214 protein-coding genes and 4 tRNA genes (2 of these 218 running past the window's edge) are annotated in these 227,805 nt (G+C 73.0%); 136 read left to right on the top strand and 82 right to left on the bottom strand.

Features of this window, described 5'->3' with window-relative positions:
• The 3 genes from EDF34_RS11975 to EDF34_RS11965 form a co-directional block, all read left to right on the top strand.
• Positions 1–841, top strand: the 3' portion of a protein-coding gene (locus EDF34_RS11975) for an alkyl/aryl-sulfatase (RefSeq protein ID WP_123371711.1). The gene continues 1,052 nt to the left of window position 1, outside the view; 841 of the gene's 1,893 nt are visible here — the last part of the coding sequence; its start codon lies off the left edge, out of view; its stop codon occupies positions 839–841.
• Positions 842–910: 69 nt separating this feature from the next.
• Positions 911–2,194: a serine--tRNA ligase gene (gene serS / locus EDF34_RS11970; protein WP_199737857.1), complete on the top strand. Its 1,284-nt coding sequence runs from the start codon at positions 911–913 to the stop codon at positions 2,192–2,194.
• Complete coding sequence (locus EDF34_RS11965; RefSeq protein WP_123371709.1) at positions 2,191–2,988, top strand: HAD family hydrolase; 798 nt, start codon at positions 2,191–2,193, stop codon at positions 2,986–2,988. The genes serS and EDF34_RS11965 overlap by 4 nt, the downstream gene beginning before the upstream one ends.
• 6 nt (positions 2,989–2,994) lie before the next feature.
• On the opposite strand, the gene EDF34_RS11960 is transcribed toward EDF34_RS11965, so the two are convergent.
• From EDF34_RS11960 to EDF34_RS11940, 5 genes are all read right to left on the bottom strand, one after another.
• Complete coding sequence (locus tag EDF34_RS11960) at positions 2,995–3,195, bottom strand: CDGSH iron-sulfur domain-containing protein (protein ID WP_123371708.1); 201 nt, start codon at positions 3,193–3,195, stop codon at positions 2,995–2,997.
• Positions 3,192–4,208, bottom strand: coding sequence for an iron-containing redox enzyme family protein (locus EDF34_RS11955; RefSeq protein ID WP_123371922.1), 1,017 nt, complete (start codon positions 4,206–4,208; stop codon positions 3,192–3,194). Before EDF34_RS11955 ends, EDF34_RS11960 begins: the two co-directional genes overlap by 4 nt.
• A 117-nt stretch (positions 4,209–4,325) precedes the next feature.
• Complete coding sequence (locus tag EDF34_RS11950; protein WP_255414193.1) at positions 4,326–4,994, bottom strand: alpha/beta fold hydrolase; 669 nt, start codon at positions 4,992–4,994, stop codon at positions 4,326–4,328.
• 91 nt (positions 4,995–5,085) lie between these two features.
• Positions 5,086–6,057, bottom strand: a complete 972-nt coding sequence (locus EDF34_RS11945; protein WP_123371706.1) for a manganese catalase family protein — start codon at positions 6,055–6,057, stop codon at positions 5,086–5,088.
• A 162-nt stretch (positions 6,058–6,219) separates the two neighbouring features.
• Complete coding sequence (locus EDF34_RS11940; RefSeq protein WP_123371705.1) at positions 6,220–7,419, bottom strand: zinc-dependent alcohol dehydrogenase; 1,200 nt, start codon at positions 7,417–7,419, stop codon at positions 6,220–6,222.
• Positions 7,420–7,583: 164 nt separating this feature from the next.
• Between EDF34_RS11940 and EDF34_RS11935 the strand changes: the two genes are divergently transcribed.
• Together EDF34_RS11935 and EDF34_RS11930 are read left to right on the top strand one after the other, a co-directional pair.
• Positions 7,584–8,426: an SDR family oxidoreductase gene (locus EDF34_RS11935; RefSeq protein WP_123371704.1), complete on the top strand. Its 843-nt coding sequence runs from the start codon at positions 7,584–7,586 to the stop codon at positions 8,424–8,426.
• A 26-nt stretch (positions 8,427–8,452) separates the two neighbouring features.
• The gene (locus EDF34_RS11930) at positions 8,453–9,685 is read left to right on the top strand and encodes a glycosyltransferase family 4 protein (protein WP_158615085.1); all 1,233 of its coding nucleotides are present in this window, start codon (positions 8,453–8,455) and stop codon (positions 9,683–9,685) included.
• Here EDF34_RS11930 and EDF34_RS11925 read toward each other — a convergent pair.
• From EDF34_RS11925 to EDF34_RS11910, 4 genes are read right to left on the bottom strand one after another with little or no spacing between them, the layout of a single operon-like run.
• Positions 9,642–10,451 carry a glycosyltransferase family 2 protein gene (locus EDF34_RS11925; protein WP_123371921.1) on the bottom strand — a complete coding sequence of 270 codons (810 nt, stop codon included), beginning with the start codon at positions 10,449–10,451 and terminating at the stop codon, positions 9,642–9,644. The genes EDF34_RS11930 and EDF34_RS11925 overlap by 44 nt on opposite strands.
• Complete coding sequence (locus tag EDF34_RS11920) at positions 10,448–11,476, bottom strand: glycosyltransferase (protein ID WP_123371702.1); 1,029 nt, start codon at positions 11,474–11,476, stop codon at positions 10,448–10,450. Before EDF34_RS11920 ends, EDF34_RS11925 begins: the two co-directional genes overlap by 4 nt.
• Complete coding sequence (locus EDF34_RS11915; protein ID WP_123371701.1) at positions 11,473–12,579, bottom strand: glycosyltransferase; 1,107 nt, start codon at positions 12,577–12,579, stop codon at positions 11,473–11,475. The genes EDF34_RS11920 and EDF34_RS11915 overlap by 4 nt, the downstream gene beginning before the upstream one ends.
• Complete coding sequence (locus tag EDF34_RS11910; protein ID WP_233575353.1) at positions 12,576–13,691, bottom strand: glycosyltransferase; 1,116 nt, start codon at positions 13,689–13,691, stop codon at positions 12,576–12,578. The genes EDF34_RS11915 and EDF34_RS11910 overlap by 4 nt, the downstream gene beginning before the upstream one ends.
• Before the next feature lie 87 nt (positions 13,692–13,778).
• Here EDF34_RS11910 and EDF34_RS11905 point away from each other — a divergent pair, with 87 nt between their 5' ends.
• The 9 genes from EDF34_RS11905 to EDF34_RS11865 all read left to right on the top strand — a co-directional run bounded on the left by EDF34_RS11905 (position 13,779) and on the right by EDF34_RS11865 (position 21,167).
• A complete protein-coding gene (locus EDF34_RS11905; protein WP_123371699.1) occupies positions 13,779–14,813 on the top strand; it encodes a hypothetical protein in 1,035 nt (344 codons plus the stop codon).
• Positions 14,810–16,063: a glycosyltransferase gene (locus tag EDF34_RS11900; RefSeq protein WP_233575352.1), complete on the top strand. Its 1,254-nt coding sequence runs from the start codon at positions 14,810–14,812 to the stop codon at positions 16,061–16,063. Before EDF34_RS11905 ends, EDF34_RS11900 begins: the two co-directional genes overlap by 4 nt.
• A gap of 222 nt (positions 16,064–16,285) precedes the next feature.
• Positions 16,286–16,987, top strand: coding sequence for a hypothetical protein (locus EDF34_RS11895; protein WP_123371698.1), 702 nt, complete (start codon positions 16,286–16,288; stop codon positions 16,985–16,987).
• On the top strand, positions 16,984–17,394 hold the full coding sequence (locus EDF34_RS11890) for a phage holin family protein (RefSeq protein ID WP_123371697.1): 411 nt from the start codon (positions 16,984–16,986) through the stop codon (positions 17,392–17,394). Before EDF34_RS11895 ends, EDF34_RS11890 begins: the two co-directional genes overlap by 4 nt.
• Complete coding sequence (locus EDF34_RS11885; protein ID WP_123371696.1) at positions 17,394–18,029, top strand: DUF3618 domain-containing protein; 636 nt, start codon at positions 17,394–17,396, stop codon at positions 18,027–18,029. Before EDF34_RS11890 ends, EDF34_RS11885 begins: the two co-directional genes overlap by 1 nt.
• A 61-nt stretch (positions 18,030–18,090) precedes the next feature.
• Entirely contained in the window at positions 18,091–19,164 is a 1,074-nt protein-coding gene (locus tag EDF34_RS11880; RefSeq protein WP_123371695.1) for a YihY/virulence factor BrkB family protein, read from the top strand.
• Between the two features lie 2 nt (positions 19,165–19,166).
• The gene (locus tag EDF34_RS17875) at positions 19,167–19,574 is read left to right on the top strand and encodes a hypothetical protein (RefSeq protein WP_123371694.1); all 408 of its coding nucleotides are present in this window, start codon (positions 19,167–19,169) and stop codon (positions 19,572–19,574) included.
• The gene (locus EDF34_RS11870) at positions 19,571–20,314 is read left to right on the top strand and encodes a histidine phosphatase family protein (protein WP_123371693.1); all 744 of its coding nucleotides are present in this window, start codon (positions 19,571–19,573) and stop codon (positions 20,312–20,314) included. The genes EDF34_RS17875 and EDF34_RS11870 overlap by 4 nt, the downstream gene beginning before the upstream one ends.
• Complete coding sequence (locus EDF34_RS11865) at positions 20,304–21,167, top strand: NAD(P)H-hydrate dehydratase (RefSeq protein WP_123371692.1); 864 nt, start codon at positions 20,304–20,306, stop codon at positions 21,165–21,167. Before EDF34_RS11870 ends, EDF34_RS11865 begins: the two co-directional genes overlap by 11 nt.
• On the opposite strand, the gene EDF34_RS11860 is transcribed toward EDF34_RS11865, so the two are convergent.
• The 6 genes from EDF34_RS11860 to EDF34_RS11835 all read right to left on the bottom strand — a co-directional run bounded on the left by EDF34_RS11860 (position 21,155) and on the right by EDF34_RS11835 (position 24,994).
• Positions 21,155–21,886: a glycosyltransferase family A protein gene (locus tag EDF34_RS11860; RefSeq protein ID WP_233575351.1), complete on the bottom strand. Its 732-nt coding sequence runs from the start codon at positions 21,884–21,886 to the stop codon at positions 21,155–21,157. The genes EDF34_RS11865 and EDF34_RS11860 overlap by 13 nt on opposite strands.
• A 20-nt stretch (positions 21,887–21,906) precedes the next feature.
• The gene (locus EDF34_RS11855; RefSeq protein WP_123371919.1) at positions 21,907–22,452 is read right to left on the bottom strand and encodes a hypothetical protein; all 546 of its coding nucleotides are present in this window, start codon (positions 22,450–22,452) and stop codon (positions 21,907–21,909) included.
• A gap of 125 nt (positions 22,453–22,577) precedes the next feature.
• Entirely contained in the window at positions 22,578–22,928 is a 351-nt protein-coding gene (locus EDF34_RS11850) for a PRC-barrel domain-containing protein (protein ID WP_123371690.1), read from the bottom strand.
• A complete protein-coding gene (locus EDF34_RS11845; RefSeq protein WP_123371689.1) occupies positions 22,915–23,304 on the bottom strand; it encodes a hypothetical protein in 390 nt (129 codons plus the stop codon). The genes EDF34_RS11850 and EDF34_RS11845 overlap by 14 nt, the downstream gene beginning before the upstream one ends.
• A complete protein-coding gene (locus EDF34_RS11840) occupies positions 23,301–24,530 on the bottom strand; it encodes an NRAMP family divalent metal transporter (RefSeq protein ID WP_123371688.1) in 1,230 nt (409 codons plus the stop codon). The genes EDF34_RS11845 and EDF34_RS11840 overlap by 4 nt, the downstream gene beginning before the upstream one ends.
• Positions 24,527–24,994, bottom strand: coding sequence for a hypothetical protein (locus EDF34_RS11835; RefSeq protein ID WP_148076621.1), 468 nt, complete (start codon positions 24,992–24,994; stop codon positions 24,527–24,529). Before EDF34_RS11835 ends, EDF34_RS11840 begins: the two co-directional genes overlap by 4 nt.
• A 98-nt stretch (positions 24,995–25,092) precedes the next feature.
• Here EDF34_RS11835 and EDF34_RS11830 point away from each other — a divergent pair, with 98 nt between their 5' ends.
• On the top strand, positions 25,093–25,536 hold the full coding sequence (locus tag EDF34_RS11830) for a response regulator (protein WP_123371686.1): 444 nt from the start codon (positions 25,093–25,095) through the stop codon (positions 25,534–25,536).
• Positions 25,537–25,551: 15 nt separating this feature from the next.
• Positions 25,552–26,409, top strand: coding sequence for a DMT family transporter (locus EDF34_RS11825; RefSeq protein ID WP_123371685.1), 858 nt, complete (start codon positions 25,552–25,554; stop codon positions 26,407–26,409).
• 87 nt (positions 26,410–26,496) lie between these two features.
• Here EDF34_RS11825 and EDF34_RS11820 read toward each other — a convergent pair whose 3' ends face one another.
• The gene (locus EDF34_RS11820) at positions 26,497–27,468 is read right to left on the bottom strand and encodes a zinc-binding dehydrogenase (protein ID WP_123371684.1); all 972 of its coding nucleotides are present in this window, start codon (positions 27,466–27,468) and stop codon (positions 26,497–26,499) included.
• A 207-nt stretch (positions 27,469–27,675) separates the two neighbouring features.
• Here EDF34_RS11820 and EDF34_RS11815 point away from each other — a divergent pair, with 207 nt between their 5' ends.
• The 4 genes from EDF34_RS11815 to EDF34_RS11800 all read left to right on the top strand — a co-directional run bounded on the left by EDF34_RS11815 (position 27,676) and on the right by EDF34_RS11800 (position 33,652).
• Complete coding sequence (locus EDF34_RS11815; protein WP_148076620.1) at positions 27,676–32,142, top strand: ATP-binding protein; 4,467 nt, start codon at positions 27,676–27,678, stop codon at positions 32,140–32,142.
• 76 nt (positions 32,143–32,218) lie between these two features.
• Entirely contained in the window at positions 32,219–32,668 is a 450-nt protein-coding gene (locus EDF34_RS11810; RefSeq protein WP_118766041.1) for a roadblock/LC7 domain-containing protein, read from the top strand.
• A gap of 14 nt (positions 32,669–32,682) precedes the next feature.
• A complete protein-coding gene (locus tag EDF34_RS11805) occupies positions 32,683–33,060 on the top strand; it encodes a DUF742 domain-containing protein (protein WP_123371682.1) in 378 nt (125 codons plus the stop codon).
• Positions 33,041–33,652, top strand: coding sequence for an ATP/GTP-binding protein (locus tag EDF34_RS11800; protein ID WP_123371681.1), 612 nt, complete (start codon positions 33,041–33,043; stop codon positions 33,650–33,652). The genes EDF34_RS11805 and EDF34_RS11800 overlap by 20 nt, the downstream gene beginning before the upstream one ends.
• Before the next feature lie 67 nt (positions 33,653–33,719).
• Here the strand turns inward: EDF34_RS11800 and EDF34_RS11795 are convergent, their stop codons facing one another.
• Positions 33,720–34,562: an SDR family oxidoreductase gene (locus EDF34_RS11795; RefSeq protein WP_123371680.1), complete on the bottom strand. Its 843-nt coding sequence runs from the start codon at positions 34,560–34,562 to the stop codon at positions 33,720–33,722.
• Between the two features lie 102 nt (positions 34,563–34,664).
• On the opposite strand from EDF34_RS11795, the gene EDF34_RS11790 reads away from it, so the two are divergent.
• The gene (locus tag EDF34_RS11790) at positions 34,665–35,039 is read left to right on the top strand and encodes a winged helix-turn-helix transcriptional regulator (RefSeq protein WP_370450062.1); all 375 of its coding nucleotides are present in this window, start codon (positions 34,665–34,667) and stop codon (positions 35,037–35,039) included.
• Here EDF34_RS11790 and EDF34_RS11785 read toward each other — a convergent pair.
• Positions 35,036–35,716 carry a GPP34 family phosphoprotein gene (locus EDF34_RS11785; protein ID WP_123371678.1) on the bottom strand — a complete coding sequence of 227 codons (681 nt, stop codon included), beginning with the start codon at positions 35,714–35,716 and terminating at the stop codon, positions 35,036–35,038. The two genes, EDF34_RS11790 and EDF34_RS11785, sit on opposite strands and share 4 nt — an antisense overlap.
• Positions 35,717–35,768: 52 nt before the next feature.
• Here EDF34_RS11785 and EDF34_RS11780 point away from each other — a divergent pair, with 52 nt between their 5' ends.
• Positions 35,769–36,218: a hypothetical protein gene (locus tag EDF34_RS11780; protein ID WP_233575350.1), complete on the top strand. Its 450-nt coding sequence runs from the start codon at positions 35,769–35,771 to the stop codon at positions 36,216–36,218.
• A gap of 128 nt (positions 36,219–36,346) precedes the next feature.
• Positions 36,347–37,231, top strand: a complete 885-nt coding sequence (locus tag EDF34_RS11775; RefSeq protein WP_123371676.1) for an oxygenase MpaB family protein — start codon at positions 36,347–36,349, stop codon at positions 37,229–37,231.
• Positions 37,232–37,240: 9 nt separating this feature from the next.
• On the opposite strand, the gene EDF34_RS11770 is transcribed toward EDF34_RS11775, so the two are convergent.
• Positions 37,241–37,333, bottom strand: a tRNA-Ser gene (locus EDF34_RS11770).
• Positions 37,334–37,481: 148 nt separating this feature from the next.
• On the opposite strand from EDF34_RS11770, the gene EDF34_RS11765 reads away from it, so the two are divergent.
• The 6 genes from EDF34_RS11765 to EDF34_RS11740 all read left to right on the top strand — a co-directional run bounded on the left by EDF34_RS11765 (position 37,482) and on the right by EDF34_RS11740 (position 42,102).
• Positions 37,482–37,868, top strand: a complete 387-nt coding sequence (locus tag EDF34_RS11765; protein WP_123371675.1) for a phage holin family protein — start codon at positions 37,482–37,484, stop codon at positions 37,866–37,868.
• Positions 37,869–37,904: 36 nt separating this feature from the next.
• Entirely contained in the window at positions 37,905–38,471 is a 567-nt protein-coding gene (locus EDF34_RS11760) for a sugar O-acetyltransferase (protein ID WP_123371674.1), read from the top strand.
• Between the two features lie 46 nt (positions 38,472–38,517).
• On the top strand, positions 38,518–39,243 hold the full coding sequence (locus EDF34_RS11755; RefSeq protein ID WP_123371673.1) for a hypothetical protein: 726 nt from the start codon (positions 38,518–38,520) through the stop codon (positions 39,241–39,243).
• 40 nt (positions 39,244–39,283) lie between these two features.
• On the top strand, positions 39,284–39,715 hold the full coding sequence (locus EDF34_RS11750) for a YdeI/OmpD-associated family protein (protein WP_123371672.1): 432 nt from the start codon (positions 39,284–39,286) through the stop codon (positions 39,713–39,715).
• A gap of 247 nt (positions 39,716–39,962) precedes the next feature.
• Positions 39,963–41,411 carry an RNB domain-containing ribonuclease gene (locus tag EDF34_RS11745; RefSeq protein WP_233575349.1) on the top strand — a complete coding sequence of 483 codons (1,449 nt, stop codon included), beginning with the start codon at positions 39,963–39,965 and terminating at the stop codon, positions 41,409–41,411.
• Positions 41,412–41,487: 76 nt separating this feature from the next.
• The gene (locus EDF34_RS11740) at positions 41,488–42,102 is read left to right on the top strand and encodes a YdeI family protein (RefSeq protein WP_123371917.1); all 615 of its coding nucleotides are present in this window, start codon (positions 41,488–41,490) and stop codon (positions 42,100–42,102) included.
• Between the two features lie 118 nt (positions 42,103–42,220).
• Here EDF34_RS11740 and EDF34_RS11735 read toward each other — a convergent pair whose 3' ends face one another.
• Entirely contained in the window at positions 42,221–43,765 is a 1,545-nt protein-coding gene (locus tag EDF34_RS11735) for an MFS transporter (protein WP_233575348.1), read from the bottom strand.
• A 240-nt stretch (positions 43,766–44,005) separates the two neighbouring features.
• Between EDF34_RS11735 and EDF34_RS11730 the strand changes: the two genes are divergently transcribed.
• Both EDF34_RS11730 and EDF34_RS11725 read left to right on the top strand, forming a co-directional pair.
• Entirely contained in the window at positions 44,006–45,286 is a 1,281-nt protein-coding gene (locus EDF34_RS11730; protein ID WP_233575347.1) for a threonine/serine exporter ThrE family protein, read from the top strand.
• A 64-nt stretch (positions 45,287–45,350) separates the two neighbouring features.
• Positions 45,351–45,439, top strand: a tRNA-Ser gene (locus EDF34_RS11725).
• 46 nt (positions 45,440–45,485) lie between these two features.
• On the opposite strand, the gene EDF34_RS11720 is transcribed toward EDF34_RS11725, so the two are convergent.
• Entirely contained in the window at positions 45,486–46,700 is a 1,215-nt protein-coding gene (locus tag EDF34_RS11720) for a low temperature requirement protein A (RefSeq protein ID WP_158615084.1), read from the bottom strand.
• Positions 46,701–46,799: 99 nt separating this feature from the next.
• On the opposite strand from EDF34_RS11720, the gene EDF34_RS11715 reads away from it, so the two are divergent.
• Positions 46,800–46,872: transfer RNA gene (locus EDF34_RS11715), tRNA-Arg, on the top strand.
• Between the two features lie 91 nt (positions 46,873–46,963).
• Positions 46,964–47,380 (top strand): hypothetical protein, encoded by a 417-nt coding sequence (locus EDF34_RS11710; RefSeq protein ID WP_123371668.1) that lies wholly within the window; start codon positions 46,964–46,966, stop codon positions 47,378–47,380.
• Between the two features lie 3 nt (positions 47,381–47,383).
• On the opposite strand, the gene EDF34_RS11705 is transcribed toward EDF34_RS11710, so the two are convergent.
• Entirely contained in the window at positions 47,384–48,046 is a 663-nt protein-coding gene (locus tag EDF34_RS11705; RefSeq protein ID WP_123371667.1) for a M15 family metallopeptidase, read from the bottom strand.
• A gap of 103 nt (positions 48,047–48,149) precedes the next feature.
• Between EDF34_RS11705 and EDF34_RS11700 the strand changes: the two genes are divergently transcribed.
• Together EDF34_RS11700 and EDF34_RS11695 are read left to right on the top strand one after the other, a co-directional pair.
• Positions 48,150–50,621 carry a glycogen/starch/alpha-glucan phosphorylase gene (locus EDF34_RS11700; protein WP_233575346.1) on the top strand — a complete coding sequence of 824 codons (2,472 nt, stop codon included), beginning with the start codon at positions 48,150–48,152 and terminating at the stop codon, positions 50,619–50,621.
• Between the two features lie 150 nt (positions 50,622–50,771).
• Positions 50,772–51,170, top strand: coding sequence for a DUF5997 family protein (locus EDF34_RS11695; RefSeq protein ID WP_199737851.1), 399 nt, complete (start codon positions 50,772–50,774; stop codon positions 51,168–51,170).
• 1 nt (position 51,171) lies between these two features.
• On the opposite strand, the gene EDF34_RS11690 is transcribed toward EDF34_RS11695, so the two are convergent.
• From EDF34_RS11690 to EDF34_RS17535, 3 genes are read right to left on the bottom strand one after another with little or no spacing between them, the layout of a single operon-like run.
• The gene (locus EDF34_RS11690) at positions 51,172–51,894 is read right to left on the bottom strand and encodes a LysR family transcriptional regulator substrate-binding protein (protein ID WP_123371665.1); all 723 of its coding nucleotides are present in this window, start codon (positions 51,892–51,894) and stop codon (positions 51,172–51,174) included.
• Positions 51,891–52,625: a tRNA (guanosine(46)-N7)-methyltransferase TrmB gene (trmB, locus tag EDF34_RS11685; protein ID WP_123371664.1), complete on the bottom strand. Its 735-nt coding sequence runs from the start codon at positions 52,623–52,625 to the stop codon at positions 51,891–51,893. Before trmB ends, EDF34_RS11690 begins: the two co-directional genes overlap by 4 nt.
• A 20-nt stretch (positions 52,626–52,645) precedes the next feature.
• On the bottom strand, positions 52,646–53,398 hold the full coding sequence (locus EDF34_RS17535; protein ID WP_158615083.1) for a VOC family protein: 753 nt from the start codon (positions 53,396–53,398) through the stop codon (positions 52,646–52,648).
• Between the two features lie 258 nt (positions 53,399–53,656).
• Here EDF34_RS17535 and EDF34_RS11670 point away from each other — a divergent pair, with 258 nt between their 5' ends.
• Positions 53,657–54,631 (top strand): cation diffusion facilitator family transporter, encoded by a 975-nt coding sequence (locus EDF34_RS11670; RefSeq protein WP_123371662.1) that lies wholly within the window; start codon positions 53,657–53,659, stop codon positions 54,629–54,631.
• The gene (locus EDF34_RS11665) at positions 54,628–55,953 is read left to right on the top strand and encodes an ion channel protein (RefSeq protein WP_123371661.1); all 1,326 of its coding nucleotides are present in this window, start codon (positions 54,628–54,630) and stop codon (positions 55,951–55,953) included. The genes EDF34_RS11670 and EDF34_RS11665 overlap by 4 nt, the downstream gene beginning before the upstream one ends.
• On the opposite strand, the gene EDF34_RS11660 is transcribed toward EDF34_RS11665, so the two are convergent.
• Positions 55,940–56,803, bottom strand: a complete 864-nt coding sequence (locus tag EDF34_RS11660; protein WP_123371660.1) for a YhjD/YihY/BrkB family envelope integrity protein — start codon at positions 56,801–56,803, stop codon at positions 55,940–55,942. The genes EDF34_RS11665 and EDF34_RS11660 overlap by 14 nt on opposite strands.
• Entirely contained in the window at positions 56,803–57,738 is a 936-nt protein-coding gene (locus EDF34_RS11655) for an alpha/beta hydrolase (RefSeq protein WP_123371659.1), read from the bottom strand. Before EDF34_RS11655 ends, EDF34_RS11660 begins: the two co-directional genes overlap by 1 nt.
• A gap of 130 nt (positions 57,739–57,868) precedes the next feature.
• Here EDF34_RS11655 and clpB point away from each other — a divergent pair, with 130 nt between their 5' ends.
• Positions 57,869–60,466: an ATP-dependent chaperone ClpB gene (gene clpB, locus EDF34_RS11650; protein ID WP_123371658.1), complete on the top strand. Its 2,598-nt coding sequence runs from the start codon at positions 57,869–57,871 to the stop codon at positions 60,464–60,466.
• Here the strand turns inward: clpB and EDF34_RS11645 are convergent.
• Entirely contained in the window at positions 60,453–61,604 is a 1,152-nt protein-coding gene (locus EDF34_RS11645) for an epoxide hydrolase family protein (RefSeq protein WP_123371657.1), read from the bottom strand. The two genes, clpB and EDF34_RS11645, sit on opposite strands and share 14 nt — an antisense overlap.
• Before the next feature lie 77 nt (positions 61,605–61,681).
• Here EDF34_RS11645 and EDF34_RS11640 point away from each other — a divergent pair, with 77 nt between their 5' ends.
• From EDF34_RS11640 to EDF34_RS11630, 3 genes are all read left to right on the top strand, one after another.
• Positions 61,682–62,275, top strand: a complete 594-nt coding sequence (locus EDF34_RS11640; protein ID WP_123371656.1) for a TetR/AcrR family transcriptional regulator — start codon at positions 61,682–61,684, stop codon at positions 62,273–62,275.
• A 135-nt stretch (positions 62,276–62,410) separates the two neighbouring features.
• Positions 62,411–63,577 (top strand): ScyD/ScyE family protein, encoded by a 1,167-nt coding sequence (locus EDF34_RS11635; RefSeq protein WP_123371655.1) that lies wholly within the window; start codon positions 62,411–62,413, stop codon positions 63,575–63,577.
• A gap of 72 nt (positions 63,578–63,649) precedes the next feature.
• A complete protein-coding gene (locus EDF34_RS11630; protein ID WP_123371654.1) occupies positions 63,650–64,099 on the top strand; it encodes a GatB/YqeY domain-containing protein in 450 nt (149 codons plus the stop codon).
• 121 nt (positions 64,100–64,220) lie between these two features.
• Here EDF34_RS11630 and EDF34_RS11625 read toward each other — a convergent pair whose 3' ends face one another.
• Positions 64,221–64,769 carry a hypothetical protein gene (locus EDF34_RS11625; protein WP_123371653.1) on the bottom strand — a complete coding sequence of 183 codons (549 nt, stop codon included), beginning with the start codon at positions 64,767–64,769 and terminating at the stop codon, positions 64,221–64,223.
• Between the two features lie 357 nt (positions 64,770–65,126).
• On the bottom strand, positions 65,127–69,656 hold the full coding sequence (locus EDF34_RS11620; RefSeq protein WP_123371652.1) for an endo-1,4-beta-xylanase: 4,530 nt from the start codon (positions 69,654–69,656) through the stop codon (positions 65,127–65,129).
• 247 nt (positions 69,657–69,903) lie between these two features.
• Between EDF34_RS11620 and EDF34_RS11615 the strand changes: the two genes are divergently transcribed.
• The 4 genes from EDF34_RS11615 to EDF34_RS11600 are packed head-to-tail and all read left to right on the top strand — an operon-like array spanning position 69,904 to position 75,491.
• Positions 69,904–71,217: an ABC transporter substrate-binding protein gene (locus EDF34_RS11615; RefSeq protein ID WP_123371651.1), complete on the top strand. Its 1,314-nt coding sequence runs from the start codon at positions 69,904–69,906 to the stop codon at positions 71,215–71,217.
• A 5-nt stretch (positions 71,218–71,222) separates the two neighbouring features.
• Positions 71,223–72,257, top strand: a complete 1,035-nt coding sequence (locus EDF34_RS11610) for a carbohydrate ABC transporter permease (protein WP_370450060.1) — start codon at positions 71,223–71,225, stop codon at positions 72,255–72,257.
• On the top strand, positions 72,254–73,147 hold the full coding sequence (locus EDF34_RS11605; RefSeq protein ID WP_123371649.1) for a carbohydrate ABC transporter permease: 894 nt from the start codon (positions 72,254–72,256) through the stop codon (positions 73,145–73,147). The genes EDF34_RS11610 and EDF34_RS11605 overlap by 4 nt, the downstream gene beginning before the upstream one ends.
• A 46-nt stretch (positions 73,148–73,193) precedes the next feature.
• The gene (locus tag EDF34_RS11600; protein WP_370450059.1) at positions 73,194–75,491 is read left to right on the top strand and encodes a beta-glucosidase; all 2,298 of its coding nucleotides are present in this window, start codon (positions 73,194–73,196) and stop codon (positions 75,489–75,491) included.
• A 4-nt stretch (positions 75,492–75,495) separates the two neighbouring features.
• On the opposite strand, the gene EDF34_RS11595 is transcribed toward EDF34_RS11600, so the two are convergent.
• Positions 75,496–76,497: a LacI family DNA-binding transcriptional regulator gene (locus tag EDF34_RS11595; protein WP_233575345.1), complete on the bottom strand. Its 1,002-nt coding sequence runs from the start codon at positions 76,495–76,497 to the stop codon at positions 75,496–75,498.
• Positions 76,498–76,577: 80 nt separating this feature from the next.
• Here EDF34_RS11595 and EDF34_RS11590 point away from each other — a divergent pair, with 80 nt between their 5' ends.
• The 6 genes from EDF34_RS11590 to EDF34_RS11565 all read left to right on the top strand — a co-directional run bounded on the left by EDF34_RS11590 (position 76,578) and on the right by EDF34_RS11565 (position 81,713).
• Positions 76,578–77,825, top strand: coding sequence for an endo-1,4-beta-xylanase (locus tag EDF34_RS11590; RefSeq protein WP_123371648.1), 1,248 nt, complete (start codon positions 76,578–76,580; stop codon positions 77,823–77,825).
• 80 nt (positions 77,826–77,905) lie between these two features.
• Entirely contained in the window at positions 77,906–78,325 is a 420-nt protein-coding gene (locus EDF34_RS11585; RefSeq protein ID WP_123371647.1) for a hypothetical protein, read from the top strand.
• A gap of 7 nt (positions 78,326–78,332) precedes the next feature.
• Positions 78,333–78,626, top strand: coding sequence for a hypothetical protein (locus EDF34_RS11580; RefSeq protein ID WP_123371646.1), 294 nt, complete (start codon positions 78,333–78,335; stop codon positions 78,624–78,626).
• The gene (locus tag EDF34_RS11575; protein WP_233575344.1) at positions 78,596–80,641 is read left to right on the top strand and encodes a DUF6571 family protein; all 2,046 of its coding nucleotides are present in this window, start codon (positions 78,596–78,598) and stop codon (positions 80,639–80,641) included. The genes EDF34_RS11580 and EDF34_RS11575 overlap by 31 nt, the downstream gene beginning before the upstream one ends.
• A gap of 7 nt (positions 80,642–80,648) precedes the next feature.
• Entirely contained in the window at positions 80,649–81,074 is a 426-nt protein-coding gene (locus EDF34_RS11570; protein WP_123371644.1) for a hypothetical protein, read from the top strand.
• Positions 81,075–81,104: 30 nt separating this feature from the next.
• A complete protein-coding gene (locus tag EDF34_RS11565; protein WP_123371643.1) occupies positions 81,105–81,713 on the top strand; it encodes a TetR/AcrR family transcriptional regulator in 609 nt (202 codons plus the stop codon).
• Positions 81,714–81,737: 24 nt separating this feature from the next.
• Here the strand turns inward: EDF34_RS11565 and EDF34_RS11560 are convergent, their stop codons facing one another.
• Entirely contained in the window at positions 81,738–82,184 is a 447-nt protein-coding gene (locus tag EDF34_RS11560) for a MarR family winged helix-turn-helix transcriptional regulator (RefSeq protein WP_123371642.1), read from the bottom strand.
• Between the two features lie 63 nt (positions 82,185–82,247).
• Here EDF34_RS11560 and EDF34_RS11555 point away from each other — a divergent pair, with 63 nt between their 5' ends.
• The gene (locus EDF34_RS11555; RefSeq protein WP_123371641.1) at positions 82,248–82,616 is read left to right on the top strand and encodes a VOC family protein; all 369 of its coding nucleotides are present in this window, start codon (positions 82,248–82,250) and stop codon (positions 82,614–82,616) included.
• 35 nt (positions 82,617–82,651) lie between these two features.
• On the opposite strand, the gene EDF34_RS11550 is transcribed toward EDF34_RS11555, so the two are convergent.
• From EDF34_RS11550 to EDF34_RS11515, 8 genes are all read right to left on the bottom strand, one after another.
• Complete coding sequence (locus EDF34_RS11550; RefSeq protein ID WP_123371640.1) at positions 82,652–84,883, bottom strand: glycoside hydrolase family 3 C-terminal domain-containing protein; 2,232 nt, start codon at positions 84,881–84,883, stop codon at positions 82,652–82,654.
• Between the two features lie 69 nt (positions 84,884–84,952).
• On the bottom strand, positions 84,953–85,573 hold the full coding sequence (locus tag EDF34_RS11545) for a DUF4190 domain-containing protein (RefSeq protein WP_123371639.1): 621 nt from the start codon (positions 85,571–85,573) through the stop codon (positions 84,953–84,955).
• The gene (locus EDF34_RS11540; RefSeq protein WP_123371638.1) at positions 85,566–86,348 is read right to left on the bottom strand and encodes a DUF4190 domain-containing protein; all 783 of its coding nucleotides are present in this window, start codon (positions 86,346–86,348) and stop codon (positions 85,566–85,568) included. Before EDF34_RS11540 ends, EDF34_RS11545 begins: the two co-directional genes overlap by 8 nt.
• Positions 86,349–86,376: 28 nt before the next feature.
• Positions 86,377–87,168: an exodeoxyribonuclease III gene (locus EDF34_RS11535; RefSeq protein ID WP_123371637.1), complete on the bottom strand. Its 792-nt coding sequence runs from the start codon at positions 87,166–87,168 to the stop codon at positions 86,377–86,379.
• An 84-nt stretch (positions 87,169–87,252) separates the two neighbouring features.
• Complete coding sequence (locus EDF34_RS11530; RefSeq protein ID WP_123371636.1) at positions 87,253–88,746, bottom strand: SulP family inorganic anion transporter; 1,494 nt, start codon at positions 88,744–88,746, stop codon at positions 87,253–87,255.
• 295 nt (positions 88,747–89,041) lie between these two features.
• Positions 89,042–90,565 carry a glycerol kinase GlpK gene (gene glpK / locus EDF34_RS11525; protein WP_123371635.1) on the bottom strand — a complete coding sequence of 508 codons (1,524 nt, stop codon included), beginning with the start codon at positions 90,563–90,565 and terminating at the stop codon, positions 89,042–89,044.
• 98 nt (positions 90,566–90,663) lie between these two features.
• Positions 90,664–91,416, bottom strand: coding sequence for an MIP/aquaporin family protein (locus EDF34_RS11520; protein WP_123371634.1), 753 nt, complete (start codon positions 91,414–91,416; stop codon positions 90,664–90,666).
• A gap of 79 nt (positions 91,417–91,495) precedes the next feature.
• Positions 91,496–93,307, bottom strand: a complete 1,812-nt coding sequence (locus tag EDF34_RS11515) for a glycerol-3-phosphate dehydrogenase/oxidase (protein WP_123371633.1) — start codon at positions 93,305–93,307, stop codon at positions 91,496–91,498.
• A 121-nt stretch (positions 93,308–93,428) separates the two neighbouring features.
• Between EDF34_RS11515 and EDF34_RS11510 the strand changes: the two genes are divergently transcribed.
• On the top strand, positions 93,429–94,418 hold the full coding sequence (locus EDF34_RS11510; protein ID WP_123371632.1) for a sugar-binding transcriptional regulator: 990 nt from the start codon (positions 93,429–93,431) through the stop codon (positions 94,416–94,418).
• A 1-nt stretch (position 94,419) separates the two neighbouring features.
• Here the strand turns inward: EDF34_RS11510 and uca are convergent, their stop codons facing one another.
• The 3 genes from uca to EDF34_RS11495 are packed head-to-tail and all read right to left on the bottom strand — an operon-like array spanning position 94,420 to position 99,457.
• The gene (gene uca / locus EDF34_RS11505; RefSeq protein WP_123371631.1) at positions 94,420–98,001 is read right to left on the bottom strand and encodes an urea carboxylase; all 3,582 of its coding nucleotides are present in this window, start codon (positions 97,999–98,001) and stop codon (positions 94,420–94,422) included.
• Positions 97,998–98,609 carry an urea amidolyase associated protein UAAP2 gene (locus tag EDF34_RS11500; protein WP_123371630.1) on the bottom strand — a complete coding sequence of 204 codons (612 nt, stop codon included), beginning with the start codon at positions 98,607–98,609 and terminating at the stop codon, positions 97,998–98,000. The genes uca and EDF34_RS11500 overlap by 4 nt, the downstream gene beginning before the upstream one ends.
• The gene (locus tag EDF34_RS11495; protein ID WP_123371629.1) at positions 98,606–99,457 is read right to left on the bottom strand and encodes an urea amidolyase associated protein UAAP1; all 852 of its coding nucleotides are present in this window, start codon (positions 99,455–99,457) and stop codon (positions 98,606–98,608) included. Before EDF34_RS11495 ends, EDF34_RS11500 begins: the two co-directional genes overlap by 4 nt.
• Positions 99,458–99,569: 112 nt before the next feature.
• On the opposite strand from EDF34_RS11495, the gene EDF34_RS11490 reads away from it, so the two are divergent.
• The 3 genes from EDF34_RS11490 to EDF34_RS11480 all read left to right on the top strand — a co-directional run bounded on the left by EDF34_RS11490 (position 99,570) and on the right by EDF34_RS11480 (position 102,524).
• Entirely contained in the window at positions 99,570–100,199 is a 630-nt protein-coding gene (locus EDF34_RS11490; RefSeq protein WP_123371628.1) for a TetR/AcrR family transcriptional regulator, read from the top strand.
• A gap of 211 nt (positions 100,200–100,410) precedes the next feature.
• On the top strand, positions 100,411–101,928 hold the full coding sequence (locus EDF34_RS11485) for a sodium:solute symporter family protein (protein WP_123371627.1): 1,518 nt from the start codon (positions 100,411–100,413) through the stop codon (positions 101,926–101,928).
• 86 nt (positions 101,929–102,014) lie between these two features.
• Complete coding sequence (locus EDF34_RS11480; protein WP_123371626.1) at positions 102,015–102,524, top strand: amino-acid N-acetyltransferase; 510 nt, start codon at positions 102,015–102,017, stop codon at positions 102,522–102,524.
• Between the two features lie 134 nt (positions 102,525–102,658).
• On the opposite strand, the gene EDF34_RS11475 is transcribed toward EDF34_RS11480, so the two are convergent.
• Both EDF34_RS11475 and EDF34_RS11470 read right to left on the bottom strand, forming a co-directional pair.
• Positions 102,659–103,012: a cupin domain-containing protein gene (locus EDF34_RS11475; RefSeq protein WP_123371625.1), complete on the bottom strand. Its 354-nt coding sequence runs from the start codon at positions 103,010–103,012 to the stop codon at positions 102,659–102,661.
• A gap of 33 nt (positions 103,013–103,045) precedes the next feature.
• Complete coding sequence (locus EDF34_RS11470) at positions 103,046–103,954, bottom strand: A/G-specific adenine glycosylase (RefSeq protein WP_123371624.1); 909 nt, start codon at positions 103,952–103,954, stop codon at positions 103,046–103,048.
• A 126-nt stretch (positions 103,955–104,080) separates the two neighbouring features.
• Between EDF34_RS11470 and EDF34_RS11465 the strand changes: the two genes are divergently transcribed.
• The gene (locus tag EDF34_RS11465; protein ID WP_233575343.1) at positions 104,081–104,710 is read left to right on the top strand and encodes a hypothetical protein; all 630 of its coding nucleotides are present in this window, start codon (positions 104,081–104,083) and stop codon (positions 104,708–104,710) included.
• 9 nt (positions 104,711–104,719) lie between these two features.
• Here the strand turns inward: EDF34_RS11465 and disA are convergent, their stop codons facing one another.
• Positions 104,720–105,766, bottom strand: a complete 1,047-nt coding sequence (gene disA, locus EDF34_RS11460) for a DNA integrity scanning diadenylate cyclase DisA (RefSeq protein WP_123371912.1) — start codon at positions 105,764–105,766, stop codon at positions 104,720–104,722.
• Positions 105,767–105,889: 123 nt separating this feature from the next.
• Positions 105,890–106,705, bottom strand: a complete 816-nt coding sequence (locus EDF34_RS11455; RefSeq protein WP_123371623.1) for a class I SAM-dependent methyltransferase — start codon at positions 106,703–106,705, stop codon at positions 105,890–105,892.
• Positions 106,706–106,829: 124 nt separating this feature from the next.
• Between EDF34_RS11455 and EDF34_RS17530 the strand changes: the two genes are divergently transcribed.
• From EDF34_RS17530 to EDF34_RS11420, 8 genes are all read left to right on the top strand, one after another.
• Positions 106,830–107,006 carry a hypothetical protein gene (locus EDF34_RS17530; protein WP_158615082.1) on the top strand — a complete coding sequence of 59 codons (177 nt, stop codon included), beginning with the start codon at positions 106,830–106,832 and terminating at the stop codon, positions 107,004–107,006.
• Between the two features lie 205 nt (positions 107,007–107,211).
• Positions 107,212–108,387: an ROK family transcriptional regulator gene (locus EDF34_RS11450; RefSeq protein ID WP_123371911.1), complete on the top strand. Its 1,176-nt coding sequence runs from the start codon at positions 107,212–107,214 to the stop codon at positions 108,385–108,387.
• A gap of 114 nt (positions 108,388–108,501) precedes the next feature.
• The gene (locus EDF34_RS11445) at positions 108,502–109,842 is read left to right on the top strand and encodes an ABC transporter substrate-binding protein (protein WP_233575342.1); all 1,341 of its coding nucleotides are present in this window, start codon (positions 108,502–108,504) and stop codon (positions 109,840–109,842) included.
• A 3-nt stretch (positions 109,843–109,845) separates the two neighbouring features.
• Positions 109,846–110,781 (top strand): carbohydrate ABC transporter permease, encoded by a 936-nt coding sequence (locus EDF34_RS11440; RefSeq protein ID WP_123371621.1) that lies wholly within the window; start codon positions 109,846–109,848, stop codon positions 110,779–110,781.
• Complete coding sequence (locus tag EDF34_RS11435; RefSeq protein WP_233575341.1) at positions 110,778–111,671, top strand: carbohydrate ABC transporter permease; 894 nt, start codon at positions 110,778–110,780, stop codon at positions 111,669–111,671. Before EDF34_RS11440 ends, EDF34_RS11435 begins: the two co-directional genes overlap by 4 nt.
• Positions 111,668–112,930: a 6-phospho-beta-glucosidase gene (locus EDF34_RS11430; RefSeq protein ID WP_123371620.1), complete on the top strand. Its 1,263-nt coding sequence runs from the start codon at positions 111,668–111,670 to the stop codon at positions 112,928–112,930. Before EDF34_RS11435 ends, EDF34_RS11430 begins: the two co-directional genes overlap by 4 nt.
• Complete coding sequence (locus tag EDF34_RS11425; RefSeq protein WP_123371619.1) at positions 112,927–113,910, top strand: N-acetylglucosamine kinase; 984 nt, start codon at positions 112,927–112,929, stop codon at positions 113,908–113,910. The genes EDF34_RS11430 and EDF34_RS11425 overlap by 4 nt, the downstream gene beginning before the upstream one ends.
• 19 nt (positions 113,911–113,929) lie before the next feature.
• Positions 113,930–114,802, top strand: coding sequence for a chitosanase (locus EDF34_RS11420; protein WP_305038125.1), 873 nt, complete (start codon positions 113,930–113,932; stop codon positions 114,800–114,802).
• Between the two features lie 99 nt (positions 114,803–114,901).
• Here EDF34_RS11420 and EDF34_RS11415 read toward each other — a convergent pair whose 3' ends face one another.
• Together EDF34_RS11415 and radA are read right to left on the bottom strand one after the other, a co-directional pair.
• Complete coding sequence (locus EDF34_RS11415) at positions 114,902–115,384, bottom strand: WYL domain-containing protein (RefSeq protein ID WP_123371617.1); 483 nt, start codon at positions 115,382–115,384, stop codon at positions 114,902–114,904.
• Between the two features lie 16 nt (positions 115,385–115,400).
• Complete coding sequence (radA, locus tag EDF34_RS11410; RefSeq protein ID WP_123371616.1) at positions 115,401–116,819, bottom strand: DNA repair protein RadA; 1,419 nt, start codon at positions 116,817–116,819, stop codon at positions 115,401–115,403.
• Between the two features lie 98 nt (positions 116,820–116,917).
• On the opposite strand from radA, the gene EDF34_RS11405 reads away from it, so the two are divergent.
• The 4 genes from EDF34_RS11405 (at position 116,918) to EDF34_RS17525 (ending at position 120,837) form a co-directional block, all read left to right on the top strand.
• Complete coding sequence (locus tag EDF34_RS11405; RefSeq protein ID WP_123371615.1) at positions 116,918–117,538, top strand: TetR/AcrR family transcriptional regulator; 621 nt, start codon at positions 116,918–116,920, stop codon at positions 117,536–117,538.
• The gene (locus EDF34_RS11400) at positions 117,535–118,452 is read left to right on the top strand and encodes an ABC transporter ATP-binding protein (RefSeq protein ID WP_123371614.1); all 918 of its coding nucleotides are present in this window, start codon (positions 117,535–117,537) and stop codon (positions 118,450–118,452) included. Before EDF34_RS11405 ends, EDF34_RS11400 begins: the two co-directional genes overlap by 4 nt.
• On the top strand, positions 118,449–120,062 hold the full coding sequence (locus EDF34_RS11395; protein WP_123371613.1) for an ABC transporter permease: 1,614 nt from the start codon (positions 118,449–118,451) through the stop codon (positions 120,060–120,062). The genes EDF34_RS11400 and EDF34_RS11395 overlap by 4 nt, the downstream gene beginning before the upstream one ends.
• Before the next feature lie 67 nt (positions 120,063–120,129).
• Complete coding sequence (locus EDF34_RS17525) at positions 120,130–120,837, top strand: hypothetical protein (RefSeq protein ID WP_158615081.1); 708 nt, start codon at positions 120,130–120,132, stop codon at positions 120,835–120,837.
• Between the two features lie 101 nt (positions 120,838–120,938).
• On the opposite strand, the gene EDF34_RS11385 is transcribed toward EDF34_RS17525, so the two are convergent.
• From EDF34_RS11385 to EDF34_RS11375, 3 genes are all read right to left on the bottom strand, one after another.
• Positions 120,939–122,420 carry a cell wall metabolism sensor histidine kinase WalK gene (locus EDF34_RS11385; RefSeq protein ID WP_123371612.1) on the bottom strand — a complete coding sequence of 494 codons (1,482 nt, stop codon included), beginning with the start codon at positions 122,418–122,420 and terminating at the stop codon, positions 120,939–120,941.
• Positions 122,420–123,154, bottom strand: coding sequence for a response regulator transcription factor (locus EDF34_RS11380; protein WP_123371611.1), 735 nt, complete (start codon positions 123,152–123,154; stop codon positions 122,420–122,422). The genes EDF34_RS11385 and EDF34_RS11380 overlap by 1 nt, the downstream gene beginning before the upstream one ends.
• A 64-nt stretch (positions 123,155–123,218) precedes the next feature.
• A complete protein-coding gene (locus EDF34_RS11375) occupies positions 123,219–123,881 on the bottom strand; it encodes a TetR/AcrR family transcriptional regulator (RefSeq protein ID WP_233575340.1) in 663 nt (220 codons plus the stop codon).
• A 102-nt stretch (positions 123,882–123,983) separates the two neighbouring features.
• Between EDF34_RS11375 and EDF34_RS11370 the strand changes: the two genes are divergently transcribed.
• The 8 genes from EDF34_RS11370 to topA all read left to right on the top strand — a co-directional run bounded on the left by EDF34_RS11370 (position 123,984) and on the right by topA (position 136,365).
• Positions 123,984–126,533: a beta-glucosidase gene (locus EDF34_RS11370; protein ID WP_123371609.1), complete on the top strand. Its 2,550-nt coding sequence runs from the start codon at positions 123,984–123,986 to the stop codon at positions 126,531–126,533.
• Between the two features lie 80 nt (positions 126,534–126,613).
• Positions 126,614–128,323 (top strand): ABC transporter substrate-binding protein, encoded by a 1,710-nt coding sequence (locus EDF34_RS11365; RefSeq protein ID WP_123371608.1) that lies wholly within the window; start codon positions 126,614–126,616, stop codon positions 128,321–128,323.
• 94 nt (positions 128,324–128,417) lie between these two features.
• Positions 128,418–129,569, top strand: coding sequence for an ABC transporter ATP-binding protein (locus EDF34_RS11360; RefSeq protein ID WP_123371607.1), 1,152 nt, complete (start codon positions 128,418–128,420; stop codon positions 129,567–129,569).
• The gene (locus tag EDF34_RS11355) at positions 129,566–130,546 is read left to right on the top strand and encodes an ABC transporter permease (protein ID WP_123371606.1); all 981 of its coding nucleotides are present in this window, start codon (positions 129,566–129,568) and stop codon (positions 130,544–130,546) included. Before EDF34_RS11360 ends, EDF34_RS11355 begins: the two co-directional genes overlap by 4 nt.
• Positions 130,547–130,548: 2 nt before the next feature.
• Complete coding sequence (locus tag EDF34_RS11350; RefSeq protein WP_123371605.1) at positions 130,549–131,544, top strand: ABC transporter permease; 996 nt, start codon at positions 130,549–130,551, stop codon at positions 131,542–131,544.
• Entirely contained in the window at positions 131,541–132,632 is a 1,092-nt protein-coding gene (locus EDF34_RS11345) for an ABC transporter ATP-binding protein (protein ID WP_123371604.1), read from the top strand. The genes EDF34_RS11350 and EDF34_RS11345 overlap by 4 nt, the downstream gene beginning before the upstream one ends.
• A 60-nt stretch (positions 132,633–132,692) precedes the next feature.
• On the top strand, positions 132,693–133,571 hold the full coding sequence (locus EDF34_RS11340) for a phosphatase PAP2 family protein (RefSeq protein WP_233575339.1): 879 nt from the start codon (positions 132,693–132,695) through the stop codon (positions 133,569–133,571).
• A 79-nt stretch (positions 133,572–133,650) separates the two neighbouring features.
• Positions 133,651–136,365 (top strand): type I DNA topoisomerase, encoded by a 2,715-nt coding sequence (gene topA, locus EDF34_RS11335; protein WP_123371602.1) that lies wholly within the window; start codon positions 133,651–133,653, stop codon positions 136,363–136,365.
• A gap of 177 nt (positions 136,366–136,542) precedes the next feature.
• Here the strand turns inward: topA and EDF34_RS11330 are convergent, their stop codons facing one another.
• Positions 136,543–137,790, bottom strand: coding sequence for an alpha-amylase family protein (locus tag EDF34_RS11330; protein WP_123371601.1), 1,248 nt, complete (start codon positions 137,788–137,790; stop codon positions 136,543–136,545).
• Positions 137,791–137,957: 167 nt separating this feature from the next.
• The gene (locus EDF34_RS11325) at positions 137,958–141,944 is read right to left on the bottom strand and encodes a CIA30 family protein (protein WP_123371600.1); all 3,987 of its coding nucleotides are present in this window, start codon (positions 141,942–141,944) and stop codon (positions 137,958–137,960) included.
• Positions 141,945–142,168: 224 nt separating this feature from the next.
• Between EDF34_RS11325 and EDF34_RS11320 the strand changes: the two genes are divergently transcribed.
• From EDF34_RS11320 to EDF34_RS11295, 6 genes are all read left to right on the top strand, one after another.
• The gene (locus EDF34_RS11320; protein ID WP_123371599.1) at positions 142,169–143,173 is read left to right on the top strand and encodes a Gfo/Idh/MocA family protein; all 1,005 of its coding nucleotides are present in this window, start codon (positions 142,169–142,171) and stop codon (positions 143,171–143,173) included.
• 43 nt (positions 143,174–143,216) lie between these two features.
• Positions 143,217–143,831 carry a dTMP kinase gene (gene tmk, locus EDF34_RS11315; protein WP_233575338.1) on the top strand — a complete coding sequence of 205 codons (615 nt, stop codon included), beginning with the start codon at positions 143,217–143,219 and terminating at the stop codon, positions 143,829–143,831.
• The gene (locus tag EDF34_RS11310; RefSeq protein WP_123371598.1) at positions 143,828–144,964 is read left to right on the top strand and encodes a DNA polymerase III subunit delta'; all 1,137 of its coding nucleotides are present in this window, start codon (positions 143,828–143,830) and stop codon (positions 144,962–144,964) included. Before tmk ends, EDF34_RS11310 begins: the two co-directional genes overlap by 4 nt.
• A gap of 54 nt (positions 144,965–145,018) precedes the next feature.
• Positions 145,019–146,548: an alpha/beta hydrolase gene (locus EDF34_RS11305; RefSeq protein ID WP_123371597.1), complete on the top strand. Its 1,530-nt coding sequence runs from the start codon at positions 145,019–145,021 to the stop codon at positions 146,546–146,548.
• Between the two features lie 96 nt (positions 146,549–146,644).
• Positions 146,645–148,858: a cellulose binding domain-containing protein gene (locus EDF34_RS11300; RefSeq protein ID WP_123371596.1), complete on the top strand. Its 2,214-nt coding sequence runs from the start codon at positions 146,645–146,647 to the stop codon at positions 148,856–148,858.
• Between the two features lie 73 nt (positions 148,859–148,931).
• Positions 148,932–149,007, top strand: a tRNA-Thr gene (locus EDF34_RS11295).
• A gap of 91 nt (positions 149,008–149,098) precedes the next feature.
• Here the strand turns inward: EDF34_RS11295 and EDF34_RS11290 are convergent.
• Both EDF34_RS11290 and arr read right to left on the bottom strand, forming a co-directional pair.
• Positions 149,099–149,554 (bottom strand): hypothetical protein, encoded by a 456-nt coding sequence (locus EDF34_RS11290; protein WP_123371595.1) that lies wholly within the window; start codon positions 149,552–149,554, stop codon positions 149,099–149,101.
• Positions 149,555–149,576: 22 nt separating this feature from the next.
• Positions 149,577–150,005 (bottom strand): NAD(+)--rifampin ADP-ribosyltransferase, encoded by a 429-nt coding sequence (arr, locus tag EDF34_RS11285; protein ID WP_123371594.1) that lies wholly within the window; start codon positions 150,003–150,005, stop codon positions 149,577–149,579.
• A gap of 116 nt (positions 150,006–150,121) precedes the next feature.
• On the opposite strand from arr, the gene EDF34_RS11280 reads away from it, so the two are divergent.
• Complete coding sequence (locus EDF34_RS11280) at positions 150,122–150,415, top strand: hypothetical protein (RefSeq protein WP_123371593.1); 294 nt, start codon at positions 150,122–150,124, stop codon at positions 150,413–150,415.
• Between the two features lie 10 nt (positions 150,416–150,425).
• Here the strand turns inward: EDF34_RS11280 and EDF34_RS11275 are convergent, their stop codons facing one another.
• The 5 genes from EDF34_RS11275 to EDF34_RS11255 all read right to left on the bottom strand — a co-directional run bounded on the left by EDF34_RS11275 (position 150,426) and on the right by EDF34_RS11255 (position 157,027).
• Entirely contained in the window at positions 150,426–151,346 is a 921-nt protein-coding gene (locus tag EDF34_RS11275; RefSeq protein ID WP_123371592.1) for a DUF3806 domain-containing protein, read from the bottom strand.
• A gap of 102 nt (positions 151,347–151,448) precedes the next feature.
• Positions 151,449–152,867 carry an MFS transporter gene (locus EDF34_RS11270; protein WP_199737849.1) on the bottom strand — a complete coding sequence of 473 codons (1,419 nt, stop codon included), beginning with the start codon at positions 152,865–152,867 and terminating at the stop codon, positions 151,449–151,451.
• Positions 152,851–153,918, bottom strand: coding sequence for a non-homologous end-joining DNA ligase (ligD, locus tag EDF34_RS11265; RefSeq protein WP_123371908.1), 1,068 nt, complete (start codon positions 153,916–153,918; stop codon positions 152,851–152,853). The genes EDF34_RS11270 and ligD overlap by 17 nt, the downstream gene beginning before the upstream one ends.
• A gap of 32 nt (positions 153,919–153,950) precedes the next feature.
• On the bottom strand, positions 153,951–156,830 hold the full coding sequence (locus EDF34_RS17985; protein WP_123371591.1) for a helix-turn-helix transcriptional regulator: 2,880 nt from the start codon (positions 156,828–156,830) through the stop codon (positions 153,951–153,953).
• Complete coding sequence (locus tag EDF34_RS11255) at positions 156,827–157,027, bottom strand: hypothetical protein (protein WP_123371590.1); 201 nt, start codon at positions 157,025–157,027, stop codon at positions 156,827–156,829. Before EDF34_RS11255 ends, EDF34_RS17985 begins: the two co-directional genes overlap by 4 nt.
• Before the next feature lie 207 nt (positions 157,028–157,234).
• Between EDF34_RS11255 and EDF34_RS11250 the strand changes: the two genes are divergently transcribed.
• The 6 genes from EDF34_RS11250 (at position 157,235) to EDF34_RS11225 (ending at position 162,938) form a co-directional block, all read left to right on the top strand.
• Positions 157,235–157,681, top strand: coding sequence for an ATP-binding protein (locus tag EDF34_RS11250; RefSeq protein WP_123371589.1), 447 nt, complete (start codon positions 157,235–157,237; stop codon positions 157,679–157,681).
• A gap of 77 nt (positions 157,682–157,758) precedes the next feature.
• On the top strand, positions 157,759–159,129 hold the full coding sequence (locus tag EDF34_RS11245; protein ID WP_123371588.1) for a chromosome partitioning protein: 1,371 nt from the start codon (positions 157,759–157,761) through the stop codon (positions 159,127–159,129).
• A gap of 94 nt (positions 159,130–159,223) precedes the next feature.
• Complete coding sequence (locus tag EDF34_RS11240) at positions 159,224–159,763, top strand: RNA polymerase sigma factor (protein ID WP_370450057.1); 540 nt, start codon at positions 159,224–159,226, stop codon at positions 159,761–159,763.
• Between the two features lie 74 nt (positions 159,764–159,837).
• The gene (locus EDF34_RS11235) at positions 159,838–161,226 is read left to right on the top strand and encodes a hypothetical protein (protein ID WP_123371587.1); all 1,389 of its coding nucleotides are present in this window, start codon (positions 159,838–159,840) and stop codon (positions 161,224–161,226) included.
• 123 nt (positions 161,227–161,349) lie between these two features.
• Entirely contained in the window at positions 161,350–161,991 is a 642-nt protein-coding gene (locus EDF34_RS11230) for a DUF4203 domain-containing protein (protein ID WP_199737846.1), read from the top strand.
• Positions 161,988–162,938 (top strand): 5'-3' exonuclease H3TH domain-containing protein, encoded by a 951-nt coding sequence (locus tag EDF34_RS11225; RefSeq protein ID WP_123371586.1) that lies wholly within the window; start codon positions 161,988–161,990, stop codon positions 162,936–162,938. Before EDF34_RS11230 ends, EDF34_RS11225 begins: the two co-directional genes overlap by 4 nt.
• A 7-nt stretch (positions 162,939–162,945) precedes the next feature.
• Here the strand turns inward: EDF34_RS11225 and EDF34_RS11220 are convergent, their stop codons facing one another.
• Positions 162,946–163,491: a hypothetical protein gene (locus EDF34_RS11220; RefSeq protein ID WP_123371585.1), complete on the bottom strand. Its 546-nt coding sequence runs from the start codon at positions 163,489–163,491 to the stop codon at positions 162,946–162,948.
• A gap of 105 nt (positions 163,492–163,596) precedes the next feature.
• Between EDF34_RS11220 and EDF34_RS11215 the strand changes: the two genes are divergently transcribed.
• Entirely contained in the window at positions 163,597–164,094 is a 498-nt protein-coding gene (locus EDF34_RS11215) for a ribonuclease H (protein WP_233575337.1), read from the top strand.
• A gap of 1 nt (position 164,095) precedes the next feature.
• Here EDF34_RS11215 and EDF34_RS11210 read toward each other — a convergent pair whose 3' ends face one another.
• From EDF34_RS11210 to EDF34_RS11200, 3 genes are all read right to left on the bottom strand, one after another.
• On the bottom strand, positions 164,096–164,587 hold the full coding sequence (locus tag EDF34_RS11210; RefSeq protein ID WP_123371584.1) for a DUF3806 domain-containing protein: 492 nt from the start codon (positions 164,585–164,587) through the stop codon (positions 164,096–164,098).
• 139 nt (positions 164,588–164,726) lie between these two features.
• Positions 164,727–168,626 carry a S8 family serine peptidase gene (locus EDF34_RS11205; protein ID WP_123371583.1) on the bottom strand — a complete coding sequence of 1,300 codons (3,900 nt, stop codon included), beginning with the start codon at positions 168,624–168,626 and terminating at the stop codon, positions 164,727–164,729.
• A 229-nt stretch (positions 168,627–168,855) separates the two neighbouring features.
• On the bottom strand, positions 168,856–169,251 hold the full coding sequence (locus tag EDF34_RS11200; RefSeq protein ID WP_123371582.1) for a hypothetical protein: 396 nt from the start codon (positions 169,249–169,251) through the stop codon (positions 168,856–168,858).
• Positions 169,252–169,401: 150 nt separating this feature from the next.
• Between EDF34_RS11200 and EDF34_RS11195 the strand changes: the two genes are divergently transcribed.
• Positions 169,402–169,596, top strand: coding sequence for a hypothetical protein (locus EDF34_RS11195; protein WP_123371581.1), 195 nt, complete (start codon positions 169,402–169,404; stop codon positions 169,594–169,596).
• A gap of 6 nt (positions 169,597–169,602) precedes the next feature.
• Here EDF34_RS11195 and EDF34_RS11190 read toward each other — a convergent pair whose 3' ends face one another.
• Positions 169,603–169,839 carry a MerR family transcriptional regulator gene (locus EDF34_RS11190; protein WP_123371580.1) on the bottom strand — a complete coding sequence of 79 codons (237 nt, stop codon included), beginning with the start codon at positions 169,837–169,839 and terminating at the stop codon, positions 169,603–169,605.
• A gap of 130 nt (positions 169,840–169,969) precedes the next feature.
• Here EDF34_RS11190 and EDF34_RS11185 point away from each other — a divergent pair, with 130 nt between their 5' ends.
• The 3 genes from EDF34_RS11185 (at position 169,970) to EDF34_RS11175 (ending at position 172,069) form a co-directional block, all read left to right on the top strand.
• The gene (locus EDF34_RS11185) at positions 169,970–171,142 is read left to right on the top strand and encodes a D-alanyl-D-alanine carboxypeptidase family protein (protein ID WP_148076619.1); all 1,173 of its coding nucleotides are present in this window, start codon (positions 169,970–169,972) and stop codon (positions 171,140–171,142) included.
• A gap of 80 nt (positions 171,143–171,222) precedes the next feature.
• The gene (locus EDF34_RS11180) at positions 171,223–171,654 is read left to right on the top strand and encodes an OsmC family peroxiredoxin (RefSeq protein ID WP_123371578.1); all 432 of its coding nucleotides are present in this window, start codon (positions 171,223–171,225) and stop codon (positions 171,652–171,654) included.
• Position 171,655: 1 nt separating this feature from the next.
• Positions 171,656–172,069, top strand: coding sequence for a VOC family protein (locus EDF34_RS11175; protein ID WP_123371577.1), 414 nt, complete (start codon positions 171,656–171,658; stop codon positions 172,067–172,069).
• A 103-nt stretch (positions 172,070–172,172) separates the two neighbouring features.
• Here EDF34_RS11175 and EDF34_RS11170 read toward each other — a convergent pair whose 3' ends face one another.
• Positions 172,173–172,766: a lipocalin family protein gene (locus EDF34_RS11170; RefSeq protein WP_123371576.1), complete on the bottom strand. Its 594-nt coding sequence runs from the start codon at positions 172,764–172,766 to the stop codon at positions 172,173–172,175.
• A 106-nt stretch (positions 172,767–172,872) separates the two neighbouring features.
• On the opposite strand from EDF34_RS11170, the gene EDF34_RS11165 reads away from it, so the two are divergent.
• From EDF34_RS11165 to EDF34_RS11155, 3 genes are all read left to right on the top strand, one after another.
• The gene (locus EDF34_RS11165; RefSeq protein ID WP_233575336.1) at positions 172,873–175,794 is read left to right on the top strand and encodes an FAD-binding and (Fe-S)-binding domain-containing protein; all 2,922 of its coding nucleotides are present in this window, start codon (positions 172,873–172,875) and stop codon (positions 175,792–175,794) included.
• Between the two features lie 116 nt (positions 175,795–175,910).
• Positions 175,911–176,378, top strand: a complete 468-nt coding sequence (locus EDF34_RS11160; protein ID WP_123371574.1) for a hypothetical protein — start codon at positions 175,911–175,913, stop codon at positions 176,376–176,378.
• 21 nt (positions 176,379–176,399) lie between these two features.
• On the top strand, positions 176,400–176,795 hold the full coding sequence (locus EDF34_RS11155) for a hypothetical protein (protein WP_148076618.1): 396 nt from the start codon (positions 176,400–176,402) through the stop codon (positions 176,793–176,795).
• An 87-nt stretch (positions 176,796–176,882) separates the two neighbouring features.
• On the opposite strand, the gene EDF34_RS11150 is transcribed toward EDF34_RS11155, so the two are convergent.
• From EDF34_RS11150 to EDF34_RS11140, 3 genes are read right to left on the bottom strand one after another with little or no spacing between them, the layout of a single operon-like run.
• Positions 176,883–177,092 (bottom strand): hypothetical protein, encoded by a 210-nt coding sequence (locus tag EDF34_RS11150; RefSeq protein ID WP_123371572.1) that lies wholly within the window; start codon positions 177,090–177,092, stop codon positions 176,883–176,885.
• Positions 177,092–177,544, bottom strand: a complete 453-nt coding sequence (locus tag EDF34_RS11145; RefSeq protein WP_199737844.1) for a pyridoxamine 5-phosphate oxidase — start codon at positions 177,542–177,544, stop codon at positions 177,092–177,094. Before EDF34_RS11145 ends, EDF34_RS11150 begins: the two co-directional genes overlap by 1 nt.
• 31 nt (positions 177,545–177,575) lie before the next feature.
• Positions 177,576–178,019, bottom strand: coding sequence for a DUF6174 domain-containing protein (locus tag EDF34_RS11140; RefSeq protein ID WP_123371571.1), 444 nt, complete (start codon positions 178,017–178,019; stop codon positions 177,576–177,578).
• Positions 178,020–178,101: 82 nt separating this feature from the next.
• Between EDF34_RS11140 and EDF34_RS11135 the strand changes: the two genes are divergently transcribed.
• The 4 genes from EDF34_RS11135 (at position 178,102) to EDF34_RS11120 (ending at position 181,446) form a co-directional block, all read left to right on the top strand.
• Positions 178,102–178,398 (top strand): MTH1187 family thiamine-binding protein, encoded by a 297-nt coding sequence (locus tag EDF34_RS11135; RefSeq protein ID WP_123371570.1) that lies wholly within the window; start codon positions 178,102–178,104, stop codon positions 178,396–178,398.
• 152 nt (positions 178,399–178,550) lie between these two features.
• Positions 178,551–179,894 (top strand): hypothetical protein, encoded by a 1,344-nt coding sequence (locus EDF34_RS11130; RefSeq protein ID WP_123371569.1) that lies wholly within the window; start codon positions 178,551–178,553, stop codon positions 179,892–179,894.
• Between the two features lie 36 nt (positions 179,895–179,930).
• Positions 179,931–180,974: an NAD(P)-dependent alcohol dehydrogenase gene (locus EDF34_RS11125; protein ID WP_123371568.1), complete on the top strand. Its 1,044-nt coding sequence runs from the start codon at positions 179,931–179,933 to the stop codon at positions 180,972–180,974.
• 4 nt (positions 180,975–180,978) lie between these two features.
• Positions 180,979–181,446 carry an NUDIX domain-containing protein gene (locus tag EDF34_RS11120; protein ID WP_123371567.1) on the top strand — a complete coding sequence of 156 codons (468 nt, stop codon included), beginning with the start codon at positions 180,979–180,981 and terminating at the stop codon, positions 181,444–181,446.
• Between the two features lie 465 nt (positions 181,447–181,911).
• Here EDF34_RS11120 and EDF34_RS11115 read toward each other — a convergent pair whose 3' ends face one another.
• The 3 genes from EDF34_RS11115 to EDF34_RS11105 all read right to left on the bottom strand — a co-directional run bounded on the left by EDF34_RS11115 (position 181,912) and on the right by EDF34_RS11105 (position 184,698).
• The gene (locus tag EDF34_RS11115; RefSeq protein ID WP_123371566.1) at positions 181,912–182,655 is read right to left on the bottom strand and encodes a PadR family transcriptional regulator; all 744 of its coding nucleotides are present in this window, start codon (positions 182,653–182,655) and stop codon (positions 181,912–181,914) included.
• A 116-nt stretch (positions 182,656–182,771) separates the two neighbouring features.
• Positions 182,772–183,740 carry an alpha/beta hydrolase gene (locus EDF34_RS11110; protein WP_123371565.1) on the bottom strand — a complete coding sequence of 323 codons (969 nt, stop codon included), beginning with the start codon at positions 183,738–183,740 and terminating at the stop codon, positions 182,772–182,774.
• 16 nt (positions 183,741–183,756) lie between these two features.
• Entirely contained in the window at positions 183,757–184,698 is a 942-nt protein-coding gene (locus EDF34_RS11105) for a zinc-binding dehydrogenase (RefSeq protein WP_123371564.1), read from the bottom strand.
• 62 nt (positions 184,699–184,760) lie between these two features.
• Here EDF34_RS11105 and EDF34_RS11100 point away from each other — a divergent pair, with 62 nt between their 5' ends.
• Positions 184,761–185,450, top strand: a complete 690-nt coding sequence (locus EDF34_RS11100; protein ID WP_123371563.1) for a DUF5995 family protein — start codon at positions 184,761–184,763, stop codon at positions 185,448–185,450.
• Here the strand turns inward: EDF34_RS11100 and EDF34_RS11095 are convergent.
• From EDF34_RS11095 to EDF34_RS11085, 3 genes are all read right to left on the bottom strand, one after another.
• Entirely contained in the window at positions 185,447–186,178 is a 732-nt protein-coding gene (locus EDF34_RS11095; RefSeq protein ID WP_123371562.1) for a maleylpyruvate isomerase N-terminal domain-containing protein, read from the bottom strand. The two genes, EDF34_RS11100 and EDF34_RS11095, sit on opposite strands and share 4 nt — an antisense overlap.
• Positions 186,179–186,216: 38 nt before the next feature.
• Positions 186,217–187,371: a homoserine O-acetyltransferase gene (locus EDF34_RS11090; RefSeq protein ID WP_233575378.1), complete on the bottom strand. Its 1,155-nt coding sequence runs from the start codon at positions 187,369–187,371 to the stop codon at positions 186,217–186,219.
• 147 nt (positions 187,372–187,518) lie between these two features.
• The gene (locus EDF34_RS11085; RefSeq protein ID WP_123371560.1) at positions 187,519–188,838 is read right to left on the bottom strand and encodes a bifunctional o-acetylhomoserine/o-acetylserine sulfhydrylase; all 1,320 of its coding nucleotides are present in this window, start codon (positions 188,836–188,838) and stop codon (positions 187,519–187,521) included.
• Positions 188,839–189,199: 361 nt separating this feature from the next.
• Here EDF34_RS11085 and EDF34_RS11080 point away from each other — a divergent pair, with 361 nt between their 5' ends.
• The 3 genes from EDF34_RS11080 (at position 189,200) to EDF34_RS11070 (ending at position 192,975) form a co-directional block, all read left to right on the top strand.
• Entirely contained in the window at positions 189,200–190,753 is a 1,554-nt protein-coding gene (locus tag EDF34_RS11080) for an Ig-like domain repeat protein (protein ID WP_123371559.1), read from the top strand.
• Between the two features lie 175 nt (positions 190,754–190,928).
• Positions 190,929–191,303, top strand: coding sequence for a hypothetical protein (locus tag EDF34_RS11075; RefSeq protein ID WP_123371558.1), 375 nt, complete (start codon positions 190,929–190,931; stop codon positions 191,301–191,303).
• Positions 191,304–191,493: 190 nt separating this feature from the next.
• Positions 191,494–192,975: an NlpC/P60 family protein gene (locus EDF34_RS11070; protein ID WP_233575335.1), complete on the top strand. Its 1,482-nt coding sequence runs from the start codon at positions 191,494–191,496 to the stop codon at positions 192,973–192,975.
• Between the two features lie 55 nt (positions 192,976–193,030).
• On the opposite strand, the gene EDF34_RS11065 is transcribed toward EDF34_RS11070, so the two are convergent.
• Complete coding sequence (locus EDF34_RS11065) at positions 193,031–193,525, bottom strand: inorganic diphosphatase (RefSeq protein ID WP_118766451.1); 495 nt, start codon at positions 193,523–193,525, stop codon at positions 193,031–193,033.
• Between the two features lie 168 nt (positions 193,526–193,693).
• On the opposite strand from EDF34_RS11065, the gene dacB reads away from it, so the two are divergent.
• The 19 genes from dacB (at position 193,694) to EDF34_RS10975 (ending at position 212,837) form a co-directional block, all read left to right on the top strand.
• Entirely contained in the window at positions 193,694–195,124 is a 1,431-nt protein-coding gene (gene dacB / locus EDF34_RS11060) for a D-alanyl-D-alanine carboxypeptidase/D-alanyl-D-alanine-endopeptidase (RefSeq protein WP_123371903.1), read from the top strand.
• 77 nt (positions 195,125–195,201) lie between these two features.
• The gene (locus EDF34_RS11055; RefSeq protein ID WP_123371557.1) at positions 195,202–196,233 is read left to right on the top strand and encodes a zinc-dependent metalloprotease; all 1,032 of its coding nucleotides are present in this window, start codon (positions 195,202–195,204) and stop codon (positions 196,231–196,233) included.
• A gap of 4 nt (positions 196,234–196,237) precedes the next feature.
• Positions 196,238–197,404, top strand: coding sequence for a tRNA lysidine(34) synthetase TilS (tilS, locus tag EDF34_RS11050; RefSeq protein WP_123371556.1), 1,167 nt, complete (start codon positions 196,238–196,240; stop codon positions 197,402–197,404).
• 2 nt (positions 197,405–197,406) lie between these two features.
• Positions 197,407–197,961, top strand: a complete 555-nt coding sequence (hpt, locus tag EDF34_RS11045) for a hypoxanthine phosphoribosyltransferase (RefSeq protein ID WP_123371555.1) — start codon at positions 197,407–197,409, stop codon at positions 197,959–197,961.
• Positions 197,962–198,080: 119 nt separating this feature from the next.
• The gene (gene ftsH / locus EDF34_RS11040; protein WP_123371554.1) at positions 198,081–200,111 is read left to right on the top strand and encodes an ATP-dependent zinc metalloprotease FtsH; all 2,031 of its coding nucleotides are present in this window, start codon (positions 198,081–198,083) and stop codon (positions 200,109–200,111) included.
• Positions 200,111–200,725, top strand: coding sequence for a GTP cyclohydrolase I FolE (gene folE / locus EDF34_RS11035; RefSeq protein ID WP_123371553.1), 615 nt, complete (start codon positions 200,111–200,113; stop codon positions 200,723–200,725). Before ftsH ends, folE begins: the two co-directional genes overlap by 1 nt.
• A 94-nt stretch (positions 200,726–200,819) precedes the next feature.
• Positions 200,820–201,680, top strand: a complete 861-nt coding sequence (gene folP, locus EDF34_RS11030; RefSeq protein WP_123371902.1) for a dihydropteroate synthase — start codon at positions 200,820–200,822, stop codon at positions 201,678–201,680.
• On the top strand, positions 201,677–202,882 hold the full coding sequence (folK, locus tag EDF34_RS11025) for a 2-amino-4-hydroxy-6-hydroxymethyldihydropteridine diphosphokinase (protein WP_233575334.1): 1,206 nt from the start codon (positions 201,677–201,679) through the stop codon (positions 202,880–202,882). The genes folP and folK overlap by 4 nt, the downstream gene beginning before the upstream one ends.
• Positions 202,879–203,352, top strand: coding sequence for a DUF3180 domain-containing protein (locus EDF34_RS11020; RefSeq protein ID WP_233575333.1), 474 nt, complete (start codon positions 202,879–202,881; stop codon positions 203,350–203,352). The genes folK and EDF34_RS11020 overlap by 4 nt, the downstream gene beginning before the upstream one ends.
• A 19-nt stretch (positions 203,353–203,371) precedes the next feature.
• Complete coding sequence (locus EDF34_RS11015; RefSeq protein ID WP_123371551.1) at positions 203,372–203,857, top strand: PH domain-containing protein; 486 nt, start codon at positions 203,372–203,374, stop codon at positions 203,855–203,857.
• On the top strand, positions 203,854–205,386 hold the full coding sequence (locus EDF34_RS11010; protein ID WP_233575332.1) for a PH domain-containing protein: 1,533 nt from the start codon (positions 203,854–203,856) through the stop codon (positions 205,384–205,386). The genes EDF34_RS11015 and EDF34_RS11010 overlap by 4 nt, the downstream gene beginning before the upstream one ends.
• The gene (locus EDF34_RS11005; protein ID WP_123371550.1) at positions 205,383–206,396 is read left to right on the top strand and encodes a Rossmann-like and DUF2520 domain-containing protein; all 1,014 of its coding nucleotides are present in this window, start codon (positions 205,383–205,385) and stop codon (positions 206,394–206,396) included. The genes EDF34_RS11010 and EDF34_RS11005 overlap by 4 nt, the downstream gene beginning before the upstream one ends.
• Positions 206,393–207,295 (top strand): pantoate--beta-alanine ligase, encoded by a 903-nt coding sequence (gene panC / locus EDF34_RS11000; RefSeq protein WP_123371549.1) that lies wholly within the window; start codon positions 206,393–206,395, stop codon positions 207,293–207,295. The genes EDF34_RS11005 and panC overlap by 4 nt, the downstream gene beginning before the upstream one ends.
• The gene (gene panD / locus EDF34_RS10995) at positions 207,292–207,807 is read left to right on the top strand and encodes an aspartate 1-decarboxylase (protein ID WP_123371548.1); all 516 of its coding nucleotides are present in this window, start codon (positions 207,292–207,294) and stop codon (positions 207,805–207,807) included. The genes panC and panD overlap by 4 nt, the downstream gene beginning before the upstream one ends.
• The gene (locus EDF34_RS10990) at positions 207,804–209,516 is read left to right on the top strand and encodes an L-aspartate oxidase (RefSeq protein ID WP_123371547.1); all 1,713 of its coding nucleotides are present in this window, start codon (positions 207,804–207,806) and stop codon (positions 209,514–209,516) included. The genes panD and EDF34_RS10990 overlap by 4 nt, the downstream gene beginning before the upstream one ends.
• 229 nt (positions 209,517–209,745) lie before the next feature.
• Positions 209,746–210,648, top strand: a complete 903-nt coding sequence (gene nadC / locus EDF34_RS10985) for a carboxylating nicotinate-nucleotide diphosphorylase (protein WP_370450070.1) — start codon at positions 209,746–209,748, stop codon at positions 210,646–210,648.
• 67 nt (positions 210,649–210,715) lie between these two features.
• Complete coding sequence (gene lysS, locus EDF34_RS10980; RefSeq protein WP_123371546.1) at positions 210,716–212,227, top strand: lysine--tRNA ligase; 1,512 nt, start codon at positions 210,716–210,718, stop codon at positions 212,225–212,227.
• A 53-nt stretch (positions 212,228–212,280) separates the two neighbouring features.
• Positions 212,281–212,403, top strand: a complete 123-nt coding sequence (locus EDF34_RS17955; protein WP_255414194.1) for a hypothetical protein — start codon at positions 212,281–212,283, stop codon at positions 212,401–212,403.
• A 98-nt stretch (positions 212,404–212,501) separates the two neighbouring features.
• The gene (locus tag EDF34_RS10975) at positions 212,502–212,837 is read left to right on the top strand and encodes an Lsr2 family protein (RefSeq protein ID WP_123371545.1); all 336 of its coding nucleotides are present in this window, start codon (positions 212,502–212,504) and stop codon (positions 212,835–212,837) included.
• A gap of 72 nt (positions 212,838–212,909) precedes the next feature.
• Here EDF34_RS10975 and xylB read toward each other — a convergent pair whose 3' ends face one another.
• Entirely contained in the window at positions 212,910–214,322 is a 1,413-nt protein-coding gene (gene xylB / locus EDF34_RS10970) for a xylulokinase (RefSeq protein ID WP_123371544.1), read from the bottom strand.
• 69 nt (positions 214,323–214,391) lie between these two features.
• Positions 214,392–215,579: a xylose isomerase gene (gene xylA / locus EDF34_RS10965; RefSeq protein ID WP_118765955.1), complete on the bottom strand. Its 1,188-nt coding sequence runs from the start codon at positions 215,577–215,579 to the stop codon at positions 214,392–214,394.
• Between the two features lie 77 nt (positions 215,580–215,656).
• Between xylA and EDF34_RS10960 the strand changes: the two genes are divergently transcribed.
• The 5 genes from EDF34_RS10960 to EDF34_RS10940 all read left to right on the top strand — a co-directional run bounded on the left by EDF34_RS10960 (position 215,657) and on the right by EDF34_RS10940 (position 221,775).
• Complete coding sequence (locus EDF34_RS10960; RefSeq protein ID WP_123371543.1) at positions 215,657–216,838, top strand: ROK family transcriptional regulator; 1,182 nt, start codon at positions 215,657–215,659, stop codon at positions 216,836–216,838.
• Between the two features lie 37 nt (positions 216,839–216,875).
• Positions 216,876–218,570 carry a SulP family inorganic anion transporter gene (locus EDF34_RS10955; RefSeq protein WP_199737836.1) on the top strand — a complete coding sequence of 565 codons (1,695 nt, stop codon included), beginning with the start codon at positions 216,876–216,878 and terminating at the stop codon, positions 218,568–218,570.
• An 11-nt stretch (positions 218,571–218,581) separates the two neighbouring features.
• Positions 218,582–219,571, top strand: a complete 990-nt coding sequence (locus EDF34_RS10950) for a lactonase family protein (RefSeq protein WP_123371541.1) — start codon at positions 218,582–218,584, stop codon at positions 219,569–219,571.
• Between the two features lie 104 nt (positions 219,572–219,675).
• A complete protein-coding gene (locus tag EDF34_RS10945; RefSeq protein ID WP_233575377.1) occupies positions 219,676–220,992 on the top strand; it encodes a glycosyltransferase in 1,317 nt (438 codons plus the stop codon).
• A gap of 42 nt (positions 220,993–221,034) precedes the next feature.
• The gene (locus EDF34_RS10940) at positions 221,035–221,775 is read left to right on the top strand and encodes a phosphoglyceromutase (protein WP_123371539.1); all 741 of its coding nucleotides are present in this window, start codon (positions 221,035–221,037) and stop codon (positions 221,773–221,775) included.
• Positions 221,776–221,836: 61 nt separating this feature from the next.
• Here the strand turns inward: EDF34_RS10940 and EDF34_RS10935 are convergent, their stop codons facing one another.
• The 3 genes from EDF34_RS10935 to phoU are packed head-to-tail and all read right to left on the bottom strand — an operon-like array spanning position 221,837 to position 223,142.
• A complete protein-coding gene (locus tag EDF34_RS10935; RefSeq protein WP_123371538.1) occupies positions 221,837–222,214 on the bottom strand; it encodes a hypothetical protein in 378 nt (125 codons plus the stop codon).
• 48 nt (positions 222,215–222,262) lie between these two features.
• Entirely contained in the window at positions 222,263–222,445 is a 183-nt protein-coding gene (locus tag EDF34_RS10930) for a hypothetical protein (RefSeq protein ID WP_123371537.1), read from the bottom strand.
• A 31-nt stretch (positions 222,446–222,476) separates the two neighbouring features.
• Positions 222,477–223,142: a phosphate signaling complex protein PhoU gene (gene phoU / locus EDF34_RS10925; RefSeq protein ID WP_123371536.1), complete on the bottom strand. Its 666-nt coding sequence runs from the start codon at positions 223,140–223,142 to the stop codon at positions 222,477–222,479.
• A gap of 209 nt (positions 223,143–223,351) precedes the next feature.
• Here phoU and EDF34_RS10920 point away from each other — a divergent pair, with 209 nt between their 5' ends.
• From EDF34_RS10920 to pstS, 6 genes are all read left to right on the top strand, one after another.
• Positions 223,352–223,756 (top strand): hypothetical protein, encoded by a 405-nt coding sequence (locus EDF34_RS10920; protein ID WP_123371535.1) that lies wholly within the window; start codon positions 223,352–223,354, stop codon positions 223,754–223,756.
• Between the two features lie 40 nt (positions 223,757–223,796).
• Positions 223,797–224,237 (top strand): DUF6325 family protein, encoded by a 441-nt coding sequence (locus tag EDF34_RS10915; protein ID WP_123371534.1) that lies wholly within the window; start codon positions 223,797–223,799, stop codon positions 224,235–224,237.
• Positions 224,238–224,256: 19 nt separating this feature from the next.
• Entirely contained in the window at positions 224,257–224,610 is a 354-nt protein-coding gene (locus tag EDF34_RS10910; protein ID WP_370450056.1) for an SHOCT domain-containing protein, read from the top strand.
• Between the two features lie 114 nt (positions 224,611–224,724).
• Positions 224,725–225,909 carry a cell wall metabolism sensor histidine kinase WalK gene (locus tag EDF34_RS10905; RefSeq protein ID WP_123371532.1) on the top strand — a complete coding sequence of 395 codons (1,185 nt, stop codon included), beginning with the start codon at positions 224,725–224,727 and terminating at the stop codon, positions 225,907–225,909.
• Complete coding sequence (locus EDF34_RS10900; RefSeq protein ID WP_123371531.1) at positions 225,906–226,628, top strand: response regulator transcription factor; 723 nt, start codon at positions 225,906–225,908, stop codon at positions 226,626–226,628. The genes EDF34_RS10905 and EDF34_RS10900 overlap by 4 nt, the downstream gene beginning before the upstream one ends.
• A 259-nt stretch (positions 226,629–226,887) precedes the next feature.
• Positions 226,888–227,805, top strand: partial view of a phosphate ABC transporter substrate-binding protein PstS gene (gene pstS, locus EDF34_RS10895; protein ID WP_123371530.1) — the 5' portion only. Its footprint extends 198 nt past the window's final position; only the first 918 of its 1,116 coding nucleotides appear in the window; its start codon is at positions 226,888–226,890; the stop codon falls past the right edge of the window.

The following is a 227,805-nucleotide window of genomic DNA, read 5'->3' as shown; positions in this document are numbered from 1 at the left end:
ACGCATCAACCAGGGCTGGGTCGGCGCGGAGATCGCGGAGTCCATCGTCATGCCGCCCGCGCTCGAGAAGGCGTGGGGGACGCACGGCTACTACGGCTCGGTCAGCCACAACGTCAAGGCGATCTACCAGCGCTACATGGGCTGGTTCGACGGCAACCCCGCCCACCTGTGGGAGCACCCGCCGGTCGAGCTGGCGACGCGCTACGTCGCGGCGTTCGGCGGGGCGCAGGCTGCCGTCGCCACGGCCCAGGCGGCGTTCGACGACGGCGACTACCGCTGGGCGGCGACCGTGCTCAACCACGTGCTGTTCGCCGACCCGGCCGACCCCGCCGCCTCCGCCGCCTCCGCCCTGCTCGCCGACACCTACACCCAGCTCGGGTACGGCTCCGAGAACGGCACGTGGCGGAACTTCTTCCTCTCGGGTGCCGTCGAGCTGCGCTCGGGCAACTTCGGCACGCCGGCCCAGACCGCCTCGGCGGACATCCTCGCGGCCCTGACGATCGACCAGGTCTTCGACGCCCTCGCCATCCGCGTCGACGGCCCCGGCTCGTGGGACGAGAAGCTGCTGACGGACTGGGTCATCGACGGCACGGCGTACCGGGTGCGCCTCGCCAACGGTGTGCTCTCGCACGAGCTGCCGAGCCCGCACGACCCGGCCGTGCCTGACCTGACGCTGACGGCCGACCGGCTCAGCTTCACGCTCGCGGCGGTCGTGCCCGGGAAGTTCGAGGCGTCGGTCGCCGACGGCTCGATCACCGCCGACGGCGACTCCGGCCGCTGGTCGAGCCTGCTGGGCTCGCTCGACGACCCGGACCCCGCGTTCGACATCGTCCTGCCCTGATCGCGTCGCGGGTGGCCCTGACCGGGTATGAGGTCGGGGCCACCTGCTCGCGTCGGTAGGGTGACGCAGGTGATCGATCTCCGTCTGCTCCGTGATGATCCCGACGTCGTGCGCGCCAGCCAGGTCGCGCGGGGCGACGACCCCGGCCTCGTCGACCAGGTCCTCGACGCCGACGCGCTGCGTCGCTCGTCCCTGACCGAGTACGAGACCCTGCGCGCCGAGCAGAAGTCCCACGGCAAGCTCGTCGCCGCCGCCAAGGGCGACGAGAAGCAGGCGCTGCTCGCGCACGGCCGGGCGCTGTCGGAGCGGGTCAAGGCCCTGCAGGCCGATGCGGACGCCGCCGAGGAGCGCTCCACCGAGCTGGCCCGCCGGATCGGCAACGTCATCGAGGACGGCGTCCCCGCGGGCGGCGAGAACGACTTCGTGGTGCTCGAGCACGTCGGCACGCCCCGCGACTTCGCGGCCGAGTACGGCGCGGACTTCGTCGTGCGCGACCACCTGGACCTCGGCGAGAGCCTCAAGGCGATCGACACCGAGCGTGGCGCCAAGGTGTCCGGCGCGCGGTTCTACTACCTCACTGGCATCGGCGCGCGCCTCGAGCTCGCGCTGCTCAACGCCGCCGTCGACCGCGCGCTCGCGGCCGGCTTCACCCCGGTCATCACCCCCACGCTCGTCAAGCCCGAGGTCATGGCGGGCACCGGGTTCCTGGGTGCGCACGCCGACGAGATCTACCGGCTCGAGGCCGACGACCTCTACCTGGTCGGCACCTCGGAGGTGGCCCTCGCGGGCTACCACAGCGGCGAGATCCTGGACCTGTCGGGCGGCCCGCTGCGGTACGCGGGCTGGTCGGCCTGCTACCGGCGCGAGGCCGGCTCGTACGGCAAGGACACCCGCGGCATCATCCGCGTGCACCAGTTCCACAAGGTCGAGGCGTTCGTCTACACGACGGTCGAGGACGCGGCCGACGAGCACCGCCGCCTGCTGGGCTGGGAGCAGGAGATGCTCGCGCTCGCGGAGCTGCCCTACCGGGTCATCGACACCGCCGCGGGCGACCTCGGCTCGAGCGCGGCCCGCAAGTTCGACTGCGAGGCGTGGCTGCCGAGCCAGCAGCGCTACCTCGAGCTGACCTCCACCTCGAACTGCACCACGTACCAGGCCCGCCGCCTGGGGGTGCGCGAGCGGACGGCCGACGGGTCCGTGCGGCCCGTCGCCACGCTCAACGGCACGCTGGCCACCACCCGCTGGCTCGTCGCGCTGCTGGAGAACCACCAGCAGGAGGACGGCTCGATCTATGTGCCGGTGGGGCTGCGGCCCTACCTCGGCGGCCTCGAGGTGCTGGAGCCGGTGAAGTGAGCCGCGCTCGGATGATCGCCCTGGACATCGACGGCACGCTGATGTCGTACGACGGGGTGATCACCGAGGCCGTCCATGAGGCGGTGGGTGCCCTGCGCGACGCCGGTCGGCACGTGGTGCTGGCCACGGGCCGCGGGGTGCACGCCACGATCCCGATCGCCCGCGAGCTGGGCCTGTCCACCGGGTGGGCGGTCAGCTCCAACGGCGCGGTGACCTCGCGCCTCGACCCCGCCCTGCCGGACGGGTACGAGATCACCGACGTCGTCACCTTCGACCCCGCGCCCGCCCTGCGCGCTCTCGCGCTCGAGCTGCCGGACGCGCTGTACGCGGTCGAGGACCTCGGGGTGGGGTTCCGGCTCACGGGCGAGTTCCCCGAGGGCGAGCTGTCCGGTACCAAGCAGGTCGTCTCGTTCGACGAGCTGCTGACGACCCCGGCCACCCGCGTCGTGATCCGAGCGCCCGGCGCCAGCCCCGAGGAGTTCCACGAGCTCGTCGAGCGCGTCGGCCTGCAGGAGGTCGAGTACGCGGTCGGCTACAGCGCCTGGCTCGACCTGACGCCCGGCGGGGTCTCCAAGGCGAGCGCGCTCGAGGCGATCCGGCGGACCCTCGGGGTCGAGCCGTTCGAGACCGCGGCGATCGGCGACGGCGGCAACGATGTGCAGATGCTGCGCTGGGCCGCCCGCGGCGTCGCCATGGGCCACGCGACGGCGTCGGTCCGGGCCGCGGCCGACGAGGTCACCGGGACGATCGACGACGACGGCGCGCTCGAGGTGCTGCGGAGCTTCCTGGTCTGACCCCGATCAGGGTGCGCTGAAGCCGATCGCCTTGTGGGTGCCGTCGCAGAACGGTCTGATCGCCGAGGCGCCGCACCGGCACAGCGCGATCGTCGCCCGCCGCCGCTCGACCGGCTTGCCGTCCTCGTCGACGAGACGCGCGTCGCCGCGGACCAAGATCGGTCCGTCCGGGCACGCGACGATCGTCGTCGGGCGCGTGCCCGTCACGCGATCCCTCGCAGGGCCGAGCGCCCGGCAGTCCACGCGGACAGCGTGTGCTCGCCGCCGAGGTCGTCCAGGTAGAGGCAGGCCGCCGCGCCGAACAGGATGTCCTCGCACAGCTCGGGCTCCTGCTGGGCCAGCGCTCCGGCCAGGTCGCGGCCGGCGATCTGCTCGTGCACCGCGTCCGCCTCGACGTGCTCGTCGAAGTACTCCGTGGTGCCCTCGTCGAACCCGTGCCGCCGGAACCCGTCGCCGTAAAGGCGGTTCGGCAGGGAGGACGTCATCTCGAACGCCGCGAGGTGCCCGGCGGTCGCGCCGCGCAGGCGGCGGTGCAGGCCGAACAGGGACATGAGGTTCAGCGTGGCGAGGGTGATCGCGGGGATCCGCTCGACGTAGGCGCCGTACTCCGCGTCGAGCCCGGCGCCGCGCATCGTGCGTGCGAACAGCTCGCAGTGCATCCGCTCCGGGTCGCCGCCGCCGTACTCGTCGGCCTGGATCTCGACGAGTGCCGCCTTGGGGCCGCCGGTCAGCCGGGGGATGGCCCACGTGTGGGGGTCCGCCTCCTTGAGCTGGTAGATCGAGCGCAGGACGAGGAGCTCGTCGAGCTGTTCGCGCGTCGCGCGCTTGGCGACGTATCGGGCGACGCTCGGCCCCGGGGTGGGGGCGGTCATCGCGAACAGGGTGGTCGCGACGGCGGCACGCTCCGGCGCGACGTCGGTGGGCACCTGCACGCGGCTTCGCACCGCCGCTTCGAAGGCATCCTCGAGCACGCGGCGAGCCCGCAGCAGCTCAGGGTCCCACTCCCAGTCGTCGTCGACGCCGTCGAAGCCCCGGTAGGAGAGCTCGTACATGACGTAGAGCGCGATCTGGAGGTCGTCGTCGGTCACGATGTCCGACGTCGCCCCCACCGCGGTGGAGGCCTCGTCCGCCAGCCGCGGCTGGTTCGAGGTAGCGACCGGGGAGCTCAGCAGGTCGATCACGGCATGGCTGAGGGAGCCGCGAGGGTGGGGCAGTTTCATCGTCACTCTTTCGTGCGCGTGTGGCGCGCCCCTGTCCTGAGCGGCCTCCCGCTCACTTTCGCACGGCACGCAGTCCGCGCAACCGGGGCGGGGGTGACGTCATCGCCGCCCCCGGGACTACCCGATCGCGAGATCCTGACGGGAGTGCTCAACGACCACGGCAGCCGTGGCGTGCGCGGCCGTGTGCTGGACGAGATGCCGGTGGCGGGGGATCTCCACGAGTGTGCCTGCCGGCGCCGCACCCGCCAGGTGCGCACACCACGGGCCCCGGGCGACGGGATCGTTACCTCCGCGGAGCACGAGCGTGGGCGCCGTGACGCGCCGCAACCTCTCGTCCGTGCGGTACTCCAGCATCGGCGCCAGCTCGGTCAGGTACCAGCGCGGACCGCACCGAAGGTAGTCGGTCACGGTGAGCGCGTTGCCCGACGGCGACTCCCGGAGGGAGTTCCGCGTCAGGTCGAGGGCCTGGGCCAGCGGTCGGGCGCGGGCGCGGTCGGTCACGGGGCCGACGAGGACGAGGTGCGTGACCAGGGACGGCCGCTGCACCGCGAGCTCGGTGACGAACTGGGCGCCCATGGAGTGGCCGACGAGGACGGCGCAGGCGATGCCCAGCGCATCCAGCGCTTCCCCCAGGAGCGCTGCTCCGTCAGGGACGGACATCACGCCGGAGGGTTTGCGCGTTCCCCCGAAGCCTGGCAGGACGACGCTGTGGACTGCTCCCTCACGAACGAGCTCCCGGTGGAGACGGGCGAGATAGCGGTGCGACATGCCCAGTCCGTGGACCAGGACGCGACGTGGTAGGTCAAGGGGATCCGATCGTGAGGCGGTCGGACGCGACGGTCGCGCCCGAGCAGGTGTCGGGCGCGACCGGAGCGTGTCAGGTGGTGGGTGTCTCCGGCGGCACCGGCGCGTAGAGCGGCGGCATCATGTCTGCCATCTCGAGGTCGGCTGTGGCCTGGATGAGCGCGAGCAGCTCGGTGTCCAGGCCGGGGGAGAACTCCTCGAACCGCTCCTCGGCGATCGTCGAGGGAACACCAGCCGGCGCCTGCTCGCTCGCGTCGAGCGTGGTGCCGTCCTTCGACGGCGACATGCCCTGGAAGATCTTCCCGGCCTCGGAGGAGGCGGTCAGGTCGAACGAGTACTGCTTGCTCTGCAGGCCGAGGTCCACCAGCTTCTTCACCTCGGGGAAGCGCTCCGCGTTCGTCTTCGGGATCGGCAGCAGCTTGCCCCAGTCGACGCCGAGCGTCTCGAGCGCCCTCGCGTACGCGTTCTCGTGCGCCTGGTCACGCACGATCAGGTAGGCGATCGTCGAGCGCGCCGTCTTGTTGTCCGTCATCTCGTAGATCCGGCACTTCTGCAGCCGGCCCGTGGACTCGAGCATCAGGTTGTACAGCAGGTCGAGGACCAGGTTGCCCGAGTTGTAGACGTAGGAGCCGCTCCACGGGTTGCCGGCCGAGTCGACCGGGAGCGCACCCTGCGAGGCCACGAGCCAGTGGTGGATGTTGCCCTGGTCGAGGGCCAGGCTCAGGGGGACGTCGCCGCCGGCGCCCGGCTTGTCGAGCGGGTCGGTCTTCTTGCCGTTGTAGCGCGGGGACCCGTCGAGCAGCCGGGCGATCGTCGTGCCGATGAGCTCGACGTGGCTGATCTCCTCCGTGCCGATCCCCTGCAGCAGGTCGCGGTACGGCTTGGCGGCCGGGCCGCGGAAGTTGATGCTCTGGAACAGGTACTGCATCATCGTGCGCATCTCGCCGAACTGCCCGCCCAGACCCTCCTGGAGCGCGTTGGCAGCTGCGGGATCGGGCTCGTCGGCGACGATGTCGTGGATGAGACGTTGGACGTGCAGGTACATGGTCGGTCCCTCACTCGTGGTGGGCGCGGAGCTCGGATGAGTCCGCGGAGCGCAGGTGCGTCGGCGTCGTCGCACCTTGGAGGAAGGTCGGGCGCACGATGGTGCGCGGCTCAGGCCCGACGGACGTTTCCTGCCCCGGACCTCGGGAGAGATCCCAGGGACTCAGACAGCGACAGCGGGGTCGAGCACGACCTTGATGCAGCCCTCGTCCTTCTTCTGGAACATCTCGTAGGCGGCAGGGGCCTGCTCGAGCGGGAGGCGGTGGGTGCGCAGGTCGAGCACGCCGAGCGGGTCGGACGGGTCCTGGACCAGGGGGAGCAGGTCGTCGATCCAGCGCTTGACGTTGGCCTGCCCCATCCGGAGCGTCAGGCCCTTGTCGAACAGCTGCATCATCGGCAGCCCGTCGATCGCGCCGCCGTAGACCCCGGCGATCGAGACCGTGCCACCGCGGCGCACGAGGTCGAACGCGGTGAGCAGCGCCGCGAGGCGGTCCACGCCCGCCTTCTCGATGAACGGCCGCGCGACGGCGTCGGGGAGCAGCCCCGCCAGCTTCTGGGCGGCGGACGCCGCGGGCGAGCCGTGGGCCTCCATGCCGACAGCGTCGATCGTGGAGTCCGGTCCGCGGCCGCCGGTCAGGTCCCGGACCGCCTCGGCGAGGTCGTCGACGGTGCTGATGTCGATGACGTCGATGCCGTGGCGGCGGGCCATCTCGAGCCGCTCGGGCACCAGGTCCAGGCCGATGACCTTCGAGGCTCCCCGGTGCGCGGCGATACGGGCCGCCATCTGGCCGATCGGGCCGAGGCCGACCACGACGACCGTGCCGCCGGGCGGAACCTGGGCGTACTCGACGGCCTGCCATGCGGTAGGTGCGACGTCGGACAGGTAGAGGTAGCGCTCGTCGGGGCTGCCGTCGTCGGGCACGACGATCGGGCCGAACTGCGCCTGGGGCACGCGCAGGTACTCGGCCTGCCCACCCGGGACCTGGCCGTAGAGCTTGGTGAACCCGAACAGGGAGGCGCCGGTGCCCTGCGAGCGGACCTGCGTGGTCTCGCACTGCGCGAACAGCCCGCGTGAGCACATCCAGCACGTGCCGCAGGAGATGTTGAACGGGATGACGACGCGGTCGCCGACGGCGAGGCTGCCCGCAGCGGAGCCGACCTCCTCGACGACGCCCATGGCTTCGTGGCCCAGGATGTCGCCCGCATCCAGGTACATGCCCAGGACCTTGTACAGGTGCAGGTCGGACCCGCAGATCGCGGTCGATGTGACCTTGATGATCGCGTCGGTGGGTTCCTCGATGCGCGGGTCGGGGACCGTCTCCACGCTCACGTTCTCGGTTCCCTGCCAGGTCAGTGCGCGCATCGTCCGCTCCTCGTGTCGTCGGTGGCGCACCTGTACGCGCCCGAACCCAGGGTGCGCCGAACGCGTCGATCGGGCGACCGGAGGCGGTCGCCGCGGGCCATGCTTAGCCTGGGCGGGCGGTCCGGCAGCGGGCCGAATCCCTCCCCACGAAGGGTGTGACTGCGATGGCCGACCCCCGATCCACCGATCCCCGGCTGCCCGACCCCACGGCGGGCCCGGGACCGCGTCGCGTCCTGGTGACCGGCGCCGACTCGGGCATCGGCAAAGCCTGTGCCGTCGCGCTCGCCGACGACGCGGAGCACGTCGCGCTGACGTGGCACGCCGACGAGGAGGGAGCCCGCCGCACGGCCGAGGAGGTCACCGCGCGTGGCGCCCGACCGCACCTCCTGCACCTGGACCTGACCGACCCGACGTCAGCTCCTGGCGTCGTCGACGAGGCCGTGGGAGCGATGGGCGGGCTCGACGCGGTCGTGCTCAGTGCCGGCACGGGCACGGCGACGCCCTTCCTGGAGGTGACGTGGCAGGAGTGGCGTGACGTCCTCGCCGTCGACCTCGACGGCGCGTTCCTGTGCCTGCAGCGCAGTGCCCACCACCTCGTCCAGCAGGGCAGCGGCGGCCGCATCGTGGCCATCACGAGCGTCCACGAGCACGCGCCGCGCGTGGGTGCGGCGCCGTACTGCGCGGCGAAGGGCGGGCTCGGCCTCCTGGTGAAGGTGGCAGCACTCGAGCTCGCCGAGCACGGGATCACCGTCAACGCCGTCGCGCCGGGCGAGATCGCGACGCCGATGACCGGGCAGGAGGACGAGTCGCCCCTCGAGGCCGCCCGCCCGGGCGTCCCGCTGGGTCGTCCGGGAGACGCGCGGGAGGTCGCCTCCGTCGTCCGCCTCCTGTGCCGGCCCGACGGCGGCTACGTCACGGGGGCGTCCTGGGCCGTGGACGGCGGCATGCTCACGATGGGCCCGATGGCCGGCTCTCACCTCGTCACCGACGCGTGGCGCCGCGCCTGACGCCGGCGGGCCAGCGGGCCCGTCCGGTGAGTCCGGACGGCGGGCGATGGCTCGTCGCGACGCCCGAGTACGAGGGGCTGACCACCTACACGGGCGGGATCGGCACCCACTACGCCGGCCTGCTGCCCGCGCTGGTGGCGGCTGGCGCGGACGTCGACCTGCTGGTCCTGGCCGGCGAGCCGCTCACGTCCACCTCGGCCCCCGGGGGTGTCGCGCTGCTCGGGACCGCACCCATCCGCGGCCGCGGCGTGCTGGCCGTAGCGCAGCGTGCTCGCGCTGTCGCCCGCGCGTCGCGCGCCCGTTCCTACGACCGTGTCTTCCTCCCCGAGTGGGGCGCGCTCGGCGCATCGCTGGCACGCCGCACGCCGTTGCTGACCAACCTGGCGACCAGCACCGCGTTGCAGAACCAGGTGTCGGGCTACTCGCCGGCGTCGTTCGGTTGGCGCCGGGGCGCGGTCCAGGTGGTGCAGTCGCACCTGGAGGTACGCCAGATCCGTCGATCCGCCGGGGTCATCGCCATCTCGCGGGCCATGGCCGCGCGCAGCGGGCAGATGCTCGGCCGACTCCCACCGTCGAGGGTCGTGCCGAACACGGTCGACCTGGCGCGAATCCGGTCCCTGGCGCAGGCCGGATCGGTGCCCGGGTGGTGGCCCCGCACGGGCCCGACCATCCTCTTCGTCGGCCGGCTGGAGCGGCGCAAGGGTGTGCTCGAGGCGGCCGCCGCGTTCGGGCGGTTGTGCCGCACGCATCCGGACGCCCACCTGGTCCTCGCCGGGTCGAGCGGCGACGCGCGGTTCGAGCCTGACAAGCGGGACCTGCTCGATCTCGTCCCGGCGGACGCACGCGGCCGCGTGCACCTCGTGGGCCACGTGCCCGCGGAGCAGCTGCACGCGTGGGTGCGCGCCGCGGCGGTCGTGACGTGCCCGTCGCTGTGGGAGGGCTTCGGCAACGCCGCGCTCGAGGCAAAGGCACTCGGTGCGGCCGTCGTCGTCACGCGCGGCAGCGGGTTCGACGACTTCTGCGCGGACGAGGAGGACTGCCTGATGGTCGCTCCCGGCGATGCCGATGGTCTGGCTCGCGCCGTGGCGCGGCTGCTGGACGACGCGACCCTCCGCGACCGACTCGGCCAGGCGGCGGCCCGTTCCGCGGACGCCTACGCCCCGGAGCGGGTCGCGCCCTTGCTCCTGACCGCCGCCGACGAGCTGCTCGGGCCGGTCAGGCGGGAGCGGACCGGCGCCACGTCGAGCCGTCCCAGCTGATCGCGCCCGCGGCGGCGAAGGCGTCCAGCCAGCCGCTCATCGGCCACGTGCCCCAGCGCGCCGCGAACCGAGCCCCGTTGCGCAGGATGTCGTCGAGGTGCTGCCACGGCGGGGACTGCGTCGGATGGTGCTGGTGGTAGGCGTGCGCGCCACCGACCCACACCAGCGGTGTGCCGCTCGCACGCATCTGGAACGCGAGGTCGGTGTCCTCGGCGCCGTAGCCCTCGTACTTCTCGTCGAAGCGCGGACCGGATCGCCACGTGGCCGCGGTGACGGCGAACGAGAGCGACCAGAACAGCGGGTACTCCTCGGGCAGGGCGTCGCGCAACGCGCCGTCGGCCGGTGCCGGGCGGGCCGGGTGCGGATCGGTGCGGCTGACGAGCTCGGCGGGCTCGTCGACGTCGACGTCCGGTGGCAGGTAGGTGACAGGTCCGCACAGCACCGCCTCGGGCCGGGCACGGGCCGCTGCCGCGTACCGGTCGAGAAGCTCCGCGCCGGGGACGCAGTCGGCATCCAGGAAGACGAGCACGTCAGCGCCGAGGCGCACGGCGAGGTCCGCGCCCGCGTTGCGGGCCGCGGCGACACGGAGCCCGTCGTGGCCGGGCGCGACGTGCACCACGTGGTCGGCATCGAGCGGCCCCGGGGGGTCCTCGCCGACCCAGGTGACGACGTAGAGGTCCGCACCTTGGCGCCGCACCCCGATCGCCTGGTGCCGCAGGTGCGCCAGCCGGCCGTCGGAGCAGACCGTGATGACGGCTGTGCTCACCGCGCCGCCCCGGTCGCGACCGCGTGGACGACGGCCGCGGCGCGACGGGCCGCCCCGTCGACCTCCCACTGCTCCCAGCTGGGCGTGAGCCGGTCCGCCTCATCGAGGACCTCGGCCCAGCGTTCCGGCTCCGGCCAGGCCGGCTGGACCACGGCGAGCCGGGCGTCCCGCAGCGCGCGGGCGGTCGTGTGCTGCTCGTCGAACGGACGGGACTGCGGGACGACGACCGCCCGCGCGCTCGCAGCCGCGACGTCGGCGATCGCGTTCTGCCCGGCCCAGGTGACGACGACCTCGGCTGACGACAGGTCCGGCCAGGGGTCCGCGCTCCATGCGCCCGACGCGTCCCCGAGGGTCCCTGCCAGCTTCCAGGTGCGGTCAGGGCTCGCCTCCTGGGCTCGTGCCAGGTCCCCGGCACCGACGGCGGCCCCGCCTCCGCCCGCCAGCACCAGCACGCTGCCGGGCCGCGGTGGATCCGGCTGGCACCCCTCGAACCGGCTGATGCCGCCGGTGAAGACCACGGACTCCTGCACCGGCGCCAGGTGGTCCGGCCTGAGCAGCCGCTCGGGCCATGGCGCGATGATCCGGGTCGCCGCCGCGAACCCGAGCGCGTGCGCGGCGTCGTCCCGCCGGCCCGGCTGCGTCACGACCACGGTCGGGACGCCGAGCAGCCGGCCCAGCAGGGCGACCTCGACGGAGGTGTCGACCACGAGGGCTCCGGCTGCGTGGTGTGTGAGCTCCTCCGCCAGGCGGGCGAGCCGGCGTCGGTGCCCCTGGTGCCCGAGCGGCGCCCAGTGCAGGAGCCCGCCCACGGTCGGGTCGAGCTCAGCCGGCGGGGCGAGGCCCGGCTCCTGCTCGTCGTCGCGCTCCAGCCTCACCCATGCCACGTGATCGGGCAGCTCCGGGGGTCGGTCCATCGAACCGAGCGCCACCACCGGCTCGTCGAGGTGGGCGGCGATGGCGCGCAACCGAGTGGCGTGGCCCGATCCGTGGTGGTGCACGTACCAGGCGACAGTCGGTCGGGTCACGCGACCTCCTGCCCCGCGGTGGCCACGGCGCGCTGGAGGACCGCCTCGAGGCGGTGCACCCGAGCGTCCAGGGAGAACGACTCCCGAGTGGCATCGTGCACCGCTCGGCGGAAGGATGGTGCTCGGCCGCGGGCGGCGAGGACGGCGGCGGCATCGACGAGGGCGTCGAGGTCGTCGGCCGGCCCAAGGGCCATGCCGACGCTCTTGTGCTGCACCTCGGGCAGGCCGCCGACGGCGAAGCCGGTCACCGGCGTCCCGCAGCACAGCGACTCCGGTGCGACGAGGCCGAAGGGTTCCGCCCACACCGAGGTGACCAGCGTGACCGCGCTCCTCCCGACCAAACTCGCCAGTGCCGCCTGGTCGAGGTGACCGCTCCACCGTGCGTCGGGGCCGAGCATCGGCCCAACTACGCCGCGCATGTATCGTTCGTCGCCCACCCTGCCCGCGAGGACGATGCGTCGACCGAGCCGCCGGGCGACCTCGATCGCGAGGTGCGGGGCCTTCTCGGGCACGATCCGACCGAACCACACGAGGTCGTCGCCGCCCGGGCCGAGCGGCCAGTCGTCGACGCACACGCCGTTGTGCAGGAGGGTGGCGGCGACGCCCGCGTGGGCCCACGCCGCCCGGGTGTGCTCACTCACCGCGAGGAAGGTCGCCGACTCGGGCGCCGCGCGCGCGGCGGACACGAGCGAGGTCTCCGGCGGCGTGTGCAACGTCGTGACCATGGGCGCGCCGAGCTCGTGGGCCCGACGTAGCGGCAGCGGGTGCAGGCAGTGGTTGAGCACGACGTCCCACCTCCGGGCTGCCCCGACCTCGTCGAGCGCGTCGTCGAGCGCCGCGACCGTGCGGCCCAAAGAGGCTGCCGGCCAGGTCGCGTCGGTGGCCTCGGCGGACGATCCCCAGATGACCCGCGGCAGACGGAACTCGGGATGCCCGGGATCGAGCTGGTCCGAGCCCTCGACGGCGATCAGGTCCACCCGGTTCCCGCGGTCGCGCAGGGCGCGCACCTCGTTCCACACCATCGACTCGAGCCCGCCGGCGTGCGGGGGGCCGAGCGGGAAGCGCAGCGGCGCGACGACCAGGATGTCGAGGGACGTGGTCATCGCGCGCCCTCGACGAGCCGGCTGTAGAGCGCGCGATGGGTCTCGACGACGATCCTGTCGGCCACCGCGCGCTCCTGGGCCCGGCGCGCGACGATCTCGCGCCGGTCAGTGCTCCGTGCGGAGGGCATACGAAGCGCCAGGTCAAGCGCATGTTCCAGGTCACCGACCGCCTCGGGCTGGTCGAACGGCGCGATCGAGAGCACGCTGCCGTCCTCGTGCTGCTCTGCCAGGAAGCCGATCCGCGGGACGATGACGGGGACGCCCAGGTCCCAGCACAGCTCGAGCCAGCCGGAGTGCGTGCCGTGGCCGTAGGGCAGGAGGCACGCGTCGAGCGTCGCGAGGTGCGCGGCGAGCTCGTCGTCGTCCAACCGCGCGTGCTCGACCAGGGTCAGCCCTTCGGACGCGCACTGCGCGCGCAGCGCTGCCGCGAGAGGGTCGTCGCGCGTCCGGTCCCGCAGGTGCACCTCGACGTCCGCACCCGCCGTGACCAGGCCCCGGGACGCGTCGGCCAGGGCACGGACCGCTGAGGGGGCGTCGATGCCCGGCCGGAGGTCCTTGAGGTGCGTCGCGACCTTGCGCGCGCCCGGAGCGGCCCGGTCGGGATGGGGAGCGGACCAACCCGGTGGCAGCACCCGGGGGTGGGGGACGACCGTCGCGTGCCTGCCCCACCGGCGCCAGACCTCGTCGGCGGCTCCGGGGGTGAGGGTCAGGACGGCGTCGGCCAGCTCGAGCAAGATGCCCAGTTGTGCGACGTAGTGGTCCTGGTCGCGGAGCTGCGGGTGCTCGAGGTCGTGGACGGTCATGACGACCGGCCACCCGACCCGGTGCGCCGCATCGAGCGCCGCGCGGAGTTCGGCGAGCCCGAACGACTCGGTGCCGAAGTGGACGTGCACGACGTCAGCGTCCTCCGCGTGCCGCTCGACCCAGGCCGCGTCGAGCACGACGGGGGGCCACCACTGGCCCGGTGCGCCGCCGGGAACGGGCGGGTCGGGCAGGACCACGATGTCGGGGTCGGCAGTCACCGCGCGGACGTAGGGGTGGCTCGCCGGGACGGACGCGACGCGGATCATGCGGGCACCGGCACGGGTGGCGAGGTGGGTCGGTGCCCCCAAGGTTGCCTCCATGTCGTCGATCCGGGTCTGCGGTGGCGTCAGTCTGTCCCGGTCGCCCCGGACCCGCGACTGGACGACGATGCCTCCATGCCGACGCCCTGCCCCGACCTCGTCATCCTCGGCCCGCCTGGGCACGGCGTGAGCGGCTACGCCGCCGATCTGGCGTCGGCGGTGGCCGGGCTGGTGCCGGTTGCGCGGATCGTCCCGGTCGCTGACGCCGCGGAGCTCGTCGGCCTGGCGTCGGGCGGGCGGCCGCTGCACGTCCACGTCACCGACCACCTGCTCGGCAGCTCGCCGTCCGCGGCAGCGGACGTCCTGGACGAGGTGGCGGCGCGCTGCGACGTCTCGATCACCCTGCATGACGTTCCGCAGCCGTCCGACGGGCCGGGCCGTCTCGAGCGCCGGGCTGCGGGCTACGGCCGGATGGCGCGTGCGGCCCGACGCGTCGTGGTGAGCAGCGAGCACGAGCGCGCGCTGCTTCGCGACCATGTGGGCGCGGACGTCAGTGCCGATGCGTACGTGGTCCCCCTCGGATCGGCGCGCGCCGTCGCCCCGGCGCCCGGAGCGCGCGCCGCGCGTGGCGGTGAGCTCCGCGTCCTGGTCGCGGGCTGGGTCTACCCCGGCAAGGGCCACCTCGAGGCCGCTCATGCGGCGGTGCGGGCCGCGGTCACGACGCCCGGCGGAACCGGCGCGGTGCAGGTGGTCGCGATCGGCGGCTCGTCCCCTGGCCACGAGCAAGAGCTCAGTGACCTGCGAGACGCCATCGCTGCGGCCGGCGCGTCGCTCGAGGTGACTGGAGTGCTCGATCGGCCGGAGTACCGCGCACAGCTCGCGGGCAACGGCGTCCCCGTCGTCGCCCACCAGCACGTGTCCGCGTCGCGCACCTTGCTCGAGTGGGCTGAGCACGGGCGTCGGGCGATCGTGCTCCGCTCCCGGTACAGCGAGGAGATGGACCGGCTGCGACCGGGGCTGGTCGAGCTCGTCGAGCCCGAGCAGCTGTGGGCGGCCGTCGGAGCGGCGTGGCGTGACCCGAGCTCGACGTGGCTGACCGAGTCGGCGGACCTGCGACCCGACCTCACCGATGCCGCCAGGTCCTACCTCGCGGTCTGGCAGACGGCGTGACGCCCGGACCTCGCGCGCTCCCGCAGAACCGGTGGGACCTGCTCGACGGCCTCTACCCGGATCCCCTGCCCCCGATCTCCGTCGTGATCGCTCACTACGACCAGCCCGCGCAGCTGGCCCGCACCCTGGCGGCCGTCGGGGCGCAGGACTATCCGCCTGACCTGCTGGACGTGGTGGTCGTGGACGACGGATCTCCGGTCGCCCCCGAGGTCCCCCCGGGGGTCCGACTCGCGCGTCAGGCGGACCGGGGCTTCCGGCTCGCGGCGGCCCGCAACCTCGGGATCGCCGCCGCGCGGCACGACCTGATCGTGCAGCTGGACGCGGACACCGCGCCCGAGCCCGGTTACGTCCGGGCCCTGACGCGCCTGCCCGCACTCTCCCCCGACTGCGTGACCGTCGGGCGACGGCGCCACGCGAACCTCGCCGACGTGCTCGCCGAGGATCCCGTCGAGCTGGCCGGCCCGGCGCACGAGCTGCCCGAACCCCGATGGCTGCGAGAGGCATACCAACGGTCCCGTGACCTGCTCGACGCCGACGACCGCAGCTATCGCTACGTCATCGGAGCCGTCACGGCGTGCTCGCGCAGCCTGCTGGAGGCCAGCGGCGGGTACGACGAGAGCTTCACCTCGTACGGCGGCGAGGACTGGGAGTGGGCCTACCGCGCGTGGCTCGCCGGCGCGGTCTTCGCGCACGTGCCGGGTGCGGTGGCCTGGCACGACGGGCCTGACGCGTCCGCTCGACCGGAGGGCCTGCTCGCCGCGAGGAACGACGAGGCGCTTCGCCTGGCTGAGCTCGTGCCGCTGCCGGGTTCCGGTCCGCGAGGTGAGGTGCCGCGGCACGTCGACGTGCTGGTCCAGCTGCCGCACGGCCTCGACGAGGCCGCGCGGTTCGTGCTCGCCGACCAGGTCCTGGCGGACCTGCCGCAGGCTGCGATCGACGGCCGGGCCGCGGACGCCGGCCGGATCTACGACCGGGTGCGCCTCGACGTCGAGATCGTGGTGCCTGCGTACCTGAGCCCTGGCGCCCTGCGGAGGGCGGTCGAGCGGGTCGCGGCCGAGCAGCTGGGGGTGCTGACACTGTCCGACGCCGCGGGCACGCCGTGCGTGCGCGTGGTCTCGCGTCGCGCGGTGGCGAGGTCCGAGCGCCACAACGACCAGGGCCTCTTCCCGGTTCGGGAGGCCCGGACCGCCGACTGCAGGGTCATCACACAGGCGCCCGACGTCGCCGCGTATGTGGGCGGATGGGCCTGACCTGACGCGTGCCGCTTCGGGTGGCGGGCACGAACGGGTCGACATACCGTCCCATTTGTCGGGCCCAGCGCAGGGTCCGTCCAACCGCCCGGGGGGGCAGGAAACGTCACCCGGCGCCGACCAGCGCGACGCTCGCGATCGCGCGTGACACCGCCCTGAGTGCCGTACCGGCGGGCAGCGCCCGCGGTGCAGGCCATCCCATCCAGAAGACGAGGCCACCTCATGACTGACGACTACACCCGCGCGGTCCCTGCGGCAGGCGAAGCACCCAGCGAGCCGATCCGGACCAGTGCCCTGCACGCGCCCGCCCTCGACGACGCATCCACCAGTGGCGCAGGTGCCGGCACGGAGTCCGGTGGCGCCGCTGAGAAGGCCAAGAACGTCGCCGGATCCGCGGGCGACGCCGCCAGCTCCCTGCTGGGCGAGGCGCGCAGCGGCGCGAGCGACGTCAAGCAGGAGGCGCAGCGCCAAGTTCGCGACCTGTGGGACCAGACGCGCAGCGAGCTGGCCGACCAGACCAGCGGCCAGCAGCAGCGCCTCGCGACGGGCCTGCGCTCGTTCGGCGACCAGCTCGGCGAGATGGCCTCCGCACCGGCGGAGCCCGGCGTGGCGAGCGACCTCGCCCGGGACCTCGGCCGGCGTGCCGGAGAGGTCGGGGACTGGCTCGAGGGACACGGGCCGCAGGACGTCCTCGAGGAGGTGCGGTCGTTCGCGCGTCGTCGCCCGGGCACGTTCCTGCTCGTCGCTGCGGGCGCCGGTCTGCTCGTCGGTCGCCTGACCCGCGCGCTGAAGGACAGCCCGTCGCAGACCGACGCGCCGTCGCAGGCCGGACCGACTCCCGCGGACCGCGAGTACCCGTCGCCGCCCGTGTCGTCGTACGAGAGCACGCCGACGGCCGCCACCTACGGCGGTGGTGGGCTGTGAGCGACTCGGTGCCGGGCGAGGCCCCGCCCCGCGCGTCGGTCGGTGACCTGCTCGGTGACGTGACGCGTGACCTGTCGACGCTGCTGCGCCAAGAGGTCGAGCTCGCCAAGGCCGAGGTGCGCCAGTCCGCGCAGCAGGCCGCCAAGGGCGGATCGATGTTCGCCGGCGCAGGCGTGGCCGGGCACATGGTCCTGCTGTTCCTCAGCGTCGGGCTGTGGTGGGCGCTCGGGAACGCGATGGGCCGGTCCTGGGCCGCGCTCGTCGTCGCCGTGGTGTGGGGCGTGATCGGCGCCGTGCTCTTCGTCCGAGGCCGGGCCGAGGCCCGCCGCGTCAAGGGACTGCCGCGCACCGCGGAGTCCGTCAAGAAGATCCCGAACGCCCTGCAAGGACACGAGGAGAAGAACTGATGAGCACCGATCCCGACCAGATCCGCGCCGACATCGAGCGCACCCGCTCCGAGCTGAGCTCCGACGTCGACGCCCTGTCCGACAAGGTCAGCCCCAGCCAGGCGGCCCACCGTCAGGCCGACAAGCTGAAGTCCGCGGCGTCCGGCGTCAAGGACCGCGTCATCGGCAGCGTGTCCGACGGCACAGACTCGGCCAGCTCGGCGGCCTCTTCGCTCGCGGGCAAGACCTCTGCGCTGCCGGGGACGGCGCGCGAACGAGCTCGCGGCAACCCGCTCGCCGCGGGCTTGATCGCCTTCGGCGCCGGGTGGCTCGTCGCCTCCCTGCTGCCCTCGACGCGTCAGGAGCAGGACCTCGCGACGTCGGCCAAGGACCAGGCCGCTCCGTTCGTCGAGGACGTCAAGGGCGCGGCGCAGGATGTCGCAGCGAACCTCAAGGCGCCCGCGCAGGACGCCGCGGCGGCGGTGAAGGACACGGCCACCGAGGCGGCCGCGCACGTGCAGGAGGAGGGCCGATCGGCGGTTCAGGACGTCAAGGCGCAGGCCACGGGTTCTGAGCACGACGACGACGGGCCGACCGACGGCGGGGGTGCGCACGTCGCCGACGACCCGTTCAGCGGGGAGAGCCGGGGCCTGTAGGACGTGCGGGGCGAGGCACGACGGCGTGCCTCGCCCCGCACCCGGAGCTGGAGGATGATCTGTGTCCCAGGAAGACACCGCCACCGCGAAGGCCGACGCGCCCGACCCGGAGGACCCGCGCAAGCCCGACTCGCCCGGGGACCTGAGCAAGCGCTCGTGGCTCTACGTCGTGCGCAAGACCCTGCGCGAGTTCGGCAAGGACCAGTGCACCGACCTCGCCGCGGCCCTGACCTACTACGCCGTGCTGGCGATCGCGCCGGCCCTGCTGGCCGTCGTGTCGCTCTTCGGGCTGGTCGGGGATCCGCAGGCGATGGTCGACAACGTGGCGAAGATCGTCGAGGACGTCGGCGGGACCTCCGCGGCCGACAGCGTCACTCCCGTTCTCGAACGCCTCACCCAGGCTCCGTCCGCGGGGCTCGCACTGGTCATCGGCCTCGTGCTGGCCCTCTGGTCCGCGTCGGGTTACGTCGCCGCGTTCAGCCGCGGAATGAACCGGGTCTACGAGGTCGACGAGGGCCGGCCCATCTGGAAGCTGCGGCCCGCTCTGCTGCTCGTCACGCTCGTGCTCGTCGTCATCGCCGTCCTCATCGTCGCCATGGTGGTCCTCTCCGGCGGGGTGGCGAGCTCGGTGGGGCAGACCATCGGGCTCAGCGACGCTTTCGTCACGGTGTGGAACATCGCCAAGTGGCCGGTCGTCGTGGTCCTCGTCGTCGCCGCCGTCGCGATCCTGTTCCACTCCACCCCGAACGTGAAGCAGCCGAAGTTCCGGTGGGTCAGCCTCGGTGCGGTCGTCGCGATCCTCGTCTGGGTGCTCGCCTCGGCAGCCTTCGCCTTCTACGTCGCGACCTTCTCCAGCTACGACAAGACCTACGGGTCGCTCGCGGGCGTCATCGTCCTGCTGCTGTGGCTGTGGATCACCAACCTGGCGCTGCTGTTCGGCGCCGAGCTCGACGCCGAGGTCGAACGAGGACGTGAGCTGCAGGGCGGCATCGCCGCCGAGGAGACCATTCAGCTCCCCCCGCGCGACACCAAAGCGAGCGACAAGAAGCAGGCCAAGCTCGACAAGGACATCGAGCGGGGGAAGGCACTGCGCGAGCAGGCGGACCCGCCCCGCGACCACACGGAAGGGCACTGAGGGTGAAGGGGCGAGAGGCACAGGGCATCGCGACCGACGCGGGAGCCAGGTCGGCGACCTCCACGAGCGGGGAGCGCGAGTTCCCGGCCGCCGGAGGGCACGTCACGGTCCGGGTCGTCGACTTCCGCGAGTCCGAGCACGACGTCAGCGACTGGCGCCGGGACCTCCTCGGGAGGTTTCGTGTGGTGCTGGCGCGAGAACCCGAGAGTCAGGTCTCGGTGCGAACCCGGGAGGGGACGACGCTAGGCCGACTGCCGGCGTCGTGGGCGCGGATCGCCGACAGGGAGCTGTGGATGTTCGAGGTGGCAGGGGTGCGAGCAGTAGCCAGGGCCACACTGACCGGTACCAGCGGCGACCGCGATCTGTGCGTGCTGCTGGCCTGGCCCGCCAGGGCGAGGGACGCCTCGTGAGTACGGCGTCCGGAGCGAGCCGGCTCGTCCTCGTCCGGCACGGGGAGAGCGTCGGGAATCTGGCCGCCGCGGCGGCGGAGAGAGCAGGCGCCGACGTCCTGGAGATCGAGACTCGCGACGCGGACACGCCGCTCAGCGAGCGCGGCACCGCTCAGGCCCGCGCGCTGGGCGCCTGGCTCGCGGCCGTCCCGCGGGCCGAGCGTCCCGACGTGGTCTGGTGCTCGCCGTACCTGCGGGCTCGGCAGACGGCAGCCGCTGCGCTGGACGCCGCCGGCGTGGACGTGCCGGTGCGGCTCGACGAGCGGTTGCGAGACCGCGAGCTCGGCATCACCGATCGGCTGACCTCTCGCGGGATCGCCCACCTGTTCCCCGACGAGGCTGCTCGGCGTGCGCTGCTGGGCAAGTTCTACTACCGGCCGCCCGGGGGCGAGTCATGGGCCGACGTCGCCCTGAGGCTGCGTTCCTTCCTTGCCGACACCGAACGGCGCGAGGACGGCCGGCGAGTCCTCGTCGTCACGCACGACGCGGTCGTGGCACTCGTCCGTTACGTCTTGGAGGGCCTGACCGAGGAGGGGCTGTTCGAGCTCGTCCGCGCCCACGGCGTGCGCAACGCTTCGGTGAGCATCATCGACCGCGCCGACGAGGGCTGGCGGACCAGCTCCTTCGACGACGTGGCCCACCTCGCGGAGCTCGACGTCCCGATCACGCGCCACGAGGGAGACACGGACCATGTCCGCTGAGCCGATCACGCCGGCGCTCCTGCGTTCGTGGCCGCTGCCGGACCGCAGGGGTTCGAAGGACGATCGCGGAGGGGTGCTGGTCGTGGGCGGCTCGCTGACCACGCCCGGTGCGGCGATGCTCGCGGGAGAGGCGGCGCTCCGGGTGGGGGCGGGCCGGCTGACCCTTGCCGTGGCGTCGTCGGCAGCCGCCGGCGTTGCCACCGCTGTACCTGAGGCGGGCGTCGTCGGGCTGCCCGAATCCCGCTCGGGCTCGGTGACGGGAGCGTCGGGACCGCGTCTGGCCGAGGAGGTCGAGCGTGCGGACGTCGTCGTCATCGGACCGGGTCTGGACCACCCCGACGGCTCCCGGGCCGTCATCGAGGACATCTGCTCGATGCTGCCCGCCGATACGCCGGTCCTCCTCGACGCCTTCGCGCTCGGCGTCCTGCCCGATGTGCCGGCCGCGCAGCGCGTGCTCGCCGGCAGGGTGGTCCTCACCCCGAACGCTGCGGAGGCGGCCAGGTTGCTCGACGGGCCGGAACGTGCCGCACCGGCGGCAGCAGCAGCCGTCGCCGTGAGGTACGGCGCCGTCGTCGTCCTGTCGGGGCACGTCGCCGCACCGGACGGTCGGGCGTGGGCCTCGGGCAGCGGTCACTCGGGCCTCGGGACGTCGGGCAGCGGCGACGTGCTGGCCGGCGCCGTCGCCGGCATCGTCGCGAGCGGGACCGACCTGCCCCGGGCCGCCTGCTGGGGCCTCGCGCTGCACTCCGGCGCCGGTGATCGGCTGGCGGCGTCGGTGGGTCCCGTCGGCTTCCTGGCTCGGGAGCTCGTCTCGACGCTGCCGAGTGTGCTGCTCGAGTATCAGGTCGCCTGAGCGGCACCGTCAGCCCGTGGGCCGGCGATCCGGTGCCACCACCGTCGCCACGGGGGTGCCTGACGCCAGTTCAGCCGCAAGGTCCGCCAGGCTCGGTCCAGCCGGCGGCGACGCTGTGCCCGGCCGCGCAAGGAGCGAGCGGAGACCCCGACGGTCAGCGCTCGGTCGAAGCGGATCCGCCTGTGCGGGCCGAGCGCGAAGGCGAGGTCGAGGTCGTCGTGCACGTCCTCCAGGCTCACGTCCTCGCGGACCGCCAGCCACGCCTCGCGCCGCACGGCCATGCTCGAGCCCCACAGCGGTGCGTGCCCGAGCGCGAGGTAGGCGAACAGGTAGTACGCACCTAGGTAAGCGGCGGACATGACCGTCCGCGACCACGCGGGCAGGTCGACGAAGCGGCCCGTGCCTGTCAGGGCGACGAGCTCCGGGTCGGCGTTCATCCGCGCGGCGATCCGCTCCACCCACCCCTCGTCCGGGCGGGAGTCGGCGTCCAGGCGAGCGATCACGTCCCCTTTCGCCGCGTCGTACCCCGCGGCCGCCGCGGCGGGGATCCCGACGCGCAGCTCGGAGACGACCCGCGCGCCCCACGCCGCGGCGATGGCAGCACTCTCGTCCGAGGAGCCGTTGTCGACGACGACGACCTCCCACGGCGCGACGGTCTGCCGGCGCAGTGCGGCGAGGCACACGGCGAGAGCCTCGGCGTCGTCGCGGGTGGGGATCACGACCGAGACGGTCACCGCACTCATCGGCGGGCGCTCCGGGCGACGACCACTCCGGCGACGACGCTACCGGCGAACCCCGCCGCGAGGTCGCCGATCGTGTCGGTGTAGCCGACCTGGATGCGGTCGTCGAGCCAGGTGTGGCCGAACCACTCGCCCAGCTCCCACAGCACAGCCAGTGCGGCGCCCGTGGACGCGACAGCGATGCCGCTGAGCCACCCACCCAGGACGTCCCGGTCCAGCCCGCCCCACCGCGCGAGCGCCAGGCAGGTGACGACGGCGATGAGCGCCGTCGCCACTGCGTGCACCGCGACGTCGAGCCACCCGATGGCGACGTACCAGTCGAGCTGGGCCGCGTAGGCGGCGAGGAGCAGGACCGCGCAGTACGCCACGTCGAGAGCGGTGGGCGCGCCGATCGCCCGTGGGACGAGGGTCCCTCCCAGCACCAGGAGGAACAGGGCGGCCCCGACCGGGCCCCACTGCCACGCGGCGACGACGACGCTCGCCGCGGCGAGCGCACGCAGGGCGTCCCCGACCATGAGGCGCGCGGGCGCGACGGTCAGTGTCATCGTGCCTCCCTGTCGCGCGTGCGCGACGGCTCCCCGGCGCATCGTCGGGCCGTGGTCTCGACCGCTCGCGCCGGGCGTTCCCATGGTGCGGTGTCGGGCCCGCGAGCGCAGCCCGAACGGGCAGGTCAGCGCTCGGTGGTCGAACCCGTCAGGGTCGGCGACCACCTGCGATGGTCGGCCGCGAGGTCCACCCGCCCGTCGGCTACCGACGCGACATCGGTCCAGTGGACCAGGAACGTGCCGCGGTGCCGCCACGCGAACCAGCGCGCGAGGAACGCCGGTGAGCGCACGCCGGAGCGCTCGTACCCGAGGAACGACGTCCCGGTCCGCGGGCTGACGAGCAGGCCGTGCAGGCGGGGTGCGGCGAGCAGGCCGTCGGGCGGCCCGTCCAGGACGAACCGCACGTCGATCACGTAACCGACCCGCGTCCCGTCGGCGTCGGTCACGGGCGTGTCGAGCAGGTCACTCAGGATCATGGCGCCCTCCCGGGATGCGGCCGATGATGTGGTCGCGGACCCACCGCTCGACCCAGGTCGCGTCGAGCTCCTCACCATGGATGCCCAGGCGCACCGCCGTCCCGACGTCAGCGACGTGGGACCAGCGGATCCGTTCCAGCCGCGAGGACGGCGGGCGTCCGCCGAACAGGCGCGTCCCCAGGACGGGCCCGGTGAGCAGGCTCGTGAGGACCGCGTGGCCGCCGGAGGGGTCGGGGTCGCCGTCTGTGCCGAGCACCTCCAGGTCGTCGATCGTGGTGATCGGGACGTCGTCGACGTCGAGCAGCTGGCGGTCGAGCAGGTGCAGTCGCGCGTCGAGGACGCGCCCGGCCTGCGGTGGGTCCTGCGCGTACGTCATGAGCCGGCTCCCGTCGCGATCATGAGGGGGATCGCCGCGAGCGACGCGACGAGGATGATGACGAGGTAGACCATGGCCAGCGCATTGGTCGCCCGGCCGTTGACGTGCTTGCCCATGTACTCGGGGTCGTTCGCGACGACGAGGATCGGCAGGTAGGTCAGCGGCAGGGCGATGGCCGAGAAAACGACCGAGAACTCGGTGACCTTGACCGGGTCCACGCTCGTCATGAGGATCGCGACGCCGATCAGCAGCGCGACGATCATCGTGAGGTGGAAGCGCGCCGCCTGGGTGGGCCGGCGGAACTTGCCCCACGACCAGCCCAGGAACTGCGCCAGCGTGTAGCCGCTGGAGAGCGACGTCTCGAGCGCCGCCCCGAAGGTCGCGGCGACGATGCCGACGATCACCACGGCCAGGGCGAGCTTGCCGCCGGCGAGCGCGACCGGCAGCACGATCTGGGACAGGGAGTCGACCTCGATCGCCTGCGGCAGGAACACGACCGCGGCGCAGGCGGCGATCGCGATGGACAGCACGCCCCCGAAGGGGAAGCCGATCAGGACGTTCAGGCGCGACTGCCCGACGTCCTTGGCCGTCCACTTCTCCTCGACGGCGCCCGAGGAGAAGAAGAACACCTCGTAGGGCGTCATCGCCGCTCCGAAGAGCGCGATCGCGTAGTACCAGTACGTGGGCCACGTCTCGGTGCTGGTGGGGGCGAGCGTCATCGCCTGCTGCGCGAGGTCGCCCCAGTCAGGTCCCAGCTTGAACAGGGCGACGGCGAAGACGACGAGCGTCAGGCCGACGAGGCCGGTGACGTTCTCCATGATCGAGAACTTCACGCGCCACAGGACGAACCAGACTGCGAGTGCGGCGACGGGCACCCACAGCCGAGGCTCGACGCTGCTGGCCAGCTGCAGGGCGAGCGCGATGCCGCCGACCTCCGCGGTCAGGGTCAGGACGTTGATGAGGAACGACGCGGCGAGGTTCGCTCCGGCGGCCCGGGGTCCGAGCCGCTCGCGGATGATCTCGAACGTCGCCCGTCCGCTGACGGCGGCCACCCGGCCGGACATCTGGGCGAAGAGGCAGATCCCGACGACCCCCACGACGACCACCCAGGCCAACGACAGGCCGAACCGGGACCCGACGACGGCGTTCGTGACGAGGTCCCCGATGTCCAGGAACCCGCCGATCGCCGTGAGAACGCCGAGAGCGACGCCGAGGAGCCGTTTCACGAGCCCTCGATCGCTGCGGAGACCTCGTCGAGGGCGTCCGCGCTGTCATCGAGCGACCCGACCACCCCGGCTGTCCGTGCAGGTGAGGTGCGAGCGCTGTTCGTCCAGGCGCGCGCGTCCGCGACCGCCGCCGCCGCGTCGGCGACCGCCTGGATCGCGTCGCCGCGCAGATCGATCGCGGCCGGGTCACCCGGCAGGGCCGTCATGAGCGCGAACGTCGAGGAGTCGAGGACGTGGATCTGGTCGAGCAAGGCGGTGTCGACGACGGTCGCGGTGGCGCGGTGGCGGACCAGCAGGTCGGTCGCCAGCTGCGACGTCGCGACCGCCGAGGATGCGGCATCGACGGCGTCGCCGAGCGGTTGTGTCGCCTCGGTCCCGGTAGCGCCCCCCAGTGAGCAGCTGGCGAGCGACGCGACCGCCACAGCGGCGGCAGCTGGGCCGGCGACCCGGCGCACAAGAGTCATGCGCGCATCGTCGCGCCTCGAGAAGGCGCGCGCATCACGAACCGCGAGGGTGCCGTGACCAGTGCGAACACCATGATCAACCTGCCACACTGGTCACCATGGTCTCTGCAGCGATCGCTCCCTCGGTCCTCCTCGTCGAGGACGACCCCGGGGATCGGCTCCTGGTTCAAGAAGTCTTCGAGCAGCACGGCGCGGCCAGCGCCCTCGCGAGCGTGGAGGACGGCCAGGAGGCGCTCGACTACCTCTACCACCGGGACACCCACGCTGGTGCACCGCGGCCGACGCTGATCCTGCTGGACCTCAACCTGCCGAAGGTGAACGGGCGCGAGGTCCTCGAGCGCATCAAGGCTGACGCGGACCTCGCGCCGATCCCCGTCGTGGTGCTGACGACCTCCGACGCCGAGGAGGACATCGTCCGTGCGTACTCGGCGCACGCGAACGCCTACGTCTCCAAGCCGCTCGACTGGGACGCGTTCACCGGCGCCGTGCGGCGGATCAGCACCTTCTACCTCGACGTCGCCCGCCTCCCCGCGAGCTCGTAGCCCTAGCCTGGGCCGGTGCCCGCACCCCTGCTGTTCGTCCTGTCGGGGCTCGCGCAGTACGCCGGTGCGGCGCTCGCGGTCGGGCTGTTCGCGACGCTCGCCGCGCCCACGGTCGCGTGGCTGCGCATCCTCGTGGCGGCCGTGGTGCTCGTCGTCTGGCGTCGTCCCTGGCGCACCCGCTGGACGCGGCGCGACCTGGGTACCGTCCTGCTGTTCGGCGTGGTGCTCGCGGCGATGAACGTGTCGTTCTACGTCGCCATCGACCACCTGCCGCTCGGCACCGCGGTGGCGATCGAGTTCGCCGGGCCGGTGGCCGTGGCGGCGCTGACCGGGCACGGGTGGCGGGACCGGGTGGCGATCGGGGTCGCGGCCGTCGGGGTCGTGCTGCTCGCGGGCGTCAGCCTGGACGGCGGTGCGGACGCGCGGACCGGGCTCGTCGCGGCGCTGCTCGCCGCCGCGCTGTGGGCCGGCTACATCCTGCTCGGCCGGCGCGTGGCCACCGCAGCGAGCGGGGGAGTGACCGGGTTGGCCGTCGCGATGACCGCGGGGGCGCTCGCGTTCGCACCGTTCCTGGCGGCGGGGGCGGCGCCGGTGCTCGACGACCCGGCGCTCCTGGTGGCCGTCGTCGGCGTGGGCGTGCTGTCCTCGGTCATCCCGTACGCGATCGAGCAGGTGGTGCTGCGGCGGATGCGGCCGGCCACGTTCGCGGTCCTGCTGGCGCTGCTGCCCGCGACCGCGGCGGTGGTCGGCGCCGTCGCGCTGCACCAGGTCCCGCACGGGCTGGAGGTCGTCGGCCTGCTGCTGGTCTCCGGTGCGATCGCGCTCACCGCCCGCGCCTCCGACGCGCCTGACGAGGCGCCCCCGCCGGCGTAGGTGGCCCGACCTAGCCGCACTTGTGTCGCGAGTGAACTCCTGAGCACTCGCGGGTGCCACAGGAGTGAGCACCAGTCACAAGTGCGGCTATCTCGGTTCGAGCAGGAGCTTGCCGAACACCTCGCCGGAGTCGAGCAGCCGGTGCGCGGCGGGCGCCTGGTCCAGCGGGAGGGCCGCGTGCACGATCGGCCGGATCCGCCCCTCGGCCACGAGCGGCCACAGGTGCTCGCGGACGCCGGCCATGATGCGCGCCTTGTCCGGCGCCGCACGCGATCGCAGGGTGGTGCCGATGACCGACAGCCGCCGGCTCAGCAGCAGGCCGAGGTCGATCTCCGCCCTCCGCCCGCGCTGCATGCCGATGACCACCAGCCGCCCGCCGTCGGCGAGCATCGCGAGGTTGTCGGCCAGGCCGCCGGCGCCGAGCACGTCGAGGATCACGTCGACGCCCCGGCCGCCGGTCGCGGCGAGCACCTGCGCGACCAGGTCGTCGGCGCGGTGGTCGAGGGGGACGTCGGTGCCGAGCTCCGCGAGCCTGGCTACGCGGGCGGGTCCGCCGGCCGTCGCCAGGGTGCGCGCGCCGTACGCCTCGCGGGCCACCTGGACGGCCACGGAGCCGACGCCGCCGGACCCGCCGCGGACCAGCACGGTCTCGCCGGCCGCGAGGTGGGCGGCCTCGAAGTTGGACCACACCGTCGCGAGCGCCTCGGGCAGTGCCGCCGCGTCCCTCGTCGTGAGGCCGTCGGGGACGGCGAGCGCGAGCGCGGCCGGGACGACGACGCGCTCCGCGTAGCCGCCCCCCGCGAGCAGGGCCGCGGAGCGGGAACCGACGGGGAACCCCGGCTGGCCGACCAGCACCTCGCCGGCGACCTCCATGCCGGGCCACGCGGGCGCGCCGGGCGGCGGAGGGTAGTTCCCACTTCTTTGCAGGAGATCGGCGCGGTTGACCCCCGCGGAGGCCACCTGGATGAGAAGATCCGCGGGCCCGAGGATCGGCTCGTCGACCTCGTCCACCACCATGACGTCCGGATCGCCCGGTTCGGAGATCACCACTGCTCGCACGATGACGACCGTATCGTCCGTGACGAACTACCACAGGCCCGGACCAAACCGGCGTATCCGCCGGGGTGAGGTCCATGGCAAACTCTGCCGCGGGCTAATGGTCCTCCGTCCAAGAGCCGATGAGTTGCGAACGGGGACTCCACGGATCGATCAGATCGCTGATCGAACGCGGGTGACACCCAGAGTCGGGTGAAGGAAGGGATCGACATGCTGCGACGGCTTGGCATTCGCGCCAAGGTGATGGCGGTTCTCGCCGTCCCCATGATCGTGCTGCTCGTCGCCGGTGCGTACATCTCGTACGGTTCGGTGAAGACCTACCAGTCGGCCTCGGCCGCTGCTGAGGTCATCAAGACCCTCGAGGCGTACAAGCCCCTCTCGAGCGCGATCGAGACCGAGCGTGTCGCGACCCTGACCGGTGCGAAGAAGGAAGAGCTCGCGGCGGCGCGGGCCCAGACGGACGCCGCGCTCGCGGAGGTCCGCAAGGTCACCGGCGACCTCGACCTGAGCCTCTTCCCCGACCGCATCGTCAACAGCTTCGAAGACGTCCAGATGAGCTACAACACGAACCTCGTCGCCGCGCGCAACGGGTCGTCGTTGGCCGCTGGTACCGGTACGGCGGCGTTCAACTACGCGGAGATCACCAACGGTGAGCTCGAGCTCGTCGCGCAGATCGCCACCTACCTCGACAACCGCGACGTCGGTGCCTCGCTCAACGCCTTCGGGTCGATCCAGGGCCTGTCGAACAAGCTCGTCACCGAGATGATCCAGGGCCTCGTGATGTCCGGCGGCGGCTCGATCAACGCGATCACGGCCGCCGCGTACGACGAGGCCGCGCGTAACACCGAGACGGCCCGGTCGCAGTCCGCGGACTACGTCAACCGCCTCGACACCGACATCGCGATGCCCGCCGGCCAGCCCACGTCGCGGTTCTCGCAGGAGCGGCTCCGCCTGACCTCGGGCAGCGAGACGCTGGTCAACCAGCTCGTCGTCCCCGAGTACGTCGAGGATGTCAACTCCCAGCTCGCCGGCATCGTCGAGACGAGCGACGCGGTCCTGCAGCGCGCCGACGACCTCGCCTCGAACGACGTGTCCAGCGCCCGCCAGACCGCCATCCTGACCATCGGCATCACCATCGCCGCCGTCATCCTGTCGCTGCTGTTCGCGCTGTTCGTCGCCCGTGGCATCGTGAACCCGCTGCGTCGCCTGACCTCGGCCGCCTCGAACGTCCGCGAGCAGCTGCCGCGACTCGTCGAGCAGGTGGCCACCCCGGGTGAGGGCCCGGAGATCACGCTCGCGCCGATCCCCGTGACGTCGATGGACGAGGTCGGCCGACTGGCCGCAGCGTTCAACTCGGTGAACGCGACGACCGTCGCGGTCGCCCAGGAGCAGGCCGCCCTGCGTGGCTCCATCGCTGAGATGTTCGTCAACGTCGCCCGCCGCGACCAGGTCCTGCTCAACCGCCAGCTGTCGTTCATCGACTCGCTCGAGCGCGCCGAGGAAGACCCGAGCACGCTGGCCAACCTGTTCCGCCTCGACCACCTCGCCACCCGGATGCGTCGTAACGCGGAGTCCCTCCTCGTGCTCGCCGGCATCGACTCCGGTCGCCGCCTGCGCGACGCCATGCCGCTGTCCGACGTGATCCGCACGGCCTCCTCGGAGATCGAGCAGTACGACCGCATCGAGCTCGACCTGCAGGTCGACCCCCACATGCTCGGCTTCAACGCCCTGGGTGCCGCGCACCTGCTCGCCGAGCTGCTGGAGAACGCCACCGTGTTCTCCGAGCCGGAGACGGCCGTCACGGTCTCCACCGGCGTCGTGGGCCAGTTCGTGGCCGTCAAGGTCGTCGACAGCGGACTGGGCATGTCGGACGCCGAGATCGAGGCCGCCAACGCCAAGATCGCGTCGACCGGTGCCGGCGAGATGCTCGGCGCCCAGCGCCTCGGCCTCTTCGTCGTCGGCCGCATCGCCCACCGCCTCGGCGCGGCGGTGCAGCTCGCGAAGGCGCCCAACGGCACCGGCACGGAGACCACGGTCCTGTTCCCGGCGCACCTGTTCGCCGCGACCGAGACCGCGCTCTACGGCACGGCCCCCGACTCGCCCGCCGAGCTGGCCGCCCTCGTCGAGAGCGAGGCGCCCGTCGCCGAGGCCGTCGACCTGGCCGCGCTCACCGATGGCGAGACGTCGCTCGGCCTGCCGCGTCGTCGTCGTGGCGAGGGTGACGAGGCGTCCGACGAGTCCGCCGCGATCCCCGTCGTCGGCCTGCCCTCGCGTCCCCGCAAGACGTTCGACGAGGACAACCTGGTCCTGCCCGACGCCCCGAGCGGCAACCTGACGGCCGACATCTCCACCCCCGGTGCCGACTGGTCCCCCGAGACCGTCAACCCCGGTGCCGGTGGACTGCCGAGCCGCACCCGTGCGGGCACCGCCGCGTGGCAGCAGCCGGACGCCGAGGCCCCCGCCGCGACGACGCCGGCCTCGCCCGCGGCCCGCGCCGGCCTGTTCTCCGGCTTCCGCGGCCGCACGGCCGCCGAGGTCGCCGCCGACGAGGACGTCGCGTCCGAGTCCGCCTCCGCGCCGGCCGCCGACCCGGTGCGCGCCCCGTGGATGGCGCTCGGCGGTGCGCACGCCGCGCCAGTCGCGCCGATCGTGGTGCCGTCGCTGGTCGACGAGGACGACGAGCCCTGGGCTCCCGTCCACGCCGACGCGGCCGCCGACGAGGTCCCCGGCCTGGTCTCCGACGAGGAGCCCGCCGGCGAGTGGGCGGCTCCGGCCGCCGAGTGGACTGCTCCCGCTGTGGAGGAGCCTGCTGCTGAGTGGACTGCTCCCGAGTGGACTGCTCCGGAGGCCGCCGCCGAGCCCGCCGCCGAGTGGACTGCTCCTGTCGTGGAGGACCCTGCTGCTGAGTGGACTGCTCCCGTCGTGGAGGAGCCTGCTGCTGAGTGGACTGCTCCTGTGGTGGAGGAGCCCGCTGCCGAGTGGACTGCTCCCGAGTGGACCGCTCCGGAGGTCGCCGAGCCCGCCGCCGAGTGGACCGCCCCTGTCGTGGAGGAGCCCGCCGCCGCATGGGCAGCTCCCGAGGTCGCCGAGTGGACTGCTCCGGCCGTCGAGGAGCCTGCCGCTGAGTGGACCGCTCCGACCGTCGAGGAGCCCGCCGCTGAGTGGACCGCTCCCGCCGTGGAGGAGCCCGTCGTCGAGGAGCCCGCCGCGGAGTGGGCCGAGCCCGCTGCCGAGTGGACCGCTCCGGTCGTCGAGGAGCCGGTCGTCGAGGAGCCCGTCGTGGAGACGCCGGCCGCCGAGTGGACCGCCCCCGAGGTGGCCCAGCCCGCCGCCGAGCCCGCCCGCGCGTTCACGTCGTACAGCGGCTACGCCGGCTGGTCCGCAGCGGCCGCTGCTGCTGCCGCCCCGGCGTCGAGCGACTTCGAGCGCACGCTCGACGAGGCTCGCGCCTGGCACACGGGTGCGATCCCCGCGATCCCCGAGCCGTACACGGCCCCCGCCGCCGAGGCCGCACCGGCCTGGCCCACGCCCACCTGGGACGCCGTCCCGTCCTGGGACGAGCCGGCCGAGGTCGTCCCGCAGCTCGAGGCGGAGCCCGAGGTCGAGGCCGCGCCCGAGCCCGTCCTGGAGCCCGTCGCCGAGACCGCAGCCGCGCCGGAGATCGAGCCCGTCGTGGAGGAGCCCGAGTGGGCTCCCACCACGCCGGCCTGGGGTGACCACGCGTGGTCGACGCCCGAGCTCGTCGCCGACGAGGACACGCAGCTGTTCACGCCGGTCGAGGCCGCGGGTGCCGTCGAGCCGCTGACGCGCCGTGGCGCGGACGTCGAGCCGGTCGCCGAGCCGGTCGCCGAGCCCGTCGCAGCCCCCGTCGCCGAGTGGTCCGCCCCCGAGGTCGCCCAGCCCGCCGCCGAGGTCGCTCCCGAGCAGGCCGCGTTCGCGCAGCCGGCCTGGGCCCCGACGACGGTCGCGACGACCCAGGCGCCCGAGGGCTTCGCGGACGTCGTCCAGACCGCTCCCGCCGAGAAGGGCCGCAAGCGTTTCGGCCTGTTCGGCAAGCGCAAGGGCGACGAGGTCGCCGCCGAGGCGCCCGCGCCGCAGCAGCAGCCCGCCGCTCCCGCCGAGCCCGTCCGCTCGTCGGCCTGGGCCCAGCCGGCGCAGGTGGCCCCGGTCGCCGAGCAGCCCGCAGCCCCGTCGTGGGCGGCATCGTGGAACGCGCCGCAGGCGCCCGAGCCCACCCCGGTGGCGCCCGAGCCCGTCGCGCCCCACGCCTCCTGGTCCGCACCGGAGTGGGCGCGTCCCGCCACCGGTGGCGCAGCCCCGCTGTCGTCGGTCCCCCACCCCTCGCTGCCGCCGTCGGTGGCACCGCGGGTCGGGACGCTGGATGACGACGTCGCGGCCATGCTCGCGCTCCGCTCCGACATCCAGGAGCAGGCGCTGTCGGAGCTCAGCCAGCTGTCGGCCTACCGCCCTGCGGCGGTCGGCGGTCAGGCGGAGCGCCTCACCAAGCGCGTGCCGACGGCCATGCCGGCTGCCGCGCCCGGTCCCGAGGAGTCCGCCGCACCCGTGCAGCGCGACGCCGCCGAGCTGCGTTCGCGCCTCTCGAACTTCCAGTCGGGCACCTCTCGCGGCCGTCGCGCCGCGGGCGACCCGGCGGATCAGAACAGCACCACACCGTGAACGACCACCCGACCGTCGCCTCCACCACGGAGACGTCTGACCCCGCAGTCTTCGACTGCACCAGCAAGGAGGAAGTGTGACCGCGCTCAGCACCGAGGCAGCCAACTTCGGCTGGCTCCTGGACAACTTCGTCCGGACCGTGCCCGGCACTCGCCACACACTCGTGGTGTCGGCGGACGGTCTGCTCATGGCGATGTCCGAGCAGCTCGACCGCACCAGCGGCGACCAGCTCGCCGCCATTGTGTCCGGCATGTCGAGCCTGACCCGTGGAGCGGCCCGCCAGCTGCGTGCAGGGGAGGTGCGTCAGGCGATCATCGAGATGGACAACTTGTTCCTCTTCCTCATGAGCGTCTCGAACGGCTCCGTCCTTGCCGTGGTCGCCGAGTCGACCTGCGACGTCGGGCTCATCGGCTACGAGATGGCGATGCTCGTCTCTCGCACCGAGGCGACGTTGACCCCGCAGCTCATCTCTGAGATGCGTGGCCAGCTCCCCGTCGACGGTGCGGTCCGAGCACCGGTCGCCTGAGACGGGGCATCCACATGAGTGAGCACATCGAGTACGAGGCCAGAACGGTCCGGCCCTATGCCGTGACCGGTGGCCGCGTGCGCTCGGCGCGCTCCGACCTGCCTCTCGAGGCGCTGGTCGAAGCCATGCCGGACGCCGTGATCAGTCAGGGTCTGACGCCCGAGAAGCGCGCGATCCTGCAGCACGCCACGAGCACGTTCATCTCTGTCGCCGAGCTCTCGGCCCTTCTTCACCTGCCTCTCGGCGTGATCCGGATTCTCGTGTCCGATCTCTCCGAGCAGCAGTACGTGCGCGTGCACGCCTCACAGCCGGTCGAGGTCAACACCGGTGAGTCCCCCGCCCTGTCCCTGAGCGTGCTGGAGAGTGTTCTCAATGGCATTTCCGCCCTCTGACGCCGCGGTGGCCGCTCCGGCCGGAACCGCCTCGTCTGTCGCCCCCACCGTCGTCAAGATCGTCGTCGCCGGCGGTTTCGCCGTCGGCAAGACGACCTTCATCGGGTCCATCTCGGACATCGAGCCCCTCAACACCGAGGCCGCGATGACCGAGCACTCTGTCGGCGTCGACGACGCCGGTGGCGTGTCGGACCGCAAGACCACCACCACGGTGGCGATGGACTTCGGTCGCATCGCCCTGCCGGGGTCGCTCTGGCTCTACCTGTTCGGCACCCCTGGCCAGGACCGGTTCCTGTTCATGTGGGACGACCTGGTCCGCGGCGCCATCGGTGCCGTCGTCCTGGTCGACACCGACCGGCTCGACCAGTGCTTCCCGGCCGTGGACTACTTCGAGAGCCGTGGCATCCCGTTCGTCGTGGGTGTCAACTGCTTCGACGGAGTCGCCAAGCACCAGCTCGAGGACGTGCGCGAGGCCCTCGCGATCCCGCCGCACGTGCCGGTGCTGTACACGGACGCGCGCTCGCGTGCGGCCACCAAGCAGGCTCTCATCTCGCTCGTGCAGCTCGCGATGGAGCGTCTGCGCAGCCGCTGAGGCTCCGCTCGACGACCGACGGCCGGCACCCCCTTCGCGGGGGAGCCGGCCGTCGTCGTCCTGCGGTTCAGAGCGTGCGGAGGGTCTCCGCGAGGGGCGTCGTCGGGCGGCCGATGAGCGTCCGGAGGTCCGCCGTCGCGTCCGCGAGGTCGCCGCGCGCGATGCCCTGGTCGAGGCCGACGACGAACCCGACGGTGCCCTCGTCGAGCCCGGCGCCGCCAAGGATCTCCGCGTGCTCGTCGGCCGAGACCGCCTGGTGCACGACGGGCGTCCCGAGCACCTCGGCCACGGCGGCCGCGAACTCGTCGAACGTCCACGCGACGTCACCGGTCAGCTCGTAGACGCGGCCCTCGTGCCCCTCGCCCGCGGCGACGGCTGCCGCGCCCGCGGCGTAGTCGGCCCGGCTCGCGCTGGCGACCCGGCCGGTGCCGGTGCTCGTGAGGATGACTCCGGTCTCCCGTGCCTGGGCCACGGTCTGGGCGTAGTTCTCCGTGTACCAGTTGTTGCGGACGATGGTCCACGCGAGCCCGGACGCGCGCAGGAGCTCCTCGGTGGCGCGGTGCTCGGGGACCAGCAGCAGGTCCGAGGTGTCCGCGTGCGGGGCGCTCGTGTAGACGACGCGCGTGACGCCCGCGGCCTTCGCGGCCTCGATCGCGTTGGTGTGCTGCGGCACCCGCTGGCCCACCTCGGAGCCGGACACCAGGACGAGGGTGTCGACCCCCTCGAACGCGGCGGTCAAGGCCGCGACATCCTCGTACGACGCGACGGCGGTGCGGACGGGCAGGCCGGCCAGGCGCTCGGCGCTGCGACCGACGGCGACGATCTGGTCCGGCGCGACGCCGGCCTCGATCAGGTCCTCGACGATGAGGCGGCCCAGCTGGCCGGTGGCTCCGGTGACGGCGATGGTCATGACGTTCCTCTCGGTGGTGCAGGCGGGTACACCCGGGCACAACCTGCGCTACCGTCGGTACGTTCCCTCTACCAGGTACCCACTTCGAGGTCAGGTACGCACGTGACGGTAAGTAACCAGGTCAGCCTGCTGGATCGGATGATGACGGACGGCAAGCTCGCCGCCGGCTGCCCGACCCGGGTCGTCCTCGACCACGTGATGAGCCGCTGGGGGGTGCTGCTGCTGCTCGCGCTGTCGGAGCGGACGATGCGCTGGGGCGAGCTGCGCCGGGTGGTCGAGGGGATCAGCGAGAAGATGCTCGCGCAGACGCTGCGCACCCTGGAGGGCGACGGGATCGTGCACCGCGAGGTGACCGCGTCGATCCCGCCGCGCGTCGACTACTCGCTCACCCCGACAGGCCGCGAGCTCGTCGACCGCCTGCTCCCGTTGATGGAGTGGGTGGCGGACAACGCCGAGGCGATCGTCGGCCCCCGCTAGCCCGACCCGGCGACGACGACGGCCGTCGTGGCGACCATGACCGCGGTCATGGCCCCGTCCATGGCCTGGATCGCCTGGCGTACCGCCACCCCGACGGCCTCGCCCTCGGCCAGTGCCTTGGCGCGTCGGCGGAGCTCGCGCGCGGGCACGCCGGCCTCGCCGAGCACCCGCGGGACCTGGTCCACGGACTGCAGCACGGAGACCACCGCCACCTCGCGCTCGGTCGGGGTGCGGCCGACGACGAGAACGTCGTGGACCGCGGCGCGCAGCGACCGCTCGTAGCCCTCGTCGCCCGGGAGGTGAGCCCGGGTGGGGAAGAGGCCCAGGATCTTGGACTCCTCGAGACGCAGCAGCCCGTTCCTCGTCAGGCGGTCCAGCAGTGCCGGCCGCAGGTCCTTGGTGAGGCGGGGCAGCGCATCCTTGGCCTTGCGCGGCTTCTCGGCGAGGCGTGCCACGGCCTCGTCGAGCACGGGGTCGCCCGTCGGCGCCGGGTCCAGGATGACGACGCGGTCCTTGCCCGCTGGGTGCCCTGCTCCCGCGACGGCCACGCGCCCGGTCATCAGCAGCTCGAGCAGGAGGCCGCCGGCGAGCGCGAGGTCCACGCGCTGGCTGCTCGTCGTGGGCCGGCCGGACTCGTCGTCCGTGAGCAGCAGGGCGAGATCCTCCGCGATCAGCATCGCTCCACCGTAGGCGCGCCACCGGAGCCCGGCGATGCGGGATCATGTGCGCGTGCCCACCGATCCGACCGCGCGCGTGTACGCGGACGGGTCCGCGCTCTCGCGCTACCTGCCCGGTGCGCCGCACGGGTCGCAGTGGCAGCAGTGGGCCTCGGAGAACCTCGCGTCGCTGGTCACGTCCCCGCTGGGGATCAGCGAGCTGCGCGGCATCGCGCGGATGCGCGGCGGCGAGGCGCCCGGGATCGCGGCCGACCTGGCCTTCGAGATCCCCGTCGCGCGCTTCTCCGACCAGGCCGTCCGCCGGGCCACCGACGTGGCGGGGGTCCTGCCGCCGTTCGTCGCGCTGCACGTCGGCACGGCCCTCGCGGACCCGGACGTCAGCGCGGTCGCGACGTACGACGTGCACCTGGCCCGCGTCGCCGCCCTCTACGGGCTGACGATCGTCTCCCCGGGCCGCGTCGACCGCTGGTGGGAGCGCGACCCGGCCCCCTGGGTGCGCTGACCCCCACTGCGTTCAGCGTTGCTCGCACCTGGCGGCATCAACGCTGAGCACGACGCCCGCGCGAGCGTCTTCACGACTCACAGGTGCGGGGCCGTGCGGGCGGGGGGATCGCGGGAGACCATGGGGGAGTGGTCCTCTCCGCACTGCGCCGGCGTGCCGGTGACTCCCTGTTCGCCCGCGTCGCCGGGCCGGACGGACCCGCCGCGCGTGCGCGGATCCACGAGACGCCCGGGCCGCGCTGGTTCGAGCCCGGGTCGCCGGTGCGGATCGTGCACGGCGACGCGTCGATGTTCGTCGGCGGCCTGCGTGCCCTGCTGCTGCAGGCGCTGCACCCGGCCGCGATGGCGGGCGTCGCAGGGCACTCCGGCTACAAGAGCGACCCGTGGGGGCGCCTGGCACGGACCAGCACGTTCCTCGCCGTGACCGCGTTCGGCACGGCCGACGACGCGCAGGCCGCGGTCGACCGGGTGCGGGCGATCCACGAGCGGGTGCGCGGTACGTCCCCCGAGGGCGTCAAGTACCGCGCGAGCGATCCCGACCTGCTGCGCTGGGTGCACGTGGCCGAGATCGACAGCTTCGTCGCGGCGCACCGGATGGTCGGTGCCTCGCCGCTCGACGCGGCCGGGTACGACGAGTACGTCGCGCAGATGGCGACCGTCGCGGAGCGGCTCGGCGTGGTCGGGGCGCCGACGACGACGGCCGAGCTGGCCCAGCAGATCGAGGCCTACCGCGCCGAGCTGCGCGTGAGCCCGCAGGCCCGCGACACGATCGACTTCCTGCTCCACCAGCCACCGGTCCCGTGGACCCTGCGGCTGCCCTACCGCGGGCTGACCGACAGCGCGGTGGTCAGCATGCAGCCGTGGGCGCGCGCGATGGTGCGGCCCGGGGCGGTGAGCCCGCGGCGCGATGCCGCGGCGCGCGCGGCCGGACGTGGGGTGACCCGGCTCATCCGGTGGTCCCTCGCGGCCACGCCGGACGCGCCCCGGCCGGCGGTCGAGCCGACGCCGGCCTGAGGACGAGTCTGGCGGAGGGCGCGGGATTCGAACCCGCGAGGACGGGGTCACCGCCCCACCCGCTTTCAAGGCGGGCGCCTTCGGCCACTCAGCCAGCCCTCCGTGCCGACGGATCGGCGCGCTGAGTCTCCCACACCGGGGTGCGGTGCCCCGTGCCGTGGCCAACGGGGTCGTCCGGGCGCTAGCGTTCAGGTGTCCCGCACGACGGGCGAGCGCGACGACGCGCTGCTGCATCCACCGAGGAGCTGAGATGGTCGCGTTCCTGATCCGGGCCCTGATCTTCCTGCTGTCCGCCGCCCTGGGCCTGTGGGTGGCGTCGCTGGTCCTCGACGACTTCGACCTCGACTGGTCGGGGCTGCTCGTCGCGGTGGTGATCTTCGCCGTGCTGCAGAGCGTGCTGGCGCCGTGGATCCTGCGCATGGCACGCCGGTACGCCGGTGCGCTCACGGGGGCGGTCGGCCTCATCTCGACGTTCATCGCCCTCCTGATCACCACGCTCGTGTCCGACGGGCTGTCGATCACGGGTGCGTCGACGTGGCTCTTCGGCACGCTCATCGTCTGGCTCGTGACGATGCTCGGTGCCCTGCTCCTCCCGCTGGTGCTCGTCCGCAAGGGCGTGGAGGCGTCCCGCGCCTGAGCGATGCCCCCTCTGGGCGCTCTACGCTCGATGCCCATGAGCGAAGACACCCGATCGCAGTACGAGCGCGTGCTGGCCGGCGACTGGTACGAGGGGGACGCCGAGATCGCGGCCCTGACCCGTGCCGCGCAAGGCCGCGCCGAGAGGTTCGCCGAGCTGGCCCGGGGCGACGACGAGGCGGCGGCGCTCGAGGCGCTGCGCGACCTGCTCGGCTCGGTGGGCGAGGGCGGGTGGATCAGGCCGCCGCTGTACGTCGACTTCGGCCGGCACACGCACATCGGTGCCCGGACGTTCGTCAACTTCGGCCTGGTGCTGCTCGACGTCGCGCCGATCCGCATCGGCGAGGACTGCCAGATCGGCCCCAACGTGCAGCTGCTCACGCCGATCCACCCGGTGGAGCCCGAGCCCCGCCGCGCCAAGCTCGAGTCGGCCGAGCCGATCACGATCGGCGACAACGTCTGGCTCGGTGGCGGCGTGATCGTCTGCCCCGGGGTGACCATCGGCGACAACACGGTCGTCGGCGCGGGTGCCGTCGTGACCAAGGACCTGCCCGCCAACGTGGTCGCCGTGGGCAACCCGGCGCGCGTGATCAAGGAGATCTGACCGCCACCGGGCGCGACCGCACCGGAACGTGAGGCAGACTCGGGGTGTGCAGAACGCTGGGCAGGGTGCAGGGCAGGTCCGGACGTACGACGAGCGCGACCAGCAGGCGGTGACGTTCGAGGACGCCGTCAGCATGTGGTCCCTCGCCGCACGGGAGGTGCTGCTCGAGACCGCGGCGGACTACCACGCGGTGGTCACGTACCCGCAGCTCGGTGACGCGGTCCAGGAGTCGACCGGCGTGCGCACGACCAAGTCGGTCTTCCAGTGGGTCGACGAGGTCCTCGGCCGCGTGACCGCGGAGTGCGCGGCGCGCGACGAGCCCTTGCTGTCCGCCTTGTGCGTGCGCGCCGACGGCAGCGTCGGCCCGGGCTACGCGCGTGCCGTCGTCGCCGCGACAGGTCGCCGTCCCACGGATCCCGACGAGCACGCCGCGCGCGAGCGCCTGCGCTGCCACGAGACCTTCGGCGCCGAGCTCCCCCCCGGCGGTGGTGTGGCCGCCATGCCGACGACGACCCTGCGGCGTGCCACCACCCGGCACACGTCCCGCGGCTCTGCCACGACCACGAGCCGCTCGCCGAGCGCGTCGGGCACGTCGACGACCCGCCCCACCCCACCGCCGCGTCCTGCGCGCGCCGCCGCTCGTGTCCCGGGATCTCCGGCCACGCCGGTCACCGCTCCGGCGCCCAAGGCCGCCGCCGAGCCCGCGCCCGCCGTGTGCCCCACGTGCTTCACGCAGCTCCCCGCGACGGGCCGCTGCGACAACTGCGACTGAGCTGCGTGCGCGCGGGCGGCACGCGTGGCAGGTTGGACCCGTGCCCACCTTCCGAACCGTCCTCGCCCAGATCGGCAACAACGTCGGCATCGAGGTGCCCGACGACGTCGTGCTCTCGTTCGGCGTGGGCAAGCGGCCGCCCGTCGTCGTGACCCTCAACGGGTACACCTACCGCTCGACCGTCGCGCAGATGGGCGGGCGGAACCTCGTCTCGGTCTCCGCGGCGGTCCGCAAGGAGGCCGGTGTCGCGGGCGGTGAGGAGCACGACGTGACGCTCGAGCTCGACGACCAGCCGCGCGTGTTCGAGGTGCCCGACGAGCTGGCCCGCGCGCTCGACGACGCCGGCCTGCGCGCCGCGTTCGACTCCGCCGCCCCCTCCCGTCGCAAGGAGTGGGTCCGCAGCGTCTCGGAGGCGAAGGCCGAGGCCACCCGCGACCGCCGCATCGCCGCAGTCCTCACCGCCCTCCGCTGACCCGTCCCCCTCCTCTGACGCCGAACGGTGGATCGCGCACGCCCCCGCCCGCTGAAGCGCGCACAACCCCCCGCTCGCCGTCCGACGTCGAGGTGGCGGCCGTCCCAACCGTCGGGTTCGGCCGCGAGGGTGCTGGCCAACAGGGTGTTGTGCACGGTTGCCGCCGTGGAAGCGTGCGTGACGACCTGCTCGCGCCCGTCGGCGGCGACAGCGGGCGCGCGAGGGGTGGGCGACCTACGCTCGGCGCGTGCCCCGACGACGTGTCCACCTGGTCCCTGCGCCGTCCGTCGATGCCGACGGCGCGATCCGCGAGGGCCTCGCCGCCCTGCGCGCCGAGCTCGAGATCCCTACGGCGTTCCCTGCCGCCGTGCTGGCCGAGGCGGCCGAGCGGATCCGATCCGGGCCGCTGCCCGGGGAGCGCCGCGACGCCACCGACGTGCCGTTCGTGACGATCGACCCCGAGGGGTCGAAGGACCTCGACCAGGCCGTCCACCTCGAGCGCCGCGGTGCGGGGTTCCGGGTGCGGTACGCGATCGCGGACGTGGCGGCGTGGGTCGTCCCCGGCGGTGCCATCGACACCGAGGCGCGTCGCCGCGTCGTCACCCTCTACGCCCCGGACCAGCGCACGCCCTTGCACCCGCCCGAGCTGTCGGAGGGCGCCGCGAGCCTGCTCCCCGGCCAGGACGCTCCGGCCGTGCTGTGGACGATCGACCTCGACGCCGACGGGTCGCCCCAGCACGTCGACGTCGTTGCGGCGACGGTCCGCAGCCGTGCCCAGCTGACCTACGCGGGCGTCCAGCGGTCCATCGACGACGGCACGGCCGACCCGTCGTCGGCCCTCCTGAAGGACATCGGCCGGCTCCGCGAGCAGGCCGAGCGTGATCGCGGGGGCATCACCCTCCCGAGCCCCGAGCAGGTCGTCGAGCACGACGGCGACGGCGGCTGGGTCCTGCGGAGCCGGACGACCCTGCCGGTGGAGGACTGGAACGCGCAGATCTCGCTCCTCACGGGGATGAGCGCGGCGCAGCTGATGCTCGAGGCGAAGATCGGGGTGCTGCGGACGCTGCCCGCCTCCCAGGACCGCGACGTCGAGCGGCTGCGGCGCACCGCCCTCGCCCTCGGGGTCGCGTGGCCGGACGGCGCGAGCCCGGGCGAGGTGATCCGCGCCCTCGACGCCGGCATCCCCGCGCAGGCGGCCCTGCTCACCGAGGCGACCAGCCTGCTGCGAGGTGCGGCGTACGTCGCCTTCGACGGCGACGTGCCCGACGCCCCGCTGCACGCGGCGATCGCGGCTCCCTACGCGCACGCGACCGCCCCGCTGCGCCGGCTCGTCGACAGGTTCGCCGAGGCGACCTGCGTGGCGATCGCCGCCGGTCGTGAGCCGGACGCGTGGGTCCGCGAGGCGCTGCCGCAGCTGCCCGAGCTCATGGCGGGCGGCGACCGGCGGGCGTCGGCCTACGAGCGCGGGTGCCTCGACCTGGTCGAGGCCGTGCTGCTGCGCGACCGCGTCGGCGAGACCTTCGACGGGGTCGTCGTCGACCTGGCGGACAAGGACCGCGGGGGCGTCGTCCAGCTCGCCGACCCGGTGGTGCGGGCGAAGGTCGACGGGGCGGGGCTGCCGCTGGGGCAACGGGTCCGGGTGCGCCTCACCGAGGCGTCGGTGGCCGAGCGCACCGTGCGCTTCGCCGTCGACTGAGGCGAGGGGCACGCGTGGCGTGGCGTGGCCGGGCCGTGTCGTCGACGCCGTCCGGCCCGCCTGGCAGGCTGGGCGGATGTCCCGCGAGAACGCGCCCCGCGTGCTCGTCGAGTCGGTCGCCCAGTGGCGCGACTGGCTGGCCGAGCACCATGCCGACGAGCCGCCGGGCGTGTGGTCGGTCCGGTGGCGGTACGCCTCGGGCGGGCCGGTCGTCACGTACGAGGAGCTCGTCGAGGCTGCCCTCTGCTTCGGCTGGATCGACTCCAGCGGCCGCACGCTCGACGACCAGCAGACCATGCTGTGGTTCACCCGCCGGAAGAAGGGCAGCGGCTGGGCGCGGACCAACAAGGCTCGCATCGAGCGGCTCGAGGCCGAGGGGTTGATGGCTCCCGCGGGCCGGGCGATGATCGAGGCCGCCCGCGCGGACGGGTCGTGGACGCTGCTCGACGACGTGGAGAACCTCGTCGTCCCGCCCGACCTGGCCGCCGCCTTCGAGCAGCACCCGGGCTCGCGCGCGCAGTGGGACGCCTTCCCGCCGAGCGCCCGGCGCGCACACCTGGAGTGGTTGGTGCAGGCCAAGCGGGCGGCGACGCGCGAGGCGCGGATGCAGGACATCGCGAGCAGCGCGGCCCGGGGCGTCCGTGCCAACGAGTGGGTGAGGAAGCCTCAGCCGCCTGCTGCGGACGCCTGACGTCTGACGTCTGACAGCAGCTTGGGCGGAGCGTCACGGGACCAACCTGCCCGGCACGACGTAGGGGCCGGCACCGGGCGAGGAACGCCCAGCACCGGCCCCCACGGACCGAACGGGATCAGGCGGCGATGGCGCCCTCGGACGGCAGGTCGTCCTTCTTCGCGCTGATCATGACGATCGCGATCAGCAGGGCCAGGATCAGCATCACTGCCGACCCGATGTAGGCCACATGGAAACCGGCCACCTCGGCCGTCGCCTGCAGCGAGGCCGACTTCGGGTCGCCGCCCGCGCCGATCAGCTCGCCGAGCTTGTCGGCCGTGGCCGTCAGCGCGAACGTGTTGAGCAGGGCGAGGCCCAGCGAGCCACCCACCTGCTGCGACGTGTTGAGGACGGCGCTGGCGATGCCGGCGTCATGCCCGCCGACCCCCACCAGCGCTGTGCTCGACGCCGGGATGAACACCGCGGCCATGCCGAGGCTCATCACGACCAGGGCCGGGAAGACCGAGCCGAAGTACGACGACGTGGGCGTCGTGCGCAGCAGCAGGAGCAGGCCGGTGGTGGCCAGCGTCAGGCCGACGATCATCAGCGGCTTGGGCCCGACGCGAGGCAGCAGCTGCGCGACGACGCCGGCCGTGATGATGAGCCCGATCGAGAACGGCAGGAAGGCGAAACCGGCCTTGAGCGGCTCGTAGCCGAGCACCCGCTGCAGGTACAGGGTCATGAACAGGAACATGCCGAACAGGCCGGCGCCGACCAGCAGGAACACGAGGTACGAGCCACCGCGGTTGCGGTTGAGCAGGATGCGCAGCGGGAGCAGCGGGTTGCGGACCCGGCTCTCGACGACGACGAACAGGACCAGCGAGACCACCGCGACGAGGAGCAGCGCGACGACCGTGGGGTCGGTCCAGCCGCGGGTCGTCGGGATGCCGTCGGCTCCGACCTCCTGCTTCGCAGCCTCGGTGAACCCGTAGACGAGCGCGACCAGCCCGACGATCGACAGCAGCGCACCGGGGATGTCGAACCGGGTGTCGCCCTTCGCCTTCGACTCCTTGAGGACCCGGATGGCGAACGCGCCGGTGATCAGGGCGATCGGGAGGTTCACCAGGAGGCACCAGCGCCAGTTGAGGTACTCCGTCAGCGCGCCGCCGGCGATGAGGCCGATGGCTGCGCCACCACCCGAGATCGCACCGAACACGCCGAACGCCTTGGCGCGCTCGTGGCTCTCGGTGAACGTGACGGTGATGAGCGCGAGCGCAGCGGGCGCGAGCAGCGCGGCGAAGACGCCCTGCAGCGCACGGGCGCCGAACAGCATGCCCTGGGTCGTGGCGAGGCCGCCGAGCGCGGACGCCGCGGCGAAGCCGAGCAGACCGATGATGAAGGCACGCTTGCGCCCGAGGTAGTCGGCGACGCGACCGCCCAGCAGCAGCAGACCACCGAAGGCGAGCGTGTAGGCCGTGATGGCCCACTGCAGGTTCGCGGGGTCGATGTCGAGGTCGTCCGCTGCGGCAGGCAGCGCGATGTTCATGATCGACGAGTCGAGGACGATGATCAGCTGCGCGATCGCGATGACCGCGAGCATCGCCCAGCGGCGGGGGTCCTGCCCGGGGGCATGCTCCTCCGCGTGAGGCTTGGTGACGGCGACTGCCGCTAGGGGTTCGGACACAGTTGCTCCAGGGCACAAGAGAAGAGGGGTTGGCGACGTCGCCACGTGGGGATCTGCGGTGGCCCGGACGCTACCCGGGCCCTCTGACACGACCTGCGCGTCGCTCGTGCCGCCGGCTGACCCCGGCGACGAGGGTTAGCACATCGCTCGATGCCTTACGAAGTCAAGTGGATTGGCTGTGAGCAGAATCGCCTGGCGGGTCCCACGAACAGCGGCTGTGTCGCAGGTCATGATGGGACCGTGCCGACGACCCCGGACGACGACGAGCTCGACCTCATCCGCCGCTCGGGCGCAGCCCTGCGCGTGGGTCGGCTGAGCCTGTCCGCCGGCACCGGCTCCTACCGCGTCAAGGCCTCGATGGCGCGGCTCGCACACGCGATGGGCGTCGACCGCCACGAGGCGCACGTGACCCTCACCGAGATCACGACGACCTCGCACCGCGGCGTCTCGTTCCGCACCGAGGTGGCCGAGGTCCGCACGGTCGGCATCAACGCCGACCGGCTCGCCAAGCTCGAGGTCATGGTGACCGACGTCGAGCAGGAGGCCCGGCGCACGGGCGTGACCGCGACACCGGCCGACGTCGAGGCGCGCCTGGACGCCATCGCCGCGACCCCGCCGCTCTACCCCGCGCTGCTGAACGCCCTGTGGTCGAGCATCGCCTGCGCCGCGTTCGCGTTCCTCAACAACGGCGGCCCGGTCGAGATCATCGGGGTCTTCGTCGCGGCCGGCCTCGGCCAGGGCGTGCGCCGCGCGCTGCTGCACCGCGGCTGGAACCAGTTCGGCGTGACGATGCTTGCGGCCGCCGTCGCCTGCTTCACCTACCTGGGACTGGTCACCGCGCTGCACAGCGCCGACGTGATCACCACGCGCCACGAGGCCGGGTACGTCTCCGCGGTCCTGTTCCTCATCCCCGGGTTCGCGCTGGTCACGGGCGCGCTGGACCTGGCCCGGCTCGACTTCTCGGCGGGTCTGTCCCGGCTGACGTACGCGCTGATGATCCTGACGTCGGCGGCTCTCGCCGTCTGGGGCGTCTCGAGCATCGTCGGCCTCGCCCCGGTGCCGCCCGCCCCGCTGGACCTGTCCGAGCCCGTGCTCTACCTCCTGCGCGCGGCCGCGAGCTTCCTCGGAGTGCTCGGCTTCGCGCTGATGTTCAACAGCCCGTGGCGGATGGCTCTCGCCGCCGCCGGCATCGGGATGGTCGCCAACGTGGGGCGTCTGGCGCTCGTCGACGCGGGGGCGGCCGTGCAGGCGGCCGCGGCGGCCGCGGCCCTCGTCGTCGGCCTGCTCGCGGCCTTCGTCGCCCCTCGCATCTCGGTGCCGCGCGTGACGGTCGCCGTGCCGGCCGTCGTCATCATGGTCCCGGGCGTCGTCGCCTACCGCGCGGTCTTCTGGCTGTCGGAGGGGGACACGGTCCAGGCCCTCGCGTACGGCGTGCAGGCGGCCCTCGTCGTCGTCGCGCTGTCGATCGGGCTGGCCGTCGCCCGCATGCTCACGGACCCGACCTGGGGCTTCGAGCGGTAGTGCCGTCGCTGGTCAGAGCCCGTTTTGCTGCCCGACGACGCACCCAGGTACCCTGTGCTGGCCTGGAGACGTCGCATAGCCAGGTCTAGTGCGCGACCCTGCTAAGGTCGTGAAGGGGCAACCCTTCCGTGGGTTCAAATCCCACCGTCTCCGCTTCACGAGAGCCCGGTCCACGACGGACCGGGCTCTCGTCGTCTGCTCACACCGAGGCCCGCACCGCGGGAGCGCTCGCGCGGCGGCGCTCGAGCAGCACGTCGCCCAGGATGACGCCCACCATCACCGCGTTCGCCAGCCAGCTCAGCGCCAGGGGAGTCACCGCGCCGTGCAGCGCGAAGGCGGCGAGCACGACGAGCGTGCCGACGAGGTGCGGCACCGACCAGCGCCCGCCCGTCGCGCGCCGGAACAGCGCGTTGCCCAGCAGGTAGACCGCCGTCGCCCCGCAGATCAGCCCCGCGGTCCAGGGCTCGGTCTCGCCGCCCGGGTGCTGGAGCACGAGCTCGTCGGCCACCGCGGTCAGCACGATGCCCGCCACGAGCAGGAACGGGACGTAGGTGTAGGCGGTCTGGGCCACCATCCCGGGCTGGTCGCGGGACTCGAAGTAGGCCGTGCTGCTGTGCTCGGAACGGTCGAAGAACAGCAGCCACATGAGCACCGTCGAGGCGAAGGCCGCGAGGAACGCCCACACCGCCGTCGCGGTGACCTCGAGCTCGGCGAACGCCCCGCCGGTCACGATGATCGACTCACCCAGGCTGATGATGAGGAACAGCGAGACCCGCTCGGCCATGTGCGCGCCGCGGACCTCCCACGTGTTCGGGTCGGTCGCGCCGAGGCCCGGGACGGCGAACAGCGCGCGCGGGCCGACCACGTCGATGAGTGCGGCGACGACCCAGAGCCACAGCCGCGTCTCGTCGTGCGCGAACGCCCCGACGACCCAGAACGCCCCCGAGACCGACAGCCACACCGCGATCCGGATGAAGTTCATCGCGTTCGCCGGCCAGTGCCGGCCCATCGCCCAGACGGTGAACAGCGTGCGGCCCACCTGGATGACGACGTACGGCACCGCGAACAGCAGCGCCTTGTCCTCGAACGCCTCGGGCACCGCGCTCGACATCAGCAGGCCCAGCAGCATCAGGACCAGCAGCATCGTCCGCACCGGGACGCGCTCGGGATCGAGCCAACCCGTGACCCAGGTGGTGTCGATCCACAGCCACCAGATCGCCCAGCCCAGGATCACCGTGTGCAGGAACGTGGTGCCGTCGGGGTGCGCGATGAGGCTGTGCGAGAGCTGCGTGACCGCGAAGACGAACACGAGGTCGAAGAACAGCTCGATGTACCCGACCCTGCTCGAGTCGTGCCCGTCGCCGTGACGCAGCACGTTGGTCCGCATGCCCCAGCGCCCGCTCAGCGTGTCCATGCCGGGGATCCTGCCAGGGGGAGTGCCGCGGGTCACGTGCATCCAGTTTGGGCTGCGGCGCTCTGACCCGGTATCGTCTACCGCGGCCCGCAAGGCCATGCGCCCGTAGCTCAATGGATAGAGCATCTGACTACGGATCAGAAGGTTGGGGGTTCGAGTCCCTTCGGGCGCACATCGAGGAGAAGACCCGGTCCGCCTCGGCGGTCCGGGTCTTCTTGCGTCTGCGGCTTGACTCGAACGGCCGGGATGCCGTTGACAGCCCTGTGAGCAAGCACCACATCGCGTTCCTCGAGATCCGCGTCCTGCCGTGGCGCCCGCGCCGGCGGACGATCAACCCCGACGACCTGCGCGACGCCGCGCCCGACAGCCTCGACTTCTTCGACGACGTCGCGGGCCTGGTGATCGGCGTCGTCATGATGATCGTGCTCTACGTCGCCGCCCCGGTCGTCGCGGTCGTCCTGGCGATCCTGTTCCTGCCCGTCGAGCTCGGGCTGGTGCTCGCGATCGCGGTCCTGCTGCTGCTGGCGCGCTTCACCGGCCTGATCCCGTGGACGGTGCTCGTCGCGGACGGCATGGAGGAGGAGCGGCGGGAGAAGTTCCGCCTCCTGCACCGGGCCGTGCGCCGGGTGCGCGAGCTCAACGGCGGCGGGACGCCGCGGGTCGTGTGGACCTGGAGCTGACGCTCACCACGTCGTGAGGTCGGCCGCGTACCAGGTGTGGTACTTCGTGCGCAGCCAGATCCGCCCCTCCCGGTAGGCGACCTCGACGAACCGGATGCGGAAGCCCTTGGTCCGCAGGAACTTGATCGGGGCGGTCGTCGACGGCTTGCTGCGGCCGTTGAGGAAGTCCGAGGAGACGGTGACCCAGCCGGTCGTGAGGCGGGCGGCCGCGCGCGAGACCGCCGTCGCGCTCGCCTTCACCTCGAAGTGCATCGCGTCGCGGAAGCCCGGGCCGTAGTCCAGCCCCCACTTCACGGTGCCGCTCGTCGCCTCGAGGATGGTGCGGATGGCCTTCTGGTCGCTCGCGCTCCAGCCCGAGGTCCAGTGGTGCGGGCGGGTCGCCTCGTACGGGTGGCGCCCGCCGTTGTAGTCGATGGCCGTGCCCGACAGGTGGTTGGACGTCGGGATCCCGCCCGCGGCCGCGTTGACGGCGGGGTCGCGCCACCCGAAGACGGTGGAGGCCCGCTCGACCCCGCCGGAGTGGACCTGCTTCGCCACCCAGCGCAGCAGAGTCGCCGCGTCGCCGGTGCGGACCTTCGTCGAGCAGCCGCCGACCGTGATCGTCGTGAGAGACGGCGACAGGCGCGACGCGATGCGCGCGTAGCCGTTGTTCGTCGTCCTGACCATGCCCGCCTCCTCGACCTCAGGACGTACCGAGCGTGCACCTGATACACCCGCAGGTCACGTGCCCGTGATGACCTGGACACGCAGCGCGGCTACGGTGTCGAAGGTGACCGAGAACCCGACCCCCATCGCCGCCACGCGTGAGCGCACCGTCGACGGCTTCGTGCGCGAGTTCCTGCGCGAGCTGAACTTCGGGCAGGGAGTGGACCTGTCCCGAGCATCCGTGAACGACCAGTACCTCGCGATGGCGCGCACCGTGCGCCACTACCTCATGGTGCGCTGGCTGGAGACCCTGCGTCGACAGGGTGAGCTGCAGGCGAAGTCGGTCGCGTACCTCTCGGCCGAGTTCCTGCTCGGGCGCCAGCTCGACAACGCGCTCCTCGCCTCCGGGCTCGAGGAGATCGTCGACGAGGGGCTCTCGAGCCTCGGCATCGACCTGGCCACGCTGCGCGAGGCGGAGGTCGAGCCCGGCCTGGGCAACGGCGGTCTCGGCCGGCTGGCTGCGTGCTTCATCGACTCGCTCGCGACGATGAACGTGCCCTGCATCGGCTACGGGATCCGGTACGAGTACGGCATCTTCCAGCAGACGTTCGTCGACGGCTGGCAGGTCGAGAAGCCCGACGACTGGCTGTCGCTCGGCTCGCCGTGGGAGTTCCCCCACCCGGAGGCCGCGGTCCGCGTGAGCTTCGGCGGCACGGTCGAGCAGTACCAGGCCGACGACGGCGTCATCCGGCGCCGCTGGGCGCCGGGCTGGTCCGTGCTGGCGGTGCCCTACAACTACATGGTCCCCGGCTTCGAGAACGGTCGCGTCAACACGCTGCGGCTGTGGAGCGCCGAGGCCACGCACGCGTTCGACCTCGGGATCTTCAACTCGGGCGACTACGCGGAGGCCGTGCGCGCGCAGACGTTCGCCGAGAACATCACGAAGGTCCTCTACCCCGAGGACTCGACGCCCCAGGGCAAGGAGCTGCGCCTGCAGCAGCAGTACTTCTTCGTCGCGGCCTCGCTGAAGAACTTCATCGACGAGGTCCTGCCCGACGGCTACGACCTGCACAACCTGCCCGACCGGATCAACTTCCAGCTCAACGACACCCACCCCGTCATCGCGATCCCCGAGCTCATGCGGATCCTGGTCGACGAGAAGGGCTGGGACTGGGACGACGCCTGGTCGGTCACCAGCAAGTGCTTCGCCTACACCTGCCACACGCTGCTGCCCGAAGCGCTCGAGGTCTGGCCGGTCGACCTGCTCGGCCGCCTGCTGCCGCGGCACCTGGAGATCATCTACCGCATCAACGACGCGTTCCTCGCCGAGCTGCGCGAGACCTACCCGGACGACGAGCTGCGCGTGCGCCGCATGTCGATCATCGCCGAGTACCCCGTGCGCGCGGTCCGGATGGCCTACCTCGCCACCGTCGCGGGCACCAAGGTCAACGGCGTCGCCGAGCTGCACTCCCAGCTGCTGCGGGACAAGGTGCTCAACGACTTCTCCGAGTACTACCCGGACAAGTTCACCAACGTCACCAACGGCGTCACGCCGCGCCGGTTCGTCCGCCTGGCCAACCCGGGCCTGTCCGGGCTGATCACCGAGGCGATCGGCGACGGCTGGATCACGGACCTCGACCGCCTCCAGGGCCTCGAGCCGCTGGCCGACGACGCCGAGTTCCGCCGCCGGTTCCGCGAGATCAAGACCGCCAACAAGCACCGCATCGCTGACGTCCTGGTGCACCGCGACGGCATCGTCGTGAACCCCGACACGATGTTCGACGTCATGGTCAAGCGCCTGCACGAGTACAAGCGCCAGACCCTCAAGCTGCTGCACATCGTCTCGCTGTACGAGCAGGTCAAGTCCGGGAAGCTGGACATCGCGCAGGTCACCCCGCGGACGTTCGCGTTCGGCGCGAAGGCCGCGCCCGGCTACCTGCTGGCCAAGCAGATCATCGGGCTGATCAACGCCGTGGGACGCACCATCAACGACGACCCGGCGCTCGAGGGGCGACTGACCGTCGCCTTCCCCGCCAACTACAACGTCACGCTCGCCGAGACGCTGATCCCCGCGGCCGACCTGTCCGAGCAGATCTCGCTCGCCGGCAAGGAGGCGTCGGGCACGGGCAACATGAAGTTCACGCTCAACGGTGCCCTGACGATCGGGACCGACGACGGCGCGAACGTCGAGATCCGCCGCCTGGTCGGCGACGACCACTTCTTCCTGTTCGGTCTCACGGAGCCGGAGGTCTCCGACCTCGTCGACCGCGGCTACCACCCGTCGGCCTACTACGAGACGAACGCCGACCTGCGCCACGCGCTGGACCTCATCGCCTCGGGCGCGTTCTCGCGCGGCGACCGGACGGTCTTCGAGCCGATCGTCTCGAACCTCCTGCACGAGGACCGGTTCCTCGCGCTCGCGGACTTCCAGGCGTACGTCGACGCGCAGGCCCGGGTGGACACCGCCTACGCCGACACCGACCAGTGGACGCGGTCCGCGGTGCTCAACGTCGCGCGCTCCGGGTTCTTCTCCTCCGACCGGTCGATGCGCGACTACATCGAGAAGATCTGGCACACGCCGCCCGTGCTGCCCTGATCCGCTGCGCGGACCGCCCCCGTCCCGGTTCCTCGGGCCGGGGGCGGTCGCGCGTTCACCGCCTGGGAAGTCGTCCAGCACGTCGGTCGGGCAGTCGCTCGCGAGAGGTTCGAGTGTCCCCCAGTGGCCGCGGGGAACTACGGTGAGCCCGTGAGCACCAAGAAGTCGCAGGAGATGAAGGCGTCCACCGCCGCCGCCAAGCTGGACGTGTACCTCCCGGCGACCCCGGAGGAGTTCCAGAGCAGCACCGTCACGCGCGACGAGCTGACCGAGCTGCAGCGGACGCCGCCGCAGTGGCTGGTCGACCTGCGCCGCAACGGTCCCCACCCGCGCGGCGTCGTCGCCGCCCGGCTGCGGGTCTCGACGAGCGGCCTCGCCCGCGCCGGCATCACCGACCCGCTGACCACCGACGAGATCTCCGCGCTCATCGCCGACCCGCCCGAGTGGCTGGTCCAGGAGCGCGCGACGTACGAGGAGGTCCGCCGCGAGGAGCGCCGCCTCGAGTCCCGCGAGGCCGACCGCCGCGCCGCCCAGGCCGCCAAGGACTGACTCAGCGTTTGCGGGGGCGGCGGGTGGCCTTGGTGCCCAGGGGGGTGCGGCCTGAGGCGCCCGGGGTGGGCTTGGCCTTCGGGGCCGGGCGGGGCTTCTTCTTCTCCTTGGCCGGTGCCTCGGGGGTGGCTCCGCGGCCGCGCGACGAGGTCGCCCTGCGGCCCTTGACGATGCCGATGAACTCCTCGGTGAGGTCGTCGTACCGCTCGTCGACCCAGACCAGCGCGACCGACGAGGTCGGCGCCTCGGGCACCGCGCGGACCGTGAGCCCGCGGCGCTGGTGCAGGCGCGCGACCGACTGGGGCAGGTAGAGCACCCCGACGCCGGCCGCCACGAGCTCGATCGCGTCCGCGGTGGTCGCCACCTCGCCGCCGCTGAACGGCGTCCCCGGTGCGGCGGTCCAGCCGAGCAGGTCGTCGGCCGGGAGGATGACCGTCTCGTCGGCCAGGTCCGCGACGGGGACCTCCTCGACCACGGTGACGACGTGGTCCTTCGGCACGACGACCACGGTGGTCTCGTCGTACAGCGGGATCACCGCGAGGCCGTCGCGGTCGACCGGCAGCCGGACGAGCGCCACGTCGGCCTCGCCGGCGCGCAGGCGCCCGATCGCGTCGACCGGCTCGGCGTGCACGAGCGTGGCGGGCACGTCGCGCAGGCGCTCGGCCCACACGCGCAGCCACCGGTCGGGGTTGACCCCGGGGACCAGCAGGATGCGGAAGCTCATCGGATCCTCCGGGCGACGACGTCGTTCACGACATGGCCCAGGTCCAGGCCGCGCTGCTCGAACTTGGTGACCGGGCGGTGGGCTGGCCGCTCGACCAGCCCGCTGCTCTCGAACGCGGGGTCCGCCTCGAGCACGTCACGCATCTGCTCGGCGTAGTCGACCCAGTCGGTCGCGCAGTGCAGCGTGCCGCCCACGCGCAGCCGGCTGCGCAGCAGGTCCACGTGCGCCGGCTGGATGAGCCGGCGCTTGTGGTGCTTGTTCTTGGGCCACGGGTCCGGGAAGAACACGTGCACCGCGTCGAGGCTGTCGGGGCCGACGACGCGGCGCAGCAGGTCGAGCGCGTCACCGTGCCCGACGCGCACGTTGGTCAGACCCGCCTGCCCGACGAAGCCCAGCAGGCTGGCGATGCCCGGCAGGTGCGCCTCGAGCGCGAGGTAGTTGCGGCCGGGGTCGGCGGCGGCCATCGCGACCGTGGTCTCGCCCATGCCGGAGCCGATCTCGACGACGAGCGGCGCCTCGCGGCCGAACAGGGCGGCCGTGTCGAGCAGCCCGTCGGGCGTCGTCGGGTACGGGTGCGCGTCGTCGTGGACGGAGAAGCCGAACAGGGGCCACAGGCGCTCGAGCGAGTCCTCGCGGTCCTGGCTGAGCGGCGAGCGGCGCGGTGCGTAGGTCCGCAGCGGCTCGTGCGCGCGGATCGCGGTGAGGCGGAACGCGTCGGAGGGCAGGGTCACGAGGACCCAGCGTACGGACGTCAGCGGGGCGTGATGATCGCGAACGTCTCGCCGAACGGGCCGCGGACCCGGGCGACGCGGCCGTGGGGGGAGTCGGCGGCTGCGGCGGCGACCGTGCCCCCGAGCGTGACGGCGGCCTCGAGCACGGCGTCGACGTCGGCGACCGCGAAGTACAGCGTCCACGCCGCGGGCTCGTCGGAGTGGCCGACGCCCGCGACGGACAGCCCGTCGCGCTGCAGGACGGCGAACACGAAACCGTCAGCGCTGATGTCCATCACGTCCAGCTCGAGGACGTGCTGGTAGAACGCCAGCGACAAGGGCTGGTCGCCGGACATCACCTCGGTCCATGCGACCGCGCCGGGCTCGCCGGCCACGTCCCAGCCGGTGTGCTGCGCGCTCTGCCACAGCCCGAACGACGCGCCGGTCGGGTCGGCGACGATCGCCATGGTGCCCATGCCGGGGATCGGGGTAGGGCTGACGACGAGCCGTCCACCCGCGACGCCCGCGCGGGCCGCCGCGGCCGAGGCGTCGTCGGCGGCGAAGTACACGCACCACTGCGGCTCGGGCACCTCGCCGACGGGGGACTCGCCGAGGCCGACGACGCGGCGGCCGCCCACGGTGGCGGTGGTGTACCCGCCGGCCGCCGGGCCGCCGTCCTCGAACTCCCAGCCGAGCAGCGGTCCGTAGAACGCGCGGGCCGCGTCCAGCGACGGGACGGTGATGTCGGCCCAGGCGGGCGTCCCGGCCGGCCAGTGCGCGGAGTGCGTCGTCATGCCCCCATCCCACACCCCGCGGCACCGCATCCGCGACCGATCCCGCCGCACTTGTGACTCGTGTGCACTTCTGGGGCTCGATTCGGCCCCAGGAGGCGACTCCCGTCACAAGTGCGGCTAGATGGGTCGTGCGTCGCGAGCGTGCGGCGGGGAGGGGCGGAGGGGGAGCGAGCAGGGAGGCCGCCGCGGCAGAGCGCAGGGGCTGTCCGGGGTGGGCAGGCGCTGACACCGAGGGCGCCGGTGTGCTACTCACGTCACATGACCTCGGACGACGCCCCTCCTGCCGACGCGAAGCACGGCGGCGAGAGCGGCCTGACGGTCGTCGTCGCGCTCGCGGCCAACCTGCTGATCGCCCTCGCCAAGACTGCTGCGGCGATCGTCACCGGCGCCGCGTCGATGCTCGCCGAGGCCGCGCACTCCTGGGCGGACACCGGCAACGAGATCTTCCTGCTCATCGCGCAGCGCAAGGCGGCCAAGCCGGCTGACACGACGCACCCGCTCGGCTACGGCCGGGAGGTCTACGTCTGGTCGATGTTCGCCGCGATCGGGCTCTTCGCGGTCGGCGCCGGCGTCTCGATCACGCACGGCGTCCAGGAGCTCATCCATCCCGAGCCCGCGAGCGACTTCCTCGTCGCCTACGTCGTGCTGGCCGTCTCGTTCCTGCTCGAGGGCACCTCGTTCCTGCAGGCGAACCGTCAGGCGCGGCGCGAGGCCAAGGCGCGCGAGACCGAGCTCCTCGACCACATCCTCGCCACGTCGGACCCGACGGTCCGAGCCGTGTTCTTCGAGGACGCGGCGGCCCTGGTCGGCATCCTCATCGCTGCGGCGGGCATCGGGCTGCACCAGGCCACCGGCTCGGCGATCCCGGACGCGGTCGGGTCGATCCTCGTCGGCGTCCTGCTCGGCGTCGTCGCGGTGGTGCTGATCCAGCGCAACCGGCGGTTCCTGGTGGGGGAGTACGCCGACTCCCGGGTCAGCGCCGCGGTGGTCGGCCAGCTGCTCGAGCAGCCCGAGATCGCGCGCGTCACGTCGCTGAGCCTGCAGTACGTCGGCGCGCAGCAGCTGTCGCTCGTGGCCGCGGTCGACCTGCAGGGCGACCCCGGCGAGACCGAGGCGTCGCACCTGCTCGCCCAGCTCGAGCGGCGGATCGCGACCCACCCCGCGATCGTCCGCGCCATCCTGTCCCTGTCCGAGCCCGAAGAGGCCTCCCTCGAACCCGGCGGTGCCGCATGACCGAACGACCCGCCGACGAGCACGTCGTCGATCGTCCCCTGCACATCCCCGTGCAGCAGCTGCTGCGGATGGTCGTCCCTGCCGTTCTCGTCGGTGTGGTGTGCGCGCTCCTGCTGATCGCGCTGTCGTGGCTCGCGGAGCAGCTCCAGCACCTGGTGTGGGACGACCTGAGCTCGGCGATGGGCGTGGACCCCGACTCCGCCTGGTGGATCATCAGCGTGCTGACCCTGACCGGCGTGCTCGTCGGTCTCGTCGTCAAGTACGTGCCGGGCCACGCGGGGCCGGACCCGGCGGCGCACGGGCTGGTCGAGGCGCCGCTGAGGCCCTCCGTCACGCCGGGGCTCGCGCTGGCCCTCGTGCTCATGCTCGCGGGCGGCGTCAGCCTCGGGCCGGAGAACCCGATCATGGCGATCAACGGCGCGCTCGTGGTCTGGCTCGGGTCGCGGTACCTGCCGCGCGTCGGCACCGGCCAGTGGGTCGCGCTCGCGACCGCCGGGACCATCGGCGCGATGTTCGGCACCCCGGTCGCGGCCGCGCTGATGTTCTCCGAGCTCAACGTCGGCAACCCCAAGATCCCGCTGTGGGACCGCCTGTTCTCGCCGCTGGTCTCGGCGACGGCCGGCTCGATCGTCATGCTGTCGCTGTCGGACCTCGACCTGGCCATCGACCTGCCCGGGTACGAGTTCCACCCGGGCGACCTGGCGATCGGCCTCCTGATCGCGGTGGTGACCGCAGGCATCGGGCTGCTCGGGGTGACGGTCTTCGCGCCCCTGCACCGCCTGTTCCGGCGGATCAAGGACCCGCTGGTCATGCTCACCGTCGGCGGCCTCGCGCTCGGCGTGATCGGCGCGATCGGCGGCCCGCTCTCGCTGTTCAAGGGCCTGCACGAGATGCAGGAGCTGCCGGCGCAGATCGGCACGCTGACCGCGCTCGGGTTCCTGGGGCTCGGGCTGGTCAAGATCGTCGCGCTGCTGGTGGCCTCGACGTCGGGCTTCCGCGGCGGACGCATCTTCCCGGCGCTGTTCGCCGGCGTGGCCCTCGGGTTCGGCGTGCACGAGGCCTTCCCGTCGGTGTCCCTGCCGCTGGCGGTCGCGACGGCCAGCGTCGGCATCCTGGTGGTCGTCAGCCGCAGCGGGTGGCTGAGCATCTTCATGGCGCTGGCCACCGTGCCGGACCCGGCGCTGCTGCCGGTGCTCGTGCTGTCCTCGCTCGGCGCGTGGCTCGTGGTCGCCAACCGGCGCGAGCTGATCGACCCCGACCCCGAGCCGGAGCAGGACGAGGCGCCGAGCCCGCGGGACGCCCCGGAGGTCAGGCCGGCGTAGGGGCCCCTCGGACCACCCGTCCGAGCGGCCCGTCCGACTCCGCGCACGCCCGGCCGATCACCGTGGTGGCGACGATGACGAGCGCGATGGCGAACAGCCAGCCGATGTAGGCGAAGACCAGCCCGAGGATGCCGAACTGGTGGGCGCCGGACTCCATGACGATCGGCAGGTAGATCCCGCCCGCGACCCCCAGCACACCCATGCAGACCGCGGTGAGGGCGGCGGTCCACACGAGCACGCGCGGCGCGACCTGGCGTTGCAGCAGCAACCACGGCACGACCGTCCAGACGGCCGTCCACACGACGGTCTGGAACACCGCGACCAGCACGTCAGCCCAGATCGCGCCGGAGAGCGCGGACTTGGTGAACGCGATGACCAGGACGGCGACGATCACCGCGAGGATCACGACGAGCCACCGCCAGGCGGTCCGGACGCTCGGCTTCGGCACGTCCCACGTGCGCAGGTAGACGCGCTCGAGCGCCCGCGAGAACGAGGTCGCGGAGAAGATCGCGACGACGATGCTGAAGAAGCCGATCGACCCCAGCGCCGTGGCCGAGGCCGGGACGGCGCCGGCCAGCGACGCGCGCGTCTCGTCGGACAGGCCGAGCGAGTCCGCCACGATCGACCCGAAGCCGGGGTGCTGGGGCCGCAGGGTCGAGGCGACCAGCATGAGCGGCACGATCGACGTGAACGCCTGCGCTGCCAGCGTCATCGCCCGGTCGAACACCTCGAGCCGGGCCAGGTCCCGCACGATGCGCTCGAGCAGCCGGCCCACCCAGGTGTCGCGGATCGACTCCCAGAACCGCACGCCCTGCTCGCGCCAGTCGGCGACGCGCTCCACGATGCCCATCACGTGAGCCGGGAGTCGAGGAACCGCAGCACGTCGTCGAGGTACCGCTCGCGCGTCGGGCTCGGGGACAGCGCCAGGTCGTGCGCGCCGCCCGGGACCTCGACGAACGTGACGTCCGGCCCGAGCAGCACGGCGCGGGCCGCGATGTGCGCGACGTCGAGCACCGAGTCGGTGGTGACCAGCTGCTCGTGCCACCGGTCGTCGGGCCCGTTCGCGTCCGAGGCGAGGACCAGCACGGGCGCGTCGATGGCCAGGCCTCGGGCGACCCGCGCGTGCCCGCGGCGCACGGTCCGGATGAAGCCCGCCGTGACCGGGAAGCCCTCGAACGGCTTCCACGCCAGGTCGTAGTCCCACTCGCCGCCGGTGCTGGCGTGCAGCGCCGGTCCGTAGTGGGGCCCGAGCTTCGCGACGGGCAGGGACGGCGCCACGCGCCCGACGAGGTCCAGCAGGCGGGTCGCCACCGTGCGCTCGAACCAGTTCCCCCGCAGGTCGAGCCACGGGCTGTTGAGCACCACGGCGTCGAGCAGCCCGGGGCGCACGTCGGCCCACAGGGAGCACACCAGTCCGCCCATCGAGTGGCCCATCAGGACGACCTCGTCGTGGTCTGCGCGCAGGATGCGGATGGCCGCGTCGATCTCCTCGGCGAACCGGCCGAGGTCGGTGGGGGCGTTGGGCCGGCGGCCGGGGCGGATCGAGCGGCCGAAGTCGCGCAGGTCGAGCGCGGCGAAGTCGTAGCCTGCGCCGACGAAGGCGTCGCCCACGTGCGTCTGGAAGAAGTAGTCGACGAAGCCGTGGACGTACAGGACGGCCCGACGAGAGCGCGGTGCGACCCGTCGCACGAGCGTGGCGACCGGGTCCGGCTCGACCCCGTCGGGCCGCAACGGCAGGGTGGTGGCGGTCCAGCCCGGGCCCAGCACGTCCACGTCGTCAGCCATGACCGGATCGTGCCATGCGGGGGCCGGGGACGCTCCAGTTTCACCCGGTCGCCAGAGTTGAGCGGAATACACTCAAGTCTGACTAGGGTTGCACCAGGTAGTCATCCGTTCCCGACCTTCAGGAGCTCATGTGGACGCCAAGTTCACCACCCGGTCCCAGGAGGCCATCGGCGACGCCATCCAGCAGGCGTCGGCCGCCGGCAACCCCCAGCTCGAGCCCGCCCACCTGCTCAACGCACTGCTGCAGCAGGAGGGTGGCGTCGCGGGCGCCCTGCTCGACGCCGTCGGCGCCGACCGCTCGGCGCTCGGTCGGTCCACCCGCGCGGTCCTCGTCGGCCTGCCCACCAGCTCGGGCTCGACCGTCGCCCAGCCCACCGCCTCACGCGCCACGTCGCAGGCCCTCGAGGCCGCGAGCACCGAGGCCCGCGCGCTCGGCGACGACTACGTCTCCACCGAGCACCTGCTGCTCGGCCTCGCCGCGGGCCAGTCCGGCGTCGCCGACGCCCTGCGCGCCGCCGGTGCCTCGCGCGACGCGCTCGCCGCCGCGCTGCCGTCCGTGCGCGGCAACACCCGCGTGACCAGCCCCAACCCCGAGGGCACCTTCAAGTCGCTCGAGAAGTACGGCGTCGACCTGACCGAGCGCGCCCGCGACGGCAAGCTCGACCCCGTCATCGGCCGCGACTCGGAGATCCGCCGCGTGGTGCAGGTGCTCTCGCGCCGCACCAAGAACAACCCGGTGCTGATCGGCGAGCCGGGCGTCGGCAAGACCGCCGTCGTCGAGGGGCTCGCCCAGCGCATCGTCGCGGGCGACGTCCCGGAGTCCCTGCGCGGCAAGCGCCTCATCTCCCTCGACCTGGCCGCGATGGTGGCCGGCGCGAAGTACCGCGGCGAGTTCGAGGAGCGGCTCAAGGCCGTCCTGCAGGAGATCACCAGCTCCGACGGCGAGGTCGTCACCTTCATCGACGAGCTGCACACGGTCGTCGGCGCGGGCGCCGGCGGCGAGGGCGCGATGGACGCGGGCAACATGCTCAAGCCCATGCTGGCCCGCGGCGAGCTGCGCCTGGTGGGTGCGACGACGCTCGACGAGTACCGCGAGCGGATCGAGAAGGACCCCGCCCTGGAGCGCCGGTTCCAGCAGGTCTACGTCGGCGAGCCGTCCGTCGAGGACACCGTCGCGATCCTGCGCGGCCTCAAGGAGCGCTACGAGGCGCACCACAAGGTGACGATCTCCGACGCGGCGCTCGTCGCGGCCGCGAGCCTGTCCGACCGGTACATCCCCGGCCGCCAGCTGCCGGACAAGGCCATCGACCTGATCGACGAGGCCGCCTCCCGGCTGCGGATGGAGCTCGACTCCTCGCCCGTCGAGGTGGACGAGCTCCAGCGAGCCGTCACGCGCCTGGAGATGGAGGAGGTCGTGCTCTCGGAGTCCGACGACGAGGCCTCCGCCGAGCGGCTCGAGCGCCTGCGCGCCGACCTCGCCGACCGGCGCGAGGAGCTCGCCTCGCTCACCGCGCGCTGGGAGAAGGAGAAGGCGGGGCACAACCTCGTCGGCGACCTCAAGGCCAAGCTCGACACCCTCCGCACCGACGCCGACCGGCTGCTGCGCGAGGGGTCGCTCGAGGCCGCCGCGCGCCTGCAGTACGGGGAGATCCCGGCGCTCCAGGCCGAGATCCAGCGCGCCGAGGAGTCCGAGGCCGCGGTCGACGAGGAGGTCGCCCCGCAGGGGACCCCGATGATCGCGGAGAAGGTCGGGCCCGACGAGATCGCCGAGGTCGTGGCGATGTGGACGGGCATCCCCGCGGGCCGGCTGCTCGAGGGTGAGACCGCCAAGCTGCTGCGCATGGAGGACGTGATCGGCGAGCGGCTGATCGGTCAGCGCACGGCCGTCGCCGCGGTGTCCGACGCGGTCCGCCGCGCCCGCACCGGCATCTCCGACCCGAACCGGCCGACCGGCTCGTTCCTGTTCCTCGGCCCCACCGGCGTCGGCAAGACCGAGCTGGCCAAGGCGCTCGCGGACTTCCTGTTCGACGACGAGCGCGCCATGGTCCGCATCGACATGTCCGAGTACGCCGAGAAGCACTCGGTCGCCCGGCTCGTCGGTGCCCCTCCCGGCTACGTCGGGTACGAGGAGGGCGGCCAGCTCACCGAGGCCGTCCGCCGGCGCCCGTACTCCGTCGTGCTGCTCGACGAGGTGGAGAAGGCGCACCCCGAGGTGTTCGACGTGCTGCTCCAGGTGCTCGACGACGGCCGCCTGACCGACGGCCAGGGCCGCACCGTCGACTTCCGCAACGTGATCCTGGTGCTCACGTCGAACCTGGGCTCGCAGTTCCTCGTCGACCCGACGCTGTCCGACGAGACCAAGCGCGACGCCGTGATGAGCGCGGTGCGCTCCGCCTTCAAGCCGGAGTTCCTCAACCGGCTCGACGACGTGGTGCTGTTCGACCCGCTGTCGATCGGCGAGCTCGGGCACATCGTGGAGATCCAGGTCGCGTCGCTCGCGGCCCGGCTGCGCGAGCGCCGGCTGACCCTCGAGGTCTCGCCGAGCGCCCGCGAGTGGCTGGCGCTCGAGGGGTACGACCCGGCCTACGGGGCGCGCCCGCTGCGGAGGCTGGTGCAGCGGGAGATCGGCGACCGCCTCGCGCGGGCGCTGCTGTCCGGCGACATCCGCGACGGCCAGACGGTGACCGTCGACCGCACCGACGAGCACCTCTCGATCACCGCGAGCTGACGCCCCGCAGGCTCCGCAGGCCCTCGCGCAGCTCGGCCACGAGGATGTCGGGCTGCTCGAGGGCGGCGAAGTGCCCGCCTCGCTCCGCCTCGCCGTAGTGGATCAGGTCGCTGTAGGCGTCCTCGATCCAGGTCTGCGGCAGGCGGGGGATGTCGCGCGGGAACACGGTCACGGCGACCGGCAGGCTCAGCCTCGGCCCCGCCATCGTCGCCGCCCGGTTCTCCCAGTAGATCCGGGCGGACGACGCGGCGCTGTTGGTGAACCAGGCCAGCGAGATCCCGTCCAGCATGGCGTCCGTGCTCAGGGCGTCCTCGGCGAGCCCGGTGTTGTCCGTCTTGGACTGGAACTTCTCGTAGATCCAGGCCGCCTGTCCGGCGGGCGAGTCCGCCAGGGCGAGACCCACGGTCTGCGGCTTGGTGCCCTGCACGTGGTTCGACCCGCCGAGCGGCCCGGCGTAGTACGCCAGCCCGTCCATCGCGCGGCGCTCCTCAGGGGTCAGCGTCTCGGGGATGTGCTCCGGGAACGCGTACGGCGTGCTCAGGTGGATCCCGAGGAGCCCGGGCGGCCGCATCGCACCCAGTGCGGTGGTCACGGCCGCGCCCCAGTCGCCGCCGTGCGCGGCCCAGTCGGTGTAGCCGAGCCGGCGCATCAGCTCCACCCACGCCCGGGCGATCCGGTCCGTGTCCCAGCCGGGCTCGGTCGGCTTGCCGGAGAACCCGAAGCCGGGCAGCGACGGGATGATGACGTCGAAGGAGTCGGCGGCGTCCCCGCCGAACGCCACGGGATCCGTGAGCGGCCCGACCAGTGCCAGGAAGTCCGCGACCGAGCTCGGCCACCCGTGCGTCAGGACCAGGGGAAGTGCGCCGGGGTTCGGGGACCTGACGTGCAGGGCGTGGATGTCGAGCCCGTCGATCGTGGTCAGGACCTGCGGGTGGGCGTTGAGCTCGGACTCGAAGCGGCGCCAGTCGTACTCGTGCTCCCAGTACGCGACGAGCGATCGCGCGTTCTCGAGGCGGACGCCCTGCGACCAGTCCGGGACGGTCTCACGATCGGGCCAGCGGGTCCGGGCGAGCCGCTGCTTGAGGTCGTCGATCTCGGCGTCCGGGATCGCGACGCGGAACGGGCGGAGGTCGGTCATGGGTCTGTCCTCTCGAAGACGTTGCACACTGGTGTGCAATCTAGACCCGTTGCACACGCGTGTGCAATGCTTGCGCCATGCAGAACGAGACCCCGCCGAGGGCAGGTGACACGCGCGAGCGGCTCCTCGACGTGGCGATCGAGGTCCTCGGCAGGACCCCGGACGCGGGCATGGGCGAGGTGGCAGCGGCCGCCGGCGTGGTCAGGCGCACCGTCTACGGCCACTTCCCCTCCCGGTCCGATCTCGTGCGGGCGCTCGCCCAGCGGGCGGTGGGCGAGATCGCGACGGTCCTGGCCGACGACGCTCCGCCAGACAAGCCGGCCGACGAGGCGTGGGCCGACTTCATCGCCCACCTCTGGCCCCTCGCTCATCGGTACCGCGTGCTCGTGGTCCTGCGACGTGGCGAGTTCGGCGCGGACATCCACGCCCTGCTGGGGACGGTCGAGCGCGCGCTGGCCGAGCTGGTCGAACGCGGCCAGGCCGACGGCGCGTTCGGGCGTCACCTTCCCGCCGGCGTGCTGAGCCAGGCGGCCTGGTCGGCCGTGTTCACCATCGCCGACGACGACCTGAGGGGGCCGGGCGTGGACGCGTCCTCGGTGATCCTCACGAGCCTGCTCATGCTGGGCGTCCCCGCCCCCCGCGCGCACCTCCTGGTCGAGGGCCGCGCCTAGGTCACCCGAAAGGTCTGGACGCCCGGCTCACAGCGGGAGCACAGTGTTCGGTGCCCGCCTTCGGGCGGTTTGTCCGGTTCTGGACGGGCGTCGACGAGACGCCGCAGGCCGGACGCCCTCGACGAGGAGGAACACATGCGCGTCCGTACCTGCGCCGTCGCAGCGCTCGCTGTGGCCGGTCTGGTCGTCGCCGGCACTCCGGCCACCGCCCGCTCGTCCGACCACCCCACGCCGAGCCACGCGCGCGTGGCCCACTACGGGCACGGCGTCTCGCTGCCCGACCACCGCCACCCGGTGAAGTCCCACCACACGCCGAAGGCCGGCACGCCGAAGACGGTCGCCACGGGGCTCGTCGGGCCCCTGACGTTCGGCGTCGGCGCGAAGGCGCTGTACGTCGGGCAGGCGTTCGCGGGGATCGTCTCCAAGGTCCCGACGACCGGCGCCCCGACCGTCGTCGGCGCCGCCGCACCCGGAGCCGACGCCGCGGGCGTCGAGGTCTCCCGCGGTGCGCTGACCTGGACGGAGCGCTCGGGCGACCCGGGCGACCCGGGTGCCCCGCCGACCGCCTCGCTGCTGCACCGCCAGACCCGGGACGGCGCGACGACGGTCGACCTGCTCGCCTACGAGCAGACCGCCAACCCGGACAAGGTGAACACCTACGGCTTCCGCAACCTCGACCCGGCCTGCGCAGCCCAGCTCGACCCCATGTTCCAGAGCTACACCGGAGCGGTCGACTCCCACGCGTACGGCACGCTGCACGCCCGCGGCGCCACGTACGTCGCGGACGCCGGCGCGAACGCGCTGTTCAAGGTGTCGGCGAAGGGCAAGATCAGCACCGTCGCGGTGCTCAAGCCGATCCCCGTCGTCGTCCCGGCGGAGGCCGCGGCCGGCCTCGGCCTGCCGGACTGCGTCGTCGGCAAGAAGTACTGGTTCGAGCCGGTCCCGACCGATGTCGAGCAGGGCCGCGACGGCTGGCTCTACGTCTCGCTCCTGCCCGGCGGCCCGGAGGACGGCAGCCTCGGCGCCAACGGCCAGGTCGTGAAGGTCAACCCGCACACGGGCAAGGTCGTCACGGTCGCCAAGGGCCTCGCGGGCGCCACCGGCCTCGCGGTCGGCCCGAAGGGCACCATCTACGTCGCGCAGCTGAACGGCAACGCGGTCTCGTCGATCGACAAGCACGGCAAGGTCCGTCCGCTGCTCACGCTCACCCAGCCCGCGGGCGTCGAGTGGGCCCACGGCAAGCTCTGGATCTCGACCGACGTGTTCGGGGCGGGGAACATCGTCTCCGTCACCGTGCGCTGATCACCGCCTGGGCGGGCGCAGCGGCTGGGGAAAGCCGCTGCGCCTGCCCCGGCCGACGAGGATGATGGGCGCATGAGCACCCTCGACCAGCTGACTGCCGACCTCACCACCGCCATGAAGGCGCGCGACTCCGTGCGCACCAACACGATCCGCCAGGCCATCGGCGCCGTGCGGGCCGAGGCGAAGGCCGGACCCGTCGAGAAGGAGCTCTCCGAGGACGACGTCCTCAAGGTGCTGTCCCGCGAGGTCAAGAAGCGCCGCGACAGCGCGCAGATCTACACCGACGCCGGCGCCGACGAGCGCGCGGCGATCGAGACCGCCGAGGCCGACCTCTTCGAGACCTACCTCCCGGCGCGGCTCTCCGACGACGACCTCGCCGCGCTGGTCGCGTCCGTGATCGCCGACACCGGAGCGACGTCGATGCGGGACATGGGCGGCGTGATGAAGGAGGCCACGGCGCGGGCCGGAGCCGCAGCGGACGGCAAGAAGCTCTCGACGCTGGTGCGCGCGGCCCTGGCCTGACGCGACTCGCCGGCCGTTGGTCGTCGGCCGCAGGTGCAAGCGACGTGCCCGTGGTCTGCCGCAGACGCAGGATGCGTCCACGAGCGCGCCCGCTCCCAAGTCCGCGGAGCGCCTGGTGGGGTCAGAGGATCGTGACGGCGAGTGTGCCGGTCTGCTGGGTGACCGACGAGGTGAGGCAGCTGACGAGGTCGAGGTCGACGTAGACGGCTACACGAACCGAGGCCGCTCCTAGGCCGTAGCCCGCTGTGACGGTCCCGATCGAGGTGACGGTCTCCTGGCCCGCTGCGTGCGCCACCGTGGTGACGGGGTAGGTGATGGTGCTGTACTGGCCGCCGCCCCACACGTAGGTCACGACGTTCTGGACGAGGGTGTCACCCAGCCCCTGGAGCAGACAGCTGACTTGCTGCTGAAACGTCGTCGATGCGAGGCCCGAGGTGAACGGGCCAGAGCAACTGCCGCCACCGGCGGAGCCGAGCGTCTCGGTGACCTGCTGGGTGGTCTGCCGAGGTAGCGCTCCCAGGGCCGGCGAGTACTGGACCGTCACGGAACCGGTGCAGGCAACAAGCTCACTGCTGTCCGCCCAAGCGGGCACGCTGAATCCAGCGGTTGTGGCCAGAGCGAGGGCGAATGCGCCCAGGCTCGCGAGAACACGCGTCTTGAGGTGGCGCACCGTTGCAGCCCTTCGAAGCAGGGTGGACGTCGCAGCCCACACCCTGTGGCCCCGGACCGGGGCATGAAGTCAGTCGGGCGACAGTGCCCGACCGGATCGCGCCACGAACGAACACGCCTCAGCGCCCTCATTCTCTGCGCGTCGCTCACTCGATCGAGTGTGCGCTCGAGGTCCGCGGTGCACAAGGGGCCGCGGCATGACGCGAACCGGCCATGGGTGGTGCCGCGAGCCCGCGCTGCGCCATCGCTGGCACGAGAACGACGACGGGCGGCCCCCGGAGAGGGACCGCCCGTCGTCGTCAAGAGCCGGGGAGCACGGGGCAGGGTGGGAGTCGCCCGTGCCCCCCGGCGGTCTGGATCAGCGGCGCTTCACCTTCAGCACCGCCGAGTGGGACGTGACCGACCCGGCCTTGTTCTTCACGACGACGCGGTAGGCGTTGCCGCTCTTGCCGGTGGTCGCCTTCACGACGAGCGTGCGGCCTGTCGCCCCGGTCACGGCCTTCCACTTCGAGGACCCGGCGACTCGCTGGTACCACCGGATCGTCGGCGCCGGGGTCCCCGTCACGGAGACCGAGAACCGCACCGACTTCCCGGCGGCCACCGTGGCGGACCGCGGCTGGGCCGTGATCCGCGGCTTGACCGGGGTCGGCGTGACCGTGGCCGTCCTCGTGGTGGCCGTGCCGCCGCGGTTGGTGAACACCGCCCGGTAGGCGACCGGCTTGGCGCCGACCTTCACCGTGAGCGACGTCCGGGTTGCCCCGGACACCGTACGCCAGGTCGACGACCCGGAGGCCCGCTGCTGCCAGCGGACGGTCGGCGTCGGGTAGCCGCTGGCCACGGCCTTGAGCGTGACCGACTTCCCGGTCCTGGCCTGTGTCGACCCGGGCTGGGTCGTCACGCGCGGAGCCTGCGCCTTGACGGTCACGGTGGCGGTCGACGTCGTGGCGACGCCGGTCGCGTTGGTGAACACTGCCCGGTACCGGGCGCCGTCCGTCGTCGCCGACAGCTTCACCGCGAGCGAGGTGCTCGTCGCGCCCGGCACGTCGGTCCAGGTCGAGCCGAGCCGCTGCCAGCGGACGGTCGGGGCCGGGATGCCCGAGGCGGCCGCCGTGAGGGTCACGGTCGCGCCGAGCGCACCGGTCACGGAGGCCGGCTGCTTCGTGACGGCCGGCGCCGTCGGCTGCGGGCCGACGGGCTCCACGAGCTCGCCGACGCCCCACCGGCTGGTGTCCTGGTAGGAGCGGCCGGTCGGGTCGGACCACGTCCGCACCGCGTCCCGCACGCCCGCGGTGGCGTCGTTGACCTGGAAGTCCAGGCCCGCGAGGTCACCCGGCGTCACCGTGTGGCCGAGCTTCAGCGAGGCCTCGACGACGTACCCACCGTCGACGACCTTCGCCGCGCTCGTGAGCCGGTCACCGATCACCGACAGGTCGCCGCTGACCGACTGAGCACCGAGGTAGTTGATCCGGTACTGGCCGTCGACGGGGTGGTAGGCGCCGGACTTGGCGTTCGCCGGGTCGAGGAAGATCTCGACCGAGTCCTGCTCCCACGCGTTCGAGCTGGTGGCGTCGAGGTGCGGGTCGGTGACCTCGGCGAGCACGTCGACCGAGTCGCCGTGCCAGAGCAGCCGGACCTTGGCCGTCGCTCCGCCCGAGCCCTCGACCTGCACGTCCGTCCGGACGCTCGGTGCGGAGGCCCAGGCGGCGTCGATGACGCCGTCGATCGTCGGGGTCGTCGCCGCGCGGGGCACGGAGACGAACGCGATCGGCTCGACGAGCGTGACCACGCCCAGCGCCCCACCGGTCTCCTGGTGGTTCGACAGGTCGTTCCACGAGGTGGTGCTCCCGCTGCCGTCGGCGACGCGGACGTCGAACGGCACCGTGGTGCCGACCGACCCCGCCGCTGCCAGCGGGAGGGTCGCCGTGACCTCGTAGCCGTCGTCCGTCGCGGTCCCCGCCGCGCGGGACACGACCACGGGGTCGCCCGAGCTGAAGAGCGTCACCGAGTCGTCGGCGTCGTCCGTCGCGTCGACCACGTGCACGCGGGCGGTCAGGTGGTCGCCGGACCAGCGCAGCTGGAACCCGGTCCCCCCGCTGATCTCCACGTCGGGCAGGAGCCGCCAGTCGGCGGCCCCGGAGGACTGCTGCGCGTTCGCCGCACGCGTCAGGGTCGGCAGCTCGGTCGGGTCGACGATGCCCCAGTACGCGGGCTTGGCCTGCAGGTCGTCGTCGAACACGAGCGGCGCGCCCGTGCGCCAGCTGCGGCTGTCGTACGGACCCCAGACCGTCACGGAGAACAGGTCGGGGAAGTCGCGCAGCATCGAGAACACGTTCGCGAAGTAGTAGCCCTGCGCGACGAGCTTCTCCTGCGTCACCGTGCCGTCGATCTGCACGTCGAGCTCGGAGACGTCCTGCAGGACACCCAGCGTCGCGAACTTCTCGAGCGTGGTCCGCATCTGGTCCACAGGCTGCGCGAGGCTGACGTGGAACTGGTGCCCCACGCCGTTGATCGGCACGCCGGCCTTGAGCAGCCCGTCCACGACGTCGAACATCGCCTGCCGCTTGGCGGGCAGCTCGGTGTTGTAGTCGTTGATGAACAGCTTCACCGGGCCGTCGACGTCGCCGCCGTTGAACGCCTGCGAGGCGATCTCGAACGCGTCCTTGATGTAGTCCGGGCCCAGGGTCCGGTACCACTCGCTGCGGCGCAGGCCGTCGCTCTCGCTCTCGGCGATGACCTCGTTGACCACGTCGAACCCGACGATCGGGTTGCCGGCCGTGCCGTACTCGCCGTACTTGGTGCGGAAGTGGTCGGCCACCGTCTCGATGTGCGTCGTCATCCGCGCCAGCAGCACCGCCTGGTCGTCGGCGCTGTCCGTCAGTGGCGTGCCGTCCTCGTGCTGGAAGAACCACGCGGGCGTCTGGCTGTGCCACACGAGCGTGTGCCCGTAGACGCGCAGGCCGTTGGCGATCGCGAAGTCGACGAGCTGGTCCGCGGCCTCGAAGGTGAAGTTCCCCTCGGTCGGCTGGATGGCCTCCGGCTTCATGACGTTCTCGGGCGTGAACTGGTCGAAGTGCTTGGTGACCAGCTCCTTGCCAGGGCCGGCCGTCTCCCGCTCGTCGATCGCGACGCCGACGGGCCACGGGAGCTCGTCCTTGAGCGAGGGGATGTCCTGCTGGACCGGCGGGGCGGTCGAGCCGGTGACGACGACGTCGTCGACCAGGAAGGACGCGGTGCCGGACGCGGTCTCGAAGTACAGCAGCGCCGAGTCGGCCGAGGTCATCGTGTAGCTGCCGGTCAGCTGGACCCAGCCGTCGGCGGTGACGCCCGCGGCCGTGGTGACGGTGTCGTACGACGAGGTGCCGCCGGTGTCCCGCTGCACGCTGACGCGCACGTCGGCGGGGGCGGTCTCGCCGGCCGCGAGCCGGACCCAGGCGGAGATCTGGTAGGTCCGACCGCTGACGAACGCGTCCGTGACCGAGGTGCCCAGGCCGTGCCAGCCGTCGGTGCGGCCGGTCACGCTCGCGGACTGCACGCCGCCGTGCGCGACCTCGGAGATGGCGACCACCGGGGCGGTGCCGTTGCCGCGCGCGGCCCAGACGCCGAGGCCGTCCTCGAAGCCGGTGGACAGCGACGTCGGCGCGGGGCCGTCGTCGGCCGCGCCGCCCGCGGGCAGCGTGAACGACCAGCCGGCCGCGAGCCGCTCGGTCACCACGGTGCGGACCGCGGCGAGCGTGCCGGAGCGGTCGCCGCCGCCGTCGTGCGTGAGGACGACCTGGCCGGGCTTCATGGCCGCGCGCAGGTTCGTCGTCAGCGTCGGGACGTCCTGGGTCTCCCAGTCGCTGATGGTGTTCGTGACCGCGAGCGGCTGCATGCCGAGCGACACCGCGACCGCGGCCGTCTGGCCCCAGCTGCCGTTGGGTGCGCGGAAGAACGGCACCTTGGCCTGCGGGTCGCCGAGCGCGGTCCGGATGATGGCGAGGTTCTCGACGAGGTCCGCGCGCACCTGGGCCGGGGTCCAGCTGCCCATGTCCGCGTACGACGTCGAGTGGTTGCAGAGGGTGTGCCCGTCCGCGACGATTCGGCGGAGCACCTCGGCGCCGCCCGGTGCCTGGATGTTCTGGCCGATCACGCAGAACGTCGCGTGGATGCCCTGCTCCTGGAGGAAGTCCAGCAGTGCGCCGGTGGTGGCGCCGTTGGGGCCGTCGTCGAACGTCAGCGCGGCGACGTCACCGGTGCCGCGGGCTGCCGAGACGGGAGTCGTGGTCGGGTCCACGGCACCTCCGGGGACGACGTCGGGATCGGGGTCCGGGTCGGGGTCGCCCGCGCCCGGGGTCGTGACGAGCACGTCGTCGACGAGGAAGCTGGGGTTGGCGCCCGCGATCGGGGCGGCCTCGAGGTACAGCGTCGCCGCGGTGACCGAGGCGGCGCGCGTGTAGGTGCCGGTCAGCTCGACCCAGCCGTCGGCCGTGGCCGTGACCGGGGAACCCACCCACGTGTACTCGTTGTCGGCCGGGCTCTGCTGCACGGTGAAGTGCATCGCCGACGAACCGGCGGTACCGGGCGCGAGCTTGACCCACGCCGAGACGGTCACGGGGGAGCCGGCCGGGAACGCGATCGCGTCCGTGGCCGGTCCGTTCCAGTCGCCCGTGCGGCCGCTGACCAGCAGGCTGCGTGCGCCGCCGTGCGCGTCGGTGTCGACCGTCGCCAGCGTGACGGGTCCGCGCGGGTCCCACGGCGCGGTCGTGCCGGACTCGAAGTCGTTCGAGACGAGCGTCGTCGGGCCGTCGTCGGCCGCTGCCGTCACGGCCGTCAGGCCACCTGTCCCCACCGCGACGGCCAGCACCACTGCTGCCGTCCCGATCCTCCTGAGCGAACGTACCGATCTCATCAGCGCTCCTTTGCGCGATTCGGGTCCCACCCCGACCGGGAGGTTACGTGTGATCCGGACAGAGTTCGATAACGTTACCCATAACGTTATCGAACTGACACCAACCGACCCGGTCGCACAGAGGGGACGTCGGCGGTCGGCGCGGTGCAACGGTTCGATAACGTTATCGCTAACGATTGACAGAACGCCTGGACGGCTGTCAACGTTGCGTCGTCCATCCCTCTCAGTGACGACGAGGAGTTCAACGATGAAGAGGACGCCAGTCCTGCGTGCCCTGGCCGTCGCCACGGGTCTCGCACTGCTCGCAGCGTGCAGCTCGGGCGACAACAACGAAGGTTCCGACCCGAGCTCGTCCGGCTCCGGCGGCGCCAAGGACGTCACCATCACCTGGTGGCACAACTCGAACACGGACCCGGGCAAGGCCTACTACGAGAAGGTCGCCAAGGACTTCGAGGCAGCCAACCCCGGCGTGACCGTCGAGATCAGCGCCATGCAGCACGAGGACATGCTCACCAAGCTCGACGCGGCGTTCCAGAGCGACGACGCCCCGGACGTCTACATGGAGCGTGGCGGCGGCGAGCTCGCCGACCACGTCGAGGCGGGCCTCACCAAGGACATCTCCGACGCCGCCAAGGACGAGATCGCGAAGATCGGCGGCTCGGTCGCGGGCTGGCAGGTCGACGGCAAGACCTACGCGCTGCCGTTCTCCGTCGGCGTCGTGGGCTTCTGGTACAACAAGGCGCTCTTCGAGCAGGCCGGCATCACGGACACCCCCACCTCGTGGGACGACCTGTACACGGACATCGACAAGATCAAGGCCGCGGGCATCGAGCCCATCTCCGTGGGCGCCGGCGACAAGTGGCCCGCCGCGCACTACTGGTACCAGTTCGCGCTGCGCGAGTGCTCGCAGCAGGTGCTGACCGACGCGGTCAAGAGCCTCGAGTTCTCGGACCCGTGCTTCATCAAGGCGGGCGAGGACCTCGAGAAGGTCATCGCGGCCAAGCCGTTCAACAAGGGCTTCCTGTCCACCCCCGCCCAGACGGGCGCGACCAGCGCCTCGGGCCTGCTCGCCACCGGCAAGGTTGCGATGGAGATGCAGGGACACTGGGAGCCCGGCGTGATGCAGGGCCTCACCGAGGACAAGAAGGGCCTCGGCGAGAACACCGGCTGGTTCTCGTTCCCGAGCGTCGCGGGTGGTCAGGGTGACCCGGCCGCCCAGCTCGGTGGCGGCGACGCGTGGGCCGTCTCGCAGAAGGCGCCCGACCAGGCCGTCGACTTCGTCAAGTACCTGCTGTCCGACGAGGTCCAGAAGGGCTTCGCCGAGCAGGACATGGGTCTGCCGACGAACTCGTCCGCCTCGCAGTACGTCAAGGACCCGGCGCTCGCCGGCCTGCTCAAGGTGCGTGACTCGGCGCCGTACGTCCAGCTCTACTTCGACACCGCCTTCGGTGCCTCGGTGGGCGGCGCGATGAACGACGAGATCGCCCTGATGTTCGCCGGCAAGGCGACCCCGCAGGACATCGTCGACGCCACCCAGGCAGCGGCTGACGCGGAGAAGTGACCGACGTGGCAGACGACACGACCGCCGTGCGCGGCGAACCCGTCTCGCCTGCGACGTCCAAGCCCCAGGCCCCGGCCGCCGGTCGCGCTTCGGTGCGGCCGGCCGGCCCGGGCCCGGGTGGGCGCCGCCGGTCGAGGTCCTCGGTCCGCATGCGCCTCGAGATCCTGTTCTTCGTGGCGCCGGCCCTGCTGGTGTTCCTGTTCTTCGTGGTGTGGCCGATCATCAAGGCCGTCCAGTTCTCCGTGTACCGCTGGAAGGGCTACGGCCCGCTGGTCGACTTCGTCGGCCTGAAGAACTACGCCAGCGTGCTGCAGAACGACGTCTTCACCGGCGCCTTCACGCACAACATCATCATCGTGGTGCTCTCGATCCTCATCCAGCTGCCGCTGGGCCTGGCGATCGCGCTCCTGCTCAACCGCAAGATGTGGGGCCAGGGCGTCCTGCGCACGATCATCTTCGTCCCGTACGTGCTGGCCGAGGTCATCGCCGGCGTCGTGTGGTTCCAGCTGCTCCAGCCCGAGTACGGCGTGATCGACACGATCCTGTCCGCGGTCGGGATCAGCGGGCCCGAGGAGGGCTGGCTCGGCACGCCCGACGTCGCGCTCTACACCGTGATCGCCGTGCTGACCTGGAAGTACCTGGGCCTGGCCGTGATCCTGTTCCTCGCCGGCCTGCAGGGCGTGCCCGAGGAGCTGTACGAGGCCGCGCAGATCGACGGCGCCACCTGGTGGCAGGTGCAGCGCAAGATCACCATCCCGCTGCTGGGCCCGACGGTCCGCACCTGGGCCTTCCTGTCGATGATCGGCTCGCTGCAGCTGTTCGACATGGTCTGGATCCTCACCGGCGGCGGCCCCGCGAACGCCACGACGACCATGGCGACCTTCCTCGTCAACGAAGGCACCAAGCGCTCGAACTACGGCATCGCCTCCGCGGCCTCGGTGATCCTCTTCGTCGTCGCGCTCGTGATGGCGCTCCTGTACCAGTTCTTCATCCTGCGGCGTGACTCGCAGGACGCTCCCCGGAAGAAGGCCAAGCGATGAGCGCGGGCACGATGACCGGGGCTCCGATCGCCCCGACCAAGCGGCAGGCGACGCACACGCCCCGGCGCAAGCGGCAGGGCGGCGGCAACCCGCTGGTCTACCTCATCGCGCTCGTGGTCGTCGCGTTCACCGTCGGCCCCGTGCTGTACGGCGTGCTCGGCGGCTTCCGGACCAACGCGCAGCTCGCGGACAAGCCCGCCGGGCTGCCGAGCCCCTGGGTGCTGAGCAACTACACCGGCGTCCTGACGAACCCGAGCTTCTGGCAGTACGCGCTGAACTCGGCCGTCATCGCGATCCTGACCACGGCCATCGTCGTCGTCTTCGGGATGATGGCGGCCTACCCGCTGGCCCGGTACCAGTTCCGCTGGCGCGAGCCGCTGTTCATGGTGTTCGTCCTGGGCCTGCTGTTCCCCGCGACGGTCGCGATCATCCCGCTGTTCATCCTCATCACCAAGGACCTCCACATGGGGAACACCTGGTGGGGGGTGGCGCTGCCGCAGGCCGCGTTCGCGCTGCCGATGACGGTGGTGATCCTGCGCCCGTTCCTCATGGCGCTGCCCAAGGAGCTCGAGGAGGCGGCCCTGCTCGACGGGGCGTCCCGGATCGGCTTCTTCTGGCGGATCCTCGTGCCGCTGTCCGGCCCGGGCATGGTCACCGTCGGCGTGCTCGCGTTCGTCGGCTCGTGGAACGCCTACCTGCTCCCGCTGCTCCTGCTGCAGGACGACATGAAGACCCTGCCCCTGGGTGTCGCCGACTTCTCGTCGGAGCACGCCTCGGACACCGCGGGGGTGTTCGCCTTCACGACCCTGGCGATGATCCCCGCGCTGATCTTCTTCCTCGCCCTGCAGAAGCGCATCGTCGGCGGGCTCCAGGGCGCCGTCAAGGGCTGAGCCCGCCCTCTCGCTTCCCGTCATTCCCCAGAAGGAGAACGATCCCGTGACGGATCTTCAGACGTCCCGCCCCACCGGGATCCCGGTTCCCAGCGCCGACGGCCGAGCCGCCGAGCTGCTCGCGCAGATGACCCTCGAGGAGAAGCTCGCGCAGCTCGTCGGCTTCTGGGAGAAGGGCGACGGCGAGGCCGTCGCCCCGCTGCAGGGCGTGTTCGAGGTCGAGCAGGGTCTCGACGAGGTGAGCCGGCACGGCCTGGGCCACCTCACGCGGCCCTACGGCACCCGGCCGGTCGACGCGGACGAGCGCGCGCAGTGGCTCTGGGGCCAGCAGCGGCGCCTGGTCCGCGAGACGCGGCTCGGCATCCCGGCGCTCGTGCACGAGGAGTGCCTCACCGGGCTGTCGGCGTGGCGGGCGGCCACGTTCCCGACGCCGCTGGCGTGGGGGGCGTCGTTCGACCCCGACCTGGTGGCCGAGATGGGCGCCGCCGTCGGCGGGTCGATGCGTGCGCTGGGGATCCACCAGGGGCTGGCGCCCGTGCTCGACGTCATCCGCGACCCCCGGTGGGGGCGGGTCGACGAGTGCATCTCCGAGGACCCCTACGTCGTCGGGACCCTCGGCACGTCGTACGTGCGCGGTGTGCAGTCCGCGGGCGTGCACGCGACGCTCAAGCACTTCGTCGGCTACTCCGCCTCGCAGTCGGGCCGCAACTTCGCGCCCGTGCACGCCGGCCCGCGCGAGATCGCGGACGTGCTGCTGCCGCCGTTCGAGATGGCCGTGCTCGACGGCGGCGTCCGCTCGGTCATGCACTCCTACGCGGAGATCGACGGCGTGCCCGTCGCCGCGAACGCCGAGCTGCTGACCGGGGTCCTGCGTGACCGGTGGGGGTTCGACGGGACCGTCGTCGCCGACTACTTCGGCGTCGCGTTCCTGCACCTGCTGCACGGCGTCGCGGCCGACCTCGGCGACGCGGCCGGACAGGCCCTCGCCGCGGGCGTCGACATCGAGCTGCCCACGGGTGACGCCTTCCTCGCGCCGCTCGCGGAGGCGGTGCGCGCGGGCAGGGTCGACGAGGCGCTCGTCGACCGGGCCGTGCTGCGCGCGCTGCTGCAGAAGGCGGAGCTCGGCCTGCTCGACGCGACGTTCGACGAGGAGCCGCCCACGGGTGTCGATCTCGACAGCCCCGAGCACCGACGGATCGCGGCCCGCCTGGCCGAGGAGTCCGTGGTCCTGCTCACCAACGACGGCACCCTGCCGCTGGCCGCTCCCGGCCGCGTCGCGGTGATCGGCCCGAACGCGGACCGGTACGCCGCGCTGTTCGGGTGCTACTCGTTCGTCAACCACGTCCTCGCGCACCACCCCGACGCCGAGGTCGGCCTCGAGATCCCGACCGTGCGCGACGCGCTCGCCGCGGAGCTGCCCGGGTCCGCGGTCGTCTACGAGCGCGGCTGCGCGGTCGACGACGACGACACGTCGGGCATCGCCGCAGCGGTCGACGCCGCGGCGTCCTCTGACGTCGCCGTCGTGGTCGTCGGCGACCACGCCGGGCTGTTCGGGCGGGGGACCGTGGGCGAGGGCTGCGACCGTGACGACCTCGAGCTGCCGGGCGTGCAGCGCGCGCTCGTCGACGCGGTGCTCGCGACGGGCACCCCGGTCGTGCTCGTGCTCGTGACCGGCCGGCCCTACGCGGTGGACTGGGCGCTGTCCCGCTGCGCCGCCGTGGTCCAGGCCTTCTTCCCCGGCGAGGAGGGCGGCTCGGCGATCGCCGGCGTGCTCTCCGGCCGCGTCAACCCGTCCGGCCACCTGCCGGTCAGCATGCCGCGCTCGGCCGGCGCGCAGCCCTACTCCTACCTGCACCCCGCGCTCGGCGGCGACGGCGACGTCACCAACCTGAGCAGCGTCCCGGCGCTCCCGTTCGGCCACGGCCTGTCGTACACGACGTTCGCGCACGACGACCTCAGGGTCGAGCCCGGCGCGTGCACCGACGGCCCGATCCGCACCTCGGTCCGCGTCACGAATACGGGCGACCGGGCGGGCGACGACGTCGTCCAGCTCTACGGGCGCGACGTCGTGGCGAGCGTGACCCGGCCGGTCGCGCAGCTGCTCGGCTACCGCCGGGTGCACCTCGAGCCGGGGCAGAGCGTCGTCGTCGACCTCGTCGTGCCGACCACGCGCCTCGCCTTCTCGGGCCGTGCGGGCGTGCGGGTCGTCGAGCCGGGCGAGGTCCAGCTGTGGGTCGGGCCGTCGTGCGAGCAGCGCGAGACCGAGACGACCGTGACCCTGGCCGGCGCGGTGCACCAGGTGGGCGTCGCCGACGAGCGGTGGACCTCGACGTCCGTGCGCTGAGGTGTCAGATCCGGCGGCAGGACGCGCGCTCGACCATGGCCGTGGGCAGGCGCACGTGCGTCGACTCGGGCTCGCGGCCCTCGATGAGCTCGACGAGCATGTGCAGCGCGCGGGCGCCGATGTCCTGCAGCGGCTGGTCGATCGTCGTCAGCGGCGGGTGGGCCAGTGCCGACTCGGGCACGTTGTCGAAGCCGATCACGGACACGTCGTCGGGCACCCGCAGGCCGAGCTCGTGCGCGACCTCCATGGTGCGGATGGCCGACAGGTCGTTCGCGGCGAAGATCGCGGTGGGCCGGTCGTCGAGCGTGAGGAGCTCGCGCGCCGGGGCCGTGGCGGTCTCGGGGCGGTAGCCACCGACGCGGACCAGGTTCTCGTCGACCTCCACGCCCGCGGCGGCCATCGCGTGCCGGAACCCGTCCTCGCGCAGCCGGGCGGACTCGAGGTCGGTGCGTCCGCCGAGCAGCGCGATGCGCCGGTGACCCAGGCCGAGCAGGTACTCGGTGGCCAGCACGGCGCCGGCGAAGTTGTCGGAGTCGACCGTGGGGACGCCGGACGGCCCGGTGTGCGGGTCGACGGCGACCACGGGCACGCCGTTGGACGCGCCGACGACGGTCGGGGTCACGATGATCGCGCCGTCGATGAGGGTCCCGCCGAGGCGGGACAGCGAGCGCCGTTCCCAGCCGACCGCGCCGCCCTTGTGCCCGCCGGAGTAGGCGAGCAGCTCGTAGCCGGTCGAGCCGATCGCGTCGGAGGCCCCCTTGAGGAGCTCGGTGCTGAACGGCTCGAACTCCGCGACGAGCACGCCGATGACGTTCGTCTTGTGGCTGCGCAGGCTCTGCGCGCCCAGGCTGGTCTCGTAGCCGAGCTCGTCGATCACCGTCGAGACGCGCTCGAAGGTGGACCGCGAGACGCCGTACCGGCCGTTGACGACCTTCGACACCGTCGCCACCGAGACGCCCGCTGCGCGTGCGACGTCCTCCATCTTCACGCGCGCCCCGGTCTCCACGTCCCGGAGCCTACCGCGCAGATAACGTTATCGATAACGACGACTCGGCGTTTTCCATCCGCCAGGACGGGGTGCACCACATGACGTACACGCATCGGCAGGGTTCGTGCGAGGTGACCGTCCTGCGCGCGGACGGCACGCCGGCCGCCGGCTGCCCCGTGACGGTCGAGCAGGTCAGGCACGCGTTCGGGTTCGGCAACATCGGGTTCGACCTCATCGCGCTGGCGAACGGCGAGGACCGCGCGCCCGACGGCGTGTTCGGGGGAGCGTCGGCCGAGCACGGCGCGCACCTCGCCGAGCTCTGGCTCGACCTGTTCGACACCGCGACGCTGCCGTTCTACTGGGCAGGCTTCGAACCGGTCCGAGGCGAGCCGGACACCCTCCGGCTGCAACGGGCCGCGCGCTGGTTCGTCGAGCGCGGCGTGCGGGTCAAGGGCCACCCGCTCGTCTGGCACACGCTCACCCCGCCGTGGCTGTCCGCCGTGCCCGACGACGAGGTGGAGCCGGTGCTCCGCGAGCGGGTCCGCCGCGAGGTCGGCGACTTCGTCGGCCTCGTCGACCAGTGGGACGCGATCAACGAGGTGGTGATCCTGCCCGTGTTCACGGCGGAGGAGAACGCGGTGACCCGCCTCGCGCAGCGCCTCGGGCGCGTGGAGATGGTCCGGCTCGCGTTCTCGTCGGCCCGTTCCGCGGATCCCCACGCGCGGCTCGTGCTCAACGACTTCGACCTGGGGCCCGACTACGAGCGCCTCATCGAGGAGTGCCTGGCGGCGGGCATCGCGATCGACGCCATCGGGCTGCAGACCCACATGCACCAGGGGTACCGCGGCGAGGACGCGATCCTGGCGATCGTCGACCGGTTCGCGCGCTTCGGCCTGCCCCTGCAGCTGACCGAGACGACGCTGCTGTCCGGCGACCTCATGCCGGCGCACGTCGTCGACCTCAACGACTACCAGGTGCCCACGTGGCCGTCGACCCCGGCTGGCGAGGCCCGGCAGGCCGACGAGGTGGTGCGGCACTACCGCTCGCTCGTCGGGCACCCGGCCGTCGAGTCGATCACCTACTGGGGGCTGACCGACGAGGGCGCCTGGCTGGGCGCGCCGGCCGGGCTGGTGCGCGCCGACGGCACGCCCAAGCCCGCATACGACGCGCTGCACGGGCTGGTGCGCGGCGAGTGGTGGACGGCGCCGACCTCGATGCGCACCGACGAGGCCGGCCGGCTCGTCGTCCGCGGCTTCGCCGGCGACTACCGCGTCACGCTCCCGGGCGGCCCGACTGCCGGCCTCACCCTGACTGCGGCAGGATCGACGGCGACGCTCACCCTCTGACCGGGACGAAACGGGCGCGTTCGCGTGGGGTCGCTGGCATCATGGGGCGCACTGACGGGGCAGTGACGGGGAGATCGCGCGTGGGGCTCGCGGAGCAGCAGGGGCAGGTCGAGGTGGTCGTGCGCCGGTTCGCGGCTATCGCGCCCGTCGGCTGGGCACGCCTGGTCGGCAACTGGGAGGCGACCGGGGACGACGAGGTCACGCTCAACTGGATCACCACGGCCGTGGTGGACGGCGGCGACCGCTGGCAGTACGGCCAGGTGGGCTACGACGAGCCGCTCTACGACGCCGTCGCCCGGCTCAACCAGCTCTCCGCGGACCCCGGCCCGCGCTGGACGACGCTCGACCTGGTCGTCGACGCGGACGGCTCGTTCCGGCTGACCCCCGGCTACGAGCCACCCAAGCGCAGCCAGGGGATCCACGACGAGGAGTCGCTCGGCCGGTTCGAGCGCTACCTCGACACGTGGGTCGCCGAGCGCGGCCCCGTCCCGGGCGCGTGAGACCGCCGTGGCTGACGAGATCCCCAACCCGTACCTGGCGGCGATCCGCGTCCGGCGCGGCCAGGCGGTCCCGGTGGCCGCGGACCTGCGGGACGACCTCGACGGCGTCATCCGGGCGATGGACGCCGGCGCGTGGATCAGCAGCACGGCGGACGACTTCTACACCGACCTCACGGGCCACCACCGCAGCGTGACCACGGCGGCCGACGGCGCGATCGCCACGTTCGACGATGCCATCCGCCGCCAGCCGGAGAAGGTCGAGCCCGACGCGTGGCAGACCCGCTGGCGGAACCTGCGGTGAGCGTCGCCTCGATCGACCTCGCGCAGATGGCGGCGCTCGTGCGCGCGCTGGAGGACGCCTCGCACGACGTGATGTCGCACGCGTCCTCGCTGCAGTCGGGGCTCGAGGGCGTGATGCTCGGGTCCGAGGACCTGCGCCGGCTCGACGCGGTGCGCGGGTGGATCGACGGGCAGCTGCCGGGCGTGCGGCGGCGCCTCGCACTGGCCCGCCACATCGAGGCGCAGACCCCGGGCATCCAGGGCTACGTCCAGCTCGACGAGTCCACGCTGCCGACGACCACGCCCGCCGAGGCGCGCGAGCTCGCCGACCGGGCCGCGAAGCTCATCGACGAGTACGGCGACGGGGAGGACATCCCGCCCGAGCTCCTCGACCTGCTGGCGAAGAACGGCTCCGACCCCTACTTCGCCTACCAGCTCGCCACGCAGGTGTCCCCGGAGGACGTCGCCGACCTGGTGATCGACGCGTCGAGCACGCGGCGGGTGATCGCGCAGAACAGCATGGGGATGCACCTCGACGACGTCGAGAAGTTCGACGAGGCCTACGAGGCGCTGCTCGACGGGCTGGGCACGACGTTCGGCACGGCGACCCAGGGGACCGGCGACCAGTCGCTGCCGCCCGGGTACGCCACGCAGTGGTCGTCGGCCATCACGGACGAGAACCCGCACACGCTCGGGCAGGCCAGCGCGCTCGGCCTCGTCGTCTCGCGCGGCACGTTCTCGGCCGACTTCCTCACGACCCTCGCGAACGACGTCTACCTCTACGAGCGCGAGGTCGACACGCGGGACATGTGGTACGACCGCTCGCACTCGATGGGTGAGCCGTACGGGGCGCTCGACCCGGTTCAGGGCGACGACGAGGGAGCGCCCGACGGCTACACCGACTACTACGACCCGCTCGCCGGGATCCTCGCCGCGGTCGGCCGCACCCCGGAGGCCGCGCACAACCTGTTCGGCAGCGGCGAGCTCATCACGATCGAGGCCGGCGGGAAGTCGGCGAGCGTCAACGGCTTCCTCGACTACGTGCTCTCCCGGCGGCGGTGGCCGGTCGACGACGGCGCGGGCTCGAACGCCGCCATCGCCGCGGCGATCACCCCGTTCGAGGGCGGCGACACGATCAGCGCCGACATCGCGGCCGACGCGCGCGAGGTCTTCGACATCAAGGCCGCCGAGATCGAGGAGCGGCGCAAGGACTCCAACCCCTTCTCGGACATCGGGCACCTGGTCTTCGACGGGCTGGGGCTCATCCCGGTCGTCGGGGAGCCGGCCGACGCGATCAACGCGATCTGGTACGCGGCCGAGGGCAACGCGGTCGACGCCGCGCTCTCGTCGGCCTCACTCATCCCGTTCCTCGGCTGGGGCGCCACGGGCGGGAAGTGGACGCGGCGCGCGCTCTCGGCCGAGGACATCGCGTCGTTCGCGGCGCGGGGGATCGACATCGAGAAGCTCCGCAGCGCCGGCGCCACGCTCGACGTGGTGGCGCACCTCGACGGGGTGTCGCTGCCGATCCTCAGGTTCGACAACCTCGCCGACTTCAACCGCGCCGCGAACGCCCCCCACCCGAACGCCGTCTACGAGTTCAACGGCATGCGGTGGACCACCGACGAGTTCAAGCGGACGAACGGGGTGTCGGGCACGCTGAACCTGGGCGACGGCGGCCGCGACGCCGCACTGACGGCTCAGATCGGCAAGGAGGGACTGCCGCACGACATCGGGTTCCACCTCATCGCGGACTCCCTGGGCGGCCCGACGAACCGCCTCAACGTGCTGCCCGGCAACGGCAAGCCGTACGACGGCCTGGTCAACCTCAACCAGGGCGAGTGGGCGCGGATGGAGAACAAGATCCGCCAGGCGCTCCGCAACGAGACGCCCGGCAAGGTCGACATCGAGATCAAGCCGAAGTACCGGGAGAACGGTCCCGACGCGACGCGGCCGGACACGTTCGACGTGAAGCTCACCATCGATGGTGAGGTGTTCCGCTACCGATGGGAGAACAGTGCCCAACCACCCCGAAGATGACGCGACCGTGGAGCTGACCGCCGAGCAGGTCGCCCTCGTCGACCGCATCGCCCGCAGCTACGCCTCCGCCGTGCCGGCCGGGTGGCTCCGCATCGTCGTGCGCCACGAGTGCTCCGTCGCCGAGGGCCCGTCCGGGATCGCCACCGTCCAGGTCGTGATCGTCGAGACGTCGGCAGGGCTCGAGCAGCGGGACTTCGACGCTCCCGACGACGTGTACTGGGACGAGTCCGATCTGCTGAAGGACCTGGCGACGGCTTCGCCGACGAAGGCGATCGCGTTCGTCCTCGTCGTCGAGCGCTCCGGCACCCACGACGTGACCGTGACGCAGGACGGTGCGGCGCTGCTGGCCGGCGAGCGGGACCAGGACCCGACCCGCGAGGTGCTCGACCACCTCGAGCGCCACCGCGAGGAGCTCACCGCGCTGCTGGGCTGAGACCACCATCGCGGGTGACAGACTCTCGCCATGTCTCTCGAGGTGCCCCGGACCGGCTACGCCAAGGGCCGCACGACGCGCGCGGAGATCCTCGACGAGGCCATGAAGCTGTTCGGGGAGGTCGGCTACCGCAACGCGTCCCTGCGGGAGGTCGCCTCGCGCGTCGGGATCTCCCACCCCGGGCTCATGCACCACTTCGCGAACAAGGCCGTCCTGCTCGCGGCGGTGCTCGAGCGGCGCGATGAGGTCGACGGCCTCGAGCTGCAGTCCGACCTCGACGGCGGGCTCGACTTCTTCGCCGCCCTGGCGCGGGTGGCGGAGCGCAACGCGTCCCGTGCCGGGATCGTCGAGCTGTACGTGAACCTGTCCGCCGAGGCGACGGCGACCGATCACCCGGCGCACGAGTACTTCCAGCGCCGGTACGCGGACCTGCTGGGCCACGCGGCGACGGCGTTCTCCGCGCTGCGGGACGCCGGCCGGCTGCGCCCGGGCGTCGACCCGGCGACCGCCGCGCGGCTGACCATCGCCGCGATGGACGGGCTGCAGGTGCAGTGGCTCCTCGAGGTGGACGGCGCCGGCGAGCGCGTCGACATGTCCGCGGCGCTCGGCGCCCTGCACCGCAGCCTCCTGCTCGACTGACGGTGCGCGGCCGCGTGGCGCGGGTCAGCCGCCGCCGAGCGAGCGGACCATGCTCCGTAGAGCCTGGAACGCGGCCGACTGCTCGGACGCGGTCATGCCGGCCAGCATCCTGAGCTCGACCGACCGGACCGCGACGGTCGCCTTCTCGAGGCTGCGTCGCCCTCGGGGCGTGAGCCGCGTGGGAAGGGCCTTGCCGACCGCGGCCGCCGCCGGCCTGGTCACGTAGCCGTCCCGCTCCAGGGCCTGGAGCAGCACGTTCATCGACTGCCGCGTCACGAACGCTCCGCGCGCGAGCTCCGAGCTCGACAGGCCGGGGCGCTGCGCCAGCAGCTCGAGGCAGGAGTAGTGCGTCACCGTCATCCCGAGTGGCCGCAGCACCTCCTCCATCGCCGCGCGCAGCGCGCTCGAGGCCTCCTTCAGCAGGTAGCCCAACGACGTCTCCAGGTCGACGCCGGCATCGTGTTGACTCATGTCAGTATTCTGACATACGGTGCTGCGTGTCAGAAGACTGACACGCAGACAAGGAGCAGCCCCATGCCCGTCACCGGCCCCGACTTCCTCTCCCTCCAGGCACGCGACCTCGACGCCTCGCGGGCGTTCTACGAGCACTACCTCGGCCTCGTCCGCTCGCCGGCCGGACCGCCGCACGCCGTGGTCTTCCAGACCGCGCCGATCGCGTTCGCGCTGCGCGACGTCGTCCCCGGCACCGACCTGGCGTCGGTCGCCCAGCCCGGCGTCGGCGCCGCGATCTGGCTGCACGCCACCGACGTCCAGGCCATCCACGACGCCCTGGACGCCGACGGCCACACCATCGTCTCGGCGCCGATCGACGGCCCGTTCGGCCGGACCTTCACGTTCGCCGACCCGGACGGCTACCAGATCACGCTCCACGACCGCGCCTGACGCGCACGTCCGCGGTCAGCCGCGGTCAGCCGCAGTCAGCCGCGCGACTGCACCACGAGCCGGTCGAGGACCTCACGGTCGAACCCGGCGATCCCGAAGTCGGCGAGCGTCTTGGCGGGCATCCCGAGCATCATCGCCTGCATCGTCTCGTCGAGCTGGACATCGGCCGGCGGCGTGAGCGCCTCCTGGAGCAACGGACCGCCGACGGGGTGGGCGAACCACTCCTCGACCGTCGACATCGCCTCGAGCGGCGCCCACGTGGGCTCGCCCTCGACCTCGATCTCGGCGGCGCCGCGCAGGTCGCGCGAGGAGGCGCCGACCTCGACGACGAACGCGCCCCCCTCGACGACCCAGCGGTGCAGCCCGGGGTGCCAGTAGGCCAGCGCGCGCGAGTCGAGAGTGATCGCCACCTCCTGCGAGGCGCCCGGCTCGAGCGTGACCTTCGCGAAGCCCTTGAGCTCGCGGACCGGGCGCAGGACCGACGCCTCGGGGTCGCGGACGTACACCTGCACGACCTCGGCACCGGCGCGATCGCCCGTGTTGGTCACCGTGGCGCGGACGTCGACGGCCACGTCCGCCCCGGTCCCCGTGACGGTCGCCGTGACGTCGGAGTACGCGAAGGTCGTGTACGACAGGCCGTGCCCGAACGGGTAGGCGACGTCGAGCTCGCGCGCGTCGTACCAGCGGTAGCCGACCAGGACGCCCTCGCCGTAGCGGACGTGGCCCGCCTCGCCGGGGAAGTTGCCGAAGGCAGGGGTGTCGGTGATCCGGTGGGGGATCGTCTCGGTGAGCCGGCCGGACGGCGTGCGGGTGCCGCGCAGCAGGTCGGCCACCGCGCTGCCGCCCGCCTGGCCGCCGAGCCACGTCTCGAGGATCGCCGCGGCGTGCCCGCGCCAGGGCACGGAGACGGCCGAGCCGTTCGCGAGCACGACGACGACGCGCGGGTTGACCGCCGCGACGGCCTCGAGCAGCGCCACCTGGTTGTCCGGCAGCCCGAGCCGCGGGCGGTCGTAGCCCTCCGACTCGTCCGGACCGGGCAGCCCGAGGAACACGACGACGGTCGCCGCCTCGCGTGCCGCGGCGACGGCCGCCGCGCTCAACGCCTCGTCGTCGCCGTCGGGCCCGCCGGCGATGGTGAAGCCGGGCTCGAACGGGACGTCGCCGAGCGCGTCGAGGGCGGTGTCGAGGCGGGTGGGGTTGACCTGCGAGGAGCCGGCGCCCTGGTAGCGCGGGGTGCGGGCGAACTCGCCGACGACGAGGAAGTCGCCGGTCAGCGGCAGCAGCGGGGCACCGTCGACCGGGTCGTTCTTGAGCAGGACCGAGCCGTCGGCCGCGGCCTCGCGGGCCAGCGCGTGGTGCTCGTCGACGTCGAATGAGTCCTGGCTGCGCACGCCCGGGAGCGACCGCTCGACGAGGCGGAGCACGCGGCGGACGGCGACGTCGAGCGCGGCCTCGTCCAGCGTCCCGGCGCGCACGGCAGCGACCACCTCGTCGTCGGGCCGCGACCCGGCCGAGGGCATCTGGAGGTCGAGCCCGGCGCTCAGCGCGGGGACCCGGTCGTGGACCGCGCCCCAGTCGGACATCACCAGGCCCTCGAACGCCCACTCGTCGCGCAGCAGCTCGGTGAGCAGCCAGTGGTTCTCGGACGCGTACGTGCCGTTGACCTTGTTGTACGAGCACATCACGGTCCACGGCTGGGCGTTCTTCACGATCGCCTCGAACGCGGGCAGGTAGATCTCCCGCAGCGTGCGCTCGTCGACGTCCGCGGAGACCCGCATGCGGTCGGTCTCCTGGTTGTTCGCCGCGAAGTGCTTGAGCGAGGTGCCCACGCCCTGGCTCTGGATGCCGGCGACGATGGCCGTGCCCAGCACGCCCGCGACGAACGGGTCCTCGGAGACGTACTCGAAGTTGCGCCCGCACAGCGGGGTGCGCTTGATGTTGACGCCCGGCCCGAGCAGCACGGCGACGTCGTTGGCGCGGGTCTCGCGGCCCAGCGCCTCCCCGACGCGGTGCAGCAGCTCCGGGTCCCAGGTCGAGCCGAGCGCGGCGGCGGGCGGGAAGCAGGTGGCAGGGACGGAGGCGCCCAGACCCAGGTGGTCGGCGTCCTCCGCCTGCTTGCGCAGCCCGTGCGGGCCGTCGGTCACCATGACGGCCGGGACGCCGGCGCGCTCGACGCCCTGCGTGTGCCAGAAGTCGGATCCGGACGTCAGCGACGCCTTCTCCTCCAGGGTCAGACCGGCCAGGACGCGTTCGACGTCGAACACCATGCGGCACCTCCTCGTGCGTACTGCGGAGCCTTCAGGGTAACGCAATACCTACCACGTGGTAAGAGGGCCTCACGGCGCGCGCACCAGGCACAGCCCGGTGCGGTCCCCCGAGTCCCAGCCGTCCTTCGTCGGCGCCCACGTCACGATCGTCGCGCCCACCGACTGCTCCTCCTCGGTGAGCACGCAGGCACGCGCGACGCGCGCGTCGGCACCGTCCTGGCCGGGCCACACCGCGTCCTCGTCGAAGTCGTACTCCGAGGAGACCCGGGCCTCGTGGTCCTGCGCGCACGGGACCACGTCGACCGAGTCGACCGTGCCGTCGGCGGGCAGGGAGGCCAGGCAGTTGCCGACGACGAGCTGGCTCACGTGGGCGCTGCGGGGCTCGCTCACGTCCGCCGGCAGGGGCCGGGTCTGGACGAGCGTAACGACGAGCACCACGACGAGGACGGTCCAGCCGATCGTCGCGAGCACGCCGAGGACGACGCCGGTCAGCGCGAGCCCTCGCCCGCGGGTACCGCGCTTCGCCGTGCGGTACAGGCCGAGGAGACCCAGGACGAGCGCGACCGGGCCGAGCGCGAGCAGGCCCGTGACGAGTGCGGCGACGGAGACGCCGTCGGTGCCGGGTCGGGGCTGCTGGTCCCAGCCCGGGGCGTAGTAGGCCTCGGGGTAGGCGGCCTGAGGGTCAGACACCGACGTCGAGCCCGGGGACCACCTGCGCGGTGGTGCTCACGTCGTCGACGTCCCACTGGAAGTCGGGGTCGTCCGGGTGGTTGGCCGCGAAGATGATCGCGAAGACGACGAACGCGACGAACGCGAGCAGCAGCAGCGTGCCGACGGCGCCCACGACGATGCCGGCGATGGCCAGGCCGCGCCCTTCCGCGCCCGACTTCTTGATGCGCCGCAGCGAGGCAATGCCCAGGCCGAGGCCGACCGGGCACGGGACCCCGGCCAGCACGACCAGCCCGACCCCGCTCGTGACGAGCGAGGCGATGGCCAGGCCGTCCGTCTTGCGCGGCGCCCCGTAGGCGGCCGGGCCGTACGCGGCCGAGCCGTACCCCGGGGGCACGGGCTGGCCCGGGCCGTAGGTCGGTGCCCCGTACGCGGGCGCGCCGTAGGGCGACTGCGGCGGCGGCGGGTACTGGCCCTGGCCGTAGGGCGGCGCTGCTGGCGGCTGGCCGTAGCCGGGCTGGCCGGCCGGCGGCTGGCCGTAGGGCTGCTGGCCGTAGGGCTGCTGACCGTAGCCGGGCTGGCCGTACGGACCCTGCTGCCCGGGCTCCGGCTGGCCGGGGGGCTGCTGCCCGTACTGACCCTGCGGCGCCGGCGGTGGAGGGACGGCCTCGTACCCGCTCGGTGGCGGGCCGGCGGGCATCGCGGACGGCGCCGGAGCGCCGGTCTCGGGCTGCTTGGCCAGCGAGGGCGGGGCGAACGGGTTCGGCTCGGGCGACTCGCCGCGGTCGGAGCTCATGACGGCAACCTACCGAACCCGGGGCCGCTCAGTCGGCCAGCTGCAGGATGACCGGCACGTGGTCGGAGGGCTGCTTGCCCTTGCGCTCGTTCCGCTCGATGGTCACACCTTGCACGCGGGCGGCCAGCGCGGGCGAGGCGTAGGTCAGGTCGATCCGCATCCCCATGTTCTTGGGGAAGCGCAGCTGCTGGTAGTCCCAGTACGTGTAGGTGTGCTCGGCGGGGATGTGCTCGCGTGAGACCTCGGTGAAACCGGCGGCGGCGAACGCGGTGAAGGCGTCGCGCTCGGCGGGCGTCACGTGCGTGCGGCCGGCGAAGAAGCCGATGTCCCACACGTCGGTGTCCAGCGGAGCGATGTTCCAGTCGCCCACGAGCGCGACCTGCGCGGCCGGGTCCTTCTCGAGCCAGCCGCCCGCGGTCTCCCGCAGCCGCGCGAGCCACTCCAGCTTGTAGGCGTAGTGCGGGTCGTCGATCTCGCGGCCGTTGGGCACGTACAGGCTCCACACCCGCACGCCGTTGCAGGTCGCCCCGATGGCACGGGCCTCCGCGGCGGCCGGGTCGCCCCACGTGGGCATGCCTTCGAAGCCGACCTCGACGTCCTCGATGCCGACCTTCGAGACGATCGCCACGCCGTTCCACTGGCTGAACCCGCTGGTCACGACCTCGTAGCCGAGCGCCTCGAACTCGGCGCGCGGGAACTGCTCGTCCTTGCACTTGGTCTCCTGCAGCGCGAGGACGTCCACCCCGGTGCGCTCGAGGAACGCCAGGGCGCGGTCGGTGCGGGCACGGATCGAGTTGATGTTCCACGTGGCGACGAGCATGCCGCGAACGCTACCCGGCGCCACCGACGCTCCGCGCGCAGTGCCCGTGGGAGGTCAGTGCCCGTCAGTGCCAGTCAGTGCCAGTCAGTGCCCAGCGCCCAGGTGGCCCGAGAGGCGTGCGTGCCGCGAGGCGCTGTCCGTGTTCAGCCCGACCAGCTCGACGACGGCTCCCTGCTGCTCGAAGCGCGAGGTCACGCCGTCGAGCGCCGCGACCGTGGAGGCGTCCCACAGGTGCGCGCCGGACAGGTCGAGCACCACGCGCGCCGGAGCCTCGTCGTACTCGAAGCGGTGCACGAGGTCGCTCGCCGAGGCGAAGAACAGCGCGCCCGTCAGGACGTAGCGATGGGCCCCGTCGGGCTCGTCGGGCATCCGCTCGACGCCCGTCTGGTGCGCGACCCGGACCGCGAACAGCACCGAGGCGACCACGACGCCTGCGCCGACGCCCCAGGCCAGGTTGTGCGTCGCGATCGTCACCGCGACGGTCGCGAGCATGACCGCCGTCTCCGAGCGGGGCATCCGCCGCAGCGTGCTCGGCCGCACCGAGTGCCAGTCGAACGTGCCGACGGACACCATGACCATGACGGCGACCAGGGCAGCCATGGGGATCTTCGCCACGACGTCGCCGAGGCCGACGACGAGCGCGAGCAGGAAGGCTCCCGCCAGGAACGTCGAGATCCGCGTGCGGGCCCGCGACTCCTTCACGTTGATCATCGTCTGGCCGATCATCGCGCAGCCGCCCATCCCGCCGAACGCGCCGGTGACGATGTTCGCGACGCCCTGGCCCCAGGCCTCGCGACGCTTGTCCGAGCGCGTCCGGGTCACCTCGTCGACGAGCGTCGCGGTCATCATCGACTCCATGAGCCCGACGAGGGCCATCGCGATCGCGTACGGCGCGATGATCCGCAGCGTCTCGAGGCTGACCGGCACGTCGGGCAGGAGCAGGTGCGGCAGGGAGTCGGGCAGGGCGCCCTCGTCACCGACGGTCGGCACCGCGATCGAGGCACCGACCGTGAGCAGCGTGAGCCCGACGATCGCGACGAGCGGAGCCGGCACGGCGGTGGTGAGCCGCGGCAGCAGCACGATCACGGCGATCCCCGCGGCGACGAGCGGGTAGACCACCCAGGAGACGCCGACGAGATGGGGCAGCTGCGCGACGAAGATCAGGATCGCGAGCGCGTTGACGAAGCCCACCATGACCGAGCGTGGGACGTAGCGCATGAGCCGGGCGAAGCCGGCCAGCCCCAGGACGACCTGCAGCACACCCGCGAGCAGGACCGTCGCGACGAGGTAGTCCAGTCCGTGCGTGCGCACGATCGGCGCGACGACCAGCGCGACCGCGCCCGTCGCGGCGGAGATCATCGCCGGACGGCCGCCCACGAACGCGATGGTCACCGCCATCGTCGTGGACGCGAAGAGACCGACCCTCGGGTCGACGCCCGCGATGATCGAGAACGAGATCGCCTCGGGGATCAGCGCCAGCGCCACGACGAGCCCGGCGAGGACCTCGGTGCGCAGCCGGCGCGGCGAGCGCAGCGCGGCACGCACGGAATCGGGAACGGGCGTGGCGGTGACGGACATGGAGCTCCAGGGTTCAGACGACGCGCGACCGTTCCACGCGGGGGTCAGAACGGGAGCGGAGCCGGGGACAGGACACCCGGCGGCCCATGGATCCTACGCGCGCGCCGAGGCGCGGATCGCCCTCCGCCCCCCGCCGAGAACGACCCTCCGGTGCGAGAACGACCCCCCGGAACCCTCGATCTCGGACCGGAGGGTCGGTCTCGGCGACAGGCGGGGGGCGTGGGGGGGCAGGGGGCGGACGCGACGGCGGCCGCCCCCCGAGGCAGGGGAGCGGCCGCCGTGGTCGAGCGGTGGGTCAGGACACGTCGTCGTCGACCCAGTCGAAGGTCTTCGTGACGGCCTTCTTCCACAGCCGGTACTGGCGGTCCCGCTCGTCGTCCTCCATCGAGGGCTCCCAGCGCTTGTCCTCGGCCCAGTTGTCGATGACGTCCTGCTCGCCGGACCAGAACCCGACCGCGATGCCGGCCGCGTAGGCGGCGCCCAGCGCGGTGGTCTCCGCCACCTTGGGTCGGACGACCGGGACGCCGAGGATGTCGGCCTGGAACTGCATGAGCAGCTCGTCCTGCACCATGCCGCCGTCGACCTTGAGCTCGGTGAGGTCCACGCCGGAGTCGGCGTTCATGGCGTCGAGCACCTCGCGGGTCTGGAAGGCGGTGGCCTCCAGTGCGGCCCGCGCGATGTGGCCCTTGTTGACGAACCGCGTGAGCCCGACGAGCGCACCGCGCGCGTCCGAGCGCCAGTACGGCGCGAACAGGCCCGAGAACGCCGGCACGAAGTAGGCGCCGCCGTTGTCGTCGACCGTCTTGGCCAGCTCCTCGATCTCCGGCGCGGACTTGATGATGCCCAGGTTGTCGCGCAGCCACTGCACCAGCGAGCCCGAGACGGCGATCGAGCCCTCGAGCGCGTACACCGCGTCCTGGTCGCCGATCTTGTAGCAGACCGTCGTCAGCAGCCCGTTCTTCGACGGGATCGGGGTGGTGCCCGTGTTCAGCAGCATGAAGTTGCCGGTGCCGTAGGTGTTCTTGGCGTGGCCCACCTCGAAGCAGGCCTGGCCGAACGTCGCGGCCTGCTGGTCGCCGAGGATGCCGGCGATCGGCACACCTGCCAGGAGGCCGCCCTCACGGCCCTTTCCGTAGACCTCGGACGACGACCGGATCTCGGGGAGCATCGACACGGGGATGCCCATCTCGCCGGCGATCTCCTCGTTCCACGTGAGGGTGTCGAGGTTCATCAGCATGGTGCGTGACGCGTTGGTGACGTCGGTGACGTGGATGCCGCCCTCGACCCCGCCCGTCATGTTCCACAGCACCCACGAGTCGGTGTTGCCGAACGCCAGGTCGCCGGCCTCCGCGGCCTCGCGCGCGCCGTCGACGTTGTCGAGGATCCAGCGCACCTTCGGGCCCGAGAAGTAGGTGGCCAGGGGCAGGCCGACCTTCTCCTTGTAGCGGTCCGCGCCCCCGCCGAGCGCCCCCAGCTCGTCGGCGATCTTCTGCGTGCGCGTGTCCTGCCAGACGATCGCGTTGTAGACCGGCTCGCCCGTCTTGCGGTTCCACACCACCGCGGTCTCGCGCTGGTTGGTGATCCCGACCGCCGCGATGGCGCGCGACGTGAGGTTGGCCTTCGCGAGGGCCAGGCCGACGACCTCGCGGACGTTGACCCAGATCTCCGCGGCGTCGTGCTCCACCCACCCGGCTCGCGGGAAGATCTGCTCGTGCTCCTTCTGGCCGGTGGCGACGATCTGCCCGCCGTGGTCGAAGATGATCGCCCGGCTGCTGGTGGTGCCCTGGTCGATCGCGAGGACGTACTTGCTGTCCGCCATGGTGGCTTCCTCCGTGTGAAAGGTCTGCTGGGGGCCGGACGGGCCGCGCGCCTGCCTGCGGCGCGGCCCGTCCGGTGTCGATCAGTGGTGCGTCAGGGTCAGAAGACGTACGCGGTGGCCAGGAGGCCGGCGAGCAGGCCGCCGACGATCGGGCCGAACACGGGCACCCAGGAGTACGCCCAGTCGCTCGAGCCCTTGCCCTTGATGGGCAGCAGGGCGTGCGCGATGCGCGGGCCGAGGTCACGCGCCGGGTTGATCGCGTAGCCCGTGGGTCCACCGATCGACGCGCCGATGGCAACCACGAGGAGCGCCACCGCGAGCGGGCCCATGCCGGACGGCGTCTTGCCGAAGCACAGGATGACGAACACCAGGACGAAGGTCGCGATGACCTCCGTGATGAAGTTCCACGCGTAGGAGCGCAGCTCCGGGCCGGTCGAGAAGACGGCGAGCTTGATGCCGGGCTCGGCGTCCTCGTCGAAGTGCTTCTTGTACGCCAGGTAGGCCAGCACGGCACCGATGATCGCGCCGATCATCTGGGCCAGGAAGTACCACATGGCGTTGCCGAACGTCGGGTTGATCGTCGCGGTGACGACGCCGTTGGGGCCGGTGACGCTGTAGAACGGCTGGTCGGCGGTCCAGAGGCCGACCGTCACGGCAGGGTTCAGGTGCGCGCCCGACTTGAAGGCGACGAACACACCGGAGAACACGGCGAGGCCCCAGCCGAAGTTGATCAGCAACCAGCCGCCGCCGAAGCCCTTGGTCTTCGGCAGGATCACGTTGGCGACCACTCCAGCACCCAGCAGGATCAGCATCGCTGTTCCCAGGATCTCGGAGATGAACGCGTGAGACATCAGTGTGCTCACTGAGGTATCCCTTCTGTACGGACGACGGTGTCACGTGCGCCCCGCGCACCGGGCGCGGGGAGTCTTCTCAGGTGCCGGCAGGTCCGACGGACCCCTTCCCAGCGGGTGAGCCGGGCTTGGTCCCCGCGCTGACGCTCGCACCCAGGTCGTGCATCGGCGCCACGTCGGCCGCCTCGAGGCGGACCTGCTCGGCGCTGACGTCGTCGGGCTGGGCGGCCGCGGCCTCCTCGGCCTCGGCCCGGGCGCGGTAGGACGCGATCTCGGCCGCACGGGTCTCGGCGTCCCAGCCGAGGATCGGGGCGACCAGGTCGGCGATCTCGTCGATCGCGCCCACGCCCTTGTCCAGCTGCTCGTAGTTGAGCCGCGTCCGGTGCATGAAGATGTCGTCGAGGTGCAGCGCGCCCTCGTGGCTGGCGGCGTAGACGATCTCGGCCCCGATGTAGGCATCGGCGTTCGCGAGCGGCTTGGCCAGCTCCGGGTTGGCGTCGCACAGGTCGATCAGCTCACCGAGCAGCGACCCGTACCGGTGCAGGAGGTGGTCCATGCGCGGGCGGTCCCAGTCGTACTTCGCGCCGATGGCGCGCGCCTGGCGCTGGAAGACGCGCAGGCCCTCGGCGCCGACGAGCTGCACCTCGTGAGTGATCGACGGCAGCGTCGTGGCGCGCGAGCCGATCGCGAAGTCGACCGCGTCCTTGGCCATCACGCGGTACGTCGTCAGCTTGCCGCCGGCGATGACCGTGAGGCCCGGCGTGGGGGAGGCAACCGTGTGCTCGCGGGACACCTTGGCGGACGAGGTGCCCTCCTTGGTGCCGGGCTGCAGCAGCGGACGCAGGCCGGCCCACGTGCCGATGATGTCCTCGCGCGTGATCGGGCGGCTGAGCACCGCGTTGGCGTGCTCCATGACGTAGTCGATGTCCGCACTGGTCGCGACGGGGTGGGTCAGCTCCTGCTCCCACGGGGTGTCCGTGGTGCCGATGACCCAGTAGCGCGACCACGGGATGATGAACAGGACGGACTTCTCGGTCTGCAGGATCAGGCCCACGTCGCCCGAGATCCGCGAGCGCGGCACGACGATGTGGACGCCCTTGCTGGCCAGCACCTTGAGGCCGCCGTCGGACCCCGCGAGCGACTCGGTCGCCTCGGTCCACACGCCGGTCGCGTTGATGACGTGGCGGGCGCGGACGTCGAAGTGCTCACCCGTCTCGAGGTCGACGAGCTCGGCACCGGTGACCGCGCCGCCGCTGGTGGTGTGCAGGTCGACGAGCTGGGTGCGGCTGGCCGCGTGCGCGCCGTAGCTGACCGCCGTGCGGACCAGGGTCTCGACCAGGCGCGCGTCGTCGACGCTCGCGTCCCAGTACCGGACCGCGCCGATCGCGGCGTCGTGGCGCAGGTCGGGGAAGAGGCGCTCCATGCCCTTGCGGGACAGGTGCCGGTGGATGGGCAGCGCGCGCTTGCCGCCGTTCACCGAGGCGAGCGTGTCGTACAGCGCGACGCCGGCGCCGACGTAGGCCCGCTCCCACACCCGGTTCTCGAGCGGGTAGAGGAAGCTCACGGGCTTGACCAGGTGCGGTGCGAGGCGGTTGATGAGCAGGTCGCGCTCGGTGAGCGCCTCGCGCACCAGGTGGAAGTCGAGCATCTGCAGGTAGCGCAGCCCGCCGTGAACGAGCTTGGACGAGCGCGACGAGGTGCCCGAGGCCCAGTCCTGCGCCTCGACGATCGCGGTCGAGAGCCCGCGCGTGACCGCGTCGACGGCGACGCCCGCGCCGGTCACGCCACCGCCGATCACCAGCACGTCGAGCTCGTCCTCGCGAGCTGCGCTGCCGCGCAGGGCGGCGAGTGCGTCGGTCCGAGCCTGGGCGGTGAGCGGGGCGGTCCTCATGGGTCGATCTCTCCTCAGGTGCGCGATCCGCTGTGGTTCGCGCCATTCGGGTGCGATGGCTATCGTCGTCACCAACGAACGAACGCGCAACCGGGGCGCACATATGTGCACAGGAGGGCTCATGGAGTACGACCGCGAGCAGGACATGCTCAGAGCCGCATCCATGTACTACCTGCAGGACCTCAAGATGGAGGTCATCGCGCGGCACCTCGGCACGTCGCGCTCGACGGTGTCACGGATGCTCAAGCAGGCCCGGGCCTCCGGTCTCGTCGAGATCAACCTGCGCCCGTCCAGCACCCGGGCCCCCGGCCTGGGACGGTCGGTCGCCGCCGCCTTCGGGATCGACTCCTACGTCGTCCCTGTCCCCGACTCCGCGAGCCACCTCGAGCGGCTCACGCAGGTGTCGATGACAGCCGCGCGGCTGCTCTCGTCGTGGTTCGACTCGGACATGGTGATGGGCGTCGCGTGGGGGACCACGCTCGCGTCGGTCTCCCGGTTCCTCGTCCCCAAGCCGACGCGTGGCGCGGCGGTCGTCCAGCTCAACGGCGCCGCCAACATGCGCACGAGCGGCGTCGAGTACGCCTCGGACCTCATCTCGTCGTTCGGGACCGCGTTCGGCGCCGCCGTGCACCATTTCTCGGTACCGGCGTTCTTCGACTACCCGGACACGAAGGCCGCGATGTGGCGGGAGCGCTCGGTGCGCCGCGTGCTCGACATGCAGGAGCGCGCGGACATCGCGGTGTTCTCCGTCGGTGCCGTCGCGGGGGCCGTCCCGTCGCACGTGTACTCGGCCGGCTACCTCGACGACTCGGACATCGAGGTGCTGCACGACGAGGGCGTCGTCGGGGACGTCTGCACCGTCTTCCTGCGCGCGGACGGGTCCTGGAAGGACATCGCCGTCAACACCCGCGCGACAGGCCCGGACCCCCACCAGCTCGAGCACGTGCCGCGCCGGCTGTGCGTCGTCGCGGGCGACAACAAGGTCGCGCCGCTGCTCGCCGCACTGCGCGCCGGGGTCGTCACGGACCTGGTCGTCGACGAGATCACGGCGGGCCTGCTGCTCGAGCAGGTCGAGCAGCCGCGCCCGCACCGGGCCCGCGCGCGGACCTGACCTACGCCGCGGTCGTCACCGCCTCGGGCTCGACGATGACGAGCACCTGCCCCGGCCCGACCTGGTCGCCTGGCGTGACGACCACCTCGAGGACGATGCCCGAGACGGTCGCGGTCACGGGCGCCTCCATCTTCATCGCCTCGAGCGCCAGCAGCTGCTGGCCACGCACCACCCGGTCGCCCGGCCGTGCGTCGACGCGGAACACGGTGGCCACGAACGGGGCCTCGACCCCCTCGCACCCGTCGGGCACGGCCACACCGGGGCCGACGACGGGCGGTGCGTCGGGCTCGGCGCGGCGGTCGAACTCGCCCGCGGCCTCCCATGCGTCCCGCTCGGCGCCGAACGCGCGCGCCTGCTGCGCACGGAAGGCGTCGATCGACCCGGCGTTGTCCGCGAGGAAGCGCTCGTGCTCCGCGATGGAGAACTCGCCCTCGTCGATCGCCAGGTCGAGTCGACCGGCCGCCATGTCGGCACGCATGTCCAGCAGCTCGTCGGCGCCGACCGGGTACCAGCTGATCCGGTCGAAGAACCGCAGCAGCCAGGGGGTGCCCGGCTCGAAGGGCTTGCGGCGCGCGTGGGTGTCCCAGACCTGGACGGTCCGGCCGACGAACTGGTAACCGCCCGGCCCCTCCATGCCGTAGATGCACAGGTAGGCGCCGCCGATGCCGACCGCGTTCTGCGGCGTCCAGGTGCGCGCGGGGTTGTACTTGGTGGTGACCAGGCGGTGCCGGGGGTCCAGCGGCGTGGCCACAGGGGCGCCGAGGTACACGTCGCCCAGGCCCATGACCAGGTACTGCGCGTCGAAGACGGTGCGGTAGACGTCGTCGACCGACGCCAGGCCGTTGATCCGCCGGATGAACTCGATGTTCCACGGGCACCACGGGGCGTCGTCGCGCACCCCGGCCATGTACCGCTCGATCGCCTCGCGCGTGGCCGGGTCGTCCCAGCTCAGCGGGAGGTGGACGGTGCGGCTCGGCACGACGAGGTCGGTGGTGGCCGGCAGGGTGTCCTCGATCTCGCGCACCAGGTCGAGCGCGGTGCGCAGGGGCAGCCGGTCGGGGTCGACGTGCAGCTGCAGCGAGCGGATGCCGGGGGTGAGGTCGACGATGCCGCGCAGTCCGTCCTCGTCGACCCGTGCCTGCACCTCCTGCGCGAGGGCGTGCACGCGCATGCGCGAGGCGAGGTCGAGCGTCATCGCCCCGTACTCGACGAGCAGGTTGTCGTCGCCGCTGCGGCGGTAGGTGACCCCGTCCTCGTGGCGGGCGAGGATGCCGCCGTCGGTGTGCGCGGCCCGGGAGACCTGCGGGACCGCCTGCGGTCGGCGGCGCAGCTCGTCGGCCCCCGCCTCGTCGACCGGGACGAACCGCACGCTGTCCCCGGGCCGCAGCTGGCCGAGCTTCCACAGCTGGCCGAGCGCGACCGTCGCCGGGCACGTGAAGCCGCCGAGCGACGGGCCGTCCGGGCCGAGCAGGATCGGCAGGTCGCCGGTGTAGTCGACGGCCCCGACCGCGTAGGGGGTGTCGTGGATGTTGGACGGGTGCAGGCCCGCCTCGCCGCCGTCGGGGCGGGCCCAGGTGGGCTTGGGGCCGACGAGGCGCACGCCCGTGCGGGCCGAGTTGAAGTGCACCGCCCACGTCGCGGCGTAGAACTCGGTGACGTCGTCGGGCGTGAAGAACTCGGGCGCGGCGTGCGGACCCTCGAGCGCGCCGATCGCCCACGTGCCGGAGATCGTCGGCCGGTCGGCCGGCGGGACCGGGCGCGGCTCACCCGGGCCGGCCGGCGCGAGCGTGAGCAGGTCGCCGGGGCGCAGGGGCAGGCCGGTGGTGCCGCCGATCTTGCCCAGGTCGAACGTCGCCGCCGAGCCCAGGACGCGCGGGACGTCCAGGCCGCCGCGCACGAGCACGTAGGTGCGCATGCCCGCGGTGGGGGCGCCGATCGCGAGCACGCCGCCCGCGGGGACCTCGACGGGCTCCCACTGGGGGACCGGCTGGTCGTCGACCGTGACCGGTGCGGGCGCCCCGGCGACGAGGACGGTGGCCCCGGTGACGAACCGCAGCTCGGGCCCGCCCATCGTGCACTCGAGGCCGGGTGCCCCCTCCGGGTTGCCGAGCGCGACGTTGCCCAGGCGGAAGGACAGGTCGTCCATCGGTCCCGACGGCGGGATGCCGACGTGCCACAGCCCGGTGCGGCCCGGCCAGTCCTGGATGGTGGTGAGCAGGCCAGCGCGGAGCACGTCGATGCGCGGCGTCTCGTCGTGCAGGTGCGCCAGCGTCCCGGTGTGGTGCAGAGCCGCCGCGACGGCGGGTGCGTGCACGATCGTGCGCAGCAGGCCCAGGTTGGTCGCGACGCCGTCGAGGCGCGTCCCGGCCAGCGCCTCGCCCATCGCGTGCCAGGCGGCGGCGCGGTCCCCGCCCGCGGTGACGACTTTCGCGAGCAGCGGGTCGTAGTGGGTGGAGACCTCGACGCCCGGCTCGATCCACGTGTCGACGCGTGCGCTCGCGGGTGCCTCGAACGCGACGACCGTGCCCGCGCTCGGCAAGTGGTCGCGGTCCGGGTTCTCGGCGTAGACACGGGCCTCGACGGCCGCCCCGCGCGCGACGAGCGGCGTCTCGACCACGGAGGTGTCGCCCTGCGCGAGGCGGATCATCCAGGCCACGAGGTCGACGCCGTAGACGGCCTCGGTGACGGGGTGCTCGACCTGCAGGCGCGTGTTCACCTCGAGGAAGGCGGCCTCCTCGCGCTCGGCGTCGTAGACGTACTCCACGGTGCCCGCGGAGCGGTAGTCGACCGACTCCGCCAAGGTGCGGGCCGCGGTGCCGATCTGCTCGCGGACCTCGTCGGGCAGACCCGGCGCGGGCGCCTCCTCGACGACCTTCTGGTGGCGGCGCTGCAGCGAGCAGTCGCGGTCGCCGAGCGTGACGACGCGGCCCAGGCCGTCGCCGAAGACCTGTACCTCGACGTGCCGCGCCGCGGTGATGAGCCGCTCCAGGTACACGCCGGCCGACCCGAAGGCGGCTCCCGCGGTGCGTCGCACGGCCTCCCACGCGGCGACGAGCTCGTCCGGTCCGGCGCAGGCGCGCATGCCGATGCCGCCGCCGCCCGCCGTCGCCTTGAGCATGACGGGGAAGCCGATCGACTCGGCCGCGGCGAGCGCCTCCTCGAGGGTGTCGAGCAGGCCGGTGCCAGCGAGCATCGGCATCCGCACGGCCCGCGCCGCGTCGCGCGCGGTGTGCTTGGCGCCGAACAGCTCGAGCTGCGCGGGGGTCGGGCCGACGAACGCCACGCCGGCCGCCTCGGCGGCGCGGGCGAAGTCGGCGTTCTCCGAGAGGAAGCCATAGCCGGGGTGCACCGCGCCGGCGTCGGTGGCGGCGGCAGCCTCGAGGATGAGGTCGGCGCGCAGGTACGACTGGGTGGCGGGGGCGGGTCCCAGGCGTACGGCCGCGTCGGCGAGGTGCACGTGGGCGGCGCCCGCGTCGGCGTCGGAGTAGACCGCGACGGTGCGCAGGCCCCGCTCCTTCGCGGTGCGCAGGATGCGGACGGCGATCTCGCCGCGGTTGGCGACCAGCAGCGTGTCGAAAGTCATCGGGACTCCCCGCTCGTGACGACCATGCGCACCGGCGTCGGGTCGAAGCCGTTGCACGGGTTGTTGATCTGCGGGCAGTTGCTGACCACCACGAGGACGTCGCGCTCCGCGCGCAGGGAGAGCGAGAGGCCGGGGGCGGAGATGCCGTCGACGATCCCGAGCGCGCCGTCCGGGTCCACCGGCACGTTCATGTACCAGTTGATGTTCGAGACCAGGTCGCGCTTGCCCAGGCCGTGCCGGCCCCCCTCGGCGAGGAAGTTCTCGGCGCACGCGTGCTGCGCCCACGTGTGCTGGCCGTAGCGCAGGGTGTTCGACTCCTTGGAGCACGCGCCGCCGAGCGTGTCGTGCCGCCCCACCTCGTCGGCGACGACGGTCATCAACGGGCCGTACTCGCAGTCGCGCAGGACCGAGCCCGTGGTGAGGAACACCGAGTCCTGCCCCTGGATGGTGTCCGGCGCGCTGTACCGCAGGCTCGTGTCCGCGGCGTCGAAGACGAGGAAGTCGACGGCCTGGTTGCCGCGCAGGTCGATGATCGTCAGCACCTCGCCGGCGTGGACCACCCCCGACCACGGGGCGCGGGCGGGGACGACGGTGTCGATCAGGTTCATGCGATCCCCCGGGCGGTGAGGTCGGCGACGGTGTTGACGAACGCGCGGCGGCCCTCGGGCGTGGCGCTCCAGGACGGGTCCTCCTCGCTCGTGGGGGCGCCGCGCCAGGCGAGCACCTCGAGCGGTGTGCTCGTGAACGGGCGGGGGTCGAGCGGGTGGGCCGTGTTGGCCACGAGCAGCAGCAGCGGCACCTCGGCGCGCAGCGTGACTGCCGTGCCCTGCCCGGCCGAGCCCTCGAACACCGGGCGGCCCTCGTCGTCGATCCGGACGCCCTGGAAGAAGGAGATGCTCGGCGGCAGGTCGCGACGCGCCAGGTCGTGCTTGGCGGCAGCGAGGGCGAACAGCTCACGGCCCGCCGGGGTCGCGCCGTGGGCGGCGCCGTCGCCGTAGCGCTCCTCGTTACGTGCCCTCGTCGTCGTCCCGTACAGCGCGTCCTGGCGGGTGGAGGTGTCGCCGACGATGCTCGCGAGCACCCGGCCCTGGTCGCTGAGCAGCAGGTGACCGGTCGTCAGGTAGACCTGCCACTGCACCTTGACGGTGTCCGCGACGTTGAGGCGCTCCCAGGGGCGGTCCAGGCGGTAGGCCAGCACGTGCGCGCACGCGTCACCGAGCAGGTCGGTCAGCCGCACGTGCGTGCCGCGCGCCACGGCGAGGTGCGTGTAGCCGCCGCCCGCGACGACCTCGGCATGCACCAGGTCGTCGGCGTCGACGCCGTCAGGCGGGGCCGGCCAGGCCGAGGCCGGGCGGGTCGGCAGGGTTGCGGTCCTGCCGAGCGCGTCCGCCTCCTGAGCGCGTGCGTGGGCGCGCGCCCCGGCCGTGGTGCCGGTTCCCGTGCTGGTGGTCGTCATGGCGTCCTCGATTTCTGTCGACTGACAGAAACAGGGTCCGTGCCCGAGGTTCCGCCCCCGTCACCCCGAGGTAAACCTTGTGTAACGCGGGCGCTGGTACGTTCGGCTCGCTATGGCACGCAGACCAGGTCGACCGCGCGCGAGCGGCGACCCGCACGGTGAGCGGGACACCCGCCAGGACGTGCTCGACGCTGCCGCGGCCCTCTTCTGCTCGGTGGGTTTCACCTCCACGAGCACGCGTGCCATCGCGGACGCTGCCGGCGTCCGGCAGGCCTCGATCTACCACCACTTCGCCGGCAAGGACGCGATCCTGCTCGAGCTGCTGCTCGGCACCGTGCAGCCGTCGCTCGAGCTCGCCGACGCCCTCGTCGCCGCGCCCGAGCCCGCCGCCGCGCGGCTGTGGTCGCTGGTGCACGCCGACGTCGCGCTCCTCGCTGGCGGCCCGGTGAACCTCGGCGTGCTGTACGTGCTGCCCGAGGTCACGGCCGAGCAGTTCGCGCCCTTCCACGCCCTGCGTGCCCGGCTGCGCGCGCGGTACTCCGAGCTCGCCGACGCGGCGGCGGCGCGCAGCGAGGCCGACGACCGTGGCGCGCTCGTGCTCGGCCTGGTCGAGTCGGTCATCCTGCGACGGCGCGACACCCCCGACCTCGACGTCCCGGTGGTCCAACGCTCCGTCGCGGACGGCGTCCTGCGCCTGATCGGCTGCCCCCCCGACCAGATCGCCGCACCCTCCACCCCCTGACCCCGCCCCCTCCCGCGCGCGCGGGCGTGGGTGCGCTCGTGGCGCGAGTGCTGCAGGGGCGGATTTAACACAAGCGTTTCGTGCGCGCCTCAGGGCGGACACGGGTCGGGTGGTCAATGAACCTGTCGGCCGACAGAAACTCGGCCCGCTGCGTCCGCCCCCCCTGACCCGCTGGCCCGCCGCCCGCCGCGGCCCTCCCCTCGGAGCCTCCATGATCATCGCCGGAGTCGGTCTGACCGTCCTCGCCGTCGTCCTCGTCGGCATCTTCGTCGCCCGCAAGGTGGACGGCGACAGCGCCAACTACCTCGTCGCGGGCCGCCGCCTGGGGGTGCCGCTCGTCGCGGCGTCGCTCATGGCGGCCGCCGTCGACTCCAACGCGACGGTGGGCAACACCGACCTGACCGCGTCGTTCGGGTTCTGGGCCGGCGCGTCGCTCGCCCTGGGGCTGGCGCTCTGCCTGCTGCTCACCGGGCTGTTCCTGGCCAAGCCGATGAACCGGATGAAGCTGTTCACGCTCGCCGACTTCTACCGGCTGCGCTACGGGCGGGGGGTCGAGGTCGCGTCGTCGGTGTTCATGATCTTCGCGTTCGCGATCCTCATGGCCGGCAACCTGGTGGCCTGCGGGTTCCTGCTCGAGCGGTTCCTGGGCATGGACTACACGGTCGGTGTGCTCGTCGCGGTGGGCCTGGTCCTGGCCTACACGATCGGTGGCGGCATGTTCTCCGACGCCTACACCGCCGCGATCCAGATCGTCATCACCATCGTCGCGACCGTCAGCCTCGTCGTCTGGTTCGGCGTCACCTACGGGTTCCACGTCGACGAGGGCATGGGGCCGTTCGACCTCGAGCAGCTGACGCAGACCAGCGCCGGGGCTCCCATCAACTGGGCCACGCTCATCGCCCTCGGCATCGGCGACATCGTCGCGATCGACTTCATGCAGCGCATCTTCGCCGCGCGCAACCCCGAGACCGCCCGCCGGTCGTGCCTGACCGGCGCGGCGGGCACCGCCATCATCGGCGTCGCGTTCGCGATGGTCGCGCTGTCCGCCTCGTCGGTGCTCGGCCTGACCACCGACGCGGGCCCGATCCTGTTCCAGCTGCTCGACGACTACGCGCCCTCGGGGCTGACGGTCCTCGTGCTGTCCGGCATCGTGGCCGCGTCCTTCTCCACGGCGTCAGGCGCGATCCTGGCGACGTCCGCCGTGGCCGTCCGCAACATCTTCGGCGTGCGCCGCGTGGTGTCCGCCAAGGAGGAGGGCGTGCGCGACCCGCTGCTGCTGTGGACCCGCGTCGCGATGGTCCCGATCGTCGCACTGGGCATCGCGATCGCGCTCAAGGTCGCCCAGACCGGCATCCTGCTCACGCTCGCGTTCGACCTCATGCTCGCGGGTCTGCTCGTGCCGTTCATCCTCGGCCTGTTCTGGAAGCGCGGCGGCACGCGCGCGGCCGTCGCGGCACTGACCGTCGGCGTCGGCGTGCGGATCGTGCTGTTCGTCCTGACGCCGACGATCTACGGCGTGCCCAACGACGTCTGGTACATCGAGAACTCGCTGGTGGACGCCTCGTTCGACGGCTGGCCGACGTTCTGGGCCTTCGGCGCCTCGATCCTCGCGTACGTCGTCGCCGCGATGATCTGGCCGCGCACCGTGACCGAGGAGGCGTGGGCGATCGCCGACGGCATGCCCGACGAGACCGTCCCCGCGCCCCGCGAGCCGGAGCCCGCGGTCTGAGCCCCGCCGTGCGGGACCGGCCCGGCGCCATCTCGGCGACCGGGCCGGTCCGCTGCGCGCGCCCCTGCCGCCACTAGGTTGGCCCGGTGGCGACCCCAACCTTCCGCGTGCGGCCCGCGCTGCCGGCCGACGTCCGCGCCATCCGCGGGCTCGTCGAGCCGTACGCCGCCGAGCGGATCCTGCTGGCCAAGGAGTGGGTCGGGTACTACGAGGCGGTGCAGGAGTTCCAGGTCGTCGAGGCCGAGGACGGCACCGTCATCGGCTGCGGCGCGCTGCACGTGATGTGGCAGGACCTGGCCGAGATCCGGACCCTCGCGGCCGACCGCGCGTGGCGGGGGACCGGGGTGGGGCACGCGCTGCTCGACGCGTTGCTGGAGCGCGCGCGGGAGCTCGGCCTGCGCCGGGTGTTCTGCCTGACCTTCGAGGTGCCCTTCTTCGAGGCCCACGGCTTCCACGTCATCGAGGGCACGCCGGTCACGCAGGACGTCTACCTGGAGCTGCTGCGCTCGCACGACGACGGCGTCGCCGAGTTCCTCGACCTCGCCCGCGTGAAGCCCAACACCCTGGGCAACACGCGCATGCTCATCGAGCTCTAGCCACCGCCGCCCGGCCGCGCCGCCCGGCCGCGTCCCTACGGCGTGGTTGAAGTACTCGTCGCAGCGAACGCGCTGGTCAGCGGCGCATCCGCTGCAACCATCCCTGCAGCGACGCGGGCGGGGACGCGGGTGGGTCAGGGCAGCGGGGTGTGGTGGGTGAGGTCGAAGGTGCCGTCGGTCTCGACGACGACCGCCACGAGGTCGGTCAGCGCCCACGTCTGGTGGTCCTCGCCGGGCTGCCAGACGACCACCGCGCCGGGCTCCACGTCGCGGCTCTCGTCGGCCGCCCCGACCCGCGCGCGGCCGCTGACGATCGCGAACGCCTGGCTGCGTACGGCGGGGTGACGGCCGATGGTCCCGCCCGCCGCAACCCGGGCGACGTGCACCTGCGTGGACGCCCCGCCCACGGTCGGAGGCAGCGCGTCCATGACAACCCCCACGCTCGAGAACCGCTCGACGGCGTACGCGGGCATCGCGGCGATCTCCATCCCGCCATCCTGCCGCGCCGGCCCGGCCGCGCGTCAGTGGGGCAGCGAGTACGTCGGGTCGGCGTCGGGGCTCGGGGGGGCGTGGCGCGCGACGAGGCCGTCCGCGACGAGCGAGTCGAGGCAGCGGGTGCGCTGGGCGGCGTCGGGCCAGGTGTCGTCGATCGCGTGCTGCGGGACGGGGCCGAGCGCGTCGCGCAGGACGGCCATGATCCGGCCGCGCACCTGGCGGTCGGTGCCGGCCCAGGCCTGGGTGCGACGGCGGGCGTGGTGCTCGTCGGCCGGGCGGCCCGCGGCCAGCCACGCGCACGACGAGGCCACCGGGCACTGGTCGCACCGCGGTGAGCGAGCGGTGCAGACGAGCGCGCCGAGCTCCATCGACGCCGCCGCCCATCGCGCGGCCTCGTCGGCCTCCGCAGGGACGAGGGCCGAGGCGGTGCGCACCTCCGCGGCGGTGAGCGAGGGCGCGGGCAGGGCCGCCCCGCCGACCGCGCGCGCCAAGACGCGGCGCACGTTGGTATCGAGCACCACCGAGCGCCGCCCGAACGCGAAGGCCCGCACGGCCGCCGCGGTGTAGGAGCCGATGCCGGGCAGGGCGAGCAGCGCGTCCTCGTCGTCGGGGACCTCGCCGTCGTGCCGGGCGACGATCGCCCGCGCGCACTCCTGCAGCCGCAGCGCACGACGCGGGTAGCCGAGCCGGTCCCAGGCCCGCAGCACGTCGGCGGTGGGGGCCGCGGCCAGGTCCGCGGGGGTCGGCCAGGCGGTCATCCACGCGCGCCACGCGGGCAGGACACGGACGACGGGGGTCTGCTGCAGCATCACCTCGCTGACCAGCACGCCCCACGGGGTCCGGTCCGGGGCTCGCCAGGGCAGGTCCCGCGCGTGCTCGTCGAACCACGCGACGACCGTCCCGACGAGGGCGGAGGCGGGGGGAGCGGTCGGCACGGGAGCATCGTGCCCCGCCCGACGGTCGTCGGCGAACCGATCCCGCGGCGCGCCGACCGTGCTCGCCCTGCTGGCCCCTCGCCCCTCGTACCGTGGAGGCGGTCCATTCGACGCAGGAGGTGGAACGTGTCCGCACCCAGGCCCACGGCCCGCCCCTCGGCGGCCGTGTACCGCCGCCGACGGCTCGTCGTGCTCGGGATCCCGCTGCTGATCATCGTGCTGGTGGTCTGGCTCGTCGCCGGGCGCGGGTCCGCCGACGAGCCCTCGTCCGGTGCCCAGACCACGGCGACGAAGACCGCGAAGGCGACGCCCAAGGCCACCACGAAGGCCACCCCGAAGCCCTCGCTGACACCCACCGCCACCAGCGGCGTCCCCGACTGCACGGACCTGAAGCTCAAGGTCAGCGCCGACGACGCGTCCTACGCGGCCGGCCAGAACCCCAAGCTCACGACGACGATCACGAACCAGGGCACGGAGGCATGCCTGGTCGACGCGGGAACGGACAAGGCCGCGCTCGTCATCACCTCGGGCGACGACCGCGTCTGGTCGAGCCAGGACTGCGCGAGCGAGGCCTCCGGGTACCGGCCGCTGCTGCTCTCGGCGGGCGAGAGCGTCAAGGACTCGGTCACCTGGAAGCGGGTGCGCTCCGAGGAGAAGTGCCCGAAGGACCTGCCGGCGCCGAAGTCCGGGACCTACGCCGCGACGTACTCGGTCGGCGGCGTGAACGCGGCACCCGAGGTCTTCACCCTGGGCTGAGCCCGAGCGTCAGACGTACCGCTCGAGGATCGACGACTCCGCCAGGCGGGACAGCCCCTCGCGGACCGCACGGGCGCGCTGCTCGCCCACGCCGTCGACGGCCATGAGGTCGTCGATGCCCGCGGCGAGCAGCTTCTGCAGGCCGCCGAAGTGGGAGACGAGGCGGTCGACGATCGCACCCGGCAGGCGAGGCACCTTCGACAGCAGGCGGTAGCCGCGGGGCCCGGCGGCCGCGTCGAGCGCGTCGCCACCGCCCGGCAGGCCGAGCACGCGCGCGATGTGCGCGATGTCGAGCAGCTCCGTCGAGTCGAGCTCGGCCAGCTCCGCCTGCACGGAGTCGAGGTCGCGCCTGATGGTGTCGACGTAGTCGCGGATGACGAGCTCGCGGTCCGATCCGATGCCGCCGACGAGCTCGTCGAGCTGCAGCGTCAGCAGACGACCGTCGGTGCCGAGCTCGACGACGTAGCCCTCGATCTCCTCGGAGATGCGGCGCACCATCTCGAGCCGCTGGACGACGGCGGAGACGTCGCGGACGGTGACGAGGTCCTCGATCTCGAGCGCCGAGAGCGTGCCGCTGACCTCGTCGAGGCGCGACTTGTAGCGCTCGAGCGTGGCCAGGGCCTGGTTGGCGCGGGACAGGATGGTGGTCGAGCCCTCGAGCACGTAGCGCTGGTCGCCGACGTACAGCGCGATGATCCGCATCGAGGCGGACACCGAGATGACGGGCAGGCCGGTCTGCTTGGCGACGCGCTCGGCTGTCCGGTGGCGCGTGCCGGACTCGGTGGTCTCGATCGTCACGTCGGGGAGCAGCTGCACCGCGGCGCGGACGATCTTGGTGATGTCCTGGTCGACGACCACGGCGCCGTCCATCTTGGCCAGCTCACGCAGCCGGGTCGCCGAGAACTCGACGTCGAGCACGAAGCCGCCCGAGCAGATGGACTCGACCGTCTTGTCGAAGCCGAGGACGATCAGCGCGCCGGTCCGTCCGCGCAGGATCCGCTCGAGCCCGTCGCGAAGGTCGCCGCCGGGCGCGACGGCGGCGAGCGTGGACCTCATGAGGTCGTCGGGGGCGTGCGGGGTGGTCGGCACGCGAGCATCGTAACGAGGCCCGGCGACGCAGCGGGCCTGCGACCCGCGACGAAGGGGTGAGAACGGCGTGCCCGTGGTGTGAAGGACGGCCTACGGGGCGACGCCCAGCGTGTACCGGACCTGCTGGCCCAGGGCGAGGCGGCCGGTGTCGTCGGTGAGGGACGCCGCCAGGTCGACGACCCGCGCGTGCATGGCGTCGCGCTCGTCCGGCGGGACCGCGTCCCACATGGCCCGCTGCCCGTGGGACCGGGTGAACGCCACGAGGTGCTCGGCGTCGCGGAACACCGCCTCCACGTCCCGCGTCACGGTGCGGACCTCGGTGAGGCCCGCACCGACGAACAGCGCCTCCATCCCGGCGTCCGAGGCGAACGGGCCGCCGCGGCCGCTGGTCCGGGCGTCGAGCAGTGCCGGCGGGAGGTACGGGAAGAACAGCTCGTCGACACTCCGCCAGCGCTCGTCCTGGGCGCCGAAGGTCGTGGTCCCGAGCCGGCCACCCGGGACGACGAGCGACGCCCACGTGCCCAGGGTCGTCGCGGGCTCGGGCAGGAAGAACAGCACCAGCGAGGCCGACACGACGTCGAACGAGCCCGGCGGGAACTCGGGCTCGCGGGCGTCGCCCACGGCGACCGTGACCTGGGGGAGGTCGGCCAGGTCACGCGCGGTCAGCTCGACCATCCGCGGGGCGAGGTCGATGCCGACGGCTCGCCCGCCGGGACCGGTGGCGAGCGCGAGGGGACGCAGCGCGGCACCCCGCCCGCAGCCGATGTCGAGCACGTGCTCGCCCGGCCCGACGGCGAGCTCCTCGACCAGCCCGGCGGCGATCGGCTCGAACCACGGGACGCCCACCGCGTCGTAGGTGTCGGCGACGCGGTCGAAGATCCCTGCGGGCCCCTCGGGGTGTGCCATCGGCCCACCCTTGCACCGGGGGAGGGGGCGAACAAGGGATCTCGCCGCGCGGGACCGGCCTGCGGGGCGCACTGTGAAGGTGCGCCGACACTCCGGGCGCAGACATCGAGATCGAGGAACCGCGATGAGCACCGACAACAGCCACGGCACCCCCGACGTCCTGGACGACGGCGAGACCTCCCGGGTCGTCGAGGGCGAGACCACCTCCCACGAGCACCACGAGCACCACGAGCACGGCAAGCACGAGGTCCTCGACGACGGCGAGACGTCCGAGGTCGTCGAGGGCGACGAGTCCGTCTGACGCCCGACGAGGCGGCCCGCGACGTCGCGGGCCGCCTCGACGCTGCCCCCCCGACACTGCTCCGCACCACAGGTAACGCAGTCGTTACCGGACCGAGACGCCACGGAAGCCTCGACCCCGTTTACTGTTAGGAAAGTTACCTATTAGTTTGACGGAGGTCGCGCAGAGCACTGCGCACCCCTCGGTCAACGGTGATCGGAGCACGATGGCAGGCACGGCGAACCAGCCCGGGACCCCCGGGCTGCTGCGCGCGATGAACGACCGCGCGGCCCTCGCCCTGCTGCTCGACCACGGTCCGCTGACGCGCGCGCAGATCGGCGAGCTCACGGGCCTGTCCAAGCCGACGGCCTCCCAGGTCGTCTCGCGGCTGGAGGCCGCCGAGCTCATCGAGGTCGTCGGGACGGTCGCTGCCACGCGCGGTCCCAGCGCGGTGACGTACGGCCTGCGCGGGGGTCGCCTGCACGCCGTCGCGGTGGACGTCCGCCCGCACCAGGTGGTCTCCACGGTCGTGGACCTCGTCGGCTCCGAGCACCCGGTGGCCGACGTGCCGCTCGCGAAGGTCGCCTCCGGCCGCTCGGCCGTCGGTGACATCCGGGCCGCGATCGATGCCGCGTGCGCGGCCGCGGGCACGCCCCCGCGGTCGGTGGTCACCGCGATGGTCGGCCTGCAGGGCGCGGTCGACCCGCGCACCGACGACCTCGCGTTCACGGGCCTCATGCCCGGATGGCCGCGCCGCAACGTGCGCGCCGAGCTCGAGGCGGGCCTCGGCATCCCCGTCCGCATCGACAACGACGTGAACCTCGCCGCGGTCGCCGAGCGCAACGACGGCGCGGTCGCGCCCGACGAGGACTTCGCGCTGCTCTGGCTCGGCGACGGGCTCGGCGTCGCGCTGCACCTGCGCGGCGAGCTGCACCGCGGGGCGGCCGGCGGCGCCGGCGAGATCGGCTACCTGCCGGTCTCGCGGTCCGCGGCGCTGCTCGACCCGGCGGCCGACGACCTGCAGGACGTGGCCGGCGGCATCGCGGTGGCGCGCGTCGCGCGTGCCCACGGGATCCGCGGCCGGCGCCTCGTCGACGCGCTCGCCGCCCTGCCCACGAGCCCGGCGCGTGACGCCGTCCTCGCCGAGCTGGCCCCCCGCGTCGCGGAGGCCGTGCTCCCCGTACTCGCCGTGCTCGAGCCCCATCGGGTCGTGCTCGGTGGACCGACCGGCATGGCCGGCGGTCAGGCTCTGGCCGACCTGGTCAAGAGCCACATCCGCAGGACCACCCGGTGGTCCCCGTCCATCTCCGCGAGCTCCGTGCCTGATCAGCCGGTCCTCCGCGGTGCCCGTGCCGTGATCGGCGCCGACCTGCGAGACCGGCTGCTCGACCTCGTCACCTAGCGACCCACCTAGCGCCCCACCCAGCACCCCACATCCCGCACCGCCCGCGCCCAGCGCCGGACGTCTCTTCGTCGTACCCGAGACCCGGCGCACCACCCAGATCGGAGTACCGCAGTGAGATCACGACGTGCGCTCCTCGTCGTCCCCGCCCTCGTGTCGCTCGCACTGGCCACCGCCTCGTGCAGCGGCTCGCCCTCGGACGGCCCGACGGCGGCCGCCTCGGCACCCGCCACGGTGTCCGGCACGATCCAGTTCTGGCACTTCTTCACCGACCGCGAGGCCGACGTCATCCAGTCGGTCGTCGACGACTTCGAGGCCGCCAACCCCGGCGTCAAGGTCGTCGTGAAGTCGGGCCAGGACGACCAGAAGATGCGCCAGGCGATCTCCGCCGGCCAGCCCATCGACGTCGGCCTGAGCTACTCCACGGACCAGGTGGGCCCGCTGTGCTCGTCGGGCGACTTCACGGACCTGTCCAGCTTCATCACGCGCGACAAGGTCGACCTGACGCAGATCCCCGACACCGTGCTCGGCTACACCGAGTACGACGGCAAGCGCTGCACGATGCCGGCCCTGGCCGACGTCTACGGGCTCTACTACAACAAGAAGCTGCTGGCCGCGGCCGGCTACACCGAGCCGCCCAAGACGCTCGCCGAGCTGACCGACATGGCCGTCAAGCTCACGACCTTCAAGAAGGACGGCTCGATCGACACGCTCGGCTTCATGCCGCTGCTCGGCTACTACGAGAACGCGGAGGCGCACTGGGCGCCGTCGGCCGACGCGCAGTGGCTCAACGACGACGGCACGTCGGCGATCTCCGGCTCGGCGGGCTGGACCACGCTGCTGAACTGGCAGAAGGACCTCATCGCCAAGCTCGGCGGCTACGACAAGCTCGCCAAGTTCCAGGCCGGCCTCGGCGAGGAGTTCTCCGCGCAGAACGACTTCCAGACCGGCCGGGTCGCGATGAACCTCGACGGCGAGTACCGCACCGCGTTCATCGCCGACCAGGCCAAGGACCTCGACTACGGCACCGCGCCGTTCCCGTCCGCCGACGGGTTCGAGGACACCTACGGCGGCGGCTACATCACCGGCAACATCGTCGGCATCGGCAAGGGCTCGACGAACCCCGAGGCGGCCTGGGCGTTCATCAAGTACCTGACGACGGACACGGGCGCGCAGGTCAAGCTCTCGAACGGGCTGAAGAACGTGCCGACGATGCACGACGCGATCACGTCGCCCGACCTCGAGGTCTCGCCGCAGTTCCAGACGTTCCTCGACGTCTTCGAGAACGAGCACTCCTCGACGACCCCGCCCAGCGGCATCGGCGCGGAGTACCAGACGATCTTCGGCACCCACACGGCCAAGTGGCAGCAGGGTGACGTCGACGACCTCGGCGCGATGCTGAAGACGGTCGACTCCGAGATCGACGCAGCGGTCAAGCTGCAGGCCGGGAGCTGAGTCATGGGCCCGGCGATCCGCCGCCGTCGCACCTGGACGGCGTTCGCGTTCCTCGCACCGTCGTTGCTCGGCATGATCATCTTCTTCGTCTTCCCGCTGATCATGACCGTCGTCTACTCGTTCACCGCGTTCGACCTGTCGAACGCGCCACGGTGGAACAACTTCGCGAACTGGAAGTTCCTGTTCGGCGGGGACCCGCTCATCGGCCAGGCCGCGCTGAACACGTTGTGGTTCGTCGCGATCCTCGTGCCGGTGCGGATCGCCGGGGCCATGCTCGTCGCCTGGGCGCTGACCCGCGCCCGGCGCTCGTCGGGCGCCCTGCGCACCCTCTACTACCTGCCGGCGCTCGTCCCGCCGGTGGCCTCCACGATCGCCTTCGTCTTCCTGCTCAACCCCGCCACCGGCCCGGTGAACAGGTTGCTCGAGGCGGTCGGCATCCAGGGCCCCGGGTGGTTCACCGACCCGTCGTGGTCCAAGCCGGCCCTCGTCATGCTCGGGCTCTGGGTGCTGGGCGACATCATGGTGATCTTCCTGGCCGCGCTGCTCGACGTCCCCACCGAGCAGTACGAGGCCGCCGAGCTCGACGGCGCGAACGGGCTGCAGCGCTTCCGGCACATCACCATCCCCAACATGGCGCCGGTGCTGCTGTTCGCCCTGATCACGGGCGTGATCGCCGCGCTGCAGTACTTCACCGAGCCCGCGGTGGCCTCGTCGACCGCGATGGGCAAGTCGTCCGTCGGGGCCGGTACCTCGACCACGCTCGGCTGGCCGGACGGCTCGACGCTGACCTACGGCCAGCTCCTGTACTCCAAGGCGTTCGGCGCCAACCTGTTCGGCTACGCCTCGGCGATGGCGGTCGTGCTGCTCGTCGTCGCCGGCGCCGTCACGTTCGTGCTGCTGCGCCGCTTCTCCTCGTTCAGCCCGGAGGTGGCCAGTTGACCGCGCCGACCCTGACCCGCCCGCCGGTCCGTGCCTCGCGCGCCGGCGTCGACGGCGCGAGCCTGCGCAAGCGGACTCCGCTCGTCTTCGTCGCGGACCACGCGCTGCTCATCGCGCTCGCGGTGATCTTCGTGGCGCCCTTCGTGTTCGTGCTGCTCACGTCCGTGATGTCGCCCGCCCAGGCAGGGACCGCGTTCGCGTGGCCGACGTCGTGGCACTGGGAGAACTTCGCGGAGGTGTTCGAGAAGCTGCCGATGCTCAAGTACTTCGGCAACTCGTTCCTCTACGCCGGCGCGGCGACGCTCTTCATGCTGCTCTCGTCGGTCCCGGCCGCGTACGCCCTGGCGCGCATCCAGTTCCGCGGCTCGCGGTTCATCATGTTCGCGATCATCGGCGCGATGCTGCTCCCGCCGCAGGTCACGTCGGTGCCGCTGTACGTCATGTGGTCGAACCTGGGCCTGACCGGGAGCCTGTGGCCGCTCATCCTGCCCAACCTGCTGGGCGACGCGTTCTCGATCTTCCTGCTGCGCCAGTTCTTCCTGACGATCCCGCGCGAGTACACCGAGGCCGCCCGGATCGACGGGTGCGGCGAGGTCCGCACCCTGTGGAAGGTCGTGCTCCCGATGGCCCGCCCCGGCATCGCGGCCACGTCGATCTTCTTGTTCTTCGCGTCCTGGAACGACTACTACGGGCCGCTGCTCTACACGTCCGAGAACGAGAACGCCTGGCCGGTCTCCTACGCGCTCGCGCAGTTCCGCGGGTCGCGGTCGGTGGACTGGAACCTGACGATGGCGGCCACGCTCATCGCGATGGTGCCGGTCGTGCTCGTCTTCCTGCTCGCGCAACGGTCCTTCGTGCGCGGCGTGACCCTGACGGGGGTGAAGGGATGAAGCTCACCGTCGTCGGCGGAGGGTCGACGTACACGCCCGAGCTGGTCGACGGCTTCGCGCGCCTGCGTTCGTTGTTGCCCCTGACCGAGCTCTGCCTCGTCGACCCCGATGCCTCGCGGCTCTCGCTCGTCTCGGGGGTGTCGCGGCGGATGTTCGCCCGGGCCGGGTACGACGTGACCGTCACGACGACGTCCGACGTCGCCGCCGGTGTCGCGGACGCGTCCGTCGTGCTGCTGCAGCTGCGGATCGGCGGCCAGGCCGCGCGGCACTCCGACGAGACCTTCCCGCACGCGTGCGGCTGCCTCGGCCAGGAGACCACCGGTCCGGGCGGGCTCGCCAAGGCGCTGCGGACGGTGCCCGTGGTGCTGTCGGTGGCGGACCTGGTGCGCCGGCACGCCGCACCCGACGCGTGGATCGTCGACTTCACCAACCCCGTCGGGATCGTCACCCGGGCGCTGCTCGACGACGGCCACCGCGCCGTGGGGCTGTGCAACGTGGCGATCGGGTTCCAGCGGCGGTTCGCGGCGATGCTCGACGTCGCGCCGTCGGCCGTCCAGCTCGACCATGTGGGCCTCAACCACCTCACGTGGGAGCGCGGCGCGTTCGTCGACGGGGTCGACCGGCTCCCGTCGCTCCTGGCGTCGCACCGATCCGAGCTGGCCGAGGAGGTCGAGCTCGACCCCGCGGTGCTCGACCTGCTGGGCTGCGTGCCGTCGTACTACCTGCGGTACTACTACGCGCACGACGAGGTCCTCGCGGAGCAGCTCGCAGGTGGTCCCAGCCGCGCGCAGGCCGTCATGGAGGTCGAGGCCGAGCTGCTCGCGCAGTACGCCGACCCGTCGGTCGACACCAAGCCCGAGGCGCTGTCCCGCCGCGGCGGGGCGTTCTACTCCGAGGCCGCCGTCGACCTGCTCGCGTCCCTGACGGCCGACCGCGGCGACGTGCAGGTCGTCAACGTCCGCAACGACGGCGTCCTGCCGTTCCTGCCCGACGACCACGTCATCGAGGTCCCCGCCGTCGTCGGTGCTGCCGGCGTCCAGCCGCTGCCGGCCGCGCCGCTCGCCTCCCCGGCGGCGGGCCTCGTCGCGCACGTCGCCGACTACGAGCGGCTCGCGCTCGAGGCGGCGCTGCACGGCGGCCGGGCTCGCGTGGAGCGCGCGCTGCTCGCGCACCCGCTCGTCGGGCAGCACGCGCGAGCCGCCCGCCTGACGGACCTGCTGCTCGACGCGAACCGCGACCACCTCGCGTGGGTCCGATGACGATCCTGCTCGCCGTGGACGGGGGCGGCTCGAAGACGGACGTGCTCGCCCTCGCGCCCGACGGCACCGTGCTCGGGCACGCTCGCGGGGGCGGCTCGTGCCCCCAGATCATCGGGGTGGAGCCGGCGCTCGCGGTGATCGACTCCCTGGTGCGCTCGGTGCTCGGTTCCCTGCCGGGGTCGACGGTGACCCGGGCGGGCATCTACCTCTCGGGCCTGGACCTGCCCGTGGAGATCGCGACCTTCCGCGCCGCGCTGGCCACCCTGCCGTGGCTGCCGGCCGCGCTCGTCGTCGACAACGACACGTTCGCCCTGCTCCGGGCGGGCACCCCGTCGGACGAGGGCGTCGCCGTCGTCTGCGGGACGGGCATCAACTGCGTCGGCCGACGAGCCGACGGCGCCACCGCCCGCTTCCCGGCCCTCGGCCGCATCTCGGGCGACTGGGGCGGGGGCTGGGAGCTGGGGGAGCAGGCCGTGTGGCACGCGGCCCGAGCCGTCGACGGCCGTGGCCCTTCGACGGACCTGTCCGTGCTGGTCCCCTCGGCGCTCGACCGGCCCGACATGTCGGCCGTCATCGAGGACCTGCACTTCGGCCGCCTGTCCGACCGCGCCTACACGCTGCTCGCGCCCGTCCTGCTCGCCGCGTCGGCGGCCGGGGACCCGGTCGCGCGTTCCGTCGTCGAGCGGCAGGCCGACGAGATCGCGGCCCTCGCGCTCACCGCCCTGACGCGGCTGGACCTGCTCGACGTGGCCGTGCCCGTGGTGCTCGGAGGCGGAGTGCTGGCCGCCCGTGACGCGGTGCTCACCGAGGCGATCCGCACGCGCCTGCTCGCGGGTGCGCCGCGCGCCGCGCTCACCTTCCTGTCCGAGCGGCCCGTGCTCGGTGCGGCGCTGCTCGTCCTCGAGGCCGCCGGCGCCGACCCGTCCGCCGCCGACCGCCTGCGGGCGACCATCGGCGGACACCCCGTCCTGGCAACGTGATCGTCTCCGGAGGCTCCTGATGGCTGCACGCATGCTCGTCGCCCTGCCGTTCGCCCTGCCGTTCGCCCTGCCGTTCGCGCTGGTGCTCGCGTGCGCCGGGTGCTCGTCCACGCCGACCGCCCCGGCCCCGCCGGCGGCTCCGTCGTCGGCCGCGTCGGCCGCCTCGGTCGCGGCCCGCGTCGGCCTCGAGGACCCCGCGCACAAGGAGATGGCGATGGAGCTCGTCTCCAGCGCCGAGAACTCCTCGCTCGACTGGAAGGCCCAGTACGCCTACATCGAGGACATCGGCGACGGCCGCGGCTACACCGCGGGGATCATCGGCTTCTGCTCGGGGACGTCGGACATGCTCGAGCTCGTCGAGGCGTACACGAGGACCGAGCCCGACAACCCGTTGGCGGCCTACCTCCCGGCGCTGCGCGCGGTCGACGGCTCCGACTCGCACGAGGGCCTGGACCCCGGCTACGTCGCCGCGTGGGCGCAGGCCGCGGGCGACCCGACCTTCCAGGCAGCCCAGGACCACGAGCGCGACACGGTCTACTTCGACCCGTCGGTCGCGGACGCCCAGGCCGACGGGCTCGGCGCCCTGGGCCAGTTCGCCTACTACGACGCCGCGGTGATGCACGGGTACGACGGCATGCAGGGCATCCGCACCCGCGCGCTCGCCACGGCCGCGACGCCTGCGGCTGGTGGGGACGAGACCGCTTACCTCAACGCGTTCCTCGACGAACGGGTCGTCGAGATGGACAAGGAGGAGGCGCACAGCGACACGAGCCGGGTCGACGACGCGCAGCGGGTGTTCCTCGACGCGGGCAACCTCGACCTCGACCCGCCGCTGCGGTGGCACGTCTACGGGGACCCGTTCGAGATCCTCACCCTGCCGAGTGCCCGCTGACGCCCACCCACGTGTGGGACGCGGGCGTCTGCGCGGTACCAGGACGTCGCGCTGCGCCACGAGAACGTGCTGCTCGGGACGTCGGACATCCGTCGCGGTTCATCGTCGACCCTGGCCCGTGAGGTGGGCGCCGAGGCGCTCGACGGCGTGCACGAGGTCGTCGGGTTCGATCACGCGCACGGACGTGGTGAGAGCGATGCGGGCCACCGTCATGGCCAGCCGCCCGTCGTCCTCGCCACGGATCTGGATCACCGTGCCCCCGCTCGTGGCCTCGACCACCTCGTGGTCCACCCACCGCAGCACCTCTGCGAGGTCGTCGAGCGCGGCGCCCAGGGCGAGGGTGGCAACCCGCTCACGGGGGATCGAGCCGATGGCGCCGGCGACGTACGCCGCCGCGTCCCCGCCGGGGATCTGGCGGGGCGTGAAGTGCCCCGAGGTCGCCCACGGGCGCGCGAGCCGGTCGAGCCGGAAGGTGCGCCAGTCGTCGCGGTCCCGGTCCCACGCGACGAGGTACCACCGGCGGCCGGCGGTGAGGCTCCAGCGGCAGGACGCCGCTGACGTCGTCGGATCTGGCGACGTCATCGCCGGGACCTGAGGCTCACCGGCGGATCGGCACCACGTTGTCTGTCATGTTCGCCACCTGCACGGCCTGCGCCAGGTCGGAGGCGCCGAGGACGGTCATCCCCTTCGGCACCGCCAGCCCGGCGACGGAGGCGTGCGGCACGATCGCGCGCGTGAACCCGAGCCGCGCGGCCTCGGCGAGCCGGCGCCCCACGCCGGACACGTTCCGGATCTCCCCGGCCAGGCCGACCTCGCCGATCGCGACGAGCCCGCGCGGCAGCGAGGTGTTCTCGCGCGAGCCCACCGCGGCCAGCGCGAGGGCGAGGTCGGCGGCGGGCTCGACGACGCGCGCGCCGCCGACGGTCGAGACGTAGACGTCCTGGTCCGCGAGGCGGGCACCGAGGCGGCGCTGCAGGACCGCGAGCACCATGGCCAGCCGGGAGGAGTCGACGCCGCTCGTCGTGCGGCGGGGGTTCGGCACCTGTGAGGGGGCGACGAGCGCCTGGATCTCGGTGGCCAGCGGACGGCGGCCCTCGAGCGTCACGGTGAGGCACGTGCCCGGGACGGGGTTGTGGGACTGCGACATGAACAACCCCGAGGGGTCGGCGAGGCCGACGATGCCCTGCTCGGACAGGTCGAAGCAGCCCACCTCGTCGGTGGGTCCGTAGCGGTTCTTGGTCGCGCGGAGCATCCGCAGGCGCGAGTGGCGGTCGCCCTCGAACTGGCAGACCACGTCGACCAGGTGCTCGAGCGTGCGGGGGCCGGCGACGGAGCCGTCCTTGGTGACGTGACCGACGAGCACCACGGGCATGTCCCGCGACTTGGCCGCCTGGATCACCGCGGCGCTGACCTCGCGGACCTGCGCGACGCCGCCTGCGGTGCCCTCGACGGCCGCGGAGGCGATGGTCTGGACGGAGTCGAGGACGAACAGGTCCGGGTCGACCTGCTCGATGTGGCCGAGGACGGTCGCCAGGTCGGTCTCGTCGGCGATCAGCAGGTTCGGGTCCAGCGCGCCGATGCGGCCGGCACGTAGCCGGATCTGGGCGACGGACTCCTCGCCCGTCACGTACAGGACCCGCCGGCCACCGCGCGCCGCGCGGGCGGCCACGTCGAGCAGCAGGGTCGACTTGCCGACACCCGGCTCGCCCGCCAGGAGCACCACGGCCCCGGGGACCAGGCCTCCGCCGAGCACGCGGTCCAGCTCGTCGACCCCGGTGGCCCGGGCGAGCGCGGACTCGACCGAGATCTCGCTGATCGGCCGCGCGGGCGCCCGCGTCGGGGCGGCTGCCACCGTCTTCGGAGCGCCGCCGCCGGGGCCCGAGTCCTCGAGCACCGTGCCCCACGCCTGGCACTCGCCGCAGCGGCCGGCCCACTTGGCAGCGGTCCAGCCGCACTCGGTGCAGCGGAAGCCCGGACGGGCCGCCTTCTCGGCGCGGCGGGCGGCGGTGGTACTCATGCCCTGGACGGTAGCCGCCGACACCGACACGACCGGCCAGGGCGCTCCGGAGGGGTCTTGTCACGGCGGCTGAACGGGTGTTTAGTCGAGGGGTGGACATGGACGCCCGGGAGCGGATCCGGGACGCGGCGATCGCGCGGTTCGGGCGCGAGGGGTTCGGGGTCGGCCTGCGGGCCATCGCCCAGGACGCCCAGGTCAGCGCCGCGCTGGTGATCCATCACTACGGCTCGAAGGACGCCCTGCGTGCCGCGTGCGACGCGCACGTCCACGCGACGATCCGGCAGGCGAAGAGCGAGGCGATGAGCGAGCAGTCGCCCGCCCAGGTCATCGGGCAGCTCGCGACGATCGAGCAGTACGCGCCCGTGTTCGCCTACATCGTCCGCAGCCTCATGGACGGCGGACCCGCGGCGGCCGAGTTCGTCGACGGCCTCGTCGCGGACGCCGAGGCGTACCTGGCGGCCGGAGTCGAGGCCGGCACCGTCCGGCCCAGCCGGGACCCGCACGGCCGGGCGCGCACTCTCGTCGCGAGCAGCGTGGGGACCCTGCTGATGACCCAGCTCGACGCCGCAGCCGGTCGGGCGGTCGCGCCCACGGACCGCCCGGCCGAGGCGATCGTCGGGATGGCCGAGGCGACCATGCTCCCCGGCCTCGAGCTCTACACCTACGGCCTGTTCACCGACTCGGCCTACCTGGACGCGTACCTGGAGGGGCAACCATGACCGACGCCATCACCGCGGCCGCACTCGTCAAGACGTTCGGCCCCCAGCGCGCGCTCGACGGCTTCGACCTGCGGGTCGCGACCGGCGAGGTGCACGGGTTCCTCGGGCCGAACGGCGCGGGGAAGTCGACGACGATCCGCGTGCTGCTCGGCCTGCTCAAGGCGGACGGCGGCGAGGTGAGCCTGCTCGGCGGCGACCCGTGGCGCGACGCGGTAGCGCTGCACCGTCGCCTCGCCTACGTCCCGGGCGACGTCACGCTGTGGCCGACGCTCTCCGGTGGCGAGTCGATCGACCTGCTCGGCCGGCTGCGCGGTGGCATCGACCCGCGGCGGCGCGCGGACCTCGTCGACCGGTTCGAGCTCGACACCAAGGTCAAGGGCCGCGCGTACTCGAAGGGGAACCGGCAGAAGGTTGCGCTCGTCGCGGCGCTCGCGGCCGACGTCGAGCTGCTGCTCATGGACGAGCCGACCAGCGGGCTCGACCCCCTGATGGAGGCCCTGTTCCAGGAGGTCGTCCGCGAGGCCGCGGCCGACGGGCGCACCGTGCTGCTGTCGAGCCACATCCTGGCGGAGGTGGAGGCGCTGGCCCAGCGCGTCACCATCATCCGCGCCGGCAGGGCGGTGCTCAGCGGGTCGCTCGAGGAGCTGCGCTCCCTCACCCGCACGACCGTGTCGATCGGGCTCCGGGACCCGGACGCGGCGGTGCAGGCGCTGGGGACGACGACCGGGGTGCACGACCCGCGGCGCGACGACAGCCACGTGACGTTCGACGTCGACACGGACGCCCTCGACGCGGTCCTCGCCGCCCTGCCGGCGTTCGGGGTCTCGTCGCTCGTGGCCCACCCGCCCACGCTCGAGGACCTCTTCCTGCGCCAGTACGGCGAGGAGCTGGCCGAGATCAAGGCCGCCCGATGACCACCGCCGTGGCGACCGTGCCCGGCGGGGCGCTCGCGGGCACGCGCGGCCTCGTCCGGCTGGCCCTGCGTGCCGACCGGTGGCGCATCGTCATCTGGTCGGTGGCGGTCGCGTGGCTGACCGTCGTCTCGGTCCGCGCGCTCGACGACCTGTACGCGAGCGACACCTCCCGGGCAGCACGCGCCGAGCTCATCGCCTCGCCCGCGGCGACCGCACTGGCCGGGCCGGGGTACGGGCTCGACGACTACACGATCGGCGCGATGACGGCGAACGAGCTCGCGCTGTGGATCATGCTGCCGGTCGGGATCATGGCGGTCCTCGCCGTCACCCGGCACCTGCGCGCACCCGAGGAGGACGGCCGGCTCGAGCTGGTCCGCTCCCAGCCGGTCGGGGCCGCCGCGCCCGTCGTCGCGGGGCTCGTCGCGGCGGCGGTCGCCGTGGTCGCGGTCGGTGCGCTCACGTTCGTCGGGCTCCTCACGACGTCCCTGGACCCGGCCGGCTCGGCGCTGATGTGCGCGGCGGTCGTCGTCGTCGCACTCGTCCTGGCGGGGGCGTCCGCGGTGGCGAGCCAGCTCTCCGCGCACGCCCGCACGGCCTCGTCGCTGGGCATGGCGGCGATCGGGGTGGCGTTCCTGCTGCGCGCGGTCGGTGACGTGCAGGGTCCGCAGAGCACGAGCGTGTGGACCTGGCTGTCCCCGTTCGGGTGGTCGCAGGCCACGGCTCCGTACACCGAGGACCGGTGGTGGCCGCTGCTCGTCGGCCTCGCGGCCACGGCGGTGAGCGTCGCGCTCGCGTTCGCGCTGGCCGGCCGACGAGACCTCGGGACCGGCCTGCTCGCCGAGCGGCCCGGCCGCGAGCACGGGCGGATCGGCGGCGTCGTCGGGCTGACCTGGCGGCGGCAGCGCACGGCGATCTGGTCCTGGGGCGCGGCCATCGTGCTGTGCGGCGCGCTCGTCGGGGTGCTCGCCGCACAGATCGCCGACTTCGTGGCCGACCAGCCCGCGCTCGAGGACCTGTTCCCCGGCGGGGTGGGTGGCGCGACGGCGGCGGCGTTCGCGCTGTACAGCGTGTTCCTCGCGGTGCTCGCGTTCGCGTACGTGACGACGGCCGTCGGTGCCGCTCGGCACGAGGAGAGCGCTGGGCGCGCCGAGACGCTGCTCGCGCTGCCGGTCTCCCGCGGGCGCTGGCTCGGGTCGCAGCTCGCGCTCGCGGGGACGGCCGCGGTGGTGATGCTCCTCGTCGCGGGTCTCGTCATGGGCGTCACGGCGGCCGCCAGCCTCGACGACCCGTCGCAGGTGTGGACCCTCGTCGGCGCGGCGGCCGTGACGATTCCCGGGGTGCTGGTCGTGCTCGGCGTCGGGGTCGTCGTGCTCGGGTTCGTCCCGCGGGCGTTCGCCGCGGTGTGGGCGTACGTCGCGTACGTGGGCGTGATGGCGATGTTCGGCGACCTGCTGCCCGACGGCGCCGACGCGGCCTCGCCGTTCACCTACCTGCCGGCCCTTCCGGCCGAGCCGATGACCTGGGCGCCGGTCGTCGGCTGCACCGTCGTGGGGGTGCTGCTCGTGCTCGTCGGCACGGAGGGTTTCCGGCGGCGAGACCTGCAGGGCTGAGCGCCCCACGCTGGATAGGCTGCCGACGTCCGGGACGCGCCGGGCGTCACGACGACGGGGGACAGCGATGAGCGAGACCGACGGACCCGAGTCGACCTCCGCCGACAAGCCGGCGTGGGCGACGACGGGCGCGACCGCCGCGACCCCGAGCCCTGCCGCGGACGGCGACGCCCCGCCCGCCGAGAAGAAGGCTCGCCCCGCCTGGCTCCTCCCCGCGGCGATCGTCGCGGGCGTCGTGGTCGTCGGCGGCATCGTCGTCGCGATCGTGACCTCGGGCGGCGACGACGAGACCGCGGCCCCGGTCGCCACGCCGACCGTCGTCGTCCCGAGCCCGACGCCCACGGCGACGCCCGCCGAGCGCCCGGACCCCACCGGGTTCACCTCCGCGCTGCCCGCGAGCGTGCTGCAGTACGCGTTCGTCGAGGAGAAGGCGGCCGGCGACTGGCTCAAGGCCGACGCCCTCGAGGCCGTGACCGACACCTACTCCGACGGCGGGACCGGCACGCTCGTGGTCGACGCGGGCCAGTTCGCGACCGCCAAGGAGGCGACCGCGTTCGCGAAGGCGCTGCTCGAGGGCGACGGCACCGCGAACGCCGGCCTGGGCCTGCCCGCCGCCGGCGAGGTCTCGGCGGGCGGCGAGAAGGCCGGGGCGTTCGTGCTCCAGGACGCGGGCGACGGCACCGGCGTCGCGGTCTGGACCAACGGCACGTCCGTCTTCCGCCTCACGACGGCGGTCGCCGACGTCACCAACGCCTACAACGCGTTCCCGCTGTAGCCCACGTCCGGGAGCAAGCCGTCGAGACCGACCCTCGCGGGTGAGACCGACCCTCCGGGAGGGTCGGTCTCACTCCGAGCGGTCGATCTCGGCGAGGGTGATCAGGCGGCGGCTGCCGGGAGGCGGACCGTGAAGGTGGTGCCGCCGTCCGGGCCGGGGTCCGCCGTGATCGTGCCGTCGTGCGCGCCGACGACGGCGTCGACGATCGCCAGCCCGAGGCCGGTCGAGCCGGTGCCGCGCGTGCGCGACTCGTCGCCGCGGGTGAACCGCTGGAACAGCCGGTCGCGCAGGTCCTCGGGGATGCCGGGGCCGTCGTCGGTCACCCGCACCTCGACGTCGGGGCCGACAGTCCGGACCTGCACCGTGACCGTGGTGCCGGGCGGGGTGTGCAGGCGGGCGTTGGTGAGCAGGTTCGCGAACACCTGGCGCAGGCGGTGCTCGTCGCCCACGACGACGGGCTCGGCGTCGTGCTCGATGTCGGGCAGGTCGAGGCGCCACTGGTGGTCGCGGCCCGCGGCGTGCGCGTCGCCGACCGCGTCGATCGCGAGCATGCCGAGGTCGACGGGCTCGGTATCGAGCGTGCGGCCCGCGTCGAGGCGGGCCAGGAGCAGCATGTCCTCGACGAGCCCGGTCATCCGGGCGGCCTCCGACTCGATGCGGCTCAGCGACGTGACGGCGCCGTCGGGCAGCACCTCGGGGGAGCGACGGACCAGCTCGGCGTAGCCGCGGATCGAGGCCAGCGGCGTGCGCAGCTCGTGGCTCGCGTCGGCGACGAACTGGCGGACCTGCGACTCGGACTCGTGCCGTGCGGTGAGCGCGGCGCTGACGTGCCCGAGCAGCTCGTTGAGCGCGGAGCCGACCTGGCCGACCTCGGTCGAGGGGTCGGTGTCCTGCTCGGCGACGCGTTCGGCCAGGACGACCTCGCCGCGGTCGAGCGGCAGGTGGCTCACGCGCGTGGCCGTGGCGGCCATCCGGTCCAGCGGGCGCAGCTCGCGGCGCACCAGGACGAGGCCGACCGTCGCGGCGACGAGCAGCGCGAGCACGCCGACGACGATCTCGACGACGACGAATCGGGTGACGGTGCTGGTCAGGGCCTCGGTGGGGAGCGCGGTGACCACGATGGCGCCGTCGGCCGTGGTCGTCGACATCGCGCGGTACGTGCCCAGGTCGCCGAGCGCGACGGGGTGCGCGTCGCGGTCCTGCGGCACGGCGAGCAGCGTCTCGGCCTGGTCGTCGTCGAGGTACTTCCGCTGGCCGTCCTCGTCGATGTAGTCGGCGCGGACGACGCCGTCGAGCTTGAACAGGTTGATGGTGTTGATGCCCTGGCCGGGTGCGAGGTTCCCGGGGGACGGGCGGTCGTCGTCGCCGCCCGGGTTCGTCGTGCCCTCGCCCGGCGGGAAGCGCATCGACGCGTTCGCGGCGCGCCCGTTGGCGGCGCTCAGCTGCTCGTCGACCTGCGTCACGAGCGAGCCCCGCAGGGCGAGCGCCGAGACGGCACCCATCCCGAGGGCGACGACCGCGACCAGCGCGACCAGGACGACGACGAGCCGCCGGCGCAGCGTCCAGCGCGACGGCCGGCGCATCAGGCGGGCTTCAGCACGTACCCGACGCCGCGCAGCGTGTGCAGCATCGGCTCGCGGCCCTTGTCGATCTTGCGGCGCAGGTAGGAGACGTAGAGCTCGACGATGTTGGCCTGGCCGCCGAAGTCGTACTGCCAGACGCGGTCGAGGATCTGCGCCTTGGACAGCACGCGACGCGGGTTGCGCATGAAGTAGCGCAGCAGCTCGAACTCGGTGGCGGTCAGGCGCACGTCGTCGCCCCCGCGGGACACCTCGTGGCTGTCCTCGTCCAGCACGAGGTCACCGACGACGAGCACGGCGTCGTCGCGGGCCGTCGTCGCACCCGTGCGGCGCAGCAGCGCACGCAGCCGGGCGACGACCTCCTCCAGGCTGAACGGCTTGGTCACGTAGTCGTCACCGCCGGCGGTCAGACCGGCGATGCGGTCCTCGACCGCGTCGCGCGCGGTGAGGAACAGGACGGGCACGTTGGGGTGCGTGGCGCGCACCCGGCGCAGCACCTCGAGGCCCGACAGGTCGGGGAGCATGACGTCGAGCACGATGACGTCGGGGTCGGTCTCCTTGACCTGCTTGACGGCGGCGATGCCGGTGAGCGCGTGCTCGACCTGCCAGCCCTCGTAGCGCAGCGCGGTGGAGAGGAGCTCGGCGAGGGTGGGCTCGTCGTCGACCACCAGGGCACGGACGGGCGAGCCGTCGGCGCGCGTGAGGGCCTGCGGTCGGGTGCCTGCGGTGATCGTCATGAGAGCAGCGTGGACCGCCTCGCTTGCGAACCCTTGGGAAAAGCCTGTGAACCTCCTGAGAAGGCTACTCCGGCAGGTGCGTGGTCTCGGCGGGGTTGAGCACGGCGGACAGGATCGCCTCGATCGCGAAGGTCGTGGACTCGGCGAGGTCGACCGTCCCGTCGAGCAGCCACTGCACCTGCAGGCCGTCCATGACGCCGATGATCGCGCTCGCGGCCCGGGTCGCCTGCTCGTCGCTGACCTCGTGTTCGCCGATCTCCTGGATGGCGTGCGCGATCTCGCCGCGCAGCACGGCGAACCGGTTCTCGACCCAGCTCCGCGCCGGGTGGTCCTCGGTGACCGACTCGGCGGTGAGCACGGTGTAGCCCTGCACGATGCCGCGGCGGTCCACGTTCGCGCGGGCGGTGCGCACGAGGTGGGTGAACAGCTCCATCCCGTCGGGGATGTGCTGGCCCTCGAGGTCGCGCACGTCCTCCAGGTCCCGGTACTCGAGCACCTCGATGAGCAGCTGCTCCTTGGTGCCGAAGTGGTGCAGCACGCCCGCGTGGGTGATCCCGACCTGTTCGGCGACGTCGGCGAGCGACCCCGTCTTGTACCCCTTCGAGCCGAAGGTGTGGGCGGCCGCGCGCAAGATCTCCGCACGTCGTTCGGCCGTTCCCTTGCGCGGTCTACGCACCGCGGGGCGCCGGCTCGTGCCCGCAGGCACCGGTGGCACGTCGTCGTCCATGACCGAAACCATACTGTGACCCAATGGCTTACTGACAAGTCAGCAAGATGTGCTTGTATATCGAGCAGCAGACAACGACGTCCTGGATGGAGCACCACCCCTGTGTCACTCGACACCGCTTCTCAGCCCACCGCCGACCGGCCGGTGACCGCCCTCGCGGAGCTGCGTGCGCAGCTCACGCTCGAGGAGAAGGTCCGCCTCCTGGTCGGTGCCGGGCTCTGGGACACCACCGCGATCGACCGCATCGGCCTGCGCTCCGTGCTGGTCTCCGACGGCCCCGCCGGCGTGCGTGGCGTCGACGAGTCAGGCCGCGAGACGTCCGCCTCCTTCCCCGCGCCGAGCGCGCTCGCCGCGACGTGGGACGTCGACCTGGCCGACGAGGTGGGCGCGGCGTTCGCCTCCGAGGCCCGCCGCCACGGCGTCGACGTGGTCCTCGCCCCGCAGGTCAACCTGCAGCGCACGCCCGTCGGCGGCCGGCACTTCGAGTGCTACTCCGAGGACCCCGTGCTCACGGGCGAGATCGCGGTCCACGTGGTCCGCGCCGCCCAGGACCGCGGCGTCGGGATGTGCGTCAAGCACTTCGTCGCCAACGACTCCGAGACCGAGCGCACCTCCTACCTCTCCCGCGTCGACGAGCGCACGCTGCGCGAGGTCTACCTCGCGCCGTTCGAGCGCCTGGTGCACGAGGCGCAGGCGTGGTCAGTGATGGGTGCGTACTCGGGCATCGACGACGGCACGACCGCGGCGCCGGCGCTCGAGCACCGGCCGCTGCTGACCGGCGTCCTCAAGGACGAGTGGGGCTTCGACGGCGTCGTCGTCAGCGACTGGGTCGCGACCAAGTCGGTCGCCGCGGCCCTCGAGGGCGGGCTCGACCTGCAGATGCCCGGGCCGGACGGGGTCTGGGGCGACGGCCTGCTCGACGCCGTGCGCACGGGCCTGGTCGACGAGGCACTGGTCGACGAGAAGGTCGACCGCGTGCTGCTCATGGCGCAGCGGGTCGGCGCGCTCCAGGGGCACGAGCCGGCGGGTCGGCTGCGCGACGAGGTCTTCGCGGTGGACGTCCCCGCGGTGCTGCGCCGCCTCGTCGCCCGGTCCATGGTCGTGCTCCGCGACGACGAGCACGCGCTGCCCGTTGCCGCCGACACGGTCTCGCGGATCGCGCTCGTCGGCCCCAACGCCGTCTCGCCGTTCGTGCAGGGCGGTGGCTCCGCGTACGTCCGCCCCGACCGCACGTCGACCCCCGCCGACGCGCTCGCCGCGGCCTTCGGCGCCGAGGTCACCGTCCACGCCGGCGCGGTCTCGCGCATGCTGCCCCCGCAGCTCGACCTCGCGGGCCGCTGCCGCACGCCGGACGGCGCGACGGGCGCACTGGTCGAGGTGCTCGACGCCGACGGCGCCGTCATCGACTCGCGCGTCGTCACGCAGTGGCACGGCTGGCTGCGCGAGCCCGCCGAGCACGCGGCCTCCGTCCGCATCCGCACCACGGTCGCCCTCACCGAGCCCGGCCACCACGAGGTCGGCGTCGGCACGGTCGGCCGGCACCGCATCGAGGTCGGCGGCCAGGTGCTCTCGACGGGCGAGAAGGTGGTCGGCGCCGAGGTCATCCTCGACTCGAGCGTGAACGCGCCGGCCCCCGCGGTGCTGACGATCGAGGTCACCGAGCCGACGACGGTCCTCGTCGACGCCCTCGTCCAGGCCGTGCACCCCGTCGGCTACGCGTCGTTCGCCCGTGCCGAGCTCGTGCACCGCACGCCCGGCACCTCGCCCGACGAGCTGCTCGCCGCGGCCGTCGAGGCAGCCGCGGCCGCCGACCTCGCGGTCGTCGTCGTCGGGACCAACGAGGAGATCGAGTCCGAGGGCTACGACCGCACCTCGCTGGCCCTGCCGGGCACGCAGGACCAGATGGTCAAGGAGATCCTCGCGGCGAACCCGAGGACGATCGTCGTCGTCAACGCCGGCGCCCCGGTGCTCCTGCCGTGGCTCGACGAGGTTCCGTGCGTGGTGTGGGCGTGGCTCGGCGGCCAGGAGTGGCCGGAGGCCCTGGGCGACGTGCTCGCCGGCCGCACCGAGCCGTCGGGCCGCCTGCCGTGGACCCTGCCGGCGAACGAGACCGACGTCCCCGTGCCGCACGCCGTCCCGGTGGACGGCGTCATCGACTACCACGAGGGCGTCCACGTGGGGTACCGCTCGTGGCTCCGCCTGGACCGCACCCCCGCTGCGCCGTTCGGGCACGGCCTGGGCTGGACCGCGTGGGAGCACGACTCCGCGACGGCGACGCTCGCCGCCGACGGCGGCCTCACCGTGGACGTCACGGTCTGCAACACCGGCCCGCGCGCAGGTCGCGAGGTCGTCCAGGTCTACGTCGAGCCCCCGGCAGGGTCGCCCTCGGGCGACCGGCCGGTGCGCTGGCTCGGCGGATTCGCTGTCGTGCACGCCGAGCCCGGCGAGCGCACGACAGTCCCCGTCCGGGTGGACGCGCAGGCGTTCCGGACCTGGGACACGGCACGGTCCGGCTGGGTCACCCCGCCCGGCACGTACCGGATCCGCGTCGGCCGCTCCTCGAGCGACCTGCGCCACACCGTCGAGGTGAGCCACCCCGGCTCGTCCGCGACGGACGCGGACAGCTCGTCCGGCACGACCGCACGCCCGTAGTACTCGACGCGATCCGCAGTCACGTCGATCGGTTCCGTCCCAGCAGTCCCGTAGGTTCCTGACAGTGCAAGGAGGCACTCGTGAGAAAGCACAAGCTCGCAGGCATCGTCGCCGGTGTGGCGACGATCGCCCTGCTCGCCACCGCATGCTCGGGGTCCGACGACCCCAAGGGCAGCGACCCGTCCAGCACGGACAAGTCGTCCGGCGGGGCCGCCCAGGTCTCGGACAAGGTCCTGACCATCGGCATGCCGAACGGCCCGCAGAAGGAGAACAACAACCCGATCGGCCCGAACTCCTCGGCCCTGTCGCTCGGGTACGCGTTCGCCGTCTACGAGTCGCTCATGCAGGTCAACGAGATCAAGCCGACCGACCCCCCGACCCCCTGGCTCGCCCAGTCGGTCGAGTGGAACGCCGACTCGACCCAGGCCGTCATCACCGCCCGCGACGGCGTGAAGTGGTCGGACGGCACGCCGTTCACCGCGGACGACATCGCGTTCTCGCTCGAGATCCGCAGGGACCACGACGAGATCAACGCGGACTTCCCCGGCCAGTACAAGGACATCAAGGTCGACGGCAACAAGGTCACGGTGACGTTCACCGACGGCCAGTTCGTCAACCAGGCCAAGCTCTACAAGCTGCTGATCCTGCCCAAGCACGTCTGGGAGTCGCAGGACCCGGTGAACTGGTCCGACCCGAAGATGGTCGGCACCGGCCCGTTCGTGCTGAAGTCGTTCACCGCGCAGTCGGTGACGCTGACGCCGAACGCGTCGTACTGGGGCACCAAGCCGCTCGTCGGCCAGCTCCGCTACGACACGTTCAACGACAACGCCGGCCTGACGACGGCGCTCACCACGGGTGAGGCGCAGTGGGGCTGGACGTTCATCCCGGACTACGAGAACGTCTTCATCGCGCAGGACAAGGACCACTTCCACCAGGTGGCCGGCGGTGGCTTCGGCGTCGACGTGCTGTTCCTCAACAACGAGAAGGCACCGTTCGACAACGTCGCCTTCCGCAAGGCGCTCAACCTGGTCGTCGACCGCGCGGACATCTCGACGACCGCCGGCTACGGCGTGTGGCCGCAGATCAAGAGCGTGACCGGCCTGCCCCAGCCGTCGGGTGACGCGTTCATCTCGCCCGACTACCAGGGCAAGGAGCTGTCGGTCGACCTCGACGCGGCGAAGCAGGTCCTCACGGACGCCGGCTACACGTGGGACTCGGGCAACAAGCTGCTCGACCCGAGCGGCAAGAAGGTCTCCTTCACGCTGACCAACCCGGCCGGCTGGACGGACTACATCGACGCGCTGAACATCGTCAAGGAGGGCGCGCAGTCCCTCGGCGCCGAGGCCAAGGTCGAGACGCCCCCCGTCGACACCTGGCAGAACCAGCAGATCAACATGGGCGACTTCGACGCCTCGCTGCACTGGACCGACGGTGGCTCCACGCCGTGGAACATGTACTCCAACATCATGGACGGCGCTTCGTACGTGAAGGCCGGCGAGTCGGCGAACTGGAACTTCGGTCGCTACAAGAACGACGACGTCACGAAGGCCCTCGCCGACTTCAAGAGCGGGACGAACGACGCTGACCGCCAGGCGGCGCTCGACATCGTCCAGAAGCACTTCGTCGAGGACGTCCCGGGCCTGGTCATCTGGTCGCGCCCGGCCGTCGCGCAGTACTCGACGAAGAACTACACGGGCTTCCCCACCGACGAGGACCCGTACGCGAACCCGCAGCCGACGGGCCCGCAGGCGGCTCTCATCCTGTCGAAGCTCACGCCGTCCGACAGCTGATCCAGGCAGTCAGACGAGAGTGACACCGGGTGCGGCAGGCGACTCGCCTGCCGCACCCGGCGTCCGGCCGAACACTTCCCCCCAAGGTGAACCGATGAGCGCACCACAGCCCACGCCCCCACCGGCGCCGGCCGCACGCCCGCCCGTCGACGGCGAGGCACCCGTCCTCCAGGCCGTCAAGATGCAGAAGCGCTTCCCCGTCCGCGGCTTCCGGTCGCACGACGTGGTGCACGCGGTCGACGACGTCGACATCGACCTGTACCGGGGGCGCGTCGTCGCCCTCGTCGGCGAGTCGGGCTCCGGCAAGTCCACGATCGCGCGCCTGCTCGCGCAGCTGATGCCCGTGACGGGCGGCCAGGTGCTGCTGCACGGCGAGGACGCGACCGTGAAGAACCGCCGGGCCTTCCGCCGGTACGTCCGCCGCGTGCAGATGATCTTCCAGGACCCCTTCGGGTCGCTGAACCCGATCCACACCGTGCGCTACATGCTCTCCCGCTCGCTGCGGATCCACCGCGGCCGGCTGCGCGGGCCCGAGCTGGAGTCCGCGCTCGAGGAGCTCCTCACGCGCGTGCAGCTGACGCCGCCGTCGCGCTACATCGACAAGTTCCCGCACGAGCTGTCCGGCGGGCAGCGCCAGCGCGTCGCGATCGCCCGCGCCCTGGCCGCGGACCCCGAGGTCCTGCTGGCCGACGAGCCCATCTCGATGCTCGACGTCTCCATCCGCCTCGGGATCCTCAACCTGCTGCGCGACCTGCGCGACCGGATGCACATCGCCATCCTCTACATCACGCACGACATCGCCTCGGCCCGCTACTTCGCCGACCGCACGATGGTCATGTACGCCGGCCGTGTCGTCGAGAGCGGCGACTCGGAGTCCGTGACGCAGGACCCGAAGCACCCCTACACGCAGCTGCTCGTGCGGTCCGCACCGGACCCGGACGACCTGGACGCCCGCGCCCGCGGCGCGCGCGGCGAGGCACCGAGCCTCGTGCGGCCCCCCACCGGGTGCCGGTTCAACCCGCGCTGCCCGTTCGCCACCGACCTGTGCAGGACCGAGACGCCGCCGCTGCTCGCCGTGGGCGAGGGCCGTCAGGCCGCCTGCTGGGGCTACTCGGACCGTGCGGACCGCCCGGTCCTCGGCTCGGTGCTCGACGCATACGGCGAGCGCCCCGCGGCGGACGACGAGCTGCTGCGCGCCGTCGCCGCCGGACCCACCCCAGCACCCGCGAAGGAGGACGACCGATGAGGTTCTTCGGCCGCCGGCTGGTCTTCTACGCCATCACCTTCTGGGCAGCGGTGACGATCAACTTCTTCCTGCCCCGTCTCCTGCCGGGCGACCCGGTCTCGGCACTCATCGCCAAGAAGCAGGGTCAGCTGAGCACCGACGCGATCGCCTCGCTCAAGGCGATGTTCGGCCTCGACTCGAACCAGTCGCTGTGGCAGCAGTACCTGCACTACTGGGGCGACCTGCTGCACGGTGACCTGGGCACGTCGATCAGCTACTACCCGGCGCCGGTGACGAGCATCATCAAGCAGGGCCTGCCGTGGACGATCGGCCTGGTCGGCATCTCGACGATCATCGCGTTCACGCTCGGCACGCTCATCGGCGTGGCCATCGGCTGGCGCCGCGGGACGTGGGCCGACGCGCTGCTGCCGATCTCGACGTTCTTCTCGTCGGTGCCCTACTTCTGGCTCGCCCTGATCGTCATCACGATCTTCTCGGTGAACCTCGAGTGGTTCCCGTCGAGCGGCTCCTACGACCGGGACATGGTGCCCAACCTGTCCTGGGACTTCATCGGCTCGGTGATCTACTACGGGACGTTGCCGGCGTTGACGATCATCCTGACGTCGATCGCCGGCTGGATCCTCGGGATGCGCAACATGTCGGTGACCGTCTCCTCGGAGGACTACGTCACCGTCGCCCAGGCGAAGGGCCTCTCGGAGCGCCGCGTGATGTTCGGCTACGCCGCGCGCAACGCGATCCTCCCGCAGATCTCGAGCTTCGCGCTGTCCCTCGGCTTCATCGTCGGCGGCACGATCGTCATGGAGCAGGTCTTCAGCTACCAGGGCATCGGGTTCTACCTGCTGTCGGCCACCTCGGCGCACGACTACCCCCTCATGCAGGGGTGCTTCCTCGTGATCACGATGGCGGTGCTGCTCGCCAACATCGTGGCCGACTTCGTCTACGGCGTGCTCGACCCGCGCACGCGTCAGGAGGGCTGACCATGTCCGCCGAACTTCTCGACCTCGACGAGAGCATCGACCTCGGGATCGCGCCGACGGCCCCGAGCGGCAAGAAGCGCCGCTTCCTGTTCATGCGCAACGCCAAGGCCCTCACCGGCCTGGGCATCCTCGGGTTCTTCGTCGTCATCGCGATCATCGGGGAGTGGATCGCTCCCTACGACCCCGACGCCCGCAGCAAGGACCTGCTCCAGCCGCCGTCGTGGGACCACCTCATGGGGACCACGCACACCGGCCAGGACGTGTTCTCGCAGGTGGTGCTCGGGACGCGCAGCGTGCTGCTGATCGCGTTCGTCGCGGGCTTCGCGGCCACGCTGCTCGGCATCGTCGTCGGCATCACCGCCGGGTACATCGGGGGAGTGGGCGACGAGAGCCTGTCGGCGCTGTCCAACGTGTTCCTCGTCATCCCGCAGCTGCCGCTCATCATCATCATCACGGGCTCGCTGCCGTCCGCGGGCGGGCTGTCGGTGGCGTTCGTCATCGCGATCACCGGCTGGGCCTGGGGCGCGCGCGTGCTCAGAGCCCAGACGCTCTCGTTGCGCAGACGCGACTTCGTGGAGGCCGCGCGCGCCAACGGCGAGAAGACGTGGCGCATCGTGATGGCCGAGATCCTGCCCAACCTGACCGCGATCATCGCGGCCGGCTTCATCGGCACGGTCGGCTTCGCGGTGCTCTCGCAGATCACGCTGTCGTTCCTCGGCCTGACGCCGACCGACGAGTGGAACTGGGGCACGGTCCTGTACTGGGCGCAGTCGCAGCTCGCGCTGCAGCGGCACGCCTGGTGGTGGTTCGTGTTCCCCGGTGCGTGCATCGCGCTGCTGGGCATGGCCCTGACGCTGATCAACTTCGGCATCGACGAGTTCGTCAACCCGCGCCTGCGGAGCACCGGCATGAACGCCCGTGGCCTGCGCAAGCGCGGCATCCGCCCCCGCATCGGGTTCACCCCGGTGGTCCACGAGGCCAAGGAGGACCGGGCATGAGCGCCCTCGCTGAGTCCCGTGGGCGCGTACGCCCCGTGCACGACCCCGTGCTGGAGATCAAGAACCTCTCCGTCGACTACGGGTACGACGAGCCGACGCATGTGCTGCGGCAGATCTCGCTGACCCTCAACCGCGGCGAGGTCCTGGGCCTGGCCGGCGAGTCGGGCTGCGGGAAGTCGACGCTCGCCTACGCGGCGACGCGCCTGCTGCCGCCCCCGGGCCTCATCACGGGCGGCGAGGTCATCTTCACCGACCGCGACGGCGGGAGGTCGGACATCCTGGCGCTGAACGACAAGGACCTGCGGGCCTCGCGCTGGCAGGACATGGCGATCGTGTTCCAGGGCGCGATGAACTCGCTCAACCCGGTGTTCCGCATCGGACGGCAGATCGCCGACGCGATCACCGCGCACGAGCCCGCGACGTCCAAGAAGGACGCGCTCGCCCGGGCGGCCGACCTGCTCGACCTGGTCGGCATCAACCCGGACCGTGCGCGGGACTTCCCGCACCAGCTCTCGGGCGGCATGCGCCAGCGCGTGATGATCGCGATGGCGCTCGCGCTCGACCCGCAGGTGCTGATCATGGACGAGCCGACGACCGCGCTCGACGTGGTGATGCAGCGGCAGATCGTCGAGCAGATCGCGGACCTGCGCGACCGGCTCGGGTTCTCGGTCATCTTCATCACGCACGACGTGTCGCTGCTCATCGAGATCGCCGACCGCATCGCGATCATGTACGCGGGCGAGATCGTCGAGGACGCGGTCGCGCAGGACGTGTACCGCCGCCCCCGGCACCCGTACTCCGACGGGCTGCTGCACTCGTTCCCGCCCCTGCGCGGGGCGCGTCGCGAGCTCGGCGGCATCCCGGGGTCGCCCCCGGACATGGCCAACCTGCCGACCGGCTGCCCGTTCCGGGACCGCTGCGCGTTCGCGTTCGACGCGTGCGCGCACATCCGGCCCGAGCTCGTGGCCCCGGCGGTTCCGGGCGACGACCCGCGCCGGTCGGTCGCCTGCCTGCGCCACGACCCCGAGCGCGTCGCGGCGGGCGGGTTCGAGCCGGCGCCCGTGCCGGACCGGCTGGCGCTGCACTGAGCCTCGCGCCGGACGCTGGCCGGTGCTGACCTGTCAGCCGCGTGACCTACCGTGTTGCCGGTGAGCGACCGCCGACCCGTCCCCCTCGTGGCCGTGTCGGCGGTCGTCACCGTCGTGTCGGTCGTCGGCGTCTACGTGCTGTGGCGCGTGTTCGTCGACACCTATGCCGGGCAGTCGGTCGACCAGGCCGCGATCGAGGGGGCCGCGTACGGGCAGACCCAGCTGTGGCGCGTCGCCGAGAAGGTCCTCGACGTCGTCTCGGTGGGCCTCATCGCCGCGGTCCTGCTCGGCGCGGTGGTCATCGCGGTCGTGCGCCGGCGGTGGGAGCTCGCGGTCCAGGCGGCGGTCGTCATGATCGGCGCCAACCTGACCACCCGCGTGCTCAAGGAGTACGTCTTCGAGCGGCCCGAGCTCGGCGTCCCGGGCGGGTACGGCAACACGCTGCCGTCGGGCCACACGACCGCGGCCGCGTCGATCTCGGTCGTGCTCATGCTCGTCGTCCCGCCGCGCGTGCGTCCCTGGGCGGCGGCCCTCGGCGCGGCGTACACGACGGCGACGGGCGTCTCGACGCTCATCGGGCGCTGGCACCGGCCGTCGGACGTCGTGGCGGCCGTGCTCGTCGTGCTGGCGTGGACGGCCGCGACCTGTGCGCTGGCGGTGCTGGTGCCGCGGTGGGCCAACCCTGTGGACCGGTCCTCGGTCCCGCGGGCCACCCGTGCGACGCTCGTCTCGCTCGTCGTGGTGGGCGCCGTCGCCGGGGCCGTCGCGGTCGTCGCGCTGTCCGCGACGTGGTCCCGGGTGCCCGACGTGACGAGCCGCTCGGACCTGCTGACCGCCTACCTGGGCGGTGCCGCGGGGACGGCTGCTGCCGCGTGCCTGGCGTTCGCGCTCATGCTCGGGCTGCGGCAGGCGGCGGCGTCCGGATTGCCACGCACGTGACGGATGGTCGTAGAGTCCGCCTCGACGGAGAGTTGCCACGGGTCGACCGGCCCGTGAGTCGGTAGGGAAGGCCGTGGGCATGTCTGCAGGGCGCAAGCTCGTCATCGTGGAGTCGCCTGCCAAGGCGCGCACGATCGCGGGATACCTGGGTGAGGGCTACGACGTCGAGGCGAGCGTCGGCCACATCCGTGACCTGCCGCAGCCCTCCGAGCTGCCCGCGGACATGAAGAAGGGCCCCTTCGGCAAGTTCGCCGTCGACGTGGACAACGGCTTCGCGCCGTACTACGTGGTCGACGCGGACAAGCGCAAGAAGGTCAGCGAGCTCAAGAAGCTGCTCAAGGAGTCCGACGAGCTCTTCCTGGCCACCGATGAGGACCGCGAGGGCGAGGCCATCGCCTGGCACCTGCTCGCGGAGCTCAAGCCCAAGGTCCCCGTCAAGCGCATGGTGTTCCACGAGATCACCCGTGAGGCCATCGGCCGCGCGCTGGAGAACACCCGCGAGATCGACGACCGCATGGTCGACGCGCAGGAGACCCGCCGCATCCTCGACCGCCTCTACGGCTACGAGGTCAGCCCCGTGCTGTGGCGCAAGGTCCGCCAGGGCCTGTCCGCCGGGCGCGTCCAGTCGGTCGCGACGCGACTCGTCGTCGAGCGCGAGCGTGAGCGCATGGCGTTCGTCGCCGCCGACTACTGGGACGTCAACGGCACCTTCGCGGTCGCCGACGCCGACCAGCCGGTCTTCCCGGCCCGTCTCACCGCGCTCGACGGCCACCGCGTCGCCAGCGGCCGCGACTTCGACGACCGGGGCGTGCTGCGCTCCGCCGAGACGACGCACCTCACCGAGGAGGCCGCCACCGCACTGGTCGCCGGCCTCGCCGAGGCGTCGTTCGAGGTCCGCTCGCTCGAGACCAAGCCGTACACGCGCCGCCCGGCCGCGCCGTTCACGACCTCGACGCTGCAGCAGGAGTCGTCGCGCAAGCTGCGGATGGCCTCGCGCCAGACGATGCGCACCGCGCAGTCGCTGTACGAGAACGGCTACATCACCTACATGCGTACCGACTCGCCGGTGCTCTCGACGCAGGCGATCGACGCCGCGCGCCGGCAGGCCGCCGAGCTGTACGGGCCCGAGTACGTGCCGGACGCGCCCCGCGTGTACACGAGCAAGGCCAAGGGCGCCCAGGAGGCGCACGAGGCCATCCGCCCCGCGGGTGACCACTTCCGCACGCCGGCCCAGGTCGCCAAGGAGCTCTCGGGCGACCAGTTCCGGCTGTACGAGCTGATCTGGAAGCGCACCGTCGCCTCGCAGATGGGCGACGCGCGCGGCTCGACCGCCTCGGTCCGGATCGGCGCCGTCGCGACGACCGGCCAGGACGCCGTGTTCTCCGCCTCCGGCACGGTCATCACGTTCCGCGGCTTCCTCGCCGCGTACGAGGAGGGCCGCGACGAGTCGCGCGACGACGGCCCGGCCGAGGACGAGAAGGGCGACGCGCGCCTGCCGCGCATGGCCGAGGGCGACCCGCTGACCGGGTCCGACCTGGCTGCCGCCGGCCACCGCACGTCCCCGCCGCCCCGCTACACCGAGGCATCGCTGGTCAAGGCGCTCGAGGAGCGCGGGATCGGCCGCCCCTCGACGTACGCGGCCACGATCTCCGTGATCCAGGACCGGGGCTACGTCACGTCCCGCGGCCAGGCCCTCGTGCCCTCGTGGCTCGCCTTCGCGGTGACCCGGCTGCTCGAGGAGAACTTCGACTGGCTGGTCGACTACGACTTCACCGCCGAGATGGAGCTGGACCTCGACGCGATCGCGGCCGGCGACAAGGACCGCGTGACGTGGCTGTCGCGGTTCTACTTCGGCGACGGCACCGGGACCGAGGAGGGCGGGGGTCTGCGCGACCTGGTCGCCAACCTCGGCGACATCGACGCCCGCGAGGTCAACTCGATCCCGATCGGCGACGGCATCACGCTGCGCGTCGGCCGGTACGGCCCCTACCTCGAGGACGCGTCCGCGCCGCTCGGCGAGGACGGCACGCCGCTGCGCGCCTCGGTCCCCGAGGAGCTGGCGCCCGACGAGCTCACCGTCGCCAAGGCGCGCGAGCTCCTGGAGACCCAGCCCGACGGCGACCTGGTGCTCGGCCAGGACCCGGAGACCGGCACGACGATCGTCGCGAAGAACGGCCGCTACGGCCCGTACGTGACCGAGCTGCTGCCCGAGCCCGAGCTGGACCCCTCGCTGTCCGCCGCCGCCAAGAAGCGCGCGCTCGCCGCCGCCCCCAAGCCGCGGACCGGCTCGCTGTTCAAGTCGATGAGCCTGCAGACGATCACGCTCGAGGACGCCCTCAAGCTGCTGTCGCTGCCGCGCGTGGTCGGCGTGGACCCCGAGTCCGGCACGGAGATCACCGCGCAGAACGGCCGCTACGGCCCGTACCTGAAGAAGGGCACGGACTCGCGGACGATCGCCTCGGAGGAGGCGCTGTTCACGACGACGCTCGACGAGGCGCTCGCCATCTACGCGCAGCCCAAGCGCGGGCGCGGGGCCACCGCGACGCCGCCGCTGCGCGAGCTCGGCGACGACCCCACGTCGGGCAAGCCGATCGTCGTCAAGGACGGCCGGTTCGGCGCGTACGTGACCGACGGGACCACCAACCGGACCCTGCCGCGTGACGTGACGCCCGAGTCGATCACGCCCGAGCAGGCGATCGAGCTGCTCGCCGAGAAGCGCGCGTCGGCCCCCGCGAAGAAGAAGGCACCCGCCCGCAAGGCTCCCGCCCGTGCGAAGGCCGCGACGAAGAAGTAGCCAGGCCGCTGGCGTGCGCCGTGCGGCGGTGTGCGCTGCCCGCTGCCCCCCGCGTGCTCGCGCCGGGCCGTTAGGTGCAGCGTTAGTCACGCATAGCGGCACTAACGCTGCACCTAAGGCGGAGCGCTGGGCAGATGCGCGGGGCCGAGTGCTGGCTGTGCGGCTGGCGGAGGACCGTCAGGCGGTGGCGGTCAGGACTGCCCAGCCGCGGGGCGGGACCTGCGGGCCCGCTCCAGCGAGCACCTGCGCGTCGGCGACCGGGGGGTCCCACGGCTCGTCGGCCAGGTTCAGGGCGACCAGCAGGGCGTCGTCGCCCGCGCGGGCCTCGTAGAGCAGGTGCTCGTTGGTCAGCTCGATCGTGCGCGTGGTGGCCCGGTGCAGCCACGGGTGCCGGCGACGCAGCCCGATGAGCTCCTGGTGCAGCCGGTAGGCCCACCAGCCGTCGGGCGCCAGCTCGGCCGGAGAGGCAGGGAAGGCGGGTCGGATCGCGTCGTCCCCGCCGAACCGCTCCTCCTTCACGCCGCGGAACGCCTGCTCGTCGCCGTAGTAGACCGCCGGTGTGCCGCCCACGGTGAAGAGCACCGCGAGCGCGTGGCCGAGCAGCGCGTCGTCGTCCAGCTGCGAGGCGATCCGGGTGACGTCGTGGTTCCCGACGAAGGTCCACGGCGCGAACACCTCGACGAACGCCGAGTGCCGGTCCAGGGTCCAGGCGAGCTCCCACCAGTTCCGGGTGGCGATCGCGGACCAGGTCGCCTTCCACAGCTCGTACTGGGTGACCGAGTCGAAGCCCGACTCCGCGACGATCGCCGGGTAGTCGCCGTGGATGACCTCGCCGACGACGTAGACGTCCGGGTGGCGCTCGCGCACCGCGGCGAGGACCGGCTCCCAGAACGACGGGGGCACCGCGTAGGCCGCGTCGAGCCGCCAGCCGTCCGCGCCCAGGTCGAGCCAGTGGTTCATCACGCCCGTGACGAGCTCGGCGACGGCGGGGGAGCCGTGGTCGAAGGTGACGAGCGCGTCGTGCCCCTCGAAGACGGCGAACGAGCCGTCGTCGGCCCGGGCGAACAGCGACGGGTCGCTCGCGACGAGCGGGTGCGCGCGGCCCACGTGGTTGAAGACGCCGTCGAGCAGCACGCGCAGCCCGCGCTCGTGCGCTGCGTCGACCAGCGTGCGGAAGTCGTCGAGCGTGCCGAGGCGCGGGTCGATCGCGAGGTGGTCGGTCGTGTCGTAGCCGTGCGTGCTCGACGCGAAGACCGGCCCGAGCGCGATGCCGGAGACGCCCAGGTCGCGCGCGTAGTCGAGCCAGTCGACGAGCCGGCGCAGGCGGTGGCTGTCGACGGGTGCGTCGGCGGGGGCTTCGTCGGCCGCCCCGACGAAGCCCAGGGGGTACACCTGCCACCACACCGCGTGCTCGACCCAGCCCATCTCCCCACCGTACGGCTACGGCGACGCCCCACCGGATGCCGGAGAGCTCGCTCCCAGCCCCGGCTCCCGCGGAGGCAAGCCGACGAGCAGGCGGTTGCGCATGGTTCTGGCCCCGGAACCGTGCGCAACCCCCTGGTCGACCCCGGGCTGCACGGAAGCCGGGGGGATCAGCGCATGCGGAGGGTCACCGTGCGGCTCGTGGTCGTGCCGGCCGCGTTCTTCACGACGACGCGGAGCTTGGTCCGGTCGGCAGAGGCGGTCGCCGTGAGCGAGTACGAGGCGGACGTGGCGCCGCTGACCTTGACCCACGAGCCCGCCTTGGCGCGGTACCACTGGTAGGTCGGCGCCGGGTAGCCGGTGGCGGTCACGCGGAAGGTCGCCCGGTGGTGGCGGTGCACGGACACCGACGACGGCTGCTTGGTGATCCGCGGTGCCACGCGCGTGACCGTGACCTTGGCAGCGCTGGTCGTCGTGCTGCCCGCCGCGTTGCGGAACACCGCGCGCACCTGGGACCCGTCGAGCGCCTTCGTGAGCTCGAGCCGCAGCGTCGTCGACGTGGCGCCCGGGATCTTCTTCCAGGCCGTCGAGCCCGTGGCCCTGCGCTCCCAGGTGACGGTCGGCTCGGGGTAGCCCGTGGCCCTGGCCGTCACCTTCACCGTGGTGCCGAGCCTGCCGGACACCGCCCTCGGCTGGGTGGTGACGACGGGCTTGGTGCGGGTGACGCTGACGGTCGCCGTGTTCGTCGTCGCCGAGCCCGCGGCGTTGGTGAATACCGCGCGGTACGACGTCCCGTCCGTGGCACTGCTCAGCGCGACCTTCAGCGCCGCCGCGGTGGCCCCGCTGACGGTCGCCCACGTCGAGGAGCCTGCCTTCCTGGACTCCCAGCGCACGGTCGGTGCGGGCTCGCCGGTCGCCGCCGCGGTGAGAGTCACCGTGGCGCCCAGCTTGCCGGACACCGACGCGGGCTGCGTGGTGACGGCAGGGGCCACCTGGACCGGCTCGGCGGGGAAGTCGCCGACCGCGAGGTCGTCGAGGAAGAACGAGCCGGTTGCGGGCAGTGCGGGGTTCGCCTGCGTCGCCATGAGGATGACCTCGTTGACCTGGGCGAGCTGGGCCCTGGTCGGCCGCAGCGTCGACGAGAGCCCGGACGGGTAGGTCACGACCGCGTCGTCGAACGCGAGGTGGACCGTGCGGGCCGAGCCCGTCAGCGGCACCGGCAGGTCCCAGAACCAGTCGTCGCCCGTGCCGTCGGCCGAGACCGTGCGGAACCGCAGCGAGACGGACTGGCCCGAGCCGTTCGGGTCGATCCACGCCGTGATGCCGTCCAGCCCGGCCCACGAGTGGCCACCGAGCCAGCGCGACTCCTGCTGGTACGTCGTCGACCCGAAGTCGTAGTCGAACCGGCCCGCCTTGGAGCCCGCGGACCCCTTGCCCGGCGCGAGGGACAGCTGCCACCCGTCGCCCCACGCCTGGTCGGCGTTGTTGCTCCACGACGCGCGCAGGTCCGTCGTGGTGGCGTACGGGTCGAACGTGTCGAGCACCTCGGGCGTGCCGTCGGGCACCTCGGGGGCGACCTCGCCGCCGACGACGCGGAGGTCGTCGACGCCGAACGTGCCGGACCCGCTGGTCGAGCTCGACGCGAGGACGAGCTCGTTGACCACGCCCAGCGCAGCGTCGTCGAGCGGGTCCGTCAGGTCGGCCGGCCAGGACGGCGCGAACGACGAGAACGGGATCTCGACCGTGTGCCACGAGGCGTCCGCGAGCGGGACCTGCGCGAGGTAGTAGCGACCGCCTCCGACGCCGAGCTGGATGGCGAGCTGGTTGCCCGACCCGTCGCCCTTGACCCGCAGCGACAGCGCGTCACGGCCGGCCCAGCTCTGCCCGCCGAGCCAGCGGGCGACGTCCTGCCAGCCCCCGTTCGCGTTGTCGTAGGCGAAGGACAGCGCCTGCTCGCCCTGGCCGGCGTCCGCGGACAGCGAGATCAGGTCGGTCTTGCTGCGGTTGCCCCACGCCGCGTCGAAGGCCGCCTCGTCCGCGTAGGTCTCGAAGTCGTCGACGAGGATCGGCTCGGCCGACGGCTCGGGGTCGACGTACTCGCCCTCGCCGGACGCCCTGACGTCGTCGACGAGGATCGAGCCGGTCAGCGGTGCGGCGCCGCCCGCGTCGTTGAGGTAGACGAAGAACTGGCTGACCGCCGCCAGCCGCTCCCAGGTGAGCGTGGCACCCGCGTTGGCCGTGTCCCACGGGGCGGGGGCGAACTGCGTCCACGGGATGTGCGCGACGTAGGGCTCGTCGCCCGCGAGCGACGGGTACGCCTCGAAGGTGACCCCGCCGGCCTGGACCTGGATCACGAGCTTGTGGCCCGACGCGTCCGGATCGATCCACAGGTCGAGCTGGCCGAAGCCGGACCAGTTCTGCGCGGGCGCGTAGGACTTGCCGAACCCGAGGTAGCCGGTCCGTGACGCGGGGTAGTCGTACGTCAGCCGCGCGGCCTTGCCGTCGCCGTGGTCGGCGAGCGTGAGGGACGACGAGGTCGCGTTGGTCACCGTGTACGCGGCGCGCAGCGCGACGTCGTCCCCGTACCCGTCGAAGTCGTCCACCGTGCCGACGGGGAGCACCGGTGCCGCACCGAGGATGACGGAGACGTCCGCGGACAGGGGTGTGGCGCCGCCGGTCGCGGTGACCGAGGCGGCCATCGTGCGGTTGGTGAGCGCGTCCTGGCCGATCTCCCACGTGCCGGACCAGTAGCCGTCGTCGTCGGGCGTGAGCGTCACCGGGTCGAAGCCGTCGGCCGTGAAGGTCACCGAGTCGACCCCGGGCGCCGCGGTGACCTTGGCGCGCACGGTCGTCGATGCTGTGGTGATCCGCGTGCCGTCGGCAGGCGTGACCAGCCGGAGGTCCGGGGCCGGCGTGCCGGCGGTGGCGCTCAGCGAGTACGGGGACCCCGTCTGGCTCGCGAACACCGAGCCCGGGTCGTCGTACAGCGCCTGGAAGTCGGCGGCCATCTCGTGACCCGCGTAGGGCACGTAGATCTGGCCGGAGCCGAAGTTGGCCCACGTGAGCATCCACGCGACCCGGCTCGCCTTCTCGCTCGCGCGCAGGCCGGACAGCAGCTCGGTGAAGTAGTGCAGCGACTTGTTGCCGGTCGGCTTGATGGTCCGGTCGCCGTTGCGGCCGAACTCGGTGAACGCCGGCACCTTGTGGCGCGCGGCCGCCAGGTCGACGACCATCTCGAGGTCGGTCACGACGGCGTCGACGTAGGCGGACGAGTCGTCGGCCGCGTTGGAGTTCTCGTAGTTGTCGTAGCCGAGGACGTCGACCCACTGGTCGCCCGGGTAGGTCTCGAGGTAGCGGCTCGCGTCACCGTCGAACGAGCCGTTCGGCGAGAACGCGTAGAGCAGGTTGTGCACGCCCTTGACGTCGCGCAGGTACTCGACCGTGTAGCGGAAGATCTCCTTGTACTCGCCGGTCGTCGCGTGCGCGGCGCCCCACCAGAACCACGAGCCGGTGTTCTCGTGGAACGGCCGGAAGATCACCGGCACCAGCGAACCGTCCGGACGCTCTGCCTCCGTCGCGGCCAGCGCGACGAGGTCGAGGTACGCGCGGTAGGTCGCGTTCTTGTCGCCGCCCGGCAGGATGTGGCTGACCACGCGGCCGCTGGTGTCGTAGAAGTCCTTGCCCGTGACGAAGTTCGGCATGTGCGCCGACAGCGTGACGATCGCCCCGAGCCGGTCGGCGCGGACGAGCTGCGCGGCCAGGGCGGCCGCGTTCTGCTCGTCGGTGTTGTCGTGCGAGCCGGGCTTCTCGTCGCCCTTGAGCGCGAGCGTGTCGAAGCCGAAGACGCCGGGCAGGTCGCCCGTGACGCTGTGGGCGTCGGACTCGATCGGCAGGCCGTCCGGCCCCGTGTAGGGCTCCGAGATGGCCTCGTCGAGGGGGTGCTGCTGGCCGAAGAGGATGCCGTCGGCCTGCTGGTCGCGCAGGTAGCGGAACAGCGACCGGGTCTGCGGGGCGGCGCCGGTGTCGGCGATCGCGACGACGTCGTCGTCGGCAGCGTGCGTCGCGGTGGCGAGGCTCGTCAGACCGGTGAGGGCCAGGGCCGCTGCGGCCACGGTCGCGACCGCTCGCGACAGCCGGGTGTGCGTAGCTGGGGTCATCGTGCTCTCCGTTGAACATCCCCGCGTCTGCAGGGCGACCGCGCGGCCCGTCGTTGGGCCGATCGGGCACGAGGGTAACTAAATTAGGTGAGTGAAGAAAGGGACATAAGCGATTCAGAGCGACGAATCGACCGGCGCGCGGAACCCTCGGCCGCGGTGTGGGGGGCGCCGTGGCGCGGCGTGCTCGAGGTCGCACGCTCCCCGGACGCAGGTAGGTTGGCGCCATGGCTCGCACCCCCGATCCCCGCACCGCACCCCCGATCCGCTGGGGCATCCTCGGCGCCGGCGGCATCGCCTCGACGTTCGCGTCCGCCGTCACCCAGCACACGCGCGCGCAGCTCGTCGCCGTGGGCTCCCGCAACCGCGACCGCGCCGAGCGGTTCGCCACGGCGCACGGCATCCCGACGACGCACGTCGGCTACCGCGAGCTCGTCGAGGACCCGCAGGTCGACGCCGTCTACGTCGCGACCCCGCACTCCGAGCACCGCGACCAGGCCCTCCTCGCGATCAAGGCCGGCAAGCACGTGCTCGTCGAGAAGGCCTTCACGCGCAACGAGGGCGAGGCGCGCGAGGTGTTCGACGCCGCACGCGAGGCCGGCGTGTTCGTCATGGAGGCCATGTGGACGCGGTTCCTGCCGCACGTCGACGCGCTGCACCAGGTCATCGACGCGGGCGAGGTGGGCGAGATCATCAACCTCAGCGCCGACCACGGCCAGCCCTTCGCGTACGACCCGAGGTCGCGCCTGTTCGACCCCGCGCTCGCGGGCGGCGCGCTGCTGGACCTCGGGGTGTACCCGGTGGCGTTCGCGCACGACTTCCTCGGCGTCCCTGACCGCGTGACCGCCGTGGGCACCCTGACCGACACGGGCGTCGACGGGCAGATCTCGATGGTGCTGTCCTACGGGCAGCGCACGCAGGCGACGCTGTCGACGACGCTGTGGGCCAAGACGCCGACGATCGCGACGATCTCCGGCACCGAGGGCCACATCGCGGTGGCCGGCAACTTCTACGGGCCGACCTCGTTCCGCGTGCAGCGCACCGACGGCCGGGTCTGGGAGTTCGACCACCCGGGCGCCAAGGGCCTGCAGTACGAGGCCGCCGAGGTCGCCCGCCGAGTCGCCGAGGGCGCGACCGAGAGCGAGCGGATGCCCTGGCAGGGCACGCTCGAGGTGCTGCACACCATGGACGAGATCCGCGCGCAGGTGGGTGTCGTCTACCCGGGTGAGTGAGGTGCCGGCCGGCGTGTCACCGGGCACGGATACCCTGGCGCACGTGACTCCACCCGGCCTGTTCGTCTCCCTCGAGGGCGGTGACGGCGCGGGCAAGTCCACGCAGGCCCGGTTGCTGCGCGACTGGCTCGTGGCGGCGGGCCGCGAGGTGGTCCTGACGCGCGAGCCGGGGGGCACCGAGCTCGGCCAGCTGCTGCGGGACGCGGTCCTGCACGGCGACCACGTCGACCCGCGCACCGAGGCGCTGCTGTACGCCACCGACCGCGCGCACCACGTCGCGTCGCTGGTCCGCCCGGCGCTCGCGCGCGGGGCGGTCGTCGTCACCGACCGCTACCTCGACTCGTCGGTCGCCTACCAGGGCAGCGGCAGGGACCTCGGGGCCGACGAGGTGGAGGCCCTGTCCCTGTGGGCCACGGACGGCCTGCTCCCCGCGCTCACCGTGCTGCTCGACCTCGACCCCGTGCTGGGCCAGGCGCGCCTGACGGGTGCGCCCGACCGGCTCGAGCGCGCGGGCGACGAGTTCCACCGGCGTACCCGTGCGGCCTTCCTGTCCCGTGCCGAGGCCGATCCCGGACGCTGGCTAGTGCTCGACGCGACCCTCGCCGCGGACGAGCTGGCCGCCGCGATCCGCGTGCGCGTCGAGGAGCTGGTCGCGTGAGCGTCTGGGACGAGGTGGTGGGGCAGGAGCCCACGGTCGAGGTGCTGCGGACCGCGGTCGCCGACCCGGCGGCCATGACGCACGCCTGGCTGCTGACCGGGCCCCCGGGTTCCGGGCGGTCCAACGCGGCGCGGGCGTTCGCCGCCGCGCTGCAGTGCGTCGACGGCGGCTGCGGGCACTGCCACGACTGCCTGACCACGCTGCACGGCGCCCATCCGGACGTCACGGTCGTCGCGACCGAGGGTGTGTTCATCCGGGCCGAGGTCGCTCGCCCGCTCGTCGAGCTCGCGCAGCGGTCGCCGTCGCAGGGCCGCTGGCGCGTGATCATCGTCGAGGACGCCGATCGGCTCAACGACACCAGCGGCAACGCGCTGCTCAAGGCCATCGAGGAGCCCGCGCCGCGCACGGTGTGGGTGCTGTGCGCGCCGAGCCCGCAGGACGTCCTGATCACGCTGCGCTCGCGCAGCCGGTCGGTCGCGCTCCGGGTGCCGCCGGTCGATGCGGTGGCCGCGCTGCTGGTCAGCAGGGACGGGATCGAGCCCGGGGTCGCGGCTGTGGCCGCGCGCGCCGCCCAGTCGCACGTCGGCATCGCCCGCCGGCTGGCCCGGGACCCGCAGGCGCGGGCTCGCCGCGACGCGGTGCTGTCCGTCGCGGCGCGGATCCGCGGCGTGGGCGACGCGGTGCTCGCGGCCGGGGACCTCGTCGCGACCGCGCAGGCCGACGCGAAGGCGGCGACCGAGGAGCGCGACGCCGACGAGCGGGCCTCGCTGCTCCGCTCGCTCGGCGCGGAGGGCGCCGCGACGCTGCCGCCCGCCATCCGCTCGCAGATCAAGACCCTCGAGGAGGAGCAGAAGCGCCGTGCCACCCGCGCGCAGCGTGACGTGCTCGACCGCGCGATGGTGGACCTGCTCTCGCTGTACCGCGACGTGCTCGTCGTCCAGCTCGGTGCCGAGGTGGAGCTCGTCAACGTCGAGCACGGCGACGACGTGCGGGCGCTGGCCTCGGCCAGCACCGCCGAGCAGACGCTGCGGCGGATGGACGCCGTCGGGCAGGCACGCACGCGGCTCGCCGGGAACGTGGCTCCGCTGCTCGCGGTCGAGGCCATGACGATCGCGCTGCGGCCGCAGGGCTGACATCGGCTGACATCGGCTGACCCGTCTTCCAGATTTGCCGATTACCCTCGTCGCATGCCGACAGCCCGCCTCCTGCGTCCCGTCGTCGTCCTGGTCGGCATCGCTGCCCTCGTCCTGTCCGGCTGCGCGCCCGACAAGAACCAGGTCACCGCGCCCACGTCGTCCGCGAGCGGTCCGTCGGCCGACGTCGACTACGGCGAGCTGAGCGACTTCTACGACCAGCAGCTCGACTGGAAGAAGTGCGACGCGGGCCAGTGCTCGACGCTGACCGTCCCGCTCGACTACGACGACCCGTCGGGCGAGACGATCGAGCTCGCGCTGGCGCGGCACGAGGCGGACGGCACCGCCGTCGGCTCGCTGCTCATCAACCCGGGCGGCCCCGGGGCATCGGGGGTCGACTTCCTCCAGTCGTTCCTCGGCGAGGCGACCTCCACGCTGAAGAAGAACTTCGACCTCGTCGGGTTCGACCCGCGCGGCATCCAGCGCTCGTCGCCGATCGAGTGCGTCGACGCCGCGGAGATGGACCGCATCACCGCGCTCGACCCCGACACCTCCACGGACGCCGGGCTGCAGGACATGATCGACGAGAGCGCGAAGTTCTCGAAGGAGTGCCTGAACCGCTCCGGCGCCGTGTTCGGCCACGTCGACACGATCAGCGCCGCCAAGGACCTCGACGTCATGCGGGCCGTGCTCGGCGACGACGTCCTGCACTACCTCGGGTTCTCCTACGGCACCAAGCTCGGCGCGACCTACGCGGCCCTCTTCCCGGACCGCGCGGGCCGGCTCGTGCTCGACGGCGCGCTCGACCCGACCCTCTCCGAGGGTGACATCGAGTCCGGTCAGGCGGCGGGCTTCGAGGGCGCGCTGCGCGCGTACGTCGCCGACTGCCTGCAGGGCAGCGGCTGCCCGCTGACGGGCTCGGTGGACGACGGCATGAAGCAGATCCGCGCCCTGCTCGACCGGGCGAGGACGAGCCCGCTGGACACGGGCACCGACCGCGAGCTGACCCAGGCGCTGGCGTTCTCCGGCATCGCGGTGACGCTCTACTCGCAGAGCTTCTGGTCGGCGCTGACCCAGGGCCTGACCGCCGCGATCCGCCAGGGCGACGGCTCGATCCTGCTGTCGTTCTCCGACGTCTACTACGACCGCGCCGAGGACGGCACGTACTCGACGAACTCGACCGAGGCGTTCCGCGCGGTCAACTGCCTCGACGACCGCAGCTCGACGGACGTCGACGAGATGCGCGCCCAGGCCGCCGAGATCTTGAAGGTCGCCCCGACCGTGGGCTCGTTCTTCTCCTACGGCGGCACGTCGTGCGGCGACTGGTCCGTGCCCGAGGTCGGCGCGCTCGACGACTACAGCGCGCAGGGCGCCCCGCCGATCCTCGTCGTCGGCACGACCAACGACCCCGCGACGCCGTACAAGTGGGCGCAGTCGCTGGCCACGACCCTCTCGTCGGGCGTGCTGCTCACGTACGAGGGCGAGGGGCACACCGCCTACCGCGCGGAGAACTCGTGCATCGCGAAGGTGGTCGACGCGTACCTCGTCGAGGGGACCGTGCCCGACGACGGCACCCGCTGCTGAAAGGTTTCGCGCGGTGGTCCGCCGGGTGATCGCCACCTAGCGTCCCTCCTGGCTCACCCGACATCGTCGTCGGGCCGCACTGCCAGGAGGCACGCCATGACCCGTCCCCGCACCGCGCTCCCGTGGCTGATGGCCGCGACGCTGGCCGCCGGCGCTGCCGTCGCCCTCGCGCAACCGGCCGCGGCGGCCCCCGGGTGCCGCGTCGACTACACCGTGACCAGCTCGTGGGGCGGCGGCTTCGGGGCGGACGTCAAGGTCACCAACCTCGGCGACGCCGTGACGGGCTGGACGCTGACCTGGGCGTTCGGTGCCGGCCAGAGCGTCACGCAGGCGTGGAACGCGACGACGACGCAGAGCGGGGCGGTCGTCACCGCGAGGAACGTGTCGTACAACGGCGGCCTCGCGACCGGGGCCAGCACGTCGTTCGGGTTCAACGGGTCGTGGTCGGGCAGCAACCCGGTGCCGTCGTCGTTCGCGCTCAACGGGACGACCTGCACGGGCGGGACCGCCCCGACCCCCACGCCCACCCCGACGCCCACGCCCACCCCCACTCCCACCCCCACGCCCACCGCCACGACGCCGCCCGCCGCGGGCGCGTGGCAGGCGGAGAAGCTCGACCGCGGCCTCATCAGCGTCCGCTCCGGCAGTGGCAACCTGGTGCAGTGGCGGCTGCTCGGCACCGAGGCCGCGACCACCGGGTTCAACGTCTACCGCTCCGGCACCAAGATCGCGGGCCCGATCACGGCGTCGACGAACTACCTCGACGCCGGTGCCGCGGCCAGCGCCACGTACACGGTCCGGGCCGTCGTGAACGGCGTGGAGCAGGCCGCGTCGGAGACGTCGCTGACCTTCGGCAGCGGCTACCTCGACGTGCCCATCTCGAAGCCGGGCGCGGACTACACCGCGAACGACGGCAGCGTCGGGGACGTCGACGGCGACGGCCGGCTCGAGGTCGTCCTCAAGTGGGACCCGACCAACGCGAAGGACAACTCGCAGTCCGGGGTGACGGGCAACGTCTACCTCGACGCGTACGAGCTGGACGGCACGCGGCTGTGGCGCATCGACCTGGGCCGCAACATCCGGGCCGGCGCGCACTACACGCAGTTCCAGGTCTACGACTACGACGGCGACGGCAGGGCCGAGGTCGCCGTGAAGACGGCGGACGGGACGCGCTCCGGCACGGGACAGGTGATCGGCGACGCGAACGCCGACCACCGCAACGCGTCGGGCTACGTGCTGAGCGGGCCGGAGTACTTCACGGTCTTCAACGGCCGCACGGGTGCGATCCTGGCCACGACGAGCTTCGTCCCGCCGCGCGGCACGGTGTCCAGCTGGGGCGACAGCTACGGCAACCGCGTGGACCGGTTCCTCGCGGGCACCGCCTACCTCGATGGCAAGCGCCCGTCGATCATCATGGCGCGCGGCTACTACACGCGGGCTGTCGTCACCGCGTGGGACTACCGCGACGGCAAGCTCACCCAGCGGTGGTCGTTCGACTCCAACGCCTCGGGGAACAGCACCTACGCAGGCCAGGGCAACCACGCGCTCGTCACGGCCGACGTCGACCAGGACGGCAAGCAGGAGATCGTCTACGGAGCGGCCGCGATCGACGACGACGGCAGGCCGCTGTGGAACACCCGGACGGGGCACGGCGACGCCGCCCACCTCGGCGACCTGATCCCGAGCCGCCCTGGCCTGGAGTACTTCAAGGTGACGGAGGACGCGAGCCAGCCCGACTCGTGGATGGCGGACGCGAGGACGGGCCAGATCCTGTGGAAGACCGCGGCCACCGGTGACAACGGACGCGGCGTCTCCGACGACGTCTACCCCGGGAGCCCGGGGGCGGAGTCCTGGTCGTCGAGCGACTCCCAGCTGCGCGACACCACTGGCGCCGCGATCGGTCGCAAGCCGAGCTCGACGAACTTCCTGGCCTACTGGGACGCCGACACGTCGCGCGAGCTGCTCGACGGCACGCGCATCGACAAGTACGGCACCGGCGGCGACACCCGCCTGCTGACCGCGTCGGGGGTGCACTCGAACAACTCGACGAAGGCGACCCCCGTGCTCTCGGGCGACCTGTTCGGCGACTGGCGCGAGGAGGTCGTCTGGGCGACCTCCGACGACTCGGCGCTGCGGATCTACGCGACGCCGATCGCCACCACGACGCGCGTGTGGACCCTCCTGCACGACCAGCAGTACCGGACCGCCATCGCCTGGCAGAACACCGCGTACAACCAGCCGCCGCACCCCGGGTTCTTCCTCGGGACGCCGTTCGCGCTGCCGGCCAAGCCGAACGTCTACACGCCCTGACGCTCGCTTTGGAGTGCCGGGGGTCGGCCAGGTACAGTAAGCGGGCTCGCCGAGGTCCACGGATCCCGACGATGCCGCCTTAGCTCAGTCGGCAGAGCGTCTCACTCGTAATGAGAAGGTCAAGAGTTCGATTCTCTTAGGCGGCTCCACCACGAAGGCCCCGTACCAGCAGCAACGCTGGTGCGGGGCCTTCGTCGACACCGAGAATGACCCGCGGATGCGACCGGTCACCAGGCGCCGCTACCGGTCGGAGCGTGCGTCCGGCCGCTCGAGGTAGGCCCACAGGTTGTCCACGCAGACCAGCCGCCACCCGTCCGCGGCGTGCTCACCCAAGGTCGCGGCGACGGTCTGCGCGAACACCAAGTCGTCGTCGTGCGCGGCGAGCTTGACGACCGTGTACTCGACCACGAGCGGCGTCGCGACGGGCTCCGGGACCAGCAGCGGGGTGAGCTGGTCCGCGACGGAGACCAGCGACGCGAAGATCTGGACCGCCGAGCGCGTGCCCGCGAGTGCCGGGTCGAACCCGGTCAGCAGGGTGGTGTCGTCGTCCGCGTCCCGGACGGTCCACTCACCAGCGAGCGCGCCGGTGGCGTCACCCGCGAAGGTCACCAGGACGTCGACGTCCGCGATCGTCGTGGTGAACGCGCGACCGCCCTGGACGGCCTCGGCGGGCTTCCACGCGGGTGTGCTGGCCAAAGGGTGCTCCCACGGTTCGTGGTCAGTCGTCGATGTCCTCCGAGCCTAGGCGAGCGAGATCCGCCACGCGGTCGCGCATGGCCTGCACCTGCTCCGCCGGGTGCCCCACCCAGCCCTCGACCTCGCCGACGACCCGCACGGGAGCCTTCGAGCGGTAGGACCGCGTCGGGTTGCCCGGGAACTTCTTGTCGGTCACGTTGGGGTCGTCCTCGAGGGGGCCGGTGGGCTCGACGACGTAGATCCGCCCCCGGCCCTCGCCCTGGGCGAGCTCGGCCCCCCAGGAGGCGGCGTCGAGCGTCATGGTCACGTACACGTGCCCGGCGGTGCGCCCACCGCCGAAGTTGGAGCGTCGGCCGGGCACGAGCAGGTCGCCGACGCTGAGGTCGGCCTTCGTCCCGTGGAAGTACGCACCCGACTCGTGCACCTCGAACGGCGTCGGTCCCTCGCTCATACGTCCCCCCGTGCGTCGCCGTCGTTCCTCTGCCATCCTCCCGCGAACCGTGCCCCGCTCGCAGTCGCCGTGGCCCGCAGAACCGACGAGCCGGCTCTGCGGGGGAGGATGAGCGCGTGCCGTCCTACCGAGTCCGTGCTGCCGTCGGGCTGCTGCAGCCGGGCACCGACCCGGCCGACGTGCTGCCCGAGGCGGTCGCGGTCGCGCAGGAGCGAGTGGTCGTGGAGGCGTTCGACCTCGGCGTCGTGCGCGGCGAGGCGCGCGTGACGATCCGGTTCGACGCGCCCGACGACCCCACGGCCCGCCAGGTCGGCTGGGCGGTGCTCGCGCGGCTCGACGAGCTCGCCGACATCAGCGGCCGCAGCGTCACCCGTCGCTTCGGCGCCCGTTGGTACGCCCTGCGCCACTGACCCGACGGGGCTACAGCAGCGGCGCGCCCTGGCCGACGATGACGAGGTCTTCGACCGGCGTGGTCGTGAAGCGGTGGCCGACGACGAGCGTCGCGACACCGATCTCGCCGGCCTCGACCAGGACCGCCGGGGGCGCGTCGGCCACGTGGCCCTCGTCGTCCAGGCCCGCGACCCAGATCACCGCGGCACGGTCGGCGCCCGACGCGGTCACCGCGGCGCGGGCGGCCGGCAGGTCGGCGACCGGGCGCAGGATGCCGTCGGTCTCGAGCGCGTAGAAGGCGAGGCGCGTCGGGTCGGCGCTCGCGCACGCGACCTCGAGCGCGCGGTCGAGCGACCGGAGCGCGAGGATCTGCACGGGCACGGAGGGGGGCACCGGCAGGTCGGCGGGGATGCGCGGTCGGGGGATGCGCGACGCGCGGCGGCTCGGCATCGCGGTGCTCTGCGGCGCGTGCACCGGCAGCGGCGCGGGGCCGGCGTCGGGAGCGGAGGCGACGCCGGCAGGCGCGTCGGCGACGGACCCGGCCAGGTGCTGCGCGGCGGCGGAGACGTAGCCCGGTACCCAGTCGCGCGTCCCGGCCGCCCAGCGCGAGCGCACGTCGTCGAGCGGCACGACGGCGGCGCTGCCCTCGGCGGCAAGCAGGGCGGGGCCGGGTCGCTCGGCGGAGGTGCGCAGCACCCAGTGGGCACCGGGCGCCGCGGCACGGACCAGGTCGCCGATGCCGACGCCGAACGCCGCGAGCATCCCGTCGGGCAGCTCGCCCGCGCCGGCGGACTGCCAGCGGGAGAGCTGTGCGTCGACCAGGGCGCCGAGCGCGCGGGGGTCCGTGACGTCGACGCGGCTGGCGGTCAGGAAGTCACGGAGTCGGTCGAGGTGTGCCTCCTCGGACGCTGCGAGGGGGCGCATTCCCACGACGACGGGAGCGGGCACCATGGACTAAGGATCGGCGTCCTGGACGCCGGTCTTGAGCGGCGCGCCGGTGGTTCCACCGGACGGGCGATGGCGCAGCGTCTGACCTGCGCCGCAGCGCGGAACTCACTCGGTCGGTCGGACCGCCGCGGCCGTGCGGGGGATCGTGGCGAAGGCGACGAGGGCGCCCGAGACGAGCAGCCCGGCGCACACGATCATCGCCGTGCGGTGGGCCGGGGCGAGCGTCACCGGGTCGGTCAGCGAGGAGCCGACGCCCGCGGCGAGCGGCAGGACCGCGATCGCCAGCAGGCTGGCGATGCGCGCGACGGCGTTGTTGACGCCGCTGGCCACGCCCGCCAGGTGGTCGGGCGCGGCGGCCAGGGCCGTGGTGGTCAGCGGCGCCACGGTGAACGAGAGCCCGAGCCCGAACAGCGCGACGCCGGGCAGCACCGCGGTCAGGTAGGGCGCCGACGTGGAGATGCCGGCGAGCAGCACCGCTCCGACCCCGCAGATCACGGGCCCGACGGTCATCGGCAGCCGGGGCCCGAGCCGTACCCCCAGTGCCCCCATCCGTGGCGAGAGCAGCCACATGAGGACCGTCACGGGCAGCGGCGCGAGCCCGGCGGCGAGCGGCGAGTAGCCGGCGACCACCTGCAGCGTCACGACGAGGAAGAAGAACAGCCCGGACACCGCGGCGTAGATGAGCAGCGTCGCCCCGTTGACCCCGGCGAACGGGCGCCAGCGGAACAGCGCGGGCGGGAGCAGCGGCGCGGGGTGGTGGTCCTCGACGACGACGAACGCCGCCAGCGCGAGCAGGCCGCCGACGAGGGTGACGACGACGACCGCGTCCGCCGAGCCGTGGTCGGTCCACGCTGTGAACCCGTAGGTCAGCCCGGCGAGCCCCAGCGCCCCCAGCACCGTCCCGCCGATGTCGAGCCGCCTGACCGCGGTCGGGTCCATCGACTCCGGCACGTGGCGCACCGCGACGACCACGACGAGCAGCACGAGGGGGACGTTGATCGCGAAGATCCACCGCCACGACGCGAGCTCGACGATCCAGCCGCCCAGGAACGGAGCGATGGCGCCGGCGACGCCGGACAACCCGGACCACGCGCCGATGGCCCGGGCCCGGTCCTCGCCGACGAACGTCGACTGGATGATCGCGAGCGATCCGGGCGTGAGCAGCGCGCCGCCGACGCCCTGCAGCACGCGCGCGGCGATCAGCGCACCGATCCCGGGCGCCACCGCGCAGAGCACCGACGCGACGCCGAACCACACGACGCCCACCAGGAAGACCCGTCGCCGCCCGAACCGGTCGCCGAGCGACCCGCCGAGCAGCAGGAAGGCGGCCAGGGTCAGGGCGTACCCGTTGACCGTCCACTGCAGGTCGCCGGTCGACGCGTCCAGGTCCTCGGCGATGCGCGGCAGCGCGATCGTGACGACGGTCGCGTCGATGAACGCGATCGCCGAGCCGAGCACGGTGGCCAGCAGCACCCAGCGCCCCCGGGCGGAGGCGTAGGCCGGCGCCTCAGCGGGGTCGGTCACGGTCCTTGCTCGGCTGGACCCGCTTGGGCTCGCCCGGCATCTTCGGGTACTCCGGCGGGTAGGGCAGGTCGCCGTGACCGTCGTCCGTCTCCTGCCGGTCGGCGAGCTCGAGCGCGGACTCCAGCGAGCAGCGCGGGGCGGCGTGCGCGACCAGCGGGGCGAACAGGTCGCCCACCGCGGCGAACCGGGCCGGCATGGACAGCACGTCGAAGTCGTCCGGGTGGACGTCCGCGACCTCGTCCCAGGTCAGGGGCGCGGAGACGGTCGCTCGGGGGTTGGAGCGGATGGAGTACGCCGAGGCGATCGTCCGGTCGCGCGCCATCTGGTTGTAGTCGACGAAGATCTTGACCCCCCGCTCCTCCTTCCACCACTTCATCGTGACCTCGTCGGGCATCCGCCGCTCCAGCTCGCGGCCGAGCGCGATGGTGGCGCGGCGCGCGTCGACGAACGACCAGCGTGGCTCGATGGGGACGAAGATGTGGATCCCGCGCCCGCCCGACGTCTTGGGCGTCCCTTCCATGCCGTGCTCCGCGAGCAGCTCGCGCACGTGCGGCGCGACGCGCGCGGCGTCGGAGAAGTCCGTACCGGGCTGCGGGTCGAGGTCGATGCGCAGCTGGTCGGGGGAGTCGACGTCGTCCGACGTCACGGGCCACGGGTGGAAGGTGAGGGTGCCGAGGTTGGCGGCCCACGCGACGACGGCGACCTCGCTGGGCGCCACCTCGTCGGCCGTGCGGCCGCTCGGGAACCCGATGCGCGCGGTCTTCACGTAGTCCGGAGCGCCCGCGGGGACGCGCTTCTGGTAGAACGCGTCGCCCGACGAGTCCATCCGGGTGGCCAGCTTCGCGCCCTCGAACACGCCCTTGGGCCACCGCTCGAGCGTCGTCGGCCGGTCCAGCAGCGCACCGAGGATCCCGTCGCCCACGCTGAGGAAGTACTCGACGACCTGCAGCTTGGTGATCCCGCGCTCGGGGAAGTAGACCTTGTCCGGGCTGCTCACGCGCACGGTCCGGCCGTTCACGTCCAGCTCCACCGCGGGCGTCTTCGTCGGCATGGTGCCCACCGTAGGCCCACGGACCGACACGGTCACGAGCTGCCGATGAGTCCTCGCTGGTGGGCGATCGAGACGGCCTCCGCGCGCCCCGACGCGCCGAGCTTCGCGAGCAGGTTCGAGACGTGCACCGAGACGGTCTTGCCGGAGATGAACAGCTTGTCGCCGATCTGCCGGTTGGACAGTCCCTGCGCGACGAGCGTGAGCACCTCGGCCTCGCGGGAGGTCAGCACGTCGGTCCCCGACTCGCGCATGCCCGCGAGCGAGAGCCGCCCGCGCCGCGACAGTCCCCGGAGCGCGGCCTCGAGCGGCGCGGCGCCCATCGCGGACGCGTCCTCCAGTGCCGCCGCCGCGTGCGACCGTGCGGCGTCCCGGTCGCCCTGCTCGAGCAGGGCCTCCGCGAGCCGGTAGCGCGTGCGCGCCACCTCGTACCGGTAGCCGTAGTCGAACTCGTGGAGCGTCGCCGTCCACAGGGCCGGGTCGTTGCCCGCCGGGCCGAGCAGCCGCCCGTGCTCCGCGTGCGCGCGGGCCAGCCAGGCCCGCCCCTCGGGCCCGAGCGTCCCGCCGCGCGGCCGCCCCCGCTCGGCGGTCTCCTGCGCGCGCTCGAGCAGCGCCGTGCCGAGCGTGACCCGCGCGGAGGCGTCCCGGCCCTGCAGCCGGTCCTCGGCCGCGGCCTCCGCGAGCGCGGCGATGCCGAGGGCCGAGAGCCAGATGCCCCCGAGGAAGTAGTCGTCCCACGCGCGGTTGAGGAACTCGATGACCCGCACCGCGAGGGCCGCGGCGTCCTCGTGGTCGCCGCGCCAGGTCAGCGCGTCGACAGCGCAGCCGCCCGCGACGAGCGCGTGGAAGCCGTCCCGGGCCCACAGCGGCTCGAGCGCGGCCGCGCGCGCCACCACGTCCTCGTCGCCGCGTGCCGTCGCCGCGTACAGGTCGACCGCGGCCAGCGGACCGGTCCGGTCGTCGGGCGCGTCCGTCACCGGCGGCGCTGCGGACAGGTCGCCGCGCGTGTAGTCGATGAGCCGGACGGTCAGGGCCAGCTCCAGACCGTAGGAGCTGTTGCCCATGCCGACCGCTCGCGCGCGTTCCAGGCCGGCCTCCGCGAGCGTCTGCGCGGCCTCGAGGTGGCCGGAGTAGAAGCGGTTGAGCGCGAGGTTGTAGGTGGTGCGCAGCTCGGTGTCGAGGTCGCACGCCTCGCGGGCGCGCTCCAGCGCTGCCGCGAGCAGGGTGGCGGCACGGTCGGCGTCGTCGACCACGAGCACCGCGAGCGTCGTCAGCGCGTCGGACTCGGCGTCGCCCGCCCCCACGGCCCGCGCGACCTCGACGGCCTGCTCGCCGGCGGTCACGGCCGGCTCGTCCTGGTCGACGTTGAGCGCGCACCGGGCGTAGGTCGCCAGGGCCCACGCCCGCGCCGCGGACGGCTCCTCGCCCACGTCGTGCAGGGCGCGCTCCGCCTCGCCGAGCGCGTCCTCGAGCCGCTCGGCCGCGAGCAGGTGCCGGGCGAGCCGCGTCCGCAGCCCCGCCTGGCGGCCGGGGTCGTCCGCGGTGTCCTCGACGGCGGCGCGGGCCAGCTGGACGCAGCGGTCGAACAGGCCCGCCGCGCTCGCTGCGGACGCCGCCGCGGACAGCACGTCGGCGTGGTCCTCGTCGTCCGCCGTGGCGTCCTGACCGACGGACTGCCACAGCCTCAGGACGACCTCGAGGTGGCGCAGCTCCTCGGCAGGGGCGAGCACCTCGTGCGCCTGGTGGGCCGCCTCCCGGGACGCGGCCCACGCGACCGGGAGGTCGGGGGCGCGCAGCGCGTGCGAGGCCAGCTGGGACGACGGCCCGAGCGTCGGGTCCGCCTGCAGCGCGCGCAGGTAGGCGCGGTGCAGCGACGAGATCTCGCCGGGCAGGAGGTCGGCGGCGACGGCCTCGGCGAGCAGCGCGTGCCGGAAGGCCAGGTGGTCGTCGTCCTCGACGCCCAGCACGTGGTGCGCGACGGCTTCGCGCAGTGCGGCGTCGAAGCCGACGAACGCGTCCCCCACCGCCGCGCGCAGGAGCCGCTCGTCGACCCGACGCCCGGCGACCGACGCGACGCGCACGAGCTGCTGCACCTCGGGGTCCAGGCCCTCGAGGCGCGCGCGCAGCACCTCCGCGAGCGACCAGGGCAGCTCGTCGGCGTCCGTGCCGGCCTCGAGGAGCTCCTGCGCGAAGTAGGCGTTGCCCTCGGACCGGTCGACGACGCGGCGCAGCGCCTGCTCGGGCACGGAGGCACCGGTCACGGCGACGGTGAACTCGCGCAGCTCGTCGGGCGTGAACGGGCGCAGGTCGAGCCGCTGCACCCGCGGGTGACGCGCGAGCTCGGCAGCGACCGGTCGCCACGGGTGGCGCCGGTGCAGGTCGTCGGTGCGGTAGCTCGCGACGAGCAGCAGGTGCTGGTCCCGCAGCCGCGAGACGAGGAAGCGCAGCACGTCCCGGCTCGAGGAGTCCGCCCAGTGCACGTCCTCGACCACCAGCAGCAGCGGGTGCCCGGCCGTCCCGACGGCACCCAGCACCTCGACGAGCCCCTCGAACAGCTGCAGCCGGTTCGCCGAGCCGTCGGCCGCCGCGGGCTGCCCGGGCATCAGGCGCGCGAGCGCGGGGCGGGCCGCGACGATCTCGTCGACCACCTCCGGCGCCAGGACCCTCAGCTGGGCGAGCGTCTCCGCGAACGGCAGGTACGGCAGGCCCACGTCACCCAGGTCCACGCAGTGCGTGACCACGACGTGCGCCCCTGCGGCCGTCGCCTGCGCCGCGACGTGCTGGACCAGCCGCGTCTTGCCGACCCCGGCGTCGGCCGCGAGGAGCACCGCACCGGCCACGCCGCTGCCCGCCCGGCCGAGGGCCTCGTCGAGCAGGGCCACCTCGTCCGCGCGGGCGACGAAGGGTGCGTTCATCGGGCCACGTGCCATGCCCCCGATCCTCGCAGCAGCCACCGACGCGCGGCAGCCGCCGACGCGTGGCGGTGCCCGTCGGGGTGCTTGGCCTGGCGTCGGGCGCCCCTGCGTGCTCGGGTGTCGGCCAGGTCGGCGCGCAGGGTCTCGCGTCGGTAGGCCAGCTCGGCGTCGAGCCCGGGTCCCCAGATCTCGCTCATCACTGTCTCCTCTGCTCGGCGGGGGAGGGCTCCCCCGGCGTCGGTGACGACTTTTCCTCTGAGGTGACGTGCCCCGGATCCGTCGTTCGACGGGTTGTGGCGACCGATCCCGCCTGAGGCGGTCTGAGGTGCCTCAGACGGGTGAGGTCGCGTGCGTGTCGTGGCTCCCACCCGGCGGATCGCCGGTTGGTCGGGCACCCTGGTCAGGTGGGCGACGTCAGAGATCTGCGCAGCGCGCCGAGCGCGCGCCGCGCCGAGCAGGAGGCTGCCCGGTTCGACGAGGAGCTCGTCGTGACGGCCGAGCCGCGTGCACCGCGCGCCGTCCGGCACTGGGTGATGAGGACGATCGCCGAGCTCGGGGTGACCGGCGCGACCAACCAGGTCGTCGAGCTGCTGACCGCCGAGATCGTCTCGAACGCCGTCGTGCACGGCCCCACCGGTGGGCAGGTGCGGGTGAGGCTGCGCGTCGCCGGCCCCTACGTGCGCGTCGAGGTGATCGACACCGGCCACGGTGCGCCCACCGTCCGCCACCCCGAGCCCACCGCCCCCAGCGGGCGTGGCCTGGCCCTCGTGGAGGCCCTCGCCGAGTCCTGGGGCACCCGGCCGCGGGACGGCGGGACGTCCGTCTGGTTCCAGGTGGACACCGAGGCCTGACCGCTCTGGCCTGGACATTCGGCCCGATTCGCGTAGTTTCGGCTCGGGACGTGGCGTGAGCTGAGGAGTGGATCGGGATGGCCGAGGACGAGCAGGGCGTGGCGACGAAGACGCGCGACCCGGAGATCAGCGCCGAGGTGCGCGAGGACGGGACCGGCGAGATCTCGGTCGACGGCGTCGTCGAGCGGGTCGAGCGCGAGAGCCTCCAGGAGGCCGGCGCGGCCATCACGAGCCGCATCGCCGAGCTCGCCGAGGGTCTGGGTCACCCGGTCCCGGTGCAGGTGCGGGACCCCGAGGGGGTCTGGTCGCTGCTGATACACCCGGACGGCTCGGTCGACGAGGCCCCGAAGGACGGCGCGCCCGACGAGCCCGCCCCGGCCCCCGCCGCCACCGCGCCGGAGACCACCCCCGAGACCACCCCCGAGGCCGCCAGGCCGGACCCGCTCGCCGCGACGAGCCCCCCGTCCGGCCTCATCGCCGCATCCGCCCCCGCGCGTGACCGCTCCTCGACGACGCTCCCGACCCTCGACGACCTGCTCGCCGCCCGGCACCCGGTCACGCCCGGCCCCGCCGAGCGTGGCGTCCGGGTGGGGATCCGGCGGGTGACCTTCGGAGCCGTCTCGCCCGGCCCGGGCCGCAAGGAGCAGCGCCGGCGCGTGCAGCAGGCGGCCGTGCGCCGCGGCTTCGACGGCCCCAAGACGATCGTCGTCATCAACCCCAAGGGCGGGGCGCACAAGACGACCGCGACGATGATGCTCGCGGCCACGTTCGGGCTCGAGCGCGGCGGCTACACGCTCGCGTGGGACAACAACGAGACCCGCGGCACGCTCGGCTGGCGCTCCGCCCACACGGAGCACGCCCGCACCGCGGTGGACCTGCTGCACGCGCTGCCGACCCTGGGCGACGAGGGGACCGTCCGCGTCGGCGACCTCGACGCGTTCGTCCGCACCCAGTCCACGCAGCAGTTCGACGTGCTGGCCTCCGACGAGGACTCGGCGTCGGCCGCGTCGGTCGACGCCGCCTCGTTCACCGCGCTGCACGACGTGCTCTCCCGCTTCTACCGGGTGCTCGTCGTCGACACCGGCAACAACATGCGCGCCTCGAACTGGCAGGCCGCGGTCAAGGCGGCCGACCAGATCGTCGTCGTCTCGACCATCCGCGAGGACACCGCCCAGTCCGCCGCCTGGGCTCTCGACGCCCTGCGCTCGACGGGCCACGAGGACGCGGTCCGCCGGGCCGTCACCGTGCTGTCCGAGCCGGACCGCAAGGTCGACAAGGACCTGCGTCGCCGGCTGCGCAGCCACTTCGGGGCCCTGACCCGCGCGATCGTGGAGGTCCCGCACGACGCGGCCCTCGTCGCCGGTGGACCCATCGACTTCGAGAGCCTGCGCCCGGACACCCGGGACGCGTGGCTGCGGGCGACCGCCGTCGTCGCGGACGGCCTGTAGGAAGTCGCCTGCGCGCCTCGTGCAAGATCGGCGCTCGCCGTGACACAAAGCAGGTGGGGCGTCGTGTGTCGCCCGACCTGAGCAAGGGGGCGCTGTGGGTGTGCAGACGGACGAGCCGGTGGTGGCGGTGAGCGAGCAGGAGCCGGTGCCGACCCGCGGGGCACCGTGGTTCGAGCAGCTCGTGCGCGAGCACGCGACACCCGTGCACCGCTACCTGTCCCGCCGCGTCGCCACCGACGACGTCGAGGACCTCAGCGCCGACGTCCTGACCATCGCGTGGCGCCGCCGCGACGAGGTCCCCGAGGGCGCCGAGCTGCCCTGGCTCTACCGGACCGCCGGGTTCGTCGTCGCGAACCACCGCCGCAAGTCGCGTCCGGTCCCGGTCAGCGAGGTCCCCGAGCACCCGGACGACGACGACCCCGCGCTGCTCGCCGTCCGCGACGACGAGGCCCGCCGCGCGCTCGCCGCCCTCAGCGCTCGCGACCGGCAGATCATCCTGCTGCACGCCTGGGAGGGGCTTTCGGGCGACGGGCTCGCGGGGGTGCTCGGCATCAGCCGGGGCGGCGCGGACGCGGCCCTGAGCCGGGCGCGCTCGCGGCTCGCGGCGGCGTGGGCGGCACAGGACCCGGCGTAGGACTGCAAGGTCGTCGGCCGTGACGACATAGACGGGGTGGAAGCAGTTCCCGCCTCGCCACCCCGGAGCCCATCGTGACCACGCCCGAGCAGGACCAGCCCGACGCCCAGCGCGCGGTCGACGCCGTGCGCGCGGCCGACCCCGCGGCCGCCGCCACCCCGGACCTGGCCCGGCTGCACGCCGCGCTCGCCGAGTCCACGGGCGTGCAGCTCACGGGTGACGAGCTCGCTGCCCGCCGCGCCCGCCGGACACCGCGCTGGATCCAGGTCGCCGCGGCGGTCGCCGGTGTGGCCGTCGTCGGCGGGGCCAGCTACGCCCTCGGCACGCAGCACGACGGCTCGGACCAGGTGGCCGACGGAGGCTCGTCGGCCGCTGCGCCCATCTCGCTCGGCGAGGGCTCGTCCGACGCCGCCGGAGCCGTGCCGCAGGCGGGTGCCGTGCCGCAGGCCGGTGCCGAGATCGGCCGCTCGTCGGGCCTCGCCGCCGGAGACAAGGTCGGCGCGGCCTCGATGCCGTTCTACGGCGGGTACGGCCACACGACGTTCACGGCCAAGGGACTGTCGACGGCCGGCCGCTCCTTCGACGCGTGGGCGTACGACGCGGCGTCGGTGTACTCGTCGGACACCGCCGCCCGCCTCGCCGAGGCGCTCGGCGTCCCGGGCAAGCCGACGCAGGACTGGGGCTGGACGGTCGGGCCCAACGACGGCACCGGCGCGACCGTCACGCTCAGCCCGGACGGCATGGCGAGCATGAGCTACTACGACCCGTCCAAGGACCCGTGGGCGTGCGGCGTGAAGTCCGCGCCGGACTCGATCTCCGGGACCGACGACGCCGGCACCGACCAGAAGGCTCCGGACTGCGACGTGGCCGACGCCCCGAAGAGCAAGGCGGCGATCGCCGCCGCCACGGACGTCCTGGCCTCGCTCGGTGTCGACACCGGCACGCTCGAGCTCGAGACCCAGCAGACGGGCGACGACAAGACGGCGAGCGTCGTCGGCTACACGGTGGTCGACGGCCAGCGCACGGACGCGACCTGGTACGTGACCGTCGTCGCGGCCGGCGTCTCGGCCGTGAACGGTCCCGTCGCACCGCTGGTCGCGCTCGGCAGCTACGACGTGGTCAGCCCCGCGCAGGCCGTCGAGCGCCTGGGTGACCCGCGGTTCGGCTCGTCGGCCGGGGGCGTGACGCCCTTCGCGGCGCGTGCGGAGTCCGACGACTCGGTCATCTCCGCCTCGACCGAGGCGCCGACCCCGCCGGCTGTCCCGACGACGGCCGAGCCGGGCGACGCCATCGCGTGGCCCGTCACGCGGGTGACCATCGACGACGCCCGCCTCGGCCTGGCGACCCACACCACGGCCGACGGCGCGACGCTGCTCGTGCCGACGTACGAGCTCACCGGGACCGACGGCTCCGTGTGGTCCGTCATCGCGGTCGTCGACCAGCAGCTGGACTTCGCCGGCTGACACGAGCTCGAGCAGGACCGGCCGGCGCGGAGGGGCGCCTGCCGGTCCTTCTCGTCTCCCGCGCCTCGTGACGCGCGACGCCCTCGCCGGGCCGTCCGTGCGACGCGGGCCTACCGTGGCCAGATGGTGTCCGGGCTGATCGTCGTCGTCGCAGGGCTCGTGCTGTGCTTCGCCGGGATCGCGTCGATCAACCTGGCGCTGCTGCTGTCCGGGTTCGGCGGCACGTACCTGCTCGCGGAGGCGTTCGGCGCGACCGACTGGGACGCGATCTGGATCTCCGTCGGGGCGACGATCATCATCTGGCTCGTCGCCGCCTACGTCTTCCGGCTCGCCCCGTTCGTCATCGGGGCCGTGACCGGAGCCGTGATCGGCGCGAAGCTGTGGTCCGCCCTCGGCAACCGCGGGACGAACGTGATCCTTGCCGTGGTGCTGGTCGTGGCGGTCGCCGCGTCGGCCGCGCTGCTCGCGGACCGGTACGGGCGGCGGGTCGTCCTGTGGGTCACGCCGCTGGGCGGTGCGAGCATCGCGATGACCGGCGTCGCGGTGCTGTGGCCGGACCAGATGGGCGCGCTGGACCACCCGGACCAGGGGTGGGAGCAGACGCTCATGTTCGTCGTGTGGATCGCGCTGGCCGCCTCGGGGTTCTACGTGCAGCGGCGGGTCTTCGGGCGGCGCCTGGTCAGCAGCCCGGCGACGAGGGAGCCCACGCCGCCGCGCAAGGCCCCTGCGGCGGAGGCGCCGGGCCTGACAGACTCGTCGGCATGACTGCGCCGACCGGACGCCTGCTCCTGCTCGACACCGCCTCGCTCTACTTCCGCGCCTACTTCGGCGTCCCCGACTCGGTGAAGGCGCCGGACGGGACGCCGGTCAACGCGGTCCGCGGCCTGCTCGACATGATCGCCCGCCTCGTCGCCGACCACCGGCCCACGCGGTTGGTCGCGTGCTGGGACGACGACTGGCGGCCGGCCTTCCGGGTCGACGCGATCCCCTCGTACAAGGCGCACCGCGTGGCCGAGGAGCGGACCGGGGGAGACCTCGAGGAGATCCCCGACACGCTCGCCCCGCAGGTGCCGGTCATCGCCGAGGTGCTCAAGGCGTTCGGGATCGCCCGGCTCGGTGCGCCGGGGTACGAGGCCGACGACGTCATCGGCACCCTCGTCGCACGCGAGCGGGACAAGCCCGCGGGCCAGCGAGATGCGATCGACGTGATCACCGGCGACCGCGACCTGTTCCAGCTGGTCGACGACGAGGCCCACGTGCGCGTCCTGTACACGGTGCGCGGCATCAAGGACCTCGAGGTCGTCGACCAGGCGCGCCTCGCGGAGCGCTACTCGGTGCAGACGGGCCAGGGCTATGCCGACATGGCCGTGCTGCGCGGGGACCCGAGCGACGGGCTTCCCGGCGTGCCGGGCATCGGCGAGAAGACGGCAGCGGTTCTCGTGCACCGGTACGGGTCGCTCGAGGGGATCCTCGCCGCGCGCGACGCGGGCGACAAGGGCCTGACCGCGACGCAGCTGCGTCGGCTCACGGAGGCGGCGGACTACCTGCGGGTCGCGCCAGGCGTGGTGCAGGTCGCGCCCGATGCGCCCGTCGAGAAGGTCGACGATCGACTGCCCAAGACGCCGGTCGACCCCGAGGCACTCGTCGCGCTGGCCGAGCGGTGGGGGCTGTCGTCGAGCGTGAAGCGCGTCGTGGACGTGCTCGCGTCCTGAGGGCGGCTCAGGCGGCGGGGGCGGTCCAGAGACCCGACGGCGTCTGCGTCCACCCGTCGTCGGCGCTCGGGGCCTCGCCACCCTCGGTGACCAGCGCGACGGCGGGGCCGTCGGCGACCGGCCGCAGCACGATGACCGAGCCGGTCTTCGGCTTGACGCACGAGGTCGACGACAGGTCGCCCTCGGGAACGGCCAGCAGGCACACCTGGCCGCCCGCTCCGGTGCCGACGTAGATCGCGCCGAGCTCGGAGCGCGCGACGAAGCGGGTGCTCGAGGCGCGGATGCCGGTGCCGTCGAGGCTCGAGGCCTCGACCTGGTCGGCGGCGGTCTGGGTCTCGGCGAGGGCCGGGACGAGCACGGCAGGGGCGACGACGGTCGCCGTGGGGGTGGTGTCGCGGCTGAGGGCCAGCCAGGCGAGACCGCCGCCGACGAGCAGCACGGCGAGGGTCAGCACGACCGCGGTGATCCAGCCCGCGCGTCGACGCGGGGGCTGCTCCTGCGGCTCGAAGTCGCCGAACGCCTCGGCGAGGTCAAGATCCTCGAACGTCGTCATACGAGGAAGTATCGGACGTCCGGGTGGGTGACCTTGAGTCATTCGGTCCGACGAGCCGCCGGGCGTGTCGGCCGGACGGGTGAGCGGGCGTGCGAGCAGGGCAGAATGACGCCCGTGATCACGGTCAGCACGGACGGCTCCTGCCTGCGCAACCCCGGTGGGGCGATCGGCTGGGCGTGGGCCAACCACGACGGCACGCACGGCAGCGGCGCGGTCGCGGCAGGCACGAACCAGATCGCCGAGCTCATGGCCGTGCTCGAGGCGATCACCGCGCACCCGGGCGACGAGCCGCTGTGCATCGAGGCCGACTCGCAGTACGCGATCAAGTGCGCCTCGCTGTGGGTGCACGGCTGGCGGCGCAAGGGCTGGCGGACCGCGAGCGGGAGCCCGGTGCAGAACCTGGAGCTCGTGCAGGGGATCGAACGCGCGATCGCCGCTCGGCCCGGGCCGGTGACCTTCGTGTGGGTGCGTGGGCACCAGGGCGACCAGTTCAACGAGCGGGCCGACGAGCTCGCCGGCATCGCCGCGCGCGCGATGCGCGACGGCACGTACGTCCCGGTGCCGGTCGCGCCGCTGGCGCCGCCGGTCGACGTGCTGTTCTGACTCAGCTCCAGCCGTCGGCGCCCTGCTCCGAGCGGCCCGAGTGCCGCAGCTGCCGGACGGTCTCGTCGACCACGGCCTGCACGTGCGTCGTGAACCATCCCTCGACGACCACGCCCCAGTGCTCCTCGACCGACGCGATGGGGAACACCACGAGGGGGTCACCGGCGCGCGCGAGGGCCAGGGCCATGGCGTCGTCCTCCCGGTAGGAGACCCAGGCCATGCCTGGGACGTCGCGCGCGACGAGGTCACCCAGCGCCACGCCGAACGCGTGCACGAGCGGTGTCGGGTCGGGACGCTCGTCGGACTCGAGCCAGGTGGTGTGCACCCGGTCGAACAGGTCGCCCACGGTCCACTCGTCGACGTCCCCGTCGCACAGCTCCGAGACCAGCTCGCGGTGCTGTGCGGTCCACACCTGCTCGGCGGGGTTGAGGGCCGTCGTGCGGCCGGTGCGCTCGTCGTCCCCGGGCGTGTGGGGAGACGGGAGCAGGTCCATGACCTGCGCATCGACCCTCGAGCCTGCACGCTTGACCGACCCGGGCGGGATTCCCCCGTTCGGCCCGTTTTGGGCACCCGGACGTGCCGAGGGCCGCGCCGACCGGGTGGTCGACGCGGCCCTCGGGGCTCTGCTCAGATCACTTCAGCTTGAGCTTGTGCGTCGCAGTCGCCGAGGAGTAGCTGCTGCTCCCCTTGTAGGTGACCGAGACGGTCGTCGCCTTCGTGACCTTCGGGAGGCGGACGGTGACCTTGCCGCTGCTGAGCGTCGCGGAGACCGACTTGGAGCCGACCTTCACGACGACCTTGCCGGTCGGGGCCGGGGCGCCCGAGGAGCCCTTGACGCTGACCGTCAGCTTCGGCGTGCTGTTCTTCTTCACGGTCCACGACGAGGTGGACAGCGACACCTTCGGCTTCGCCTTGGCGACCGTCAGCGTGGCGGTGCCCTTCGACGTCGCCACCCCCGTGCTGCCGAGGTAGACGGCCGTCAGGGTGTGCTTGCCGACCTTGAGCGACTTCGGCAGCGTGACCGTCGCCTTGCCGACCTTGCCGCTGACCGAGAGGTTCGCCGTGGCGAGCACCTTGGCGCCCTCGCGGAACTCGACCTTGCCGGTCGGTGCGGCAGATCCGGTCACCGTGGCGGTGGCCTTGGCTGCCGTGCCGAACTTCACCGAGGTCGGGCTGATCGCGAGCTTGGTGGACGACGTCGTCTTGATGTCGACGACCTGGGCACGCGTGCTCGGGTCGGAGTTCTGCGGCGTCAGGACGAGCAGCTTGCCCGACGTCACCCCGGCCGCCTTGTAGGTCAGGATCGAGTTGACGTCGCCGTCGATCCAGGTGTTGACGAGGTCGTCCGCCGCGAACCAGAACGGCGGCGCGAACGGGTCGACGGTGAAGGCCGGCGTGGTGTCGACCTCGCCGTCCTCGGCTGCGGCGTACGACGAGTACGTCGAGACCGTGATGGACGGCTTGTCGCCGGCCTTGATGCCGTTGTCGGCGAGGTTGATCGGGGCGACCAGGACGCTGTTGTCGAAGATCCCAGAGTCGACGTCGCCGGCCTGCTCGTTGACGAGCTCGAGCCCGACGTTCTTGTTGGTCTTCAGGTCGTAGGTCGCGACGACCGTCAGGTCGCTGTCGTCGTTGAGCTTGACGACGTCGGCCTCGATGTCGGGCGTGCCGTCCTTGTTGATGTCGATGTAGATGACGGGGATCGTCACGCGACCAAGAGAGGCCCAATCCCCGTAGACGGCGAGGCCGACCTCGAGCTTGTTGTTGAGCACCGGGTCGATCGGCTTCGTCGGTCCGGTCGCGTTGTACGCCTTGACGAACGGCACGGTCGACGACCAGCCGACGTACTTGATGTCACCCGAGGCGAGCGCGGACGGCGAGGTGCGCAGCGCCGGGTTGACGGCGATCTTGGGGCTCGTCGCCGCGAGGATGAGACCGGCGCTGATGGAGTCGAAGCCACCCTTGGTGACCGCACGACCCGTGACGGGGATCTCGCCGAAGCCGGCGGCAGCAGAGTCGAAGACCGGGGCCGACGCGGTGAGCGCGCTGACCAGCTTCGGAGCCGCCTGGACCGGGACCCGGAGCTCGGTGCCCGTGGCGGGCTTGAGCACCAGGCGACCGGCCACCTCGGAGACGAACTCACGCCCGAGGCCGCTGACCGTGTCGCTTGACGTCGGGTCGATCTCCTTCTTCAGCGTGGCCGGATCCGCCGTCAGCGTCAGCGTCACGTCGACGCTGCCGCCCTTCGGCACCGTGATGGAGGCCGGGGACGCGGTGATGGTCGCGCCGCCGGACTTCGTCGCGAGCGAGACGCTCGTGGCGTAGGTCTTGGCGTTCAGCGTGTCGAAGTTCTTGACGGTCACGACCTGCTTCTGCACGACCTTGGACGCGCCAACCTTGACGACGCCGAACGTCACTGACGTGAGCGCCGGCTTGGCCTTGTTGTAGGCGATGACCTTGGCGTTGACGGCGTCGAGCGCGTCGACGCGACCCGAGCCGACACGCTGCGGCCCGTACTTGAGGCCGCCCCCGTCGGGCTTGGTCGTGACGTCGTGCGTGGCCGTGTTCATGACCGCGGCCTTGACCTGCGAGCTGCTCCAGGCCGGGTGGGCGCGGACCACGAGGGCGGCGATGCCGGCCACGTGGGGGGTGGCCATCGACGTGCCGGAGAGCACGTGCGGGGCGTCGCCCTCGCCGGACGCCGCCGAGCTGATGCCCGTACCGGGTGCGGCGACGTCGGGCTTGATCACGCCGAGCGAGCCGTGCACACCGCGCGAGGAGCTGCCGTTGAGGAGGTCACCGGCGCCGTCCTGAGAGCCCTGCATGGCCAGGCTCGGGCCGATGTGCAGCGAGAGCGTGCCGGCCATGATCTCCGGGAGGAGCTCGTCGGTCGCCGAGGCGATCAGCTGCGCGCCGGGGATGCTGGCGACGCCGGAGATGCCGGCGACGAACACCGGGACCTCGGTGGGAAGCACGACACCTGCGGCGCCCGCGGCTGCGGCGTTGCCGAATCGCACGGCCGAGCCGCACGCGCGGGTCGCGTCGTTGTCGTCCCACCACAGGTAGGCGATCTTGCCGGCGACGGCGGTCTTCTGGTCGTTGGTGAAGGCAGTGCAGCCGTCGAACTTGGCGTCGCCCGAGTACCAGACCGGGGCCGTGACGTCCGCGGTGCCCGTGTACGCGATGGAGTTCTGCGCACCGAACTTCTCGCCCACGAGCGAGTCGTCACCGGCGGCCGTGACCTCCACGGCGTCCAGCACGGGGGCGGCGACGGAGTTGGCGACCGTCAGGGCGCTGGCCGCGTTGCCCGGGCCACCGCCGATGTCGGTGATGTCGCCGGCGTTGCCCGACGCGATCGCGACGACCGTGCCCAGCGCGCTCAGCTTGTCGATGACGATGTTGTCCGGGTCGTCGGCGGGCGAGCCGTCGCTGCCGAGGGACAGGTTGACCACGTCGAGGCGATCGGAGAAGTCGCCGTCGTTGTTCGGGTCGGCCGCGCGGTCGAGCGCGAGCGCCGTCACGTCGGTCGAGCCGCCGACGTCGCCGAACACCTTCAGGGAGAAGAGCTGGGCCTCGGGCGCGGTGCCCGGCCCGATCTCCCAGCCGGCGAGCGAGTCGATGGCGGAGTAGTCGCCGGTGAACGTCTTGCCGTCACCGTCGACACCGTAGCCCGCCGCGCTGCCCGCGACGTGGGTGCCGTGACCCGAGTTCGCGGACGTCGCCAGCGAGTCGATCGGGTTGGCGTCCGGGTGCGGCACGGGGTCGTAGGTGGCCGCCGCGGGATCGGCGTTGTACTTCGGTCCCGCGAAGTCGTAGCCGCCGATGAACTTGGTGCGGTCGAACGAGCCGGCCAGGATCGGGCCCGTGCCGTCGGTGCCGTACGCCGCGTTGTACGCGGCGACCGTGCCGGGGCCGCCGAAGTCGGCGTGCGTGTAGTCGAGGCCGGTGTCGATGATGCCGATGCGAACGCCGTAGCCCGTGTTGCCGGTCTCCTTCCACGTGGCCAGCGCCTTGGTGAACGCGTCGGAGTTGGCGTTCTCCAGCTTCTTGCGGGCGACGCGGTAGATGGCGACGACGTCGGGGTTGGACGCCAGTGCGCGGATCTTGGAGGCGTCGCCGGTGACCAGCGTGGCCGAGACGAGGTTGGTGAGCGTCCCGATCCGCTTGAGCCCGGAGGTGTCGGCGTTCGCCTCGGTCAGCGTGGAGGGGACCACGTCGGCGGCGAGCGCCTTCGTGTCCTTCGCCGCTGCCTTGACGTCGGCGTCGTCGGTCCCAGCCTTCTTGGCCACGTCCACGCCGGCGGGAGACTTGAGCTGGACGAACGCCGTGACGTTACCCGTCGCGTCGAGCAGGTCCGTGACCTTGGCCGCGTCCTTCGCCACCTTGTCGCGCAGGGCGGGCGAGACGTGGCTGAGCTTGCTCGGCGACGGGATGTCCGGTGGCGGTGCCGCCGTCGCTGGGGCGGCCAGCATGGCCGTGCTCAGTACCACCGCTGCGGCGGTAACGGACGCGAGGATCGGACGACGGGTCATGCGCACACCTCTGGGCTCTCGAACGAATCGGTGCGCCCATGGATGAGTCACAGGTGTGACCTGCTTCACCCATAGGCGCCAGGGGCACGTTACTTACCAGTACGGTCATAAGGAAGACTTCGGACGTTTCGGTCTTGTTGCGGCATTGCAACGCGACTCGGACATCCGGTCCATCCTGCGTCCGCCCGGTCGGAACCGCTCGACGAGCGGCGTCGCCCTGAGGAGTGATTCAGCGAGAGATCGCCTGCGCGCCCCAGCCCCGGGTGCGCGCGACGACGTAGAGCGTCACGGCCGACCCGACGAGCAGGACACCCAGGGCGGCCCACGGCCACGGGCTCCACATGTCGGTGCACTCCTGCCCGCCGCCACCCAGTGCGTGGCAGTACTCGCCCGGGCCCTGCCGGTTCAGCCAGGCGACGTAGAACAGGGGCAGCGCCCCGCCCGCGACGACGCCGCTGGCGGCGTACGGCTCCTTGAGGCGGAAGAAGAGCACGAGGGCGACGGTGCCGACGATCACGGCCGCGACGAGCCCCGGCAGGACGAGCGTCAGGAGGCCGAGCGCGCCGACGGCGCCGGCGAGCGCCCAGCCGACGAAAGCAAGGATCGAGTTGCGACGAGCGACCATGATCAGCCCCCAGTGCGGGCCGCCTCTGTGGGTGCCCTGTGCGACCCACGCTAGAGCTGCGGCGCGGCCGGCGACAGGGGGCTCGGTGTGACCCGCACCGCCGTGCGTCAGCCCCGCCGGTGTGCTTGACGGTGCTGGGAGAGTGGCAGCGTGAACGACGTGATGCCGCGGTGGGCCGTGTGGGGCGTGGGTGTGCTGGCCGCGGTTGGCGCGGTGGTCGTCTACGCCGTGCGGGTCGCCGACGGCGCGTCGACCGGCAGCGCAGTCGTCAGCGCGGTGGGGTTCGCGGCGATCGTCGTCGTCGGCCCGGCCGTCAACCGGTGGTCTCGGCGGCGGCGCGCGTAGCGAGTCTCAGACCGCGTCGACCGGGACGCGGGGCTTGGGCCCGGGGCGGCCCTTCACGCGGCGCTGCTCGATGCCCTCGAGCGTGGTGGCGCGCCAGACGGCGCCGCCGTTGAGCCGGCCGTCCGGGCGGGGCAGCCACGGGACGCCGCGGGACAGCCAGACGCGGATGGTCGCGTTCTCGACGCCGAGCCGCCGGGCGAGCCGGGCGATGTCGTAGAGGTCGTCGAGCTGGTCGTCGTGCACGGGTCGAACTGTAGCCGCGCACAACTTCTCCAGATGTGTCACGCAGACGTGACGACCGTCACGTCCGCAACGTCCTGATCAGGCAGAATGTCCGATTGGACGCCTGTCCGGCTCGCCTACGGTGTCACGGATGAGTGACGGAACCCGGCCCGCCGAGCGGCTTGCAGTGCGCCTGACCAAGGGCGCACTCGTCGCCGTGCTCGCGGGCGGGCTCACCGCGACGGCCGCCGCCGCGAAGATGACGAGCACCGATCCCGTGGCCGCCGGCTCGGGCACGAGCGCCGTCACCGCCGCCCAGCAGACGGCCGACCCGGTCGCGGTCAAGGTCGCCGAGGCGCGGACCGCCGTCGTGGACGTCGCCGCGGACGCCGTGACCGTCGCGCACACCGCGCAGTCGGTCGGCAAGGCCACGGACGTCGACGACGACGACCTGAGCAAGCTCGCGAAGGCGACGGACAAGCTCGAGGACCTCGTCGAGGAGGCCAAGACGATCAAGGCGCCGACCCCCGTGGCCTCGTCGGCCGACGAGGTGGACGGCACCACCCCGCAGACCGAGCCGACGCCGACCGACGACGGGCTCGCGACGAGCCCGAGCGCGGCTCCCAGCGCGCCGGCCGTCGACGGCCCGCTCACGTCCGCGGCCGAGACCCCGGACATGCCCGCCACCGAGTCGGTCGACGAGGGCGCGGATGCCGCGACGATCGACGGCCTCGACGACATCGTCGTCCCGGAGGCCAACGGGCCCGAGGACGCGACCACCGCCGAGCTGCGCAAGGCGGTCGCGACGATCGTCACGCTCAGCACCGCCGTGGAGGACTCGGCGCAGGAGGCGGCCGAGGCCGCCGAGAAGAAGGCGGCCGCCGCGAAGGCCGCCGCCCAGCGTGCGGCGTGGAAGAAGTCGTTGCTCGGCTACGCCAACGGCCAGATCCCGGCGAGCGCGCTGTGCAACCTGGCCTTCGCCCCCAGCGCGGAGCTGCGCTGCGACGCCGCCGAGGACATCGAGAAGCTCGACACCGCGTACCGCAAGGCGTTCGGCACGGACCTGTCGGTCACCGACTCCTACCGCTCCTACGCGGGCCAGGTCGCGTGCCGCATCCACAAGGGCTACCTGTGCGCGACGCCGGGCACGTCCAACCACGGCACCGGCATCGCGCTCGACCTGGGCGGCGGCATCCAGACGTTCGGCAGCGTGCAGCACCAGTGGATGGTCGACCACGCCGCCGAGTACGGCTGGGTGCACCCCTCCTGGGCCGAGCCGGGCAGCAGCAAGCCCGAGGCGTGGCACTGGGAGTACGCGGGCTGAGCCCTCGCGCGTGTGGGCGGGTGCTCCTAGCGTGGGTCCGGGCGGTCGATCGACCGCCGCACCCGTATGGAGGAGCCGGCATGCCCACGCGTTCTGCACACACCGCCTGGAAGGGCACCCTCGCCGACGGATCCGGCCTGACCGCGCTCACGAGCTCGGGTGTGGCCACGTTCGACGTCTCGTTCCCCAAGCGCGCGGCCGACGAGGCCGGCGGCGTGACGAGCCCCGAGGAGCTCATCGCCGCCGCGCACTCGTCCTGCTACGCCATGCAGCTGTCCGCCGTCCTCGCGGAGGCCGGCGGCACACCCGTCTCGCTCGACGTCACCGCCGACGTGACGCTGCGCCCGGACCCCGCGGGCGGCTTCCGCATCTCCGGGATCGCGCTCAAGGTCAGCGGCGAGGTCGAGGGCCTCGACGCCGACGGCTTCAAGGCGGCGGCCGAGAACGCCAAGGCCACCTGCCCGGTCAGCAAGGCGCTCACCGGGACGGAGATCACCCTGGAGGTGTCGTGAGATGACGATCCTCAACCCGTACCTCGGGTTCAGGGACGAGGCCCGGGCCGCGCTCGAGTTCTACGAGGGCGTGTTCGGCGGCGAGCTCGCCATCAGCACGTTCGGCGAGTTCCACGCGAGCGAGGACCCGGCCGAGGCGGACAAGGTCATGCACGGGCAGCTCACGGCGCCCGGTGGCCTCGTCCTCATGGCGTCGGACACCCCGAACTCCATGGGCTACACCCCGGGCAGCTCGCACTCGGTGTCGCTCAGCGGCGGACCGGCCGACCAGGCCGAGCTGACCGGCTTCTGGGACGGGCTCGCGGACGGCGCGACGATCACGATGCCGCTCGGGGTCGCCCCGTGGGGTGACACGTTCGGGATGCTCGTCGACAAGTTCGGCGTGAGCTGGTTGGTGAACATCACCTCGTCGTGACGCCTGTCGCGTCGGGCTCGCACAGCGGGCCTCGGCATGATGTGCGACGACGCGGACGGGCGGGTCACTGCGGAACCGCCCGTCCGCGTCGTTCACCGTGCGATCAGCAGAGGGGGGCGCGGCTCGAGCTGCCGCCGTCCTGCTTGGTGAGCTTGAGGTCGCAGGCGTCGTAGCCGTTCGCGGCCAGCGTGGCGCGGACGTCGGCGAGCTGCGTCGCCGTCAGAGCCGGGGTCCGGCTCAGGACGAAGCCGCTGGCACGGCTCGGGTCGCCGACCACGGCCCAGTCGTACTGCGCGCCGAGGCCGAGCACCTGGTAGTTGGGGCCGCCGAAGTACAGCCAGCTGCCCCCGAGCTTGAGGAAGGAGACGGTCAGCGAGCTGTTCGCCGGGGCGTTCTCCGACCGGGCGTTGCCCTTGACCGTGCTGGTGCCGCCGAACCACGTCTTGCACGTGTTCGTCACGGAGATCGTGCCGTCGGCGTTGAGCCCGTACGTCGCGGTGACGTTCTTCGCGCACTGCAGCTCGTAGATCGCCGGCACGGCCGCCACCTGGTACCAGGACCCGACGTACTTCGCGACGTCCACGGACGCGACGGGCCGCGGGGGCGCCTCGGCGGCGTTGGCTGGGGCGGCGAGCGAGACGCCGAGCACGGCGACGGCGGCGATGGCTGCGGCTCTGGCGAGCAGACGACGGGTCACGAGGACCTCCGTGGGTCAGGGGCGAGCACCGGGTGTGCGCCCTCACGTCGTCTTCCGCTCCGGACGCCGCCACGGATGCACCTGGATGCGGTGCGAAGATGCGCGGGTGGCTGCCGTGACCGACGACCTGCGAACCCGGACCGACGTCGTGGCCGCGCTGCGCTCGTCCGTGCGCGGTGCGGTCGACGACTCGACGCGCCGGCGCGCGGAGTACTCGACCGACGCGTCGAACTACCGCGTGGTCCCGCAGGTCGTGGTGTTCCCGCAGGACCCCGACGACGTGCAGGCCGCGCTGGCCGTGGCGCGGGACGCGGGCGTGCCCATCACCTCGCGCGGTGGCGGCACGTCCGTGGCCGGCAACGCGGTGGGGACCGGCGTCGTCCTCGACTTCTCGCGGCACGTGAACCGGATCCTGTCGATCGACCCCGAGGGCCAGACCGCCCGGGTCGAGCCCGGGGTCGTGATGGCGTCGCTGCAGAAGGCGGCCGCCCCGCACGGGCTGCGGTTCGGCCCCGACCCGTCCACGCAGGCCCGGGCCACGCTCGGCGGGATGATCGGCAACAACGCCTGTGGGCCGCGCGCCGTGGCCTACGGGCGGACCGCGGACAACGTGCTCGCGCTCGACGTCGTCGATGGCACGGGCCGCCGCTTCACCGCGGGCGCGGGCTCGCTCGATCCCGTACCGGGCCTGGCCGAGCTGGTCCGCGGCAACCTCGACGTCATCCGCACCGAGCTCGGCCGGTTCGGCCGGCAGGTGTCCGGCTACTCGCTCGAGCACCTGCTGCCCGAGCGCGGCGCCGATCTCGCCAAGGCGCTGGTGGGGACCGAGGGCACCGTCGGCACCCTGCTCGAGGCGACCGTCCGACTGGTCCCTGTGGCCGCCGCGCCGGTGCTCGTCGTGCTCGGCTACCCGGACATGCCCTCGGCCGCCGACGCGGTCCCCGCGCTGCTCGCGCACGCGCCGCTCGCGATCGAGGGGATGGACTCGCGGCTCGTCGACGTGGTGCGCCGTGTGCGCGGGGCGTCGGCCGTCCCGGACCTGCCGCCGGGCGCCGGCTGGCTCATGGTCGAGGTGGGCGGGGCATCGTTGGACGAGGCGATGGACGCCGCGCGTGCGCTCGTCGCGTCCGCCGGGACGCAGGCCGTGGCCGTCTTCCCGCCCGGACCGTCGGCGACCGCCATGTGGCGCATCCGCGAGGACGGCGCCGGGCTCGGCGGCCGGACCCCGTCGGGCGCCCAGGCCTGGCCAGGCTTCGAGGACTCGGCCGTGCCGCCCGAGCGCCTCGGCGCCTACCTGCGCGAGCTCGAGGCGCTCATGGCCTCCCACCAGGTCGACGGCCTGGCGTACGGCCACTTCGGCGACGGGTGCGTGCACCTGCGGCTCGACATCCCGCTCGAGCGCTCGGGCGACCCGCTGCGGGCGTTCATGACGGACGCCGCCCACCTGGTCGCGTCGCACGGCGGCTCGATGTCCGGCGAGCACGGCGACGGCCGCGCCCGCTCCGAGCTGCTGCCGGTCATGTACTCGGAGCGCGCGATCTCCCTGTTCGGCCAGTTCAAGGCGCTGCTCGACCCGCGCGACCTGCTCAACCCCGGGATCCTGGTCCGCCCGGCCGCGCTGGACGCCGACCTTCGCCGCCCGCACGCCCGCCCGCTGCTGGCGACCACCGGCTTCTCGTTCTCGCACGACGCCGGCGACCTGACCACCGCGGTGCACCGGTGCGTCGGCGTCGGCAAGTGCCGCGCGGACAACACGGCCGCCGGCGGGTTCATGTGCCCGTCGTACCTGGCGACGAAGGACGAGAAGGACTCGACGCGCGGGCGCGCCCGCGTGCTGCAGGAGATGGCCAACGGGTCGCTCGTCTCGCGCGGCTGGTCCTCGCCCGAGGTGCACGAGGCCCTCGACCTGTGCCTCTCGTGCAAGGCGTGCTCGTCGGACTGCCCGGCCGGCGTGGACATGGCGCAGTACAAGTCCGAGGTGCTGCACCAGACCTACCGGCGCCGCCTGCGGCCCATGTCGCACTACGCGCTGGGCTGGCTGCCGCGCTGGGCTCGGCTCGTGACCTCGTCGCGCGCGCTGGCGACCATCGCGAACGCCGTGCTTCGGGTCCGCCCGATCGCGAAGGCCGTGCTGGCCGGCGGCGGGATGGACACGCGCCGGTCCATGGTGACCTTCGCGCCCGAGCCGTTCCGCGCGTGGGTCCGCCGGTCCGGCGCGGACCAGGTGACGGTGACCGGGCGGGCCGCGGACCACGCGTCCGCCCCGCGGACCGGCGTCGACGAGCCTCAGGCGCCCCGGCCACCCGTGCTGCTGTGGACCGACTCGTTCTCCGACGCGCTCTCGCCGTCGGTCGCGCGCGCGGCGGTCACGGTGCTGCGCGACGCCGGCTACGAGGTGCTCGTCCCCGACCACCAGGCCTGCTGCGGCCTGACCTGGATCAGCACCGGCCAGCTCGACGGCGCCCGCGCCCAGCTGACCCACCTGCTCGAGGTGCTCGGGCCGTTCGCGGTCAACGGCATCCCCATCGTCGGGCTCGAGCCGTCCTGCACCGCGGTGCTGCGCTCGGACCTGCTCGACCTGCTGCCCGACGACCCGCGTGCCGCGGCTGTCGCACGCGAGACCCGCACGCTCGCCGAGCTGCTGACCGCACCCGCGCCCGTCGGCCCCGGCGACCGCTGGCAGGTGCCGGACCTGTCCGACGTGACGGCCGTCGTGCAGCCGCACTGCCACCACTACTCGGTGATGACCTGGAACGCGGACCGCGAGCTGCTGACCGACGCGGGCGCGAACTTCTCCGCGCTCGCGGGCTGCTGCGGCCTGGCCGGCAACTTCGGGATGGAGAAGGGGCACTACGACGTGTCGGTCGCCGTCGCGGAGAACGCGCTGCTCCCTGCGCTGCGCGACGCCGAGCCCGGGGACGTCTACCTGGCCGACGGCTTCTCGTGCCGGACGCAGGGCGAGCAGCTGGCCGGGGCCGAGGGCATCCACCTCGCCGAGCTGCTGGCGAGCCGGATCACCGCGGACTGACGGTCCGTCCGGTGCCACTGCGCTGCGCGCAGCTGGCCGATGGAGATTGCATGGGGATGATGCGCGGGTGCGAAGCCGCCCGCGATTAAACGCCATGGCGCGCTTACGGTGCGGGAATGAACTTGCGGGGGGTCCCACGCGCGGCGCCCGGTGTCGCCTACGCGTGCGCCGCGGTGCTGATGGTCGGCTACGTCGTGGTCCGCGTGCAGGCATACATCGTGTTCGAGCGACTGATGGTCGGCGAGCAGTTTCGGGGTGCGGCACCGCTCGAGGCGCTCCTTCTGGGGCTGTCCGGCATTGCACTGGCTGTCGGGTTCGCAGCGCATGGGGCGCTCGCCGTGCAGTCCCACCGGGTGGCGCGCTGGACCCCGGTCGGAGGCGCACTCTGTGGTGTCGCAGCCTTCACGACCTGGTACGCGCTGGCAGTCGTCCAGTGGTGGCAGATGATCGACTCGTTGTCCGAGCCGCACACCATGCACCGCGATCCCACCCCTCTGGAGGGACTCCTCGGCATCGGGCTGGTCACGACTCTTGCTGCCACCATCGCTCTCAGGATGAGCGTGATTCGTGCCAGCCGAGACTGACCTCGGCGCCATGATCGTCGAGTGACGGTCGTAGCTTCCCAACGCCTGGTTGATCAGCGCGTGCGCAACAGAGTGATCGAGGTCCTCGAGGTCCTCGCCGACGGTGATGCCGGCCTCCACGCCGTAGGCGAGAAGGAGTACTTCAACTACTTCTTCGACTACATCGACGACAGCTCGCCACACCAGTGGCGAGCGCTCTCGACCTACACCGGCGCCGAGGTCGCCAGAATCGAGCTGGTCCTCGAGCAGATGCTTGCGGCACTCGAGGCAACGGCAGATCTGAGGACCGACCGGGAGGTCGCTGCGACGGGATGGCCGAAGCGCGTCGCACCCGTCGCACGCGACGCACTCGAGGTCATGACCGCGCGCGGAAGGTTCGACGAGGAGAGTGAGGAGATCGAGCCGTCCCACCCTTGAACTGGGCCCGGACCTGGCGGCGTGCTGGCCGCACGGATGCCGGGATCCAACACGAATGCGATCCAGTCGCGCCGGTGACACGGCCGCTCAGTCCCGCGGGTCCGCGAAGCCCAGGCCGCGCGCCTGGAGCTCGGCCTCCAGGACCCGGATCGCCTGGGGCCCGACGCCGTGCAGCGCGAGCAGCTCGGCGGCGGTGCGGCTCGTGAGCTGGTCGAACCGGGTGACGCCCTGTGCCGCGAGCGCGCGCGTCGCCGGCTGGCCCAGCGCGCGCGGGAGCTCGGTGGGTTCGTCGGCCATCAGGTCCTCGACACCCGCTGCACCTCGTGGCCAGGGCGCCACCACTCGATGACGAGCTCGTCGTTCGCCATCGAGGTGACCACCAGCTCGGTGAGGTCGAGTGCGAAGTACGACCCGGGCAGCCCGCCCTCCGGCTGATCGATCGGGACGAGCCGGCCCGCGACCTTGGCCTCACCCGCCCACAGGTTCCACTCCTTGGGCGGCTCGAGGGTGGGGGAGTGGATGGCGACGCGGGGGTCGCGCAGCACGTCGGCGAGCTTGCGGGAGTGGGGCATCATCCCGAGCGTCAGGTCCTCGGCGATCACGAGCTCCGTGCCGCTGATGCGCGGCGAGCCGTCGGCCCGCAGGCTCGCGAGGGTCTTGTTGGTCCCGGAGTCGAACAGGGTCGCGGCCTTGGCGGCCAGCTCGGGTGCCTCGCGGACGACGTCGGCCCATCGGGTGCGCTCGCTCATGCGACTTTTCTACCGGGTGCTACCGACACGGTCACCCCACCGGGGCGTAGCCGCTGATGCGGTAGCACTCCTCGTCGTCGATGGCGTTCGGGTCACCCTCGAAGCGGATGGTCGTCGGGACGCCGGTGTCGCGGTCCACGTGGAACTCGCTCGGTGCGGCGAGGCCGTCGGCCTGGGCGCGCTGCAGGAGGTCGGCGATCGTCGGGAGGTCCCCGTCGACGACATGGGCCGCGCGGTCGTCGACGGGGACGACTGTGGTGATCCGGCCGTTCGTGACCGTGACGTGGAAGGTCCCCAGGAACGCCCGCTCCCCGCAGCTCGACTCGATCGTGTAGCGGTAGGACGCCGTGGACCAGTCGGGCTGGGCGGTCGTCGTCGACACGGCCGGGCCGGGCGGGCTCGTCGACCCGCCGCCGGACGAGCAGCCGCCGACCAGGACGACGCCGAGGCCGAGCACACGCAGGATCTTCCCCATGTCAGGTAGACGCGCGGCGGCCCGCGCAGGTTGACACCCGATCGGGTGGACATCGGCGCCCGCGACGGGTCAGGGTGGAGGCATGCTCGTCGCCTTCTCCGTCGCCCCGCTCGGTGCGGGTGAGCCCGTCACCGAGGCCGTCGTCGACGCCGTGCGCGTGGTCCGCGAGTCCGGGCTCCCGCACCGCACCGACTCGATGTTCACCACGATCGAGGGCGAGTGGGACGAGGTGATGGACGTGGTCAAGCGCGCGACCGAAGCCGTGAGCCGGCACGGGAACCGCGTGAGCCTCGTGCTCAAGGCGGACATCCGGCCTGGCTACACGGGGCAGCTGGACGCGAAGGTAGCGCGCGTCGAGGAGGGTCTCGCCGACGCCTGACCCGAGGTGTGACGGATCTCGTCCCGCCGGTACCCATCCGGCGGGCTGACTCCGGTGGCGCGCTGTGCCAGAGTGTGCTTCGCCGGGTTCGCGACGACGAGCTGACGGGCGACCGAGGCGCGCGAGCACCCGCGCAGGAAGGCCAGGACTGCATGCCGATCTTCGAGCTCGACGAGGGCCGTCCGCGCCTCGTCCAGCCGATGCAGCCGCTGGCCGGGTCGTTCACGCAGGAGTGCGAGTCCCTGCTCACCCACCACCTCACGGCGATCGCCGGGGAGCCCCTGTTCCCCGTGCGCTCGCGGACCGGCGCGCCGGAGCACGCGTCCCTGCCGGCACTGCTCGCGCTCGACGCGACGGGTCGGCCCGTCGTCGTCGAGATCGTGCAGGTCGTCGACGACGACGCCGTGGTGAGCGCGCTGCGGCACGCGGGCTCCGCCGCCCGGATGACCACGACGGACCTCACCCGGGCCTACCACGCGGACCCGAGCCGGTTCGGGGTCGAGTTCGCCGCCTTCCGCGAGCAGGTCGCCTTCGGCGCCCAGACCAGCCGTCGCGAGGGCGTGCGGCTCATCCTGCTGTGCTCCGAGGTCGCCGCCGAGGCGTCGGACACGCTCGGCTTCCTGCGCGGCCCGGGCCGCCACGTCGACATCCTGCAGGTCGGGGTGGTGCGCGGCGGTGACGACCGTCGGCTCATCGACGTGTCCCCGCTCGCGCAGCACGAGGGGAGCCGTCGCGCCGTCGAGCCGACCGCCCTGCGCCTCGTCCGTGCGAGCGAGTCGACCTTCGCGTCCGCGATGGCCTACGAGCCCGAGCGTCGTGCGCTCCCGCCCAACCCGAGCCGGCCGTGGGCCGACCCGGTGTCCTCCGGTGAGCTGCGGGCTGTCCCGTCCGCGCCCCCGATGCCGCGCCCCGCAGCCCCGACCGTGATGACGCCCCGGACGACGAGCACGCAGCCGACGGCCGTCGTGGCGGCGGCGGCCCCCGCCGCCGCGTCCGCGCCGGACCCCCAGCCGGTCGACCAGCCGGTCGTCACCGGCGCGCCCGAGCCCACGCCCTCCCGGCCCACGCCGTCCGGGCCGATGAACTCGGCCCCCACGGCCGCGGCGACGACCAACCCCGCGCCCACCGCGCCGGCACCGCCGGTGCACGAGCTCGTCGAGCCCGCACCGGTCAACCGCGCGCCCAAGCCGGCCCTCCCGCCGAACTCGCCCGCAGGCCTCGTCGACGTCCCGCACCCGCAGCTGGCCACGCTGGCGAAGCAGCGACGGGCGATGACGACGCTCGTCTGGTACCGCGAGCGCCGCAACCAGCGCGTCGTGGCGATGCTCCGCAACGACGGCCTCATCCAGCTGACGGCCGGCCAGGTCTTTGCCGACCCGAGCCACGCGGCGTCGGCGGCGATCGGGTCGGACAGCGGCGTCGACGGCTGGCGCGCGTGGCGCATCGGCGACGGCGGCCCGACACTGGGTGAGGCGACGGGCTTCACCACGAGCTGAGCCCGGCGCCTTCCCGTCATCGTCCGGAGGTCTGCTGTGCCCGTCGTCGTCCCTGCCCTGTCCGTCCCCACCGCCGGCGCGCCGTTCGAGCGCACGACGATCGAGCGCCGCGACGTGCGCGAGCACGACGTCCGGATCGACATCGCGTACGCGGGCATCTGCCACTCGGACATCCACCAGGCGCGCGCGGAGTGGGGCGCCGGGATCTTCCCCATGGTCCCCGGGCACGAGATCGCGGGCGTGGTGAGCGAGGTCGGCTCCTCCGTCACGCGCTACTCGGTGGGCGACCGGGTGGGCGTCGGCTGCTTCGTCGACTCCTGCCGGGAGTGCGAGAACTGCCTCGCCGGCGAGGAGCAGTTCTGCCTGCGCGGCATGGTGGCCACCTACAACGGCAAGTTCTACGACGGCGAGCACACGTTCGGCGGGTACAGCACGCAGATCGTCGTCGACGAGGCCTACACGCTGCGCATCCCCGACGCGCTCGAGCTCGACGTGGCCGCGCCGCTGCTGTGCGCCGGCATCACCACCTACTCGCCGCTGCGCCACCACGAGGTCGGGCCGGGGTCGCGCGTGGCCGTCGTCGGCATGGGCGGGCTGGGGCACATGGCCGTGCAGATCGCGCACGCGATGGGCGCCGAGGTCACGGTGCTGAGCCAGTCGCTGTCCAAGCAGGAGGACGGCCTCCGGCTGGGCGCGGACCACTACTTCGCGACGAGCGAGAGGGCCACGTTCCGGGAGCTGCGCCGCTCGTTCGACCTCATCATCTCGACCGTCTCGGCCGACCTGGACCTCGACGCGTACCTGGGCCTGCTGCGACTGGATGGCTCGTTCGTCTTCGTCGGGCTGCCCGAGAAGCCGCAGGACTTCCGGGTGTTCTCGCTCACCGGTGCGCGCCGGTCGCTGGCGGGCTCGAACATCGGCGGCATCGCGGAGACCCAGGAGATGCTCGACTTCTGCGCCGAGCACGGCATCGGCTCCGTCATCGAGACGATCTCGGCCGACGAGGTGGGCGACGCCTACGAGCGCGTCGTGGCCAGCAAGGTGCGCTACCGCTTCGTGATCGACACCGCGACGATCTGACGCCGTGCCCCGCACGTCGGCCGCACTGCTGCTCTACCGTCCCGCGGAGGAGGGCATCGAGGTGCTCGTCGGGCACATGGGCGGACCCTTCTGGGCGCGCAAGGAGGCCGGCGCGTGGACGATCCCCAAGGGCGAGATCGAGCCCGACGAGGATGCTCACGCCGCGGCCCTGCGCGAGTTCGCCGAGGAGATTGGCGTCGCCGCTCCCTCGTCGTCCGAGCCGGACATCGACCTCGGCGAGATCCGGCAGCGCAGCGGAAAGATCGTGCGCTGCTGGGCCCGCCGGGGCTCGCTCGACGTGGCGACCATCGTCAGCAACGTCGCGGTCGTCGAGTGGCCACCCCGCTCGGGCCGCCAGCTCGAGGTCCCCGAGCTCGACCGCGCCGCCTGGCTGACCCCGGAGGTGGCTGCCCCCCTCCTGGTCACGGGCCAGTCCACCTTCCTCACCCGCCTCGCCACCCACCTGGCCTGACGGGTTCCAGCCGCCGCGTCGGGCTCGGCGAGCAGGTGGTTGTGCACGATTCGCGGGCTGGAAGCGTGCGCAGCGGCCAGGTCGCCGCGCGGGCCGCTGCCGAGGGGTGGGTTGTGCCCGGAAGCCAGGGCGGAAGCGTGCGTAGGCCACCGGTCGACGCCGCGATGGTCGACCTGCGGCGGCCGAGGCCGAAGTTGGGGGCCGGCAACCGCCCGCAACCTCGGGTTCGGCGGGGGCGAGGGCTGTCGACCAGGTGGTTGTGCACGTTTCGCGGGCTGGAAGCGTGCGCCACGACCTGGTCGCCGCCCGGGCCGCTGCCGAGGGGTGGGTTGCGCGTGGTTGGCGGCCCGGAAGCGTGCGTGGGCCACCGGTCGTCGCCGGGATGTCGACCGGCGGCGGTTGGGGTCGAGGGTGGACATGGCTGCGGCGCCCAGCCCTGGTGGGGTGGGCGCCGCGGCGGTGGGACTAGGAGTCCGTGGGGGTGGAGGGCTCGCCGGCCAGGATGAGGTAGAGGTCGCGGCGGGCGCGGTCGAGGACCGCCAGGGCCGCCGTGGCCTGCTCGTCCGTGCCGGTGCGGCCGACCTGGCCCGCAGCGGCGCCGAGAGCCTCGAGCGCCTCGCGCAGGGGGCGGCCGGGGTGGCCCGGGCGGGTCTGCGCGTCCTCGAACGGGGAGCCGAGCTCGGCGGCGTTCTCGGTGACGTAGGCCGTGCCGGCCTCGGTGAGGGAGGCGAGCTTGCGGCCGGCGTCGGCGGTGATGACGACGAGGCCCTCGTCCTCCAGCAGGGCCAACGCCGGGTAGATGGCGCCCGGCGAGGGGCGCCAGCGACCGTCGGACCGCTGCGCGATCTCCTGGATCAGCTGGTAGCCGTGCATGGGCTGCTCGGAGAGCAGGATCAGGACGGCGGCGCGGATGTCGCCGCGCCCAGCTCGTCGGCCGGGTCCGCGACCGGGGCCGCGGCCACGACCGCGGGGACCGAACGCGTGCTCGAGGTCCTCCTGGATGCCGTCGAACCCGCCGGAGCGCGAGCCATGGGGGCCGCGCGGGCCGCCGAAGCCGGGGCCGAAGCCGAAGCCCAACCCGGGACCGGAGCCCTCGGGCCGCCAGCGGCGACCGTCCTGGCGGCCGGTGATCGGGTCGGTGACGTCGGGACGACGCGGGCCGCGCTCGCGGCGGTCGCCCGGGATGTGGGGGTAGTGGTCGTGCTTCATGGTGTGTCTCCTCGGAAGTGTGTGGGGCGCTCGATACGCGCCTCGCTACGGGGGTCCGGGATGCCCCGAGATGCGGGGTCGATACGTCTTTGACAACCCCGAAAGATAAGAGGCTCTCAGCCCCAGCCGTACGCCGCCGTCCACCGGTCGATCTCGGCGTAGAACCGCTCGCGCGCAGGCCGCGCCGACAGCGTCAGGTCGTGCAGCCCGCCGTCGATCCGCACGACGGTCACGTGCGAGCCGAGCTGGACGGCCCGCCGCGCGAGCTGGTCGACCTCCAGCACGATGTCCGCACCGCGCATCTCCTCGCTCCACCGCGGGCTGATGAGCGACCGGGCGGACGCGAGCATGAGGATCGGCACCTGGATGCTCAGCCCACGGGCGACCTGCGCGTGCCCCGTCATCACCGCGCGCAGCCACCCCGCGCGCACGGGGAACGACGGCGTGGGTCGCCATGTGGTGTCGAACGTCCACTCGCCGCCGCTGTCGAGGCTGAGCGTGCGGTTGTAGTACCCCGGGTCGATGTTCGGCAGCGGCGTCTTGGGCTGGAAGCGCGCGAGCTGGGCGACGGCAGGGCCGGACAGGTGGCGCAGGACCGAGGAGCCCTGCAGCTCCAGCCAGGGGCTGTTCAGGACGAGCCCGTCGACGGTGCCGGGGTAGTGGTGCGCCCACAGCACCGCGACCAGCCCGCCGGTCGAGTGGCCGTTGAGCATGATCCGCCCGTAGTGGCCGACCTCGGCGCGCACGACGGACAGCGCGGCACCGATGTCCTCGCGGTAGGCCGACAGGTCGTCGACGTACCCGGGCGTCTGGTGCGGGCGCAGGCTGCGGCCGTACTTGCGCAGGTCCAGCGCGTAGAACGCGGCGCCCCGCGCGTGCCAGTACTCGGCGAGGCCCGTCTGGAAGAAGTAGTCGGACCAGCCGTGGATGTAGACGACGGCGCGCGAGGGCCGCACGGGCTCGGGTGCGGACGGCACGTAGCGCACGAGGCTCGCGACGACGGCGCCCTCGTCGTCCGGCGCGAGGTCGAGCGTCGCTACCTCGTAGCCGTCGCCCAGGACGTCCGGCTTCCACTCCAGCGGCACGGCTCCTCCGGGTTTGCTAGGGCGTCACGACGATCTTGCCGAACTGCTCGCCCTTCGCCAGCTTCCCGAGCGCCGCGCGCGCGTCGGCCAGGGCGTACGTCGAGTCGACGAGGGGTCGGACGCCGGTGCGCGCGAGGAACGCAAGCAGGTGCGCCAGGTCGTCGCGCGAGCCCATCGTGGCGCCCTTGATCGTGATCTCCGTGAAGAAGATGCGGGTCAGCTCGGCCGGCGAGGCGTCGCCGCTCGTGGCGCCCGCGACGACGATCGTGCCGCCTGGCTTCACCGAGCGGACCGAGTGCGACCACGTCGCCTGCCCGACGCTCTCGAGCACGAGGTCCACGCGCGGCACCCGCGCCCCGGACTCGACGGCGGCCGCGGCGCCCAGCGCGAGCGCGCGCTCGCGGCGCTCGGGGGACCGCGACGTGACGATCACCTCGAGGCCCGCAGCGGCGCCGAGCAGGATCGCCGCGGTGGCCAGCCCGCCGCCCGCACCCTGGACCAGCACGCGGTGCCCCGGAGCCGCGCCGCCGGACGTGAACAGCATCCGGTACGCGGTGAGCCAGGCCGTGGGCAGGCACGCGGCCTCGACGAACGAGAGCTCGGCCGGCTTGTCGACGAGGTTCCAGGTGGGGACCGCGACCCGCTCGGCGAGGGTGCCGTCGTACCGCTCGGACAGCAGCGAGCGCGGCTCGTCGGTCCCGACGCCGCCGATCACACCGTGCACGACGACCTCGCGCCCGTCGGCGGTGACCCCGGCGGCATCGGTCCCCAGGACCATCGGCAGCTGCTCGGCGCGCAGGCCGACGCCGCGCAGCGACCACAGGTCGTGGTGGTTGAGGGCGGCGGCGCGCACGTCCACGACGCTCCACCCCTCGCGCGCGACGGGATCCGGACGCGAGCCCACCTCCAGACCCGAGACGGCATCGTCGGCGAACCTGGCGGCGTAGGCAGCGATCACGCTCCCCAACCTAACGGGCCCAGCCCCTGGTCGCGGGGCCGCCGAGTCGGCATGGTGGGTCCATGGGGAAGGTCGTGGGGTCGGCGGCAGTCGGGCAGGTCGTCGTGACGATGGATCAGGTCCGGGCGGGGTGGTCGCGCGACGACGGCCTCGGCGTGTTCCTCGACGTCTACCGGCGGGTCACCGCGCTCGTCGCGCTGCGGGTCACCGACACCACCTTCGGCGATCCGGCCTTCGTCGAGGACCTCGACGTGCGGTTCGCCGGCCTGTTCCTCGACGTCCCGCGCGACCTGGACGCGGGCCGGCGCGTGAACCGGGCGTGGGCGCCGCTCGTCGAGCGCCGCGGCACGCGGGGGATCCTGCCCGTGCAGTTCGCGCTCGCGGGGATGAACGCGCACATCAACCACGACCTCGCGCTCGCGGTCGTGGCCACGTGCGAGGCCCGCGGCACCCACCCGACGAGCCCGGGCATCCACGCGGACTTCGAGCGGGTGAATGACGTCCTGGCCGAGGTGGTGCGCCCGATCCGCCAGTCGTTCCTCGACCAGCACGTCGTCCGCGCGGGCGCGCCGCTGTCGCCCGTGGCCGACCTCGTCTCGAACTTCTCGATCGACAAGGCGCGCGACGCCGCGTGGGCCTCCGCGCTCACGCTGTGGGCGGTGCGGGACATGGGGTTCGTGGCCGACGCCGCGCGCGACGCGCTGTCGCGGACGGTGGGCCTCGTCGGTCGCCAGCTGCTGGTCGCGGCCTAGAGGACGGGCAGCATCCGGCCGAGGTCCGGGACGCCCTCGGAGGTGTACCGGGCCTGCAGCGCGCGGGCCAGCTCGTCGACGTCGTACGGGGTCCGGCCCGCGGCCAGCCGCAGCCAGCGCCGCTCGTCGGCGACCTCGAGGTCCCAGCCGCCGCGCGCGACGACGATGCCGAGCAGCGTGTCCGCGACGAGGGTCAGCGCGGCGGGGTCGATCGGGTCGGGACCCGAGCCTGACCCGGCGACGCGGTGGACGGACCGCGCGAGGTCGTCGGCGTGCACGACGAGCTCGATGACACGGGAGACCGTCATCGTCGAGAGCGTGACCGGGCCGCGGCGCGCCTGGACGACGACGTCCGCGGGGCCGAGCGCGTCGAGCTGCCGGAACGCGTTCGCGGCCTGCTCGTCGACCCATCGCAGCGGGTCGTCGGCGATCTGGGTGGCCAGCTCGCGGGTGGTCTCGGCGATGTCGGCGGCGCGTGCGACGTAGGTGCCCAGGTACTCGGCGAGCGTGAACGGGATCGTGTCGGCGGGCAGCGGCGTGCACACGGCGAGCGCGTCCATCGCCCGGCCCAGGTGGGCGACGAGCTCGGCGACGGTCCAGCCCTCGAGCACGGACGGCTCGGCGGCGACGTCCTCGTCGACGACCGCACCGACCCACGTGCGCAGACGGTCCCACTGGGCATGAAGGGCCGACGAGGCCTCGGCGATGGTGACGCTCACGGCACTCATCCTGCACGGCGGACGGGCTCCGCGCGGGGTGAAAGGGGTCAGCGGCTGCGGACGGAGTCCCGCAGGAACTCCGAGACGTGCCGTCCCACCTGGTCCTCCTCGATGAGGAAGCCGTCGTGCCCGTAGTCCGAGTGGACGGTGCGCACCGGGCCGGCGCCGGGCACGCCCGCGGCGATCCGCTCCGACTGCGCGGGCGGGAAGAGCCGGTCGGAGTCGACCGCGATGACCAGGCCGCGCGCCGTGATCGCCGCGAGCGCGGCGTCGACCCCGCCGCGGTCGCGGCCCAGGTCGTGCGTGATCATCGAGCGCGTCAGGGTCACGTAGGTGTTGGCGTCGAAGCGTCGCGTGATCTTGTCGCCGTGGTGGTCGAGGTAGGACTGGACGGCGAACCGGCCGCCCTCGAGCGGGTCCTCGCCGCCCTGCGGGATGCGGCCGAACCGCTGGTCGAGCTCGTAGGCGCTGCGGTACGTCTGGTGCGCGATCTGCCGCGCGAGGCCGAGGCCCGCGTGGGGGCCGTCGCCGTCCTCGGCGTCGTAGTAGTCGCCGCCGCGGAACTGGGGGTCGGCCTGGATCGCGGCCAGCTGGGTGTGGAAGCCGGCGATCTGGTCGCCCGACGTCTGCGCCGCGGTCGCGATCGCGGCGAACGCCTCGACCCGACGAGGCTCGGACGCGGCCCACTCCAGCACGCGCAGCCCGCCCATGGACGCGCCGATGACCAGCGCCCACGCGTCGATGCCGAGCAGGTCGGCGAGACGCACCTCGGCCGCGACCTGGTCGCGGACCGTGAGCATCGGGAAGCGGCTGCCCCAGGGGCGGCCGTCCGGCGCGGGCGAGGCGGGGCCGGTCGAGCCCTGGCACCCGCCGAGCACGTTGGGGGCGACGACGAACCACTCGTCGGTGTCGATCGGGGCGGCGGGGCCGACCATCGACGACCACCAGCCGGGGGTCGGGTGCGCCGCGTCGGCGTCGCCGATCACGTGCGAGTCGCCCGTCAGCGCGTGCAGGACGAGGACCGCGTTCGAGCCGTCCTCGTTGAGCGTCCCCCACGTCTCGTACGCGAGCCGCACGGCGGGCAGCCGGCCGCCCGACTCGAGCGCGAACGGTCCGAGGTCGGCGAACTGGCGCCGGCCGACGGGGTCGCCCGAGCGCCAGGCCGACGACGCCGGCACCGGCGCGCGCGAGGGCACCGGCACGCGGCTCGCGCGCGTGCTGGCCCGGGCGCGAGAGGGCGCGAAGGCGGGGAAGTCGTCGGACACGGCGACCAATCTACGTGGGGGACGGTGCCGGCCAGGCGGCCGACCGGTGGGCGGGACGGCCGCAGCCGCCCCGCCCGGAGGAGGTCAGGCGCCCTTGGCGGCGCGGAAGCCCGCATCCAGGTCGGCCAGGATGTCGTCGATGTGCTCGATGCCGACCGACAGGCGCACGAGCCCGGGCGTGACGCCGGACAGCGCCTGCTCCTCGGGCGTGAGCTGGCTGTGGGTCGTCGACGCCGGGTGGATGACGAGCGAGCGCACGTCGCCGATGTTGGCCACGTTGGAGTGCAGCTCGAGCGCGGAGACGAACGCCTGGCCCGCCTCGGTCCCGCCCTCGAGCTCGAACGCCAGCACCGCACCGCCACCGCGCGGCGCGTACTTGACCTGGTTGGCGTGCCACGGCGAGGACTCCAGCCCGGCGTAGTGCACCGCGAGCACGTCGTCGCGCGCCTCGAGCCACGCCGCGACCTTCGCCGCGTTCTCGACGTGCCGCTCGACGCGCAGCGACAGCGTCTCGATGCCCTGCGCGATGAGGAACGCGTTGAACGGCGACAGCGCCGAGCCGAGGTCGCGCAGCAGCTGCACGCGCGCCTTGAGGATGAACGAAAGGTTGATGCCGAACAGCCCGCCGACGCCCAGGTCCCGCCCGAACACGAGCCCGTTGTAGGACGGGTCGGGGGTGTTGTAGTTGGGGAACCTCTCGGGGTGCTGCGCGTAGTCGAACGAGCCCCCGTCGACGATCACGCCGCCGATCGCCGAGCCGTGGCCACCGAGGTACTTGGTGGCCGAGTGCACGACCACGTCCGCGCCCCACTGCAGCGGGTTGATCAGGTAGGGCGTGGCGACGGTGTTGTCGACGATGAGCGGCACGCCGTGCTCGTGCGCGACGCCGGCGACGAGCTCGATGTCGAGCACGTCGGCCTTCGGGTTCGGGATGGTCTCGGCGAAGAACAGCTTGGTGTTCGGCTGGATCGCGTCCTGCCAGGCCTGCGCGTCGTGCGGGTCGGTGACGAACGTCGTCTGGATGCCGAGCTTGGGCAGCGTGTAGTGCAGGAGGTTGTACGTGCCGCCGTACAGCGACGGGCTCGCGACGATGTGGTCACCGGCCTCGGCGATGTTGAGGATCGCGAGGGTCTCCGCGGCCTGGCCCGACGAGACGAGCAGCGCACCCACGCCGCCCTCGAGCGAGGCGATGCGGTTCTCGACGACCTCCTGGGTCGGGTTGCCGATGCGCGTGTAGATGGGTCCGAGGTCCTTGAGCGCGAAGCGGTCGGCGGCGACCTGCGCGTCGGGGAAGACGAAGGACGTCGTCTGGTAGATCGGCAGGGCGCGGGCGCCGGTGGCCGGGTCGGGCTCCTGGCCGGCGTGGATCTGGCGGGTCTCGAAGTTCCAGCTCTCGTTGCTCATGACGGTGCTCCTTGGCGGGGGTCAACAGGTGGGGTGGTCACCGCGAGAGCGCGCGCACAGCAGCACGTCCCGCGGGGGGATCGGTGGGGCGCACGGGTCGAGCCGGGGCTCGTGGCGGGGCTTCGTCGTCGGGATCCACCCGGACGACGACCTGCCCGCGGGCACAGCCGAGGTGCGCTTGGTCAGCGACACATTCGGCAGGTCATGGCCCGAGAGTAGGACGGCCGTCCCTGTGGGTGGAACGACCGTCCCGACATGTGGGACGAGTGCCCCGGGCTGCGGCGTATCAGGCGCGACGGCCGTCGTCCCCTTGAGGCCATGACCGCGACGCACCGGTGCGTCGCTCGACGAGGGGATCGCCATGCAGACCATCAGGACCGGCCCGGGGCTGCGGCGCGCGAGCGTCGCCCTGCTCGCGGCCGCAGCACTCACGTTCACCGCGCTCGTCCCCGCGGCTCAGGCCGTCCCGGAAGGCACCCGTGCCTCGAGCGGGGGCGACGTCGTCGGCTGGGGGCTCAACAGCGGCGGCAGCACGGTCGCGCCGGCGCTCCCGGACGGGGTCGCGTACCGCGCGATCAGCGGCGGGAACTCCGCGAGCCTCGCGCTCCGCAGCGACGGCCAGGTCGTCAGCTTCGGGACGTCGGCACCGGTCACGCCCCCGCTGGCGGGCACGCAGAAGTACGTCGCGGTCGCGGCGGGCTACAACCACTACCTCTACCTGCGCTCCGACGGCCAGATCGCCAGCGCCGGCGACAACAGCCAGGGGCAGCGCTCGTTCCCCGCTCTCCCGGCGGGCGTGCGCTACACCGCGATCGCGGCGAACTACTACTACAGCCTGGCGCTGCGCTCCGACGGCAAGATCGAGGCCGTCGGCTACAACAGCTACGGGGAGACCACCGTCCCCGCGCTGCCCGCGGGCCTGCGCTACACCGCGATCTCGGCCGGGTACATCCACGCGGTCGCGCTGCGGAGCGATGGCCGCATCGTCGGGTGGGGTGATGCCTCCTACGGGGCGACGGCCGCACCGTCGCTGCCCAGCGGCGTCACGTACAAGGCGATCGCGACGGGCTACGCGTTCACGCTCGCGTCACGCTCCGACGGCAAGGTGGCCGGCTTCGGGTACAACGCCTCGGGTCAGGCCACGCCGCCGAACCCGCCGAGCGGGTCGACGTTCGTCGAGGTCGCCGCGTCGTACTACACCGGTGCCGCCCTGACGAACAAGGGGCGCATCGTGACCTGGGGGAGCTCGTCGAACGGGGCGCTCGACGTCCCCGAGTCCGCTCCCGGCACGACGTACGCGACCATCGCGGCCGGCGGGTCTCACTTCCTCGCCCTCTCCGTCCGCACGACGAAGACCACCGCGACCCCGCCCAGCGTCTGGCGCTACGGCTCCACGGCCAAGCTGTCCGCCAAGGTCACGGCCGTCGGCGTCACGCCGGCAGGCAAGGTCACGGTCAGCAAGGGCTCGACGGTCGTCGGGACCGCGACGCTCGCCGCCGGCAAGGCGACCGTGACCCTCAAGGCCAAGGCGCTCAAGCCCGGCACCCACAGCCTGACGGTGAAGTACTCGGGGGCCACCGCGCTCGCGACCTCGTCGGCCACCGTGAAGGTCAAGGTCGTCAAGGCCACGGCGACGACCAAGGCGAAGCTGGTCTCGGCGAAGGTCGCCAGGTCGGCGCACGCCAAGGTCAAGGTCACGGTCACCGCCCCGGGCGTCACGCCCACGGGCAAGGTCCGCGTCTACGACGGGAAGAAGACCCTCGTCACCGTGACGCTCAAGGCCGGCCACCACGGCAAGATCACGGCCACGCTGCCCAAGCTCGCGAAGGGCAAGCACGCCATCAAGGTCGTCTACCTGGGCTCGTCGCTCGTGGCGAAGGACGCCGCGCCGACGACGACCCTGACGGTCAAGTAGTCACCCTCCGAGGGGCGGGGCGACGAGGTCGCCCCGCCCCTCGGCGCGTTCGTCGGCCGATCGTCGCCTCACGTTCGTCCATCCGTCGCCCGGGCGACGCCTGTGCACCGGCTGAGCAGGGTGGACTTCGTCGTCGGAGCCGCGCACGGCGGCCGTGACGAGGGGGTCCCACGCGGTGCCGGCAACGTTCCAGCTCTACCGGTTCTCGGACGACGACCTCTTCTGGTGGCGGCTCGTCAGCCCGAACGGGCGCGGGATCGCCCGGATGCCGCACGGGCTCGCCGACATCGAGCACGCCCGGACGGCGGTCGCCGACCTCGTCGCGCGGATCGGCGACCTCAACGCCGTCCTGCGCCTGACGGACAGCTACCGGTGGCACTGGGTCCTGCAGGCCGACGGGGTGCCCGTCGCCGAGGGGATCGGCGACCAGGACCGTCGCGTGCGGTGCGAGTACGCGTGCCGGACGTTCGAGGTGCTCGCCTCGACGGCCCGGATCGACCCGTCGCTGGTCACGTTCCGCCGGGTCGGGGCGCCGTCGCGACCGCGCTGAGGCGCGGCGAACGGGTGATCCAGGGGTCGCGTTGTCCGCTTTGACCCTGTTCTGCTGTGTGTGACGCATGTGACTCGTGTGACTGGTGTTCACTTCTGGGACTGACGCCGGTAGCGTCCCTCGGGGCGGCCGCGACGGCGGACCGCCGGACCGAGCAGGACCGACGCACGATCGACGCAGGGAGAACCGGGTGACGCACGGCAACGGATCGCGCCGCCGCCCGCTCGCGGGTGGCCTCGTGACGGCGGTCGCGCTCGCCGCGATGCTCGTCGGGAGCGCGCCGCTGGCCAGTGCCGACCCGACGCCGCCCTCGGACCAGGCCGTCCAGGACGCGCGCGCCGCGGTGCAGGACGCGTCGCAGTCCGTCGCCGCGATGGAGGTCCGCCTCGCCGAGCTCAGCGTGAGCAGCGACGCCGCGGAGCTGCGCGTGCAGCAGGCCGGCGAGGCCTACACGCAGGCGCTCGTCGACGCGCAGGACGCGAAGGACTCGGCCGACGAGGCCGCGGACGCCGCGAAGAAGGCGGCGGACGACGCGGAGGCGGCCCGCCGCACGCTCGTCGCGATCGCCCGGGAGATGGCCCGCTCCGGCGGCTCCGTCGACATGATCGAGTCGCTGCTGTCCGCCGACGGCTTCCAGGACGTCGCCCAGCGCACGAGCGCGCTCGACCGTGTCAGCGGCAAGGCGGACGAGGCCGTGCAGGAGTTCCGTGCCGCGACCCTCGTCGCGGGGACGCTGCAGGAGCACGCCGCAGCGTCGGCCGCGACCGCGACCCAGAAGTCGAAGGACGCCGCCGCGTCGCTGAAGTCGGCGGAGAAGACGCAGAAGGACGCCGACCAGGCCGTCGCCGACGCCGGCGTGGAGCGCGACGCGCTCATCGGCGACCTCGCCGACGCCCGCAGCACGAGCGTCGCGGTGGAGCGGGCCCGCCAGGACCAGCTCGACGCCGACCGTCGGCAGCGCGCGGACGACGAGGCCCGCGAGGCGCACAAGCAGGACGACCACCCGTCGGGCAACGGCGGCAGCACCGACGACCCGCCGCCCACGACCGACCCGGGGACGACCGACGACCCGCCGAGCCCGCCGGCGAGCGACCCGGACCCCGAGCCCACGGATCAGCCGACGGCGACCACGCCGCCGACCACCCCCAAGCCGACGTCGAGCCCGCGGCCCACGTCGAACCCCCAGCCGACGTCGCCGCCCAAGCCGACGACGAAGCCGACGCCCAAGCCCACGCCGACCCCCAAGCCGACGCCCAAGCCGACCCCGGCCTACGGGCTGGGCACGGGCACGTCGAGCGGGTCCGCGGCGAAGGGCCGCGCCGCGCTGGCGGAGGCCAAGGACAAGATCGGGCTGCCCTACATCTGGGGCGGCACCGGCCCCAAGGGCTACGACTGCTCCGGCCTGACGATGACGTCGTGGAAGTCCGCCGGCGTCTACCTCAACCGCACGTCGCGGGACCAGTACAAGCAGGTGCTGAAGATCAGCTACGACAACCTGCGGGTCGGCGACCTCGTGTTCTGGTCCACGGACCCGAGCAACCCGAACGCGATCTACCACGTGGCGATGTGGGCCGGGAACGGCCAGATCATGGAGGCGCCGCGCCCGGGAGTGCCGCTGCGGATCACCTCGATGCGCTGGTCGGGCACCATGCCGTACGCCGGCCGCCCCTGACCTCAGGTGCGACGAAGGCCGCCATCGCGACGATGGCGGCCTTCGGCGTGCGACCTCAGTGGTTGTAGCCGGAGTCGATCGCTCGCTGGCGGGACCGCTCGATCTCGGCCTCGGCCTCGGCGCGACCCGTCCAGTGGGCGCCCTCGACCGACTTGCCCGGCTCGAGGTCCTTGTAGACCTCGAAGAAGTGCTGGATCTCCAGGCGGTGGAAGTCGGAGACGTCGTCGATGTCCTGGCGCCACGCGGCGCGCTGGTCGCCCGTCGGGACGCAGAGCACCTTGTCGTCGCCGCCGGCCTCGTCGCGCATGCGGAACATGCCGAGCGCGCGGCAGCGGATGAGGCAGCCGGGGAACGTCGGCTCCTCGAGCAGGACGAGCGCGTCCAGCGGGTCGCCGTCCTCGCCGAGGGTGCCCTCGATGAAGCCGTAGTCGTCGGGGTAGCGCGTCGAGGTGAACAGCATCCGGTCCAGCCGGATGCGGCCGGTGGCGTGGTCCACCTCGTACTTGTTGCGCTGGCCCTTGGGGATCTCGATCGTGACGTCGAACTCCACAGCTCTCCTCCACCGCGCTGACGGCGACCGGGTCCCGGGGCCTGTGCGACGCGCGACACATGTCGTGGTGACGGCGCGCCTGGGTGTCGGGGGCGCCTTTGTCTCGGACAGTAGTCTGACGCACCGCCGGGGGGATCGCTCCGGTGATCTCGACCGAGACGGGTGATCATGGCCACAGGAGCGCGCGTCGCAGGCACGTTCGCGCTCGTCGTGGTGCTCGCCGCAGGTGCGTACGTGACCGCGGATGCCCACGATGTGGTCCCCGGTCCGCTCACCCTGGCCCCCTCGCAGGCCCCGCCCCCGGCCTTCCCGACCGCACCCGGTGCCGTCGAGGCTCCCGACGCGGCCGCCGCGCTGCCGGCCCTGGACCCCCAGGCGCCCCTGCCGGCGGTGAGCAGGATCCAGTCCCTGGTCGACGACCTCGCGGGCGACGAGCGTCTCGGCAAGGCCTCCCACGTCGGCGTCGTCGTCACCGACCGCCTCACGGGCGACGTCCTGGGCTCGCACCTGCCCGCCGAGGGCCGCACGCCCGCCTCGACGGCCAAGCTCGTCACCGCGATCGCCGCGCTCGACACCCTCCCGACCGGCACGACGCTGCCGACGCGCGCGGTCCGGGGATCGGGTGACGACGTCGTGCTCGTCGGCGGCGGCGACATGATGCTCAACGCGGACAAGGGCGACGACGACGCGGTGCTCGGCCACGCCGGCCTGGGCGACCTCGCCCGCGCGACCGCCGCGAAGCTCAAGCTCGCCGGGACGACGACGGTCCGGCTGCGGTTCGACGACACGCTCTTCTCCGGACCGCGCCTGAGCCCCGGCTGGGACGCCAACGACATCGCGGCCGGCTACGTCGCGCCCGTGACGCCGCTCGCGGTGCAGATCGGCGTGACCCGGCCGTTCCGGGGCGTCGAGGACTACCCGCCGCGCTACCCGGACCCGGCCCTCGAGGCGGCGCGCACGTTCGCCACCCGGCTCGCCGAGGCCGGCATCACGGTCGACGGGGCGCCGACGCGGGGCACGGCGCCGGCCGAGGGCCTCGAGCTCGGCGTGGTGCGCAGCGCGCCGCTCGACCAGATCGTGCACTTCTTCCTCGACACCTCCGACAACACGATCACCGAGGTGGTCTCCCGGCTCGTCGCGATCCAGGCGGGCCTGCCGGCGAGCTTCGAGGGCGGCACGCAGGCGGTGCTGCGCGCGGTCCAGCTCGCGGGGGTGAGCACGGCGGGCGCGCACCTGTCCGACGCGTCCGGGCTCGGCTACGACTCGAAGATCCCGCCCGCGATGCTCGCCGACCTCGTCCGGCTCTCGACCGACCCCGAGGAGCCGACGCTGCGCTCGGTCGCGATCGGGATGCCCATCGCCGGGCTGACGGGAACGCTGACCGACCGCTTCACGCAGTCGCCCGCGCGCGGGCTGCTCCGGGCCAAGACCGGGAGCCTCAAGTCGGTCACCGCGCTGTCCGGCACCGTGATGGACTCCGAGGGGCGCCAGCTCGTGTTCGCGGTGATCGCCGACGACACCGGCGCGATCGGCCAGTACGCCCCGCGGCAGGCGATCGACGCCTTCGCCACCACCCTCGCCGGCTGCGGCTGCCGCTAGGCGACGGGTGAAGCGCGTGGATTGCGCGCTCGGCGCAACGCGGGGGCAACCGGGGCCGCGCGGGTTAGCGTCTTCGCATGGAGCAGCCGCCGGTCGACTGGGATGCCGCAGCCAAGGTCGCGGGTCGCCTCGCGCCGCCCGGGCCGCGGGCGGACCGGGCCGAGCTCGAGGACCTCGTCGGGCAGCTGCGCGACGTGGCCGGCCCGGCCGCCGAGCACATCGCGGGCAGCACCGGGCTGAGGCCGTCCGACGGCCGCGCGCCGGGCGACGTGTCACGCGTGCTCGTCGTCGACCGCCCCGGCTGGGCCCGCGCCAACACCCAGATGTTCGCCGTCATGGCCGAGCCGCTGACCGCCGTGGTCGGCGAGCACCGCTCGAGCGCGGCGTCGCGGCTCGCCGCGGCCACGCAGGTGGGCGGCGTGCTCGCGCTGCTGGCCGGCAAGGTGCTCGGCCAGTTCGACCCCTTCACGGCGGCCGACGACGGCCGGGGCAGGCTGCTGCTCGTCGCGCCCAACATCCTGCACCTGGAGCGGACGCTCGGCGTCGAGCCCGCCGACTTCCGCCTCTGGGTCGCCCTGCACGAGCAGACCCACGCCCTGCAGTTCGCGCACGCGCCGTTCCTGGCCGCGCACCTGCGCGAGCGGTCGGCGTCGCTGCTGAACGACTTCACCGAGGAGCGGCGCAACGAGCTGGTCTCGTCCGTCGGGAACATCGTGCGGGGCGGGTCGGTCATCGACGTCCTGACCGACGAGCAGCGGGCCGTGTTCGAGCAGGTCGGCGCCGTCATGGCGCTGCTCGAGGGGCACGCGGACGTCGCGATGGACGAGGTCGGCCCCTCCGTGGTCCCCAGCGTCAAGGCCATCCGCAGGAAGTTCGAGGCCAAGCGGGACCAGGGCGCCTCCGCCGGCGGAGCGCCGCGCGTGCTGCGGCGGCTGCTCGGGCTCGACACCAAGCTCGCGCAGTACCGCGACGGCGCCGCCTTCGTCCGGGCCGTCCGCACCGACGTCGGCCAGGACGACTTCAACGCCGTGTGGGCCTCGAGCGAGAACCTGCCGACCGCCACCGAGATCGCCGACCCGCCCTCCTGGGTGCGTCGGGTGCACGGCTGAGCCGATGAGCGGGCCGCACCTCGCGGTGGCCGCGGCACGGACCGCGGTGTCGTCCGCGACCGCCGACCTCCCGGCCGGGTCGCTCGTGCTCGTGGCGTGCTCCGGGGGCACCGACTCGCTCGCGCTCGCGTCGGCCGCGGCCTTCGTCGCACGACGTGGCGAGCTCCGAGCGGGCGCGGTGGTCGTGGACCACGGGCTCCAGGACGGGTCCGCCGAGGTCGCCGAGCGGGCCGCGGCGACGTGCCGCCGGCTCGGGCTGGACCCCGTGCTCGTCGTGCGGGTGTCCGTCGACGCCGCGGGTGGTCCCGAGGCCGCCGCCCGTGCGGCGCGGTACGCCGCGCTGGAGGACGCGGCCGAGCGCGAGGGGGCCGCAGCCGTGCTGCTCGGGCACACGCTCGACGACCAGGCGGAGACCGTGCTGCTGGGGCTGGCGCGCGGCTCGGGGGCGCGGTCGCTGGCCGGGATGCCGGCGGTCCGTGGGGTGCTTCGTCGGCCCGTCCTCGGCCTGCGCCGGGCGGACACCGCGGCGGCCTGCGAGGCCCAGGGGCTGGTCCCGTGGCACGACCCGACCAACGACGGCGGCCCCGGCGACCCCCTGCGCAGCCGCGTGCGCGCCGAGGTGATGCCGCTGCTCGACCGCGTGCTCGGCTCGGGTGTCCCCGAGGCGCTGTCCCGCACGGCCGAGCAGCTCGCCGAGGACGCGGCCGCGCTCGACGCGCTCGCGGCGGACCTCGTGGCGACGGCCCGCCGGGCGGCCGGCGCGAGCCGCGCCGCGGACCCGCGCCGCACCGCTGGTCCCGGCCGACCGGTCGGCCCCACGTCGGCTCGTCCCGACGACGCGACCGATCGACGCGACGCGTCGGCGAGTGGCGTCGAGCTCGACGTCGGGGTGCTCGCCGGGGCGCTCACCGCGGTGCGCCGCCGGGCGCTGCGCGCGGCCGCCGTGGCCGCCGGGTCGCCCGCGGGTTCGACGCACCGCGTGCACGTGCTGGCGCTCGACGCGCTCGTCGTCGACTGGCACGGGCAGGGGCCCGTCGCGCTGCCGGGCGGGCTCGCGGGCTCACGGGCGTATGGCACGCTAGTCATCGGCCCGCCGAGGCCGTCGTCCGTCGCCGTCGCGGCCGGGGACGACGAGGGCGGAAGCCCCATCGAGCACACGAACGAGGAGTAGCTGTGGATCCTGCGGACATGGGCGACGACCTGGAGAAGGTCCTGCTCAGCGAGGAGCAGCTGCACACGCGGCTCGACGAGATCGCGGCACAGATCGACGTCGACTACGCCGGCAAGGACCTGCTGCTCGTCGGCGTCCTCAAGGGCGCGGTCATGGTCATGGCCGACCTGGCCCGCCGCCTGCACACGTCGGTCCAGATGGACTGGATGGCCGTCTCGTCGTACGGGTCGGGCACCAAGTCCTCGGGCGTGGTCCGGATCCTCAAGGACCTGGACGCGGACCTGACCGGCCGCCACGTGCTCGTCGTCGAGGACATCATCGACTCCGGTCTCACGCTGTCCTGGCTGCTGTCGAACCTGCGCAGCCGCGGCCCGGAGAGCGTCGAGATCGCCACGATGCTCCGCAAGCCCGAGGCCGCGAAGGTCGAGGTGGACGTGCGCTACGTCGGCTTCGACATCCCGCCGGAGTTCGTCGTCGGCTACGGCCTGGACTACGCCGAGAAGTACCGGAACCTGCCGTTCGTCGGGACCCTCGCACCGCACGTCTACGGGGCCTGAGCCTCGCCGGTGCCCGTCTGTGCCCTGGGCGAACAGCGGCCGGAGCCGACAGGTTCACCGTGTAGTTTCGAGCCGACCAGCCCTGCGAACACAGGAGGAAGGGCTCGCCCCGACCGCCGATGAACCTCAAACGCCTGACCCGTGGCCCCTTCCTCTGGGTGCTCCTTGCCGTCGTCCTGATCTGGATCGGCATGAGCACGCTGGCTTCCCCCAAGATCTCCAAGATCGACACCTCCGACGGCTTCGCGCTGCTCAAGGGGACGACGGTCGAGCAGGCCAAGATGACGGACGGCGACCAGCGGGTCGACCTCACGCTCACCAAGGACTTCGTCGTCGGTGACGACAACCTCGGCAAGCGCGTCTACTTCAGCTACACGCAGCCGCAGGGCGAGACGGTCGCCGAGGCGATCACCGCGGCGGACCCGCCCAAGGGCTACAACTCGGTCAACCCGCAGCCGTCGTGGTGGTCCGGGCTGCTCGGGATCGTCATCCCGTTCGTCATCATCCTGGCCATCTTCTGGTTCCTGATGTCGAACATGCAGGGCGGCGGCTCGAAGGTGATGAGCTTCGGCAAGTCGCGCGCCAAGCTCGCCAACAAGGAGTCCCCGCAGGTCACGTTCGCCGACGTGGCCGGGGTCGACGAGGCCCTCGACGAGCTCCAGGAGATCAAGGAGTTCCTCGCGGAGCCCGCCAAGTTCCTGGCCGTCGGCGCCAAGATCCCCAAGGGCGTGCTGCTCTACGGCCCCCCGGGAACCGGCAAGACGCTGCTGGCCCGCGCGGTCGCCGGTGAGGCGGGCGTGCCCTTCTACTCGATCTCCGGCTCGGACTTCGTCGAGATGTTCGTCGGCGTCGGCGCGAGCCGTGTGCGGGACCTGTTCCAGCAGGCCAAGGAGAACAGCCCCGCCATCATCTTCGTCGACGAGATCGACGCGGTCGGCCGCCACCGCGGAGCCGGCCTGGGCGGCGGGCACGACGAGCGCGAGCAGACCCTCAACCAGATGCTGGTCGAGATGGACGGCTTCGACGTCAAGACGAACGTCATCCTCATCGCGGCGACCAACCGCCCCGACATCCTGGACCCCGCGCTGCTGCGCCCGGGCCGCTTCGACCGCCAGGTCGCCGTGGACCCGCCGGACCTCAAGGGCCGCGAGCGGATCCTCACCGTGCACGCCAAGGGCAAGCCCATGGCCCCGCACGTGGACCTGCTCGCCGTCGCCCGGCGCACGCCCGGCTTCACGGGTGCCGACCTGGCGAACGTGCTCAACGAGGCCGCGCTGCTGACCGCCCGCAACAACGCGCAGGTCATCGACGACAAGGCTCTCGACGAGGCCATCGACCGTGTCATCGCCGGCCCGCAGAAGCGCTCGCGTGCGATGAACATCAAGGAGCAGAAGATCACCGCGTACCACGAGGGCGGTCACGCCCTGGTGGCGGCGGCCCTGCGGTACACCGACCCGGTGACCAAGGTGACGATCCTGCCCCGCGGCCGTGCGCTCGGCTACACGATGGTCATGCCGCTCGAGGACAAGTACTCCACGACGCGCAACGAGCTGCTCGACACGCTCGCCTACGCGATGGGCGGCCGCGTCGCCGAGGAGCTCGTCTTCCACGACCCCACCACGGGCGCGAGCAACGACATCGAGAAGGCCACCGCCACGGCCCGCCGCATGGTCACGCAGTTCGGCATGAGCGCCCGCCTCGGCGCCATCCGCCTGGGTGCCGAGTCGTCGGAGATGTTCCTGGGCCGCGACGTCGGCCACCAGCGGGACTACTCCGAGGACGTCGCCGGGTCGATCGACCTCGAGGTGCGGGCGCTCATCGAGCACGCGCACGACGAGGCGTGGGAGATCCTGGTCCAGTACCGGGACGTGCTCGACCACCTGGTGCTCGAGCTGCTCGAGAAGGAGACGCTCAACGCCGCCGAGCTGGCCGAGATCTTCGGCCCGGTCGTCAAGCGCGACGCCCGCACGGTGTGGCTCTCGAGCGACCAGCGCGCCGTCTCCGACCGTCCGCCGGTGCGCGGGCGCAACGAGAAGTCGCTGAGCAACGGCCACGCCGTGATCCCCGAGGACGAGGCCGCCGCCGCGCACGAGGAGCACCCCGTGACCGAGGTCATCGAGGTCCCGCCGACGCAGTCGCCCGACGCCTGATGGTCGACCCCGTGCACGTCCGGGCGCCAGGTCAGGGCCGCGCGGTCGGCGACTACGACCAGCCGCGCGCCGAGGCGGCGATCCGCGAGCTGCTGATCGCCGTCGGCGAGGACCCCGAGCGCGAGGGCCTCCTGGAGACACCGGCCCGGGTGGCGCGTGCCTACCGTGAGATCTTCGCGGGCCTCTACCAGGAGCCCGCCGACGTCCTGACCACCACCTTCGACCTCGGTCACGAGGAGATGGTGCTGGTCAAGGACATCGAGGTCTACTCCACGTGCGAGCACCACCTGGTGCCGTTCCACGGGGTGGCGCACGTCGGGTACATCCCCGGTGCGGACGGCCGCATCACGGGGCTGTCGAAGCTGGCGCGTCTCGTCGACGTCTACGCCCGCCGGCCGCAGGTCCAGGAGCGGCTCACGTCGCAGGTCGCGGACGCCATGGTCGAGATCCTCAAGCCCCGCGGCGTCATCGTCGTGGTCGAGTGCGAGCACCTCTGCATGTCGATGCGTGGCGTGCGCAAGCCCGGCTCGCGCACGGTCACGTCGGCCGTCCGCGGTCAGATGCGGGACGTCGCGACGCGCGCCGAGGCCATGAGCCTCGTCCTCGGACGCTGACGCACCCGACCCGCCCGGCCCTACGATCGCTCCCGTGAGTCCCCTGCGACCGCCCCGGCTGCCGGAGCACCTGAGCTCCGAGCGCACCCTGGTGATGGGCGTCGTCAACGTGACGCCCGACTCGTTCTCCGACGGCGGCCGCTGGTACACCCCCGCCGCGGCGGTCGCGCACGGGCTCACGCTGCTCGAGCAGGGCGCCGACCTCCTGGACGTCGGCGGGGAGTCCACCCGCCCCGGTGCCCGCCGCGTGCCGGTCGCCGAGGAGCTGGACCGCGTCCTGCCGGTCATCGAGGCGCTCGCGGCGCGCGGCGCGGCCGTGAGCGTCGACACGACGCGCGCCCGGGTGGCCGAGGCCGCCGTCGAGCGCGGCGCGGTGCTGGTCAACGACGTGTCGGGCGGACTGGCCGACGACGAGATGGCGGGCGTGGTCGCGGCGACGGGCGTCACCTACGTCGCGATGCACTGGCGCGGCCACGCCGACGTGATGGACGAGCTGGCCGCGTACGGCGACGTGGTGGCCGACGTCCGCCGCGAGCTCGCCGAGCGACGCGTGCAGCTGCGCGCGGCCGGCGTCCACGACGACCAGCTCGTGCTCGACCCCGGACTCGGCTTCGCCAAGCCCGGTGCCGCGAACTGGCCGTTGCTGGCCCGCCTGCCGGAGCTCGTCGCCGACGGCTTCCCGGTGCTGGTCGGGGCGAGCCGCAAGCGGTTCCTCGGCCACCTGCTCGCCGGTCCGGACGGGACCCCGGCGCCCCCGCTCGCGCGCGACGGTGCGACCGCCGCGATCAGCGCGCTCGCCGCGTCGCACGGCGCGTGGTGCGTGCGGGTCCATGATGTTCCCGCGTCGGTCGATGCCGTGCGCGTGGCGGCGGCGTGGCAGTCTGCACAGGTGCCGCGCGACGACGACGAGCTCGCCGTCGACGACGACGCGAGGACAGGAGGGACGGGCCGGTGAGCCATTTCGACGAGGGGGCCGTGGTCGACGACCAGCGGCGCCGCCTGGACCAGATCCGGCTCACGGGCATCACCGCCACGGGGTACCACGGGGTGTTCGAGCACGAGCGCCGCGAGGGGCAGGTGTTCGTCGCGGACGTGATCGTGCACCTCGACACCCGCCGGGCCGCCGCGCGCGACGACCTCGCCCACACGCTCAACTACGGCGAGCTCGCCCTGCAGGTCTCGGCCGTGCTCAGCGGCGAGCCCGTGGACCTGATCGAGACCGTCGCCGAGCGGATCGCCGCGACCGTGCTCGCGCACGCGATCGTCCAGGCCGTCGACGTCGCGGTGCACAAGCCGCAGGCGCCGATCGAGGTGCCGTTCGGCGACGTCGTGGTCGCCGTCCGGCGTGACCGCACCAAGCTGCCCGCCGCCGAGCCCTACGTCGCGCAGGCGCCCGCGCTGGCGGCCCCTGCCGGTCCGCCGCCCACCGCGGCCCTCCCGGTCGCCCCGAACCCCAGCGCGCCCGTCATCGTCGCGCCGGCCCCGACGGGCGCGCTGCCGACCGGCGTCACCCCCAGCGCACCGCCCGCGGCCGCGAGCCCCGTCGATGGCGAGCTCGTCGTCGACGCCTTCGACCGCACCCCGGACGCGCCCGTGGACGTGGTCCTCGCGCTCGGCTCCAACCTCGGTGCGCCGCAGGACACGCTGCGCCGGGCGGTCGGCGACCTCGGCGACATCCCGGGCGTCCAGGTGGTCGACGTCTCGCCCCTGGCGCGCACGGCTCCCGTCGGCGGCCCGGAGCAGCCGGACTTCCTCAACGCGGTGGTCCTCGCCCGCACCTCGCTGTCGGCGCGGGACCTGCTGCGCGCGACCCAGTCGGTCGAGCAGGCGCACGGGCGCGAGCGCCACGAGCACTGGGGCCCGCGGACCCTGGACGTCGACATCATCGTGTACGGCTCCCTGACCGCCGTGTCCGACGACCTCGAGGTCCCGCACCCCCGGGCGCACGAGCGCGCCTTCGTGCTGCAGCCGTGGGCGCAGGTCTCTCCCGACGCGGTGCTGCCCGGCCTCGGCGGCGGCCCGGTCGCCGCGCTCGCCGCGACCGCGCCGGACCGCGACGGCGTGCGCTGGCTCGCGCTCGACTGGCTGACCGCGCCCGTGCCCGCGGCGTCGCCCGACCCGGCCGGCGAGCTCGGTGGCTCGGTGCAGCCGGCGTGATCGGTCGCACCCACGCGCGCCACCTCGTCGCGATCGCCCTCGGCGTCGGGGCGATCACGTGGTGGCTGCTGACCTCGTTGCGCGACCGGGGCACCACGCTGCCCGAGGTGTCGTGGCTCGTGGGTCCGGTCGAGCTGCTCATCGCGGGGGTCGTCTTCTCGATGGGCTGGGCGGTGCGCCAGTTCCTGCGAGGCAAGCGGCCGACGCTCGACCCGATCCGGGCCGCGCGCACGGCGGTGCTGGCCAAGGCCGCCGCGTACACGGGTGCGCTGCTCGTGGGCTGGTACGGCGGGCAGCTGGTCATCTGGCTCGGCGAGCTCGACCTGCCGGCAGGCGGTGACCGGGCGTGGGCTAGCGGCGCGGCCGCGGCGGGTGCGCTCGCGATGTCGGTCGTCGGGGTGGTGGTCGAGGGGTTCTGCCGGATCCCTCCCGCGGAGCCCAAGGCCGAGGTCGGCAAGACCGTTTCCTAGCCGGTGCGAGGATGGGCGCATGAGCGAACCGTTCGACCCCGCGGACGTCACCTGGAGCCGCGTCTCGCCGCGGCTGGCCGCCGCCCGGATCACGACGACCTGCATCGTCTTCGCCCTGCCGCTGGCGGTCCTCGTCGTCATCGCGGTCCTGACAGGTGAGCCATGGGTGTGGGCGTCCGCCGCGGCCGTCGCCCTCCTCGTCCTCTGGCTCGTGCTGCTCACCCGGCGCCAGGTCCGCGCGATCGGCTACGCCGAGCGGTCCGACGACCTGCTGGTCCGCAAGGGTCTGATGTTCCGCCAGCTCGTCGTCGTGCCCTACGGACGCATGCAGTACGTCGACGTGACGGCCGGCCCGCTCGCGCGGAAGTTCGGCATCGCGTCCGTGCAGCTGCACACCGCGTCGCCCGCGACGACCGCCACGATCGACGGCCTCCCGCCGCACGAGGCCGCGCGCCTGCGCGAGCGCCTCGCGTCGCGGGGCGAGGCGAGGCTGGCGGGCCTGTGAAGGCCACCGACGAGGAGATCGCCGCGGAGACGGTCGATGCCACGGCGTGGCGCCGGATGCACCCGGTCACGCCTGCGATCAAGGGCTGGAAGGTGCTCGTCGCCGTCCTGGCCGTGTCCTGGTACCAGCTCGGCGAGAACCTGCGCGAGGTCGTGAACCTGCGGGACGGGCACGTCTGGCTGTGGGTCGTCGGCGGGCTCGCGGTCGTCGCGCTCGTCGGGTTCGGCTACTCGGCCCTGGCCTGGCGGGCCACCCGGTTCGCGGTGACCGACGACGCGGTGCACCTGCAGACCGGCGTCCTGTTCCGGCAGCAGCGTCAGGCGCGGCTCGACCGGCTGCAGGCGGTCGACGTGGTGCAGCCGCTGCTGGCGCGCCTCGTCGGGCTCGCCGAGCTCAAGCTCGAGGTGGCGGGCGGGTCCGGCTCGGCCGTGTCGCTCGCGTTCCTCAAGGAGGCCGACGCGGACGCGTTGCGCACCGAGCTCCTCGCGCTCGCCGCGGGTCTGCGCCGGCCGCAGGGCGAGCAGCCCGCGGCTCGGGCCGACCAGCCCGCCGGTGCGGACGTCGAGCCGACCATCGACCCGTACGCGAAGCCGACGACGGTCCTCGACGACCAGACCCCGCTCAGCACGACGTTCGTCGACGCGCCGGAGCGGCCGGTCTACGAGGTCCCGATGCCGCGCCTGCTGATCGCGACGCTGCGCTCCGGCGCGATGGTCGCCGTGGTGGTGTTCGCGATCGCCGCCGTCGTCATCAGCGTCGTCTCGCGTGACGTCGGTGCCGCGTTCGTGCTGGTCCCGGCCCTGCTCGCGTCGGGCGGCTTCATCTGGACCCGGGTCAACCAGGGCGCGAGCTTCCGGGCCGCGATCTCGCCCGACGGCATCCGGCTGCGCCACGGGCTGACGGAGTCGCGCGCGCAGACGGTGCCGCCCGGGCGAGTGCAGGCCATCCGCCTGAGCCAGAGCCCGTGGTGGCGCGGGCCCGACTGGTGGCGCGTCGAGATCAACGTCGCGGGCTACGGCCACGGCGAGGACCAGGCGCGCGAGACGGTGCTGCACCCGGTCGCCACGCTGGACGAGGCGATGGCCGCCGTCTGGCTGGTGCTGCCGGACCTGGGCGTCGACGACCCGCAGGCCACGCTCGACGCGGCCCTGCACGGCCGCGACCAGGACGGCGGCTTCACGGGCTCGCCCCGGTCGGCGCGGTGGGTCGACCCCATCGGCTGGCGGCGGCACGGCGTCCTCGTGACGCAGCGCGCGCTGCTCGCGCGCTCGGGCCGGGTGTTCCGGCAGCTCGACATCGTGCCGCACGAGCGCACCCAGTCCCTCGGCCTGGCCCAGGGGCCGCTGCAGCGCCGGCTCGGCCTCGCGTCGTTCGTCGTGCACTCCACGCCGGGACCGGTGAGCCCGTCGGTCGCGCACCTCGACGGCAAGGTCGCGGCCGCGCTGCTCGACGAGCAGTCCGCGCGCGCCCGCAGCGCCCGGGCGGCGGCCACGCCCGAGCGGTGGATGACGACCGAGCCGCCCGCATGAGCGACCCTGCGCACCGGCCCGGACGCCTCGGCGTCGGCGTGGTCGGGGCCGGCCGTGTCGGGGCCGTGCTCGGCAACGCGCTGCGCGCCGCCGGGCACCCGGTCGTCGCGGTCAGCGCCATCTCGCGGGCCTCGCTCGAGCGCGCCGAGTCCCTGCTGCCCGGCGTGCCCGTCGTCGACGTCCCCGAGGTCGTGCGCCGCTCCGAGCTCGTGCTGCTCGCGGTGCCCGACGACGTGCTGCCGGGGCTGGTGCAGGGCCTGGCCGACCTGGGGGCGTGGCAGGCCGGCCAGATCGTCGCGCACACCTCGGGCCGCTTCGGCACCGACGTCCTCGCCCCGGCCCGGCCCGCGGGCGTGATCCCGCTCGCGCTGCACCCCGCGATGACGTTCTCCGGCACGTCGCTCGACCTCGCCCGGATCGTGGGCGCCTCGTTCGCCGTCACCGCACCCGCGCCCGTGCTGCCCATCGGCCAGGCGCTCGTCGTCGAGATCGGCGCCGAGCCGGTCGTCGTCGCCGAGGCCGACCGCGGGCTCTACCACGCGGCCCTCGCGCACGGGGCGAACCACCTCGTCGTGCTCGTCGCGCAGGCCGCCCAGGCGCTGGCCGCGGCCGGCGTCGACGACCCCGGCCGCATGCTCACGCCGCTGCTCGAGGCGGCGCTCGACGGCGCGCTCCGGGCCGAGACCACGGCGACCGAGCGGGGCACGGGTGCGATCGGCTCGCTGACCGGTCCGGTCCGCCGTGGGGACGCCGGCACGGTGCGCGAGCACCAGAGCGCGCTCACCGCGTTCGCCGCGGCCACGGGAGCGGTCGACGTGGTGACCGACTACCGCGCGCTGGCGCGCTCGGCTGCTGGTCGCGCGCTCGCCGCCGGCCTCATCACCGACGCCGCCGCGACGCAGGTGCTGGATGCGATCCACGACACCCCGGTCGCGGGCATGGAGCTCGGCGCGGGATCGTTGCAGGAGAAGGTAGAGCAGCAGGACGACGAGCAGGAGGACGGCGCATGACCACCCGGACCACGACGCTCGCGCGCTCGCGCGACGAGCTCGCGGCTGCCCTCGTCGGGCAGGATCTGGCTCCGACGCGCGGGCGGCCCTACCGCCGCGCCGTCGTCATGACGATGGGCGCGCTGCACGCCGGGCACCTCTCGCTCGTCGAGCGGGCCCGCGAGCTGGCCGACACCGTGGTCGTGACGATCTTCGTCAACCCCCTGCAGTTCGCCCCGACCGAGGACCTCGCGCGCTACCCGCGCGACCTCGACGCCGACCTCGACCTGCTCACCGGCCCAGGCCTGCTCGGCGAGGACGACCTGGTGTTCGCGCCCGACGTCGCGGTCATGTACCCCGGCGGCGACCCGGTCGTGCGCGTCACGGCCGGCGCGATCGGCGAGGTGCTCGAGGGTGCCGTGCGGCCCGGGCACCTCGACGGCGTCGTGACGGTCGTGCTCAAGCTGCTCCACCTGACCCAGCCGGACGTCGCGATCTTCGGGCGCAAGGACGCCCAGCAGTTCGCCGCGATCCGCCGGATGGCGCGCGACCTCGAGGTGCCGGTCGAGATCGTCGGCGCCCCGCTCGTGCGCGACGACGACGGCCTGGCCCTGTCCAGCCGCAACGCCTACCTCTCGGCCGGCGAGCGCGCCGACGCCCTGGCGCTGCCCGCCGCGCTGCACGCCGGCGTCGCCGCCGCCGACGAGGGCGCCGAGGCGGTCCGCGCCGCGGCGCGGGCCCGGCTCGCCGGGCTCGACGTGGACTACGTCGCGCTCGTCGACCCCGACACGTTCGACGAGGTGCCCGACGACCACGCCGGCGAGGTGCTGCTGCTGCTCGCAGCCCGCGTCGGCACGACCCGACTGATCGACAACACCGCGCTCGTGCTGGGCGCGGACCGACGGGAGGAGCGCGCGTGACCACGCTGCAGCGCACCATGATGACCGGCAAGATCCACCGGGCCACCGTGACCCAGGCCGACCTGCACTACGTGGGCTCGGTGACGATCGACGCGGACCTGCTCGCGGCGGCGGACCTGCTGCCCGGACAGCAGGTCGACATCGTCGACGTGACCAACGGGTCGCGGCTGACCACCTACGCGATCGCAGGCGAGGCCGGCTCGGGCCAGATCTGCATCAACGGCGCGGCCGCGCACCTGGTCCACCCGGGCGACGTCGTCATCGTCATCGCCTACGGCACGATGTCCGACGCCGAGGCCCGCACCTACGCGCCGCACGTCGTGCTCGTCGACTCCGAGAACCGGATCGTCGACCTGTCCGAGGACCCGGGCCAGGTGCCCGAGGAGTGGACCGAGCGGTCCGGGCTGGTGGCGAGCGGGGTCCCTTTCGCCCGCGGGCGTGACCTCGTGGACCACCCCCACGAGTTCGTCGCGCCGTCCTCCGCAGGTTCCGAGCCCGGCTCCGCTCGGTGAGCCGCCCGCCCGTCGCCCCTGTGCTGGCCACCCGACTCGCAGCACCGCAGCCCGGCTGGACCGTGCAGGCGGACGCGGTCGTCGTCGGCTCCGGCATCGCCGGCCTGACTGCCGCCCTGGAGCTGCGCACCCGCGTCCCGCGCGTCCTGCTCGTCACCAAGGACACGCTCGCGTCCGGCTCGACCGTCTGGGCGCAGGGCGGCATCGCCGCGGCGCTCGACCCGTCGGACTCGCCGGCCGCCCACCTGCAGGACACCCTCGACGCGGGCGCGGGCCTGTGCGACCCGCGCGCGGTCGAGGTTCTGGTCACCGAGGGCCCGGCGCGCGTGCGCGAGCTCGTCGCCCGCGGTGCGGTGTTCGACACGGCGCCCGACGGCCGGATCTCCCTGACCCGCGAGGGCGGCCACCACGCCGACCGCATCGCCCACGCGGGCGGCGACGCGACCGGTGCCGAGATCTCCCGCGCGCTCGTCGCGCAGATCGAGGCCGTGCGCGACGACCCGGGCATCGAGGTCATCGAGCACGCCCTGGTGCTGGACGTCCTGACCGGCCCGCCCGGGCCTGACGGCCGCCCCGGTCCCGCGTGCGGTGTCACGCTGCACGTCATCGGCGAGGGGCAGCGCGACGGCGTCGGCGCGGCGCTCGGGCGCGCGGTCGTGCTCGCCACGGGCGGCATCGGCCAGGTGTTCCGGTCGTCGACCAACCCTGCGCAGGCGACCGGCGACGGCATCGCCGCCGCGCTGCGTGCCGGCGCGGTGCTCGGCGACGTCGAGTTCGTGCAGTTCCACCCGACCGTGCTGTGGCTCGGCTCCGGCGTGAAGGGGCAGCTCACGCTCGTCTCCGAGGCCGTCCGCGGCGAGGGTGCGCTGCTGCTCGACACCGACGGCGTGCGGTTCATGCCCGACGTCCACCCCATGGCCGAGCTCGCCCCGCGCGACGTCGTCGCCCACGCGATCGTCCGCCGGATGGCCGAGACCGGCTCCGACCACGTCTGGCTCGACACGCGGCACCTGGGCGCGGAGTTCCTGCGCAAGCGGTTCCCGACGATCCACGAGCGGCTGTCCGCCTCGGGCATCGACATGGCGACCGAGCTCATCCCGGTGGCCCCCGCGCAGCACTACCACTCGGGCGGGATCGTCGCGGACCTCGTCGGGCGGACCTCGATCACGGGCCTGTACGCGGTCGGCGAGGTGGCCTGCACGGGCGTGCACGGCGCGAACCGGCTGGCGTCCAACTCGCTGCTCGAGGGCCTCGTCTTCGCGACGCGCGCGGCGCGGCACATCGCCTCGCGGGTCGCCGACGGCTCGCTGCCCCAGCTGACGCCCGTCCCGCGGCCGGGCCCGGAGGCGCTCGTCGCCGCGGCGTCCCGCGCGCGCGTCCAGCGGATCGCGAGCGACGGGCCGGGCGTGCTGCGCTCGGGCGACGGCCTGCGCGGCGCGCTCGCCGCCCTCGACCGGGTCCCGACCGACGCCCACGACCGCCACGACGACGGCCGCCGCCTGGCCGCGCCGCAGGTCGCCGAGTGGGAGACGACGAACATCCACCAGGTCGCCACCGCCCTGACGCTCGCGGCGCTGACGCGCGAGGAGAGCCGCGGCGGCCACGTCCGCACCGACTTCCCGGTCCCGGTCGACTCCTGGCGCGAGCGCCTGGACCTCTCCCTCGACCCCGCCGGCCACCTCACCACCCGCCGCGCGCCCCTGGGCTGATCGGGCGCAACCCGCCACCGCCCGCGCCCGCCCACCGCCCCCGCCCGCCCGCCGCCCGCCGCGCTGGCCGTCATCACGCCGATCTCGCCTCATCACGCTGGTTGCAATCGGCGTGATGATGCGGAATCGGCGTGATGATCGCCAGTCGACCCAGGTCGACCCAGACCGGGCGGGACCGGGCGGCCCGAGGAGGGGGCGGGCGACCGGTAGCCTCGGGGGCGTGCGTGAGGTGGCGGCCGGGTTGCCCGGCGATCCCGGTCCCGACCCTGCAGCGATCGCCCGGGTGGTGGCCGCGGCGCTCGACGAGGACCTCGGCCCCGAGCCCGGCAGGGACGTCACGTCGCAGTCGACGATCCCGCCCGACGAGCAGGGGAGCGCGGACCTCGTCGCCCGCGCGGACGGCGTGCTCGCCGGCCTCGTCTGCGTCCCCGTGGTGCTCGACGCCGTGGCCGACCGGCTCGGGCTGGACCGGGCGAGCGTCGAGGTCGTCGTCCCCGACGGCACCCGCGTCGCCCGCGGCGACGTCCTGGCCCGCCTGACCGGTCCGGTCCAGGTGCTGCTGGTCTCCGAGCGCACGCTGCTCAACCTCGCCTCGCGCGCGTCCGGCGTCGCGACCCACACCCGCCGCTGGGCCGACGCGCTCGCGGGCACCGGCGCCCTGGTCCTCGACACCCGCAAGACCACGCCCGGCCTGCGCGCGCTCGAGAAGTACGCCGTGCGCTGCGGCGGCGGGACGAACAAGCGGATGGGCCTCTACGACGTCGCGATGGTCAAGGACAACCACGTCGCGGCGGCCGGATCGGTCACGGCCGCGGTCGGGGCCGTGCGCGCGCGGTTCCCCGAGGTGGCCATCCAGGTCGAGGCAGACACGGCCGACCAGGCGCTCGAGGCGGTCGCCGCCGGCGCGACGTTCCTGCTGCTCGACAACATGCCCACGGAGACGCTGCGCGAGGTCGTCGCCGCGGTCCGCGCCGGCGAGGCGACGAGCGGCCGCATCGAGCTCGAGGCCACCGGCAACCTCACGCTCGACCGTGCCCGCGAGGTCGCGACGACGGGAGTCGACTACCTGTCCGTCGGCGGGCTGACCCACTCCTCGCCGATCCTCGACCTGGCGCTCGACCTGACCGCGTGACCGGACAGACACCGCGCAGGCGCCGCCCGCGGCCGGCACGCCCAGGCGGCCTCGGTAGGATCGCCCGGTGAGCGACGCACCCCAGGATCTGGCCGACGACACCCCGGAGCAGATCCGCATCCGCCGCGACAAGCGCACGCGGCTCCTCGCGGAGGGCACCGAGGCCTACCCGGTGTCCGTCCCGCGCACCCACACCATCGCCCAGGTCCGTGCCGAGCACCCGGACCTCGAGGCGGGCACGGAGACGGACGACGAGGTCGGCGTGGCCGGCCGGGTCGTGTTCCTGCGCAACACCGGCAAGCTCTGCTTCGCGACGCTGCAGGACGGCGAGGGCAACCGCCTGCAGGCGATGCTCAGCCTGGCAGCGGTCGGCGAGGAGCGGCTCGCGGCGTTCAAGACCGACATCGACCTCGGGGACCACCTGTTCGTGCACGGCAAGGTCATCGCCTCGCGCCGCGGCGAGCTGTCGGTGTTCGCGGACGCCTGGCAGCTCGCGGCCAAGGCGATCCGGCCGCTGCCCAACCTCTACGAGGGCACCGAGCTCTCCGAGGAGGCCCGCGTGCGCCAACGCTACGTGGACCTCGTCGTCAGCCAGCGCTCGCGGGACATGGTGCGCCAGCGCGCTGCCGTCCTGCGCTCGGTGCGCGAGAACCTGCACCGTCGCAGCTTCGTCGAGGTCGAGACCCCGATGCTGCAGGTGCGTCCCGAGGGTGCCGCCGCCCGCCAGTTCGAGACGCACATGAATGCATTCGACATCCCGCTCTTCCTGAGAATTGCCCCTGAGCTTTTCCTGAAGCGTGCCGCGGTCGGTGGCGTGGAGCGCGTGTTCGAGATCAACCGCAACTTCCGGAACGAGGGCGTCGACGCGACTCACTCTCCTGAGTTCGCGATGCTCGAGGCGTACGAGGCCTACGGCGATTACCACACGATGGCCGACCTCACGCAGGATCTCGTCCAGACCGCCGCCGCTGACGCGTTCGGCTCGACGGTCGTGACTCTCGCCGACGGCTCGGAATATGACCTGGGAGGCGAGTGGACGCGCCTGCCGATGTATGACTCGTTGGGCGAGGCAATCGGCCAGGAGATCACGCACGACACCCCGGACGACGTATTGCTGCGACTTCTCGAGAAGGCCGAGATCGAGCTCGCCCCTGCGCAGCGCAACCACGGCAAGATGATCGAGGAGCTCTGGGAGCACCACGTGGGCAACGGCCTCGTGGCCCCGACGTTCGTCGTCGACTTCCCGGTCGAGACCTCGCCGCTGACGCGCGACCACCGCACCAAGCGCGGCCTGGTCGAGAAGTGGGACCTGTACGTGCGCGGCATGGAGCTCGCCACGGCCTACTCCGAGCTCGTGGACCCGGTGATCCAGCGCGAGCGCTTCGAGGCGCAGGCGGCACTGGCCGCGCGAGGGGACGACGAGGCCATGCGGATCGACGAGGACTTCCTGACCGCGATGGAGTTCGCGATGCCGCCGTCGGGCGGGATGGGCATGGGCATCGATCGCCTTCTCATCGCGCTGACGGGCCGCGGAATCCGCGACACCATCCTTTTCCCGCTCGTGAAGCCGCAGGTCTGAGCGCCATGGGTGCATGGGGACCGGCTCTTGCCGCATTGCTTCCGTCGATCGGCGTGGGCCTGCTGTTCTGGTTCGGGATGCGTGCGGTCATCAATGCGGACCGCACGGAACGCCAGGCGCTGGCCCGAATGGACAAGGCCGAGCAGCAGGCGAAGGACGCGGCAAATACCGACTAGCGTTTGACCATTGTTGACGCGCGGTGCGATGCTGACCACATCGGGCAATTGGCCCACGGGGGCACACCTCTGACCGCACCGCGCAAATGGAGCCCACAATGGCACAGAAGGTCCAGGTCCTGCTCGTCGACGACGTCGACGGCGGCCCGGCCGACGAGACCGTCACATTCGGTCTCGACGGCGTGACGTACGAGATCGACCTCACCACCGCGCACGCCGGCGAGCTGCGCGACGCGCTCGCCCAGTGGGTCGGCCACGCCCGCAAGGTGGGCGCGCGCACGTCGTCGGGACGCCCGGCCGCCCCGCGCGCCAGCCGCCGCTCCGACTCGGACGCGCACGCGATCCGCGAGTGGGCCAAGGGCCGCGGCCTGGCCGTCTCGGAGCGCGGTCGCATCTCGGCCGAGGTGCGGCAGGCGTACGAAGCCGCCAACTGACCCCAGCAGCACCCCGCACGACGCGAGAGCCCGGCCCCCCGCAGTGGAGGCCGGGCTCTCGCGCGCGAGCGGTCAGGCGGGACGCACCCCCGTCAGCTCACGGACCGCCGCGTACTGCGCCCGCACGTGCGGCGCGTCCGGGGCGGAGTGCACGGCCGCCTCGGCGGCGGCGTTCCAGGCGGGGGCCGACGAGGCACCGGAGAGCACCCAGGCGGCCTGCCGGGCGGCGCCGTCGGCGACGTACTCGCCGGGCGTGGGCACGTGCACGTCGAGGCCGAGGACCGCTGGCGCGATCTCGCGCACGGCCTGCGACTGCGCGCCGCCGCCGATGAGGAACAGCCGCTGCACGGGCACTCCCTGCGCCCGCAGCGCGTCGATGCCGTCGGCCAGCGCGCACAGCATCCCCTCGACGGATGCGCGGGCCAGGTGCGCGGGGGTGGTGTTGGCCAGGCGCAGGCCGTGCAGGGCGCCCGTGGCGTCCGGCTTGTTCGGGGTGCGCTCGCCCTCGAGGTACGGGACCAGGACGAGGCCGTCGGCGCCCGACGGGGCGGACAGGGCGAGGGCGGACAGGCCGGCGTGGTCCACGCCGAGCATCCGCGCGGCCGCGTCGAGCACGCGCGAGGCGTTCAGCGTGCAGGCCAGCGGCAGGAACGCGCCCGTCGCGTCGGCGAAGCCGGTCACGAGGCCGGAGCCGTCGGCGGTGGGGGCCGACGAGATCGCGCTGACGACGCCCGACGTCCCGATCGAGACCGCGACGTCGCCGGGCCCCAGGCCCAGGGCGAGCGCGGCCGCGGCGTTGTCGCCGGCGCCGGGGCCGAGCAGGGGCCGACGAGCGCCGACGACCGAGCGGGGGCCCGCCTCGGACGGGCCCAGCACGCGCGGCAGCACCGCGTCGTGGCCCAGGCCCAGCGAGAGCAGGTCGCGGCGGTAGTCCTCGGACGCCGGCGACCAGTAGCCCGTGCCGGACGCGTCCGACCGGTCGGTGACGAGGGTGTCGAGCCCCGCGGCACCGGACAGCTTCCAGGTCAGCCAGTCGTGCGGCAGGGCGACCGCGGCCGCGCGCGCGGCGTTGGCCGGCTCCGCGTCGCGCAGCCAGCGCAGCTTGGTCACGGTGAGCGACGCGACGGGCACCGAGCCCACGGCGTCGGCCCACGCCTGGGGCCCGCCGAGCTCCTCGATCAGGTCCAGCGCAGCCTGGGCGGAGCGGGTGTCGTTCCACAGCAGCGCGTCCCGGACCACCTCGCCCGAGGAGTCGAGCGCGACCATGCCGTGCTGCTGGCCGCCGACCGATATCGCTTCGACGTCGTCGAGCCCGCCCGCGTCGGCGATGGCGGTCTGGAGTGCGTCCCACCAGTGGCGGGGGTCGACCGACGTGCCGTCAGGGTGCGACGCCCGACCGGAGCGCACGAGCGCGCCGGTCTCGGCGTCGCGCACGACGACCTTGCTGGACTGCGTGGACGAGTCGACGCCGGCGACGAGCGGCACGACGCACCTCCAGGGAGGACAGCGGCGTCCGGGCGGCAGGTGGCCGCCCGGACGCCGGGTGGGAGTGGGTCAGCGGGCGCCGAGCGCGTGCTCGAGCGCGAGCTGGTTGAGCCGGACGAAGCCGAAGCCGCGGGCGGCGACCGCGTCGACGTCCAGGTCCTCGTACGCGCTGCGGTCGGCCAGCAGGTCGGCGAGCGTCTCGCCCTCGGCCAGCGTCGGCTGCGAGAGCTCGAGCACGCCCGACTCCTCGAGCGCGGCCTGCACCTCGGGGTCGGCGCGGAACGCGAGCGCCCGCTCCTTGAGCAGCAGGTACGTGGACATGTTGGCCGCGGCCGAGTCCCACACGCCCTGGAAGTCCTCGGTGCGCGAGGGCTTGTAGTCGAAGTGGCGCGGGCCGTCGTACCGCGGGCCGCCCGAGGGGAAGCCGTTCTCGATCAGGTCGACGGTCGCGAACGCGGAGAACAGGTCGCCGTGGCCGAACACCAGGTCCTGGTCGTACTTGATGGACCGCTGGCCGTTGAGGTCGATGTGGAACAGCTTCTCGGCCCACAGCGCCTGGGCGATGCCCGAGGTGTAGTTGAGGCCGGCCATCTGCTCGTGGCCCGTCTCCGGGTTGAGGCCGACGATGTCGCCGTGCTCGAGCTTGGCGATGAGCGCCAGCGCGTGCCCGACCGTCGGCAGCAGGATGTCGCCGCGGGGCTCGTTGGGCTTGGGCTCGATCGCGATGCGCAGGCCGTAGCCCTTGTCCTTGATGTACGCGGCGACGGTGTCGATGCCCTCGGCGTAGCGGTCGTGCGCGGCGTTGAGGTCCTTGGCGGAGTCGTACTCCGCGCCCTCGCGCCCGCCCCACATGACGAACGTGTCGGCGCCCAGCGACGCGGCGAGGTCCACGTTGCGGATGACCTTGCGCAGGCCGTAGCGGCGCACGCGACGGTCGTTCGACGTGAAGCCGCCGTCCTTGAAGATCGGGTGGCTGAACGTGTTCGTCGTGACCATCTCGACCGTGATGCCGGTCTCGGCCAGCGCGCCGCGGAAGCGGTCGAGGATCTTGTCGCGCTCGGCGTCCGACGAGCCGAACGGGACGACGTCGTCGTCGTGGAACGTCACGTGCGAGGCGCCCAGCTCGGCGAGCTTGTGCACGGACTCGACCGGGTCGAGCCACGGGCGGGACGCGGAACCGAACTGGTCCTGCGCGTTCCAGCCCACGGTCCACAGGCCGAAGGAGAACTTGTCATCGGGGGTGGGCTTGCGCACCATCACGCGACCTCTCAACGTTGAGACGGGATTAGTTGTATGAATGAACTTATGCCCGGGAACGGCTAGGGTCAAGTCCCATGAGAGCGACAGCGGCGCGGCAGGGCAGCCTGCGCGAGCACAACCTGGGCCTCGTGCTGCGCACGGTCCTGGACGTGCGCGCCGCCCACCAGCTCCCACCCTCGCGCGCCGACGTGGCGGCCGCGACCGGGCTGGCGAAGGCCACGGTGTCGGCGCTCGTCGACCGGCTCGTCGCCGGGGGACTGCTCGCCGAGCTCGCCCCCGCCGCACCCCAGCGAGCCGGCCGCCCTGCCGTGCCGCTGACCGCCCCCACGGGCACGCTCGCCGCGATCGGCACCGAGATCAACGTCGACTACCTGGGCGTGCGCGTCGTCGACCTCGCCGGCACCGTGCTCGACGAGCGCATCCGGCGCACCGACCTGCGCGGCAGCGACCCGGCCGCCACCCTGGCGCTCCTCGGCGCGCTCGTCGAGGACGTGGCGGGCGGCCCACGCCTCGTCGGGACCGCGCTCGCGCTCCCAGGTCTGGTCGACCGCTCGTCGGGCGTCCTGCGCCTGGCCCCCAACCTCGGCTGGCGCGACGTCGACGTGACCCGCGCGCTCGCGGACGCGTCGCCCACGTTCGCAGCCCACCCGCCGATGCTCGCGAACGAGGCCGACCTCGCCGCGCGCGCGGAGTCGGCCGCGCGGCACGTGGCCGGCCAGGACCGCCCCAGCTTCCTGTACGTCTCGGGCGAGATCGGCATCGGCTCGGCGCTCGTGCTCGGCGGCGAGCTGTTCGGCGGCCGGCACGGGTGGGCGGGCGAGGTCGGGCACACCGTCGTCGCCGACGGGCGCACCCTGGAGCAGGTCGCCGGCCAGGACGCGATGCTCCGCGCGGCCGGCCTGGACCCGGACGCGGGCCTCGACGCGCTCGTCGCGGCGGCCGGGCGCGGCGAGGTGAGCGCGACGGCGGCCCTCGAGGCGGCGGGCGCGGCGCTCGGGCTCGGGCTCGCGAACGTCGTCAACGTCGTCGACGTCTCCGAGCTCGTCCTGGGCGGCACGTACGCGCGCCTCGCCCCGTGGCTGCGCGAGCCGGTCCTGGCCGCGCTGCGGACGCACGTCCTGGCCGCCCCCTGGGCCGAGCCGCGCGTCGACGTCGCGCTCGCAGGCGAGCTGCCGGCGATGACGGGCGGCGCGCTCGCCCAGCTGGCGCGCGTGCTCGCCGACCCCGCCGACTGGCTGGCGGAACCGCGGGCCTGACAGACACGGGTGGGTCCGCCCTGGCATGCTCGCGAGCGTGACCACCGAGGAGCCGGCCCCGCGCCCCGCGACGAAGCAGAAGCTCGGGCGCCCGACCCCCCGCGACGCGGTCTCGGGCTTCGTCACCGGGCTGTTCAGCATCCCCGAGGGGATGGCCTACGCGAGCATCGGCGGCTTCGCGGCGCCGCTGGGCCTGTACTCGGGCATCGTGCCGACGATCGTCGGGTCGGTCTTCGCCCGCACGGTGCTCATGGTCACGACGCTCACCAGCGCCATCGCGCTGTCGTCGCAGAGCGTGATGGCCTCGGCCGGGCTGCAGCCGGGCGACCTCGGCGCGCTGGCCACGCTCGCCGTCCTCGTCGGCCTCGTGATGCTGATCCTCGGGCTGCTCAAGCTCGGGTCGGTCATGTCGTTCGTCTCGACCGCGGTGATGACCGGGTTCACCACCGGCATCGCGCTGCAGATCATCACGGGCGTGCTCAAGGACGCCACGGGCTACGCGCCGCAGAGCTCGAACACCCTCGGCAAGGTGGTCGACTCGTTCGCCCACATCGGGTCCTGGGACCCCCTGACCACGGCGGTCGCCGTGGGGACCGTCGTCATCTGGGCGCTCGCGCGCCTCGTCAAGCGGCTCGAGTCGCTCGCGACCCTCGTCGCGCTCGTGGTCGCGACCGTCGTCGCCGTCGCGGCGGGCTTCGACATCGAGCGCGTCTCCGACATCGCCGCGATCACGCGAACGCTGCCCCCGTTCAGCCTCCCCGACCTGTCGACGATCCCCGACCTCGCCACGGGTGCCATCGCGATCGCGCTCGTCGCGCTCGCGCAGTCCGCGGGCATCGGCGCGGCCGTGCCGAACCCGGACGGTTCGCGGCCCGACGCGTCCAAGGACTTCACCGCGCAGGGCCTGGCCAACATCGCCGGCGGGTTCTTCTCCGCGCTGCCGACCGGCGGCTCGCTGTCCCGCACGGGCGTCGGCACGAGCGCGGGCGCGCAGACCCGGTGGTCGGGCATCTTCGCCGGCATCTGGCTGCTGGTGCTCGTCCTGGCCGTCGGCCCGGTCGCCGGGATCATCCCGATGGCCGTCATCGGCGGGCTGCTGCTCGTCATCGGCGGCGAGCTCGTCTGGGGCCGCAAGGCCGACATCGTGCTCGTCGTGCGGACGTCGTGGCTGTCCGCGCTCGCGATGCTCGTGACGTTCCTGGCCACCACCGCGCTGCCGCTGCAGGACGCGATCTTCCTGGGCGCCGGGCTCTCGATCCTGCTGTACGCGGTCGAGGTGTCCAAGCAGGCGCGGATCGTCGCACTGGTGCCGGACGACGAGGGTGGGTGGCGCATCGAGGACGCCCCGGCGACCCTGCCGAGCGGCCGCACCACGGTGCTGCACGTGTTCGGCTCCGGGTTCTTCGCCGAGGTGGGCCGGTTCGAGGAGGAGTGGCCGGACACGACCGGCGCGCACGACGCCGCTGTGGTCCTGTCCGTGCGCGGGGCGACCGGCATCCCGTCCTCCACGCTCCTCAAGGCGCTCGAGCGGGTGGCGCGCCAGCTGCGCGACGAGGGCAACGTGCTGGTCCTGGCGGGCGTCTCGCCGACGACCCGTGAGGTGCTCGCCCGCAGCGGGCTGGTCGATGTGCTCGGGGACGCCGTCGTCGAGCAGTCCTCGGTGGTGCTCGGAGCGGTCCGCGAGGCCTACGAGCTGGCCGAGCGGCGCCGGCTCGAACGTTCGGCACCGTAGGCTCGTCCGCCGTGACCCACCTCTGGATCGGTACCTACCCGTCGGCCGGTGCCGGCACGCCCGTCGGCCTCGGCGAGGGCGTCTGGACCGTCGAGCTCGACCCCGCGACCGGCGAGCTGCGCGCTCCGCGCCAGGTCGCCACGACCCCGTCGCCGTCGTTCGTCGCGGCGCACCCGAACGGCCGGGTGGTCTACGCGGTCAACGAGCACACCGACGGCACCGTCACCGCGTTCGACGTGACGCACGACGGGCTCGTCGAGCGCGCGGTGGTCCCGTCCGGCGGCGACGACCCGTGCCACGTCGTCGTCGACGGCCGCACCCTGCTGGTCGCCAACTACAGCTCGGGCACCCTGGCCGCGATCCCGCTCGACGAGGACGGTGCGTTCGCCGGAGAGGCAGCGGTCTTCGGGCACGAGGGGAGCGGGCCGGTCACCGAGCGGCAGGAGGGTCCGCACGCGCACTTCGTCGCGCTCGACCCGGGCGGCGACCACGTGCTGGTCGTCGACCTCGGCACCGACGAGATCCGCCGCTACGCCCGCACGGCCGGCGGTCTGCGACCGGACGGGACCGCGGCGACGTTCGCGCCCGGCACCGGCCCGCGGCACGTCGCGTTCGCGGCCGACGGGCGGCACGCGTACGTCGTGGGAGAGCTCGACAACTCGATGCACGTCCTGGCCTGGCCCGCGGGCACCGAGCTGCAGCGCGTGCCGGTCGCCACGGACTCCCTGCTCGCGCACGTCCTGCTCGACGGTGACCGCCTGCTGGTCGGCGTCCGCGGCGGCGACGTGATCGCGCGCCTGGCCGTCGGCGCCGACGGTCTCCTCGCGACGGTCGCCGACGACGAGCTGCCGGGCTCCTGGCCGCGGCACCACGAGGTCGTCGACGGCTGGACGGTCGTCGCCGAGCAGATCGGTGGCGCGCTGACGGTGATGGCGCCGGACGGGTCCGTCGTCTCACGGCTCCCGCTCCCGGCCCCCGCCTGCATCGTGCCCATTCCCTGAGACGCCCGGAGGTCCCGGAGCGAGCACGGCCGCACTGCGGGAGAATGGCGGGAGAAGACCACCCGCCGACAGGAGCCCACGTGACCCGCGCACCCCGCGTCGCCATGCTCTCGGTGCACACCTCGCCGCTCGAGCAGCCCGGCACCGGCGACGCCGGCGGCATGAACGTCTACGTCCTCGAGCTGTCCCGCGCGCTCGCAGCCCGCGGCGCACGCGTCGAGGTGTTCACGCGCGCGACCTCCTCGGAGCTGCCCGAGACCGTGGTGCTGCCGGGCGCCGATGCGTCGGGGGAGGCGTTGTCGCCCGACGAGAGCCGCGCGGTGCTCCTGGCCGACGACGTCCCGGCCGGCGTCGTGCCGCCGGTGCTCGTGCACCACGTCCCGGCCGGGCCGTTCGAGCGCCTCGACAAGAACGACCTGCCCGGTGTCCTGTGCGGGATGGCGGCCGGCGTCCTGCGCACCGAGTCGGCCCGCCGGCCCGGCTGGTACGACGTCGTGCACTCGCACTACTGGCTCTCCGGCCAGGTCGGTCGCATCGCGGCCGACCGCTGGGAGGTCCCGCTCGTGCACACCGCGCACACCCTCGCGCGGGTCAAGAACGCCGCTCTCGCACCGGGCGACGAGGCCGAGCCGGCCGCGCGCGAGCTGGGCGAGGAGCAGGTGGTCGCCGAGGCCGACGCGTTGGTCGCCTCGACCCCGGCCGAGGCGCGCGAGCTCGTCGAGCTCTACGGCGCCGACCCCTCCCGTGTGCACGTCGTGGAGCCCGGTGTGGACCTGCGCCGCTTCGCACCCGTGCCTGCGGCCGGGCGGGTCGCCGCCCGCCGCACGCTCGGGCTGCCCGTCGACCGCGACATCGTGCTGTTCGCCGGCCGTGTGCAGGCCCTCAAGGCCCCCGACGTGCTCGTCCGCGCGCTCGGCGTGCTCCGCGCCGCGGGCCGTCCCGTGCCGCTGCTCGTCGTCCTCGGTGGGCCGTCCGGCCGCTCGACGTCGGTCCGTGAGCTGCTCGCCCTGGCTGCGGTGACGGGCGTGGCCGACGACGTCATGGTCCGCCCGCCCGCCGACCGCGACACCCTCGCCACCTGGTACCACGCGGCCGACCTCGTCGCGATGCCCTCGCGCTCGGAGTCGTTCGGGCTCGTCGCTGCGGAGGCCCAGGCGGCCGGCGTGCCCGTCGTCGCCGCGGCCGTGGGCGGCCTGCGCTCGATCGTCGACGACGGGGTCTCGGGTCGGCTGGTCCGCGGCCACGACCCGGCACGCTGGGCCGACGAGCTCGCCGACCTGCTCGCCGACCGCCCACGCCTGCTCGCCTACGGGGACGCCGCGCGCCCGGTCGCGGAGCGGTTCGGCTGGGACACGGCGGCCGACCAGCTGCTCAAGGTCTACTCGGTCGCCCGGGAGCCCCACCGACCGTCCAGGGACTGACGTCCCTGCGACGGGGGACACCCGCTGCGGCAGGATGGACCCATGACCTACACCCTCGTGCTGCTCCGCCACGGCGAGAGCGAGTGGAATGCGAAGAACCTGTTCACCGGCTGGGTCGACGTGGCCCTCTCGGAGAAGGGCGTCGCGGAGGCCAAGCGCGGCGGGACGCTGCTCACGGACGCGGGCGTGCTGCCCGACGTCGTGCACACGTCGCTGCTGCGCCGGGCCATCACGACCGCCAACCTGGCGCTCGACGCCGCCGACCGGCACTGGATCCCCGTCAAGCGCTCCTGGCGCCTGAACGAGCGCCACTACGGCGCGCTGCAGGGCAAGGACAAGAAGCAGACGCTCGACGAGTACGGCGAGGAGCAGTTCATGCTCTGGCGCCGCTCGTACGACTTCCCGCCGCCGGACATCGAGCTCGGCTCGGAGTTCTCGCAGGACACGGACCCCCGCTACGCCGGCGAGCCGATCCCGCGCGCCGAGGCGCTCGAGCAGGTGCTCGTCCGCGCGCTGCCCTACTGGGAGTCGGAGATCGTCCCCGACCTCAAGACCGGCAAGACCGTCCTGGTCGCCGCGCACGGCAACTCGATCCGCGCCCTGGTCAAGCACCTGGACGACGTCGACTCCGGCACGATCGCCGGGATCAACATCCCGACGGGCATCCCGCTGCTCTACACGCTCGACGAGGAGACGCTCAAGCCCACCAACCCGGGCGGCACGTACCTCGACCCCGAGGCCGCGGCCGAGGCCATCAAGGCCGTCGCCAACCAGGGTCGCTGACCTTCTCGCGCACGCCCCGGTCGCCCTGTCCCAGGGTGGCCGGGGCGTCGTCGTCCGCGCCTCAGAGGTAGGTGTCCCGCGGCCACCACGCGACCGCGAGCACGGACGCGACGGCGAGGACGGCGAGCCCCGCGCGAGCGCTCCATCGCGCCCGGGGGGTATACCGGCGGGCGCCCAGGGCCACGACCACGCCAACCGCCACCAGGATCAGGAGCAGCGGCAACGAGACTGCCGCGTCGTCGAGCTCCGGTCCGCCACAGCTGGGCGTGATGTCGACGCCGTCCGTGGTGAACGTGGGGTCAGCGAGGCAGGGCGGATGGCCGAAGTAGCCCCACCACATCCAGCCCAGTCCCGCACTGACGACGAGGGCGCCGACGATCGTGCCGATCGACGCCCGTCGGCCGGACCTCTGCTCCAGCGGTGCGGTGGCGGTGGTCATGCCGGGAGTCAAGCAGGTTCGGGACGTGCGGGTGCCGGGATCGTCCGGTCAGTGCTCCTCGAGGAGCGTGACAGCGACACCTTCCGGTCCGGCGAGGCGCGAGTTGAGCGAGTCCCACGGGGTGCGGACGGGCGGCGCGACGACGACGGTTCCGGCCGCCTCGAGCCGCCGGGTGGTGCCGTCGGCGACGGTCAGGACCACGCGGAGCTGGCGGACGGCGGGATCGCTCATGCGACCCGACCGTACGCCGCGTCCGCGGGGCTCAGGAGACCGAGCGGTCCAGCTCGTCGGCGTTGACGCCGGTGACCAGGTACACGACGCGCTTGGCGACGGACACCGCGTGGTCGCCGAAGCGCTCGTAGTAGCGGCCGAGCAGGGTGACATCGATCGTCTCCTGCGGGTTGCCGGCCCACGAGCCGCCCAGGAGGGCGGTGAAGGTGTCCTCGTGCAGCTCGTCGAGCAGGTCGTCGTCCGTCTCGATGCTCTCCGCGAGCGCGAGCTCGCGGTTGGTCAGCAGGGTCGACGTGCGACGCGCGACCCGGACGGCCGCGTCGTGCATCTCGGCGAACGTGCCCGACATGCTCTGGGGGACGGCCTGGCGCGGGTAGCGGCCGCGCGCCACCTGGGCGACGTGGCGGGCGAGGTCGCCCATCCGCTCGAGCGAGGCGCTGATGCGCAGCGACGTGACGACGACGCGCAGGTCGGTCGCCACGGGGGCCTGCTGCGCGAGCAGCTGCACGCAGCGCTCGTCGATGTCTGCCTCGATGGCGTCGATCGCGGCGTCGTCCACGATCACGGACTCGGCCAGTGCGAGGTCGGCGGTCAGGAGCGCGATGCCCGCGTTCGTGATGGCGTGCTCGACCAGGCGGCTCATGGCCGCGAGGTCCTCGCCGAGCTGGGTGAGCTCGGCCTCGAAGATGTCCCGCATTGGATCCCTCTCGTGCTGGTGCCGGATGGCGATGGTCAGGCTCGCACCGGCAGGTGAACGGTTGGGCGCTGCCAGGTGAACGCGCGGCGGCAGTTGGATGTGCAGGCGCTGATCTGCGCCAACGCTCCCCACGGTCGGGGCGAAAGGTGCAGACTGACCATCATCGCGCAGGTCAGACGTCGGAGCAGGTTCAACAGGGAGGTCGCTCGATGCCCACGAACAAGGTCACTGCCTGGGTCGGGTGGGTGTGGTTCGCTGCCTTCGCCCTCATCACGGTCGGCCTCTTCAACGTCGTCGCGGGGCTCGTCGCGATCTTCAGCTCGGAGAAGGTCCTGGCGTGGACCAACTCGGGCCTGGCGATCATCGACGTCTCGACGTGGGGGTGGGTGCACCTGATCCTGGGCGCGATCATCACCCTCGTCGGGTTCGTGCTGTTCGGCGGGGCGCCGTGGGTGCGCGCGACCGCGGTCGTGCTGGTCGTCCTCAACCTTCTCGCGCAGTTCGTGTCCCTGCCTGTGACACCGTGGTGGTCGATCGTCGTCATCGCCCTCGACCTGGTCATCCTGTGGGCGCTGATCGTGCACGGCGACGAGGCCGAGCGCGCAGCGGCCTGACGCATCCCCAAGGTTTCATCCCCTACCGAGGAGAGTAGAAGTGGCACCGTCATTCGGTCCGGTCGAGCTCATCGCGCTCGCGTTCCCGCACGATCGCATCCCGGACGAGGTCAAGGCGCAGGTCGCCCTCCTCGTCGCCACGGAGCAGGTCCGCATCGTCGACCTCGTCGTGGTGCGCCATCCCGACGCCGAGACCCTCGACATCATCGAGCTGGACGACCTGGGCGGTGAGCTCGAGTTCATCGAGACCGAGCTCGAGGGCACGGGCCTCGCGGGCGAGGAGGACATCGACGCGATCGCGGGCGACCTCGAGATCGGCTCGTCCGCCCTGATCCTCGTCATCGAGCACCTGTGGTCGGTCGGGATCGCCGACGCCATCCGTGCGAGCGGTGGCGTGCTCGTGGCCTCCGAGCGGATCCCCGCCGAGGTCGTCGCCTCCGTCGCCGAGCTCGCTGAGCTCGACGCCAACCCCGAGAACTGAGGAGATCACCATGCCCCCCATGCGCAGGATGGGACGACCCGGCCTGATCGGGCTCGCCGCGCGCACCGCCGTCGTCGCCGGCACCGTGAACGCCACGACCGGTGCGATGAACCGCCGCCAGGCCGGCAAGCAGCAGGCCTCGGCCGAGCAGCAGGCCTGGGAGGCGCAGCAGCAGCAGCTCGCGATGCAGGAGGCGGCCCGCCAGGCCGCCGCGGAGCAGGCCGCGTACGCCGCGCCGGCTGCGGTCGCGCCCGCCGCCGCTCCCGCGCAGGACGACCTCATGGCCAAGCTCACGCAGCTCGGCCAGCTGCACGCCCAGGGGATCCTCGACGACGCGGAGTTCGCCGCGGCGAAGGCGAAGATCCTCAGCTGACGACGCCGGTTCCGCCCGCCCGGGTGAACTGCCGGTGAATGCTCGTCGGCGGGTGGCCGACGTGAGGCCCGATCCGTGCGGATCGGGCCTCACGTGCGCTCTAGGGTTGGGCTCGTGGACGCGCAGGGCTGGCAGCTCATCGTCGCGGGGTGCCTCGGCATCCTCGTCGGCGCCTTCGCCGTCGCCGCGTACTGGCTGAGCCAGCGCGAGCTGCACAGCGTTCCCCAGGCCCCGGCCCGCGAGCTCGACGACGGGCTCGTGCGCATGCTGGCCGTGCTGCGGTCCGCAGCGGTGGTGCTCGACGAGGACGAGCGGGTGGTCCGCGCGAGCGCGCCCGCCTACGCGCTCGGCCTGGTCCGCGACGGCGCCGTGGTCCCGCCCGCGATCCGCGAGCTCATCGCCGGGGTCCGGCGCGACGGCGTGATCCGCGACGAGGAGCTCGAGGTCCCTCGCGGCCCGCTCGGCGCCGGCACGCTGCTCATGCAGGTCCGCGTCGCCCAGGTCACGCCCGACCACCTCGTCGTGCTCGCCGAGGACCAGACCCAGGCCAAGCGGCTCGAGGCGATCCGCCGCGACTTCGTCGTCAACATCTCCCACGAGCTCAAGACCCCGGTCGGCGCGCTGACGCTGCTGGCCGAGACCGTGCAGGACGCGGCCGACGACCCCGAGGCGGTGCGCCGGTTCGCCGGACGCATGCAGACCGAGGCGGTCCGGCTCTCCGCGCTCGTGCACGAGATCATCGAGCTGTCCCGGCTGCAGGTGGCCGGCGCACTCACCGAGCTCGCGACCGTCGAGGTCGACCAGGTGGTGCAGGAGGCCGTCGACCGCGCCCGGACCACCGCCGACGGCAAGCGCGTGCGCCTGAGCGTGGGCGGCCAGCACGGCGTCCAGGTGTTCGGCCAGCACGACCTGCTCGTGACCGCGGTGCGCAACCTCGTCGACAACGCCGTGGCCTACTCGGGCGAGGCGTCGCACGTCGGCGTCGGCGTCCGGCTGCAGGACGACATCGTCGAGATCGCCGTGGTCGACGAGGGCATCGGCATCTCGCAGACCGACCAGGAGCGCGTCTTCGAGCGCTTCTACCGCGTCGACCCGGCGCGCTCGCGCGCGACCGGCGGGACCGGTCTCGGCCTGTCCATCGTCAAGCACGTCGCGGCCGACCACGGCGGCGACGTGACCGTCTGGTCGCAACCCGGCCGCGGTTCCACCTTCACGCTGCGCCTCCCCCGCGCGGCTGCCCCTGCTGTACCCGACGCTGCACCCGACGAAGGAGCTCACGTGCACAGGAGCGCGTCATGACGCGGATCCTCGTGGTCGAGGACGAGGAGTCCTACCGCGACCCCCTGACCTACCAGCTCGAGCGGGAGGGGTTCGAGGTCGTCGAGGCCGCCACCGGCCCCGACGCCCTGGACCGCTTCCACGAGGGCGGTGTGGACCTGGTCCTGCTGGACCTCATGCTGCCCGGCCTGTCCGGCACCGAGGTGTGCCGCACGATCCGGCTCACGTCCGACGTGCCGGTCATCATGCTCACGGCCAAGGACGACGAGATCGACAAGGTGGTCGGCCTGGAGCTGGGCGCCGACGACTACATCACCAAGCCGTACTCGTCGCGCGAGCTGCTGGCCCGCGTGCGCGCCGTGCTGCGCCGGCGGGCCGTCGCGGTCGTCGCGCCCGGCGGGGGAGAGGTCCCCGAGGTCGACGACGAGGACGACGACCTGCTCGTCGCCGGGCCGATCCGGATGGACGTGGAGCGGCACACCGTGCGCGTGCACGACCAGCTGGTCTCGTTCCCCCTCAAGGAGTTCGAGCTGCTCGAGCTCCTGCTGCGCAACGCGGGCCGGGTGCTGACCCGCGGGCAGCTCATCGACCGGATCTGGGGCTCCGACTACGTCGGGGACACCAAGACGCTCGACGTCCACGTCAAGCGCGTCCGGGCGAAGGTCGAGCCCGACCCGGCCAACCCGACCCTGCTGGTCACGGTCCGCGGCCTCGGCTACAAGCTCACCCCCGAGGGCTGACCCGGAGCGCAGCGACCACGCTCGTCATCTCGCCGATTCCGCATGATCTCGGGGATTCAAACCCCCGAGATCATGCGGATTCGGCGTTCTGATGTATCCAGCGGGGCGGTGGCCCGACCTGGACGCGTGCGCAACTGTCGGCCAGCGTTCACCCGGGGTTCAACTTGCACCGACCGGCTGGTCACATCCGCTTCCTAGCGTCCTTCTCGTTGCGCACGATCCCCAGTGCGCACAGATGACGACAGGACGGAATCTCACAGTGAAGCTCTCCCTTCCCAGCCGCGTCGGTGCGGTCGCCCTTGCCGGTGTGCTCGCCCTCTCGCTGACGGCGTGCGGATCGGACGACCCGGTCGGAGACGCCCCCAGCGCGAGCGGTGGCTCGACCGACATGGCGGGTGCCATGAGCGGCGAGCTCAACGGCGTCGGCTCCTCCGCGCAGGAGAAGGCCATGGACGCCTGGCGCGCCGGCTTCCAGACGGCCAACCCCGACGTGACCGTCAACTACGACCCCGCGGGCTCCTCCGCCGGCCGCACCCAGTTCATCGAGGGTGGCGCGGACTGGGCCGGTTCCGACTCGGCACTCAAGCCGGAGGAGCTGACGTCGGCCAAGGAGACGTGCAAGAGCGACGCCATCGACATCCCCGTCTACGTGAGCCCGATCGCGGTCGTGTTCAACCTGGACGGCGTCACCTCGCTCAACCTCTCGGCCGAGACCATCGCGAACATCTTCGCGGGCAAGGTCAAGACCTGGGACGACGCGGCCATCAAGGCCGACAACCCCGACGCGAAGCTCCCGTCGACCGCGATCACCCCGGTCCACCGCCAGGACGGCTCGGGCACCACGAAGAACTTCACCGACTACCTCAACAAGGCCGCCAACGGCGCCTGGACCGCCGAGGGTGCTGACGACTGGCCGCTGCAGGGTGGCGAGTCGGGCACCGGCACGTCGGGCCTGATCCAGGCCGTGCAGGGTGGCCAGGGCACGATCGGCTACGCCGACGAGTCGGCCGCCGGGACGCTCGGCAAGGTCAGCATCAAGGTCGGCGACGCGTTCGTCGGCCCGACGGCCGAGGCCGCCGCCATCGCGGTGGACGCCTCGCCGCGTGACGAGGAGCGCGGTGCGAACGACGTCGTCGTGAAGGTCGACCGCACCACGACCGTCGCGGGCGCCTACCCG

Source organism: Cellulomonas sp. PhB150 (assembly GCF_003755175.1).
GTDB lineage: Bacteria > Actinomycetota > Actinomycetes > Actinomycetales > Cellulomonadaceae > Cellulomonas.
This window is presented reverse-complemented; position numbering and strand designations above follow the sequence as displayed.

Excerpts from the sequence above, each read along its gene's own strand:
- EDF34_RS11955 (WP_123371922.1), bottom strand. The coding sequence starts at position 4,208 with ATGAAACTGCCCCACCCTCGCGGCTCCCTCAGCCATGCCGTGATCGAC.
- EDF34_RS11945 (WP_123371706.1), bottom strand. The coding sequence starts at position 6,057 with ATGTACCTGCACGTCCAACGTCTCATCCACGACATCGTCGCCGACGAG.
- EDF34_RS11940 (WP_123371705.1), bottom strand. The coding sequence starts at position 7,419 with ATGCGCGCACTGACCTGGCAGGGAACCGAGAACGTGAGCGTGGAGACG.
- EDF34_RS11935 (WP_123371704.1), top strand. The coding sequence starts at position 7,584 with ATGGCCGACCCCCGATCCACCGATCCCCGGCTGCCCGACCCCACGGCG.
- EDF34_RS11915 (WP_123371701.1), bottom strand. The coding sequence starts at position 12,579 with ATGACCACGTCCCTCGACATCCTGGTCGTCGCGCCGCTGCGCTTCCCG.
- EDF34_RS11905 (WP_123371699.1), top strand. The coding sequence starts at position 13,779 with ATGCCGACGCCCTGCCCCGACCTCGTCATCCTCGGCCCGCCTGGGCAC.
- EDF34_RS11895 (WP_123371698.1), top strand. The coding sequence starts at position 16,286 with ATGACTGACGACTACACCCGCGCGGTCCCTGCGGCAGGCGAAGCACCC.
- EDF34_RS11885 (WP_123371696.1), top strand. The coding sequence starts at position 17,394 with ATGAGCACCGATCCCGACCAGATCCGCGCCGACATCGAGCGCACCCGC.
- EDF34_RS11865 (WP_123371692.1), top strand. The coding sequence starts at position 20,304 with ATGTCCGCTGAGCCGATCACGCCGGCGCTCCTGCGTTCGTGGCCGCTG.
- EDF34_RS11855 (WP_123371919.1), bottom strand. The coding sequence starts at position 22,452 with ATGACACTGACCGTCGCGCCCGCGCGCCTCATGGTCGGGGACGCCCTG.
- EDF34_RS11850 (WP_123371690.1), bottom strand. The coding sequence starts at position 22,928 with ATGATCCTGAGTGACCTGCTCGACACGCCCGTGACCGACGCCGACGGG.
- EDF34_RS11845 (WP_123371689.1), bottom strand. The coding sequence starts at position 23,304 with ATGACGTACGCGCAGGACCCACCGCAGGCCGGGCGCGTCCTCGACGCG.
- EDF34_RS11835 (WP_148076621.1), bottom strand. The coding sequence starts at position 24,994 with ATGACTCTTGTGCGCCGGGTCGCCGGCCCAGCTGCCGCCGCTGTGGCG.
- EDF34_RS11830 (WP_123371686.1), top strand. The coding sequence starts at position 25,093 with ATGGTCTCTGCAGCGATCGCTCCCTCGGTCCTCCTCGTCGAGGACGAC.
- EDF34_RS11815 (WP_148076620.1), top strand. The coding sequence starts at position 27,676 with ATGCTGCGACGGCTTGGCATTCGCGCCAAGGTGATGGCGGTTCTCGCC.
- EDF34_RS11805 (WP_123371682.1), top strand. The coding sequence starts at position 32,683 with ATGAGTGAGCACATCGAGTACGAGGCCAGAACGGTCCGGCCCTATGCC.
- EDF34_RS11800 (WP_123371681.1), top strand. The coding sequence starts at position 33,041 with ATGGCATTTCCGCCCTCTGACGCCGCGGTGGCCGCTCCGGCCGGAACC.
- EDF34_RS11795 (WP_123371680.1), bottom strand. The coding sequence starts at position 34,562 with ATGACCATCGCCGTCACCGGAGCCACCGGCCAGCTGGGCCGCCTCATC.
- EDF34_RS11785 (WP_123371678.1), bottom strand. The coding sequence starts at position 35,716 with ATGCTGATCGCGGAGGATCTCGCCCTGCTGCTCACGGACGACGAGTCC.
- EDF34_RS11765 (WP_123371675.1), top strand. The coding sequence starts at position 37,482 with ATGGTCGCGTTCCTGATCCGGGCCCTGATCTTCCTGCTGTCCGCCGCC.
- EDF34_RS11760 (WP_123371674.1), top strand. The coding sequence starts at position 37,905 with ATGAGCGAAGACACCCGATCGCAGTACGAGCGCGTGCTGGCCGGCGAC.
- EDF34_RS11740 (WP_123371917.1), top strand. The coding sequence starts at position 41,488 with ATGTCCCGCGAGAACGCGCCCCGCGTGCTCGTCGAGTCGGTCGCCCAG.
- EDF34_RS11720 (WP_158615084.1), bottom strand. The coding sequence starts at position 46,700 with ATGGACACGCTGAGCGGGCGCTGGGGCATGCGGACCAACGTGCTGCGT.
- EDF34_RS11705 (WP_123371667.1), bottom strand. The coding sequence starts at position 48,046 with ATGGTCAGGACGACGAACAACGGCTACGCGCGCATCGCGTCGCGCCTG.
- EDF34_RS11690 (WP_123371665.1), bottom strand. The coding sequence starts at position 51,894 with ATGAGCTTCCGCATCCTGCTGGTCCCCGGGGTCAACCCCGACCGGTGG.
- EDF34_RS17535 (WP_158615083.1), bottom strand. The coding sequence starts at position 53,398 with ATGACGACGCACTCCGCGCACTGGCCGGCCGGGACGCCCGCCTGGGCC.
- EDF34_RS11670 (WP_123371662.1), top strand. The coding sequence starts at position 53,657 with ATGACCTCGGACGACGCCCCTCCTGCCGACGCGAAGCACGGCGGCGAG.
- EDF34_RS11665 (WP_123371661.1), top strand. The coding sequence starts at position 54,628 with ATGACCGAACGACCCGCCGACGAGCACGTCGTCGATCGTCCCCTGCAC.
- EDF34_RS11660 (WP_123371660.1), bottom strand. The coding sequence starts at position 56,803 with ATGGGCATCGTGGAGCGCGTCGCCGACTGGCGCGAGCAGGGCGTGCGG.
- EDF34_RS11655 (WP_123371659.1), bottom strand. The coding sequence starts at position 57,738 with ATGGCTGACGACGTGGACGTGCTGGGCCCGGGCTGGACCGCCACCACC.
- EDF34_RS11645 (WP_123371657.1), bottom strand. The coding sequence starts at position 61,604 with ATGACCGACCTCCGCCCGTTCCGCGTCGCGATCCCGGACGCCGAGATC.
- EDF34_RS11640 (WP_123371656.1), top strand. The coding sequence starts at position 61,682 with ATGCAGAACGAGACCCCGCCGAGGGCAGGTGACACGCGCGAGCGGCTC.
- EDF34_RS11635 (WP_123371655.1), top strand. The coding sequence starts at position 62,411 with ATGCGCGTCCGTACCTGCGCCGTCGCAGCGCTCGCTGTGGCCGGTCTG.
- EDF34_RS11630 (WP_123371654.1), top strand. The coding sequence starts at position 63,650 with ATGAGCACCCTCGACCAGCTGACTGCCGACCTCACCACCGCCATGAAG.
- EDF34_RS11620 (WP_123371652.1), bottom strand. The coding sequence starts at position 69,656 with ATGAGATCGGTACGTTCGCTCAGGAGGATCGGGACGGCAGCAGTGGTG.
- EDF34_RS11615 (WP_123371651.1), top strand. The coding sequence starts at position 69,904 with ATGAAGAGGACGCCAGTCCTGCGTGCCCTGGCCGTCGCCACGGGTCTC.
- EDF34_RS11605 (WP_123371649.1), top strand. The coding sequence starts at position 72,254 with ATGAGCGCGGGCACGATGACCGGGGCTCCGATCGCCCCGACCAAGCGG.
- EDF34_RS11590 (WP_123371648.1), top strand. The coding sequence starts at position 76,578 with ATGACGTACACGCATCGGCAGGGTTCGTGCGAGGTGACCGTCCTGCGC.
- EDF34_RS11565 (WP_123371643.1), top strand. The coding sequence starts at position 81,105 with ATGTCTCTCGAGGTGCCCCGGACCGGCTACGCCAAGGGCCGCACGACG.
- EDF34_RS11560 (WP_123371642.1), bottom strand. The coding sequence starts at position 82,184 with ATGAGTCAACACGATGCCGGCGTCGACCTGGAGACGTCGTTGGGCTAC.
- EDF34_RS11555 (WP_123371641.1), top strand. The coding sequence starts at position 82,248 with ATGCCCGTCACCGGCCCCGACTTCCTCTCCCTCCAGGCACGCGACCTC.
- EDF34_RS11550 (WP_123371640.1), bottom strand. The coding sequence starts at position 84,883 with ATGGTGTTCGACGTCGAACGCGTCCTGGCCGGTCTGACCCTGGAGGAG.
- EDF34_RS11540 (WP_123371638.1), bottom strand. The coding sequence starts at position 86,348 with ATGAGCTCCGACCGCGGCGAGTCGCCCGAGCCGAACCCGTTCGCCCCG.
- EDF34_RS11535 (WP_123371637.1), bottom strand. The coding sequence starts at position 87,168 with ATGCTCGTCGCCACGTGGAACATCAACTCGATCCGTGCCCGCACCGAC.
- EDF34_RS11530 (WP_123371636.1), bottom strand. The coding sequence starts at position 88,746 with ATGTCCGTCACCGCCACGCCCGTTCCCGATTCCGTGCGTGCCGCGCTG.
- glpK (WP_123371635.1), bottom strand. The coding sequence starts at position 90,565 with ATGGCGGACAGCAAGTACGTCCTCGCGATCGACCAGGGCACCACCAGC.
- EDF34_RS11520 (WP_123371634.1), bottom strand. The coding sequence starts at position 91,416 with ATGTCTCACGCGTTCATCTCCGAGATCCTGGGAACAGCGATGCTGATC.
- EDF34_RS11515 (WP_123371633.1), bottom strand. The coding sequence starts at position 93,307 with ATGAGGACCGCCCCGCTCACCGCCCAGGCTCGGACCGACGCACTCGCC.
- EDF34_RS11510 (WP_123371632.1), top strand. The coding sequence starts at position 93,429 with ATGGAGTACGACCGCGAGCAGGACATGCTCAGAGCCGCATCCATGTAC.
- uca (WP_123371631.1), bottom strand. The coding sequence starts at position 98,001 with ATGACTTTCGACACGCTGCTGGTCGCCAACCGCGGCGAGATCGCCGTC.
- EDF34_RS11500 (WP_123371630.1), bottom strand. The coding sequence starts at position 98,609 with ATGAACCTGATCGACACCGTCGTCCCCGCCCGCGCCCCGTGGTCGGGG.
- EDF34_RS11495 (WP_123371629.1), bottom strand. The coding sequence starts at position 99,457 with ATGACGACCACCAGCACGGGAACCGGCACCACGGCCGGGGCGCGCGCC.
- EDF34_RS11490 (WP_123371628.1), top strand. The coding sequence starts at position 99,570 with ATGGCACGCAGACCAGGTCGACCGCGCGCGAGCGGCGACCCGCACGGT.
- EDF34_RS11485 (WP_123371627.1), top strand. The coding sequence starts at position 100,411 with ATGATCATCGCCGGAGTCGGTCTGACCGTCCTCGCCGTCGTCCTCGTC.
- EDF34_RS11475 (WP_123371625.1), bottom strand. The coding sequence starts at position 103,012 with ATGGAGATCGCCGCGATGCCCGCGTACGCCGTCGAGCGGTTCTCGAGC.
- disA (WP_123371912.1), bottom strand. The coding sequence starts at position 105,766 with ATGAGGTCCACGCTCGCCGCCGTCGCGCCCGGCGGCGACCTTCGCGAC.
- EDF34_RS11455 (WP_123371623.1), bottom strand. The coding sequence starts at position 106,705 with ATGGCACACCCCGAGGGGCCCGCAGGGATCTTCGACCGCGTCGCCGAC.
- EDF34_RS17530 (WP_158615082.1), top strand. The coding sequence starts at position 106,830 with ATGAGCACCGACAACAGCCACGGCACCCCCGACGTCCTGGACGACGGC.
- EDF34_RS11450 (WP_123371911.1), top strand. The coding sequence starts at position 107,212 with ATGGCAGGCACGGCGAACCAGCCCGGGACCCCCGGGCTGCTGCGCGCG.
- EDF34_RS11440 (WP_123371621.1), top strand. The coding sequence starts at position 109,846 with ATGGGCCCGGCGATCCGCCGCCGTCGCACCTGGACGGCGTTCGCGTTC.
- EDF34_RS11430 (WP_123371620.1), top strand. The coding sequence starts at position 111,668 with ATGAAGCTCACCGTCGTCGGCGGAGGGTCGACGTACACGCCCGAGCTG.
- EDF34_RS11425 (WP_123371619.1), top strand. The coding sequence starts at position 112,927 with ATGACGATCCTGCTCGCCGTGGACGGGGGCGGCTCGAAGACGGACGTG.
- EDF34_RS11420 (WP_305038125.1), top strand. The coding sequence starts at position 113,930 with ATGGCTGCACGCATGCTCGTCGCCCTGCCGTTCGCCCTGCCGTTCGCC.
- EDF34_RS11415 (WP_123371617.1), bottom strand. The coding sequence starts at position 115,384 with ATGACGTCGCCAGATCCGACGACGTCAGCGGCGTCCTGCCGCTGGAGC.
- radA (WP_123371616.1), bottom strand. The coding sequence starts at position 116,819 with ATGAGTACCACCGCCGCCCGCCGCGCCGAGAAGGCGGCCCGTCCGGGC.
- EDF34_RS11405 (WP_123371615.1), top strand. The coding sequence starts at position 116,918 with ATGGACGCCCGGGAGCGGATCCGGGACGCGGCGATCGCGCGGTTCGGG.
- EDF34_RS11400 (WP_123371614.1), top strand. The coding sequence starts at position 117,535 with ATGACCGACGCCATCACCGCGGCCGCACTCGTCAAGACGTTCGGCCCC.
- EDF34_RS11395 (WP_123371613.1), top strand. The coding sequence starts at position 118,449 with ATGACCACCGCCGTGGCGACCGTGCCCGGCGGGGCGCTCGCGGGCACG.
- EDF34_RS17525 (WP_158615081.1), top strand. The coding sequence starts at position 120,130 with ATGAGCGAGACCGACGGACCCGAGTCGACCTCCGCCGACAAGCCGGCG.
- EDF34_RS11385 (WP_123371612.1), bottom strand. The coding sequence starts at position 122,420 with ATGCGCCGGCCGTCGCGCTGGACGCTGCGCCGGCGGCTCGTCGTCGTC.
- EDF34_RS11380 (WP_123371611.1), bottom strand. The coding sequence starts at position 123,154 with ATGACGATCACCGCAGGCACCCGACCGCAGGCCCTCACGCGCGCCGAC.
- EDF34_RS11375 (WP_233575340.1), bottom strand. The coding sequence starts at position 123,881 with ATGGACGACGACGTGCCACCGGTGCCTGCGGGCACGAGCCGGCGCCCC.
- EDF34_RS11360 (WP_123371607.1), top strand. The coding sequence starts at position 128,418 with ATGAGCGCACCACAGCCCACGCCCCCACCGGCGCCGGCCGCACGCCCG.
- EDF34_RS11355 (WP_123371606.1), top strand. The coding sequence starts at position 129,566 with ATGAGGTTCTTCGGCCGCCGGCTGGTCTTCTACGCCATCACCTTCTGG.
- EDF34_RS11350 (WP_123371605.1), top strand. The coding sequence starts at position 130,549 with ATGTCCGCCGAACTTCTCGACCTCGACGAGAGCATCGACCTCGGGATC.
- EDF34_RS11345 (WP_123371604.1), top strand. The coding sequence starts at position 131,541 with ATGAGCGCCCTCGCTGAGTCCCGTGGGCGCGTACGCCCCGTGCACGAC.
- topA (WP_123371602.1), top strand. The coding sequence starts at position 133,651 with ATGTCTGCAGGGCGCAAGCTCGTCATCGTGGAGTCGCCTGCCAAGGCG.
- EDF34_RS11330 (WP_123371601.1), bottom strand. The coding sequence starts at position 137,790 with ATGGGCTGGGTCGAGCACGCGGTGTGGTGGCAGGTGTACCCCCTGGGC.
- EDF34_RS11325 (WP_123371600.1), bottom strand. The coding sequence starts at position 141,944 with ATGACCCCAGCTACGCACACCCGGCTGTCGCGAGCGGTCGCGACCGTG.
- EDF34_RS11320 (WP_123371599.1), top strand. The coding sequence starts at position 142,169 with ATGGCTCGCACCCCCGATCCCCGCACCGCACCCCCGATCCGCTGGGGC.
- EDF34_RS11305 (WP_123371597.1), top strand. The coding sequence starts at position 145,019 with ATGCCGACAGCCCGCCTCCTGCGTCCCGTCGTCGTCCTGGTCGGCATC.
- EDF34_RS11300 (WP_123371596.1), top strand. The coding sequence starts at position 146,645 with ATGACCCGTCCCCGCACCGCGCTCCCGTGGCTGATGGCCGCGACGCTG.
- arr (WP_123371594.1), bottom strand. The coding sequence starts at position 150,005 with ATGAGCGAGGGACCGACGCCGTTCGAGGTGCACGAGTCGGGTGCGTAC.
- EDF34_RS11275 (WP_123371592.1), bottom strand. The coding sequence starts at position 151,346 with ATGGTGCCCGCTCCCGTCGTCGTGGGAATGCGCCCCCTCGCAGCGTCC.
- ligD (WP_123371908.1), bottom strand. The coding sequence starts at position 153,918 with ATGCCGACGAAGACGCCCGCGGTGGAGCTGGACGTGAACGGCCGGACC.
- EDF34_RS17985 (WP_123371591.1), bottom strand. The coding sequence starts at position 156,830 with ATGAACGCACCCTTCGTCGCCCGCGCGGACGAGGTGGCCCTGCTCGAC.
- EDF34_RS11255 (WP_123371590.1), bottom strand. The coding sequence starts at position 157,027 with ATGAGCGAGATCTGGGGACCCGGGCTCGACGCCGAGCTGGCCTACCGA.
- EDF34_RS11245 (WP_123371588.1), top strand. The coding sequence starts at position 157,759 with ATGGCCGAGGACGAGCAGGGCGTGGCGACGAAGACGCGCGACCCGGAG.
- EDF34_RS11230 (WP_199737846.1), top strand. The coding sequence starts at position 161,350 with ATGGTGTCCGGGCTGATCGTCGTCGTCGCAGGGCTCGTGCTGTGCTTC.
- EDF34_RS11225 (WP_123371586.1), top strand. The coding sequence starts at position 161,988 with ATGACTGCGCCGACCGGACGCCTGCTCCTGCTCGACACCGCCTCGCTC.
- EDF34_RS11220 (WP_123371585.1), bottom strand. The coding sequence starts at position 163,491 with ATGACGACGTTCGAGGATCTTGACCTCGCCGAGGCGTTCGGCGACTTC.
- EDF34_RS11215 (WP_233575337.1), top strand. The coding sequence starts at position 163,597 with ATGACGCCCGTGATCACGGTCAGCACGGACGGCTCCTGCCTGCGCAAC.
- EDF34_RS11210 (WP_123371584.1), bottom strand. The coding sequence starts at position 164,587 with ATGGACCTGCTCCCGTCTCCCCACACGCCCGGGGACGACGAGCGCACC.
- EDF34_RS11205 (WP_123371583.1), bottom strand. The coding sequence starts at position 168,626 with ATGACCCGTCGTCCGATCCTCGCGTCCGTTACCGCCGCAGCGGTGGTA.
- EDF34_RS11200 (WP_123371582.1), bottom strand. The coding sequence starts at position 169,251 with ATGGTCGCTCGTCGCAACTCGATCCTTGCTTTCGTCGGCTGGGCGCTC.
- EDF34_RS11185 (WP_148076619.1), top strand. The coding sequence starts at position 169,970 with ATGAGTGACGGAACCCGGCCCGCCGAGCGGCTTGCAGTGCGCCTGACC.
- EDF34_RS11180 (WP_123371578.1), top strand. The coding sequence starts at position 171,223 with ATGCCCACGCGTTCTGCACACACCGCCTGGAAGGGCACCCTCGCCGAC.
- EDF34_RS11175 (WP_123371577.1), top strand. The coding sequence starts at position 171,656 with ATGACGATCCTCAACCCGTACCTCGGGTTCAGGGACGAGGCCCGGGCC.
- EDF34_RS11160 (WP_123371574.1), top strand. The coding sequence starts at position 175,911 with ATGAACTTGCGGGGGGTCCCACGCGCGGCGCCCGGTGTCGCCTACGCG.
- EDF34_RS11150 (WP_123371572.1), bottom strand. The coding sequence starts at position 177,092 with ATGGCCGACGAACCCACCGAGCTCCCGCGCGCGCTGGGCCAGCCGGCG.
- EDF34_RS11145 (WP_199737844.1), bottom strand. The coding sequence starts at position 177,544 with ATGAGCGAGCGCACCCGATGGGCCGACGTCGTCCGCGAGGCACCCGAG.
- EDF34_RS11140 (WP_123371571.1), bottom strand. The coding sequence starts at position 178,019 with ATGGGGAAGATCCTGCGTGTGCTCGGCCTCGGCGTCGTCCTGGTCGGC.
- EDF34_RS11135 (WP_123371570.1), top strand. The coding sequence starts at position 178,102 with ATGCTCGTCGCCTTCTCCGTCGCCCCGCTCGGTGCGGGTGAGCCCGTC.
- EDF34_RS11130 (WP_123371569.1), top strand. The coding sequence starts at position 178,551 with ATGCCGATCTTCGAGCTCGACGAGGGCCGTCCGCGCCTCGTCCAGCCG.
- EDF34_RS11115 (WP_123371566.1), bottom strand. The coding sequence starts at position 182,655 with ATGAAGCACGACCACTACCCCCACATCCCGGGCGACCGCCGCGAGCGC.
- EDF34_RS11100 (WP_123371563.1), top strand. The coding sequence starts at position 184,761 with ATGGGGAAGGTCGTGGGGTCGGCGGCAGTCGGGCAGGTCGTCGTGACG.
- EDF34_RS11095 (WP_123371562.1), bottom strand. The coding sequence starts at position 186,178 with ATGAGTGCCGTGAGCGTCACCATCGCCGAGGCCTCGTCGGCCCTTCAT.
- EDF34_RS11085 (WP_123371560.1), bottom strand. The coding sequence starts at position 188,838 with ATGAGCAACGAGAGCTGGAACTTCGAGACCCGCCAGATCCACGCCGGC.
- EDF34_RS11080 (WP_123371559.1), top strand. The coding sequence starts at position 189,200 with ATGCAGACCATCAGGACCGGCCCGGGGCTGCGGCGCGCGAGCGTCGCC.
- dacB (WP_123371903.1), top strand. The coding sequence starts at position 193,694 with ATGGCCACAGGAGCGCGCGTCGCAGGCACGTTCGCGCTCGTCGTGGTG.
- EDF34_RS11055 (WP_123371557.1), top strand. The coding sequence starts at position 195,202 with ATGGAGCAGCCGCCGGTCGACTGGGATGCCGCAGCCAAGGTCGCGGGT.
- tilS (WP_123371556.1), top strand. The coding sequence starts at position 196,238 with ATGAGCGGGCCGCACCTCGCGGTGGCCGCGGCACGGACCGCGGTGTCG.
- ftsH (WP_123371554.1), top strand. The coding sequence starts at position 198,081 with ATGAACCTCAAACGCCTGACCCGTGGCCCCTTCCTCTGGGTGCTCCTT.
- folE (WP_123371553.1), top strand. The coding sequence starts at position 200,111 with ATGGTCGACCCCGTGCACGTCCGGGCGCCAGGTCAGGGCCGCGCGGTC.
- folP (WP_123371902.1), top strand. The coding sequence starts at position 200,820 with ATGGGCGTCGTCAACGTGACGCCCGACTCGTTCTCCGACGGCGGCCGC.
- EDF34_RS11015 (WP_123371551.1), top strand. The coding sequence starts at position 203,372 with ATGAGCGAACCGTTCGACCCCGCGGACGTCACCTGGAGCCGCGTCTCG.
- EDF34_RS11005 (WP_123371550.1), top strand. The coding sequence starts at position 205,383 with ATGAGCGACCCTGCGCACCGGCCCGGACGCCTCGGCGTCGGCGTGGTC.
- panC (WP_123371549.1), top strand. The coding sequence starts at position 206,393 with ATGACCACCCGGACCACGACGCTCGCGCGCTCGCGCGACGAGCTCGCG.
- EDF34_RS10975 (WP_123371545.1), top strand. The coding sequence starts at position 212,502 with ATGGCACAGAAGGTCCAGGTCCTGCTCGTCGACGACGTCGACGGCGGC.
- xylA (WP_118765955.1), bottom strand. The coding sequence starts at position 215,579 with ATGGTGCGCAAGCCCACCCCCGATGACAAGTTCTCCTTCGGCCTGTGG.
- EDF34_RS10960 (WP_123371543.1), top strand. The coding sequence starts at position 215,657 with ATGAGAGCGACAGCGGCGCGGCAGGGCAGCCTGCGCGAGCACAACCTG.
- EDF34_RS10945 (WP_233575377.1), top strand. The coding sequence starts at position 219,676 with ATGCTCTCGGTGCACACCTCGCCGCTCGAGCAGCCCGGCACCGGCGAC.
- EDF34_RS10940 (WP_123371539.1), top strand. The coding sequence starts at position 221,035 with ATGACCTACACCCTCGTGCTGCTCCGCCACGGCGAGAGCGAGTGGAAT.
- EDF34_RS10935 (WP_123371538.1), bottom strand. The coding sequence starts at position 222,214 with ATGACCACCGCCACCGCACCGCTGGAGCAGAGGTCCGGCCGACGGGCG.
- EDF34_RS10930 (WP_123371537.1), bottom strand. The coding sequence starts at position 222,445 with ATGAGCGATCCCGCCGTCCGCCAGCTCCGCGTGGTCCTGACCGTCGCC.
- phoU (WP_123371536.1), bottom strand. The coding sequence starts at position 223,142 with ATGCGGGACATCTTCGAGGCCGAGCTCACCCAGCTCGGCGAGGACCTC.
- EDF34_RS10920 (WP_123371535.1), top strand. The coding sequence starts at position 223,352 with ATGCCCACGAACAAGGTCACTGCCTGGGTCGGGTGGGTGTGGTTCGCT.
- EDF34_RS10910 (WP_370450056.1), top strand. The coding sequence starts at position 224,257 with ATGCGCAGGATGGGACGACCCGGCCTGATCGGGCTCGCCGCGCGCACC.
- EDF34_RS10900 (WP_123371531.1), top strand. The coding sequence starts at position 225,906 with ATGACGCGGATCCTCGTGGTCGAGGACGAGGAGTCCTACCGCGACCCC.